The following is a 220,123-nucleotide window of genomic DNA, read 5'->3' as shown; positions in this document are numbered from 1 at the left end:
GACAGACGCAGGCACGCGCGGGCGGGCGTGGCCGGTGCCTTTCTCAGTCGAGCCGGTGCTGGCCGAGCGCGGCAGGCGCGTGGCGATGCTGGTCTCGGGCGATCCCTTTTGGTTCGGCGCGGGCGGCAGCATCGTCGGTGCACTGGAGCCCAGCGAATGGCGCAGCCTGCCCGCGCCTTCGACATTCTCGCTGGTGGCCAATGCGCTTGGCTGGCGGTTGGAGGAGGTCAGCTGGCACGGTCTGCACGCGGCACCGCTGGCGCAATTGCGCGGTATGTTGCGTCCCAAAGGGCGGATGATCTGCCTGCTGCGTGATGGGGATGCGCCTGCGGCATTGGCACGCTTCCTCTGCGAACAGGGCGCAGGTATCGCGCAAATGCATGTGGCCGAACGGCTCGGCGGCCCCGATGCGCGGCTGCGCACGGTACGGGCCGACGGGTTTGATCTGACGGATGTGCAGGCGCCGGTAGCGGTTGGGGTGGAACTGCCCGAAGGCATCGGCCTGCCGCGCACCCCCGGTCTGCCGGATGATTGCTTTGCGAGCGACGGCCAAATCACCAAAGCGCCGGTGCGGGCGCTGACGCTGTCGGCCCTCGCCCCCCGGCCCGGAGACTTGCTGTGGGACATCGGAGCAGGCAGCGGCTCGGTCTCGGTTGAGTTCTGTCTTGCCGGTGGCCACGCCATCGCATTTGAACAACACGCCGCCCGGGTGGAGAATATCACCCGCAACATCGCAGATTTCGGGTTGAACGCCCGGATGCAGGTCACCCACGGCCGCGCGCCGGAGGTCTGGGCGGGGCATCCCTTGCCCAATGTCGTTTTCATCGGTGGCGGCGGCAACGTGGCGCTTTACGATGCCCTCCTGCCTGCGCTACCAGCGGGCACGCGGCTGGTCGCCAATGGGGTGACCCTGGAAACCGAAGCGCTTTTGGCGCAGCTTCACGCGGCGCATGGGGGCAGTCTTTTGCGGATCGAACTGGCGCAAGCGGCACCTTTGGGCCGGATGCGTGGCTGGCAGCCGCTGCGGCCCGTGGTACAATGGAGCGTGACACTATGAGGATGGCCGGGATCGGATTTCGGGGCGCGGCAAGCGTGGCGTCTTTGCGCGATGCTTTGGCACGGGCCAACCCCGAGGGCCTCAAGATCGACGCGCTGGTGACCGAGGCGGCCAAGGCCCGCGCCACCGTGTTTCGTGACTTTGCGCAAGAGTTGCGCGTGCCGGGGCTGGGCATCACCACCGAGGATTTGGGCCGCATGATCACACCCACCCAATCAGCGCGGATCGAAGACCGCTTTGGCACCGGGTCGCTTTCCGAAGCCGCCGCATTGGCCGCTGCCGGACCGGGAGCCGTATTGGTTGCCGAGCGCGTCGTTTCGGGCGATGCCATGGCAACTGCGGCGATTGCCGAGACGAAAGGAAAAACACCGTGACTGTACATTTCATCGGAGCAGGCCCGGGGGCGGCGGACCTTATCACCCTGCGCGGGCGCGATCTGATCGCGGCCAGCCCCGTCTGCCTTTATGCCGGATCGCTGGTGCCCGAAGCGCTGCTGAGCCATTGCCCCGAGGGCGCGCGGATCGTCAACACGGCGCGTCTGTCGCTGGACGACATCATGGAAGAAATTGCAGCCGCCGATGCCGCAGGGCATGACGTGGCGCGGCTGCATTCTGGCGATCTGTCAGTCTGGTCGGCGATGGGCGAACAATTGCGCCGCCTGCGCGAGATGGGCATCGCCTATGACGTGACGCCGGGGGTGCCGTCCTTTGCTGCCGCCGCCGCCGAATTGGGGGCCGAACTGACCCTACCGGGCGTGGCGCAATCGGTGATCCTCACCCGCACCTCGGGACGCGCCACCGCGATGCCCGAAGGCGAAACGCTCGCCAATTTTGCCCGCACCGGGGCGACGTTGGCCATCCATCTGTCGGTCCATGTGCTCGATAAGGTCGTCGAAGATCTGACCCCGCATTACGGCGCTGACTGCCCTGTCGCTGTGGTCTGGCGCGCAAGCTGGCCGGATCAACGCATCGTCAAAGCGACGCTTTCAACCCTGCGCACCGAGGTAGGCGAAGAAATAGCCCGCACGGCGCTGATCCTCGTGGGCCGCGCTCTCGGCGCTGAGGATTTCGGCGAAAGCCGCCTTTACGCCGCTGATTATGACCGCCGTTTCCGCCCCGTCGGGGCTGAGCCGCGCTTTCCGGAGACCTCTTCATGATCCCCCCCGGCCTGCTGATTTCCGCCCCCGCTTCCGGCACGGGCAAAACGACCCTGATGCTGGGCCTGCTGGCCGCGCTGCGTGCCGAAGGTGTCGCGGTGCAGCCGTTCAAGAGCGGACCGGACTACATCGATCCGGCCTTTCACACGGCGGCGTCGGGGCGGGCGTCGTTCAACCTTGATAGTTGGTCGATGGACCGCGCGCGGATCGAAGGGCTGGTCGGCAATGCCGATGGGGCTGAATTGATCCTTGGCGAAGGGTCGATGGGGCTGTTTGACGGTGTGGCCAAGCCGGGCGCCTGTGGCAATGGCGCCAGTGCCGATGTCGCGGCGCTGATGGGCTGGCCGGTGGTGCTGGTGCTTGATGTGTCGGGTGCGGCGCAGTCGGTCGCGGCCACGGCGCTTGGCTTTCGCGAGATGCGGCCAGATGTAACCCTCGCAGGCGTGGTGCTGAACCGCGTCGCCTCCCCCCGGCATGAAACCTTGGTCCGCGCGGGGATGGAGGCTGTGGGCATTGAGGTTTTCGGCGCGCTCCCACGCCGGGTCGAGATCGAAATGCCCGAGCGTCACCTTGGATTGGTGCAGGCGGGAGAGCAGGAAAACCTGCCCGATCTGTTGGGGCAGGCGGCAGCCTTCGTCGCCGCGCATGTCGATATCCCCGCGCTTCGGGCCGCCGCGCGGGGCACCTTGCAGAACCCGCCTGCGCCCACAAAGATCACCCCGCCCGGACAGCGCATTGCGCTGGCGCAGGACAACGCTTTTGCCTTTGTCTATCCACATTTGCTGGCGGGATGGCGGGCGGCGGGGGCGGAGATTCTCCCCTTCTCCCCGCTGGCCGATGAGGCCCCCGACGACAGCGCCGACTGCTGCTGGCTACCCGGCGGCTATCCTGAGCTTCATGCAGGCAAGCTTGCCGCCGCTGTACATTTCCGCAAGGGGCTGCGCGATTTTGCCGAGACGCGTCCCGTGCATGGAGAATGCGGGGGCTATATGGCGATGGGCGCAGGCATCATCGACAAAGAAGGCACGCGTCACGAGATGGCAGGGCTTCTGGGGTTGGAGACCTCTTTCGCCAAGCGCAAGATGCATCTGGGCTACCGTCAGGCCGATCTTAACGCGCCGATCCCCGGCCATTCCGCGCGGGCCGAACTGCGGGGCCATGAGTTCCACTATGCCACGATCCTTGCAGAACCCGATGCACCGCTGGCCCGCATCACCGACGCCAATGACCTTGAGGTGCCCGAGACTGGCTCGGTGCGTGAGTTCGCGGGCGGCGGGCGTGCCACGGGGACGTTCTTTCACATGATTGCGGCGCTGTGATGGGGGGCTTTGTTTCCTTCGTCTCCTCCGGTCCGGGTGATCCGGAACTGCTGACCGTCAAGGCGGTGGCGCGGTTGCAGGCGGCTGATGTGGTGTTGTTCGATGACCTGAGCGCGGGCCCGATTTTGGAGCACGCGCGGCCCGATGCGGACCTGATCGGGGTGGGCAAACGGGCGGGGCGCGCCTCGCCCAAGCAAGACCATGTGAGCCGGGTCTTGGTCGATCATGCTCAGGCCGGGCTGAAGGTCGTGCGGTTGAAATCCGGTGACAGCGGCATGTTCGGGCGGCTGGAAGAAGAGATTATCGCGCTGCGGGCCGCCGGTATCCCTTTTGAGATCGTGCCGGGTGTCACCGCCGCCTCAGCCGCCGCCGCGACCGCAGGCATTCCGCTGACCCGCCGCATGACGGCGCGGCGCGTGCAGTTCATCACCGGCGCGGATGTGACCGGAGAGTTGCCCCATGACGTGAACATGGCCGCCTTGGCCGATCCGATGGCGACCACCGTGGTCTATATGGGCAAACGCACCTTTGCAGGCCTCGCCGCGCGGCTGATCGAACACGGGTTGCCCGGCGCCACGCCCGCGCTGCTGGCCGAGGCGGTTTCGACCCCGGCGGAGAAGGTGCAGCGCTTTACCATCGAAACTCTGGCGCGCCATTTGGAGAGCGCCAGCAGCACCACGCCCGCGCTGATCTTTTACGGGCCGTTGGCTGAGTTTGAGGCGTGAAAGTCTTCGTTTGCACCTCTTGCACCGACGATGGCGGCTTTCTGGACGTGGTCCGCGCCGGATTGTCTGACGTGGCGGTCGAGGGCATCGACTGTATGTCAGGCTGCACACGGGCGCAGACGGTTGCCTTTCGCGCGCCGGGCAAGGTGGCCTATCTGTTCGGAGAGATCACGGAAGCCGACATGGATGATCTGCGCCGCTTCGTGACGCTCTATGCCGCCTCTTCTGATGGCACATTCCCCGATGCGCGGGTGCTCGGTGGGCTGCGTTTGAAGGCGATCGCGAGGATACCGGGATGACTGATCTGGAACTGACATTGATCGGCATCGGCACCGGCAACCCTGAGCATCTGACGCTACAGGCGATCCGGGCGATGAACGCGCAAGACCTGATCTTGATCCCGCAAAAGGGCGCGGGCAAGGACGATTTGGCAGGGCTACGGCGCAGTATCTGCGACGAGGTGCTGACCAATGAGGCGGTGCAGATCGTCGGCTTCGACCTACCCGTGCGTGACCCCGCGATTGAGGAGTATCGCGCCCGCGTCGACCAGTGGCATGACGCGATCGCGGATGCCTGGCGCGCGGCAATGGCGCAGCATCCAACGGCGCGGCGGGTGGCGCTGCTGGTCTGGGGCGATCCGTCGCTCTATGACAGCACCCTGCGCATCGCCGCGCGGCTCGACCCGGCCCCACGCATAACCGTGATCCCCGGAATCACCTCCTTGCAAGGGCTGACCGCGTCTCATGCGATCCCGCTGAATGAGATCGGTGCGCCTTTTATGGTGACCACCGGGCGGCAGCTGCGCGATCACGGCTGGCCCGAAGGGGTCGATACGCTGGTCATCATGCTGGATGGCGACTGCGCTTTTCAGACGTTGGAGCCTGCGGGCGTAACGATCTGGTGGGGGGGCTATGTCGGCATGGCCGAAGAGATCATCCGACACGGCCCACTCGCCGAGATTGCCGAAGACATCATCGCCACCCGTGCCGCCGCTCGGGCGGCGCATGGCTGGATCATGGATATCTATCTGCTGCGCCGAGGCTAAGGCTCAGGTATTTGGGTCAACCTTGCCGCGCATTGCCTTAACCTCGCCACGCACCTTCTTGGCCTTGAGACGGCGTTTCTTTGAGCCAAGCGTCGGGCGGGTCGCGATGCGGCGTTTGGGCGGGGTCAGGGCTGTGCGGATCAACTCGGCCAGCCGCTCGCGGACCAACTCGCGGTTGCGGGCCTGACTGCGGGTTTCGTCACATTGCAACACCAGCGCGCCTTCGGTGGTCCAGCGCCGCCCGGCCAAACGGCGCAGGCGGTTTTTGACGGGCTGCGGCAGCGATGGCGAGGTGGCGGCCTCGAACCGCAATTCCACCGCCGAGGAGACCTTGTTCACATTCTGCCCGCCGGGGCCGGAGGCGCGCATGAAGCTTTCGGTCAGCTCCCAGTCGTGAATGGCGATGTCATCGTTGATGTGCAGCATGGGCTCTCCTTGCCCGGTAACATGCCAGTCTGCGCCGTGAGGGTGAAGGGGGAATGCGAAATGGGCCGCTCCTTGCGGAACGGCCCAATCGAATGGTTTCAGGAGGGGGATCGGTTAGACCGATGTCCACCAGGTGGTTGCACTGCCAGGGGCTGCCCTAGCAAGAAACCCCGCTGGCTGTTCCGACACCTCGCTCCAATACCTTTCTTGACACTGGATCACCTCCTTTACATTTGTTGAACTCACCCTGAGCGTTGCACAGGTTTTGAAATTCGCAAAGCGTTTTTTTGGACGGTGCGGCGGCAAGGGGGCGGGCCCCCCTGCGCCGGTATCAAGCGCGGGCGGTCAGCCGTGCGGTCAGCAGCCGGAAGGGGATCAGCGCAACCAGTGCGATGGCCAGTTTCACCGACCAATCCGCCACGGCAAGCGAGACCCAAAGCGGCGCAACGGGGCCTGCGCCCAACAGCGGCAAAGCCTCGGTCGCCCAAGCGACATCGGTCGCGGGGTGGATGAACGACAGGCTGGCCGAGAACGCGATGGAGAAAAACAGCGCCGTGTCGATCGCGCTGCTGATCAGCGTGCTGATCAAAGGCGCGCGCCACCATGCGCCATCGCGAAAACGGCTAAAGATCGTCACGTCCAACAGCTGCGCCACGAGGAAGGCCGAGCCCGAGGCGATCGCGATGCGGACCGTCACTAGCGGGCCGAATTCGCCCATGATCTGTGTCCCAATGAGCGAGCAGATCAACCCGACGACAAACCCCACCAACACGACCCGGCGCGCGGCAGAGGCACCGTAAAGGCGGTTCATCACATCGGTGACGAGGAACGCCAGCGGATAGGTGAAAGCGCCCCAGGTCAGCCATTGGCCAAAGAGGAACTGAACAAGGATATTCGAGGCCACGACGATGGCGGCCATGGCAAGAATGCCGGGGAGATAGGTGCGTGTCATATGTGGACCGTTTTGTGCAAGGGTGCGGCGACTTGGCCTGCGGGGATCGCAGACGGAACGGTCTTTAGCCCTCAACACCCGGTTTGGCAAGGATCAGCTCGACCACCTCATTGCGCTGCATGACGAAGAAGTTGTCGTCCGACAGCAGAGTCAGCCGGGTTTGCCCCGCCGCGTCCTGCCATGTGCTGAGCGCTTCGAGGTTATCATATTGACCGGGGCCGGAGGTCAGCAATGTTACCTCCCCAAGTCCCGGCGCGGTCAGGTCAAAACTGCGGATGCGGCTGCGAAAGCCCAATGGCGTGATCGTCCGCTCTAGCAGATAGAGCGTGCCATCCTCGGCAAAGTCCGCGTCTACCGGCAAGAACGGCCCTTGGCGCGGGATCTTCGCGGCGATTGTCCATGCGCTGCCATCAAAGGCATAAAGCGGGATGGGGCCCGATGTGGGGCCGCCGCCTTCGGGGGCGGCAAAGAGCCGTCCATCGGGATGGGCGGCCAATGTCTCCATCCCCGCGTTCGGCGCGAAGCCAGCGAAGTCGTCATGTCTGGGCAGAGGGGTGGTGACCCCGCTTTCAGGCGCAAGCCGAGCGACGTGGTGATCGTGTTCGAACGAGATGTAGAGTTGCCCAGTGTCGTCAAGCGCCAGCGCTTCGGCATCGCGCATCTGGCCGCGCAGGGCTTTGCCATCGGCTCCTTTGAGCGGGGCGTTTTCCTCAAGCTCAAGCGCCACCAGACGGCCCGCTTCGCGGACCATGCGCGCCTGCACGACGCGGCCCCGGTCCGAGACCGCCGTCAGGCGGGTGCCATCGGCGTTGACCTCGACCCCCGAAAAGCCGCCGAACCACGGGGCCGGGTGGCGCCATGTCAGCACGCTGTCCACCTGCACCACCGGCTCTGTCTGCGCGGCGGGGGCCACGCAGGCAATGAGCAGGAAGAACGGGAGGCAGGCGCGGATCAGTTTGCGTTCAAAACGGCGTTGCATTGGGCAGGCAGGTCCGCAAGCAGGATGTCGCGCTTGGGCTTGGGTTTCGTTTTGGGGGCTGTCGGATCGGGCTTTGGTGGGTTCAGAATATTGGCCTGCCACTGCCGCGCATCGGCGCAGCCGTCACCCGGCGGGGGCGGGGCCTGATCCACACAGCCGCGCGCGCCTGTTGGGCAGGCGATGCGGACGTGGAAATGATAGTGATGCCCGTACCAAGGCCGGATTTTGCGCAGATAGCTGCGGTCGCCCTTTTCATCGGCACACATCTGTACCTTCGCGCCGGGGAAGACGAAGATGCGGGCGGTGCGGGGGTCTTGGGCAGCGGCCTTGACCACCTCGTGATGCGCGGGCGTCCAAGAGGAATTGACATAGGCCCCACTCGCCCGGCGCATGGAGATCGACGAGATGTTCTCGCGCTGCGCCCGGCTGAGGTTGAGGGATTCGGGCGGCAGCATCCAGATATCGGCATCCAGCCCGATCTGGTGGCTGGCGTGACCGGTCAGCATCGGCCCCCCGCGCGGCTGGCTCATATCGCCCACATAGATGCCTTCCCAGCCCGGCTGCTGCGCGGCCTTGCGGCTGAGTTTTTTGACCATGTCGACCATCTCAGGATGGGCCCAGTTGCGGTTGCGCGACAGGCGCATGGCCTGCCAAGTCGGACCCGTCTCGGGCAATTGCTCGGCCCCGGCGAGGCATCCTTTGGAGTAGCTGCCGAAAGCCGCCGAGGATTGCGTGGAGGCAAAGCTTTTGGCGCCAAAGAGCCGCTTGGCGGCGACCGTGCTTAATGCGCCGCCCGAAGAACCGATGGTCGGCAGGGCGACTTTCTCACCACTGATGTCGGTTTCGGTCCGGTCGCCCCCGCAAGACGCCAGCGCAAAGGCCAGTGCCACGGAGGTCAGGGTGCGAAGCAGCGTCATGTGGCGAAATCTCCCTTGGGTTTGACCCACGCTAACAGGATCAAACCGACGATGAAAAGCCCCACGACGGGCGTGATGCCCAGCCGTTGGCTGCCGGTGAGGTCACTGGCCAAGGCAATCAGCGCCGGGGCGAGGAACGAGGTCGCCTTGCCCGACAGCGCGTAAAGGCCAAAAGCCTCGGTCATACGCTCGGGGTTTCCTTGTCGTGTCAGCATGTTACGCGAGGATGCCTGTAGCGCACCGCCCGCCGCCCCGATAGAGGCACCAGCGACGTAGAAGAGGATATCCGGCAGGGCAGACCCCTCAGGCAAAGAAACGCCCATGACAGAATTCGGCCCCAACGAGATGATCAAACAGGCAGTCGCCACAAGGATGATGCAGCAGGCCACGATCACCGGCATCGGCCCGATGCGCCGGTCGATCCGCCCGCCCAGCACGCAGAACACCGCGCCCGAGATAGCGGCAAGGATGCCAAAGATGCCGATCTCTTGGATCGACCAATCCAGCACGCCAAGCGCATAGACCCCGCCGAAGGTATACATGCCATTCAACGCGTCACGGTAAAACATCGAAGAGCCGAGATAGGCCAGCAGCGAGGGATGCTTTGGCAGGCCCCGTAGGGTGCGCGCCAGATCCGACAGACCCGCACCCACGCGGTAGCGTTGCGCTCCGGGTTTCGGCGTGTCGCGCACATAGAGGAAGAAGGGGATCATGAAAACGGCGTACCAGATCGCCGCAAGCGGTCCGACAATGCGGGTGTCGGCCTTGGTCGCCGGGTCCAGCCCGAACAGCGGCGTCAGCCCCGCCATGGTGCGCCCGTTCGCGCCACTTTGAAACAGGGTGATCATCGCGATCAGCGCCAGCACCCCGCCCGCATAGCCAAAGGCCCAGCCATCGCCAGAGATGCGCCCGCGTTCACCCGGGTCGGGGTGCAACTCGGGCAGATAGGCGTTGGTAAAGATCGTGGCGAATTCCATCCCGACCAAGCCGATGCCGAAAAAGAACAATGCCCAAAGCAGAGAGAAATCCGCCGGGGCTGTCCACCACAGGGCGGCTGCGCCGATCACATACATCGCCGAAAACAGCCAGATCCATGGCATCCGACGGCCCGAGGAATCTGCCACCGCGCCCAAGATCGGCGCCAGTATGGCAATCGCGATCCCGGCCAGCGCCAGACCATAGCCCCAATAGGCCTGCGCTTGGGCTTTCGCGGCGGAAAGCTCCATCCCGCCGTCGACCAGCGCGTTGGTCGCGGTTTGGGCGAAATAGGGGCCAAAGATAAAGGTCAGCAGCAGGGTGTTGTAAGGCTGGCTGGCCCAGTCGAAAAAGTACCATCCCCAGATGCGCTTGCGCCCGCCTGTCTGTGCCATGTTGCGCCCCTTCGCGGCCTGCTCTTTTCCAAGTTAGAGCAGGGCGCGGCGCAAGGCGCAAGCGCCAGTCGTGGCGGGGTTGAAACGTTGGGCTGCCGGTCGGGTCAGGCGGAAAGGTGCGGTGCAGCTTCGGGCACGGGCGCGCCGTCTTGCATCGGCGGCCACGGGCGGTGGCTGTCGGCACGGATCCATTCGGCCACCCAGCCGGGCACCTCGGGCGAAGGTTGCTGCCGCCCCATGGCGCGCAGCACCTTTTCCGGCGGGATCAACCCGTTACGATCGGTCACGGCAGAGCGGTAGAGCACATGGCTCGCGCATTCGCCGTTCTTCTTCCACATGGATTGTTCCAGATAGATGAACTTGTCATCCCAGCACAGAGTTCGGCTGCGCATCTCGAACTTCTCAAACATGCGGATGCGGCGGCGGAACCGGGTGCTGGAGCCTGCGATTGTGATTGCCCATTTGTTTTGGCGAAGCAGCGTAATCAACCCGGCACGCTGCGCCATGGCGGTGCGGCCCAGATCATACAGCGACAGCGCCCGCCCGTTGTTCAGCTCCATCCAGATATCGAGGTCATGCGGCCAGCAGATGTGGTGGCTGACATGGGTGTCGGTCAGGTTTTCCAGCGGCGCCTGCCGCGCGGCGACGATGACGTCTTTGGCCATGCGGATGATCGGGAACATGGGGCTTTCCTTTGTCGTGACGGTGCCGATCTGCGGCGGAAGCGCTGCGCGGTCAAGCATATACGTCGCGGCACTCTTGCCCTTTGTGGACGGGGCGCTTAACTGTCTTGCGTCACACCAAGGGGATATTCCATGACGTCACTGTTCCAAATCCTGATGCTGCTTTTGAACATCGTTTGGTTCATCGTCATCGCCCATGTCATCATGTCTTGGTTGATCAATTTTCAGGTGCTGAACCTGCGCCAGCCTTTGGTTGCGCAAATCTGGGACGGGCTGAACCGGATTCTAGAGCCAGTCTATAGCCGCGTGCGCAATGTGATCCCGCCGATGGGTGGTTTGGATCTGGCACCATTGATCGTGCTGATCGTCGTGGCCATCGCGCGGATCGTGCTGACAAACAACGCCGCGGCCTTCTACTGAACCGTGCCAAGCCCGGTCCGCGCGCCCATGTCGCGTGCATCTGGCCTTGTTCACGGTTTGTTAGTGTGGGAGTCTGCATAAAAAGAGCAGACAATCTTACAGGTTCTCCATGACAGGCGCTGCCACGCTTCTTCGTGATGTATTCGGTTTCGACGGGTTCCGCCCCGGCCAGCAAGAGATTGTGGAGGCCGTGACCGAGGGCGAGAACGTGCTTGCCATCATGCCCACGGGCGGCGGCAAGTCCTTATGTTTCCAACTCCCTGCGCTGATGCGCGAGGGGGTGACGGTGGTCATCAGCCCGCTCATCGCCCTGATGCGCGATCAGGTGCGCAGCCTGCAAGAAGCGGGCGTCGCGGCGGGCGCGCTGACCTCGGGCAACACGTCTGAGGAGACCGACGCGGTTTGGGAGGCGTTGGAGGCAGGCACCCTCAAACTGCTCTATATGGCGCCGGAGCGGCTGGCCGCAGGCTCGGCCATGGGCATGTTGCGGCGCGTTGGCGTCAATCTCATCGCCGTAGACGAGGCGCATTGCGTCAGCCAGTGGGGTCATGATTTCCGCCCCGATTACCTGCGCATCGGTGAATTGCGCCGCACGCTGAACGTGCCGCTGGCGGCTTTCACCGCCACGGCGGATGCCGAAACGCAGGTTGAGATCGTTGAGAAACTGTTCGACGGCACCCCGCCGCGCGCCTTCCTGCGCGGGTTTGACCGGCCCAACATCCACCTCGCCTTTGCCGCCAAGAACAAACCACGCGATCAGATCCTGAACTTCGCCGCAGCGCGCAAAGGGCAGTCGGGCATCGTCTATTGCGGCACGCGGGCCAAGACAGAAGGGCTGGCCAAGGCGCTGCGCGATCAGGGGCAAATGGCGCTCCATTACCATGGCGGGATGGAGGCCGAAGACCGCCGCATCGCCGAGCGTCGGTTCCAGCAAGAGGACGGGTTGATCGTCTGCGCCACGGTGGCTTTTGGCATGGGGGTCGACAAACCGGACATCCGTTGGGTCGCCCATGCGGACCTGCCGAAATCGATCGAGGCCTATTATCAGGAGATTGGCCGCGCCGGGCGTGACGGCGCCCCGGCTGAAACCCTGACCCTCTTTGGCCCCGATGACATCCGCCTGCGCCGCAGTCAGATCGACGAGGGGCTGGCCCCGCCCGAACGCCGCGCCGCCGATCACGGGCGGCTCAACGCTCTGCTCGGTTTGGCCGAGGCGCTGGAGTGTCGTCGCCAGACATTGCTGGGCTATTTTGACGAGTCCGAAATCACCTGCGGACGCTGCGACCTCTGTGATACGCCCGCGGATGTGTTCGATGGCACCACGGCAGTGCGCAAGGCGCTCTCGGCCATGTTGCGCACTGATGAATGGTTCGGCGCGGGGCATCTGATCGACATCCTTTTGGGCAACGAGACCGACAAGGTCCGCCAGCGCGGCCACCAATCCCTGCCCACTTACGGCGTCGGCGGCGAATACAGCCGCAATGAATGGCAGGCGGTGTTTCGGCAGATGATGGGGCACGACCTCGTGCGCCCCGATGCCGAACGCCATGGTGCCCTGCGCATGACTGATGCCGCCCTGCCGATCCTGCGCGGTGAGGCGTCGATCAACCTGCGCCGCGACACGATCAAGGCGGCAGGGGCCAATCGCCGACCTGCCGTTAAAGCGATGGTCAGCGATGAAGACGCGCCTTTGCTGTCGGCCCTCAAAGCCAAGCGCCGTGCGTTGGCCGAAGCGGCGCGCGTGCCTGCCTATATCATTTTCACCGATCGCACCCTGATCGAGATGGCCGAGGCGCGACCGCAAAACCTTGATGCGATGGCGCGCATCGGCGGGGTCGGCGCGAAAAAGCTTGAGAACTACGGCGCGGCCTTTCTTGAAGTCATCAACGGCGAGGCACAGCCGATGCATAAGGCCCGGCGCAAGCTCGCGGGGCGTGAAGCGGGCAATGTCTATGACCAGTTGTTGCAGGTGCAGGCCGATCTGGCGCGCGGAGAGCAGGGCACGGAAAAACCGCTGAGTTGTTCTGCGGCGATGCTGGCCAAGGTCGCACAACTGCGCAGCGCTGACAGTTCTGCTATTGAGCGGCTCTTGGGCGACAAACGCGCCGAACGCTTTGGCCCCGCCTTTCTGGACGTTCTGCGCGACGCGGGCTAGATCAGCCCGACACGCCCCAAGGAGACTGCCATGCTCGCCGTTATTTCCCCCGCAAAACGCCTCGACTGGGCCGAGCGCGATGTCGACGTCACCCAACCTGATTTTCAGGAGGATGCGGTGCGGCTGGTGACAACTGCGCGCAATCTCACGTTGGGCGATCTGAAAAAACTGATGGGGCTGAGCGACGATCTGGCGCGGCTCAACCGCGACCGGTTTCAGGCGTTTGAGGCTGAGCCCACCGCCGACACCACCCGCCCCGCCGCGTTGGCCTTTGCGGGCGACACCTATCAAGGGCTAGAGGCCGCGAGCCTAGATGCCGATGAGATGGCCTATGCCCAAAAGCACCTGCGCATCCTTTCAGGTCTCTACGGCGTGTTGCGTCCGCTCGATGCGATCCAAGCCTACCGTCTGGAGATGGGCAGCAAGCTGAAAACCCGGCGAGGTGGCAACCTCTATAACTATTGGCGAGATGGCCTGTCCAAGGCGCTGAACGCGCAGGCGGAGGCGACGGGCAGTGAGGTCCTGATTAACTGTGCGAGCCAAGAATACTTCGGTGCGGTTGACTTGAAGGCTTTGAAACTGGAAGTCATCACGCCGCAGTTCATGGAAGATAAGGGCGACGGCAAGGGGCCGAAAATTGTCAGCTTTTTTGCCAAGAAAGCGCGCGGTGCCATGGCGCGGTATATCGTGCAGCATCGGGTGAATGATCCGCAGGGGCTGCAGGATTTCGACAGCGGCGGCTATGCTTATCAGCCGGGGGCCTCAACGCCCGAACGCCCGGTTTTTGTCCGGCCCTATCCGTCGGCCTGATCCAGGGCGGGGGGCAATGCGCGCGATCCCGCCATTCGCCGCCCGCCGGGCAATTGCTGCGATTGGCGAAGGGGGGTAGACCTAGCGCCATGAGATACCCGCTTGTCACCGCCGCCCTCCTTGCCTGTGCCACACCGCTTGGCGCGCATCCGCATATTTTTGTCGATACCGGCCTTGAGGTGATCGTCGACACCGAGGGGCGCCTGACCCATCTGCGGATCACTTGGGCCTATGACGAATTCTATTCGTTGCTGGTGACCGAGGATCGCGGGCTTGATCCCGATTACGACGGCGTTCTGACCGAGGCGGAAGTGGCCTCGCTCAACGGGTTCGACATGCAGTGGATCGAAGGGTTCAACGGCGATACCGTGCTGCTGAACGGCACCGAAGAGGTCGCGCTGTCGGGACCGCAGGAGGTGACGACGACCTTCTCTGAAGGGCGGATCATCACCACCCATTTGCGCGCAGTTGAAGGCGATGCGCCTGACGCGAACGGGCTGGTGATCAAACCCTATGATCCGACCTATTACACCGCCTATGAGGTCGCGAGCAAAGTCGGCATCGAAGGCAGTGACAGCTGCCGTGCGCGGGTCAAAATGCCGGACATGAGCGCCGATCTCCGCGCTTTGCAAGCTGATCTGAGCGCCTTGGACGCGAATACCGATCCGAACGATGTCGGCCTGCCTGAAATTGGCGAAGCCTTGGCCAATGAGGTGGTGATCACATGCGACGCATCATAGCGCTGGCCGCATTGGCGACCCTGCTGGCGCTGGCGGCGCTGTGGTGGACGGGGGGCTTTAACGCCCTTGCCCATTGGGCGGCGGGGCAGCAACGCGGGTTTCAAAACAGCATCGCAAGCGGGCTGCGGGCCACGCGGGGCGGCGATATGGCGGCGTTCTGGACGGTGCTGCTGGCGTCTTTTGCCTACGGCGTGGTGCATGCGGCGGGGCCGGGGCATGGCAAGATCGTGATTGGCGGCTATGGGCTGGCGCGCTCTGTGCCGATGCTGCGGCTTTCGCTAATCGCTCTGGCCGCCTCGCTTGGCCAAGCGGTGACGGCGGTGGTCTTGGTCTATGCGGGGATCCTGCTTTTGGGCCTTGGCCGTGAGGCTCTGGTGGGCGTGACCGAAGACATCATGGCCCCGGCAAGCTACGGTGCGATTGCCCTTATCGGGCTTTGGCTGATCTGGCGCGGGCTGCGTCATGCGCGCCAAAAGAAGGTGGCGCATAGCGAAGAGGTCTGCGGCCATTGCGGTCATGCCCATGGGCCGAGCTTGGCGCAGGTCCAGCAGGCGGGCAGCCTGCGCGATGCGCTGCTTTTGATTGCTGGGATCGCCATCCGTCCCTGCACCGGGGCGCTTTTTGTGCTGGTGATTACTTGGCATATGGGCATCGGCGGCGTCGGCGTTCTGGGCGCTTTTGCCATGGCCCTTGGCACCGGGTTGATCACCATCGCCACCGGCCTTGCCGCCACGGGGTTGCGGGCGGGGGTGCTTGGTGGGCTCGCCGGATCGCCGCGCTTGGCACAGGCCGCGGCGGTGGCAGAGCTGACGGCAGGGCTTATCGTCGTCACGCTTGCGGGCGGGCTGCTGCTTCGCGCGCTTTAACGGCGGCCTTCGCGCAGCCAAGCGGCAATGATGAACAGGGCCGAGAGCAACAGCACCAGCCAGCCCGGCAGCAGCGGTGTTTGCCGCACATCGCGGGTCTCATAAGCGCCACGTGGGGTCAGCCCCAGCCAGCCGCGTCCGGCAGCCGGGCGGCCAAGGCGCACGTCGCGCAGGCGCGGCAGCCCGTCTTCCACCCGTGCCACGCCACCGCGCAGGGTGTCGATGGCTGGGCGCAGTGCTGCGTCACTGGCAATCGTCTCAATAAACTCGCGCGGGGCAGCAGGGCCTAGGCCGATGACAGTCACCTCCTCCCCGTTTTCCAATCGGTAGAGGCCCATCTCTTCGCCCGTGAATTCAGCCTCGAAACGGCCCGGACCAGCGGGGGCGAGGGGCACTTCGGTGGTGCTGCCATCAGGGGCGGTGATGGTGACGGGGGGCACGGTTTCATCTAAGGTGCGCCGGGTGATGCGCATGGTGCGGCCTTTGGCGGTGGCGGTCAGCGCCTCTTCCTCAAGCTCGGGTTCTTTCATCATCCAATGCGCCAAACGGCGCAGCAGTTCCAACTGCGGGCCACCGCCCTCATAGCCCCGGTTCCACAGCCACGCATGGTCTGAGGCCAGCAGCGCCACGCGGCCTTCGTCGACGCGGTCAAGCACCAGCAGTGGGCGGTCGTCTGCGCCGCTCATCACCACATCGCCACGCTCAGCTGTCACGTCGATCTGGCGCAGCCAGCGGCCCCAGTCGCCTTTGCCCGGCAGTTCGGCGGTCACGGGATGGCGCTGACCGATGTCGGTCACGACGGGGGGGAAGGCTTCCTCCAAAACCCGCGCGGTGGGGGTGGCAGGCAGCACCGTGCCAAGCGGCGACCGGTAGAGGCTGTCGGCACTGGCGAAATCCGGCCCCGCCGCGACCAGCACCGCGCCGCCCTTGCGCACATATTGCGCCACATTATCGAGGTAGAGCGCAGGTAGGATGCCACGCCGCTGGTAGCGGTCAAAGATGATCAGGTCAAAGTCGTCAATCTTGTCCATGAACAATTCGCGCGTCGGAAAGGCGATCAGCGACAACTCGTTCACCGGCACGCCGTCCTGCTTGTCGGGCGGGCGCAGAATCGTGAAATGCACCAGATCGACCGCGCTGTCGGACTTCAGCAGGTTGCGCCACGTGCGCCCCCCGGGATGCGGCTCGCCTGAGACGAGCAGCACGCGCAGCCGGTCGCGCACCCCGTTCATCTGGATCAGCGCGGCATTGTTGCGGTCGGTCAATTCCCCCGGCGCTTCGGGCAGGGAGAAACGGATCACATTGCGTCCCCCGTGGGGCAGGGCGACGGGCAGTTCGAGGTCTTGGCCAATGGGAACGTCAAAGCTTTGCGGGTCTTCACCATCGACAGAGATATCAAGCCGGGTCAGCCCCCCGTCCTCGGGCGCGGCGCCCAGATCGTCGATGCGCAGGGTCAGGGTCACCGGCTCCCCGATGATGGCAAAAGCAGGGGCATTGCGCACGGTCAGGCGGCGGTCCCAATCTGCGGCCCGACCGGTTTGCAGCAGGTGCAGCGGCGCGGGCAGGTCAAGCGGCAGGTCCGCGTCATGCACCCGGCCATCGCTAACCGCCAGAATGCCCGCAATCCGCGCGCGCGGCTCTTCGGCCAGCGCGTCGGCCAGCGTGGTCATCAACCGTGTGCCCGCGTCCTCGGCCCCGTCGGGCACGGTGATGCGGCGCAGTTCCGTATTCGGGCGCGCGGTGATCCGGTCGGCCATCGCCTCGGCGGCGGTATCGGACTGGTCGGCGCGGTCCGCCAGCCGCTGGCTGGCGCTTTCGTCTTCCAACAGCAGCACGATGTCACTCAGCGGGGCACGGTCCTCGGTTTGATAGGATGGGCCAGCCAATGCGCCGAGCACCACCACGGCGGCCAGCCCCCGCAGTGCCCAGCCCGACAGGCCACGCCACACCGCCAGCAGAACGCCAATCGCGGCAAGCACCGCCAGCCCAATCAACAGCGGCAGCGGGATCAGCGGGTCGAAAAGCACGGTTCCGGTCATTGGCCCAACCTATCCAGCAGCGCAGGCACATGGACCTGATCAGATTTGTAGTTGCCCGTCAGCACATGCATCACAAGGTTCACACCAAAGCGGTAGGCCAATTCGCGCTGCCGTTCTCCGGCATAGCCGCGCCCGATGGGCAGCAAGGGCGCGCCATCGCGGCGCACGGCCCAAGCGGCGGCCCAATCGTTGCCGCCGATCACCACCGGGGTGACACCGTCATTGAGGTTGCGGAAAGGCATCCCCTCGATCCGTTCGGCGTCGGGCGGCGCGGCCTCAACCCAGACATCGCGGCTGGTGTAGCGGCCCGGGTAGTCCTGCAGCAGATAGAAGGTGCGGGTCAGCACATGGTCGCCGGGCAGCGGCTCAAGTGGTGGGATGTCGAGCGGGGCGGCCAATTCCTGCAGCTTGCGCCCGTTCGGGCTGGCGGCGCCATAGCTTGCGATATCCGCGTCGCGTGTATCAAACAGGATCAACCCGCCCGAGCGGAGATAGTCGTTCAGCTTGCCATAAGCCTCGGTTGAAGGCTGTGGTTGATCGGGGGTGACGGGCCAATAGAGGATCGGGAAAAAGGCGAGTTCGTCCTGCTCCAAATCGACACCTGTGGGCAGGGCAGGCTCTACCGTGGTGCGAAAATAAAGCGTGTCCGACAGGCCGGTCAGCCCGGCGCGGGCGACCTCGTCAACGTCGCTATTGCCGGTCAGCACATGAGCCAGCGTGACCTCGGAGGCGGAGCGCACGGCAAAGCTTTCGGGGTCAGTCTCTTGCGCGTCCCCCATTTGTGGCAAGCCCAGCCCCAAGATCAGCGCCAGAGTACCAGCCGAGCGGCGCAGCAGCAGCCCCGAAAGGGCAAGAGAGGCCAGCACATCGGCAACCAGCAACAGGATCGCGAGGCTCAGAAGTGCTCCGGCCAGCGGCTGTTCCGGCGGCAGCGCAAGACCACGCAGCGGCACATCCGAGGGCCATTTGGCGGGGGTGAGCGTGGTCTCAGCAGTCAGCACATTGCGCGCCAGCCGTCGGTCTTCTGAGCCGTAGATGCCGGGGGGTAGCGCAGGGCCAGCGGGGGCCGAAATCAAGTCAGGCCCCGCGACACCGGGCAGGTTGCCCGCGTCCGACAGGGTGCCGAAACCGTCCATCACCCGCAGCGGGGTCCATGTGGTGCCCTCAAGGCTGCCGGCCTCGGGCGTGCTGGCACCAGAGGACACAGCCAGCCGCTCCATCATCTGCACAAAAAGACCCGACAGCGGCAGGGTCGACCACTCCGCCGTGGCGGTAACGTGGAAAAGCACGATCTGCCCCTGACCGACGGCCTTGCGCGTGACCAGCGGCGTGCCGTCACTCAGCGATGCAATCACCCGGTCGGCCAGTGTCGGGTCCGGTTGCGCCACGACCTGCGCGGAAACGGTCACGTCCTCCGGCACCGGCAGGCCAAAGAAGGGCGAACCGTTGCGGAAAGGGGCCAACGCTTTGGGCTCGCCCCAAGACATTGCCCCGCCCACGCTGCGCCCCCCGGCGCGCAGGCGCACGGGCATCAGCGGGTCTTCGTCGATGCGGCTGACATCACTGGCGGCAATGCGTGGCCCGGCGAAGCGGATCAGCATGCCGCCCGCATCAATCCACTCTTGCAGAGGCTCTGCTTCGGCGGGGCTGAGGGTGGCCACATCGGCCAGCACGATCACATCGGGGTTGGCGGGCAGCACGTCGGACAGGGTGCCGTCGATAAGGTCAGCACTCGGGGCCAACGCCTGTTCGATATAGTGCAGCGGCGAGAGCAGTTGCAGCCCCTCCTGCGCCCCGCGCCCGCTGATCAGCGCGACCTCACGGCGGCGCAGCCCGTCGTCGACCAAGGTGCGCGCCCCGGCAGAGCGTTGGCCCGCGATATCGAAAAAGGTCAGCCGCGCGCGCATCTCGGCAGGCAGCGAGAGGGAAGTGCTGGCCTCGGTCGCACCCGCCTCGAAACCTGCGTTGGCGGTGGCCAGCACGCGGGCGTTGCCTGCCGGGTCGCGGCCATGCGCCTGCACTACGGCGTCGCGTTCCGGGCCGGGGGCGGCGCGGCGCAGGGTCAGGTCGATTGCACCGTCTTGATAGACCGCGGGCGCGATGCCGATGACGTTGTTGGCCGACTGATGGACCTCAACCGCCCCTTTGGCTTGCAACGTGGCGAGCAGGTCATCGCGGCCCGGATAGTCCAAGCCATCGCTGAACCACATCGTGTCAAAGGCGGGCAGGCCTGCCATGATTTCGGTTGCGCGAGCGATCTCAGCTGGGGAAGGCTGCCACGGCGCGGGGGAAAGCCCGGCAAGGCGGCTGCGCCATGCGTTGGCGGATTGGAAGGTTGGCACCTGCGGGTTGGTCAGGGTCAGGATGCCCACCGTCCGCTCGGCCCGCCCGGCGCGGGTCAGTTGCGTGTCGACGGCGGCCAACTGTTGGTCCCAGCGGCTGGCCCCGGCCCATGATGTATCCAGCACCATCAACAGCGGGCCGCTGCCTTGTTCCGCCTCGGCCTGCGGGTTCAGGACCGGCCCGGCAAGGCCAACAATGATCGCAGCCACGGCCAGCATCCGCAGTAGCAGCAGCCACCACGGGGTGCGGTCCGTCGTGCTTTCGTCGTCCGCCAGACCCAAGAGCAGCGCCACACCGGGAAAGCGGCGGCGGATCGGGGCGGGGGGCACGGCACGCAGGATCAGCCAGAGGATCGGCAGCGCCATCAGGGCCAGCAGTAGCCAAGGCGCGGTGAAACCGATGCCGCCGAAAACGCTCATGCAGCACTCCCTTGCCGCGCGTCCAACGCGCCATAGAGCCACAGCAGCGCCGATTGCGCCGAGGCATCCGTGTGGTGCAGCCCATAGCGCCAGCCGGTGCGGGCGCAGAGTTGTTGCAATTCATCTTTGCGCGCCGCGAGCCGGTCGAGATAGCGGTCGCGCAGGTTATTCGCCTTCAGCGTCTCATGGCGCAGCGTGCCGCCGACGCTTTCGAAAATGGTACGGCCCGCAAAAGGGAAGGCTTCCTCTGCCGGGTCGAGCAGGTGATACAGCACGCCGCGCACGCCGCGATCAGCGGCTTTGGTCAGCGCTGTCTGGACCGGTTCAAGATCGCCCATGAAATCCGAGATAAAGATCGCCCGAGCATGGCGGATCATGCCGCGGTGTTCGGGCGGGGCATATTCGCGGATGTCTTCTTGGCAGAGCAATTCGGCAAGACGCAGCACCTGCGGATTGCCGCGCCGGGGCGGCAGGGCGGTGCCGGTAAGGCCCACCCGTTCACCGCCGCGCAGCAGCAGGATCGACAGCGCGAGGCCCAACAGCCGCGCGCGATCAGCTTTATCGGGCAGCCCTTTGTCAGAGGCAAAGCGCATCGACGCGCCCTGATCGACCCAAAGCATGACCGACTGGGCAATCTGCCATTCCCGCTCTCGCACGAACTCCTGATCGCCTCGCGCCGAGCGGCGGTGATCAACCATGCGTCGGCTGTCGCCCATTTGCGCCGGGCGGTATTGCCAAAAATCATCCCCAGACCCGGATCGGCGGCGGCCATGGGCACCGGGCAACACGGCACCGGCCAGATGCTCGGCCCTCGCCAGAAGGGCGGGAAGCCGGGCCGCCTCGCCCTCGGCGTCGGCCCTGAGGGTTAGGGGGGAATGGGTCACGCGGCGGCCTTTTTCCCGATCAGTTGACCGGCGGTGGCGTCGATCAGCCCTTGCAGGCTTTCGCCGCGTGCGCGGGCGGCAAAGTTCAGCGCCATCCGGTGGCTTAGCACCGGGCGGGCCATGGCCAGCACGTCTTCGGCAGAGGGGGCAAGCCGCCCCTCCAGCAGCGCACGGGCGCGGACCGTCAGCATCAGCGCCTGCGCGGCACGGGGGCCGGGGCCCCAAGCAACACTCTCGCGCACGGGCTGGGTGGCTTCGGGTTCATCGGGGCGGAAGGCGCGGACAAGGTCAAGGATCAGCTCCACCACGCTGTCGCCCACGGGCATCCGGCGCAGCAGGTTTTGCGCGGCCAGCAGGTCTTCGGTAGAGAAAACAGGCTGCACCGCGCCATCTTCGACGCCGGTGGTGGCGATCAGGATGTCCCGCTCGGTCGCGCGGTCGGGGTAGGCCACGTCGATCTGCACGAGGAAACGGTCAAGCTGTGCTTCGGGCAGCGGGTAGGTGCCTTCTTGCTCGATCGGGTTTTGCGTGGCGAGCACGTGGAAGGGCTGGCCCAATGCGCGGTCTTGGCCAGCCACCGTGACGGTTTTTTCCTGCATCGCCTGCAAAAGCGCAGACTGCGTGCGCGGGCTGGCGCGGTTGATCTCATCCGCCATCAGAAGCTGGCAAAAGATCGGCCCTTCGATAAAGCGAAAGGCCCGGCTGCCGTCGGGCGCGGTATCAAGCACTTCGGAGCCCAGAATATCGGCGGGCATCAGATCGGGGGTGAATTGCACGCGGTTGCCGTGCAGGCCCATGACGGTGCTCAAGGTCTCGACCAGTCGTGTCTTGCCCAAGCCTGGCAGACCAATCAGCAGCCCGTGCCCGCCGCAAAGCAGCGCGGTGAGCGCGAGGTCGACAACCTGTTCTTGCCCGACGAACCGCCCGGTGATCGACTGCTTGGCCTTGCCTAGCTTTTCGGTCAGCGCTTCGATTCGCGCGATCAGATCATCCGCTTCGGCCATGACATTTCTTTCCCCGGAGTTATATCTTTCAGGTGTAAGTGTATCGCGACCAAAGGGAATGGCAAAACCAATGAGCGGACAAAATACCGTGACACCCAGTGCAGACAGCCTGATCGAAGCCGCCAAGGCCGCAAAAACGCGCGGAACCCCGCCGCTTGAGAAGTGGAACCCGGAATTCTGCGGCGATCTGGACATGCAAATCAAACGCGACGGGACGTGGTTCTACCAAGGCACGCCGATTGGGCGGATCGAATTGGTCAAATTGTTCGCTTCGATTCTCTGGCGCGAGGGGGATGACTATTTCCTCAAGTCCCCGGTCGAGAAGGTGGGCATCACGGTCGAAGATGCGCCCTTTGTCGCCGTGGATTTCGAGGCCGAAGGCGAGGGCGAGGCGCAGCAGTTGCGGTTTCTCACCAACCTAGGCGATGTGGCCGAGGCGGGGCCGGAACATCCGATCCGCGTGGTCCGTGATGAGGAGACGGGCGAGCCTTCGCCCTATGTGCTGCTGCGCCGGAACCTTGAGGCGCTGATCGACCGCAAGAGCTTTTACCGCTTGGTCGATCTGGGCGAGCACCGCGATGGCTGGTTTGGTGTCTGGTCGGGTGGGGAATTCTTTGGCATCATCCCGTCGGAAGACCTGCCGTAAAGCCATCGAAAGCCCGAAATGCCGCTGTTACCTGCCGCCAACCTGTCGCTGCTCTGGTCGGGACTGCCCTATCTGGATCGGTTCGACGCGGCGGCAGAAGCGGGGTTTGGCGCGGTCGAAGTGTTGTTTCCCTATGACATCCCCGCGAAAGAGACGCAGCGCGCCTTGCTGCGCAACGGGTTAACCCTTGCCCTGATCAATGCCCCACCGCCGAATTATACCGGTGGCCAGCCCGGCTTTGCAGCCATTCCGGGCGGGGAGGCACGCTTTGCCCATGATATGTGTCGTGTCTGGCGCTATGTCGACGCGCTGCGGCCCAGAATGGTCCATGTCATGGCCGGGGAGGCCGAAGGGCCAGCGGCGGCAGAGGCATTCGTGGCGAACCTCCGTCATGCCGCCGCCGAGGCGCCGCCGGAAGTCACGCTGATGATCGAGCCGCTCTGCCCTGAGGCCAGACCGGGGTATTTCTTGAACGATTACGCTCAGGCGGCGGATCTTCTCGCGGCAGTGAATGCGCCGAATGTGGGGCTGCAGTTCGACAGTTTTCACGCGCAGATGATCCATGGCGATGCCGTGGCGGTATTCGAGGAATATCGCCCCCTAATCCGCCATGTGCAGCTTGGTGACGCGCCGGGGCGTGGGGCGCCGGGCAGCGGTGATGTCGATTTCGACGGGCTCTTTGCCGCGCTGCGGGCGGGTTATGACGGTTTTGTCAGCGGGGAGTATGCGGCGGGCGTGGCGACGGAGCAGACGCTCGGATGGGTGGCCGCCTTAGGGGAATGACACCGGCGTATCGCCGGGCTGCCACTGGGGGTATTTGCTCATCACGCTTTCGAACCGGGGCGCGGTGAGGAAGCGGTCGAGCCAGCCGCGCAGGGCGCGCCAGTCCTGCGCGTCGAACCAAGCGCGGTCGATAAAGGCGAATTGCCGCACGAAGGGCAGGATCGCGTAATCGGCCAGCGTCGGGCGGTCGAAGATCCAGTCAACCAGTTGCGCGTCGAGGTCTTGGAGAAAGGCGGCAGCCTTGGCGCGTTGTTCTTCGGGGTCCACATCGGGATAGCGGGTGGCGTATTTGGTGCGGTCGAGCGCGTCTTTGAACGGGCCATCGGCGCGGGTGATCCAATCGTGCCCTTCGGGCGGCATGTCGAGCCAGCCTTCGGGATCGTTCTGGGCCAGCGCCCATTTCATGATGTCGAGGCTTTCGTCGATGGGGCCGGTTTCGGTGACGAGGCAAGGGACGGTGGCGGTGGGGGATGCCGAGAGGAATGCTTGCGGTTTGTCCCGCAGGACGACTTCGCGCAGGTGGACGGGCGTTTGCGCGGCGGCGATGGCAAGCCGCGCGCGCATGGCGTAGGGGCAGCGGCGGAAGGAGTAGAGGATTGAGGTCATGGGGAGTATTTAGGTGACATGGGCAAGATGTACAAAGGGCCATGGCCTGACCGCGGGTCGGCGACCGGGCAGATGTTTCTGCCACTTTATGGCTCATCCGTGATGTTTGCTCGAAAGGGTATGCCCAGCCTCACCAAATCGCCTACCCGGGGGGCGGGCAGGCGATGGCCCGGCGCCTGCGGCTTGATTCCGGGCCGGTGCTTCATTTCACCCTACTGAAACGGTGTCGGCGGCAGTCCCTTACCGGCAAAGCGCGCCACATCATCCACCCGCTTCGATCGTGCCGTCGTGGTCCGCGCCGCGTCGATCCATGCCAGCGCATCGGCGCGCAACTCATCGCTGTATCCGTCCCAGCCCGCCTGTGAGCCGGTCTCTTCCAGCGCTTGAGCGAGGTCTTCGGGGAGGTCTATATGCTCCATCAATGCGCCTCCGCCCAGTTGGCACCGACGCCGGCATCGACGATCAGCTTTACATCAAGCTTCACCACCGGATCATTGGCGTTCTCCATCACCTCGCGCGCGGCGGCGATCAGCGCGTCTTCGGCCCCTTTTTCCACTTCGAACAGCAGTTCATCGTGCACCTGCAACAGCATCGTCGCGGGCAGATCGGCGATGGCCTCGGGCATCCGCACCATGGCGCGGCGGATCACATCAGCAGCGGTGCCTTGAATCGGCGCGTTGATCGCGGCGCGGGCGGCAAAACCTGCCTGCGGCCCCTTGGCGCCGATGTTGGGCGTGTTGATCTTACGCCCGAACAGCGTCTGCACAAACCCGTGCTCTTTGGCGAAGGCTTTGGTGTCGTCCATATAGGTGCGGATGCCGGGGAAGCGTTCGAAATAGCGGTCGATAAAGCCCTGCGCCTCGGCCCGTGGAATGCGCAGGTTGCGCGCGAGGCCGAAGCCGGAGATGCCGTAGATCACCCCGAAGTTGATCGCCTTGGCGTTGCGGCGAATTTCCGGGGTCATCTGATCCATCGGCACGTCAAACATCTCGGACGCTGTCATGGCGTGGATGTCGTCGCCGCGTTGGAAAGCTTCCTTCAAGGCATCAATCTGGGCGATATGCGCGAGGATGCGCAGCTCAATCTGGCTGTAGTCCAGCGCCACCAGCACCTTGCCCTCGGGGGCGACAAAAGCCTCACGAATGCGGCGGCCTTCTTCGGAGCGGATCGGGATGTTTTGTAGGTTCGGATCGGTGGAGGCCAGACGCCCCGTCGTCGCGCCCGCGATGGAATAGCAGGTGTGCACCCGGCCCGTGTCGGCGTTCACATGGTCTTGCAGCGCGTCGGTATAGGTCGACTTCAGTTTGGACAGTTGCCGCCAGTCCAGCACCCGACGGGCGAGGTCATGTTCGGTGGCCAGATCCTCCAGCACATCCGCGCCGGTGGAATATTTGCCGGTCTTGCCCTTTTTGCCGCCCTCAAGCCCCATCTTGCCAAACAGGATTTCACCCAGCTGCGCGGGGGAGCCGACGTTGAACGTTTCTCCGGCCAGCTCGTGAATATCAGCCTCTAGCCCCGCCATTTTCTGGGCGAAAGCATTGGACATCCGGCTGAGCGTGTCGCGGTCGACGAGTATCCCCGAACGCTCCATCTGGGCCAACACGGGCACCAGCGGGCGCTCAAGCGTTTCGTAGACTTTGGTCACTTCGGCGCGGTGCAGCTGCGGCTTGAAGAGTTTCCACAGGCGCAGGGTGACATCGGCGTCTTCGGCGGCATAGGGCACGGCGTCTTCCATTGGCACCTTGTCGAAGGTCACGGCAGATTTACCGCTGCCCAACAGCGGTTTGATCGGCAAGGGCGTGTGGCCGAGGTAACGCTCAGAAAGCGTGTCCATCCCATGCCCGTGCAGCCCCGCGTGCATCGCGTAGGACATCAGCATCGTGTCATCAATGGGTGCGACGGTGATGCCCAACTGAGCAAAGATCTTTCCGTCGTATTTCATGTTCTGCCCGATTTTCAGGATCGCAGGATCCTCCAGCATCGGGGTCAGCAGTTGCAGCGCTTCCTCAATCGGCATCTGGCCGGGGGCGAGGTCATCGGAGCCAAACAGGTCATCGCTGCGGCTGGCTTTATGGGTCAGCGGGATATAGCAGGCCTGCCCGGCCTCAACCGACAGCGACACGCCGACCAGTTCGGCGGTCATCTCGTTCAGACCGGTGGTTTCCGTATCGACAGCGACATAGCCGACCTCATAAATCCGGTCGAGCCAAACGCGCAGCGCCTCGGCGTCGCTGACCTGCTCATATTTGCTGTGGTCGAAGGGCACATCCGCGACCTGCGGTGCGTCGGCCACGGCAGGCGCTGGCGCGTCGGGGATGGCGGGGGCTTCGCGGCCCAGCACTTCGGCCACGCGTTTTGACAGGGTGCGGAATTCCATCTCAGACAGGAAGCCGAGCAGGCGGTCGGCATCGGGGTCGCGCACTTCGAGGTCGTCGATGGTGAAGTCGATGGGCGTGTTTTCATCGAGCAGCACGAGGCTGCGGCTCAGGCGGATTTGCTCGGCATGGTCGATCAGGGTCTGGCGGCGTTTGGGCTGTTTGATCTCGCTCGCGCGTTCCAGCAGCGCATCCAGATCGCCGTATTCGTTGATCAGCAGCGCCGCTGTCTTGATGCCGATGCCGGGCGCGCCGGGCACGTTGTCGACCGAATTGCCCGCCAGCGCCTGCACATCCACCACGCGGTCAGGGTAGACACCGAACTTCTCGAAGACGCCATCGCGGTCGATGGTCTTGTTCTTCATCGCGTCCAGCATTTCCACGCCGTCGCCGACAAGCTGCATCAGGTCTTTGTCGGAGCTGATGATGGTGCAACGCCCCCCGGCGGCGCGGGCATGTACGGCGAGGGTGGCGATGATGTCATCCGCCTCATAGCCCTCGAGCTCTTTGCAGGCGATGTTGAACGCCTCGGTCGCGGTGCGGGTCAGCGGGATCTGCGGGCGCAGGTCTTCGGGCATGGCCTCGCGGTTGGCCTTGTACTGGTCGTACATGTCATTGCGGAAAGTGTGGCTGCCCTTGTCGAAGATCACGGCAACATGCGTGGGCGCGTTGGGGCCGGTGTTGCCCTCAACATAGCGGTGCAGCATGTTGCAAAACCCAGCCACGGCGCCGATGGGCATGCCGTCGGATTTGCGCGTCAGCGGTGGCAGGGCGTGATAGGCGCGAAAGATGAAGGCCGAGCCGTCGATCAGATGCAGGTGGTGGCCTTTGCCGAATGTCATATGAATGCTCCGCTGGATTGGCGACCCTTTTGCCACGAAGCATGGCCCACGGCCAGACGCCAATGCGCCGCGCGGGCAGGTTCGTGCCGTCGGTTCAGGTGTTCAGGTGAGGGCCGGGAAGGCTCAGACTTTGCCTTCGAAATCCGTATGGACGAATTTGCAATCGCAGTAGCCGCATTCGACCCAGCCGCGATCTTGGGGGATTTGCAGCCAGACGCGCGGATGGCCAAGCGCGCCTTCGCTGCCGTCGCAGGCCACGCGCCAAGTGTTCACGATGCGGGTTTCGGGCGCTTGCAGGGTCATGGAGTTGGTCCTCGGCTCAGGCGAAAGTTGCCACTCGTTATGACCAAAGCAGGCGCGCGGGGCAAGGGCTCTGCGCGGGAATGGGAGGCTTGTGCACAAAGTGGTTCAAGTGCCAGCCCACAAGGGGTAAAAGGCGCTGAACAGCCACCAAGCCGGAGCAACAGTCTGATGAGCGCCCCCAAACCTGTCGTATTGTGCATCCTTGACGGTTGGGGCCTCAGCGAGGTGCCGGAGGGCAACGCCCCCCTGCTGGCCAAGACGCCGAATTTTGACCGGATCATGCAAGCGGGACCAAAGGCGCAGCTGATCACCCATGGCCCCGACGTGGGCCTGCCGCGCGGGCAGATGGGCAATTCCGAGGTTGGCCACACCAATATCGGCGCGGGCCGGGTGGTGGCGATGGATCTGGGGCAGATTGATCTGGCGATCGAAGAAGGCAGCTTTGCCGAGAATGCGCGGCTGCGGGGTTTTATCGCCAAGCTCAAGGAAACCGGCGGCACGGCGCATCTGATGGGCGTCGTCTCGGACGGGGGGGTGCATGGGCATCTGAGCCATATGGTCGCCGCCGCCCGCGCGCTGGATGCGGCGGGACTGCCGGTGGTGATCCATGCGGTGACAGATGGGCGCGACGTGGCACCGTCTTCAGCGCTTGGCTATTTCGAGACGCTGGAGGCGGCGCTGCCCGAAGGCGTCAGGATCGTCACCGTGACAGGGCGCTATTTCGCGATGGACCGCGACAACCGTTGGGACCGGGTGGGCAAGGCTTCGGCGGCAATTCTGCGCGGCGAAGGGCAGGCATTTCCCGACGCCCGCGCAGCGGTGCAGGCCGCCTACGGGCGGGGCGAGACGGATGAGTTCTTTGCCGCCAGTGTGATCGACGGCTATGCGGGGGCGGCGACGGGCGACGGGCTCTTCTGCCTTAACTTCCGCGCCGACCGCGCGCGCGAGATCATGGCGGCCTTGGGCGATCCGGGGTTCGACGCCTATGACATCGGTCCGCGCCCCGATTGGGCGGCGCTGATGGGCATGGCGGAATATTCCAAAGACCACGCCGCCTATATGACCACGATGTATCCCAAGCCGGACATCAAAAACACGCTGGGGGATTGGGTGGCGCAACAGGGGCTGCGGCAGTTCCGTTTGGCCGAGACCGAGAAATATCCCCATGTGACCTTTTTCCTCAACGGGGGTGTCGAAACCCCGGCGGCGGGCGAAGACCGCAACATGCCCAAGTCGCCCGATGTCGCGACCTATGACATGCAGCCCGAGATGTCCTGCGCCGAGGTGACGGATCAGTTCGTGCAGGCGATCGAGGCGGGCTATGACCTGATCGTGGTGAATTTCGCCAACCCCGATATGGTCGGCCATACCGGTGATCTTGAGGCAGCGATTGCGGCTTGCGAAGCGGTGGACGCGGGGCTGGGCCGGGTGCTCAAGGCGCTGGAAAAGGCGGGCGGCGCGATGATCGTTACGGCGGATCACGGCAATTGCGAGATGATGATCGACCCCGAGACAGGCGGCGCGCATACGGCGCATACGCTTAACCCTGTGCCGGTGGTGGCGGTGGGCGCGCCCGAAGGGACCGCCCTGCGCGACGGGCGTCTGGCCGATCTGGCACCGACGGTGCTGGAGTTGATGGGCCTGCCGCAGCCCGAAGAAATGACCGGGAAAAGCCTGCTGACATGAAGCATTTCGCCGCGGCTGTTGTTTTTGCCTGCCTGCCCCTGATGGCACAGGCGCAGGCCGATGAGGCCGCCGCGGAGGCACGCGCGGCCGCGACCGCGTTGGAGGCGGCAGGGGCGCGGCTTGACCAAGCCGACGGCGCGCGCGACCGGGTGCAGGCGCTGACCGAAACGATTCAGGCGTTTGAGGCGGGGCTTGCCGCGATGCGGGCAGGGCTGCGTCAGGCGGCGATCAACGAGGCACAGCTTAGCCGCAAGCTACAGGCGCGCGAGGGCGAGGTGGCGCAGTTCTTGGGCGTTTTGCAAAGCATCGGCGGTGATCCGTCGCCCGTGGTGCTGCTGCACCCCGATGGCCCGATGGGTACTGCGCGTGCCGGGATGTTGCTGGCGGAATTGACGCCCGCGCTCAACGCCCGCGCCGATGCGCTGCGCCAAGACTACGAAGACATCAAAACCCTGCGTGCCTTGCAGACCGATGCGGCACAGCGGTTGCAAGAGGGGCTGACCGAAGTGCAGCGCGCCCGCACCGCGCTCAATCAGGCGATGGCCAACCGTACCGATCTGCCGACGCGCTTTACCGAAGACCCGGTGCGCACCGCGATCCTGATTGCCTCGACCGAGACATTGGATGGCTTTGCCAGTGGCCTGTCCGAGATCACCACCGGCGCGGAAGAACCCGCCCCGGTGAACCTTGACGGTCAGGTGGGCGAGCTGCCCTTGCCCGCCCAAGGCTTGGTGCTGCGCAAGGCGGGAGAGACGGATTCGGCTGGGGTCACACGGCCCGGCATGATCCTTGCCACCCGGCCCCGCGCCATCGTCACCAGCCCGGCGGCGTCAACGATCCGATACGTTGGTCCGTTGCTGGATCTGGGCAATGTCGTGATCCTTGAGCCGCAGGTCGATACGCTTTTTGTGCTGGCGGGGCTGGATATCGTTTACGGCCAAGCCGGGCAGGTGATTGCCGGTGGCACGCCCATCGGGTTGATGGGCGGGCCGGAAAGCGGCACAAGTTCCCAGATGTCACCAAATGGTGAAGGCACTGGCACTGACCGGACGGAAACGCTCTATATAGAAGTCAGGCAAGACAACACACCTCAGGACCCGGCAGACTGGTTCCGCACCGACAAGGATGGATAGCAGATGAAGAAATTCGTGATGGCAGCCGTTGCAGGCACGGTCGCGGGGGTGGTCGCAACCACTCAGATCGCCGGACCGCTGCTGGCGCAAGAGGCCGAGAAGACGACAAATGTTTACGAACAGCTTGATCTTTTCGGAGATATTTTCGAACGCATCCGCGCGCAATATGTCGAAGATGTCGACCCCGGTGACCTGATCGAAGCCGCCATCAACGGTATGCTGACCTCGCTTGATCCGCATTCGTCCTACCTGTCGCCCAAGGACGCCGAAAAGATGCGCGAACAAACGCGCGGCGAATTCGGGGGTTTGGGCATCGAGGTTACCCAAGAAGAGGGTTTCGTCAAAGTCGTCTCGCCCATCGATGGCACCCCTGCTGCTGAGGCCGGGATTGAGGCGGGGGATTTCATCACCCATGTCGATGGCGAAAGCCTGTTGGGTCTTGGCCTCGACGACGCGGTCGAGATGATGCGCGGGCCGGTGGGGTCAGAGATCCTCATCACCGTGGTGCGCGAAGGGGAGCCAGAGCCCTTCGACGTTTCCATCGTGCGCGACACAATCCAGCTGACCGCCGTGCGCGCCCGGACCGTGGGCAACACCGCCGTGCTGCGTCTGACAACGTTCAACGAACAGACCTATCCCAAGATGAAAGAGGGTCTGGAGCAGCAGATCGAAGACGCGGGTGGCATGGAGAATATCAACGGCATCGTCATTGATATGCGCAACAACCCCGGCGGCTTGCTCAATCAGGCGATTGCCGTGTCGGATGCCTTCCTCGAAGAAGGGGAAATCGTCAGCACCCGTGGCCGCGACATCGAAGATGGTGACCGGGTGAATGCCACGCCGGGTGATCTGGCGATGGGCAAACCGATTGTGGTGCTGATCAACGGCGGCTCTGCCTCGGCCTCGGAAATCGTCGCGGGGGCCTTGCAGGACCACCGCCGCGCCATCGTCATCGGCACCAAGAGCTTTGGCAAAGGGTCGGTTCAGACCGTCATGCCACTGCGCGGCGACGGGGCCATGCGCCTGACCACGGCGCGCTACTACACGCCTTCGGGCCGGTCGATCCAAGCGCTTGGCGTATCGCCTGACATCGTTGTGGCCCAGCCCCCAGCCGCACCGGAGACCGAGGAAGACGAAGCATTGTCGGCACGCCCCCTCCGCTCCGAAGCCGATCTGCGCGGACGGTTGAACAATGACAGCCTGACCGACGATCAGATCAAACAGATCGAGGACGACCGCGAAAAGGCCCGCAAGGCGGCTGAGCTGCGTGAAGAGGATTACCAACTGGCCTATGCCATCGACATCCTCAAGGGTCTGTCGGCTTTGGGCCCGAACGAGTAAAATATCGTAAACAAGATGCAAAAAGCCCCGCTGGAGACAGCGGGGCTTTTTGTTTGGGGCCGGTCCGTTGGCGGTGGGGCGGGGCAGGACCTAGAGCGCGCCGCGTTGCGATTGCAGTGCGGGGCGGTGCCCGCCTTACCCCGTTTCGCGGCAATGCCGCCGAAAGGCGCGTTTGAGCATGTCGAGTTCGGCCCGCAGCAGGTCCATCTCGGCCCGGATGTCATCGCCAAGCGCTTCATCCGCGATCAGGGTCACATGACCCAAGAGCGCCCCGCCGGTCTTTTCGGTGATAACGAGGGTCTGCACCCCATCGGCAATCGCCTCGGGTGGGAGGGCGAAGGAGAGGTGCCAGCGCCCCTCGGTTCCTTCGGCTTCCAGCGTCACCTCTGCCACCTCTTTGCCTTCATGCGTCACGCTGATCTGCGGGGTGTCGGTGCCGTCCTGGGCGGTCAGCACGCCGTGCCAGATGCCTTGGCGCAATACAGTCTTGGTCAGGTCAAAGTGGCTCATGACGGGGTCCTAGATCTGGGCGCGGGGGCGGCGCGAGAAAGTGAGGTCGCGCAGGACGACTTGGTTCATGTCCGGCCCCTCAAAGATTAGGTCGATCCATGCCGCCTCGATCCGCTTTTCGTTGAGATTGCTATAGGCCAGATCGAATTCGACGCTGATGTTTTCCTGTCCGACGGGCAATTCGCGGACGATCTGTTCGGTGTTCGGACCATGGCGGATGTTGAGCCGGGCAAAGATCTCAAGCGGGTGTTCCAATTGCACGATCGTATCCATGCGGATCAGGTGGCGGCGTTTCAATCCGGTGATGGCGTCGGTGGGCAGGTTAATCACCAGCGACAGGAAAGACCCATCAAATTTGAAGACATCGAGTTGCAGCCCATAGGGGGCCAAATCGGCCTCGCGCAGGTTGCGCAACTGGCGCAGGGTCAGTTCCGATTGCGCGCAATCGTGGAACAGGGTCACTTCCTCGCCCAGTGTGGATTTGGTTTCGACCGACGACATCCCCGGCGTGGCAAGCGGGCCGCGCCAAAGCTCGGGCCGCCATGCCCAATCGGCGTTATGCGGTTTCGGAAAGCCGCTGGCGCCAATCGCGGGCAGGGCGAGGCGGTCTTCTGCGCGGTGAATCAGACGATCCAGTTGGGCGCGCAGCAGCCGGGCGCGGCTGCGTTGACGGCGCAGGGTGGCAAGATCGACCGTGGCGGCCTTGCGAGCCGCATCGGCCCAACGTTGCAGCGCGCGGGCATAGAGCTTGCTCTCCAGATAGCCGCTGGGGAAGTTGACCATGAACCTGCGCCTCTCGTTTTGTCGCAGTCTATGCAAGGCGGGCATTTCGTTCAAATGAATAGCCCCTGCGATTGTTTCCGGGGGCGGGCAGTGTTGCCAATTTGGAAACAACGGGCGGGTCAGCTGCCAGCGGGGGCAGCCTTCGCGCTTTTGCTGCGGCTTTGTCGGATCAGGTCTGCGACCAGTGCGCGGCCCTCTTCGGAAATGGCGCGGCTTTGCGGTGCGCCGTACAGGGTGACGCTGGCGACATGGCCGCCGATCCGTGCCATGCCGCGCCAGTGGCGGGGCGACATGCCCTCGGCGGGCACCGGCCCTTGGGCCACAAAAATCGTTGCGCCTTCAATGCTGCCGGCCTCTTGCAGCTGGCTCAGACCAGTGGCCTCGGCGACCTGTTGTGGGGTGGGCAGAGGGGCTTCTGCCTCGGCCTCGATCAGCGCCAGCGTTAGGATGCCACGCGGCGCGGCGGTGACCACATCCGGCAGGCCAAGTGCGTCGCAGCGCGCCATCAGGGCAAAGCGGCGTTTGAGGCTTTTGGGGTCGATGCAATAGCCCTGCGGGGGCACCACCTGCACCGCGCCCCCGGCAAGCGCCGTTTGCCGCAGGGGTTTGTCGGGCGCGCCGGTACTGCCGCCAAAGGAAAAACCCTGACCGCCTTCGCAGGCGGACAGGGTGAGCATAGCAAGTGCCGCAAGAGGGCGCTTAGAGGTCCATGTAATCATGGGTCTCGGCCTGAGCGCCCGGATGTGTCACGGCACCAAGGTAGGTGGGGCCGACAAGCTTGGCATATTTCCACAGCGCGCCGCTTTGGTAGTTCGTCGCACGGGGGCCAGCCCAGCCCTTGCGGCGCTCAGCCAGTTCATCCTCGCTCAGGTCGACGCTGATGCTGCCGGTGATGGCATCAAGGGTGATCATGTCGCCGTTTTTCAGCAGCGCAATCGGCCCGCCGTGTGCGGCTTCTGGCCCAACGTGACCCACGCAGAAACCACGTGTCGCGCCCGAGAAGCGGCCATCGGTGATCAGCGCCACTTTCTTGCCCATGCCCTGACCGGACAGCGCCGCCGTGGTCGCCAGCATCTCGCGCATGCCGGGGCCGCCTGCGGGGCCTTCGTTGCGGATGACGAAAACATCGCCTTCGGAATAGGCGCGGTTCTGCACGGCTTCAAAGGCGTCCTGCTCGCATTCGAACACCAGTGCCGGGCCGGTGAAAACGATGTCTTCTTCCGACATGCCCGCGATTTTCACGATGGCGCCTTCGGGGGCAAGGTTGCCTTTGAGGCCGACAACACCGCCGGTCTTGCTGATCGGATTGGCGACCGAGTGGATCACCTTGCCGTCTGCTTCGCGGGTCACTTGATCCAACACTTCGCCCATCGAGTATCCGGTGGCGGTCATGCAGTCTTCGTGAATAAGGCCCGCTTTGCGCAACTCATTCATCACCACCGGCACGCCGCCCGCATCGTAAAGATCTTTGGCCACATAAGCGCCGCCCGGTTTCATATCGACGAAATAGGGCGTGTCGCGGAAGATCTCGCAAACGTCTTCGAGGTAGAACTCGATCCCGGCTTCATGGGCCATGGCGGGCAGGTGCAGGCCCGCGTTAGTCGACCCACCGGTGCAGGCCACGATACGCGCCGCGTTTTCAAAGGCTTCGCGGGTGCAGATGTCACGCGCGCGGATGTTCTTTTCGATCAAGTTCATGACCGCCGCCCCCGAGGCTTCGGCATAGGCGTCGCGGCTCTCATAGGGCGCGGGCATGCCCGAAGAGTTCGGCAGCGCGAGGCCGATGGCCTCCGACACGCAGGCCATGGTGTTTGCGGTGAACTGGCCGCCGCAAGCACCCGCCGATGGGCAAGCCACGCGCTCAAGCACGTCCAAAGCGGCTTGCGACATGGAGCCGTTCTGGAAGCGGCCCACGGCTTCGAACATGTCCTGCACGGTCAGGTCACGGCTGGCGAAGTCTTCGGGCACATCGGCCCCGGCAGGTGCTTTGCCCGGCAGGATCGACCCACCATAAAGGAAGACCGACGGCACGTTGAGGCGCAGCATGGCCATCATCATTCCCGGCAGGGATTTGTCACAGCCCGCCAGACCCACGATGGCGTCATAGCAGTGGCCGCGCATGGTCAGCTCTACCGTGTCGGCAATTGCTTCGCGCGAGGCCAGCGAGGAACGCATGCCCTCATGGCCCATGGCGATGCCATCGGTGACGGTGATGGTGGTGAATTCGCGCGGGGTGCCCTGTTCGGAATGCACGCCCACTTTTACAGCCTGCGCCTGACGGTTCAGCGCGATGTTACAGGGGGCTGCTTCGTTCCAGCAGGTGGCGACGCCCACCAACGGCTGGTGAATCTCTTCTTCGGTCATGCCCATGGCATAGTAGTAAGACCGGTGCGGCGCGCGGGCCGGGCCTTCGGTCACGTGGCGGCTGGGCAGCCGGGATTTGTCGAAGCGGGGCGTGGTGGACATCGGTGGGCTCCTTGAAACGTCTTGAATGGAATAGAGGGGCAGGGGCGGTGCTGCAAGGCTTTGGCGCGTATGAGGTGGGGGAACTGTTGTATCGCAGCGTGTTAGGGCATAGGTTCTGACCTTCTGGCGCGGTCGGTTGGAGCCGCCCGCAAGCGTGAAGGTCCGGCATATGCTCTGCAACAACCACCCCCGATCTGCCCCGCGCCTCTCATGAATTGGCGGCCCGATTACAGCGCCCATGCGGCCTTCGTCGCGCCCGCGCGCGCCTCATCGGCGCTTTGGCGCTTTTTCTTGGGGTTGTTCGTGGCGGTGGTGGCCTATGTTGCGCTGAACGAGCTTTATTTTCAGACGGTCTATGCGCTGGCAGGCACGGCGGCGGCATCGCTGCATGGCAACCTGCTTGAAGGGGCCACGCCGCAGGCCATGTATCTGCTGCTGTTCAGTTTTGGGACCATGGCGATGGCGGTCGGTGTGACTGTGCGGGTCGTACACCGGCGCAGCGCGGGCAGCTTGCTGTGCGTGCCGGGGCGGCTTTGGCCGAGTTTTCGCGCGGTGTCCCTTGCTATGCTGGCCCTTGGGGCCGTGCTGCTGATCTTGCCGCCATGGGACATGGGCGGCGAACTGACGCCGAACCTGCCGCTTGGCCGCTGGCTGCTGCTTTTGCCACTGTCGCTGCTGGCGGTGTTGGTGCAGGTCAGCGCCGAAGAGATCGTCTTTCGCGGCTATGTACAGCAGCAACTGGCGGCACGGTTTCGCTCGCCGCTGATCTGGATGGTCCTGCCCTCGGCGCTTTTCGCGCTTGGTCACTACCTGCCTGCCGAGGCGGGGGAGAATGCGCTGATGGTGGCGCTCTGGGCTGGGGTCTTCGGCATCTTGATGGCTGACCTTACTGCGCGCTCCGGCTCGCTTGGGCCCGCCATCGCGGTGCATCTGTGGAACAATGTCTCGGCCATTCTCATTATCTCTCTGCCGGATGATCTTTCGGGGCTGGCGCTTTATCTGACGCCGTTTTCGATGGATGACGCGGCGGCGTTGCGGACTTGGTTGCCGGTGGATTTCGCGTTGATGTTGGTGTCGTGGCTCGCGGCAAGGCTGGCGATACGCCGCTGATTGCAATTTCCCCATGCGGGGATTATCTGGAACGGAACCACAGCAGAGGCCTGCCAATGAACTGGATCACAAACTACGTCCGTCCGCGTATCAACTCGATCTTCTCGCGCCGCGAGACGCCGGACAACCTGTGGACCAAGTGTAACGAATGCGGCACCATGCTGTTTCACCGCGAGTTGGCGGACAATCTAAACGTCTGCACCAACTGCGGCCACCACATGCACATCAGCCCGCGCGAGCGGTTCAAGGCGCTGTTCGACGGTGGCATCTTTACCGAGGTGAAGGTTCCTGCGCCCACGCCAGACCCGCTGCATTTCAAAGATCAGAAACGCTATCCCGACCGGATGAAGGCCGCGCAAAAGCAGACGGGCGAGCATGAAGCCATGCTCGTGGTCACGGGTGAGATTGGCCGCACGCCGATTGTATCTTGCGCGCAGGACTTCTCGTTCATGGGCGGCTCCATGGGCATGTATGTGGGCAATGCGATCATTGCCGCCGCCGAGGAAGCGGTGAAGCTGAAGCGCCCTCTGGTGCTATTCTCCGCCGCTGGTGGCGCGCGGATGCAAGAAGGTATCCTCAGCCTGATGCAGATGCCGCGCACCACGGTCGCCGTGCAGATGCTGAAAGAAGCGGGCCTGCCCTATATCGTTGTGCTGACCCACCCCACGACCGGCGGCGTCACCGCGTCCTATGCGATGTTGGGCGACGTGCAGATTGCCGAGCCGAACGCGCTGATCTGCTTTGCCGGGCCGCGTGTGATCGAACAGACCATCCGTGAAAAACTGCCCGAGGGCTTTCAGCGGGCGGAATATCTGCTCGACCATGGCATGCTCGACCGGGTGACCAAGCGGACCGAGATGCGTGATGAATTGATCACCATTACCCGCATGCTGATGGGCCTGCCGCCCGCCGTGCGCGGTGACCTGCCCGCGCCCGAAGAAGTGGAGGTGGCCGAGGCCGCCGCCGCTGTTCAGGCCGCAGCGGAGTTGCCCGCCGATACGCCTAAGAAGAAATGAGCACGCCTTCATCGGATGTCATCCTTGAACGGATGATGGCGCTGCATCCCAAAATCATCGATCTGACGCTCGACCGGATGTGGCGGCTGCTTGACGCTTTGGGCAACCCCCAAAACGGCCTGCCGCCGGTGATCCACATCGCGGGCACCAATGGCAAAGGGTCGACCCAAGCGATGATTCGCGCGGGGCTAGAGGCGGCGGGCAAGACGGTGCACGCCTATACCTCACCCCATCTGGCGCGGTTTCATGAGCGTATTCGCGTTGCAGGGCAGCTGATCTCAGAACCCGATCTGGCGGCCGTGTTAGAAGAATGCCACGCTGCCAACGGTGGCGAAGAGATCACCTATTTCGAGATCACCACCTGCGCCGCCATCCTCGCTTTTTCGCGCAGCAGAGCCGATTACACGCTGCTGGAGGTGGGGCTAGGCGGGCGCTTGGATGCGACAAATGTGATCGGCCCGGCGCTGACCGTGATCACCCCGGTGTCGGTCGATCATCAGCAGTATTTGGGCGAAACGCTGGCCGAAATCGCGGGCGAGAAGGCTGGCATCATCAAGCGTCTTGTGCCCTGTGTGGTCGGCCCGCAGCAAGACCCCGCGCTTGAGGTGATCGAAGACCGCGCCGCGAAACTGGGCGCGCCGCTTTTGGCCTATGGCCAGCAATGGCATGTCGCGCCCGAAGCAGGGCGCATGGTCTATCAAGATGAGCGCGGCTTGCTTGATCTGCCGCGCCCCAATCTGCCCGGCGACCATCAGATCATGAACGCGGGGGCCGCGCTGGCGGCGCTGCGCCAGCTTGGGATCGATGCAGAGGCTTGCGAGGCTGCAGTGACGCAGGCGCAGTGGCCCGCGCGGATGCAGCGGCTGTCAGAGGGGCCGCTGGCCCGCATGGCGCCCGAGGGTGAGCTCTGGCTGGATGGCGGGCACAACCCCGCCGCAGGCGTGGCGCTGGCCGCGACGCTGGCCGCTTTGCCGAAACGCCCGACGCATCTAATCTGCGGCATGTTGAACACCAAGGATATCGCCGGATACTTGCGCCCCTTGGCGGCAGAGGCGGCAAGTCTGACCGCCGTGTCGATCCCCGGCGAGGCGGCGACCCTACCTGCCGAGGCGACGGCCAAAGTGGCGCGTGATGTCGGGTTCGAGACCGCCGAGGCCGAGAATGTCACCGCGGCGCTCAAGGCGATCATCGCCCGCGAACCCCATGCGCGTGTGCTGATCTGCGGCTCACTCTACCTTGCCGGTAGCGTGTTGCGTGAAAACGTCTAGTTAACCATATTTGGGTGTACCGCTGCTGCGAAGTGCAGATGTGGTGTATCTTGGTCTTAGGAAGTCTCCCCTTTCGAATTTGACCGAGGTGTCCCCATGCGCAATTTCAGCCAGTCCGCGCGTCACGATCAGGACGATGCACGGAAATATCAATTTATCTTCATGGCCATAGGTGTCGCCATCATCGCAGGCGGCCTGTGGTGGCTTTATGAAGTCGAGCGGCCCTATCACCCGATTTTGCAGGGCAATGACCTGCATATGCAGCCGGTAAGTGATTCCTGATTTGGCGGCAGGGGGCGGTCAGCGCCCCCAGTCTTCCCCCTGCATTTCGCGCAGTCTGGAGGCTGTGCGCTCGAACTCAAAGGTGCCTTCGCCTTCGAGATAGAGCATTTCCGGCGCGGCGGCGGCAGAGCAGATCAGCCGCACCTTGGCCTCATAAAGCGCGTCGATGAGCGTGACAAAGCGCTTGGCCTCGTTAAAGTTCGAGCGGCCGAGGGTGGGGATGTTGTCCAGCAGTAGCACCCGCACGGCCTGCGCCAGCGCGAGGTAATCCGCGGCCCCCAAGGGCTGCCCGCAAAGCGCGTGGAAACCGGCGCGGGCCATGCCGTTGTGAAAGGCCGGGATCACCACTTCGCGGCCCTTCACGTGGAGGGTCAGCGGCTCGCCCTTTGTGCCTGCCAGATCGTCCCAAACCGCATCCATCGCGGCGCGGCTCTCGGCGTTGACGGGGGTGAAATAGACCTGCGACCCGGCCAGCCGATCTTGGCGGTAGTCGGTCGGGCTGGCAAGTTCATGCACCACCATGCGCTCTTTGATGAGGTCGATGAAAGGGACAAACACCTCGCGGTTGATGCCGTTTTTATACAGGTCATCGGGCAGGCGGTTGGAGGTGGTGACGACCACGACCCCGGCGGCAAAAAGCGCCTCGAACAGGCGGCCCACGATCATCGCGTCGGTGATGTCGGTGATCTGCATCTCGTCGAAAGCGAGCAGGCGCACGCTGTCGGCCACATCGCGGGCAACGGGCGCGATGGCGTCATCCACGCCGGTCTTGCGGACCTCATGCATGGCGTTGTGGATTTCCTGCATGAAGGCGTGGAAATGCACCCGGCGCGCGGGCACGTCGGGCAGATGCGCCACGAACATGTCCATCAGCATCGACTTGCCGCGCCCCACGCCACCCCAGAGGTACAGCCCCTTGGGCGGTTCGGGCGCCTTGCGAAAGAAGCTTTTCTTCGGCGGGTGGGCCAGCGCATCGCGGATGCGGTCAAACTCCGCCATGACGGTTTCTTGGGCCGGGTCGGCCTGTAGCTTGCCCTCGGCGACAAGCCGGGCATAGGTTTCGCGCATATTGCTCATGGCGGGAGAGATAGCGTGCTGGTGGGGGAGAGGAAAGGTGGTCTTGTGTGGCAGAGTGCGAAGCAACTGAGGGCCATCGGCTGCCCGCGGGTCGGCGATCCGCGGCAGGTCGCTGCCACTTTATGGCTCAACCATGATGTGCGTTTGCCAAGTCCCACCCAGCCGTACTAAATCGCCTACCCGTCCGGGCGGGCAGGCGATGGCCCGGCGCCTGCGGCTTGATTCCGGGCCGAGTGTGTTTACCAGTCCGTCGGCCCCTTCTCGGCAAATTCATGCACGAGGAAGTCGATGAACGCCCGCACCTTGGGCTGGGTGAACCGGCCCGGAGGATAGACGGCGTAGATGCCCTGCGTCTCCAGCGGCAGTTCGGGGATGGCATCCTCGACCAACCCTTTCTCCATCGCATCGGCGTAAAGAAAGCTTGGCAGATAGGCGATCCCCAGTCCCGAAATCGCGGCGTTCAAAAGGCTCTGCCCGTCATTGACCGACAGCCAGCCCGCCGTGCGGACCTGCCGCTTTTCACCCGAAGGTGCGGTCAGTTTCCACACATTGCCAGACGACTGGTTCGAGTAATGCAGCAGCTTGTGATTGTTCAGATCATCGATCTTTTCCGGCCGCCCGTACTGCTCGAAATACTTCGGGCTGGCGATCATGCGTTTGGTCGTCTCGGTCAGCTTGCGCGCGCGCAGGGTGCTGTCCTCCAACTCTCCGATGCGCACGGCCATGTCGAACCCTTCCGAGATTAGCTCAACGTAGCGGTTGTTCAGCACCATGTTCACCGTGATGTCGGGAAAGTCCTGCAAGAACTCCGACAAAGCGGGCGACAGGTGATTGACGCCGAAATCCGTCGCCACCGAAATCCGCAACAGCCCCGAGGGCGCGGATTGCATCGAGGTGACCAGCGCATCGGCCTCGCCTGCGTCGTTCAGCACGCGGCGGGCGCGGTCGTAATAGGCCAGCCCGATCTCCGTGGGCGACACGCGGCGGGTGGTACGGTTAAGCAACCGCGCCCCCAAGCGGGCCTCAAGTGAGGATACATGCTTTGAGACGGCGGATTTCGAGATCCCCATCTTCTTGGCAGCATCTGTAAAGCCGCCTTGATCCACCACTGTGGCAAACGCTTCCATTTCCGTAAGGCGGTCCATTGCCTGTCCCTTCGCATTGATCTTGTTGCCCTCAGGTATGGGCGGCAATTCAGGCAGGATCGGGGCAGAGGCAAGACAGTCCCGTGGTCTTTGCAGGGATCGTTCATGGCATGGAAACGGCAGGACAATCCGTTTCCGAGGGGCTTACAGCCAGCGCAGCCATTTCAGAACCGCCAGCATGAGCGCGGCGAGGCCCACCATGGCAAGGCAAAGGACGGCAAAGGCGCGCGGATCGTCCACGCCGGGCATCCCGCCGACGTTCACGCCGAAAAGCCCGGTCAGAAACCCCAGCGGCAGGAACACGGCGGCGGCGATCGACAGCACATAGCCATGGCGCGCTTGGCGTTGGGCGACTTGGTTGTCGTGTTCGTCCTGTACCGTGACAATGCGCTCTTGCAGGGCGTCCAGTTCCTCCACCACGATGGCGGTGCGGTTGGCCAACTCGCGCAGCTTCATCGAATCGACATTCGGGATCAGCGGCAGGTCTAGGTCCGCCAACCGTTCCAACGCGCTGCGCTGCGGGGCGAGGTAGCGTTCGAGTTTGATCGTGCTGCGGCGGGTGACGGGCAGGTCTTTGGGCGGCGGGGTGCTGAGGTCTTCGAGGTCGGTTTCGTAGAAAGCCGTGCGGTCCGCCAGCCGCGCCACTTCGATCTGCACCCGTGCGGTCAACCTTGAGACCAGCGCTTCGAGGAAGGCCGAAGGCCGGGGCGGGGCGTTGCTCTGGGCGGCCAGCGCGCGCAATTCGTCGATGGCAAAGACCCGGCGCATCCGCACAGTAATCACCACCGCATCCGTCACCCACATCCGGACCGAGACCATCTGGTCGGCCTGCTGCCCTTCGTTCAGGTTGATGCCGCGCAGATTGAGGATCAGACCGTCCTCATATTCATCGCAGCGCGGGCGCGTTTCGGGTTGCAGCAATGCACCCGCCGGGATCTCGGGCAGGTGTTCGGCCAGCCATGGTGCCAGCGCGGGATCGGCCATGTCGAAATGCCACCAACGGTAGCGCGCAGGCCCGGTCAGTTGGGTGTCTTCGGGCACCGTGGTGGTGCCGTCATCAGATATGTCAAAGACGCAGAGGGGCATGGTCACCTATTGGCTGGCAAAAGCGGTCAGGCGATTTAGCGGGTTGCGCGCGCCGGGTGCAAGGGCGCGCGCAGTGCGGGTGCTAAAGGGCAGCAGCCAGACGTGTGCCCTGATTGATCGCGCGTTTCGCGTCGAGTTCTGCGGCCACGTCGGCACCGCCGATCACATGACAGGGGGTGCCGCTGGCCTCTAGGGTGTCGGCAAGACTGCGGTCAGAAAGTTGTCCGGCGCAGAGCACGATGGTGTCGGCCTCGATCAGCGTGGGGTTCTCGCGCGCCTCGCCGAAGGAAATGTGCAGGCCGGACCCGTCGATACTTTCGTAGTTCACGCCCGCGATCATCTTCACGTCGCGCATGGTGAGAGAGGCGCGGTGAATCCAGCCCGTGGTCTTGCCCAAGCCTTTGCCGGGCTTGCTGGTCTTGCGTTGCAGCATGGTGATCTCCCGCGCAGGTGCCGGGGGTTGCGGGCCTTCGGGGGCCAACCCGCTGCGGTGCGCACCCGGATCGGTGACGCCCCATTCGCGCATCCATTCGGGCAGGTTCAGCGTGCTGCTCTCGCCGTCGTGCACCAGATGTTCCGACACGTCGAAGCCAATCCCGCCCGCGCCAATCACGGCGACACGCTGGCCGACCTTTGCCGTGCCGTTCAGCACGTCGATGTAGCTGACCACGTTGTCGCCGTCTTGGCCGGGGATTTGTGGGTCACGCGGCACAACGCCGGTGGCGATGATGACCTCGTCGAAGCCGCGAAGCGCGTCCGCCGTGGCCTCGGTCTCAAGCTGCACGGTCACGTCGTGGACCTTGAGCATGGTGCGGTACCAATCGACCAAGCCCCAGAACTCCTCTTTTCCCGCCACTTGCTTAGCGAGGTTGAGTTGCCCGCCGATCTCGCTCGCGCGGTCTATCAAGGTGACCTTATGGCCGCGCTCGGCAGCCGTGATTGCGGCGGACAAGCCCGCAGGGCCAGCACCGACCACGGCCACGGATTTCGCCGCCGCTACCGGTTCGATTCGCAATTCCGTCTCATAGCAGGCGCGCGGGTTTACAAGGCAGGTGGAGATCTTGCCGCCGAAAGTATGGTCGAGGCAGGCTTGGTTGCAGGCGATACAGGGGGCGATCCGCTCAGCCTGACCGGCCTTGGCCTTGGCAAGGAAATCGGCATCGGCCAGCATCGGCCGCGCGAGGCTGACCATATCGGCGCAGCCCTCCGCAAGCACCTCTTCGGCGACCTCGGGCGTGTTGATCCGGTTCGAGGTAATGAGCGGGATGCCCACCTTGCCCATCAGCTTTTTCGTGACCCAAGCAAAGGCCGCGCGCGGCACCGAAGTGGCGATGGTGGGGATGCGCGCCTCGTGCCAGCCGATGCCGGTGTTGATGATATTGGCGCCCGCCTTCTCGACCTCTTGGGCCAGTTGCACGACCTCCTCAAAGGTCGATCCGTTGGGGATGAGGTCGATCATCGACAGCCGGTAGATCAGGATGAAATCTTCGCCCACCGTTTCGCGCACCCGGCGCACCACCTCCAGCGGCAGGCGCATGCGGTTCTCATAAGACCCGCCCCAGCGGTCCTCGCGCTTGTTGGTATGGGTGACGAGGAACTGGTTCAGAAAGTAGCCCTCCGAGCCCATGATCTCTACCCCATCATAGCCCGCCTCTCGCGCGCGCAGGGCGCAGGCGGCGATGTCGGCAATCTGTTTCTCAATGCCTTCCTCGTCGAGCTCTTTGGGCGCGAACATGGAGATGGGGGATTTGATCGCGCTTGGAGCCACGCATTCGGGTGTAAAGGCATAGCGGCCCGCGTGCAGGATTTGCATGGCGATCTTGCCGCCCGCTTCATGCACCCGCTGGGTGATGATGCTGTGGTTGTCCACGTCCTTCTGGCTGACCATCATTGCCGCCCCATGGGCCACGGCACCTTCGCGGTTCGGCCCGATGCCGCCGGTGACCATCAGCCCCACATCGCCCCGCGCCCGTGCCGCATAGAACTCCGCCACGCGGTTCCAGTCGCCGGTTTCCTCCAGCCCGGTATGCATCGACCCCATCAGCAAACGGTTCTTCAGCGTGGTAAAACCAAGGTCGAGCGGGGCAAGCAGGTGGGGGTAATCGGACATGGCTTTACCTTTCTGGGTGGGCTGGGTCACTGTGACACCATCGGAAACGGCAGGGCAAGTCACGCGAAACGCCGCGTCATCCGCGCGGCTCACGGCGGGTCAAGACAGAGGTGTTGGATGGGGCTGGGAGGGGTAGAGCTGCGCTCTATGACTGGGTCGAGCAGGCAGCGATTGCCGAAGGGCGAGGCCCGGCTGTCGACCCATGCCAGCCTCCTGATGGCGCGCCCTGCCTTTGAGGCTATGGGCTTTCGTGTTATCGCAGCAGAGCGCATCGCACGGTCAGGTGAATATCTGGACCGCTTTGAAATGGAGAAGATACTGACATGACCCCCGAAGAGATTGCCAAACTGCCCTACCGTGCTTGCGTCGGCGTGATGCTGGTGAATGCTGAGGGCGAGGTCTTTGTCGGCCAGCGGCGCGACCGGGATCAGGACGCTTGGCAGATGCCCCAAGGCGGGGTGGACAAGGGCGAGGCCGCGCCCGATGCGGCCCTGCGCGAGTTGGAGGAAGAGACCGGCATCCCCCGCGATCTGGTGCGGATCGAGGCCGAGACTTCCCGTTGGCTGCCCTATGATCTGCCGCATGAACTGGTGCCCAACATCTGGAAAGGCCGCTACCGGGGGCAGGAACAAAAATGGTTCCTCATGCGTTTTCTGGGGCAGGACGATCAGGTCAATATCCAGACGGCCGAACCTGAATTCTCGGAATGGCGTTGGATGCCCGCAGATCAACTGGTCGCGAATATCGTGCCGTTCAAACGCGCGGTATATACGGCAGTTCTTGAAGAGTTTGAGGAGAAGTTATGACACGGATCATCGCCTGCGCCCTCGCCACCTTGGCCCCGCTGCCCGCGCTTGCGCTCAGTTGTCTGCCCCATTCAGTCGAGGCGACCTATCAACGCGCGGCCAAGGCCGAAGAGAGCTATGTCGTGGTGCAGGGGCGTCTGACCTTTGACGCCGCCGCCTTGCCAAAGACCGGCAAAGTCGGGAGCAACCCGCCCGAAGAGACGCCGCTCCGGGCGCAAATCAGCGGCAAGGCGTTGTCGGAAGGGGGCTTTGACGTGCCCTTTGACCGGCCGTTGATGCTCAACGTCCTGTGTTTCGGCCCGTGGTGCGGCTCTGCCGAGGAAGGGGACGTTCTGGCCTTTCTCGAACGCAAACCGGATGGGGCCTATGCACTGGAAAGCAACCCCTGCGGCGGCGACCTCTTTGGTTCGCCGAAGCCTGCAATGGTCGACAAGGTGATCGCTTGTTTCCAAGGGGCAGAGTGCACGCCGGTTCGGTGATCCGGCGGCAGTTTTACCCTTCGCCCTTCGCCGTTCCTACCCTTCGATAAGCGGCACTTGCGGCGCCGCATCGCGCGGCAGCAGGCCGGTCAGGCGCGGATCATCGTCGATCTCGACCTGACGGCGAACGGGGGTGAAGCCTGAGCGCACATAAAACCCAAGCGCCTGCGGGCTGTCGTTAGTGCAGGTGTGCAGGTGCAGCCGGGTGATCGGCTGTTCCCAAGCCAGGGTGATCGCTTGGTTCATCAGATACCGCCCTGATCCACTGCCAATCAGCGCCGAGGTCAGCCCGAAATAGGCCAGTTCGCAGGTGCCATCTTCGGGGAAGTTCAGCTCTAGCAGCGCCTCGTCCTTGCCATCGCGGGTCAGTGTATAGAAGGCCCGTGCCGGGTCTTGCAGCACCGCGGTGAGAGCTGCGTCATCCAGTTTGAGCCGCCCGTACCAGAGCCAATCCATCCCGACGCGCCGGAAAATGTCGCGAAACCAGTCGAGCGTCGGTGTGACCTTCCGAAAGGTGACTCCCTCTGGCAGGGGCACCTCCCGCAGGCTGGGTTTGGCGTCCATTTCCAAATGGGTCACCACCACCGCAAGTTTGCCGGGGGGAACATCGTGAAAGCCGCTTTCAATCATCAGACCAGCCCTTCGGCCTTGAACAGGGCCATGATGTCAGTCTGGGGGCGGGGGCCGATGTGGCGGATCACCTCGCCTGCGCAGATGTTGCCCATGCGGCCACAGGTCTCCAGATCGCGGCCCGTGGCGAGACCATAGAGGAAGCCCGCCGCGAATTGGTCGCCTGCGCCCGTGGCATCCACCGGCACGACCTTTTCGACCGGCACGTCGACACGTTCCTCGCCCCGCACCAAGGTGACCCCGTCGCCCGACCGGGTGCAGACCACCAGCGGGCAAATCTCGGCGGTTTTGGCCAGCGCGGCTTCGGTATCGTCGGTTTCCCAGAGGGCGCGAATCTCGGCCTCGTTGCCGATGACATAGCCCAGATCGTTCTCGATCAGCGCGAGGAAGTCATCGCGGTGACGCTCCACACAGAAGGGATCGGAGATGGCGATCCCCGCCATGCCGCCGCCCGCCGTCGCCGCCCGCGCCGCCTCGCGGAATGCGGTTTTGCCGGCACCGTGGTCAAAAAGATAGCCCTCAAGGAACATCAGCTTGGCCTTTTCCGTCACCGTTTGCGGCACGTCAGCCGAGGTCAGTCCGGTCGAGATGCCGAGGTATGTGTTCAGCGACCGTTCCCCATCCGGGGTGACGAAGATCATGCAGCGCGAGGTTGGGTTCTCCCCCTCGGTCACCGGGGCGTTCACGAAATCGATGCCGATGTCGGTCATCGCCTTGGCATAAAACTGGCCCAACTCATCATCGCGCACCCGCCCGATGAACGCGGTCTTGAGGCCCAGCGCGCCCGCGCCCGCGACGGTATTCGCGACCGAGCCGCCCGGCGTCTGCACCCGGTCTTGCATCGCTGTATAGAGGTCTTCGGCGCGGTCACGTTCGATCAATTGCATGATGCCTTTTTCGATGCCGTTCTCGGCAAGGAAAGTGTCATCGGCATGGGAGATCACGTCGACGACGGCGTTGCCGATGCCAACCACTTCGTATTGGGTCATTCTGTCTTGTCCTCGTATTGGCACAGGTCACGGATGATACAGGTGCGGCACAGCGGTTTGCGTGCCTTGCAGTGATAGCGGCCATGCAGGATCAGCCAGTGATGGGCATGGCGCTGGAAATCGGCGGGGATGTTGTCTTCGATGGCGCGCTCGACTGTGTCGACGGTTTTGCCCGGCGCGATGCCGGTGCGGTTGCCAACGCGGAAGATATGCGTGTCCACCGCCTGCGCGGGCTGGCCCCACCACATATTGAGCACCACATTCGCCGTTTTGCGCCCCACCCCCGGCAGCGATTGCAGCGCCGCGCGAGAGTTCGGCACCTCACCGTCGTACTCATCGACAAGGATTTGGCTCAGTTTGATGACGTTCTTGGCTTTCTGACGGTAGAGGCCGATGGTCTTGATATGGTCGATCAGCCCCTCAACCCCCAGATCCAGCATCTTCTGCGGGGTGTCGGCGATTTTGAATAGCTCGCGCGTGGCTTTGTTGACGCCTGCATCGGTCGATTGCGCGCTCAACGCCACGGCCACAACCAGCGTATAGACGTTCACATGTTCCAACTCGCCCTCGGGCTCAGGCTCTGCCTGTTGGAAGCGTGCGAAGATCTCGCGGATGGTATGATAATCAAGTTGGCGGGCCATGGCTCTGGGTATGCGATGAATGACGCGGCAGGGCAAGCGGGGGCGGGCTGCGATACATTGGCGCAAGAAACGGGTCGCGCGGGGGCAGGGGCGTGGCTAATCTAGGGGCATGACACAGATCGCACAGATATCCCCCGCGCCCGAAGATCAGGGTTACCACTATCAAGTGATGCGCCGCGCCATCGCCCTGATCGACGAGGCCGAAGACCCCAAGCAACTGGACTGGATCGCCGGGGAAATGGGCATGTCCGCCGCGCATTTCCAGCGGCTGTTCTCGCGCTGGGTGGGGGTATCGCCCAAGCGCTACCAGCAATATCTGATGCTGGATCAGGCCAAGGTCATGCTGCGCGATCACTTCACTACATTGGCGGCGGCGCATGAGTTGGGGCTATCAGGCAGCGGGCGGTTGCATGATCTGTTCCTGCGCTGGGAGGCGATGAGCCCCGGTGAGTTCGCCCGCAAAGGCGCCGGGCTGACGATCTATTGGGGGTGGTTTGACAGCCCCTTTGGCCCGACGCTGGTGATGGGCACCGACAAAGGCATCTGCGGCTTGGCACTTTCGTCGGAGGTGGGAGAGGACGCAGCGATGGAGGACCTTTGCAGCCGGTGGCCGCTGGCTGAGTTCGTCGAAGCACCCGACCGGCTGCGCCCATGGGTCGACACCGCGTTTGGGATGCAGAAAAACCCCGAAGCGAAGGCACCGCTCTATCTCATCGGTGCGCCGTTTCAGATCAAGGTTTGGGAGGCGCTGTTGAGCATCCCGTCGGGGCAGGTGACCACCTATTCCGAAATTGCGCAGACCGTCGGCAGCCCCCGTGCCGTGCGCGCCGTAGGCACGGCGGTGGGGCGCAATCCGGTGAGTTGGCTGATCCCCTGTCACCGCGCGCTGCGCAAAAGCGGCAGCTTGGGCGGCTATCACTGGGGCCTACCGGTGAAACGGGCGATGCTGGCCTTTGAATCTGCGCGGGCAGAAGCGCAAACTCCCCCATCTGGGCGGGTTTCTGCCGAATAAAGGTTATATGTAATGTTCGCGGGAACATTGAGTGCCTATATTGCGTTCACGTCAAGATGCCCCGCCCGAACGGGGCCCGCAAACATGAAGGCAGTAGACATGATTTCTTCGAAGATGACTTTGGCCGCCGCTCTGGCCGGCGCGATGACACTGGGTGCGTGTACGCAGCCACTGCAGCCCGGCAATGGCGATCCCAACCAGCGGACCAAGAATGGCGCTTTGATCGGTGCGGGCGTCGGGGCCCTTGCCGGTGCGATTTCCGAAGGTGACGGCAAAGGCGCCCTGAAAGGCGCTTTGATCGGCGGCACGATCGGCGCGGGCGTGGGTTACTCGCTTGATAAGCAAGAGGCCGAGTTGCGCGCCGCGATGGACAGCCGTGTGGTCATTACCAACACCGGCGACCGTCTGATCGTGACCCTGCCGCAGGATATCCTGTTCGCGACCGACAGCACCAACGTATCGCCCGCCCTGCGTGACGATCTGGCCGCGCTGGCGCAGAACGTGAACGTTTATCAGAACTCCACCCTGCAGGTCGTCGGCCACACCGACAGCGATGGCGAAGCGGCGTATAACCAGCAGCTTTCCGAGCGTCGCGCACAGGCTGTTGGCAACATCCTGCTGTCCAACGGCGTGCCGCAGCAGCGTTTGCAGACCTTTGGCCGCGGCGAAAGCCAGCCAGTGGCGAGCAACCTGAGTGCCGCAGGCAAGGCGCAGAACCGCCGGGTCGAGATCGTGATCCTGCCCAACGCGCGTTAAGCCGCGACCCTTTGGGAACGGTATTGAACCCCGGCCACTGGCCGGGGTTTTTCTTTGGCCTAGAGGTTATCGGCAACCCTAAAGCCCTCGGGGATGGCATCGCGCCCTTCGAGCAGCAGATTGGCCATCACCTCTGCCACTTTGGGGGCCATACCAAAGCCAATTTTGAACCCGCCATTGGCAATATACTGCCCCGGCCTGCCGGGCCATGCGCCCAGCATCGGCGCGCGGCTGCGGCTGCGCGGGCGCAGCCCGGCCCAGCGTTCGATCACCGGCGCGTCTTGCAAGGCGGGCACCGCCGCGCGGGCCTTGGCGATCACCGCGTCAAGCTGTGCATCGGTGCTGTCGGGGCTGTCATATTCGCGTTCTGTCGTGCCGCCGACTGCCACCGTGCCGTCGAGATGCGGGATCACATGCACCCCATCGGCAAAGAGCTGCGCCGCGCCGCCTTGGTCAAGCTGCAAGAGCGCGGCTTGACCCTTGATCCCTGCGCCAACCAGACGCGGGTGGCCCGCGTTCAGCGTCTCCAACCCCGCGACGCCAGTGGCCCAAAGGACTTTGCCTTGATCCGGGGCTTCGCTGAGTATCTCGACACCCTTCGCCGCCAATGCGGCGACCAATGCGTTGCAGCCGTGGCGCGGGTGGACGAGAGCACTCAGCGTGTCGCGGATCAGCCAACCGGTGGGGCTTGCGGGGGCCCAATCGCTATCCTCGGCACGGATAACCTCCCATTGCGCGCGTCCTTGCCAAAGCGCCGCCGCCGTGGCTTCCCGTTGTCGGGCGAGGGCCAGCGCCGCTTCATCCGCGACAGGCTGCAGGCGCCCGCTGCGGATATACCCCGGCGCGACGCCTCCTGTGGCTGCGACCTCGCCCCAGAATGCCTCAGCGCTCAGAAGGCTGTCGAGTTGAAACGCTTTCTTGGCGTTCCAATTCTCTGGCACATGCGGCGCCAGCGCGCCGACGATCCCGCCCGACGCGCCTGCCGCCGGCCCGGCAGGGTCCACCACCTGCACCGATGCGCCGCGCAGAGCGCAGGCCCAAGCCACCGACAGGCCAAAAATCCCGGCCCCTCTTACGGTTACATCCACCATTGCCATTCCCCGCCAGCTTGCGCAGTGTCTGCGCGACTTCACTCCCCCTCTAGCAGGACGTACCGTGCCAGACCAGAATGCCCAGATCAGCTGGCGCGAGGGCCAAGTGCCCGTCTCGACCCAGTTCGATGATCCCTACTTCAGCCTAGAGGACGGCGCGGCGGAGACCGCCTATGTCTTTCTGGCGGGCAATGACCTGCCAGAGCGGTTTCGCCCCGGTTTTCACATCGCCGAACTGGGCTTTGGCACCGGGCTGAACCTGCTGCTGGCGTGGGACGCATGGATGCGCGCGGGCCACGAAGGGCCGCTGCATTTCACCAGTTTCGAAGCCTACCCGATGCGGCCTGAGGATATGGCGCAGGCCCATGCGGCCTTTCCCGCGCTTGACGGGCGGCGTGATGCGCTGACAGGGGCGTGGGATGGCACCGGCGGCGTGTTGGAACTGCCCGGCCTGCGGGCAGAGATCATCATCGGTGATGCGCGGCAGGCCCTTCCCGCGTGGCAGGGGCAGGCCGATGCTTGGTTCCTCGACGGGTTCTCGCCCGCCAAGAACCCTGAGTTGTGGGGCGATGCTCTGATGGCCGAGGTTGCCCGTCACACCACGCCGGGCGGCACCGCCGCGACCTATACCGCCGCAGGCTTCGTGCGCCGCGCGCTTGGCGCAGGCGGATTCGAGGTCACCCGCATCCCCGGCTATGGCCGCAAACGCCACATGACCCGCGCGCGGATGCCAGCATGAGCCAGTCTAGCGTGCCTCAATCCAACAACATCCCGCTTGGCATCATGCTGATGATCGCCACGACAATGGTCTTTGCCGTCCAAGACGGGCTGTCGCGCCATCTGGCCGAGAACTACAATGTGCTGATGGTGGTAATGATCCGCTATTGGTTCTTTGCCGCTTTCGTTATCGCGCTGGCTCTGCGCAAGGCGGGTGGCATCCGCAAGGCCGCCGCGACCACGCAGCCTGCGGTGCAGATCCTGCGTGGCGTTCTGCTGTCGGCGCAGATATGTACGATGGTGCTTGGCTTTACGATCCTTGGGTTGGTGGAAAGCCATGCTGTCTTCACCTGTTATCCACTGCTGGTGGCGGCGCTCTCGGGCCCGATCTTGGGTGAAAAGGTCGGCTGGCGGCGGTGGGCGGCGATTGGTGTGGGGTTCATCGGGGTGCTGGTGATCCTGCAACCGGGGTTGCGGGTGGTGGACCCTGCCGCCGCGATCCCGCTGGCGGGGGCGGCGATGTTCGCGGTCTACGGGCTGCTGACCCGCTATGTCGCGCGGCGCGACAATACGGCGACGAGTTTCTTCTGGACCGGCGTGACCGGGGCGGCGGTGATGACCGCCGTGGGCGTCTGGTTTTGGGAGCCGATGACACCGGGCAACTGGCTGTTGATGGGCACGCTCTGCATCACCGGGGTGACGGGCCACTGGCTGCTGATCCGCTGTTATGAGGTTGCCGAGGCGAGCGCCGTGCAGCCCTTCGCCTATACGCAGCTGATCTTTACCGTGATTATTGGCCTGTCGGTCTTTAACGAAGTGCTGCGCCCGAGCGTGGTGCTGGGTGCAGGCATGATCGTGGCGGCGGGGCTGTTCACCCTATGGCGCGAACGCCTTCAGCGTCGACCCGGTTAACTCTTCGCTAAAGGGGATCGGCAGCGGGTCTTTCCCCAGACGGGCACGGTAGACGGGCAGGCTTTCGGTCACCCGCATCACGTAGTTCTGCGTCTCGCGGAAGGGGATCATCTCAATCCAATCGACAATGTCGATTTCACCTTTGCGCGGGTCGCCATAGGTCGACATCCAGCGGCGCGGGCGGCGGGGGCCCGCGTTATAGGCGGCTGACATCATGGATACGTTGCCGTCAAACTGCCCGGCCATTTGCGACAGGTAAGTCGCCCCAAGCCGTGCATTGTAGTCGGGGTCGGCGGTCAGGCGGTCTGTGGTGTGCTGGCTAGAGATGCCCAGATCGCGTGCCACGTCTTTCGCCGTGGCGGGCATGATCTGCATCAAGCCCCGCGCGCCGACGCCGCTTTGGACGTTCGGGTCAAACTCGCTTTCGCGGCGCGCGATGGCGAGGGTCATTTCAGTGGCCATCGGCAGGTCTTTCTCGACCAGACTGTGCAGCGCGTAATAGGGGGCGGGCACTTCCAACCCGCGTTGCGCCGCGCGTTTGCCAATCATCACCGCGAGATGCGGCTGGCCTGCGTCGATCGCCGCCTGCCCCAGCAGGGCGATGTCTTCGGGCACCAGTTGCTCTGCCAGGTGGGTCCAGAACCGCTCTGCGGTGGACAGCTCACCCGAGGCTTGCAACAGTAGCCCGGCTTCGAACAAGGGCGCGCGGGCGAGCGGGGATGTTCGCCAGTCTTGGGCAGGGGCCGCGCCCGCCAGCTTTTCGTCGAAGGGAATGCCGCCCCGCTCAGCGGCCAGCAGCCCGTAGAAGGATGTCTGGAACTTTGCCCCCATGGCATAGGCCCGGGCAGCCCCTTCGGCATCGCCCATCGCCTCCAGCGCGCGGCCTTGCCAATAGCCTGCGCGGCCTTGGCTGATCGGGGATTCCACGGCGTTATCGTGGTTTTGAAAGTGGCCCAACGCAGTCGTTGGGTCGTTCAGAAAGCGCAGCGCGATATAGCCCGAAAGCCACTCAAGGTCCGCAAAGTTCGAGCCGTCGGTCAGGAAGTGTTGCGAGGCCAGCCGGTAGGCGGTTTTGGCGTCGCCATTGCGCATCTCGTCCCGCGCCAAGGCGCGGCGGCGGTTGGCCCAAGCGGGGGGCTGGCCCAGCCCCACAGCCGAGGTCGACTTTGCCAGCATCAATGCCTTGGCGTCATCGCGCAGCCCTTTGCGCATCCGCCACTCAAAGCGGTCATGCGCCAGCCCCGGCGCATCGGCCTTTGATGCGGGCAGGGCGTTGATCTTGGTGTTCACATCGCTTTCCAGCTTTTGCAGGGCGATGCGCGTCTCGGCCAGTGCCTTGTCGGCGCTGGAAACCAGGTCGAACATCTGCCGCGCTTCGGAATGCTCGCGCTGCCAAAGCATTTCTTCCAGCCGTGCCACGTGATGCGGGGCCAGAAGGCTGCCGTGTGCGTCGACGAACAATTCCTGACTGGTCGCGTTCATCGGCATGGTGCGCCACGCCAGAACGAGGTTCGCCTCGGCCTCGCCGCGCTGGCCGCTGTCGATCAGTGCCTTGGCATGGGCCAGCACCCCGCGCGGGGTCTGCGGGGCCATGGCCGAAAAGAAATCCAGTATGTCGTCTTGGGACTGCTTGATCACCGCCTCTTCGGTCTGCCGACGCAGATATGCCTCACCGGGCCAATCGGGCCTGCGGTTCAGAAAGTCACGCGCTTCGGCATAAGTGCCCCGCCCGGCGCGCAGGCGGTGCCATTCGATCACATCGACGGCGGCCTGCCCATCGCGGGCGGCCAAGGCCGCAGCCGCGTCCCAATTGCCGCTGCGCATCGCGTCCATCGCCCAGCCCAAAGGGCGCGGGCGCTGCGCTTCCGCAGGCACGGTCAGGACAAAAACACTCATGAGAATCGCCATCAGGCGCGTCATCGCTTGCATTTCCTACGTCTCCGAGGCTAGAGCCTTGCAACATATGGCTCGGGCGACGTTTATCAAACATTAGTCCCCGCAAAAGTCTTCATCCAGTCCGGTTTCCGCCGGCCAGCACTTAAGGAGCGTGCACATGTTCAAAGGCTCTCTGCCTGCCCTCGTCACGCCGTTTCGCAACGGCGCGCTGGATCTGGATACGCTCAAGAAACTTATCGAATGGCACATCGGCGAAGGGTCGAGCGGACTTGTCCCCGTCGGCACCACCGGCGAATCCCCGACGCTGAGCCATGCCGAGCATGAGACCGTCGTCGAAGAGGTGGTCAAAGCCGTCGCTGGGCGCATCCCGGTGATTGCCGGTGCCGGGTCGAACAACACGGTCGAAAGCATCCGTCTTGCCCGCCACGCCGAAAAGGTCGGCGCCGACGCGCTGCTGGTGGTGACGCCCTATTACAACAAACCCACGCAACGCGGGTTGGTGGCGCATTTCACCGCCGTGCACGACTGCTGTGAACTGCCGATCATCATCTATAACATCCCCGGCCGTTCGGTCGTGGATATGCTGCCCGAGACGATGGGCGAGTTGGCCCAGCTGCCGCGCATCGTCGGCGTGAAAGACGCCACCGGCGATCTGGCGCGCGTTAGCGATCAGCGCATCACCTGCGGCCCGGATTTCTGCCAGCTGTCCGGCGAAGACGCCACCGCGCATGGGTTCAACGCCCAAGGCGGCGTTGGCTGTATCTCGGTCACCGCCAATGTCGCACCGCGTCTTTCGGCGCAGATGCAGGCGGCCTGCCTTGAGGGCGATTACGCCAAAGCGTTGGAATTGCAGGATCGACTAATGCCGCTGCACAAGGCGATCTTTACCGAACCGGGGCTGGTTGGCGTGAAATACGCCATGTCGCGGTTGGATCTCTGCTCCGACGAGGTACGTCTGCCGCTGACAGAGCTGACGGACCCGACCAAAGAGCTGGTTGACGCGGGTCTGCGTCATGCGGGTTTGATGAACTAAGGCTGCTTTTTGAGCTGTGAATTGGAATGCAGAGGGGGTGGAGACACCCCCTCTTTTGCGTTCAGCGTTTGCCGTAGTAGATGCCGACCACATGTTCCGCCTGCGCAAAGAACAGCCAGCGCGAGGTCAGCACCCCCGCCGCGTGGCTGAGCACCGCGAGGGCGGCGGCAAGGTGGTGGAACACGGGCGACAACAGCAGCAGCAGCGGCAGCAGCACCATCAGCGCAATCGCGATCACCCGCAGCTTCAGCGCGTGTTTGCGCCCGATCTGATAAACGAACTCTCGCAGCAGGTAGTTGCTGCCAGTATGCGGCGGCTCAAAGGCGCGGACGCTGCCGATATTGCCGAGCCGCGTCGCCGTCGCGATATCGGTGCCCGAGGCCGCCAGCGCCTGATCCCCGCGCCACCATGTGGCGATCTGCACCACACCCGCCAGCGCAAGAAGCAGCATCGCCGCGGTCACTTGCCCGGCCAGCACCGCGCCGCCAGCAATGCTAAGCGAGAGGAAATTCAGCGGCGTCATGACACTGTGCCAGCGCGGCACCGTCTTCATCTGGGTATAAATCATCGCGGTGGTCAGCACCGTCAGCAGCGACAATGCCGCGCCTAACAGCCCCAGCGGCCAAAGCCGCATGTCATAGAACACCAGCCCCGCGCCATACACCGCCATGGTCAGCAGGGCCGCGACCGAGGCCCAAGCCTCACGGCTAAGCCAACTACTGCGCCACTGGGTAAACGCCTTGAGCGCGCGTTCCGGGTGGCCGAGGTGGAATGTCGAAGCGATCAGCCCGCCTACGGCCAAAAGGTAAGCCAGCGCGAAGAAAACGAAGGCCACCCAGCCGGTCACGGCAGGCAGGCCGATGCCTAGCCATGCAAGCAGGCCAAAGCCGAGCCCCGACAGGCTGCTGAACAGGATAACAGATGGTGCCGGATGCATCAGAGCTTCTCCAGAGTGCGGTCAAGCCAGCCGAGGAAGCCTTTGGGGCCGCTGTCGATCGGGGCAAGGAAGGGCGCCAGTATGTCAATCTCCCCATTGTCCTCTGGGCCTTGCAACTGATCGCGCGGGCGGGGCGGCAGGTATTTATTGACCGGCTTGGTGCCTTGCTCGGGCATGAGGTCCACACCGCCACGCTCGGCCACCAATTGGCTGACCGCGCTGTCGGGATCGCCAAGATCGCCAAAATGCCGCGCGCCAGCGGGGCAGGTGCGTACACAGGCAGGCTGGCGGTCTTCTTCGGGCAGGTTCTCGTTATAGATACGGTCGACGCAGAGGGTGCATTTCTTCATCACACCTGCGGCCACGTCCATCTCACGCGCGCCATAGGGGCAGGCCCAGGCGCAGAGACCGCACCCGATACAGTCGCTTTCATTGACCAGCACGATGCCGTCCTCGACGCGTTTGTAGCTCGCTCCCGTGGGGCAGACGGTAACGCAGGGCGCGTCATCGCAGTGCAGGCAGGATTTCGGGAAGTGGACGAGTTGCGCGGCACCGGCCTCGGGCTGCACCTCATAGCTGTGCACGCGGTTGAGGAAGGTGCCCGACGGGTCCGCGCCATAGGCGTCTTGGTCCGACAAGGGCGCGCCGTAGTTCTCGGTGTTCCAACCCTTGCAGGAGATCACGCATGCATGGCAGCCGACACAGGTATCAAGGTCGATCACAAGGCCGAGTTTGCGGTCGGTCTGTTGTGGGAGCGTGGTCATGGCTGGCGGTCCTGAGGGGTCTTGAGCGGTGCGGCGCGGAGGGAGGCGGTCATTTGCCCACCTTCCACGCGATGTCGCGCGGCGCGGGCGGGACTGGGGAGCATTGCGGCGGAATTTCCGGCTGCGCCTCGGCAGGGGCGTCGGTCTTTTCGATATGCACTTTAAGGTCGAACCACGCGGCCTGTCCGGTGATCGGGTCGGAGTTCGACCACCGCAAACCGTCGCCTTTGGGTGGCAGCAATTCGTGAATCAGGTGGTTTAGCAAGAAGCCCTTGGTCGCCTCGGGCGCGTCGCGGTCCAGCGCCCATGCGCCTTTGCGTTTGCCGATGGCGTTCCATGTCCAGACCGTTTTGGGGTTCAGGGCCGCCATCTCCATCACCGGCACCGTGATCCCTCCGTGCGGAGAGGTCACGTGCGCCCAGTCGCCGTCTTGCAGCCCCTTTGCGCGCATGATCGCCGTGGGCAGGTAGAGCGGATTGTGCCCGTGCAACTGGCGCAGCCAAGCGTTCTGACTGCCCCATGAATGGTACATCGCCATGGGCCGTTGGGTGAGGGCGTGGACATCATAGCCCTGCGTGCCTTCAGGATCGCTTTCATACCAGATTGGCAGGGGCGACATGGTCTGCTTAATCTGGTCGCGCAGATGGTCAGGGGGCTGGCGGTCGCCGTGGCCTTCGGCGGCAAGCTGAAAGCGGCGCAGCGGCTCGACATAGAGCGAAAACAGATAGGGCTGCGGCGCGTCATAGATGCCCATGCCGACGGCCCAATCCTGATAGGCGGCGTTCCACGGCTTGTAGTAATTCGCGCCCTCGGGGATGTGATTGACGAAGAAACCGCCGTTTTCGATATAGCGGTCGATCTGCTTGGGGTTCGGCGCCCCGCGCCCCGCGTCTTTGCCATTCTCACCGCGGAACCCGGCCAGCGGGCCGATGCCCGGACGGCGTTCGTGGCTGGTGATGTAGTCGGCATAGTCTTTGTATTTCTGGGTGCCATCCTCGTTCACGAACCCCGGCAGGCCAAGCTTTGTCCCCAGATCGCAGAGCGCGGATTGAAAGCCGCGCACGTCGCGGTTGGGCTCCACCACGGGCCAACGGATCGCATCGGCGGCGGCGTCGGCCTCGCTGATCGGGCGGTCGAGCAGTGAGATACAGTCGTGCCGTTCAAGGTACGTCGTGTCGGGCAGGATCAGGTCCGCATAGGCCACCATCTCGGAGGAATAGGCATCGGAGTAGATGATCCGAGGGATGACGTATTCGCCATTCTCGTCGGTGTCGGTCAGCATCTCCATCACCCCGCCGGGGTTCATCGAAGAGTTCCACGACATATTAGCCATATAGAGAAACAGCGTGTCGATCTTATAGGGATCGCCCGCGTGGGCGTTAGAGATCACCATATGCATCAGCCCATGGGCCGACATCGGGTTTTCCCATGTGAACGCCTTGTCGATCCGCGCGGGGCTGCCATCAGCGCGTAGCGCCAGATCGTCGGGGCCTTGCACGAAACCCAGATGCGGCCCGTCGAGCGGCGCATCGGGGGTGGCTTTGCAATGCGGTTTGGGATGCGCGGTGGCAGGCTTGGGGTAGGGCGGTTTAAAGCGGAAACCGCCCGGCACTTCGACGGTGCCAAGGATGATCTGCAGCACATGCAGCGCCCGGCAGGTTTGAAACCCATTGGCATGGGCCGAGATGCCGCGCATGGCGTGGAAGGAGACCGGGCGGCCCGTCATCGTCTTGTGATGCTCGCCCCGGAAGTCGGTCCATGCGTGGTCAAGCTCGAACGCTTCGTCAAAGGCGACGCGGGCCAGTTCGGCGGCGATGGCGCGGATGCGCGGCGCGGGGATGCCACAACGCTCGGCCACGGCTTCGGGGGTATAGTCCTCACCAAGGTATTGCTCGGCCATCTGGTGAAAGACCGGGCGGTGGGTAATACCTGCCGTTCGGTAGGTGGCGGCAAGGTCGGGGCGCACGCCGGGCTGGTCAAAGGGGGTCAGCTTGCCGGTCTTGCGGTCGACCACCAGCGCCTTGCCGTCCGCGTTGCGCAGTTGCAGGCCATACTCCGGCGACTTCGGGTCGCTGTTTAGCAGCACTGGGGCGTCAGTGTAGCGGGCGAGGTAATCCAGATCGATGCGCCCGGCCTTCATCAGGCAGTGGATCAACGACAGGATGAACAGCCCATCGGTGCCCGGCGTGATGCCGACCCAATCGTCGGCAATGGCGTTATATCCGGTGCGGATCGGGTTCACCCCGATGACCCGCGCGCCACGTTTCTTCAGCTTGCCCAGCCCCATCTTGATCGGGTTGCTGTCATGGTCCTCGGCCACACCAAACAGCATGAACAGCTTGGTGTGGTCCCAATCGGGCTGGCCGAATTCCCAAAACGCACCGCCCATCGTGTAAATGCCCGCGGTGGCCATGTTGACCGAGCAGAAACCGCCATGGGCCGCGTAGTTCGGCGTGCCGAAGGATTGCGCCCAAAGCGAGGTGAAGCTCTGCGACTGGTCGCGCCCGGTGAAGAACGCGAGCTTTTCGGGCGCTTCGCGGCGCAGCGGCTCCAGCCAGTCGGTGGCGATCTGCAGCGCCTCGTTCCAGCTGATGCTCTCAAACTCGCCGGATCCGCGCGGGCCGACCCGTTTCATCGGGTTGCGCAACCGTGCGGGGGAGTTGTGTTGCATGATCCCCGCAGAGCCTTTGGCGCAGAGCACACCTTGGTTCACCGGGTGATCGCGGTTGCCTTCGATATAGGCGACCTTGCCCTTCTTCATATGCACGTTGATGCCGCAGCGACAGGCGCACATGTAGCAGGTGGTCTTGCGAACCTCGTCCGAGACCTTGGGCGACAGATCAAGCGGCGGCTGGGAGTGCGTCATGAGAGGGCGGGGTCTTTCAGCAGGGCGCGCGTTTGGCGCGCGATATGTTTCTCTTCGGCGGCGGGGATGACCCAAGAGGGAATATTTCCCGCCCAGCGAAGGTTTGCAAGAACCTTTTCCCTCACCTCGGAATCGTTTTCGCCGATACCCCCGGTGAAGGCTATGCCGTCGATCCCGCCCATGGCAGCGATCATCGACCCCGCCTGCCGGGTGATCCAGTAGCAAAAATGGTCACGGGCGAAGCGGGCGGCGTCGCTGTCTGTTTCCGCCAATTGCCGCATGTCGGCAGTGAGGCCCGAAAGCCCCAGCAATCCGCTTTCGTGATGCAGCAGTGTCTGCGCCTCTTCCAACCCCATGTCGCGCACCAGATGCACCACCGCACCCGCGTCAATCTCGCCCGCGCGGGTGCCCATGGTCAGCCCGCTGAGGGGCGAAAACCCCATGGTGGTGGCGACCGATTGCCCCTCGTGGATGGCGCAGAGCGATGCGCCATTGCCCAAATGCAGCGCCAGCAGGCGGCGGGGGAGGTCTGCGCCAGTGGTCTCGCGAAAGTTCGCGACGAGGCTTTCATAGCTGATGCCGTGAAACCCATAGCGGCGCAGGGCAGCCGTTTCGGCCCGTTCGGGCAGGGCATAGCGGCGGGCGACATCGGGGTTGGTCCGGTGAAAGCCGGTATCAAAGGCGGCGACCTGCGGCAGGTCGGGCATGAGACTGGCCAGCGCGTCGATGGCCCCGAGGTGGTGCGGATTGTGCAACGGCGCAAGCGGCGCGGCGGCGGCGATGGCGGCCCGCACTTTCGGGCTGATCACACAGGTCTGAGCCAAATCCGGCCCGCCATGCACGATACGGTGCGCGGCGGCAGTGAGATCGCCGGTATCGATACCTTCCCCGCGCAGCGCCTCTAGCAGCGCGCGAAAGGCCGTCTGGTGATCCGGCAAGGCGCGCGGCTGCGCTGGTGCAGAGTTGACCCGAAGCGCGCCGGTCTGGCCGATGCCCTGCGCCTCGATCCGCAGACGCTCGGTCAACCCGCCGTCAAAGACTGCCGCCTTGATAGACGACGATCCCGCGTTGACGACAAGCACCAGCGCTTGGGTCACGCCTCAGACCTGTTGCGGGCGCATGTCATCCCGGCTGATCCCGGCGACGGAAACGGGTTTCTTCATCGCGTCGCGGCGGAACGGCTCGCCCAGCTCTTGGTTCAGCAGCACCTCGATGAAGGTCGTCTTGCCCTCGTCCATCTGCGCCTTGACCGCGCGGTCCAGCGCGTCGGTCAGCTCATCCATCGATGACACCTGCACGCCCTCGACGCCACAGGCCTTGGCCACCGCGGCATAGCTCACGTCCTGCGCCAATTCGGTGCCGACGAAGTTGTCATCGAACCACAGCGTCGTGTTCCGTTTCTCCGCGCCCCACTGGTAGTTGCGAAAGATCACCATGGTCACGGCAGGCCAGTCGTCGCGGCTGACGCTGACCATCTCGTTCATCGAAATGCCAAAAGCGCCATCCCCGGCAAAGCCCACCACAGGCACATCCGGGCAGGCAATCTTGGCCCCGCAGATCGCCGGGAAACCGTAGCCGCAGGGGCCAAAGAGACCGGGGGCGAGGTATTTGCGGCCTGCCTCAAATGTCGGATAGGCATTGCCGATGGCGCAGTTGTTGCCGATGTCGGAGCTGATGATCGCCTCTTTCGGCAGGGTTTTCTGGATCGCGCGCCATGCCATGCGGGGGGACATCTTTTCCGGTTCGCGGTCGCGGGCACGCTCGTTCCATGTGGTGCCGGGATCGTCGTCCTCGTGATCCATCGAGGTCAGTTCCTGCGCCCAAGCGGATTTGGTCTGGGCGATCAGGTTGCGCCGTTCCTCGCGGCCCGCGTCGCCCGCGCTGTCGCTCAGCCCGTCAAGGATCGTGCGGGCCACCTTGCCCGCGTCGCCGACGATGCCGACGCTGACCTTCTTAGTCAGGCCGATGCGGTCGGGGTTGATATCGACCTGAATGATTTTGGCGTCTTTGGGCCAATAGTCGATGCCGTAGCCCGGCAGGGTTGAAAAGGGGTTAAGCCGCGTGCCAAGCGCCAGCACCACATCGGCCTTGGCGATCAGTTCCATCGCCGCTTTCGAGCCGTTGTAGCCCAGCGGCCCGACCGACAGCGGGTGCGAGCCGGGGAAGGCGTCATTGTGCTGGTAGCCGCAACAGACAGGCGCATCGAGCCGTTCGGCCAGTTTGCGCGCGTCGTCGATCGCGCCGCCGATGACCACACCCGCGCCATTCAAGATCACCGGGAATTTCGCGTTTGAAAGCAGTTCTGCCGCCTCGGCGATGGCGGTCTCTCCGCCGGAGGGGCGCTCGAACTCGACGATGGCGGGCAGGTCGATGTCGATCACTTGGGTCCAGAAATCGCGGGGGATGTTGATCTGCGCAGGGGCGGAGTGGCGTTTGGCTTGCAGGATCACGCGGTTCAGTGTCTCGGCGATGCGGGTCGGGTCGCGCACTTCTTCTTGATAGGCGACCATGTCGCGGAAGAGGGCCATCTGCTCGACCTCCTGAAAGCCGCCCTGACCGATGGTCTTGTTGGCGGCCTGCGGGGTCACCAGCAGCAGCGGCGTGTGGTTCCAATAGGCGGTTTTCACCGGCGTCACGAAGTTGGTAATCCCCGGCCCGTTTTGCGCCACCATCATCGACATCCGCCCCGACGCGCGGGTGAACCCATCGGCCATCATGCCAGAGTTACACTCATGCGCGCCGTCGTAAAAGGTGATCCCGGCGGCGGGGAACAGGTCGGAGATCGGCATCATGGCCGAGCCGATAATGCCAAAGGCCGTGTCGATCCCATGCATCTGAAGGGTTTTGACGAAGGCTTCTTCGGTGGTCATTTTCATGGGGCGATCCTTTGGGCGTGGGGCAAAGCTTGGGGCAAATTACGGGCAGGCGCGGGGCGGGGTTAGGGCCAGAATTGGCCTAGCCCTAGGGCCAGATTAGCGCAGGCGGTCGATCTCTTCGGCGATCAGGCCAACCCCTTCGCCGATCCGTGCCGCGGGGATGGAGGAATAGGCCAGCCGGTAGTAATTCGTGGCCCTCTCTTCGCCCGCGAAAAAGGCGTGGCCGGGTTCAACCAGAACGTCCCGCGCGCGCAGGTTTTCGGCCAGTTGCGCGGTATCGACGCTTTCGGGCGCGCGCATCCAGAAGGACGATCCGCCATAGGCACCCCGGCCGGAGACGCGCAGGCCGTGCGTCTCAAGCGCCTCTTCCATGACGCGGCGACGCTCATGCAAGGCCAGCCCCATGCGACGGATCTGGGCGTCGTAATGGCCCAGAGACAGGAAATAAGCGGCAGTGCGCTGGATATGCCCCGGCGGGTGGCGCAGGACCGAGGCGCGCAGCGCGCGGGCCTCACGGATGAACGGCTCAGACCCCACCAGATACCCCAGCCGCAGCCCCGGAAAGAGCGACTTGGAGAAGCTGCCGACATAGATCACCCGCCCCTCATCATCGAGCGACTTGAGCGCGGGCGAGGCGGGTTTGAGAAAGGACATCTCGAACTCATAGTCATCCTCGACGATCAGCGCCTCAAGCGCGCGGGCGCGGGCCAAAAGCGCACGGCGGCGATCCATCGGCATGGTCGCATTCGTCGGGCATTGGTGGCTGGGCGTGGTGAAAATCACATCCGTATCGGGGGGGATCGCCTCAGGCGGGAGGCCGTCTTGATCAACGCGCACCGGGGTGATGTGGCAGCGGGACTGGCTCAGGATGCCGCTGAGCGCCGGATAGCACGGGTCTTCCAAAACGGCGCGGCGGCGTTGGGTCAGCAGCACCTGCGCTGTCAGCCAAAGCGCGTTCTGCGCGCCGAGGGTGATGAGGATCTGCTCGGGCCGGGCCGAGACGCCGCGCCGGGGCAGGATATGGCGGGCAATGAACTCGATCAGTTGCGGGTCGTCTTGGTCGTAGTAATCGGTCGTCATCGAGGTGAAGTCGCGTTGGCCCAAGGCTTGCAGCGCGCAGAGCCGCCAGTTGGCGTGGTCGAACAGCGTCGGGTCGGCTTGGCCGTAGATGAAAGGGTAGCGGTAGCTGGCCCAGTCCTGCGGTTTGGCGGCCAGCCCATTGGCGCTGAAGCGTTGGCCGATGGCGCGGGTCCAGTCGATGGCGTCATCGGCTTCGGCTTTGGGGGCAAAGGCTGGGGGCGCGGGGGCGTTGTCGGAAACGAAATACCCCGACCGCCCGCGCGAGGTGAGGTAGTCATTCGCCAAAAGTTCAGTATAGGCGATGGTGACCGTGATCCGGCTGACCCCAAGATGCGCCGCGAGCTTGCGGGTGGAGGGCAGCTTCTCACCCCGCTGGAACCGACCCGAGAGGATGCCTTGGGCGATCATCTGTTGGATCTGCTGTTGCAGGGTGCCTTGCGCATCGGGGCGCAGGAAAAAGGTTTCGACGGGCAGGGCCATGGGGCGAAGGTTAGGCTGGCCTTAGGGGGAGTTCAATCTGGCATTACCGCCTGTCGAATTTACTTCGGCGCGTTGCCCGCACTTCCGTTCACCCGGCACCTCGCCTAAAAGTGTCGCATGAGCATCTCCGCCCCTCTTTTGATCGCCGTTGACGGCGGTGGCACCGGTTGCCGCGCCGCCATTGGCACGCAGCGTGATGGCATTCTTGGCCGTGCAACAGGGGGGCGCGCCAATATCGGCAATGACCCGGACAGAGCGCTCGCAAACCTGCGCGGCGCGGTGGAAGCGGCAGCGGCCGAGGCGGGGCTGCCCCTCACGGCACTTAAGGACGCCACGGCGTTCATCGGGCTCGCGGGAATGAACGTCGCGCGGGACGAAGCGCGGCTGCGCGCGGCGCTGCCCTATGCCCGGATCCACGCCGACGATGACCGCCCCGCCTGCGTGGTCGGCGCGCTTGGCGAAGGCGTGGCGGGCTGGCTGCTGGCCATCGGCACGGGTACGATTGTGGCCGCGACCGACGGCACGGCGTATCGCTATGTCGGTAGCTGGGGGTTTCATCTGGCCGACCAAGGATCAGGCGCATGGCTGGGGCGGGGCGCGTTGGATTTTGCGTTGCAATGCCATGACCGTGTGCTGCCGCACAGCGACCTGACCCGCGCTTTGTTGGCGGATTTCGGCGATGATCCAGAGGCTCTCGTTTCCTTCAGCCTGACGGCGCAGCCCGGAGACTATGCGGCATTCGCGCCCAAGGTCATCGCGGCTGCCGAGGCTGGGGACCGCCACGCGCAGGCACTGATGCAAGAGGGGGCGGCCTACTACCTCCGCGCGTTGAAGGCGCTGGATTTCGCGCCCGGCGACCCGCTCTGCCTGCTGGGCGGGATTGGCCCGCATTACGCGCGTTACCTGCCAGAAGACCATCTGTCGGGGCTGATCGCGGCGCGCGGCACGGCGCTTGATGGGGCGTTTCATCTGGTCTGCAAGGCCGCAGCGGAAGAGGTTTTGCCATGAGCGAGATCGCGAGGGTTTTCACCGGGGCGGATATTCACGATGGAAAGCATCTGCACCACGGCAAGGTGCTGGCGCAGATGCAAGACGGCAGCCGCCGCATCCTTGCCTTTGAAGATGTGCCGCAGGGCATGCCGACAGAGCGGCTGCAGGCGGGGGTGCTCTGCCCCGGTTTCGTCGATCTTCAGGTCAATGGCGGCGGCGGGGTGATGTTCAACGACAGCCCCGATGTGGCCACCCTGCGGCGCATGGCCAAGGCGCACCGCAGCACGGGTGTCGCGGCGCTTTTGCCCACCTTGATCACCGACACGCCCGATAAAACCGAAGCGGCGATTGAGGCTGTCGCGGCTGCTATCGCCGAGGGGGTGCCGGGCATTATCGGGCTGCATCTGGAAGGCCCGCATCTGGCGCTATCGCGCAAGGGCGCGCATGACGGGGCGTTGATCCGCCCGATGGAGGCGGCGGATCTTGCCCTGATCCTGCGCGCCGCTGTGCTGCTGCCGAACCTTATGGTGACGGTCGCGCCGGAAAACACCAGCGCCGCGCAGATCGCCGCGATGGCCGAGGCCGGGGTCATCGTCTCGCTTGGCCATAGCGACGCGGATTACGAGACCTCTATGGCTGCTTTTGATGCGGGTGCCACTTGCGTCACGCATCTATTCAACGCGATGAGCCAGATGGGCAACCGCGCGCCGGGATTGGTCGGGGCGGCGCTGGCGCGAGATGGGGTTCACGCGGGGCTGATTGCCGATGGCATCCATGTGCATCCCGCCAGCATGCGCAACGCGCTGGCGGCCAAGGGGGAGGGGATTTTCCTCGTCAGTGATGCCATGGCGACGGCGGGCTCTGATATCGCGGGCTTCACGCTCAACGGGCGCGAGGTTTATCGCGCGGAGGGGCGGTTGACCTTGGCGGATGGTACCCTGGCGGGGGCGCACCTAGCGTTGGGCCGCGCGGTCCGCACGCTGATCCATGCGGTGGGAGAGCCGTTGGAGACCGCTTTGGCGCGGGCGATTTCGGGGCCGCTGGCACTGTTGCGCGATGACATGGGTCTGGGCCGGATCGAAAGCGCGGGCCAACCTTTGCTGCTGTTCGACCCCGAAAGCGGTGCGGTGGACCTGCTCGCCTAGCCTGCGACAAGCCGCCAGAAGAACACCGCGCTCATCCCAAAACCGATGGCGGCGATCAGCCCGCGCACGGTCTGTTTCGGCAAGGCCCGCGCCAGCGGCGCCCCGGCATAGCCCCCCGCCGTGGCGGCCAGCATCATCATCAACGCCTGCGGCCATGCGACCAGCCCGGCCAAGGCAAAGACCGCCACGGAAATCGATGAGAGCACGAAGCTCAGCCCGTTCTTGAGCCCGTTCATCCCGTGCAGGTCGGTCATCCCCCAAAGCGCGAAGAGGGCCAGCAGAACGATACCCAAGCCCCCGTTGAAATAGCCGCCATAGACGCTGACCGCGAACAGGCCGAGCGCGCCTTCGGGTGTGACGGCGCGGGCATGGGACGCGGCAAAAGCGCGAATGCGGTCGCCCAGCAGGAAGGCCAGCGTCGCCGCGAGGAGCAAGAAGGGCACGACAACCGAAAAGGCCGCGTTGGACGAGACCAGCAGCAGGCCCGAGCCAACCACACCGCCCGCCAGCGTGATGAGGCTAAGCCGCAGCAACCGCTTGCGGTCAAAACCGCCCAATTCATCGCGAAAGCCGAAAGCCCCGGCAAGGTAGCCGGGAAACACCGCCACGGCACTGGTGGCATTGGCCGCCACAGGCGGCATCCCGGTAAAGACCAGCGCCGGAAAGGTCAGAAAGGTGCCGCCCCCGGCGATGGTGTTCAACACGCCCGCGCCAAAGGCCGCGATCAGCAAGATCGCGATATCGCTTAATGTGGTCATTGTCCCTCCCCACGCCATGCGGCGCTTGGAACCCTGTTAGGATCAAATCACGGCGATGCCAAGATGGGGGGGCAGGCACGAAAAAGGGCTCCGACCGATGGTCGAAGCCCCAATAGCGCGAAATCGCGCGATGTCAGCCGTTTATGGGCAAGCTGCGACGTAGCGCTGGCCGTTGGAGTTCTGGTACACACATTTGCCGGACTGAGTCTGGCCAATGTAGTTGCCAGCCGCCGCACCAGCGAGACCGCCGATGATTGCGCCTTGAACCTTGTCGTCACCGCCTGAAACAGCAGCACCTGTGGCTGCGCCGAGGGCTGCACCTGTCAGGGCGCCTTGGCTGGGCGTGGTGCCGTTACAAGCGGCAAGAGTGGCGACCAGCGGAACGGCGATAAGGAATTTCTTCATGTCTTTCTCCCAAGTTACTCATTTGCCAACGCGGGGGGGTTGGAAGAGGTTCCCGCGAAAGCGATGGATGTTAAGAAAAATTTTCAACGCGGGTGTGCGCGGCAATTTTCCATCTGTTGTCATGTTCGGGCAAGACAGAGGTTTAGATAGACGAAGGCGGCACCGGGTCAACCGATGCCGCCTGTCGCAGGCTTGAAAGCGCGGTTTTACGCCGAAGCGAAAACTCGGCCCAATGCGCCATCCACCGCGGTGATGATCTCATCAATATCATCGCGTGAGGCGATCAGGGCGGGCGAGAAACACAGCGTGTTGTTCTTGCCGGGCAGGGAGCGGTTGGTGGCCCCGATGATCACCCCTTGGGCCATGCAGTCCCCGACGACGGCCTGAATACGCTTTTCCTCGACGGGGTCGCGGCTGTCGCGGTCAGTGACCAGTTCGGCGCCCAAGAACAGCCCCTTGCCGCGCACATCGCCGATCACCTTATGTTTGTCGGCCAGCGCATGAAGCTGCTCCAGCATGTAGTGGCCCATGTTGGTGGTATTCTCCAACAGGTTCTCGCGTTCGATGATGTTCATATTCTCGATGCCCGCGGTCGGCCCCGCGGTGCAGCCACCAAAGGTCGAGATGTCGCGGAAGTAGTTCAGCGGATCGCTGGCATCGTCCTTGAACATGTCAAACACGGCATCGGTCGTGACCAGACAGGCGATGGCGGCATAGCCTGAGGCGACGCCCTTGGCCATGGTCACCATGTCTGGCTGGATGCCGTAGTGCTGATAGCCGAACCAAGTCCCGGTGCGGCCCACGCCGCAGACGACCTCATCGATATGCAGCAGGATGTCGTATTTGCGGCAAATCTCTTGCACCCGCTCCCAATAGCCCTCGGGCGGGCAGATCACGCCGCCGCCTGCGGTCACCGGCTCTAGGCAAAGCGCGCCGACGGTTTCGGGGCCTTCGGCGAGGATCACCTTTTCGATCTGGTCCGCCGCCCAGGTGCCGTAGTTTTCCTGCGGCGCACCGTCCTGTTCGAAGCTGCGATATTCCAGACAATGCGGCACGCGCACGAAACCCGGCGCGAAGGGGCCGTATTGTGCGTTGCGCTCGTCTTGGCCACCTGCCGAGAGGCAGCCAATGGTGGTGCCGTGGTAATCGCGGTCGCGGTAGAGGATCTTGTGCTTCTTGCCGCCATAGCGTTTGTGCGCAATCTGGCGCACCATTTTGAAGGCTTTCTCATTCGCCTCGGAGCCGGAGTTGCAATAGTAGACGCGGTCTAGTCCCGGCATCTTGTCCAGCAGTTTCTCGGCGAAATGAGAGCCGGGGATCGAGCCGGCGGAACCGGCGAAATAGTTCAGCTTGATCAGTTGGTCGCGCACGGCATTGGCGATGCTTTCGCGGCCATAGCCGACGTTGACCGTCCAGACACCGCCAGACACGGCATCGAGGTGTTCTTTGCCCTTTTGATCCCAGACGCGCATGCCCTTGCCTTCGACAATGATGCGCGGATCGGTGGTTTCATAGGGTTTGTGCTGGCTCAGGTGATGCCAGATATGCGCGCGGTCGGCTTCGACAACGCGGGAGATGTCGTTCTCGTTGAAATTGCCGTCCATGGGGCAAACCTTTCTGTGCGAGTGGGCGAACCCACGAATGAAGCCCGCGCAGAGGCGGGGAATGTGCCTATCACATCACCGCGAAAGTTGCGCCACAAGTAGTGCCAGTTAGGTTTGTTCCTTAAGGCCAGCCGCCGGCGCAGATTTCTTTTAAAGAAATCGGGGCGGACTTTTTTAAAAAGTCCGGGGCCTTAAACGAAAACGCCGGGGTGGTGCCCCGGCGTTCAAGTTTACTTCGATTTCGGGCCGCCCTTGCCGCCCTGCTTGCCGATCTTATTCGGCGGGGTGAAGCGTTTGGACGGGTCGGACGCCCGTTTGTAGGACTTCTCACCGCCCGGCGTGGTGGCCGAGGTTGTCGGCTTGCCCTTGCCTTTGCGCGGTGCATCGCCTGCGGGCTTTTCCTTCTTCCAAACGGCTTTCGCCTTGGGCTTGCCGGTTGTTTCGCCGCCAGACTTAGGCTTGGGCGTCGCACCGGGTTTCATCGGACTGCGCTCGGTCTTGTGCGACTTTGGCGGGCGTTCGCCCTTGGGCGCGCGCGGTTTGTCGAACTTGGCCTTGTCGTATTTCGGCTTGTCGAAAGACGCCGCACCGGGGCCATCCGCCGCTTTGGCGCGGGGTTTGCGCGGGGCGGGGGCGGCATCGGGATCGTAGTTATCACGCGGCGGGCGCGGGCCACGGTCGCGATCACCCTTGTAGCCGCCACCCGGCTTGGGGCCACGGTTGCCGCCGGGTTTCGGACCACGGGCCAGATCGGGGGCTTTGTCGAGCTGCGTCAGCACCGCGCCTTCTTCCAGCTTCATGTCGCCGCCAAGTGCGCTCAGCAGACCGGGAACCGAGGTTTCCAGCACTTCGACAAAGCTATGGCTGCCCTGCACACGGATCGCGCCGATGTCGTCTTTGGTCAGATCACCGCGACGGCAAAGCATCGGCAGCAGCGTGCGCGGCTCGGCCCCGTCGTTGCGGCCGGTCGAGATCGAGAACCAGACCGATTTGCCAAAGGCCGGGCGCGGTTTGTCGTCGCCGGGCGCACCGGGTTCTGCCAGTTCTTCCGGCGCGGATTGGCGCGCGCGGTAGAGGTTGACGAAAGCGGTGGCCAGTTGCTCGGCCGAGAATTGCTCGACCAGATTGGCGACAAACCCTTCGGCATCTTCCGGGATCGGGTCGGACCATGCGGGATCGGCCAGCAGGCGGGCTTCGTCTGCGGCATTCACTTCGGTGGCGGAGGGCGGTGCCGCCCATTCCACTTTCAGCTTCGCGCCGCCGATCAGACGGTTTGCTTTGCTGCGCAGTTTCGCAGGCACGATCAGGGCGGAAACGCCCTTGCGCCCGGCGCGGCCAGTACGGCCCGAGCGGTGCAGCAGCGTGTCGGAGTTGCTGGGCAGATCGGCGTGGATCACCAGTTCAAGGTTTGGCAGGTCGATGCCGCGTGCGGCCACGTCCGTCGCAATACAAACGCGGGCCCGCCCGTCGCGCAGCGCTTGCAGCGCGTTGGTCCGCTCAGACTGCGTCAACTCACCCGACAGCGCCACGACCGAGAAACCCCGGTTGGTGAACCGTGTGGTCAGGCGCGCCACGGCGGCGCGGGTGTTGCAGAACACGATGGCGTTCTTGGCTTCATAGAAGCGCAGCACGTTGATGATTGCGTTTTCAGTGTCACGCGGGTGCACATTCAGCGCGCGGTATTCGATATCGCTGTGCTGTTTGGCTTCGCTCACCGTGGTGATGCGCTGCGCGTCGCGCTGGTAGGATTTCGCCAGTTTGGCAATCGCCGCAGGCACGGTGGCCGAGAACAGCAGCGTGCGGCGCTCTTCGGGGGATTCGGAGAGGATGAACTCAAGGTCTTCGCGGAAGCCGAGGTCGAGCATCTCATCCGCTTCGTCGAGCACCACGGCGCGGATCGCGTCGAGGTTGATGTTGTTGCGCTTGATGTGGTCACACAGACGGCCCGGCGTGGCGACGACGATATGTGCGCCCCGGTCCAGCGCGCGGCGCTCGGTCCGGGTGTCCATGCCGCCGACACAGGTGGTGACCACCGCGCCCGCTTTGCCATAAAGCCACGTCAGTTCGCGGCTGACCTGCATCGCCAATTCGCGTGTGGGCGCGATAATCAGCGCCAGCGGTGCGCCTGCTTGGCCGAAATGGGTATCGTCCCCCAAGAGTGTCGGCGCGATGGCGAGGCCAAAGCCCACCGTCTTGCCCGACCCGGTTTGGGCGGAAACCAGAAGGTCTTGGTCGTTCAGCGCGGGGTCTGTGACGGCCTCCTGTACGGCGGTAAGTGTTTCATAACCCTGTTGGGCAAGGGCATCGGCAATAGTCTGGATCACGAAGGCTGTCCTGTCTTGAACGTTTGTGCGGGGGGCGGGCACGTGGGGTGCTACCAGCCACGGCAAAGGAATCCGACCGTCGGTAGAGGGTCGGGGATGGAATGTACATGGGGGTTTTTGGGCGAATTGTCACCCTTTTTACCTGTTTGGCGGGTTTGGAGGCCCGAATGGGCGGGGAAGTGCCATTTTAGCTCTGGTCCGATCCGCTCACATCTCGGTCAGGCCAATGGCGCGGCCGGGCGGCTTCGGTTAGCTATAACCAAAGCTGAAAGAGAGAGTGAGGCAATCTGGTGCAAAGCGATCTGCCCCTGACGCGAGATCTGGTGCTGGTAGGCGGCGGGCACGCCCATGCGCTGGTGCTGCGCAAATGGGGGATGGACCCGCTGCCCGGTGCGCGGCTAACGGTCATCAACCCCGGCCCCACCGCGCCCTATACCGGCATGCTGCCCGGTCATATCGCCGGGCACTACGGGCGGGATGAATTGGAGATCGACCTGATGCGCCTGTGCCGCCACGCCGGGGCGCGGCTGATCCTTGGGGCGGCGACGGGGATTGACCGCGCGGCCCGCGCGTTCACGGTCGAAGGGCACGGGGCCGTGGCCTATGACGTGGCCTCGATCGACATAGGGATCACGGCCAAGATGGACCTGCCGGGGTTTGCGCAATACGCGGTCGGGGCCAAGCCGCTTGATGTCTATGCCGCGCGCTGGCGTGATTTTCTGGCGGCGGTCAAGGCAGGAGAACAACCGCCCGAAGTGGCGGTGATCGGTGGCGGTGTGGCGGGCTGTGAGCTTGCCATGGCGATGGCCTTTGCTCTGCGTCAGGCGGGTGTGCAGCCTGCCGTGACGGTGGTGGAACATGGGCCAGACCTCTCTGGCATGGCGCCCCGGACCGCGGCGATGCTGCGGCGGCAGATGGCGAATTTGGGGGTGGCCCTTGCGCTTGATGCCAAGGTCACGCGCATCACCGATCGGCAGGTGATCCTGGCGGGTGGCCCGCCGATTTCGGCTGCGCTTTGTGTGGGCGCTGCGGGGGCGGTGCCGCATGGATGGCTCGGGCAAACCGATTTGCCGCTGCACGCCGGGTTTATCCGTGTCGGCGCGGATCTGGGGGTTGTGGATGATGCGGCACTCTTTGCCGTGGGCGATTGCGCGCATATGGAGGCCACGCCGCGCCCAAAGGCCGGGGTTTTTGCCGTGCGGGCAGCGCCGGTGCTGCATGACAACCTGCGCGCGGCGCTAGGCGGCGGGGCTCGGCGGGTGTTCAGGCCGCAGAAACATTACCTCAAGCTGGTCTCGCTCGGGGGGAAATCCGCCGTGGCCGAGCGGAACGGGCTGGCCCTTGGCGGGGCGCTGCTTTGGCAGTGGAAGGACCGCATTGATCGCAAGTTCATGGATCAGCTTGATGACCTGCCCGAAATGAAGGGCAATGCGCTGTCGGTTCCGACGGCCTCGGGCGTGGAGGAGGCGCTGGCGGGCAAGCCGCTTTGTGGCGGTTGCGGCGCAAAGGTGGGCGGCGCGATGCTGGGCGATCTTTTGGCAAAGGTGCAGGGGCCAATCTCCGGCGATGTCGTCACCGGGGCGGGCGATGATGCGGCGGTGCTGCGCCAACCGGGCGGTGGTTTTCAGGTGATGAGCACGGATCACCTGCGCGGCTTCATCGAAGACCCGGCGTTGATGACGCGGATCGCAGCGGTCCACGCCTTGGGCGATGTCTGGGCCATGGGGGCCAAGCCGCAGGTGGCGCTGAGTTCGATCATCATGCCGCGCATGTCGCCCGCATTGCAGGCCCGCACGTTGCGAGAGATCGCGGCGGCCGCGCAAGATGTAATGGCGGCGGCAGGGGCGCAGATTGTCGGCGGCCACACGACCATGGGCGCGGAACTGACCATCGGGTTTACGGTCACCGGCACGCGGGAGGACATGCCCATCGGTGTCGGCGGCGCGCAGCCGGGGGATGTGTTGATGCTGACCCGGCCCATCGGGTCTGGCGTGATCCTTGCCGGGCATATGGCAGGCAGTGCGCCGGGGCGGGTGGTGGCCAAAGCGCTCGGGCTCATGGCGACACCGCAGGCGCGGGAGGCGTCGATTTTGGGTGGTGCCCATGCGATGACGGATGTGACCGGCTTTGGCTTGGCGGGTCATGTGCAGGCGATTTGCCGCGCCTCGGGGCTGGCGGCAGAACTTTGGGGCGCGGCGGTGCCGCTCTATCCCGGCGCGCAGGCGCTGTCGGATCAGGGGGTGGCATCATCGCTGTTGTCGGTCAATCAGGCCGATGCTCCGATAGAGGCCGCAGGCCCGGTGAACCCGCTTTTCCACGACCCCCAGACTGCCGGGGGGCTGCTGGCAGCCTTGCCAAAGGCAGCGGCGGAAGCGGCGCAGGCGCGGTTGGCGGCTGCGGGTCTGACGGGCCATATCATCGGACGGCTGGAGGCCGGTGCCCCCTCTATGCGCCTGACGTAAACCGGGTTTTCAGCGCGGCGGCGGTCTCGGCCAAGGAGGTATCGTCGAGTTTGTCGAGCGTCAGCCGCTCTATCGGCGCGGGATTGCGGCTGGCGGCTTTGGCATAGCGCGGGTCGTAGTGTTGGCCGATCAGCCCTTCGGCAAGCATGGCCCAATCGCCCGCGCGGGCTTGGGTTTGCCATGCCGCGATGGTCTCTGCGCTGTGATAGGGGCGCAGCCTGTCGATGCGGTCATCCAGCAAAGCAGGGTCCGTCGTCAGGTCGTCATAGGCCCGACAGAGAAAATCCGCCCGCGCGGCGAGCGGGGCGGCGATCTCAACCCGCGGAGCTGCGCGCATCGCGGCCCAGAGGGCGGGGGGCAGGGTGATGTTACCGATCTTGCTGCTTTCCGCTTCGACCCAGGTTACCTGCGCCGGGTCGAGCGGCGTGAGGGCTTGGGCCAGACGGGATTCAAACATTTTCTGATGCGGTTGGCCGCCGTCCACCGCGCCAAACAGCGACCCGCGATGTTGTGCCAGCCCTTCGAGGTCAAGCACCTGCGCGCCTGCCTTTGCCAGATGGTGCAGCAGCCGCGTCTTGGCCGTGCCGGTGCCGCCTTCGATCAACATCAGCCGGTGCGGCATGGGCGTGTCGTAGAGCGCCGCGACCACCAACCGCCGATAGCTGCGATAGCCACCGCGCAGCAGTTGCACGCGCCAGCCGACCTGATCAAGGATCGTAGAAAACGCGCCCGACCGCTGCCCGCCGCGCCAGCAATAGACCAGCGGCTGCCAACTGCCGCCTTTGTCTGCCAGTGCCGTTTGCAAATGGTGGCCCGTGTTCTGCGCCACCAGCGCCCCACCGATCTTGCGGGCGTCAAAAGGGCTGACTTGTTTGTAGATGGTGCCGACCTCGGCCCGCTGGGCATCCGACAGCACGGGCAGATTGATCGCGCCGGGCAGATGATCCTCGGCAAACTCCATCGGGGCGCGCACGTCGATGATGGTATCAACGTCGAGCGCGGCGAGGTCCGACAGGGCGGTGAGGGTGCAGGGGGTCATCTGAGGTGTCCGGCAAAGACCCCACGCCCTATGGCAGGGCGCGGGGCGATGGCTCAGGCTTTGGCCGCGATCACCAGCACTTCGACCAGATATTCTGGCGTGGCGAGTTTGGATTCGCCACAGGCGCGGGCGGGGGCGTTGCCTTCGGGCACCCAAGCATCCCAAACGGCGTTCATCGCCGCGAAATCGGCCATGTCGGCCAGCCAGATGGTCGATTGCAGGATGCGGGTCTTGTCGCTGCCGACCTCGGCCAGCAGGGCGTCGACCTTATCAAGGCAATCTTGGGTTTGCTGGGCCACATCCGCACCTGCCGTGCCGACCTGACCGGCAAGGTAGATCACTTCGCCATGCTCGACAATTTGGCTCATGCGGGTGTTGGTGTGATGGCGTTTGATCTCGGTCATTCTGTCTCTCCTTTGACGTTGCAAAACTTGTGGCAGCTTTGCGTGAGAGAGGCCAGATCAAAGCCTGCGGGTCAGGCCTTCTCAGCCTTTCCGCCTGCTTCTGGGCCGCCCTCTTTTGGGCCGCCTGCTTTTTCCCAACCGCCAAAACCGTCCTTTAGGTGCGCCGCGTCAAAGCCCATGTCTTGCAGTGTCGCGACCGAGATGGCCGAGCGCCAGCCCGAGGCGCAGTGAAAGACGAATTTCTTGTCTTGGGCAAAGACCTCTTTGAAGTAGGGGCTGTCGGGGTCGACCCAAAACTCCAACATGCCGCGTGGGCAGTGGAACGCACCGGGGATGAACCCGGTGCGCTCGCGTTCGCGGGGATCGCGCAGGTCGACGAATTGCACGTTTTCGTCGTCCAGCATGGCGATGGCCTCAATGCTGTCGATCTCTTCGATCCGGGCACGGGCCTCAGAGACCATTTGGGCGGCGGTTTTCTTGAGGGCCATCGGGGTCTTCTCCTTACAGTTGGTTCAGCAGATCAGGCGTGGGCCAGCCATCGACGGGCATGCCTAGTCGTTTCTGTTCGGCGCGCACGGCGGCGCGGGTGCCAGAGCCGAGGATGCCATCCACATCGCCCACGTCATAGCCCATGGATTGCAATTTGCGCTGAAGTGTCTTCATCGCGTCGCCGCTAAGCCCCGGTTGCGGATTGCCTGCGTCGAAAACCTGTGCGCCTTCCAGCCGTGTGGCAAAATAGGCGGCGGTCATGACGTAGGTAAAGCTCTGGTTCCATTCGAAATAGACCCTAAAATTCGGGTAGGCGATGAAGGCTGGCCCGCCGCGCCCTTGTGGCAGCAGGACCGAGGCGGTCAGCCCCTCGGCCAGCGGCCCGTTGCGGGGGGACACGCCCATCGCTTGCCATTCGCTAACGGATTTGGTGGTCTCCAGCCCGCTTTGCGACCAGTCGAAGTCTTGCGGTAAGGTGACTTCGGCCAGCCAAGGCTCACCCGCCCGCCAGCCGAGGCTTTGTAGCATTTTGGCGCCCGACAGCAGCGCATCAGGGGCAGAGGTTTTCAGCGAGACTTCGCCGTCGCCGTCGCCATCCACACCGTTTTCGATGATGTCGCGGGGCAGCATTTGTACCATGCCGATTTCGCCCGCCCATGCGCCGGTGGTGGTGGCAGGGTCGAATTCTCCGCGCTCGAAAAGCTCCAACGCCGCGAAAAGCTGTGGGCGGAACAATTCAGGACGGCGGCAGTCATGGGCTAGCGTGGCCAGCGCGTTGGCGGTGTTAAAGTCGCCTTGGATCGCGCCGTAATCCGTCTCAAACGCCCAGAAGGCCAGCAGCACGCCACGGCTGACGCCATACTCGGCTTCAACCCGGTCAAAGACCGCGTCGTATTTCTCGGCCATGGCGCGGCCCCGGTTGATCCGGTTTTCCGAGATCAAGTGGCGCGAAAATTCGATGAAGGGCTTTTGAAACACCCCCTGCGCCTGATCGGCGCGCAGCACGGCGGGGTCTTGGCGCAGACCTGCAAAAAACTGATCGGCAGTGGCGGGGTCGGCGCCATTCGCCACGGCTTCGGCTTTGGCATCGGCGATGAAGCTGGAGAAATCACCGCCACAGGCCGTTTGCGCAAAGGCGGTGGCGGGAAGGGTGAGGGCCGCAAGGGTGGCGGCTAGAAAAGTGGGGCGCATGGATATCCTCATAGTCACAGACAGGCCAGAACTAGGGCGATTGCCCACATCACCAACCATGCCTGCCAGAGGCGGGTGATGGCCGCATCGATCTCCTGAGGTCCGATGACGCGCGCCCCCGCGCCGTGCACCCAAGGAAACTGCTGCACCTGCCCATCATAGCTGCGCGGACCGGCGAGGGCCACACCTATGGCCCGCGCCATGGCGGCTTCCGGCCAACCGGCATTGGGCGAGCGGTGCAGCGCCGCATCCGCCCGGATGTCGCGCCAGTGGTGCAAAACCCCGCCGGGGAGCGCGATGAGCAGCGCGGTCAGCCGTGCGGGGGCGAGGTTCAGCAGGTCATCCATCCGCGCCGCGGCCCAGCCGAAATCGGCATAGCGCGGGGTGCGGTAGCCGATCATACTGTCGGCGGTGTTGACGATTTTATAGACCAGCAGCCCCGGCAGTCCGCCCAGCAGAAACCAAAAGGCAGGCGCGATGATGCCATCGCTGAGGTTTTCCGCGCCGCTTTCGATGGCCGAGCGTGCCACGGCGTCTGGGGGCATCTCGCCAGTGTCGCGGCTGACGATCATCGCCACCGCGCGGCGGCCTGTGGGCAGCGATTGGCGCAGTCCGTCCGCCACCGCGCGCAGGTGCTCAACGAGGGAGCGTTGCGCCAGCAGGATCGCGGCGATGATGATCTCGGCCAGTGGGCCAAGAAGGCTCAGCACCCAGCCAAGGCACGCCATCCCGATCATCAGCGCCAGCAGCAGCGCCACGCCCTTGGCACGCCGCGAATGGCCGTGGTTCAACCGACGATCCCCAGAGCCGATCAGCCGCCCCATCAGCACCGCCGGATGCGGCAAGCGCCGCCAGAGCCATTCCGGTTCTCCAAGGGCCGCGTCGAGCAGCATGGCCAGCGCAAGGACCGCCGCCGTGCTCATGCCAGCGCCCGCTCCAACCGCGACCAACCCTCGGCGGGGGGCAGGCCGAGGCGCAGCCAGCGTGGGTTATAGGGGAAGACGCGGGTCCAGATGTGATGCTGGGCGAGGCGTTCCTGCCAAGCTTGCGCGTCATCGACCTCATAAAGCCGGAAAAGCGGAGTGCCGCCGACGGTTTGCGCCCCCGCTTCGGTCATCAATGTGTCGAGACGGGTGGCGTCAGTCGCCAGCCGGACCCGCGTGGCCTCGGCCCAAGCGCCATCCCGCAAGGCCGCCGCGCCAATATGCAATGCCGGTCCGCTTACCGGCCAAGGGCCGAGCATCTGGCCAAGCCGTGCCACCAAGGCCGGATCGCCGATGACAAAGCCCAGCCGCAGCCCGGCCAGCCCCCAGAACTTGCCAAAGCTTTTGAGGATCAGTGTGCCGGGTGTCGTGGCCTGCGCCATGAGGGTGGCGTCAGGGGTGATGTCGCAAAAGCTCTCGTCGATGATGCTGAGGGGGGCGGTGACCTCTGCCGCATCCCAAAGCCGCCCGTCGGGGTTGTTGGGGTGCACATGGACGGCGGCGTGAGTGTCACCCTCTTCGACCACCTGCCAGCCGTTCTCGGCAAAGCTTGCGGCATGTTCATTGTAGGTCGGGCCGGGGATGCGCACGCGGCCCTTCGGTGCCAGCGCCGGGATGCGCGCAATGGCCGAGGATGCGCCCGGCACGGCCAGCAGCGCAGCATCTGGTGGCACCTGCCAGAAGGCACGGGCGGCATCCACAAGCGCGGTTTGCGCTGCGGCATCGGGGAGCGCGTTCCACGCCTCAGCAGGCAGGGCGGGGATCGGGTAGGGCTGCGGATTGATCCCGGTCGATAGGTCGATCCACTCCGCCCGCTGCCCGCCGAAACGCGCCGCTGCCGCATCGACACCGCCGCCGTGGTCGCGCTGATCTGGCTGTTGCATCCTCGTCCCCCTGCCGTTCTTGCTGCGGTGAAAGCGCAAAAGCGCTGCGCGATCAAGCGCCTTCCGCAAGGCAGGGAGGGAGAGGAAGGATCAGCCGCGCCCGTGCGGCGCGTCGAAATCCAGCACCGGGTTGATCGGGATGATCCGATGCGGGTTAATCGTGTCGTGGCTGTAGTGGTAGTGCCGCACGATATGGTCGAAGTTCACCGTCTCGGCCACGCCGGGCACCTGATAGAGTTCGCGCGTATAGGCCCAGATGTTCGGGTAATCGACGATCCGCTTGCGGTTACACTTGAAGTGCAGGTGATAGACCTTGTCGAAGCGCACCAGCGTGGTGAAGAGCCGCCAGTCGGCCTCGGTCATCTTGTCGCCCGCGAGGTAGCGGTTTTGCGACAGGATGTCTTCGATCCAATCCAATGTATCGAAGAGCGGATGCACGGCGGCGTCATAGGCCACCTGCGTGGTGGCGAAACCGGATTTGTAGACGCCGTTGTTCAGCGTGTCATAGACGCGGGCGTTCACCTCTTCGATGCGGTCGTGGAGGGGGGCGGGGTCGTAGTCATCGCTGTTGCCGGTCAGCTCATCAAAGGCGCTGTTGAACATGCGGATGATCTCGGCGCTCTCGTTGCTGACGATGGTCTCGCGCTCTTTGTCCCAGAGGATCGGCACGGTGACGCGGCCCGTGAAATTGGGATCGGCACGGGTATAGATGTCGCGGGCATAGGGCAGGCCAAAGAGGGTATCGCCAGTGGCGCCGGGGAAGTCATCATCAAAGGTCCAGCCTTCGCCCAGCATATCGGGGTGTACGACCGACACGCCGATGTGATTCTCCAGCCCCTTCAATTGGCAGAAGATCAGCGCGCGATGTGCCCAAGGGCAGGCATAGCTGACATAGAGGTGATAGCGGCCCGATTCTGCTTTGAACCCGCCGTCGCCGCTGGGGCCGGCGCTGCCATCGGCGGTTACCCAGTTGCGAAACTTCGCTGCGGCGCGCTCAAACTTGCCGCCTGAGGATTTGGTATCATACCATTTGTCTTGCCATTTTCCGTCAACCAATAGGCCCATCTTGTTCTCCTTTGCGCGTTTGAGGATATATCTAGGGCAGGGGGCGAGGGGTGCACATCTTCATGAGCGCGCAGCCGCCCTGCGCTGGCGCAGACTGCCCAAACGTCATCAAATCTTAACTTGAATTTTCTACGTTTTAGCCCAGCTTAGAAGGCATTAGCGGGGGGATGATCATGGAAGAATTTCTGTCGAAAGAGATACAAGCGGGGCTGGATGCCGCGCGTATGGCAAGCCTGCGCAAGGGCGCGCGCCTGCGGCTTGAGGTGGGCGGTGATGTCTACCGGGTGCTGCGTATGTGGAAGACCGGTTTTTCCGTCGATGCGGCAGATGCGCCCAAGCTGCGCGGGCTGGTCGATCTTTATGATGGCAGCCTGCATCTGTTCCAATGTCTCATCGTGGCGAGCGAGGAAGAAGCGGGCGAAATGCGTTATGAGTTCAAACGCGCGACCGCCGTGGCAGACCGTCCGCCGCTTGATTTCGAGCGTCCCGCCGATGCGCCACTGGGGCTGATCGAAGACGGCCGCGCCTGAAAGGGCGGCACGGCGGGCCAGTCCCGCCGCGCCATTTTCCGATTATTGTAGATCGCTGAAAGCTTTTACGAGCCGGTCGCAAGCTTCCTCGACCCGCGCGCGCGGGGTGGCGAGGTTGAAACGCATGAAGCTTTCGCCCCCCGTGCCGAAGGTGGCGCCGTGGTTGGCTGCGATGGCGGCGCTTTTCTCGACACGTTTCTGAAACTCCGCCGGGTCCATCCCGGTGCCCGAAAAGTCCACCCAAGCCAGATAGGTCGATTCCAGCGGCATCGAACCTAGCCCCGGAATCGCGTTCACCGCGTCATCGAAGAGCTGCCGGTTTCCGTCCAGATAGGCGGTCAGTTCATCCACCCACGCTGCACCCTCGGGGGAATAGGCCGCCGTTGCCATGATCAGCCCGAAGGAGTTCGCCGAGACGCCCAAAGCCGCCATGCGCTGGGCGAAGCGTTGGCGCAGCTTGGGGTCGTGAATGATGACGTTCCCGGTATGGCCGCCGGCGATGTTGAAAGTCTTGGTCGTGGCGGTCATCATCACCAGACGGTCTTCGATTCCGCCGATATGCGCCATGGGGATGTGCTTGTGCCCCGGCATCACCAGATCGTGGTGGATTTCATCCGAGACCAGCACCAGATCGTGCCGCTTGGCGAAATCGGCCACGCCTTGCAGTTCTTCGCGGCTCCAGACACGCCCGCCGGGGTTATGCGGCGAGCAGAGGATCACCATTTTCTCATCCCCGGTCATCAGGGCGTCATAGGCGTCGAAATCCATCTCGTAGCGGCCCGAGGCATTGGTCAGCGGGCATTCCACCACGCGCCGCTCGGCGGCGTTAATCACGCGGGCGAAGGCGTGATAGACCGGGGTGAACAGCACGACGCCATCGCCGGGCTGCGTGAACGCATCAACGCACATCGCGGTGCCGTTCACCAGACCGTGGGTGGTAAAGATCGCATCGGCGTCGACCTTCCAGCCGTGACGGTTTTCCATCCACCATTGGATCGCGGCAAGGTATTCGCTGTCGTCGCCGAAATACCCGTGCACCCCGTGGTCGATCTGGGCCTGAAGCGCGTCCTGCACCACCTGCGGGGGGCGGAAATCCATGTCGGCTACCCACATGGCGATGCCGCTGTCCGCGGGCACGCCATAGATCGCTTCCATCTTGTCCCATTTCGCACAATGGGTGCCGCGCCGGTCGATGATGTCGTCAAAGCTCATGCTGGTCTCTCCTGATGTTGCGGCCAAGCTAACGGCTGCCGCAGGCGCTGCAAGCCCCCGGTTGCGCGATGCCCGGGCATGGCCTAAATGAGCGGGATGAAACGCCCGATCCTTTTGCACCCCGACCCACGGCTCAAGAAAGCCGCAGCCCCCGTCGCTGATCTCAGCGACGAGTTGCGCGTGCTGGGGGATGATATGTTGACCACCATGTATGACGCGCCGGGCATCGGCCTTGCCGCGCCGCAGATCGGCGTGCTGAGCCGTGTCATCGTGCTCGATTGCGTCAAGGAAGAGGGCGAAGCGCCGCGCCCTCTGTTGATGTTCAACCCTGAGATCGTGGCCTCTTCGGATGACCTCAGTACCTATGAGGAAGGCTGCCTGAGCATTCCTGAGCAATACGCCGATGTGACCCGCCCGGCTGAGGTTGAGGTCCGCTGGCTCGACCGCGACGGCAAAGAGCAGCAGGAGGCGTTTGACGGCCTCTGGGCAACCTGTGTGCAGCATGAGATTGACCACCTCGATGGGAAGCTTTTCATCGATTACCTCAAGCCACTGAAGCGCCAAATGATCACCCGCAAGATGGTGAAACTGAAGCGCGAGTTGGCACGCGGATGAGCGTGCAGGAGGTACTTCGCTGGCCCGACCCACGTCTGGCCGAGACCTGCGTGCCGATCGAAGAGATCACGCCAGAGATCGAAACGCTGGCCGCCGATATGTTGGAGACGATGTATGCCGCGCCGGGGCGGGGCCTTGCCGGGCCGCAGGTTGGCGCGATGCTGCGGATCTTCGTGATGGATGCAGGTTGGAAAGAGGATAAGTCCGACCCGCTTGTCTGCATCAACCCGATGTTTCAAGAGATCGGCGAAGAGCGTGTGACCAATACCGAAGGCTGCCTCAGCATTCCGGGCATCAGCACCGACATCTCGCGCCCGTCGCAGGTGCAGATGGTTTGGACCGGGCTGAACGGTGGCCGCTATGTGCAAAGCCTTGAGGGTGCCGCCGCGCTGATCGCGCAGCATGAGATGGATCACCTTGACGGTGTGGTGACATTCGATCACCTCGACGCGGACACCCGCGCCGCCAAGATTGCGGAGTTCAACGCCCAATGACCCTACGCCGCTACGTTGCATGGCCCGACAAACGACTGCGCAGCCCCGCCGAACCCATTGAGGCGGTGACGGATGAAATTCGCACCCTTTGGGACGACATGATCGAGACGATGGACGCGATGCCGGGCGTCGGCCTTGCCGCGCCGCAGATCGGGGTGATGTTGCAGGTCGCGGTGGTCGATGCCTCCGAGGCACGCAACAAGCGCATCCGGCTGGCAAACCCGGTGATTATAGACGCCTCTGCCGTGCTGCACCCTTATGAGGAAGCCAGCCCGAACCTGCCCGGTTTCAGCGCCGTGATCCGCCGCCCCCGCGGCGTGAAGGTGCGGTTCCTTGATGAGACGGGGGCAGAGGTTGAGCGTGATTTTGTCGGGCTTGAGGCCGTCAGCGTGCAACACCAGATCGACCATCTGGCGGGCAAAATGTATTTCGACAACCTCAGCAAAACCAGGCGCGACATGCTGTTGCGCAAAGCACGTAAACAGAACGGCTGACAGCCCAAAAGGCGCTGTCCGTCAGGAGTGAACAGATGCGACTGATATTCATGGGCACGCCCGATTTTTCGGTGCCGATACTCGATGCACTGGTGCAGGCCGGGCATGACATCTGCGCCGTCTATTGCCAGCCACCACGCCCTGCGGGCCGGGGCAAGAAACCCCGCCCCAGCCCGGTGCAGCAACGCGCCGAAGAGATTGGCCTGCTGGTGCGGCATCCGGTGTCGCTTAAACACCCCGAACCGCAGGAAGAATTCGCCGAGCTTGACGCAGATGCGGCGGTGGTCGTGGCCTACGGTCTGATCTTGCCGCAGGTCATTCTGGACGCGCCGAAACGGGGCTGCCTGAACATCCACGCAAGCCTGCTGCCGCGCTGGCGCGGGGCGGCGCCCATTCACCGTGCGATCATGGCGGGGGATGAGAAGACCGGCGTTTGCATCATGCAGATGGAAGCGGGGTTGGACACTGGGCCCGTGCTGCTCTGCGAAGAGACCGAGATCGGCGCGGCCGAGACCACGGCCGAATTGCACGACCGGCTGAGCGCCATGGGCGCGGTGGCGATCAACAAGGCGCTGTCGCGGTTGTCGGACCTGCCCCCCCAGCCTCAGCCCGACGAGGGCGTGACCTATGCCGCCAAGATCGACAAGGCCGAGGCGCGCATCGACTGGGCCCGCCCGGCGGTTGAGGTAGACCGGCTGATCCGGGGCCTGTCGCCCTTTCCCGGCGCGTGGTTCGAAATCGACGGCCAACGGGTGAAGGTGCTGGGATCGGTGCTGGACGAAGGCACCGGCGCGGCGGGCGAGGTGCTGTCAGATGACCTGCGCATCGCTTGCGGCGACGGTGCGGTGCGGCTCACGCGGTTGCAGCGCGCGGGCAAGGGCGTGCAGGAAGCGGATGTGTTTCAGCGCGGCGCGCAGATCCCGGTCGGCACTAACCTGAGCGCCGCTTAAGCGCTCAGCTTTTCGGCGGGGTGCTTTTGTAGACCGGCAGGTGCCAGCCGAAATAAAGCGATCCGGCGCGCAGCACCCAAGTGGTGGCGGCGCAGGCCAATAGCGGGTAGAGCGTCCCGTCGAAATAAGGCGCCAGCAGCACGGCCACAGCGGCACCGGAGAGCGCCGCGGTGGCGTAGAGTTCGCCTTGCGTCAGCACCAGTGGCAATTGGCCCACCACCACATCGCGCATCAGCCCGCCCATACAGCCGGTGATCATGCCCATGACGATGATGATCGGCGCGGATTGCTCTTGGGACATCGCCACACCGACCCCCGCCGCGACGGCGACGGCCAGTGCCAGACTGTCGAGCCAGATCAACGTGCGAAAGCGGCTTTCCAGAAGATGCGCGGTGAAAAACACCACCAGCGCCGCCACGATGGCCACGCCGAGCATACTGGGCGTTTCTATCCAAAAGATCGGGTTGCGGTCGAGCAGGAGGTCGCGGATCGTGCCGCCGCCCACGGCGGTCAGGCAGGCGATAAAGGCAAAGCCCACGATATCAAGCTGCGCCCGGCTTGCGACCAGCGCGCCGGTGATGGCAAAGACCAGCACGGCGGCATAGTCGAGCAGGGCCAGCAGGCTCACTTCTTGCCGCCCGGTTTGAAGGGGGCCATGCCCGCGCGGGCCAGTTCATCGGCGCGTTCGTTTTCGGGGTGGCCGGCGTGGCCCTTGACCCATTTCCACGTCACATTATGCCGCGCGTTCGCCGCATCCAGCCGCTGCCAAAGCTCGGCGTTTTTGACGGGCTTCTTGGCGGCATTTTTCCAGCCGTTTTTCTTCCAGCCGAAGATCCAGCCTGTAATGCCGTTTTTGACGTAGTTGCTGTCAGTAACGATGGTGATTTCTGTTGTACGGCTGAGCGATTCCAGCGCCGAGATCGCGGCCATCAGTTCCATGCGGTTGTTGGTGGTTTGCGCCTCGCCGCCCTTCAACTCGCGTTCCTTGACGATCTTGTCGCCGTCCATGGCGCGCATCAACACGCCCCAGCCACCGGGGCCGGGATTGCCTGAGCAGGCTCCGTCTGTGTAGGCGTAAAGGTCTGGCATGTCGGCTCCCGTCGCGGTTTCAACGCGGTTTAGGCGGCTGGCGCGCGGCGGTCAATCAGGCGGGTTGGCGCAAGACGCGGGGCACCTTGAACTCGACGTTTTCCTGCGCGGTTTCGACCAGTTCGGTGGTCACGTCATAGCGCGCTTTGAAGGCGTCGATCACTTCGTTGATCAGCACTTCGGGGGCCGATGCGCCTGCGGTGATGCCGATGCTGCCGATCCCATCCAACGCTCGCCAATCGATGTCGTCCGCACGTTGCACCAGTTGCGCATAGGCGCAGCCCGCACGGGCACCGACTTCGACTAGCCGTTTGGAGTTCGATGAATTCGGCGCGCCCACCACCAGCATCGCGTCGCATTTGGGCGCCATGGCTTTGACGGCTTCTTGACGGTTGGTGGTGGCGTAGCAGATGTCTTCTTTATGCGGGCCGATGATGGCTGGGAACCGCGCCTGAAGGGCTGCGACGATATCGGCGGTGTCGTCAACGCTGAGCGTGGTCTGGGTGACATAGGCCAGCTGCGCCTCATCACGCACGGCGACACCGGCCACATCGTCGGGCGTTTCGACCAGCAGCACATCGCCATCGGGCAGTTGGCCCATGGTGCCGACCGTCTCAGGGTGGCCCGCGTGGCCGATCATGATGATCTGCAGCCCTGCATCGGCATGGCGCTGCGCCTCGATATGGACCTTGGAGACCAGTGGGCAGGTGGCATCGACATAGATCATATTGCGCGCCTGCGCCGCCGAGGGCACGGATTTCGGCACGCCATGGGCGGAAAAGATCACTGGACGGTCGTCGGGGCATTCGGAGAGTTCCTCGACAAAGACCGCGCCCTTGTCGCGCAGCCCGTCGACGACGAATTTGTTGTGTACGATCTCATGGCGCACATAGACTGGGGCGCCCCATTTCTCGAGCGCCATTTCGACGATCTTGATCGCCCGGTCCACGCCCGCGCAGAATCCGCGCGGCGCGGCGAGGTAGAGGGTCAGGGGCGTGTTGGTCATGCGAAGTCTCCGAACGGCTTGGCGCAGAGGTAAGGGCTTGGGCGCTCTTCGTCCAGCCCGTCAGCCTTTCTTGGGCGCAGCCTCGCCCGCGGTGCCGTGAACGAGGGCGGCGGCCTGCGCTCGGTTGCGGATGCCCAATTTGCGGTAGCCCGATTTCGCATAGTCCGAGACGGTGTGGATCGAGAGGTTGCAGCGATGCGCGGTTTGCTGGCGGGTGTAGCCATGGGCCAGCAGGTTCACCACTTCGGCTTCGCGCGGGCTGAGTTTGCCAAAGGCCGATGGGGTCTCGGGCAGGGGTAACGGGGCGGTGCCGGTCAGGTCTTCGATGCGGCGGTGCATCAGCAGGCAAAAGAGGCGAAGATCCTCGGCCACGTCGCTAAAGCTCCGTTCAAACTCATCGGCCTCCATCCAATTGCCGATGATGAAGCCACCGAAACGTTCTGATCCTTTCAGCCGCATGGGCACCGCAAAGGCGGCGTGCAAACCTTCCCGTCCTGCGCGTGCGATCAGCGAATGCTCAGAGGGGGTAACATCGGGGTAAAGGTGCACGAAGGCCTGACCGATTGTCAGGACTTCATAGCTGGTGCACGAATGGTGGAGAAAGGGGTCATCCTCGGGGGGGAGATCATCGTAAAGGTCGGGGATGGTGGATAAAAACTGGGCATCTTTGAAATCTGCCCCGACGCTGATGTGAATGGCGTGGGTGAAACCAATCTGTCGCAGCGCCTCTACAATGCCGTCCCAGAGCTTGCCTACATCCTGTAGCTTCTCCAGCCGCACCGCATCATCGAAAAGCATCGTCCCTCACTTTAACCCCCCTTTTTCGGGGGGTCGTCTACTTCTACGGGAACGGGTACTGTGGGATCAAGGGGAACGCATGGGTTCATGTGCTGTATTGTATCTTCCCTGGGGTATTTTAGAAATTTCACAGGCCAGTGACGCCATTGTCACTGGTCTGTTATTCGTCTGCCTGCCCCCTTTGAGGCAGGCACAAGAAGGCCACTGCTGCGGCTAGCAACATGGTTTTGGGCGAAAATAAGGCGGTTTGCGCTTAGTCTTGCGAGGTCGAGATCGGATCGCGCGGCGGACGGCCAATGACATCACGCAGATCGTCAAGCTCGATAAAGTTGTCGGCTTGGCGACGCAAATCGTCAGAGATCATCGGCGGCTGGCTGCGAATCGTCGACACGACAGAAACGCGCACGCCTTGGCGTTGCAGGCTTTCGACCAGCGGACGGAAGTCGCCGTCGCCGGAAAAGATCACGATATGGTCGACACGCGGTGCCAGTTCCATTGCATCAACGGCCAGTTCGATGTCCATGTCGCCTTTGACTTTGCGGCGGCCCATGCTGTCGGTGTATTCCTTGGCCGGTTTGGTGACCATGGAAAAGCCGTTGTAGTTCAGCCAGTCAACAAGCGGGCGGATCGGCGAATACTCATCGTTTTCCAGCAATGCGGTATAGTAGAAGGCGCGCAGCAGCTTGCCGCGGCGCATGAACTCTTGCCGCAGCAACTTATAGTCGATGTCGAAGCCAAGCGTCTTTGCTGCGGCGTAGAGGTTGGAGCCGTCTATGAAAAGCGCCAAACGCTCATCTTTGTAGAACATTAATCTATCCTTTCGGCAGGCTTCGCCGTATTCCCGGTTTGAGTTGTAATCGTCGCAGATTAATAAATCTGTGACGGCTGGCGATGCCCCCACATCAGGGTGCATAACTAAGGCTTTTTAACGATGTCGCAAGACCCCGTGGGTATGGAATTAAGCAGTAGAGAGCCTATACGAAAGTATAGTCTCCTGATTGCGCTTGGTGGGAACCTCGGCTCTTCTGTCGGTGCGCCGCAGGAAACCCTGAAGTCGGCTTTGAAGCTGTTGCAAACCTCCGGCGCGGTGATTCGCGCGACCAGTGCATTCTATCATACACCGGCTTTTCCCGCAGGAGCGGGGCCCGATTATGTGAATGCCGCAGCACGTCTGGAGGCCCCTTGGGATCCGGCCAAAGCGCTTGGCGTCCTGCATCAGATCGAGGCGCAGTTGGGTCGGGAGCGGGTGCAGCGTTGGGGCCAGCGCACTTTGGATTTGGATTTGCTGGCCTGTGATGATATCGTGTTGCCAGACCGTAACACCCACAAGATGTGGCGTGATTTGCCGCTTGAGGCGCAGATTGGCCGCACGCCAGAGCAGTTGATCCTGCCGCATCCGCGCCTGCAAGACCGCGCTTTTGTGCTGGTGCCGCTGGCCGACGTGGCTCCCGATTGGGTGCACCCGCTGCTGGGAAAACCGGTGCGCACCTTGCTTGAGGCTCTGCCTGAGCGGGATCGTGCCGAGGTGCGGCGCCTGTAATAACGGCTTGTAAATCTGCCCGAAGCGGCCTAAATACCGCACTTCTGGCAGCAAATGAGATATTGGAGGCTTCATGGCCCGCGTCACCGTCGAAGATTGTGTGGATAAGGTTCCGAACCGTTTCGAGCTCGTCATGCTGGCCGCGCACCGCGCCCGTGAGATTGCTGCCGGATCGCCGCTGACCGTCGACCGCGACAACGACAAGAACCCGGTCGTGTCCCTGCGTGAGATTGCGGACGAAACGCAGTCGGCTGATGATCTGCGCGAGCGTCTGATCGAAAGCAATCAGAACCAGATCGAAGTCGACGAACCCGAAGAAGACGCCATGGCGCTTTTGATGGGTGGCGAAGAGGACAAGCCCGAAGAAGACAGCATGTCCGAAGAAATGTTGCTGCGCCAGTTGATGGCCGCACAGGGGCAGGGCTAACCCCCGCGCCCCGGCCGGGGCAATGAGGCAGATGGCATGAACAGCGCCGACATTACTGCCGATGACCTGATCGCTCTTGTTCAAGGCTACAATCCGCGTACCAACGAACCCCTGATCCGCGCCGCTTTCGACTACGGGGCGCGGATGCATGAGGGGCAGTTTCGCCATTCCGGTGAGCCCTATTTCACCCACCCCGTCGCTGTCGCTGCGATCCTCACGGAACAGCAGCTTGACGATGCGACGATCATCACCGCCCTTTTGCACGATACGATCGAAGACACCAAAGCGTCTTATGCCGAGGTGCAGAGTCTCTTTGGCGGCGAAGTGGCGGAGTTGGTCGATGGTGTCACCAAGCTGACCAATCTTCAGCTCAACTCGACCGAGACCAAACAGGCCGAGAATTTCCGCAAGCTCTTTATGGCGATGTCCAAGGACTTGCGCGTCATCCTCGTCAAGCTCGCCGACCGTCTGCACAATATGCGCACGATCAAATCCATGCGCCCGGACAAGCAGGTCAAAAAGGCGCGGGAGACGATGGATATCTACGCGCCACTGGCGGGGCGCATGGGCATGCAGTGGATGCGCGAAGAGTTGGAAGACCTTGCGTTTCGCGTGCTCAACCCCGAGGCGCGCGCCTCGATCATTCGCCGCTTTATCACCCTGCAACGCGACACCGGCGACGTGATCCAGCGGATCACCGGCGACATGCGGGTGGAGTTGGAAAAAGCGGATATCGACGCCGAGGTTTTTGGCCGGGCCAAGAAACCCTATTCGATCTGGCGCAAGATGGAGGAGAAGGAACAGAGCTTCTCCCGTCTGTCCGACATTTACGGCTTTCGCGTTATCACCGCCTCTGACGAGGATTGCTACCGCACACTCGGCGCGATCCATCGCCGCTGGCGCGCGGTGCCGGGGCGGTTCAAGGATTACATCAGCCAGCCCAAGACCAACGGTTATCGCTCGATCCATACCACCGTCTCGGGCCGCGATGGCAAGCGGGTGGAAGTGCAGATCCGCACCCGGCAGATGCATGACGTGGCCGAGACCGGCGTCGCCGCGCATTGGTCCTACCGCGACGGTGTGCGCAGCCGAAACCCCTTTGCCGTCGATCCCGCCAAATGGATCAGCCAGCTGACCGAGCAGTTCGACGCCGAGACCGACCACGAGGATTTCCTCGAAGCGGTGAAGCTTGAGATGTATGCGGATCAGGTCTTCTGCTTCACGCCTAAAGGCGATGTGGTGAAACTGCCGCGCGGGGCGACGCCGATTGATTTCGCCTATGCGATCCACACCCGGATCGGCAACGCTTGCGTTGGGGCCAAAGTCGACGGGATGCGTGTGCCGCTCTGGACGCGGATCAAAAACGGCCAGTCGATTGAGATCACCACCGCGCAGGGGCAAACACCGCAGGTCACATGGCTTGATATCGCCACCACCGGCAAGGCCAAGTCGGCAATCCGGCGGTCCCTGCGCGAGGTCGACCGCGAGCGCTTTATCAAACTGGGCCGCGAATTGGCGCGCTCGGCCTTCGCGCAGGTCGGCAAGAAGGCCACCGATAAGGTGCTGCATACCGTCGCCAAGAACATGCGGCTCAACGGCCCCGATGAGGTGCTCGCCCGGCTTGGCAGTTCCGAACTCACAGGCCGCGAAGTGGTGGAATGCGTCTATCCTGACCTTGCCCCGCAAAAGGGCGAGCAGATCGACGTGCGCCGCGCCGTCGTGGGGCTGGAGCCGGGCCAGAGCTTTGACCGCGCGCCCTGCTGCACGCCGCTGCCCGGTGAGCGGATCGTCGGCATCACCTTCCGTGGCAAGGGCGTGACCGTCCACTCAATCGACTGCGACCGCCTGTCGGAATACGAAGACCAGCCCGAGCGTTGGCTGGATCTGCGTTGGCACGATGGCAGCCACCCGGCGGTCTATACCTGCGCGTTGGACATCACCATCGGCAACGGCGCGGGCGTACTGGGGCGGGTCTGCACCTTGATCGGCGAAGCCTCGGCCAATATCTCTGATTTGGAGTTTGTGGAGCGCAAGCCTGACTTTTACCGGTTGGTGGTCTATGTGGATCTCAGAGACGTAAGTCACCTGCATTCGTTGATGTCCACGATCGAAGCCGAAAGTGAAGTCGCCGATGTCAGCAGGCACCGCAATATGAGCATGGGAAAGACTGTCGAAAAGACCGACTGACCCCGCGCAGACGAAACGCCGATACTGGACCTGAGACTTGATTTTCAAACGCCGCGATCCGAAACCGACCCTGCGCGCGCTGGCCGAGTTTCTGTGGCCGCGGGGTGGTTGGACACGTGCGTTTCACTACGTCAAACACCGGATGCGGCGGCTGCCCGACAGCCCCGAGCGCATTGCGCGCGGCATCTGGGCCGGGGTCTTTACCACCTTCACGCCCTTCTATGGTCTGCACTTCATTGTGGCGGCACTAATCGGGCGGGTGATGCGGGCCAATATCCTCGCCGCCCTTATGGCGACCTTCTTTGGCAACCCGCTGACCTATGTGCCCATCGGCATCGCGGCCCTGCAGACCGGGCATTGGATCCTTGGCGCGCCCGTGGCCCCGAAAGAGCATCGCTCCTTCGGGGGGAAGTTTCTGGATGCGGGCCGCGATCTGCAAGAGAACTTTGTCGCGATTTTTACCGATAGCCAGATGGATTGGACGGGGCTGACCGCCTTTTTCCATCAGGTCTTCTACCCCTATCTGATCGGGGGCATCCTGCCGGGAATGATCTGCGCCTCTATCGCCTATTATATCTCGGTACCGGTGCTGCGGGCTTACCAAAAGCGGCGGCGCGGGATGATCAAGGCCAAGTTCGAGGCGCTCAAGCATAAGGCGGCGCAAAAGGCCGAGGCCAAGCGCCCCGCGGACTGAGGCTTTCAGGGCATCAATTTTCCGGAAAAACCGCTTCCCCCTATGGGGTTGGCGAAATTTCCGACCTATGGTCGGGCAAGTGATGCAAGGGGAATCGAGATGGCGGATCAACCAAAGCTGAGATTGGGCGTGAACATTGACCATGTGGCGACCGTGCGCAACGCGCGGGGCGGCGCCTATCCTGACCCGCTGCGCGCGGCCAAGATCGCGGAAAAGGCTGGCGCCGATGGCATCACCGCGCATCTGCGCGAAGACCGGCGGCATATCTCTGATGCCGATATCGAAGGGTTGATGGAGGTGCTTTCCGTCCCGCTGAACTTTGAGATGGCCGCCACCGACGAGATGCAAAAGATTGCCCTGCGCCACAGGCCCCATGCCGTCTGCATCGTGCCCGAAAAGCGCGAAGAGCGCACCACCGAAGGCGGGCTGGAAGTCGCCCGCGAGGAGAATAAGCTGGCCCATTTCATCGCGCCCCTGCGTGAGGCGGGCAGCCGGGTGTCGATCTTCATCGCCGCCGAGCCTGCGCAGATCGAAGCCGCCAATCGCATTGGGGCAGAGGTGATCGAACTGCACACCGGCGCCTATTGCGATGCCTTTGCCGAAGGCCGCTGGGATGAGGCGGACGTTGAGCTTAAAAAGCTGCGCGAGATGTCTAGTTTCGCAGCTTCCCTCGGGCTTGAGGTTCATGCCGGACACGGGCTGACCTATGACACGGTGACCCCCATCGCGGCCTTTCCAGAGGTGCGCGAACTCAACATCGGGCACTTCCTGATCGGAGAGGCAATATTCCTCGGGCTGGAACCCGCCATAACAGAGATGCGCCGCCTGATGGATGAGGCCCGCGAGGGCTGAGCCCGCCGGTCTTCGGTGGCGAAAATCCACTCAATGGATGCCTTCTTCTGGACCCAAAACGGCTTTGACCGCGTTGGGCCGCCAGACTGGTTAACAAACCTAAGGAGGCACCGATGAGCGACCATATCGACACACTGAAGAAACTCCACACCCGCCTGATCGACAGCCGCGACGGCTATCGTGAATCCCGCAAGCAGGTCTCGGATGAGGCCGCCTTCGTCGGCTTCTTCGACCAGCGCATCGCTGAGCGCGAGAAGTTCCACACCGAATTGCACCGCCAGTTGGGCGTCGACGGCGTGGATGTCTCCGAAGAAGGCTCCGCCGCTGCATCGGCCCACCGTGGTTGGCTGAAACTGCGCGACGCGGTGACCGGCGATGACGAAGCCGTCTATGACGAGATCGTCAACGGCGAATCCGCATTGGTCGAAAACTACGACGATGCGATCAAAGCCACCGCTGGCCGCCCCGGTTATGAGTTCCTGACCGAGCAGCGCGCCTCTGTGCAGCGCGCCATTGATGAGGCGAAAGCCGAAAAAGCGCGCCACGCCACGGCCTAAGCTGCGCGACATCCCGAGTTTAACGCCGTTCCGTTCCGCGGGGCGGCGTTTTCGCGTCGTATTGCTGCTTTTCCTCGGCAACGGCGCATGATCTATTGTCGGTAAAGGGCGCATCGGCCCCGTCACGCGACAAGAATGGCACTCAATGATCCTCGGCATCGGCACTGATTTGGCAAATATCGAGCGTATCCAAGGCACGCTCGACCGCTTTGGCGACCGTTTCCGCAATCGCGTTTTTACGGACGTGGAACAGCGCAAGGCAGAGCGTCGCCGCGATGTCGCGGGAACTTACGCCAAACGCTGGGCCGCGAAAGAGGCATGTTCAAAGGCGCTTGGCACCGGGCTGCGCATGGGCATTGCATGGCGCGACATGGCGGTCAGCAATCTGCGCACCGGCCAACCCGTGATGGAAGTGACCGGTTGGGCCGCCGACCGTCTGGCCGCGATGACCCCGCCGGGGCATGAGGCGATCATCCATGTCACCCTGACCGATGACCACCCCTGGGCGCAGGCCTTTGTCGTGATCGAAGCGCGCCCCCTTGCCGATTGAGACCCCTCAGGCTGGCGCGCCCCGCCGTTTCGCGTCATATGCACGCGGGGCAGGCCGATCCGGCCCCGCGTCACTTGACTTGGCCCGCACGGCCCCGCATGTAACCCCAAACCGATATGTCAGGAGCGCCGCATGGCCGCTAAGGAAAAAACCGGCAACGCCTTTGTCGAAACCATCAAGACAATCTTCTGGGCGCTGCTGATCGCGGGTGTCTTTCGGACCCTGTTCTTCCAGCCCTTCTGGATCCCCTCCGGCTCCATGAAAGAGACGCTGCTGATCGGCGATTTCCTTTTCGTGAATAAGATGGCTTACGGCTATTCCTATGCGTCTTGCCCCAGTCTGATGCTCCCTGGTGTCGGGATCGAGATCGACGCCAAGGATGTCTGCGGAGTGTTCGACGGCGACAACGATCGGCTTTTCGGGTCCGAGCCTGAGCGCGGCGATGTGGTGGTCTTCCGTCACCCCGTATCGGGCCGCGACTACATCAAACGTCTGATCGGTCTGCCGGGGGACAAGGTGCAGATCCAAAACGGCGTTATCAGCCTGAACGGCACCCCGGTCAAAGTCGAAGATGCAGGCACCTTTGAAGAGGTCATGGCCCCGCAAGGCCCACAACAACTGCGCCCGCGTTGCGAAAACGGCCCCGTCGGGCAAGGCGGCACCTGCGTCAAAAGCCGCCAGATCGAAACGCTGCCCAATGGCGTCTCGCATCCGATCTTGAACATCACCAACCAGCAGTCGGACAACACGGGCGTCTATACCGTGCCTGAGGGGCATTACTTCTTCATGGGCGACAACCGCGACAATTCTGCCGATAGCCGGTTGGCGCAGCGCGCCGGTGGCGTGGGTTTCGTGCCGTTTGAGAACCTGATTGGCCGCGCGGATCGCATCATGTTCAGTTCTGCCGGGCGTTCGATGCTGTTCTTCTGGACATGGCGCAGCGACCGTTTCTTCGAAGCTGTAAGATGAAGCTGAGCGGAGACCTCAAAGCCTTTGAGGCGCGGATCGGCCACCACTTTGCCACGCCGGACCTGCTGGTGCGCGCCGTGACCCATGCCTCCATGTCCTCGGCCAACCGTGATGACAACCAGCGGTTGGAGTTTCTGGGCGACCGGGTGCTGGGCCTCGTCATGGCCGAGGCGCTGCTGGCGCTGGATCCCGGTGCGACCGAGGGGCAGTTGGCCCCGCGGTTCAACGCATTGGTGCGCAAGGAAACCTGCGCCGATGTGGCGCGCGAGATCGATCTGGGAAAGGTGCTGAAACTGGGCCGGTCTGAGATGATTTCGGGCGGGCGGCGCAAACAGGCGCTTTTGGGCGATGCGATCGAAGCGGTCATCGCTGCCGTCTATCTGGATGGCGGATTTGACGCGGCCAAGGCGCTGGTGCTGCGCCTCTGGGGCGACCGGCTCAAAACGGTTAAAGAAGACGCCCGCGACGCCAAAACCGCGTTGCAGGAATGGGCACAGGCGCGCGGGCTGACCCCGCCGCGCTATGTACAGACTGACCGCAGCGGCCCCGACCATGCGCCGGTCTTTACCATTACCGCGCGGTTGGACAACGGCGCCGAAGCCGCCGCCACCGCGCCCTCAAAACGCGCCGCCGAACAGGCCGCCGCCACCACGCTGTTGCGGCAATTGGAGAAGAACTCATGACCACCCGTGCCGGATTCGTCGCCCTGATCGGAGAGCCCAACGCGGGCAAATCCACGCTGCTGAACCGCATGGTGGGGGCCAAAGTCTCGATCGTGACCCATAAGGTCCAGACCACCCGCGCCCGCATCCGCGGCGTGGCGATGGAGGGCGACGCGCAGCTGGTTTTCGTCGACACCCCCGGCCTGTTCCAGCCGCGCCGCCGGCTTGACCGTGCCATGGTGGCTGCCGCTTGGGGCGGGGCTGCCGATGCGGATGTGATCGTGCTTTTGATCGAAGCGCACCGTGGCATGACCGAAGGTGTGGAGCGTATCCTTGAGGAGCTTGGCAACATCGCCAAGGGCCGCCGAGTGGCACTGGCGATCAACAAGATCGACCGCGTTGAGGCACCTGTGTTGCTGGGTCTGACCGAAAAGATGAACGCAGCTTTCGATTTCACCGAGACTTTCATGATCTCCGCCGAGCGTGGCCACGGTATCGACACGCTGCGCGAATGGTTGGCGAGCGAGGTGCCGGAAGGCCCGTGGCTCTATCCCGAAGACCAGATCGCCGACCTGCCGATGCGCAACATCGCGGCCGAGATCACCCGCGAAAAACTGACCCTGCGGCTGCATCAGGAACTGCCCTATCAGCTCACGGTCGAGACCGAGAATTGGGAAGAGCGCAAGGACGGCTCGGCCCGGATCGATCAGTTGGTCTATGTCGTGCGCGACGGTCACAAGGGCATCGTGCTGGGCAATAAGGGCGAGACGATCAAGGCCGTGGGCAAGGCCGCCCGCGAAGAGCTTGAAGAGTTCTTGGGCCGCAAGGTGCATCTGTTCTTGCAGGTCAAGGTCCGTGCCAATTGGCTGGAAGAGGCCGAGCGCTATTCCGAGATGGGCTTGGATTTCAAAGATGGCAACGACTGAGCGTAAAGGCCAGCCATGCCGCGTCTGACCGCGCGTTTCTGGGTCGACGCCTATCTCACCCGGCTGCGTTTGCAGGATATCCCGGCCTTTGTTGTGGCTCATGGCGATGACACGGGCGGCGCTGTGCTGGTGAAACTGGCGACGCTGGACGGCAAAGCAGTGCTGTTTCAACGCTCTTTTGATTTGATGACCGGCGACCGGAAGTGGATTGAGCTGGCTTCGGGCGACGAGGCTGAGGTTGACGCCACCGTCAGCCGCCAGCGCAGCTTTGACCCGGACCTCTGGGTGATCGAAGTCGAAGACCGGCAGGGCCGCCACCTGTTGGACGAACCGGGGCTCACCTGATGGAATGGCGCGATCAGGGCATCCTGCTGAGCGCGCGGCGACATGGCGAGACTTCGGCGATCATTGAGGTTTTTACCCCCGAACAGGGCCGCCATGCCGGGATCGTGCGCGGCGGCACCAGCCGCAAGATCGCCCCCAGCCTGCAGCCGGGCGCGCAGCTTGATCTGGCATGGCGCGCGCGGTTGGAGGACCATATCGGTGCCTTCACGGTCGAGCCTTTGCGCAGCCGTGCCGCGGTGGCCATGCAGGACCGTCTGGCGCTGGCGGGGTTGAACGCGGTGACCGCGCTTTTGTCCTTTTGTCTGCCCGAACGCGAGCCGCATCCGGCGCTCTACCGCCGCACCGAAGCGCTGCTTGATCTTCTGGGGCAGGGGGAGGTCTGGCCGCTGGCCTATCTGAAGTGGGAACTGCGTCTGTTGGAAGAGATGGGCTATGCGCTTGATCTTGAGGCCTGCGCGGTGACCGGGGTGACAGAGGGGCTGGCCTATGTCTCGCCCAAGTCGGGCCGTGCGGTCTCGGCCAAGGGCGCGGGGGAGTGGGCGGATCGTTTGCTGCCGCTGCCGGCTGTCCTGCGGGGCGGCACCGGGAGCGATGCGGAGATTGCGCAGGGGCTTGTTACAACGGGCCATTTCCTTGCCGCGCATCTGGCGCGTGATCTGGGCGGCAAGCCTCTGCCCGAAGCCCGTGCGCGTTTTGTCGATGCCTTCAGTCGGCGGCTTTGAAGATCAGTCGTTCGCCGCTGTCATCCGACAGGATTAGCGTGTCGCCCAACACGTCTGAAATCGTCACATCCCCCAATGCATTCAGAAACGCCGTCTCGGCTGCGATATCCGGGCAGGCGCGGCGGGTGGCCGCGATATGGCCCGCGTCGAACCACGGGTAGGGCGCCGTCATCGCGGCGCTATAGGCGTTGCAGGGGGCCTCTCCTGCGATCTTGCCGGTCTCTGGGAAGGTCAGCGTGGCGCGGGCGTCGAAGGGGGTGCCGTCCAACTCCACCAAGGTCCATGTCTTGTCGCCCGCCCCGTAGGCACGGACGGTTTCATCCCCTTGGCATTGCGGCAGGGCACTGAGGGCGGCGAGGATCAAAAAGCTGCGCATGGGCTATCCTTTGGGTGGAAACGCCGCCTATGTCCTCGACATCGGCGGCGCTTGCAGCCCGGCGCGTTAGCCCAGAAGCCGCCGCGCGATAACCTGCGCCTGAATTTCCGCCGCACCCTCAAAGATGTTCAGGATACGCGCATCGCATAGCACCCGGCTGATCTTGTACTCCAGCGCGAACCCGTTGCCGCCATGGATTTGCAACCCGTTGTCGGCGGCGGCCCAAGCGACCCGCGCGCCGAGCAGTTTGGCCATGCCTGCTTCAACATCGCAGCGACGGCCCGCGTCCTTCTCAAACGCGCTGTAATAGGTCAACTGCCGGGCGATCATCAGTTCCACCGCCATCATCGCCAGCTTGCCCGACACGCGGGGGAAGTTGATCAGCGTCTTGCCGAATTGCTTGCGGTCTTGGGCGTATTGCATCGAGATATCGAGCGCGGATTGCGCCACGCCGATGGCGCGGGCGGCGGTCTGGATGCGGGCGGATTCAAACGTCTCCATCAGTTGTTTGAAGCCGCGGCCCTCTTCGCCGCCGAGCAGGTTCTCGCCCTTCACTTCGAAACCGTCGAAGCCAAGTTCGTATTCTTTCATGCCGCGGTAGCCGAGCACCTCAATCTCTCCGCCGGTCATGCCGGGGGTGGGGAAGGGGTTGGCATCGTCGCCGGGGGTCTTTTCGGCCAAGAACATCGACAGGCCGCGGTGGTCTGTGGTTTCAGAATCGGTCCGCGCCAACAGTGTCATCACATGGGTGCGCGCGGCATGGGTGATCCATGTCTTGTTGCCGGTGACCTTGTAGTCGTCCCCGTCCTTGACCGCGCGGGTGCGCAGGCTGCCGAGGTCCGATCCGGTGTTGGGCTCGGTGAAAACGGCCGTGGGCAAAGTCTCGGCGCTGGCGATGCGGGGCAGCCATTTTTCTTTCTGCGCGTCGGTGCCGCCGCAGAGGATCAGTTCCGCCGCGATTTCCGAGCGGGTGCCGAGCGAGCCAACACCGATGTAGCCGCGCGACAGTTCTTCGCTGACCACACACATCGACGCTTTGGTCAGGCCCAGACCGCCGTATTCTTCGGGAATGGTCAGGCCGAAAACACCCATTTCGGCCAGTTCTTCGATCACCTCAATGGGGATCAATTCGTCTTTCAGATGCCAGTCATGGGCGAAGGGCTCGACCTTTTCGACCGCGTAGCGGCGGAACTGGTCGCGGATCATTTCAAGCTCTTCATCAAGCCCGCTGACGCCAAAGGTCACATCGGCGCTGCGCTCCTGCATCAGCTCCACCAGACGGCTGCGCGCGGCTTGGGTGTTGCCGCCGCGGGTCAGGGTGGTGATCGACGGCGCGTCGAGCGTGGCCTCATCCTCAGCGCTCAGCCCCAAATCTTGCAGGCGCAGTATCTCGCCTTGGTTCATCTGGATGCCGCCGCGCATCTGGCAAAGGTATTCGCCAAAGCCGATCTGGTGCAGCAGTTGCTCAACCTCGCCAAAGCGCCCGTCATCCTGCAGCCGTTCGGCCCAAAGCTGCATCTGTCGCAGCGCTTGGACATAGGTGGCGAGCCATGCGAGCCCGTGAGCGGCGGTCTGGTTGGCCTCGATCAGCTTGGCCGAGACGCGCCCCCCCTCGCTCACCTGCGCGCGGACGGCGGCGGTGGCGGTTTCCAGCAGCCGATCCAACGGCGGCAGCGTCGCGCCGGTGAGCCCGATCAGATCGTCGAGAATTACGCTATGCATCGTCATATCCTGACCATCATGTGCCATGAGCTGTCCTTTCTTGCTTGGGGAAGACATAGACCTTTCGCAGTCGCAGCACAACAAAGATACGTTTTACTGCAGCATTTTGTTTTAATATTGCGTGCTCATTTTTGACGTGCGGCTGCCCGAGGGGGTGCTATGTAGCGGTATGGACAGTATTTTCCCCTTTCTCACTCCGTTCGAATTCTATGCTGCACTTGCAATCGGCCTCTGTGGCGGGTTCGTGAAGGGCGTTGTTGGTTTTGCTCTGCCGCTCGTGCTGATTTCTGGTCTCACGACCTTTATGGCGCCCGAATTGGCGCTGGCGGGGCTGATTCTGCCGACGGTGCTGGCCAATGCGTTCCAAGCGCTGCGGCAGGGGCCGCAGGCGGCGCTGCGTTCGATCCGGTTGTTCTGGGTTTTCTTGGTTTGCGGCGGCGTGATGCTGGTGCTCTCCGCGCAGATGGTGCGGCTGGTGCCCGCCACCGTGATGCTCTTGATGATCGGGGTGCCGGTGGTGCTGTTCGCGCTGCTGCAACTGTCCAAGCATAAATTCCACCTGCCGCAGCGCTCGGCCAAGGTTGAGGCGCTGGTGGGCGGTTTTGCCGGGGCCGTCGGAGGGATTTCGGGCATTTGGGGGCCGCCCACGGTGGCCTATCTCACCGCGCTCGGAACCGAGAAACATGACCAGATGCGAATCCAAGGTGTGATCTACGGGCTGGGCGCTGTGGCGCTTTTGGCGGCGCATATCGGGTCAGGAGTGTTGAATGCGCAGACATGGCCGTTTTCCGCGCTGTTGATCCTGCCGGTAATGCTGGGCGTCTGGCTGGGCAGCAAGGTGATGGACCGGGTGGACCCGGTGCTGTTCCGCAAGATGACGTTGCTGGTGCTGATGGTGGCGGGGTTGAACCTGATCCGACGGGCGATCTCTTAAGCGGGTCCAGATATAAGCGTGCAGCACGACCAGCTATCATCAGCCTATCCCAATGGGTTGGCGATTTGGCAAGGTTTGGCCTTCGCTAGGAAGTGCACATCATGGGCGCGGCATAGTGGCAAGAGGCGAGACAGATCAGCGACCAGTAGGCAGGGGGTGGTCTAAAGATTTTGATCGCAAAGCATCGTTTGCCATGGTCAGATAGAGGGTATCGGTTGTAGGGGCTGTTGCGCTGCGCTCTCATCGCTTCTTCGAAGCGACTGCCGTGCGACGCCTTTTGCTTTGCAAAAGGCTTGGTGGAGCCTAGCGGGATCGAACCGCTGACCTCCTGCATGCCATGCAGGCGCTCTCCCAGCTGAGCTAAGGCCCCATCGTGGATCGTGTGATCCGGGTCGTTCTGTGCCGCTAATTAGGCGCTGGCGGAGGCGGGATCAAGCGGAAAATTGACCCCGCCGCCGATTAATTAGTCCTCGTCGTCCGAGGCCACATCGGCCAGATCGTCGAGCGGAACTGTATCGTCATCATCGTCTTCGTCATCAAGGATGTCGTCGTCCAGATCCACGTCGACCGAGTCATCGTCATCGACCAGCGATTCGTCGTTCGCCTTGTCGCCCTTCTTGGCTTTGGCTGTGACCGCATCCTCGGCATCCGCCGCGATCATGCGCGACTTGGAGTTGTCGACCTCGACCTCTTCGCCCGTGTAGGGGCTGATGATCGGATTCTTATTGAGGTCATAGAAGCGCTTGCCCGTAGTGGGGCACAGGCGCTTGGTTCCCCATTCTTCGTTGGGCATGAAACACCCCTTTATAATATTGCTGTTGCGTGTAGATGATTCCGGCCAAGTGCCATATGAGGGGGGCACTGTCAAAGGCTTTGGCCTCTATCTAGGGACGTTGCTCCGGTAATGAAAGACCCTGTGCTGCCCGGCAACCCGCCGATTCCGCTGATCCTGCGCCGTTCGGCGCGCGCGCGACGCATCTCATTGCGGATCTCGCAGCTGGACGGGCGGGTCACCCTGACCATGCCCAAACGTCTGGCCGAGCGTGAGGCTTTGGCCTTTGCCGAAACCAAACAGGACTGGATTCGCCAACATCTCGCCGCGCGGGGCGAGGATGTGATCGTGGCGCCGGGGGCTGAGGTGCCGGTGGGCGGCAAGGTGCTGCGGGTGCGCGGCGGGCAGGGGCGTGAGATGCAAGGGAGGGGCGTGCGGATCGGCCCCGAAGAAATCTTCGTGCCCGGCCCGGAGGAGAGCATCGGCAAACGTCTTGCGGCGCATCTGCGCGAAGTGGCCCGCGACCGCCTCGCCGGGGCCTGTGACGACTATGCCGCCCTGCTGGGCAGGCCCTATGCCCGGATCACCCTGCGCGACACGCGCTCACGCTGGGGGTCTTGCACCAGTGATGGCGGACTGATGTTCTCGTGGCGGCTGATCATGACCCCGCCCGAGGTGCTGGACTATGTCGCCGCCCATGAGGTCGCGCATCTGGCGCAGATGAACCACTCGCCCGCCTTCTGGGCCGAGGTCACGCGGATATACGGTGATTATCAGGCCCCCCGCCAATGGCTCCGCGACCATGGCGGCAGGCTGCATCGCTACCGGTTCTAGGCAAGGGTCGCAAAGCGCGCTTTCAGCAGCGCTTCGGCATATTCATCCTCGGCCGTGCTGTCATGCACCACGCCACCACCGACATTCAGCCGCAACCGCCCATCGGCGTGGCAGGTCGCCGTGCGGATCGCCACGTTGAACTGCATGGCCCCCGTGGGGGCGATCCAGCCCACCGCCCCGCAATAGGCATCGCGCGGCGCGGGCTCTAGCGCGCGCAGGATCTGCATGGCGCGAATTTTCGGCGCGCCGGTGATAGAGCCACAGGGGAAAAGCGCGTGGAAGATCTCGGCCAGCCGCTTGCCCGGCAAGACCTGCGCCGTGATCCGCGAGGTCATCTGGTGCAGGGTCTCATAGGTTTCGATCTCGAACAGTTTCGGCACTTCGACACTGCCCACTTCGGCAATCCGGCTGATGTCATTGCGCAGCAGGTCCACGATCATCAGGTTCTCGGCCATGTTCTTTTCCGAGGCAGCAAGATCGGCGCGCAGCTTGGCGTCTTCATGGGCGTCCCGCCCCCGCCGCGCGGTGCCCTTCATCGGGCGCGCGGTCAGGTGTCCGTCCGCGGTCAGCGCAAAGAACAACTCGGGCGAGCGTGACAGCAGGACCGGGCCGCCAAGATCGACGAAGGCCCCATGTTCCACCCTCTGACGCTGCCGCAGCCGGGCATAGAGGGCGGCAGGCGTGCCGCTATAACGCCCCTCCATCCCAAAGGTCAGATTCGCCTGATAGATATCCCCGGCTGTGATGAAGTCCTGCACCTGCGCAAACGCGGCCTCATACTCGGCAAAGTCCCAATCCGGCGTTAGGGCAGACAGGCTCGCATCCCCAGTTGCGTCGTCGAAACGGTGCGGTTGAGGCGCATCAAACACCCCGAAACGCAGCAGGGGCAGCCCGCGCTCCGCAGGCATCAGATCGCGCAGCTTACCAGAGCCGAGGTAGCCCAGCTCGTAACTCGCATAGCCAGCAAGCCATGCGCCTCCCGCCTGCGCCGCCTCAAGGGCTGCGAAGGCCGCGGGCACCTCTGCGGGGGTCTGGGCACTGATGATCCGCTGGGGCGCATGAAAACCCGTGCCGCTTCCCAGCGGGCCAGTATCAAAGAGGACGCAAGGGCCAGCCATGCCGCGCCTTAAAAGTCCGCAGGCACGCGCATGTCGCGCAGCGGGCGGACGATATCGATGGATTCTTGATAGATCGGATGCGCCTTATAGGCGGCCAGCGCCTCGGCGTCGGGGAATTCGGCATAGACAACCACATCCACATCGCCCGAAAGCGCATCGACACGGGTGTTTTCGCAGATCTCGAAGGTTGTCGAATGCGGGATGTCGGCCAATTTCCAAAGCCCCGCCACGATCGTAGGCAAGTCTTTGGCGTCTTTGGCCGAGAAAAAGACCACGTGACGGATGAAGTTTCGTTTGATCAAGGCGCGTCTCCTTTGGCGGTTTTATCCCCGATAAATCGCCGCAGGGCCCGGGACAACGGGTGATCGTGCTCAGCGCCGCAAAATGCCGCGCTTGACGGGTGGCTAATTTGTGATCACAACCGCATCATGAACCTCAGCCCCCGCCCTGTCGAGGCCACACCGCTGGCCCATGATCGTGTCTACCGCCGCCTGCGCGCGCGGATCATGCACGGCGATCTGCCGCCCGGTCACGCGCTGACCCTGCGCGGCATCGGCAAGGAATATGAGGTCTCGATGACGCCCGCGCGCGAAGCGGTGCGGCGTTTGGCGGCCGAAGGCGCGCTGACGATGTCTGCCTCAGGGCGCATCTCCACGCCCGAACTCAGCAATGAACGGATTGAGGAATTGGCCGCCCTCCGCGCGCTTTTGGAGGTCGAACTCGCGTCACGCGCCTTGCCGCGGGCGCATATGGCGCTGATCGAGCGGATGCAGACCATTAACACCAATATCGCCGAGGCCGTAGCGCACCGCGATGCGGTCAGCTACATCCGCACCAACCTCGAATTCCACCGCACGCTTTATCTGCGCGCCCAAGCACCCGCCATGCTCGCCATGGCGGAAACAGTTTGGCTGCAACTGGGCCCCACCATGCGCGCGCTCTATGGCCGCCTGCGCCGGACCGAGCCACCGCATTTCCATCGGTTGATCATCGCCGCCCTGCGCGCCGGGGATGAACCGGGGCTGCGACTGGCGGTGCGCTCTGATGTCACCCAAGGTTTGCGGATGCTGGCCAGCTGACTGCCGACCCATGCTCAGCTCGCCGCGCCCTTTTTCGGCGGCGCGACAGGCTCGACCATCCAATGCGTGCCGGTTGATAAAATACAGCTCATGCCATCAGCCCTGCTTATCAACACGGTAAAGCTGCCGCTTTCAGCCGAGGCAAAGACTTCGATCAGCGCGTTGGGGTTTTGCAGGCCCCGCGCCGAAAGGGTCTCGCCATAGGCGGCTTCCAATTGCGCCGCGAGCGCCGCACGCGGGGCGCAGGCCAGAGCCTGAGCAAAGACCGGTGGCCCGGTGCAGGCCATACCAAAGAGCAGGGCGGCGGTGAGAATACGTTTATACATGACAGGCTCCCTTGTGCTGTGATCAACAAGGGCATCCGGCGGCACAGGGGTGTCGCAGACGCCCTGTAGTATAAATATCGGCTGCGTTGAGGCCGTTTGCAAATCACACCGGGTCACATATGCGGCGCTTGACAGGTGCGCGGCAGAGGCGCATCTACGCTTCATGGAACAGACCTGCTTCACAACAGTCTATTATCCCCGCTCCTAACCGGCGCGGCACCTATTCCCATATCCACAAGCCGCCACAGCGCGGCTTTGCTTGTCTCCCTGTGGCGATCACAGAAAGAGACGACATGCCCCCCATTCGACCCGCCCAAAAATCCGACCTCCCAATGGTCCTCGATCTGGCCCACGCGCTGGCCGCCTACCACGGCGACACCGCCACACTCACGCTTGCGGCGCTAGAACGGGACTGCCTTGGCCCCGCGCCTTGGCTGACACTCTTGGTGGCCGAAGGCGCGACCGGCCTGCATGGCTATGCGGCGCTCTGCCCGCAGATGCAGTTGCAATTCGGCGCAAGGGGGATGGACCTTCACCACCTCTTTGTCTGCGACACCGCGCGCGCGCGCGGGCGCGGCATCGGCAAAGCACTGGTCGACGCCGCGCTGGACCATGCAAAGGCGCAGGGATGCAGCTATGTGACGGTGGGAACAGATACAAAAAACCGGCGCGCGCAGGGGTTCTACCGCGCCGCCGGTTTCGATCAAATCACGCCTGATCCGCGCTTTCGGCGGCGGCTGGCCTAGGCCGCCAGCCCTTTGCGGCCCATCTCAAGGAACTTGGTCCGGCGCTCTTTGACCAAAGTCTTGCCGTCCTTGCCGTCGAGTTCCTTGAGCATGGCTTCGATCGACTTGCCCACTGCGTTGATCGACTCTTCGGCATGACGATGCGCGCCGCCCATCGGTTCGGGAATGATCCGGTCAATGACACCAAGGGTCTTAAGCTCATTCGCCGTCAAACGCATCTGCTCAGCCGCTTCGCGCATCTTCTCGCTGTCTTTCCACAGGATCGACGCACAGCCTTCGGGCGTGATCACCGAATAAACCGAATGCTCCAACATGGCGACGCGGTTCGCCGTGGCAAAAGCCACCGCCCCGCCAGAGCCGCCTTCACCAACAATCACGCTGATCAGGGGCACGCCGATCTGCAGGCATTTCTCCGTCGACCGGGCAATCGCCTCAGACTGGCCGCGCTCCTCGGCGCCCTTGCCGGGGTAGGCCCCGGGCGTGTCGACGATAGTCACAACCGGCAAGTTGAACTTATCCGCCAGTTCCATCAGCCGCACCGCCTTGCGATAGCCTTCTGGCCGCGCCATGCCGAAATTGCGCTCGATCCGGCTCTTGGTGTCATTGCCCTTCTCATGGCCAATAACCACCACCGGCGTATCGTTAAACCGCGCCAGCCCGCCCATGACGGCCAGATCATCGGCAAAATTGCGGTCGCCGGCCAGCGGCGTGAATTCCGTAAAAAGCGCCTCGATATAGTCTTTGCAATGGGGCCGCTCTGGATGACGCGCCACCTGACATTTGCGCCATGGCGTCAATGAGCCATAAAGGTCTTCGAGCATCCCCGCCGCTTTTTTGTCCAGCGCGCGGGCCTCATCGGTGATGTCCATCTCTTCGTTGGACCGGGCCAATGCCCGCAGCTCTTCCGCCTTGCCTTCGATCTCGGCCAGCGGTTTTTCGAAATCCAAATATTGGGTCATTGCATGCTCCGGCTTGTTGCCCTGTTATATGGAGCGCAACGCGCCGGTTTGCAACGCGGGTTTGACAGGCAGGCAGGCGCAGACCCTAACCTCTTCATCCTTTTTCAAATACCCGCGGGGGTCCGGGGGCAGCGCCCCCGGCGGTCTGCCACAGGCGCTCAGCCCCCGGCGATCATCTCGGACTGGCGCACAATCACCTCGGCCTGTTTGATGCTGGCGATATCCACCAGACGCCCCTTATAGACCGTCGCCCCTTCGCCCTTCGCCTTGGCTTCTTCCATCGCCGCGAGAATCTCCCGCGCCTCGGCCACGGCCTTCTCGGAGGGCGTGAAAACCTCGTTGCTCAGCGCGACCTGTTTGGGGTGGATCGCCCATTTGCCCACCATCCCCAATGTCGCCGACCGCCGCGCCTGCGCGCGGAAACCCTCGTCATCCGAAAAATCGCCAAAGGGCCCGTCGACAGGCAGCACGCCATGGGTGCGGCAGGCGGCGACGATGGCGGCCTGCGCCCAGTGCCACGGGTCCGACCAATGCTTTTGCTCACCGCGCTGCATATAGTAGTTTTCCTGCGTGCCGCCGATGCCGGTGGTCTGCATGCCCATCGAGGCGGCGAAATCCGCAGCCCCCAGCGACATCGCTTGCAGACGCGGCGAAGCGGCGGCGATCTCTTCCACATGGGCGATGCCCGCCGCGGATTCGATAATCACCTCAAAACTGATCTTCTTCTCGCGGCCCTTGGCGGTTTCCACTGCGGTGACCAGCGCATCCACCGCATAGACATCCGCCGCGCAGCCCACCTTGGGGATCATGATCTGGTCGAGCCGCTCGCCCGCCTGTTCCAGCAGCTCCACCACGTCACGGTACCAATAGGGCGTGTCCAACCCGTTGATCCGGACAGAAAGTGTCTTCTTGCCCCAGTCGATCTCCGAGATCGCCTTGATGATATTGGCGCGCGCGCTGTCCTTGTCCGAAGGTGCCACGCTGTCTTCGAGGTCGAGGTTGATCACATCGGCATCCGAGGCCGCCATCTTTTCAAAGATCGCCGGGCGGGAGCCGGGGCCGAACAATTGGCAGCGGTTCGGACGGGCAGGGGCGGCAGGCTGAATGCGGAAGCTCATGGGGTACCTATGGGTAATTTTGTTTCATCATCAGTCTCCATTCTGGTATGAAATTGCGCCGTCAATCGCAAGGAGGTTTTCGCAGTCGCAGCATTTCGATGATTTCTGTGGCCTCACGGCGCAGCGCACGAATTTTGCGCAGCCAACGGTAATTTGCGGGAAATGCTGCGCATTTGCATGCAGATGCGTCGACAACGCCACGCACTTGCGTATTCTCGCGCGCAATATGCGGACAAAATCAATGCCGGAGACTTGCCATGATCAAAACCCCTTATCTGCTGTTTTTGGGCGACGCGCCTGACTCTCTGTCCGCCAAGGTCGCCCAAGGCATCAAAGACTGGCGCCCCGACAACGCTGTGGGCCAATTCCGCATGGAAGGCTGCAAGGCTGATCTCGGCCTGCAAGACATGACGCTGGCCGAAGCGCGCGAAGCAGGGGCCGAGACTTTGGTCATCGGCGTCGCCAACCGTGGCGGTAAAATCAGCGCGGCTTGGAAAGAAGTGCTGATCGAGGCGCTGAACATGGGTTTCGACATCGCCTCGGGCCTGCATAATTTGCTGCGCAACGAAGCCGATCTGGTCGCCGCCGCCAAGGCGAGCGGCACCACATTGCATGACGTGCGCGTGCCCAGCGTCGAATATCCCATTGCAGACGGCAAGAAACGCAGCGGCAAGCGGGTCTTGGCCGTGGGCACCGATTGCTCGGTCGGAAAGATGTACACGGCTTTGGCGCTGGACGAGGCCATGCGCGAAAAGGGCATGAAAAGCACCTTCCGCGCCACCGGCCAGACCGGCATCCTGATCACTGGCGAAGGCGTGCCGCTGGATGCCGTGATCGCCGATTTCATGGCCGGGTCGGTGGAATATCTCACGCCCGACAATGATGACGACCATTGGGATATCATCGAAGGGCAGGGCAGCCTGTTCCATGTCTCCTACTCAGGCGTGACCATGGCGCTGATCCACGGCGGCCAACCCGATGCGCTGATCCTCTGCCATGAGCCAACCCGGACCCATATGCGCGGCCTGCCGGAATACAGCTTGCCCAGCATGGAAGCGGTCCGCGACGTGGCGCTGACACTGGCCCATGTGGCGAACTCCGCCTGCAAGGTCGTCGGCATTTCGGTCAACACCTACCACATGTCCGAAGCCGAGGCGGATGCCTATCTGGCCGAAGTCGAAGAGCGTCTTGGCCTGCCTGCGGTCGATCCCTTCCGCCAAGGGGCGGCGCGACTGGCCGATGCGCTGGCGGCGCTATGACCATGCAGATCGACGTTACCGCTGATACGTTCAAACTGGCGCAGGTCTTTACCATCAGCCGTGGTTCGCGGACCGAGGCCAAGGTTCTGACCGTGCGCATCACCGATGGTGGCGTGACCGGCTGGGGCGAATGCGTGCCCTACGCGCGCTACGACGAAACGCTCGAATCGGTCACGGCTGAGATCAACGGCCTGCCCGGCGATATCACCCGTGCCGCACTTTATGATCTGCTGCCCGCCGGGGCGGCCCGCAACGCTGTCGACTGCGCGCTGTGGGATCTGGAAGCCAAACGCGCGGGCAAGCGCGTTTGGGAACTGGCCGGGCTGACGGCCCCGGGGCCGGAAGTCACGGCCTATACCTTGTCACTGGACGCGCCCGAGGCGATGCGCGCGCAGGCCGCGAAACACAGCCATCGGCCCCTGCTCAAGATCAAGCTCGGCACGCCTGATGACATGCCCCGGCTCGAAGCCGTGCGCGCAGGTGCGCCCGATGCCACCATCATCATCGACGCCAATGAGGGCTGGTCGGCAGAGGTCTACGCCGACCTTGCGCCCCATCTGGTGCGCCTTGGCGTGGCATTGGTCGAACAACCCTTGCCCGCGGGCGAAGACGACGCGCTTTTGGGCATGGACCGCCCGGTGCCCGTCTGCGCGGATGAGAGCTGCCATGACCGCGCCAGCCTGCCTGGCCTCAAGGGCAAATACGATGTGGTGAACATCAAGCTCGACAAGACCGGTGGCCTGACCGAAGCGCTGGCGCTGCGCGATGCGGCGCGGGCCGAAGGGTTCGACGTGATGGTCGGCTGCATGGTCGGATCGTCGCTGGCGATGGCTCCGGCGACGCTGGTGGCCCAAGGCGCGAAGGTGGTGGACCTTGACGGCCCGCTGCTTCTGGCCGAAGACCGCGACAATGCTTTGAAATTCGACGGCGCGGGCGTGCATCCCCCCGTGGCCGCGCTCTGGGGGTGACCATGCGAACTGTCTATGTAAACGGCGAATACCTGCCCGAGGATCAGGCCAAGGTCTCGATCTTTGATCGGGGGTTTCTGATGGCCGATGGGGTCTATGAGGTGACGAGCGTGTTGGATGGCAAGCTGATCGCTTTTGATGGCCATGCCGAGCGTCTGACCCGCTCAATGAACGAGCTCGACATGCGTGCGCCTGCGACCACCGAAGAACTGCTGGAAATTCACCGCGAGTTGGTGCGGCTGAACGAGATCAAAGACGGGCTGATTTACCTTCAGGTCACGCGCGGGTCGGATGGCGACCGTGATTTCGCCTTCCCCGATCCCGAGACCACCGCGCCGTCGCTGGTGCTGTTTACCCAGTCGAAATCGGGTCTTGCCGACAATCCAGCCGCGCGTGACGGCATCCGCGTGATCAGCATCGAAGACATCCGCTGGGGCCGTCGTGACATTAAAACGGTGCAACTGCTCTACCCGTCGATGGGCAAGATGATGGCCAAGAAGGCGGGTGTCGAAGACGCTTGGATGGTTGAGGACGGTTTCGTCACCGAGGGCACATCGAACAACGCCTATATCGTGAAAGACGGCAAGATCGTCACCCGCGAGACCTCTAGCGATATCTTGCACGGCATCACCCGCAAGGCGGTGCTGGAACTGGCCCGTGAGGCGCAGATGCAGGTGGAAGAGCGTAACTTTACCATCGAAGAGGCGCAGCAGGCGGATGAGGCGTTTGTGACCTCGGCCAGTGCTTTCGTGACCCCCGTGGTTGAGATTGACGGCGCCAAGATCGGCAGCGGCACGCCGGGCAAATTGGCGCCCCGTCTGCGGGAAATCTATCTCGAAGAGATGCGCAAAACCGCGATCTGACGCTCAGAACCGCGATAAAATCAGCCCCGCCGCCACCAGCGCGGCGGCGGCGATGCGGGTGGGGGTGATGGCCTGTACCGTTAGGCCCAAAAGCCCCGTCGCATCAATCACCAGCGCCGCGCTCAACTGGCCGAGGATCAGCGCCGAGATCACCGTCAGCGCGCCCAGCGTCGGGATCGCCCAAAGCACCGACCAGACGTAGAACGCCCCCAGCACACCACCCAGCAGCAAGACCGGCGAAGCCGAAGCCGCGCGGGGCAGGGCGCCCAACTCTCCGCGCAGCAGCAGCACCGCCAGCAGGATCGCGAAACCCACGCCAAAAGATACCGCCGCCGCAGCGACTCCGCTGCCGATGTTGCGGCCCAAGGCGGCGTTGATCGGGGTCTGCAGGGCGACAGCCGCGCCCGCGATGGCCACGACGATAAGGGCGAGGATTGGGGTGTTCATGATGCCTCCGGCTTTGGCTTGGCCCAGCATGGGACTTGCCCGGTCGGACGCAAGGGCTTTCGCAGGTCTGACCATCGCGGATAGTGTGGCGCAAAGTGAGGAGGCCATGATGCGCAACGAGATTGACCGGGCAGAGATGGAAGCCGCCGTGGGGTGCGAATTGGGCGTCTCACCGTGGTTCATGATGGATCAGGCGCGGATCGACGCCTTTGCCGATGTGACCGAGGATCATCAGTTCATCCATGTTGATCCAGTGCGCGCGGCGGAAACGGATTTCGGCGGCACCGTGGCGCATGGGATGCTGACGCTGTCGATGATGTCGGGCATGGCTTATGGCGCGCTGCCGGTGATGACGGGGGCGAAAGCGTCGATCAACTACGGGTTCGACAGCGTGCGTTTTATCGCGCCTGTGCATTCTGGCAAGCGTATCCGGGGGCGGTTTATTCTGGCCGAGGCGCAGACGCGGGGGCGGGGCAATCTGATGACCCGCTTCGCCGCGACGGTTGAGATTGAGGGGGCAGAGCGCCCGGCGGTGAAGGCCGATTGGCTGGTGCTCTACATGTTTTGAGCGGCCCCCTTCGGGGCGGTGGGGGCCGAAGCTCAGCGATGCAGGCGAAAAGGGCAGGCATGGGGGCACCGAAAAGAAAGCCCCGAATACCTGCCCCATTGGCGGTTTCACTCACGCCGCGCCGGTGGTGAGTGTTTCGCGATCATGGTCAATGCTATCATTTGACGGTGTATTGCTTCGGCTCGACGGGTTGTTCAGCCTTTGCCGACATTCTCTTCAAACGCCGTCTTGAACGCCTCTTTCTGGCTGTCTTTCGCTTCGGTCTGATAGTTGGCTTTCCATGCGTCCATGGTCATCCCGTAGAAAAGCTCGCGCGCCTCGTCCTTGCCCATGTCGATGCCGCGCTCGTTAGCGGCCTCCTGATACCAGCGCGACAGGCAGTTGCGGCAAAATCCGGCGAGGTTCATCATGTCGATGTTCTGCACATCGGTCCGGTCTTCCATCAGGTGTTTCTGCAACCGGCGAAAGGCGGCGGCTTGAAGTTCGATCTCTTGTTGGCTGGGCATGACAGCTTCCTTCTCATATCACTGGACGGAACCGCGAGGGGCCGTCATTCTGATGAAACCTTTGACAGGCACTCATGGGGGCGCTAGGCCACCGGATAGGCGATGTTATCGTTAACATTCGCTTTGGGGACATAGGATATGAAGGAACAGATATGAGACGTTTGCGCAATGTAAAGATCGTGGCCACACTCGGGCCAGCCTCCGAAACCCGAGAGGTGATCGCGGCATTGCACAACGCCGGTGCAGATGTTTTCCGGCTCAACATGAGCCACGGCAGCCATGAAGAGATCCGCGAAAAGCACCGTATCATCCGCGAGATCGAAAAAGAGACCGGCGGCGCGATCGGCATTTTGGCTGACCTTCAGGGGCCGAAGCTGCGCGTGGGCGTTTTCGAGGGCGACGGGCCGACCTTGGAAGAAGGGGCATCCTTCCGGCTTGATCTTGATGAGGCGCCGGGCGATGCGGCCCGTGTTTGCCTGCCCCATCCCGAAATTTTCGCAGCCCTTGAGCCGGGCGCGAGCTTGTTGGTCAATGACGGTAAAATCCGTCTGAAGGTGCGCGACTGTGGCCCTGATTTTGCCGATTGCGAAGTCGTGACGGGCGGTGTGATCTCGAACCGCAAGGGCGTGAACGTGCCCGACGTGCTGCTGCCCTTGGCCGCCCTGTCTGAGAAGGACCGCGCTGATCTGGAGTTCGTCTGCGAGTTGGGTGTCGACTGGCTCGCCCTCAGCTTTGTCCAGCGGCCCGAGGATGTGACCGAGGCGCGCGATCTGGTCAAAGGCCGGGCGGCGATCCTGTCGAAAATCGAAAAGCCCGCGGCGGTGGAGCGTTTCGAGGCGATCTTGGATGTCAGCGATGGCATCATGGTGGCGCGCGGCGATCTGGGCGTGGAACTGCCCGTGCAGAACGTGCCGCCGATCCAGAAGCGTCTGGTGCGCAAATGCCGGGCGGCGGCCAAGCCGGTGATCGTGGCGACTCAGATGCTCGAATCGATGATCGAAAGCCCGATGCCGACCCGCGCCGAAGTGTCGGACGTGGCCACGGCGATCTATGAAGGCGCGGATGCGGTGATGCTGAGTGCGGAATCAGCCGCCGGGGATTACCCGCTGGAGGCCGTGGCGACGATGGATAACGTCGCCCAAGAGGTCGAGGCCGATCCGACCTATACGCAGATCATCGAATCTTCGCGCACGGCGGACCGTACCACCGTGGCCGACGGGATCGTCGCCGCCGCGCGTGAGATTGCCGAGACGACGGACATCAAGGCGATCTGCTGTTTCACCCAATCGGGCACCACCGCGCTGCTGACCGCGCGCGAACGCCCCCGCGTGCCGATCATCGCGCTGTCGCCACTGGTCAATACCGCGCGCCGTCTGGCGCTGAGCTGGGGCACGAATTGCATCATCACCGATGGGCATGACCGGTTCAAGCTGGCCGTCCTCAGCGCCGCGCGGGCGGCATTGTCAGAGGGCTACGCCGGGCCGGAGGATCATATCGTGGTGACAGCCGGTGTGCCTTTCAACGTGCCGGGCAGCACCAATATTCTGCGCGTGGCGCCCTGTGACGAACGTTTGATTTACGCCTCCGATCCGGAGTAGCCTTCCTCAATAAGGGGGATGTTGCGTGTGAACTCTGACTTGGCAATGGTGGTCGGCATCGTTCTGGCGGTGCTGTCGATCCCTTCGATCCTCTCTGCGGTGACCGACCGTCGGTCGCCGCGCGCCTCGGCCATCACGATCTTAATTGCTGCCGGGCTGATCGTCTTTGCTCTGCAGAAAAGTCCAGGGCGCTATTCCTTCGAGACGCTGCCGGATGTCTTCGTTTCCGTGGCGGCGGACCTGTTGCCTTAAGCGCGTCCACAGCGCCGCTCAAAACCTCTTGCATCCGCACCCGAGCGCGCTTATACGGCGCATCTTAGCCTGCACGACCGGCCGAAAGTGGCATGCCGAGTCGTGTTTATACCGAACTCAAAAGACGGAGACGGAAATGCCCAAGATGAAGACAAAATCGAGCGCCAAAAAGCGCTTTAAGGTCTCGGCGACTGGTAAGGTCATCGGCAGCCAAGCTGGCAAACAGCACGGCATGATCAAACGGACCAACAAGTTCATCCGTAACGCACGCGGCACGACAACACTGTCCGAGCCCGATGCAAAGATCATCAAGGGCTTCATGCCCTACGCCCGCTGATATAGGAGTACCGAGATGTCCCGAGTAAAAGGTGGTACAGTCACCCACGCGCGTCACAAAAAGATCATCAAAGCCGCAAAAGGCTATTATGGTCGGCGCAAAAACGTCTTCAAGGTCGCCACACAGGCGGTCGACAAGGCCAACCAATATGCAACCCGTGACCGCAAGAACCGCAAGCGCAACTTCCGCGCGCTGTGGATCCAGCGGATCAACGCCGCCGTGCGCAGCCACGACGAAGCGCTGACATACAGCCGCTTCATCAACGGTCTGTCGCTGGCCGGTATCGAAGTGGACCGTAAGGTTCTGGCCGATCTGGCCGTGCATGAGCCCGAAGCCTTTGGCGCGATCGTCAAACAGGCGCAGGACGCACTGGCAGCCTAAGCTGACCTTGCATTGAGTTTTAGAAAGCCCCGCCCCACGGCGGGGCTTTTTGCGTTTGGGCAGACGCAGAAGGACCGAAGGGGATCCTCAAGAAAATGTCATTGAACTGCCCCAAGAGCCATCTGTTGTGCCAGCAGGACACATTCAGGAAGGAAGACATTCAATGACACTTTCCCTACGCCAACTGCTAACCGGTGCCGCGATTGGCGCGCTGGTGCCCGCGACCGCCTTTGCTGAGGCGCGTGCCGATAAAGACAAAGTCGTGCTACAGGCGCAGACGCAGGAGTTTATCGACAGCCTTGAAGGCTCGACCCCCATCAACGAGCTATCGCCGGAAGAGGCGCGGCAGGTCTTGATCGACACGCAGACAAAGGCAGATGTCGAGATGCCCGATGCCTCGGTCGAGAAAATGACACTGGAAATCGGCCCCACCGGACAGACGGATGTGGTCGTGGTAAAGCCCGCGGATGCCGGTGATGAGGCATTGCCGGGCGTGCTTTACTTCCACGGTGGCGGCTGGATCCTGGGCAATTTCACGACCCATGAACGCATGATCCGTGAACTGGCAAATCAGACAGGCGCGGCCTATGTCTTTGTCGACTACGCCCCGGCGCCCGAGCAGAAGCACCCCGTGCAGCTTGAGCAGGATTTCGCGGTGCTGAAACATGTTGCAGAGAATGCCGCTGATTTCGGTATTGATGCCAACCAATTGGCTTTGGCGGGCGATTCCGTCGGTGGCCAGATGGTCGCTGTCGTGGCGCAGATGGCCAAAGAACAGGGCGGCCCGGACCTCGACGCGCTGGCGATGATCTACCCGGTCACCACCGCTGATCTGACCAGCGGCTCTTACGAGGAATTCGCTGATGGCCCGTGGTTGACCAAAGCCTCGATGGAGTGGTTCTGGAACGCCTATCTGCCTGAGGACGCCGATCCGATGGATCCGATGATCTCTCCGTTGAACTATGACACCGAAGCGTTGGCCGATCTGCCGCCTTCGCTCGTGATTACAGGCGCAAACGATGTGTTGCGCGACGAAGGGGAAGCCTTTGGGGCCAAGCTGGTCAAAGCGGGCGTGGAGACCGAGGGCACGCGCTATGATTTCTCGATCCACGACTTTGCCATGCTCAACCCCATTGCGGACACCCCCGCGCCCGAAGCGGCGATTGAGCAGGTGTCTGGCTTCTTGAAAGACCACTTTTCGAAGTAAATCACCTCAAGGCCAAGCGAAAGCCCCGCCTATTCGGCGGGGCTTTTTGCGTATCGGGTAGCTGCTTAATGTTGCCTTAATAAACCCTCGCCATGGCCATGCTCCTACCCCACCTTATGGACAATGTGGCTTAACGATAGGCCATTGTGCAGGGATTCCGCGCGGGTGGCGCGGCAATTTATGCTGTTTGCCGGCAGGTTATTTAAAAAAGGTGGGGATGTTTATGCCCGGAATTGTAATCAACAGGTTGGACGAAGACCCCCATGAAACGGTCCACGGCATCCGCGACGATACCAGTTCGCGCGGTGTCGATTTGGATGGGGCGCGGATCACGCTGACCTATGCGGATGGCACGACCGAGACGCTGACTTGGCACGCGACAGACCCCTATACGAATGGCGCGGCGGTTGGCGAGAACACGCAGATGTCCTTTGGCTATGACTGGCATCATCTGGAAACGACCAAACCGCTGGCCACTATGGAGATCGACCTCCAGCCCGCCAGTTCGGTTTTCGATACCACCACAGCCCCGGATGACGATCCGAACGGCGGCTCTACCCCCACGTCGCTAGAGGGGTTTCCCTTCCGGGTAAGCGCAAACTCGCGGGATTTGGCCGGTGATCTGGAGGTGACCTACGCTGGCATTGTCAATCTGGCGGGCAGCCCGCCTGCGGGGGATCTTTTCACCACCATGACCGTTGATTTCTCCGCTCTGCCCAAGGGTGGGCTTGTGGGAAGTCTGGATTGGAAGTCCGACATCGACACGATGCGCGAGGAGGGGGATCTCGTCTCGACCGGCGTGGCCTGTTTCACGCGCGGCACCTTGATCACCACCGACGAGGGCGATCTGCCGGTCGAAACCTTGGCCCCCGGCGCGCGCGTGCTGACCCAAGGCAGTGGCTATCAAGAGCTTGTCGCCGCACTGCGCCGCTCTGTCGGGGCGTCGGAACTGGCGAGGAACCCCAAGCTGTATCCCATTCGGATCTCTGCTGGGGCATTGGGCGCGGGCCTGCCCAAACGCGATCTCATGGTGTCGCGGCAGCACCGTATGGTTGCGCGCTCGGGCATTGTGAAACGGATTTGTGGGGCCATGGCGGTTCTCGTCGCCGCCATCCGGCTGACCGAACTGCCGGGGGTGCATGTCGACGATGGTGTGGCGCAAGTGGAATATTTCCACCTGATCTTCAAGCAGCACGAGGTCGTCTATGCCGAGGGCGCGCCGAGTGAGAGCTTCCTGCTGAACGCCGAAACGATCGGCACCCTAAGTCATGCGCAGCGCGAAGAATTCGCTGCACTCTTTCCCACCTTGGTCGCGGGCGACGGTTTTGGCGCATCCGCGCATCCGATCCCTCCCGGGGCGGTGCAAAAACGGCTGATCGAAAAGCACAAGAAGAACGGGCGCGCGTTGCTATCGGTCTAACGTGTCGGGGTCATAGGGGTTCAGGCTGGCGGGGGTCAGGCTGATGCCGTCCTGCGCGGCCCGATGGGCGATCGCCTCTTCGCTGCGGTCCAGTTGTACGGCGATCACGGGGGGCGCTGTGCCCTCTGCCGCCAGAATGCGAAGCTGCTCAAGGTCTGCGGCGCTCCATGGGGCGCCGGTGCTGCGGTCATAATCGGCCATGTCGGAGGCTCCTTTCAGAGGTAAAACACGCCGCGACCACCGGCGGTTCCTCCGGGCGGGGAAGGGGGCGCGGCTGCGCCCCCTCATGCTGTTACTTCAACAGTGCCAGCATCTCTTTCGCCGCTTCTTCGGAAGAGGCGGGGTTCTGGCCGGTGACCAGCTTGCCGTCGACCAGCACGTAAGACGCCCAATCGTCACCCTTGCTGTAGTCGCCGCCGTTTTTCTTCAGCATATCTTCGACCAAGAAGGGCACCACATCGGTGAGGCCAACGCCCTCTTCCTCGGTGTTGGTGAAGCCGGTGACGCGCTTGCCAGAGACCAGCGGCTTGCCGTCGGCTTGGGTGTCCTTGAACACCGCAGGCGCGTGGCAAACGGCACCAACGGGGCGGTCGGAGGCCCAGAAGGTCTCGATCAGGCGCTTGCTGTCAGCGTCATTGGCCAGATCCCACAGCGGGCCGTGGCCGCCGGGGTAGAAGATCGCGTCGAAGCCATCCGCATCCACATCGCCCAGCACTTTGGTCGAAGCGAGCGCCTTTTGCGCGGCGTCGTCGTCTTTGAAACGGCGGGTCGCATCGGTCTGCGCGTCGTCGCTGTCGCTGTTGGGGTCAAGCGGCGGCTGGCCGCCCTTGGGCGAGGCGAGGGTCACATCAGCGCCCGCGTCTTTGAAGACGTAGTAGGGCGCGGCGAATTCTTCGAGCCAGAAGCCGGTTTTATTGCCGGTGTCGCCAAGCTCATCATGCGATGTCAGAACCATCAAAATTTTCATAGGTCTCTCCTTTCGGGGGAGGTTGGGCGCGCCGGTGCCGTGAGAGCACGCCGAGGGGATGCGGCCTAACGCTTAGCAGAGGTGGTGGTTCCACCATAGCGCCGCAACCCCTACGGCTTGCATTCGAGGGGCGAGAGGGCTAGCAGGACGGGGTATTATTCCAAGGGCCTGTCATGGACGATCTGAAGCAAAAGTACCTGAGCCAAATCGCCGATGCCGGTGACGAATCCGCATTGGAAGACATCCGGCTGGCTGCCGTCGGCAAGAAGGGCGAGGTCGCGCTGAAGATGCGCGAGCTGGGCAAGATGACCCCCGAAGAGCGGCAGGTCGCTGGCCCCGCGCTGAACGCGCTGAAGGATGAGATCAACTCGGCGCTGTCCGCCAAGAAGGCAGCACTTGGCGATGCCGCGTTGGATGAGCGTCTGCGCAGCGAATGGCTCGACGTGACCCTGCCCACGCGGCACCAGCGTCAGGGCAGCATCCACCCGGTCAGCCAAGTGACCGAAGAGCTGACCGCGATCTTTGCCGAGATGGGTTTTTCCGTCGCCGAAGGCCCGCGCATCGACACCGATTGGTACAACTTCGACGCGTTGAACATCCCCGGCCACCACCCCGCGCGGGCCGAGATGGACACGTTTTACATGGCCCGTGCCGAGGGCGACGACCGCGCGCCCCACGTGCTGCGCACCCACACCTCCCCGGTGCAGATCCGCACCATGGAGGCCGAAGGCGCGCCCCTGCGCATCATCTGCCCCGGCGGCGTCTACCGTGCGGACTACGACCAGACCCACACGCCGATGTTCCATCAGGTCGAGGGGCTGGCGATCGACAAGGACATCTCGATGGCGAACCTCAAATGGGTGCTGGAAGAGTTCTTCTCGGCGTTTTTCGAGGTCGACGGCATTAAGACCCGCTTCCGCGCCTCGCATTTCCCCTTCACCGAGCCGTCGGCTGAGGTCGACATTCAGTGTTCTTGGGTCGACGGCCAGCTGCGCATCGGTGAGGGCGACGGCTGGATGGAGGTGCTGGGCTCCGGCATGGTGCACCCCAAGGTGTTGCAGGCGGGCGGGATCGACCCGAACGAATGGCAGGGCTTTGCCTTTGGCATGGGGATCGACCGGATCGCGATGCTGAAATACGGCATCCCGGATCTTCGGGCGTTCTTTGATTCAGACCTGCGCTGGCTGCGGCACTATGGGTTCGCGAGCTTGGATCAGCCGAATTTGCATGGTGGGTTGTCGCGGTGAGTTGGAGCTTAGTCTAATGGCGATTAGAGATGTTATAGGTGCCCAAAATGTTGTCACTATAGAACTCGCGTCCAGCTTTTTTCGTTTGAGTAATGGTGGCTTCCTTACTGGGCTCATGAATCGAGAATTGGCTGACGAAATGCATGCGGTCGTCAGTGTGATCGAAGATTTTGTTCGCGAAGAGAACGAGCGCGAGCTTCGGCTTAGCGAGAGCGCGGGAAATAGCCAATATACTTTGAACGTTGGTCTTCCGTTTACGAATGAGGTTCCAACTATCACTGTTCTAGGCGTCTCGCCTGGTTCCTTTTCATTTCAGTCCGGTTCAAGATACCTAAAGATAGAATGGCTACTTGCGGTTTCCCTTGGTGCGATGGGTGCTGTTGCGAAATATCCTGACTTTAAGGACGGAGTATCCGAGATTTACAGGGATTTAGAAGCAGGTCACAAGTTCATCGAGACACGTCTGAAAGAGCATATCGAATTCGTCGACCGAGAAATTCCCAGCGACATAAAGGGCCGGAGAAAACCGGAAACACTTGAAGATAGCCTCAAGACAAGACTCTTGAGTGCTCCATCACGCGGAACTGAGATCTAATCATGAAATTCACCCTCTCTTGGCTCAAGGACCATCTCGACACCACGGCGTCGATTGATGAGATCACCTATGCCCTGACCGACCTCGGCCTCGAGGTCGAAGGCGTCGAGAACCCGGCGGCGAAGCTGGCCGACTTTACCCTCGGCTATGTGCAATCGGCCGAGAAACACCCCGATGCCGACCGGCTGAACGTCTGTCAGGTCGAGACCGATGAAGGCGTCATGCAGATCATCTGCGGCGCGCCGAATGCGCGGGCGGGCATCACCGTCGTCGTCGCCAAGCCGGGCGTCTATGTGCCGGGGATCGACACGACCATCGGCGTCGGCAAGATCCGCGGCGTGGAGAGCTTTGGCATGATGGCCTCCGAGCGCGAGATGGAGTTGAGCGAAGAGCACGACGGCATCATCGAATTGCCCTCGGGCAAGCCCGGCGACCGTTTCATCGATTGGCTGGCCGAGAATGACCCGGCGAAGGTCGACCCGGTGATCGAGATCGCCATCACCCCCAACCGCCCCGATGCGCTTGGCGTGCGGGGCATTGCGCGCGACCTCGCGGCGCGGGGCTTGGGCAAGCTGAAGCCGCGCGATTGCGATGCGGTAGAGGGCAGCTTTGCCGCGCCGATCTCTGTCAGCATCGACGAAGATACGCTGGACGGCTGCCCGGTGTTTTATGGCCGCGTGATCAAGGGCGTAAAGAACGGCCCCAGCCCGCAGTGGTTGCAGGATTGCCTGCGCGCCATCGGGCTGCGTCCGATCTCCTTCCTCGTGGACGTGACCAACTTCTTCACTTTCGACCGCAACCGCCCGCTGCACGTCTTTGACGCCGACAAGGTCACAGGCAACCTGCGCGTTCACCGCGCCAAGGGCGGCGAAGAGATCGTGGCGCTGGATGAAAAGACCTATACCCTGCAAGCGGGCCAGATGGTCATCTCCGACGACAGCGGCGTGGAAAGCATCGCGGGCATCATGGGCGGTGAGGCCACAGGCGTGACCGAAGACACGGTGAACGTCTTTGTCGAAAGCGCCTATTGGGACCCGGTGCAGATCGCCTATGCGGGCCGCGCGCTCAAGATCAACTCGGACGCGCGCTACCGTTTTGAGCGCGGTGTGGACCCGGCATGGACGCCCTATGGTATCGAACATGCCACGCGGATGATCCTGGATCACGCGGGCGGCGAGGCGTCTGAGGTTGTGGTCGCGGGCCAAGTGCCTGACACCAGCCGCGCCTACAAGCTGGACGCCGAGAAGGTGCAGTCGCTCGTGGGCATGACGATCCCTGAAAGCGACCAACGCCAGACACTGACCGCCCTTGGCTTCCAGCTCGACGGTGACATGGCGCAGGTGCCAAGCTGGCGGCCCGATGTGCAGGGCGAGGCCGATCTGGTGGAAGAGGTCGCGCGGATTGCGTCGCTCACCAAGCTCGAAGGCAAGCCGCTGCCGCGTCTGACAACGGGCGTGCCGCGCCCCGTACTCTCGCCCATGCAGCGCCGCGTGGTTACCGCCCGGCGCACGGCGGCGGCGCTCGGCTACAACGAATGTGTGTCTTACAGCTTCATCGACCAAGCCTCTGCCGCGCTGTTCGGCGGCGGCACGGATGAGACGCGCCTCGAAAACCCGATCTCGTCGGACATGAGCCACATGCGCCCCGATCTGCTACCCGGTCTGTTGCAGGCCGCGGCGCGCAATCAGTCGCGCGGCTTTGCCGATATGGCGCTGTTTGAGGTCGGCCCAGCCTTCTCAGGCGGTGAGCCGGGCGAAGAGCAGATCATGGTCAGCGGCCTGCTGGTGGGCCGCACCGGTCCGCGTGACGTGCATGGCGCGGCGCGGGCGGTGGATGTCTATGACGTCAAAGCCGATGCCGAAGCTGTGCTGGCGGCCATCGGCGCGCCCGCCAAGGTGCAGGTCCTGCGCGGCGCGGCGGATTGGTGGCATCCGGGCCGTCACGGCAAGGTCTGCCTTGGCCCGAAAAAAGTGCTCGGCATCTTTGGCGAAGTGCATCCCCGCGTGCTGGCCGCGATGGACGTCAAAGGCCCCGCGATGGCCTTCACCATTTATCCCGACGAAGTGCCGCTGCCGCGCAAATCCGGTGCCACGCGCCCGGCCTTGCAGATCAGTGACCTGCAAGCGGTCGAGCGTGACTTTGCCTTTGTCGTCGATGCGGATGTCGAGGCGCTGACGCTGGTGAATGCGGCCAAGGGGGCCGATAAGAACCTGATCGAAGACGTGCGCGTTTTTGACGAGTTCATCGGCGGCAGCCTTGGCGAGGGCAAGAAATCCCTTGCGATCACTGTGCGGTTGCAGCCCAGCGACAAGACGCTGAAGGATGCAGACATCGAAGCCGTGGGTGCTAAGGTTGTCGAGAAAGTGACCAAAGCAACGGGCGGCGTGCTGCGCGGCTGAACGAAAGGACGAGCGATGAAAGTCTATCTCTCCGGTGAAATCCACACCGATTGGCGCGAACAGATCATCGAAGGGGCGCGCAGCCTTGAGGTGACCTTCACCGCGCCGGTCACCGACCACGCCGCCAGCGACGCTTGCGGCGTGGCGATCCTTGGGGAAGAGGCCGACAAGTTCTGGCATGACCGCAAGGGCGCGCAGATCAACGCGATTCGCACCCGCAAGGCGATCGCCGAAGCGGATGTGGTCGTGGTGCGCTTTGGCGAACAATACAAGCAGTGGAACGCGGCTTTCGACGCGGGCTATGCCGCCGCTTTGGGCAAATCCCTGATCATTCTGCACGGCCCCGACCATGCCCATGCGCTGAAGGAAGTCGATGCCGCGGCGCTGGCCGTGGCCTCCGAACCGGCTCAGGTGGTCGAGATTCTGCGCTATGTGCTCACCGGTACCCTGCCGGGGTGACGCGGCAGCAGGGCTAGCCGCCTTAAAATTTAACATCTATCAAGGGCTTAAGTGCGAATCGATTCGGCAGCGTAGTGGACGCCGCTGCCTTGCGAGCTAAACCTTCACTAGCTGGAGGTTCATCAGCCTTGATCTGCCCCCCGAAAGGCAGGCCAAATCCGACCCCCGCTGCCGTGCCAAAGTTGCGTGGCGGGTTAACTTTGGAAGGAGAGGGTCCATTTTAGCCGACACGCCCGCAGAGCAGGATGCGCGTCTTGAGACGCTCTATTCCTATGATATTCTTGATACCGAAGCCGAAGCGGATTTCGACGATATCGTCGAGCTTGCGTCCAAGATCTGCGAAACGCCCGTCTCTCTAATCAGTCTGGTTGACGAAAAGCGTCAATGGTTCAAGGCCCGTGTGGGGTTTGAGCCGCAGGAGACCGGTTTGGATCAATCGGTCTGCTCTCACGCTATCCTTGATGGGGGCTATACCGAGATCTCGGATATGGGGGCCGATTCGCGCACCGTGGACAACCCGCTCTATGTGGGCGACCCGCGGGTGAAATTCTATGCCGGGGCGAACCTTGTCGCGCCGAACGGCCAACCGATCGGCACGCTTTGCGTGCTGGATACCAAGCCGCGCACCCTGAACGACTTCCAACGCCAAGCGCTGCAAACCCTGTCGCGTCACGTGATGATGCAGTTGGAACTGCGCAAGAAAATCCGCATCGAGGCCGCCCTACGCGCCGAGATGGACCACCGGGTGAAAAACTCGTTCCAGACCATCGCGTCCCTGCTGCGGATGGCGACGCGCAAGGTGCAAGACCCCGACGCAAAGGATGTACTCGCCCTTGTAGAGCGGCGTTTCGGGGCAGTGGCATCGCTGCACAGCGAATTGATGGGGCAGGGCGGCAAAGGCAAGGTGCAAACCTCTTCCTACCTTGAGCAGTTGAACAAACTTCTCGCCGCCAGCGCGCCGGATCACGTCACCATCTTTTGCGAGGCCGAGCCGGGCGAGTTGCAGGCCGTGCAAGCCTCGGCGCTTGGCATGATCGTGAGCGAGTTCGTGGCCAATTCGATCAAACACGCCTTTGTCGGGGATCGGGCAGGAGAGATCAGGATTTCTCTGCGTCGGCAGGAGGGGGGCGAGAGCTGGCTTTTGGAGTGTCGGGACAATGGTCGCGGGCATAACGGTGCCGTTTCGGGTGCCGATAGCACCGGCCTTGGGCGGTTGTTGATGGCGACGGCGGCTGAACAGCTAAGCGGGCGGCTGAGCACCGATTTCAGCGCCAATGGCGCGCTTTTGCGGGTCTGTTTTCGGCAATAGGCCTGCCCGAAGCCGCAAATCGGGCGGTTCACCTGAAAACTTTATTGACCCCAATGTGCCGCAGTCCCAACTATCGGGTATGACGGCGAGGATATCGGCGCGACGTGGAATAGGGACAGAACTGTGATTCAAGAATTCAAGGATTTCATCGCCAAGGGCAATGTTATGGACATGGCCGTTGGTATCATCGTCGGCGCGGCATTTACCGCGATCGTGTCGTCGTTGGTGGCCGACCTGATCAACCCGATCGTCGGGCTTTTCACCGGTGGGGTGGATTTCACCAACAACTACGCGGTGCTGTCGGGCGATGTGCCCGCGAATGCCTCGTTAGAGCAGGCCCGAGAGGCGGGCGCGTCGGTCTTTGCTTACGGCTCGTTCCTGATGGCCGTGATCAACTTTTTCATCATCGCCTTCGTCGTCTTCATCTTGGTGAAGATGGTGAACCGCGTGAAATCGGCTGCGGAAAAGCCTGATGAGGTGGCGCCAGAGGTCAAGACCGGTCCATCGCAGCTTGATGTATTGTTGGAAATTCGGGATGCTTTGAAAACGCGCTAAGCGGCGCTATCGAATGAGAAAGGCCCGCCAGATTGGCGGGCCTTTCGTGTCTCACCGGTGGCGTTTAACCCGCGATGGCTTGATCTGCGGTGATGCTGTCGATCCCAAGCGCGTCGCCCACGGCGGCATAGGTCAGCTTACCCGCGTGCACGTTAAGCCCGGCCTTGAGGTGGGGGTCATCCGCGCAGGCCTGTTTCCAGCCCTTATCGGCCAGTGCCAGCATGAAAGGCATGGTGGCATTGCCAAGCGCGATGGTCGAGGTGCGCGCCACGGCGCCGGGCATGTTGGCCACGCAGTAGTGCATGACGCCGTCGACCTCATAAACCGGGTCTTGGTGGGTGGTCGCCTTGGAGGTCTCGAAACAGCCGCCTTGGTCAATGGCCACGTCGACCAGCGCCGCGCCGGGTTTAAGTTCGGACAGCTGCGCGCGGCTGATCAGCTTGGGCGCTGCGGCACCGGGGATCAGCACCGCGCCGATGATCATATCGGCTTGGCGCGCCAATTCGATGGTGTTGCCCGCGCTGGCATAGGCGGTTTTGAAGGTGCCGCCATAGATGTCATCGAGATAGCGCATCCGGGGCAGCGAACGATCCAACACAGTCACATCCGCGCCCATGCCTGCGGCAATCCGTGCCGCATGGGTGCCGACGACGCCGCCGCCGATGACCATAACCTTGGCCGGGCCAACACCGGGCACCCCGCCCATCAACACGCCGCGTCCGCCATTGGCCTTTTGCAGTGTCCAAGCGCCGACCTGCGGTGCCAGACGCCCCGCAACCTCGGACATCGGTGCCAGAAGGGGCAGCCCGCCATTCCGGTCGGTCACGGTTTCATAGGCAATCGCGGTACAGCCCGAGGCCAGCAGATCATGCGTCTGATCCGGGTCGGGCGCGAGGTGCAGATAGGTAAAGAGCAATTGCCCTTCGCGCAGCATTTTGCGTTCGCCCGCCTGTGGCTCCTTCACCTTGACGATCATATCGGCGCTGGCAAAGATTTCCTTGGCCGTGTCGATGATGGTGGCACCTGCGGCGGTATAATCCGCATCTTCAAAACCCGCGCCGACGCCCGCCCCTGCCTGCACGATGACCTCATGTCCGTGGGCGATGGCTTCTTGTGCGGCATTGGGCGTCAGGCCGACGCGGAATTCCTGCGGTTTGATTTCTGTCGGGCATCCGATTTTCATGGGGGTCACTCCTCCTCCGTAGTGGGACAGGATTATCACAGCCGCCGTGCATATCGCTGCGAATTTGGGGTCGCCATGGGGCTCATTCTTCGAATATAATCGCGTCTGAACGCTTTGTTACGCGAAAGTATTGCGCATATGGCCTTGGATGAGATTGATCGGCGTGTTCTGCGCGCTTTGCAGCACAACGGGCGGATGTCCAATGCCGAATTGTCGGAAGTGGTGCATCTGTCGCCCTCGGCCTGTCATCGCCGTGTGCAGCGGTTGGAGAAAGAGGGCTATATCCGCGATTATGTCGCCCTGCTTGACCCGCGCAAGCTGGATATGCCGACCACGGTGTTTGTTGAGATCACCCTGCAGGCGCAGGCCGAAGAGGTGTTGGAAGCCTTTGAGAAGTCGGTCTCGCGCATTCCCGATGTGTTGGAATGTCATCTGATGGCGGGAACGGCGGATTACCTGTTGAAGATCGTGGCGGAGAACACCGAGGATTTTGCCCGAATCCATCGCCAGCATTTGGCGCGGCTGCCGGGGGTGGCGCAGATGCAGTCGAGTTTCGCGTTGCGGACGGTGTGCAAGACGACGGCGCTGCCGGTGTAGTTGGACGGTGAGGCGGAGGTTCCAAGCGGAGCAGCCCGGAATCAAGGCCGAAGGCCGCCGGGCAGCGCCAGACCGCCCGGACGGGCTGGCGCTTTTGCTGAGGTTCGTGCCGTCCTGAGGTGCTTCCTAAGCCCAGCCACCATAAATTGCCCGATTGCTGAAGTTCCGGGCACCACCCCGCGGTCTGGCGCTGCCCGGCTCTGCACCCAGTACCCCACAAAACAAAACCCCCGCTGCCATCGGCACCGGGGGTTCTATATCTGTTGCGTGTCGCGGGAATGATTTACATCATACCTTCGCGTTGCGCTTTTTTCCGTGCCAGTTTACGGGCACGACGGATCGCTTCAGCTTTCTCGCGCGCTTTTTTCTCGGACGGTTTCTCGAAATGTTGCTTGAGCTTCATTTCACGGAAAACGCCTTCGCGCTGTAGCTTTTTCTTCAGAGCCCGAAGGGCCTGATCGACGTTGTTGTCGCGAACACTAACCTGCATGTGGTTGTCACCACCTTTCTAGGATAAAGTTGCAAGGAATTGCAGGAAATGGGCCTATAACAGCCTATATCTCCTTTGTCCACCCCATCACGCCCCGATAGGAGCCCGCCATGACCCCGCCCAAGGCCGACCCACAGGACCAAATGCTTGATGCCGCACTTTCGCATGTGCCGTTTGATGGCTGGTCGCCCGCGACCTTCAATGCCGCGATCAAAGACAGCGGTCTGGACCCGGCGTTGGCCCGCGCTGTTTGCCCGCGTGGTTCGGTTGATTTGGCCGTGGCCTATCACCGACGCGGGGATGCCAAGATGCTGGAAGGGCTGGCCGAGGCCGATCTAGCAAACCTGCGCTTCCGAGATCGTATTGCCAAGGCCGTGCGCCTACGGCTCGAAGCAGGCGACCGTGAGGCGATCCGGCGGGGCAGCACGCTTTTCGCCCTGCCGCATCACGCGCCCGAAGGGGCGGGCCTGATCTGGGAGACCAGCGATAAAATCTGGACCGCGCTTGGCGATACGTCGGATGATGTGAACTGGTACAGCAAACGTGCCACGTTGTCGGGGGTATATTCTGCCACGCTGCTCTATTGGCTGGGGGATGCCAGCGAGGGGCATCAGGCGACGTGGTCATTTCTGGACCGGCGGATCGACGACGTGATGCAGATCGAAAAGCTCAAGGCCCAAGTGCGCGAAAGCCCGACGCTCAGCCGTCTGATGGCCGGGCCTAACTGGCTTTTGAGCCACATCAAAGCGCCACGGGGGCAGCAGGACCCTGATCTGCCCGGCCGCTGGACGCCGCCGAGCTGACGCAACCTGCGGGCGAACTGCGGGCTTCCCCGCCCGCCCGGCAGGTGGTAGGTCGGGGCACCCGGTTTTATACAGGCCCCCAATGACCAGCCAGACGCTCCCGCTCATTGATATTGAAAAGGTGTGCTACACCCCCGCAGGCACGCCGGTGCTGCGCGACGTGAGCCTCAGGTCAGATGCCTCGCGGATCGGCATCGTGGGGCGCAACGGGTCGGGCAAGACCTCTTTCGCGCGGGTTCTCTCGGGCTTGGTGGCCGCAGATGAGGGGCAGGTGCGGATCGGCGGGATCGACGTGGCCCGCGACCGCCGCCGGGCGATTGGTGCTGTCGGCATCCTGTTTCAAAACCCCGACCATCAGATCATCTTTCCCACCGTGGAGGAGGAAATCGCCTTTGGCCTGCTGCAAATGGGTCAATCCAAGGCCGAAGCGGCGCGGGGCGTGGCCTCAATCCTTGGTCAGTTTGACAAGCGTCATTGGGCACAGGCGTCGATCCATCAGCTCTCACAGGGGCAGCGGCAGTTGGTTTGCCTGATGGCGGTTCTGGCGATGCAACCACGGGTGCTGGTGCTCGACGAACCCTTTGCCGGGCTCGATATTCCGACGCGCCTGCATCTTGAACGGGTCTTGGCCGGGCTCGACTTGACGCTGGTGCACATCACCCACGATCCGGCAGCGGTGGCGGGCTACGATCACATCCTCTGGCTAGAGGGTGGCGAAGTCGCCCAGCAAGGCAGCGCGCGTCCGGTGCTGCGCGCCTTTGAGACACGGATGAAGGAACTGGGGGCGAGCGATGATCTCTCTGACCTCGCCGGTTGAGACCCGCGCCCACGGCTGGCCCGCGGGGGCCAAGCTGGGGGCGCTTTGTGCGGCGACACTGTTGCTATTCGGGGTCGAGGATCTGGTCTGGCAAATCGCCTTTTGTGCCGGGATGTTGCTGCTTTACGCCCTGCCGGGTCGGGCTTTTCTAAAGGGCGGCTTGGGGCGGTTGCGGATGCTCTGGCCCTTTGTGGCGTTGATCCTGCTGTGGCATATACTGACCAGCGATGCAGAGGCCGGCCTTGTCATCGTGCTGCGCATGGTCACGGCGGTGGGGCTGGCCAATCTTGTGACCATGACCACGAAACTCAGCGATATGATGGCGGTGGTGCGCTGGCTTGCCACGCCGCTGCGCCGCTTTGGGGTCCGAACCCGCAGTCTGGAGTTGGCCGTGGCGCTGGTGGTGCGTTTCACGCCGGTGCTGGCGGCCAAAGGGCAGATGCTATCGCTGGCGTGGCGCGCGCGGTCGCGCAGGCGGGCGGGCTGGCGGATCGTGATGCCCTTTACCGTGCTGGCCATCGATGACGCCGAACATGTGGCAGAGGCGCTGCGCGCGCGCGGCGGGCTGTGATTGCTTGACCGGGGCAGAGGGCTGGCCTAGGCATTGGAAACTTTAATTCAAGGACCCTCTCAATGGAACGCAATCTGACAATGATCGCCCTCTTCGCCGCGCTGATTGCGGCATTGGGCCTGATCCCGAAATTCACGCTCGGCTTTGGCGTGCCGATCACGGCGCAGTCGCTGGGCGTCATGCTCTGTGGCACGGTGCTGGGCGCATGGCGCGGTGGTCTTGCCGCACTGCTGTTCGTGGCACTGGTGGCGCTTGGTCTGCCGCTTCTGGCCGGAGGCCGTGGCGGTCTGGGCGTCTTTGCCTCGCCGACCGTTGGTTTCCTCGTTGGCTTCCCGATCGGTGCCTTTGTGACTGGCTTTATCATGGACCAGTGGCGCAACGCGCCTGTGGGTCTGGCTGCCGGGGTTTCGGCCGTCTTGGGCGGCATCCTTGTGGTCTATGCCTTTGGCATCTTCGGCATGATGATGACGCTGAACAAGACGCTGCTTGAGGCGACCCTGCTGGTCCAAGCCTTCATCCCCGGTGACCTGATCAAAGCCGTGCTGGCGGGTTTCATCACCTCCGGTCTGGCCAAGGCGCGTCCCGCAAGCGTGCTGTCGCGCAGCTAAAACGATTGGCCCGCTCCCCCAAAAGGGGGCGGGCCGCTACAGCCGCATCAGCGCGGCAGAGCCGATCCCCCCGGCTGCGGCAATCGCCGCCAATCCGGTGCCCGACCCCCGCGCCACCAATCCATGCCAGAGCCGCACTGCGTTGATCGCACCCGATGCACCAATCGGATGCCCGCGTGCCAAGGCACCCCCGCCGATGTTGACGATCTGCGGCGCGACCCCCGCGCCGGTGGCGCAGGCGATGGCCTGCACGGCATAGGCCTCCATGATCTCGGCGAGGGTCAGGTCGCTGGCGGTTAATCCCGTTTGGCGAAAGACTTCGCCAATCGCCACCAGTGGTGCCAATCCCGGCTCTTCGGGATTGCTGCCCTTGGTTGCGGTGGCGATAAGTTCGATCTTTGGCACGGTGAGCTCAGCCGCCATTCGGTCTGAGACAACGACGCAAAAGGCCGCGGCATCGGCGGCGACGGCGGCATTGGCGGCAGTGATCTCACCGGAAAGCGCCTTGGCCCGGCGGCATAGCGCGGGGGTGAGGCGGCGGGTGAATGTATCGGTTTCGATGCTTGCGAGCGGTACGAGTTCCGCCTTGGGCGCTAGCTGCGCGCGGGCCTTTGTGTGGCTTTCCACCGCCCAGTCATCCTGCGCTTCGCGGGTGATACCCTGCGACCGGGCAAGCGCAGCGGCGGCTTGCGCCATGTCGGGGTCACGCGCGGGCCATGGGGTAAAGGGCGCTTGGGTATAGGGCTCAGGCGGGCGGCCATCGGCGAAGGTGCGGTAGCGCAACGGTTGGCGCGAGTAGCTTTCCGCCCCGCCCGCCACAACGATATCCGCAGCCCCCGCAAGGATCATTTGGCGCGCCAGCGCGAGCGCGTCCAAGCCCCCCGCGCACTGCCGGTCAATGCTCAGGCCCGCGACATGTTCAGGCAGCGCCGCCGCCAAGGCGATGCTGCGCGCGGGGTTGCCGCCGGGGCCAAGGGCGGTGCTGCAGATCACTTCGTCGACCTGCGCAGGGGCCAACCCCGCGCGGGCAAGGGCGGCGGAAAGAACCGGCGCGGCAAGATCGGGCAGAGTCAGATGCGCCAAGGCGCCGCCGCGCGGGGCGACCGGGCTGCGGCAGGCAGAAACGATGTAGGCGCGGGTCATGCTTGGCCCTCCAACCCGTCGGCGAGGGCGCGAAGGTCGACCTTGCCCGAAGGCAGCAGCGGCAATTCGGAGCGGAAATAGACGCGACGGGGGGCGGCCAGTGGGCCGAGTGCTGCGCGACAATGGGCGATGATTTCCTCAGGGCGCGCCGCCTCTGCGGTGCCTTCGACAACTGCAATCAGATGTTGCCCCCGCAGCGCATCGTCACGGGGCAGAACCGCGCAGGGCAGACCAGTATGCGCGGCGATCACGGCCTCCACCGCTTCGGGGAAGACCAGTTGATCGGCAATCTGCACCATGCGCTGCCGCCGCCCTCTGATCCACAGCTGTCCTTTGTCATCCAGTTCGCCCATCTCGCCCACGGTCACGAAACCATCCTGCCTGCGGGTCTCGGTGCTGCGGCCCTGTGCGTAGCCATCGAAAAGGTACGGGCTGCGCACCCAGATTTCGCCCACGTCCGAGGTGGGTTGCCCCGCCGCATCCAAAAGCCGCAGCTCGACGCCGGGATAAGGGCGGCCAACCGATCCTTCGGGCGTGGCGGCATCGGCCAGCGTGATAAAGCTCGTTTCTGCCGCGCCGTAAAACACATGCACCGCCGCATGGGGGCAAAGCCGCCCGGTCGCCGCCCGCGTCGCCGCATCAAGCGCGCCGCCGCCACAAAGCACCAGCCTCAGCGAGGGCAGCGGGGCGGCGGCCCCACGGGCCAGCAGCCGTAATTGCGTCGGCGTGGCATAGAGGATCGTCGCCCCCGATGTGGCAATCTGCGACGCTTGCTGGCGGGGGGGCTGATCGGCCAGAACATGCGCGTCGAGGCCAAGGTGCAGCGCCTCCAATACCGCATAGAGCGACAGGGAGTGGCTGAGCCGCCCCAACACGGCAACGCTGTCGCGGCGGGTTAGGGCAAAGCGATCGGCGTTCACGTCAAAGCTAGCGATCCAAGAGGCTTGGCTGCGGCGCACGGCCTTGGGTTGGCCCGACGCGCCCCCGGTGAGGGTGAGGAACGCGCCGGGCGGGCAGGCGATGTCATCGGGCAGGGGGCGGTCGCCGAGGCAAAAGGGGGCCTGCTGGCTGATCGCTGTGGTAAGGGCCGTCAGCGCGTCGAAGGTCGGGGTTGCGGGTAGGGCGCGGAAGCTGTCGCGCTGGCCTTCGGGCGCGCGGGGCACTTCCGATTGTCCCGCGAAAAGCCGCGCGTCCTGATGCCATCTGAAACTGCCTTGCGCGCGCATCCGCCTTCTCCCACTTCCGCCGGGTTTCAAATTCCGGGTGCACGCCCCGGGGCCGCCCGTTAGGCTGCGGCAAAACCAGACCCGAGGATACTTCAGACATGACAGAGACCATGCGTGCAATCGAAATCACCGAACCCGGCGGTCCGGACGTTCTTCAGGGCACCACCCGCCCGCGGCCCCAACCGAAACATGGGCAGGTCATCATCAAGGTCGCCTATGCCGGGGTGAATCGCCCCGATGCCCTGCAACGCGCGGGCAAATATGCGCCGCCGCCCACCGCCAGCGATCTGCCGGGGCTGGAGGCCTCGGGCGAGGTGGTCGAGGTCGGCCCCGGCGTGACGACACTGGCACCGGGGGATCTGGTTTGCGCCCTGCTGCCCGGCGGTGGCTATGCCGAATATGTGGCCACCCCCGCCGCGCATTGCCTGCCGATCCCCGAAGGCATGGGGCTGAAAGAAGCGGCCTGCCTTCCCGAGACGTTCTTTACCGTCTGGTCCAACCTCTTCATGCGGGGCGGGCTTAAGGCTGGGGAGAAAGTGCTGATCCACGGTGGCTCTTCCGGCATCGGCACGACGGCGATCCAGCTGGCCCGTATCTTGGGCGCGCGGGTGTTTGTGACCGCGGGGACGGATAGCAAATGCACAGCCTGCATGAAGCTGGGTGCCGAAGTGGCGATCAACTACCGGGATACGGATTTCGTTGACGTGCTGCAGGCCGAGGGCGGCGCGGATGTGATCCTTGATATGGTTGGGGGCAGCTATATCAACCGCAACCTGAAGGCTTTGGCCGAAGATGGCAGGCTGGTGCAGATCGCTTTCCTGCAGGGCGCCAAACAGGAGGTGAACTTTGTCACGCTGATGACCCGCCGCCTGACCATGACCGGATCGACCCTGCGCCCGCAAAGCGATCTGGCCAAGGCGCGGATTGCAGAGGAGCTTTTACAAAACGTCTGGCCCCTGTTGGAGCAGGGCCGCGTCGCCCCGGTGATGGACAGCACCTATGACCTGTCCGAGGCGAATGACGCGCACCGTCGGATGGAGGCCAGCGGCCATATCGGCAAGATCGTTCTAAAGGTCGGTGGCGCGCTGGACTCCGAGGCAGACCAATAAAATTTGAATCAGTAACGAATTGTTAACCAGTAATTCGTTTACTGATAGCACGGGTGGCCGGGACGCCAGCCACCCGTGTTGGAGAGAGAGCCGAAAGGCATTGAATGCGGGGGAGGAAATTACGCCTCTCCCGTTTTCGCCCAGATACCCGCCCCGATGGGTTTAGCGCAAAGGGGTGAACAGGGCGTTATCAAGCGTACAGTCCCGCCGAACGTCCGGCTCGCAGGGGATGAACTCAAGACTGCGAGACAGACAGATGCGCGCCTCTTGGATGTGGCCTTGCTTGCAGGTGATGGTGATCCCCTGTGCGGTCAGGTCGGGGTTCGCTTTGAGGAATGCCTCCTCTACCACGGAGGCGGGCAGGGAAACGGCGCGGTCGAGCTTGCGAAAGACCTCGGGGCGGTTGATGCGGGCGTAGGCCTCTCGCGAGAGGGCGAAATAATCCGCCGAGTCCAGCCCGCTGCAGGAGCCGTGTTTCTTCCATTGATGCCATGCCAAGCCCCCGGTGCCCATGATATCGGCCATCGCCCCGGTCTGTGCGCGGCTGGGCGGGCGCTGGCCGCTTTGGCAATAGGACGGATACCCGCGCGTGAACTGGGGCCAGAGCCCATGCAGGGTCCAGCCGTGATCTTTATCCGCATCGCACTGCGGAGAGCGGCGCGCGTCCCCGGTTAATTCGCACCAATTGGGCGACCATGACAGAGACATGACGTAGTAGTCGAATTCGCCCGAACGCTCCCCCTCGGCCAGCGTAACGGTGGGGGCAAGCAGCCCGAGGATCAGCAGACAGGCGCGCAGTGGCCGCATTGGGTCTTCCCTTATGATGTTTGAGACAGTATACAGCCGCCAACTTCCCCGACAATGAAGACCGTTCTGCCAAGCAGGACAGCCTTTCAGGCGACGGGAAAATTGCGTTTTTAGGAGAGTGACATGGCAAAACCGATTATGGCCAAAGCCACCGCCGTCTGGCTCGTGGACAACACCACCATCAGCTTCAAGCAGATCGCTGATTTCGTCGGCATGCATGAATTGGAAGTGCAGGGCATCGCCGATGGCGACGTGGCGCAGGGCGTGAAGGGTTTTGATCCGGTTGCCAACAACCAGCTCACTCAAGAAGAGATCGACGCGGCGCAGGACAATCCGCTGCACAAGCTGAAGCTCAAGTTCAACGCCGCTGCCGAAGGTGAAGAGAAACGCCGTGGCCCGCGTTACACGCCGCTCAGCAAACGCCAGGACCGTCCGGCGTCGATCTTGTGGCTGGTCAAGTTTCACCCTGAGCTTAGCGATGGTCAGGTCAGCAAATTGGTTGGCACCACCAAACCGACAATCCAAGCGATTCGTGAGCGCACGCACTGGAACATCGCCAATATCCAGCCGATCGACCCGGTTGCCCTTGGCCTGTGCAAACAGTCCGAGCTTGACGCCGCCGTGCAAAAGGCCGCCGCGAAAAAGGCCGCTGCGGGCGAAGTGATGAACGACGACGAGCGCCGCAAGCTGGTGTCGACCGAGCAGAGCCTCGGCATGGACAACGAGCCCAAAATCCCCACGGCCATCGAAGGTCTGGAGACCTTCACCCTCTCCGGCAACAGCACGGACGACGAAGAGGAAGATGATCATTCCAAGGGCGATTACTCCGACGCCGACAGCTTCTTCTCGCTGCCAGAGAGCACCGATGAAGACGACGAGGATGAAGACAAGGCCAAGGGCTAAGCCCCTTCAGGGCGGTGTGGCGGAAGGAACTTTCGCCACAAGGATGTGTTAAAGTGACAGGGCGTCGGATTCTTCGGCGCCCTGTTTTTCTTTGTTAAAAAGGCGCTTTGCGCCGGGGGATGGATTTGGAAACGGCATTGGACTGGATGATCTGGGGGCTGGCAGGGCTGCTGATACTGTGCAGCCTACTGCCGCTGAGTAAGCTGCCTTTTGGGGCGATCCGGGGGCTGGCCTTTCCACGTGAGCAATTCCTTGGTCTGGCGCTGCTGCTGGCCGCCGCCTTCGCGCTGGTCCAAGGGCCGACAACGACTTACGGCATGATTGGCATCGCACTCATGCTGGGCGTGGCAGCGCTTCAGGCGATTTATATCACCAAGTTCACCCCAATTTGGCGCAAGCAATCTCTCGCCGCCTCGCCCGAGCTGCGCCGCGAGACGGACCGCCATTTCAGTCTGCTGGCCGCTAACGTCAAGAAGTCCAACCGGGACTATGGCAAGCTTATCGCCCTCGTTGAGGCGCGGGTGCCGGATATCTTCATGGCCATCGAAGTGGATCAGGATTGGATTGATGCGCTGGATGCCGGGCTGGGTAAGAACTACGAGCACCGCATCGACGTGCCGCTCGACAATGGCTACGGCCTTTGCGTGATGTCGAAACTGTCGCTGTCGGAGGTTGAGGTGCGGGAGTTGGTGACGCGCGACGTGCCGTCGATCCGCGCCCGGGTGCATTTGCCGATGGGGGAGGATTTCCGCCTCTATGTCGTGCACCCCGAACCGCCTGTGATCGAACATGATACCAAAGGGCGCGACAGCGAAATCGCGTTGGTCGGGATTGAGGCCGAGAAAGATCCGCTGCCCGCCGTGGTGTCGGGCGATCTGAACGATGTGGCTTGGTCCACGACGACGCGGCGGTTCCAGCGGCTCTCTGCTCTGTTGGACCCGCGCGTGGGGCGCGGCATGTATAACACCTTTAGCGCGACGATGCCGTGGATGCGCTGGCCGCTCGATCACCTGTTCCACGACCCGCAGTTCCGCCTGCTTGAGATGGACCGGCTTGATAAGATCGGCTCGGATCACTTCCCCATGTGGTTTGTCTTGGCGCTGGCCCAGACCGAAGCCGCCGAAAGTGATCCCGAAGAAACCGATCGAGAAGAGGAGCAGGAGACCAGAGATATGATCAAAGAAGAACGCGAAAGAGACCGCGACCCCATCGGCAGTGACTGGGAAGACGAGGAAAACTAACAATCTGCATTTCGGGTAATTTTACCCCTTGTACGAATCCTAAAACGGCGTATTTGGCGCATTACAGACGCCAACGCACGCGCCTCTGGCCGGTCAGTTCCTACTCTGACTGACCCGCGTTTATGTAGCGACGGTAACGTCTCTTGAAACGACACGCGGGGAACCAGCCCCACCTGCTCTTTGGAGATGACCATGAACGCTACAGTCCCCGGTGCCCTGCGCGCCGCATCCAATTCATTTGCCGATCCGGCCGCTGCCTATATTGCCGCCAACAGCTTTGACAAGCCGACGCTTGTCATCAGCCGCGAGCGTGTGGCCGCGCAATATGATGCGCTGCATAGCGGTCTGGGCGAGGCGCATATCCACTACGCGGTGAAGGCGAACCCGGCGCCGGAAATCATCCGTCTGCTGGTCAAAAAAGGCTCTGGCTTTGACGCGGCATCGCGTGCCGAGATTGAACTTTGCCTCAGCCAAGGTGCGAAGCCTGAGAACATCTCTTTCGGCAATACCATCAAACGCGCCTCCGACATTGCCTTCGCTCATTCCGCTGGGGTGACCCTGTTCGCTGCCGACAGCGAAGCCGAGCTCGACAAGATCGCCGCCCACGCACCGGGCGCGCGGGTCTACCTGCGCTTGATCGTCGAGAACTCCATGGCAGACTGGCCGCTTAGCCGCAAATTCGGCTGTGCCGGTTCCGCGCTGCCTGCGCTGTTGAACCACGCGGTTGCCGTGGGCCTCGTGCCCTTCGGTCTGTCCTTCCACGTCGGCTCGCAGACCCGCAAGGCGGAGTTCTGGAACCCGGTGTTGGATCAGGTCGCGCCGCTGTGGCATGCTGCCCGTGCGGATGGCCATGACCTGAAACTGCTGAACCTCGGCGGTGGCTTCCCAGCCTTTTACGGCGAAAGCATCGAAGCGCCCCGCGCCTATGCTGCCGCTGTGATGCGCGCCGTCAAAGCCCGCTTTGGCGACGTGCCGCAAGTGATGGCAGAGCCGGGCCGTGGTCTGGTGGCCGAGGCCGGTCACATCGCTGCCGAAGTCATGCTGGTGAGCCGTAAATCCGCGGACGATCTGCACCGCTGGGTCTATCTGGATATCGGGCGCTTCTCGGGGCTGGCCGAAACTGAAGGCGAAGCGATTCGCTATCAAATCGTCACCTCGCATGACGGCGAAGAGACCGGACCCTGCGTTCTGGCTGGCCCGTCTTGCGATTCGGCGGACATCCTTTACGAAAAACGACCGATTCATCTGCCTTTATCTCTCCGCGATGGCGATAAAGTGATGATTCGCGCTTGCGGAGCCTACACAAGTTCCTACAGTTCGGTTGGGTTCAATGGATTTCCGCCGCTTGATGTGATCGTGCTCTGAAAGCACGATCTGCGTCGCCACGGAAAAGGGCCGTCTGCTTTGGGAGGAGCGGGCGGCCCGCTTTGATTTTGATCTTTAATTCTGGGCTTTGAGGCGGTTTTGATTCCGGTGAGACCTAAAGCGCCTTACGCGCCTGCATCGCAGCGGTGATCGTCCCGTCGTCGAGGTAATCAAGTTCCCCGCCAATCGGCACCCCTTGGGCGAGGGAGGTGAGCCGCACCCGATCCTCCAACTGATCCGCGATGTAATGAGCCGTGGTCTGCCCGTCGATCGTGGCGTTGAGCGCGAGGATCACCTCTGTCACGCTTTCAGTATCGATCCGGTCGACCAACCGCGGAATGCGCAATTCCTGCGGGCCGATGGCATCCAGCGCCGAGAGCGTCCCGCCCAGCACATGATAGCGGCCCTTGAACACGCCGGACCGTTCCATCGCCCAAAGGTCGGCCACGTCTTCGACCACGCAAAGCTCGCCATTGGCACGTTTTTCGGAGGTGCAGATGTCGCAGACATCAGCGGTGCCCACGTTGCCGCAGTTCAGGCATTCGCGCGCCGTGGCGGCGACGGTCTGCATCAAGTCGGACAGGGGGGTGAGCAACAGCGCGCGTTTGCGGATCAGGTGCAGCACCGCGCGCCGGGCCGAGCGGGGGCCAAGGCCGGGCAATTTCGCCATCAGCTCAATCAGGGCGTCAATGTCGCGGGTAGAGCTCAAGAATGGCACCTGTGGGAAGAGGGAGGGGAGGGGCGTTTCCGCCCCAACCGTTTAGAAGGGCAGTTTCATACCTGCGGGCAGGCCCATGCCTTCGGTCAGCTTGCTCATTTCAGCCTGCGCACGCTCGGAAGCTTTGCTCTGGGCGTCTTTGATGGCGGCGAGGATCAGGTCTTCGACGACTTCTTTTTCGTCTTTGTTAAAGATCGACGGGTCGATATCGAGACCCTTCAACTCACCCTTGGCGCTACAGGTCGCTTTGACGAGGCCCGCACCGGATTCACCCTCAACGGTGATGTTGTGCATCTCCTCTTGCAGTTCGGCCATCTTGCCCTGCATTTCCTGAGCTTTCTTCATCATCCCGGCCATATCGCCGAGGCCGCCTAATCCCTTGAGCATCTGGGGTCTCCTTGTTGTGTTGTCGTTTATATGTGGCGTGAGGTGGGGGGTATCAACCGTCCTCGAACGGATCCCATTCGTCTTCGACCTCTGGCAGCGCCTCTGCCGTGGCGGCGGCGGCGATGTCTTCGGGGGTGCGGATCGCGGTGATGCGGGCCTTGGGGAACTGTGCCAACACGGCCTGCATCATCGGATGTTCTTGGGCCTGTTTCTTGAGCGCCAGTTCGCGCGCATCACGGATTTGCGCGATGGTTTCGGCACCGCCCTCGTTGACCAGCGACACCGCCCAGCGATTGCCGGTCCAGAGTTGCAGCTTTTGCCCCAGCCGTTGCGCCAGATCGCGCGGGGCGTCGTCGGTGGGGACGAATTCGATGCGGCCGGGCTGATAGGCGGCCAGTTGCAGGCAGGTTTCGACCTCGACCAGCAGTTTCACATCGCGGTTCACGCGGATCAGCTCAACCACATGTTCGAATGTCGGGAAGCGGGCCAGCGCGGCGTTCAGGTCTTGCGCCAAGGCGGTGCTCTGCCCCTGCGGGCCGGGGTTCGACGCCATGCGCTGCTGGGCGTGTTGCACGGCCTGCGCGCCGGTGCTGCCTTGGGGCGCGCCATTGCCGCCGCCACCACCGACGGGGCCGGGGGCCGGGGGTGGCGTGCTGTTTTGCAGCTTGCGCACCAGTTCTTCGGGCGAGGGCAGATCGGCCACATGGGTCAGGCGGATCACGGCCATTTCGGCGGCCATCATCGCGTTGGGGGCGGCGGCGACTTCGTCCAGCGCCTTGAGCAGCATCTGCCACAGCCGCGTCAGCACGCGCATCGGCAGGGTCTCGGCCATTTGCTGGCCACGGGTGCGTTCTTCGGGGGCGATTGTGGGGTCTTCGGCGGCATCAGGCGTGATCTTCACGACCGACACCCAATGGGTGATCTCGGCCAGATCGCGCAGCACCGCCATCGGGTCTGCCCCATCGGCGTATTGGCCGCTGAGTTCCGTTAGCGCCGCTGCCGCATCGCCGCGCAGCACCATGTCGAATAGGTCCAGCACCCTGCCTCGGTCCGCCAGGCCCAGCATTGCGCGCACCTGTTCGGCGCCCGTCTCGCCCGCGCCGTGGCTGATCGCTTGATCCAACAGCGAGGTCGCGTCGCGGGCCGAGCCTTCGGCGGCGCGGGTGATGAGCGCCAGCGCGTCGTCGGTGATCTCGGCAGTCTCTGCCGTCGCTATCTTGCGCAGCAGGGCGATCATCACTTCGGGCTCAATCCGGCGCAGATCAAAGCGTTGGCAGCGCGACAGCACCGTCACCGGCACCTTGCGGATCTCGGTGGTGGCAAAGATGAATTTGACGTGTTCGGGCGGCTCTTCCAGCGTCTTCAGCAGCGCGTTGAACGCACCGGTCGAGAGCATGTGCACTTCGTCGATGATGTAGACTTTGTAGCGGGCCGAGGCGGCGCGGTAATGCACCGAATCAATGATCTCGCGGATGTTGGCAACGCCGGTGTTCGACGCGGCGTCCATCTCCATCACATCAACGTGGCGGCCTTCCATGATCGCGGTGCAGTGTTCGCAGACGCCGCAAGGATCAGTCGTCGGCCCGCCGTTGCCGTCTGGCCCGATGCAGTTCATCCCCTTGGCGATGATCCGCGCGGTGGTCGTCTTGCCGGTGCCGCGGATGCCCGTCATCACAAAGGCCTGCGCGATCCGGTCGGCGGCAAAAGCGTTCTTGAGCGTGCGCACCATGGCGTCTTGGCCGACAAGATCGGCAAAGGTTTCGGGCCGGTATTTGCGGGCCAGAACGCGGTAGGCGGATGTATCTGTCATGGTGCCCCAGATCGGATTCGGTCAAGGCCGTAAACTAGGCGCTCCGCGCCGTGGCGTCTACCGTGCTTGCGGGGGCTCAGAGCATCCAGAGAATCGCGCCGACGCCGGTTGAGGCAACCGCAAGGATGGCGGCCAGAATTTTCATGCGACTGTTGGGCTGGGCGTTGGCGTGATGGTCGCTCAGTCGCTTTTGGGTTTTCGCCGCCGACGCCTGTGCCGCCCAATAGACATAGAGCGCGGCTATGATGAAGACCGAGGCCACAGCCTTGGCCACCCATGTCGGCTCAAACTCACCAAAGACGGCACGCAGACCAATCGCCACGGCCACACAGGCCATGCCGGTACGCATCCAGCCTGCAAAGGTGCGCTCATTGGCCAGAATCGTGCGGTCTTCGGCCCAATCGGTGCGGTCTTCGGCTAGGTCATTCTTATCACTCATTGAACCAAACTGCGCCTTGCGCGTTCATGTGGCAATAAACTTTGACATAGCGGGGGACGGTAAATGCGTTTGCGGGGAATTGGGCGGAGCAAGAATGTCATTCGCCGTAGCGGAGGGGCCGGTAAGGCGGGCGGACTTGGTTTGGTGGGCGTTTTGGCGGTTATGGCCATTGGATATTTCACCGGCATCGACGTGACCCCGCTATTGACCGGCCAAGGCGGCGGTCAGGTCCAGCAGTCCCGCCCGCTGAGCGACAGCGAAGACCCTCAAGTCGATTTCGCCGCCCGCGTGCTGACCACGACAGAACAGGTCTGGAGCCGGATTTTCCAAGAGCAATTGGGGGAAACCTATACGCCGCCCAAGCTTGTCGTTTTCGAAAACGTCACCCAAAGCGCCTGTGGCGGTGCCTCCGGCGCAACCGGCCCCTTTTACTGCCCGGCGGATAACATGGCCTATCTCGACACCGCCTTTTTCCGCACGCTGGACCAGCGCCTTGGTGCAGAGGGCGATTTCGCGGCAGCCTATGTGATCGCACATGAGGTCGCCCACCATGTGCAGAATGAGATCGGCGTCTTGCCGCAGGTGGCTCGGATGCGGCAGCAGTCCTCTCAGGTTGAGGCGAATGCCCTGACCGTGCGGCTTGAGCTGATGGCCGATTGTTTTTCGGGGATCTGGGCGTCGAACGTCGAAGGGTTGATGGAAAAGGGCGATCTTCAGGAAGCCTTGAATGCGGCGCGGATGATCGGGGATGACCATTTGCAACGGCAGGCCGGTCAGGTGCCTCAGCCGCATACCTTTACCCACGGTACGTCAGAGCAACGCGCGCGTTGGTTCGAACGGGGCTTTGAGAGCGGCGAGATCGCGGCCTGTGATACATTTGAGGCGGATCGGCTGTAAGATGATGTGGGCGGCGCCCTCCCTAGGGGGCGATGCCCGTGGTGCCCGCAGGCGGGGCATGTCGGCGGGCCGGTTATCTCTCAACCGCGACAATTTCTTTGGAGAATCTACCCCTTTCATCGTTCCTGCGGAGCGACTGCCGGGGCGTCGCATTGCTGCACAATGCGACGATGGTGAGAGGCTGATAACGACCCAAGCGGGGCTCGTTACGGCTGCTTCCTTCCGGATCTGACCGGGTTGGCGAGGCGCTTGCCCGCACCAACCTCTCAAGGCCCATATAGGAGGGGGAGGATCGAAGTGCAAGCCTCACAAGCGGATCCAGATCTGGGCAAAGCCCGATGCCGTTATTCCGCGGGGATCGGGCGACAGATGCGCGATATCATTAAGAAAGGGCAGCGCGCCCGGTGAGGTATAGTGGACCGCTTGCGCTCCGGTCGCATCGAAGTGCCATGGGTGAGCGCTGGACCATGGGTGGTCTGGGCTCGGCGCGAGGGCGGCGATCAGCGCCTCGGTCAGGGGCAGGGGGCTGCGCAGGGCGACATTTGCAATGGGTGCACGGTCAAATCCGCCGCCGCCCGCTGCGCGAAACTGGTTGGTTGCCAATAGAAACCGTTGGTCCGGCTCGACAGGACCCCCCTGCCACGACAGCGCCGTGATGCGCGCCCCACGGGGGCGGTGGGGGTCGATTGCATAGGTCACGCCGTAGATCGTATCGCAGTGAAAAGGCGGGCGGCAGGGATCGAGAAGCGGACCTGTCGCACTGCCAAGCGGGGCGAAAACCTCGGCCGCTTTTTCCAGCCGTCGCCGGAGGTCAGCCCCCGTGATACGCAGCGCCCAGACCGCGTTTTGATAAGGAACCAGCCCGGCGATATGGCGGCGCTGCACCGCACCGGGGGGGATGTGCAAAAAATGCTCGGGCCCGCCACGCCCGCCCGCCGTATGTGCCGCCGTGGCCGCGAGGATGGGCAATGCGCTGTCCGCCGTGCCCGCCACGCCTATGCGTATCACCTCGGCCTGCGCACGGGCGGTCAGCGCGTCGATGGGGGTGGGCATGGCAAGGGCAAAGTAGTTGTGCAGCGCCGTCCCGGTGTGGCCGACCACCTCTTCCAGATGCTTGCGGGTGCCAATGTGGCTGATCCGCGCGGCACTGAGCACCACGGGGTCGGCCAGCGTTTGCGCGCTGTTGTCGCGCAGGTGGCTGTGATGCTGCGACACCCGCCAGCCCCCCCGTGCGTCCCGTTCAAGGGCCAAATCCAGCACCGCCAAATCGGACCCGCCAAACCCCGGCATTGCCGCCGGTCGGTTGGACAGGGTGCCTGCCTGCGTGTCGACCCCCTTGCGCGGGCCGTGGTCCGCGCCGGGAAACCGAAGGTGGGTGTGGCCGGTGATTACGGCGTCGATCCCTTCGATCTGAGCCAAGGCGCAGATGTCTTCTTCGGCGGCGATCTCTCCTTTTTGGGGGATGCCCATATGGGCCAGCAGCACGGTCAGGTCGGCCCCCTCTGCCCGCAGCGTCAGGGCGGCGCTGCGCAGGCTTTCGAGGGGGCTGACGATCTCAGCCGCGTCTTCCAAGACCTCGCGGTTCCAAATCGCCGTGCGGCCCGGCAGAACGGAAAGCAGGCCAACCTGCAGCGTAGAGGAGGGATGCCCCCCAACAGCGGGCAGCAGGCATGACACAACGGCCCAGCGGCGCAGGGGGCCGGGATCGGTCAGATGCAGATTGGTTGAGATCAGCGGCATATCAATCGCGCCCGCCACGGCGCGCAGATAGGGCAGACCATGATCAAGGTCGTGATTGCCCAAGCCCAAGCCATCATATCGCAGATGGTTTACACAGGCGACAAGCGGATGCGTGGGGGTGACCGGCATCTGGGCGAGTTGGTCGCCCAAGGCATTGCCCTGCAACAGATCACCATTGTCGAGCAAGAGACAGGCCGCGCCCTGTTCAGCGGCCTCTTGCCGGGCGGCGCGGATCAGCGTGGCAACCCCGGCCAGCCCATGGTGCCCCACCGAACGGTCGCCCACATAATCATGGCCCACGATCTGCATGTGCAAATCAGTCGTGGCCAATATGCGCAGACGTGCCCCGACCGGGGTGCCCCCCTCGGGGGGAACGACACCGGCCGTGACATATGTGCTGCGCTTGTTCACCGTAAAGGGAATTACTCGTTAAAATTACACAACCTAAAGCTGTTTTGATATGACCAGATTTCAACCGCTCTGGCAAGGGGGCTTGGGATTGCCAATATCGCCTGCGCCGTGGCATGGCTGGGCGAAACGCACAAAGCCTGTATCGGGCCGGTATCGGGAGAGCACCATGCGTCACGCGGAGACGGTAACCTTTGGAGGCTCGGCCCTTGATCGGGCGGGAGAGATACGCGGCAACCCGGAAGCGTTGGCGCAGCTTCGCGCCGACCCTGCGGCGCGCGCCATCGTCTTTTGGCGTGGCAAACCCCTGATCGCGCCTGAACGCCCTGCCGGTTTGGTCCGATTGGCGATGGATCACCCGGCGCTGCAAGAGGCCGCTGCCGCGCCGATCTTGCTGGGCCGTGAGGACGGGGCCGCGCGCTTTGCCGTCGATATTTCAGGCTGGCAGCCTGCCGATCTGGGCCAATCGCAACTGGGGGCGTTCCTTGACCCCAGCGAACAGCGGCACCCACTGCTGGGCGATGACATGGCATTCGCCGAGTTGCGGCGGGTGATGACATGGCTTGACCCGCGCGATGCCGAACTAGCTGCCAGCGGCAAGGCGATCCTCGGCTGGCACGAAACGCACCGCCATTGCGCGCGCTGCGGCTGTGCCACCGATCTGGCGCAGGGCGGGTGGCAGCGCGTCTGCCCCGATTGCGGAGGGGCGCATTTTCCGCGCACCGATCCGGTGGTTATCATGTTGATTACCCATGGCAATTCCGTTCTCATGGGCCGCTCCCCCGGCTGGCCCGAGGGGATGTACTCCCTGCTGGCAGGCTTTGTCGAACCGGGAGAGACGGTAGAGGCCGCCGTGCGGCGGGAGGTTTTTGAAGAAGCAGGGGTGCAGGTCGGCGCGGTGAGCTACCTCTCCAGCCAGCCATGGCCCTTTCCGGCCTCGCTGATGTTGGGCTGCGCTGGCGAAGCGCTGAGCCGCGACCTGACCATTGACCCGGTTGAGATCGAAGACGCGCTTTGGGTCACCCGCGAAGAGATGATGGATGTCTTTGCCGGAAGTCACCCGCGTCTGCTGCCCGCCCGTCGCGGGGCCATCGCGCATTTCTTGCTGGAAAACTGGCTTGCGGATACACTGACCTGATACACCGACCTAACAGGCCCGGTCAAAGCGGCAGGGGTGGCAAATGCGAGCAGAAGAATTGGAACGGACGGAATGAAATTCTCGACCAAAGAAGACGTCGAAGCCCCGATCGAAGCGGTCTTTGACATGTTGTGCGATTTTGAGAGCTTTGAGCGGGCGGCCATGCGGCGCGGTGCCGAGGTGCAGCGCGCCGATACGATGCATCAGCCCGGTGTGGGAATGACTTGGAACGCGGTCTTCCCCCTGCGCGGCAAGCGGCGCGAGCTGACGCTTGAGATGGTGACCTTCGACCGGCCCAACGAGATGGTGATCGACAGCATGTCGCAGGGGTTGGCGGGGCAAATGTCGTTTGAATTGATGCCCCTGTCGCGCAACAGCACGCGCGTGTTGGTAGCGCTTGAGATCAAGCCGCTGACCCTTTCCGCGCGGCTCTGGGTGCAATCGCTCAAACTGGCCAAGACGACCCTGACCAAGAAATACAAGGACCGCGTCGCGGAATATGCCCGCGGTATGGAAGAGCGTCACGCCCGCGGCGTCAAAGTCTGAGCCTGCGCGCCTAGCCTACATCCCGCTCGGCGCGCCCCGGCCGGGATGGGCGGGGTAGGCGCCGAGAATTTCCAGCTTATTGGTGAAATACCCCAATTCATCCAGCGCGCGTTTCACCGCCGGGTCTTCGGGATGGCCCTCGATATCGGCGTAGAACTGTGTCGCGGTGAAGGACCCGCCGACCATATAGCTTTCGAGCTTGGTCATGTTGACGCCATTGGTCGCAAAGCCCCCCATCGCCTTGTAAAGCGCGGCGGGGATGTTGCGCACTTCAAAGACGAAGGTGGTCAGCATCCGCTCGGCCCGGGGGGAGAGGTCGATCTCAGGCGCCATCAGCAGAAAGCGGGTGGTGTTGTGGTCCATATCCTCAATATCGCGGGCCAGCACGGTCAGGCCGTTGATCTCTGCCGCGACCTCTCCGGCGAGAACACCATCGGTGCAGCCCTCGGTGGCGGCCAGTTCGGCGGCGGCCCCGGCGGAATTGGCGGCGGGTTCAGAGGTGATGCCATGTTGCTGCAAGAAACTGCGCGCCTGCGGCAGCAGCACCAGATGCGCGCGGACGTGTTTGATGTCTTTTAATGCCACGCCGGGGCGGGCCATGAGAGCGATGCGCACCCGAACGAAAGCTTCGCCGATGATATGCAGTCCGCTTTCCGGCAGCAGGCGGTGGATATCGGCCACACGGCCATAGGTCGTGTTCTCGACCGGAAGCATCGCCAGTTCGGCGCGCCCTTCATTTACGGCGCGGATCACGCCTTCGAACGACTGGCAGGGCACCGGTTCCATGTCGGGGCAGGCTTGAAGGCAGGCCTCGTGGCTATAGGCGCCAAGGGCCCCTTGGAAGGCGATGCGCGGCGTGGTCTGGGCGGTCATGGATCGTATCCTGCTGCAAAAGGCGCGGAGAAGGGCAATTGGTCGCGGTAACTACACCTTGCCTGCGCCAAGGGAAAGCAATAGATACGCGGGCAACGATGCCAAGAACCATGGCCCGCCCATGGTGCCAATACCAAGTGATGGACCCTGACGCATGTTCGATACAATGACCCTGACCAAAATCGCAGCCGGCGTATTCGGCGCCTGGTTGGTACTTCTGCTGGGCAAATGGGCGGGGGAAGAGATTTACCACGCCGATGCACATGGGGAAGCGTCCTATGTGATCGAAGTGGCCGATGCCGGTGGTGACGAAGGCGGCGAAGAGATCGACTTTACCGCCGTGATGGCCGAAGGCGATGCCGACAGCGGCTCTAAAGTGTTCCGCAAATGCGCCGCGTGCCACAAGGTCGACGGCTCCAACGCCGTTGGTCCGCACCTTGACGGTGTGGTCGACCGCGATATCGCCTCGGTTGACGGTTTCGGGTATTCCGGCGCTCTGACCTCGCTCGAAGGTGCATGGACCCCGGAAGAGCTGAGCGCCTTCCTCACGAGCCCCAAAGGCTATGCCCCCGGCACCACCATGGGTTTCGCCGGTCTGCGTAAAGTCGAAGACCGCGCTGACGTGATCGCTTACCTACAAAGCGTTTCCAACTAATTCCACGCTGCATTGCGTGAGTGAAAGCCGCCCTCTGGGGCGGCTTTTGCGTTTGGGCGCGGCGGAACGTCTTCTTCATGCAGGTGTTGGGCCATGAAACGTCCACACCGAAAGGAGACGCGACATGCAAAGTCATACAACCACGGTCAATGGGATCGAAATGCGTTGGGAAGAGACGGGGGCGGGTGATCCTGTCATCCTGCTTCACGGTATTCCCACATGCCCCGCGCTTTGGCGGGATGTCGCCCCGAAGGTCACCGGGCGCCGGGTGCTCGCTTGGGAAATGCCGGGGTATGGTGCCTCGATCCCGCAGGGCGAAGGGCGTGATATTTCGGTCTCGGCCCAAGCGGACTATCTGGTCGCTTGGATGCGCGATCAGGGCATCTCGCGTGCGATCCTTGCCGCACATGACCTTGGCGGCGGTGTCGCGCAAATTGCGGCGGTGCGTCATCCTGAAATGGTCAGCGGGCTGCTTTTGACGAATGCGATCAGCTATGATTCATGGCCCGTGCCGCTGGTCAGCGCCGTGGCCAAGACTGGCGGCGTGGCGAAACATGCGCCCGATGGGTCGTTCCACCAGTTGCTGATGATGATGTTTTCAAAGGGGCATGAGACCGACGCCGCCGCCGAGGCTGCCTTTGACGCCCACGCCCCGCATTACGCCCAACATGGAGAGGCCGAAGCCTTTGTCCGGCAGGCGCAGTCGCTGGATGTGGAAGACACCCAGGCCATCGCGGATAAGCTGCCCACGCTCAACATCCCCGCTCGGATCGTTTGGGGCGCGGCCGATGAGTTTCAAAAGCTCGAATATGGGGAGCGGCTTGCGAAAGATTTGAATGCACCGCTGCGGCGGATCGAAGGGGGCAAACACTTCACGCCTGAGGATCACCCGGACCTATTGGCGGAAGAGATCAACGCATTGATCCGCACGGTCGACGGAGCCTGAGCAAAGAGCGGGGCGCGGCATAGTGCGCTCCCCGCGCTTCAAAATTACTGAGCCGCGATCACCGGGGCGGCGACGTTTGCCGCGGCGATCCCGCCGATGTCGCAGCGCCACGCGGGCAGGCGGATCACGGCGCGGCTGCGGCCCGCCTCTACATGCACCTCGAAATCCCCGCCGTGCATTTCGATCAGCTTGCGGGTCAGCGGCAGGCCAAGGCCTAGCCCGCCCTTGGTGCTGCGATGGTCCATCATGCCGCCGACGACAAAGGGTTTGTAAAGCTCGGCAAGGTCGACGTGATCGTCAAAAGAGCCATTGTCGGCGATCGAAATCTCGATATTGCCCTCGGCGTCTTTGAACGTCCCTAGCGCGATCTCACTGCCCCCGTGCAGCACCGAGTTCAGCACCAAGGCCGTCACCGCCAATTCGATCTGGTCGCCATCTATGTGCATTTCCTCAAGCGGCAGGCTGTCGCGCAGAGTGATGGTTTTCGTGGTCGCATCTGTGGTGGCGAAATGCAGGGCCGAAACCGATTGCAAAAGATCGTTCAGATTGCATTTCCGCTCGTTCAGGCGCAGCTCTCCGGTGCTGACATTGCTATAGGATATGATCGTCTCGATCAACGCGCTGAGGTGGTCGACAGACCGCCGGGCAGAGCGAATCAGCAGCGGATTAACCCCTTGTTCGGCTTTGGCCTCCAACATGCGCAGGCTGCCGAAGAGAACCGTGAGCGGTGTTCGCAGTTCGTGACCCACCAGCGTTAAAAATGTGGATTCGGCGCTGGTGTCGGCCTTTAGCTCAGGGGCGTTCGGCTGGCTGCGCTCAAGCGCCGCGACGACCATACGGCCAAGGTCTTCCAACAGGGCGATCTGTTTCTCGGAGGGCTGTTCGTGCGGTTGCAGGTCCAGCGCGCAGAGGCTGCCAAAGCGGTGGCCCGAGGACAGGATCAGCGGCACGCCGCAGTAATAGCGCGCCTCGGGTCCGCCCTTGGCAACCATGGGGTGGCGCTCAAATCGGGGGTCTTTGCTGAGGTCGGGCACCACCAGTGGCACGTCCGACATGATCGTATGGCTGCAAAACCCGGTGTCCTTCGGCATCGGTTCCAGCGGGTAGCCGACCACGGATTTGTACCATTGGGTATCGGCCTCCACGACGCTGATATGTGCAATCGGACAGTCAAGCAGACGGCGGGTGGCCTCGCAGATAGTGTCGAACAAAGCTTCGTTCTCGGCCGTGAGGCCGGGCACATCAAAAACGGCGCGCAAGCGGGCTTCTTCGTTAAAGGGAATCGGGTAGGTTCTCATCGTCTGCTCCAGTTTACGCATCGTTAATTTGAGTGAAGAATCTGTTAATTTTGGGGCGAGAAATCGGCTGGCCTGCGAAGTTCCCGGGCGTCGGGCTACACATTCTCGCGAGCGGAAGCGGGGGAAATCGCCCTTCGATGGGGCAACCTCCGCGGCGGACCGCCCGTGCAGGGCAACCTTACATATTCGCAACTTGTATCTTGGCATCTCACAGCGTTAGCCTAGATGACGCCTACCCGGACTATGCCACGCCAAGGAGTGACCTATGCCCCGTGCCCAGACCCGCGCCGCGACCCGCCCTTCGGTCTTTGATGACCTGCCGCTATGGCTCGCGACGCTGACGCTGACGCTGATGGTGGCGGCCCTGTTGGCCGGTGCCGCCGCGGCGCAGGAGCAAGAGGTCATCAAAAGCCATGGCTATTCTTTTTATGGCGATCTGACTTACCCGGCGGATTTCGAGCATTTTAACTATGTGAACCCCGATGCACCCAAGGGCGGGGAAATCTCGATCCCCTTCGTGGGCACGCTGGATTCGATGAACCCCTATTCCGGCAAGGGCCGTGCGCATCTGTTCTCGATCTTCGGGTTTGAAAGCCTGCTGGGCGAGGCCCCTTCGGGTGAGCCGCTGCCTGCGGATGTCTATGGCGAAAGCTACTGCCTGCTGTGCGAAAGTCTTGAGTACCCCGAGGACAAGTCTTGGGTGATCTTTCACATGCGCCCTGAGGCGACGTTCTCGGACGGCACACCGGTGACCGCGCATGACATCGTGTTCTCGCATAACCTGCTCTTGGACGAGGGCCTGAAATCCTATGCAGACGCGGTGCGCAAGCGCATTCCCAAGGTTGAAGCGCTGGACGATCATACGGTGAAATTCCACTTTGCCGACGGTATCTCCCGCCGCAGCCTGATCGAGACGGTAGGCGGCGTGCCCGCATGGCCGAAACATTGGTTCGAGGAAACCGGCAACACCCTTAAAGACAGCTGGATGGACCCGCCCCCCGGATCGGGCGCCTATATGGTCGAAAGCGTCGATCTGACCAAGCGCATCGTGCTGAAACGCAACCCCGACTACTGGGGCAAGGACTTGCCGATCAACCGTGGCCGCATGAATTTCGACCGCATCCGGCTGGAGATTTTCAGCGACGACACTTCGGCCTTTGAGGCGTTCAAGGCGGGCGAATACACCTTCCGCGCCGAAGGGGATTCCAAGAAATGGGCCACAGGCTACGACTTCTCCAAGGTGAGTGACGGCGACATCGTCAAGGCCGAGCTGCCTGATGGCTCGCCGCCCACGCCTTCGGGCATCATCTTTAATCTCGGCCGCGAGACGCTGCAGGACCGCCGTGTGCGCGAGGCTGTGGCACTGATGTTCAACTTTGAATGGACCAACGAGTCGCTGCAATACGGGCTCTTCAGCCACCGCGCCTCGTTCACGCAAGACACGCCGCTGATGGCCGGGGCCGCGCCCGAGGGGGCGGAACTGGCGCTTCTGGAAAGCCTTGGCGATCTGGTGCCCGGGGAGCTTTTGGGCGCGCCTGCCGTGGTGCCGCATACCTCAGACCCCAGCCGCCTGTTGGACCGCCGCAACGCGCGGCAGGCTTCCAAGCTGTTGGAGGAAGCGGGTTGGACCGTGCAGAACGGCATGCGTGTCAATGAGGCGGGCGAACCCCTGCGGCTGAACTTCCTGATGAACTCCGCCGGGTCGCCGACGATTTCGGCAGTGATCGAAAATTTCGTGGGCAACCTGCAATCCATCGGCATCGACGCGCGGCTGGAGAAGGTGGACAGTTCGCAATACACCGCCCGTGAGCGGGACCGCGACTATGACATGATCTATGACGCCTATGCCGCCTTCCTTGGCACCGGCACCGGTCTGTCGCAGCGCTACGGGTCCGAGGCGGCGGAATTTTCGCTGTTCAACCCCGCAGGGCTTGCCAGCCCGCTGGTCGACGCGATCATCGAAGCCTCGCTCGATGCCGAAACGGCAGAGGACGAAGATGCGGCGCTGATGGCGCTGGATCGGGCGCTGCGGCATGAATTCTTTATGATTCCCACATGGTACAACGACAGCTATTGGGTTGCCTATTACGACCAATACGACCACCCCGAGATTCCGTCCTATGCTTTGGGCTACCTCGATTTCTGGTGGTATGACGAAGACCGCGCGCAGCAATTGCGCGCCTCCGGCGCCTTGCGGTAAAGCGACCACATGGGTGCTTATATTCTCAGACGGCTGTTGCTGGTGATCCCGACCTTGTTCGGCATCATGCTGGTCAACTTTGCCTTGGTGCAATTCGTCCCCGGTGGCCCGGTAGAGCAGGCCATCGCGCGGATTCAGGGTGGCGGCGATGTCTTTGGCGGCTTTGCCGGAGGCAACAACGACGCCGGGGTCGACACGATGGCACGCGGGTCTGACAGTACCTATGTCGGCGCGCGCGGGTTGCCGCCTGAGTTAATCGAGGAGTTGGAGAAGGAATTCGGCTTCGACAAACCCCCCGTGGAGCGGTTCTTTCACATGCTGTGGAACTACATGCGGCTTGATTTCGGCGAGAGTTACTTCCGTGCCATCAGTGTGATCGAACTGATCAAGGAAAAGCTGCCGGTCTCGATCACGCTGGGGCTTTGGTCAACGCTGATCGCGCATCTGGTGTCGATCCCCTTGGGCATCCGCAAGGCGGTGCGCGACGGCAGCCGGTTCGATACCTGGACCTCGGGCGCGATCATTGCGGCCTATGCGATCCCCGGTTTCCTCTTTGCCATCCTGCTGCTGGTGCTCTTTGCCGGTGGGTCTTACTGGCAGATCTTCCCGCTGCGTGGCCTGACCTCGGATAATTTCGACAGCCTCAGCCCCTTGGGCAAGGTGGCCGATTATTTCTGGCACATCACCCTGCCGGTACTGGCCTCGACGATCTCGGCCTTTGCCACGCTGACGCTGCTGACCAAGAACAGCTTTCTGGACGAGATCAAAAAACAATATGTCATCACCGCCCGCGCCAAAGGCCTGTCAGAGCGCAAGGTGCTTTACGGGCATGTTTTTCGCAACGCGATGCTGATCGTGATCGCCAGTTTTCCGGCGGTCTTCATCTCGGTCTTCTTCGGCGGGTCCATCATTATCGAGACGATCTTTAGCCTTGATGGGTTGGGGCGTTTGGGTTTTGAGGCAGCGGTTGCGCGCGATTATCCGATCGTCTTCGGGACGCTCTTCATCTTTGGCCTCATCGGCCTTGTCGTCGGCATCTTGTCGGACATGATGTATGTGCTCGTCGACCCGCGCATCGACTTTGAGAAGAGGGAAGGCTGATGGCGCTGTCCCCCCTGAACCAGCGCCGCTGGCGCAATTTCACCGCGAACCGCCGCGCCTATTGGTCGCTGTGGATTTTCGCGATCCTTTTTGGCATTTCGCTGCTGGCCGAGTTCGTGGCCAACGACAAGCCGATCCTCGTGAGCTACCGCGGCGAGTATTACGCGCCGATCTTCAATTTCTACCCCGAGACCGCTTTTGGCGGCGATTTCCAGACCGAAGCCGCCTACCGCGACCCTGAGGTGCAATGCCTCATCGCCACCGGTGGGCTGGATGCCTGTTTCGACGACCCTGAGGGCTATATTATCGACGCCGCGGATGGCGAGGTTGAAGGCGAAGCGATCGACAAGGGCTGGGCGCTTTGGCCCGTCATTCCCTATTCCTTCGACACCGCCGTGGACCGCCCCGGTGCCGCACCGCTGCCGCCCAACGGGCAGAACTGGCTCGGGACCGACGGCACCAAACGCGATGTGATGGCGCGGGTCATCCATGGCTTCCGGCTTTCGGTGGTGTTCACCCTGATCGTCACCGGGGCGGCGTCGATCATCGGCATTCTGGCGGGCGCGGTGCAGGGCTTCTTTGGCGGCTGGCTCGACCTGATCTTTCAGCGCATCATCGAGATTTGGTCCTCAACCCCGTCGCTCTACGTGATCATCATTATGTTCGCCATTCTGGGGCGAAGTTTCTGGCTCTTAGTGATCCTCTTGGTGCTGTTCTCATGGACGGCGCTGGTGGGGGTGGTGCGGGCCGAATTCCTGCGCGCACGTAACCTTGAATACGTCCGCGCGGCCCGTGCGCTTGGGGTCGGCAACGGCACAATCATGCTGCGCCATATGTTGCCCAACGCGATGGTGGCGACGCTGACCATGCTGCCGTTTATCATCACGGGCACGATTTCCACGCTGGCGACGCTCGACTTCTTGGGCTTCGGCCTGCCGTCCTCGGCGCCGTCGCTGGGGGAATTGACGCTGCAAGCCAAGCAGAACCTGCAAGCGCCTTGGCTGGCCTTCTCGGCCTTCTTTACCTTTGCCATCATGTTGTCGCTGCTGGTCTTCATCTTTGAAGGCATCCGCGACGCATTCGATCCCAGAAAGACCTTCTCGTGACTGCTTTGTTGGACGTCAAAGACCTGCAGGTTTCCTTTCGGCAGGACGGGCAGTTGATCCCGGCGGTGCGCGGGGTCAGCTTTGCCGTGAACCGGGGAGAGACGGTGGCTCTGGTGGGCGAAAGCGGCTCGGGCAAGTCGGTCTCGGCGCTCTCGACGGTGTCGCTCTTGGGCGATAGCGCGCGGGTCAGCGGCTCGGTCACCTATGACGGGCAAGAGATGATCGGCGCGGATGACAAGCTGCTGCATAAGGTGCGCGGCAACGACATCTCGTTCATTTTTCAAGAGCCGATGACCTCGCTCAACCCGCTGCACACGATCGAAAAGCAACTGGCGGAGTCGCTGGCGCTGCATCAGGGATTGCAGGGGGCCGAGGCGCGGGCGCGGGTGTTGAGCCTCTTGGAACAGGTCGGCATCAATGACGCGGAGAGCCGCATGGGCGCCTATCCGCACCAGCTTTCCGGCGGGCAGCGGCAGCGCGTAATGATCGCGATGGCGCTGGCCAACAAGCCCGACATCTTGATCGCGGATGAGCCAACCACGGCGCTCGACGTGACCATTCAGGCGCAGATTCTCGACCTGTTGAAAGACCTGAAGGATGAGATGGGGATGGGGCTTTTGTTCATTACCCATGACCTCGGGATCGTCCGGCGCATCGCCGACCGGGTCTTTGTCATGCAAAAGGGGCTGGTCGTCGAAGAGGGACCGACCGCTGAGATTTTCGACAATCCGCAACACCCCTATACACGCAAACTGCTCGGCGCCGAGCCCACCGGCGCGCCGGCCCCCGTGGCGGCGGATGCGCCCGAAGTGCTGCGGACCGACAACCTCAAGGTTTGGTTCCCGATCCAGAAGGGCCTGCTGCGCCGTACCGTGGGCCATGTGAAGGCCGTCAACGACACGAGCCTGTCGATCCGCGCGGGCGAAACGCTTGGCATCGTCGGCGAAAGCGGCTCGGGCAAGACCACCGCGGCGCTGGCGATCATGCGGCTCATCGGCTCGGAAGGGGAGGTGACTTTTCGTGGCGAGGACCTGCGCAAATGGTCCACCAAAAAGCTACGCCGCCTACGCGCCGATATGCAGATCGTCTTTCAAGATCCTTTCGGCTCGCTCAGCCCGCGGATGACCTGTTTCCAGATCATCTCGGAGGGGCTGGCGATCCACAAGATCGACAAGGCGCGCGACAGACGTGAACTGGTGGCGGAGGTGATGACGGAAGTAGGGCTCGACCCCGCGACGATGGACCGCTACCCGCATGAGTTCTCCGGCGGGCAGCGCCAGCGGATCGCCATCGCCCGCGCCATGGTGCTGCGGCCGAAGCTGCTGGTTCTCGACGAGCCAACCTCGGCCTTGGACATGACGGTGCAGGTGCAGATCGTAGATTTGCTGCGGGAATTGCAGGCGAAATACGGGTTGGCCTATCTGTTCATCAGTCACGATCTGAAGGTCGTGCGGGCGATGTCGCACAAGGTGATGGTGATGAAGCGCGGCGATGTGGTGGAATACGGCGACGTTGATGCGCTTTATGACAATCCGCAGACCGACTATACGCGCAAGCTGTTGCAGGCGGCTGGTTAAGCAGACGTCGTAAGTGCGGAGAGGGAGAGGGGGGCGCTGCCCCCATCGCGCCGGGGGGCGCGATTCCCCCGCGGGTATTTTTAAAAGGATGAAGATTGGTGGGCGTTGCCTGAGGGGCGGCGGCGGTCTTTGGGTTTTAGCCTTCGCTCGGGCCGATCATGAAGCAGCTGACGTTGCGCGCGGCCAGACGGCGGCAGGCGAGGTCGGCGCTTTCGCGTGACAGGCCGAGGAAGTTCGCGTCATAGCCCTGCGGGCGCTGCACCACTTTGCGCAATGTGCCATCAAGCGTCGACATTTCGGCCAGTGCGGTTTTCAGCAGGACCTTTTCGGCGGCGTAGCGGCTGGGGAAGCGGCCCACGTTGACCCCCCAGTGGCGACCGCCCGAGGTGGAGACGCGGGTCACGATTTCTTGCTCTACCGCCTGCTGTACGGCCAGCGTTACGTCTTTGGGCCGCGGTTCGGGGCGGGGAGAGGCCTGCGCGGTGGCGATGACGACTTCGGCGTCTTTGATCTCTGGTGTGGGCGCGGCGGCGGGCGGGGTTGGCGCGGTTTGCACCGCTTCGCGTAGGGCTGCCGTGATGTCGCTGTTGGAGACCGTGCTGGTTGCTTCGGGGGCGGCTGCGGTGGCCACGACCACGACTTCGCTGCGAGGGCGGAGTTGCGGGCGTTTGGAGGTGGTGACGGCACCGACAAGTCGGATCGTTTTGCCTGCGGCACCGGGGGCCGCGGGCGTGTCTTCGACATCGGCGTAGACCGGGGGCACTGGTTTGCGCAGGGGGGCCGAAGAGGGGGCGCGGCGGAAGCCAAGGTCCATCAACTCGGCCACTTTGGCGTTGCGCGAGGCGGTGGATTTGCCCCCGAAGACGGTCACGATGATCCGTTCGTTGCCACGCTCGGCCGAGGCCGTCAGGTTGAAGCCCGCGGCGCGGGTATAGCCGGTTTTGATGCCATCGGCGCCTTTGTAAGATCCCAGAAACCGGCGGTTTGTGTGGGAGACCTTGCGCACGCCCGCATCGGCGGTGATGCGCGAGAACAGGTTGTAGTACTGCGGGTAATCATAGAGCAGGTGGCGGCCCAGAGCCGTCATATCGCGCGCGGTGGAGAGGTGGCCGCTTTCGGTCAGCCCGTGCATATTCTTGAAGGTGGTGCGCGTCATGCCAAGCTGTTTGGCGGTGCGGTTCATTCGGCGGGCAAAGGCGGCCTCGGACCCTTCGATGGCTTCGCCGATCGCGGTGGCGGCATCATTGGCGGATTTCACGGCGGCGGCGCGGATCAGGTAGCGCAGGGCGATTTTTTGGCCCGGACGCATGCCCAGTTTGCTGGGCGGCTCTGAGGCGGCGTTCTTGGAGATCGTTACTTGGGTATCGAGTGAGAGTTCCCCGCGTTCGACCGCTTGGAAAGCGATGTAGAGGGTCATCATCTTGGTCAGGGAGGCGGGGTGCAAGCGCGTGTCGGCGTTCTCTGCGTGGATTTCTTTGCCGGTGCGGGCATCGATGACATAGGCGGCATAGGGGGCTGCCATGGCGCTGAGGGGTAGGATGACCAGAACCCAGAGTGCTGCGAATAGAAATAGCCCGTAACGGGCCGGCTGAATGCGCCGAGCCTTCATATTTGCCTGCCTTTTACTGCCTCAAGTCGCCGATTTTCGGCTGACCATTTATTGATTGGTTCAAGGCTAGCATAGGACGGCGCATCGCGGAAGCCGTCGAATCCGATGGACAGGGTAAAAAAGGACGGATCTCTTCTCCAATATGTAGAGGCTTGCGCACATTGACCCACTATAAGCGCGAATAAGGCAAGAATTGGGCGTAAGTTGGCCCGCAGTGGGGCGTTTTTAGTTGGGGCGCAGAGGCGACTCACCGGCGCGGGCGAGTCACCCCGAAACGATCTTTTTCACCGTCTCTGGGAGGCCGGAAAGATCGTTAATTTCAACAAAACGTGGTGAATTGGTTGGCGGTTCGGCGTGTTCCATCGCCCATGTGAGGTCGTGGGGCACGTGGACGCCCCAGCCGCCGGCCTCGATCATCGGGCGTACATCGGAGGCCAGTGAGTTGCCGACCATCAGCCCCTGCGCGGCGCCGTGCCCATGCTGCTTAAAAATGTGGCGATAGGCGGCTTCGGTCTTGTGAGAGACGATTTCGACCGCATCGAACCTCTCTCGCAGGCCTGATTGCGCCAGTTTGCGCTCTTGATCCAGCAGGTCGCCTTTGGTCACCACGATCAGCCGGTAGTCACCGCGCAGGGTTTCCAACACGTCTTCGACATGGGGCAGCAGTTCAATCGGATGGTCCAGCATCTCGCGCCCGGCGGCGAGCAGGTCACTGATCACCTCGGCGGGGACTTTGCCCTCTGTCACCTCGATTGCGGTCTCGATCATCGACAGGGTGAACCCTTTGATCCCGTAGCCGTAATGCGGCAGATTGCGCCGTTCGGCTTCCAAAAGCCGTGCCATCAGATGGTCGCGTTCACTATGTTCGGCCAGAAGGGCTGCAAAACGGTCGTGAGAGAGTGCAAAGTAGCGTTCATTATGCCACAATGTGTCATCCGCATCGAAACCGATGGTGGTGAGTGCCCCGCCCATATGTGCTGCCTCTTTCCTAAATTGGTTCAGGGGTTATATAGACGGCTGCACGACGAACAAGCTCTACCCCCAGCCGCAGGAGCAGCAATGCACCGTGACGACGCGAAAGCAGATTGGACGACCCAAGCAGCAGACCGGCCCGCGATGGGTTGGCAGATGATGGCGGACGGCCCCAAGGATGACGACGACACCGAGTTGTTGACTAAAACCCGCCCCAAGACCAAACGCCCGCCACTTTACAAGGTGATGCTGCTGAACGACGATTTCACCCCGATGGAATTCGTGGTGCATGTGCTGGAGCGGTTCTTTGGCCTGAACCATGCGCAGGCGTTTGAGATCATGCTGACGGTTCACAAAAAGGGGCTGGCTGTGGTTGGCGTCTTTAGCCACGAGATCGCGGAGACGAAAGTGGCGCAGGTGATGGATTTCGCCCGGCGTCATCAACATCCGCTGCAATGCACTATGGAAAAAGAAGAATAACACGTGATTGATCCGCGACTGGAACTGGCCCTGAACGGCGGTGGGCTGGACTTGCCCGAAACTGGGGTGATCGCCATCTTTCAGCCCCCCGTAGACGCTGATCTGGCCGGTTTGCCGCCCGAGCGCTGCAAGATCATTCACGATTTCAAGCCCGCCTATGATGCTTGGACCGCGCGGGGCTATGAGGCCGCGCATTCGGTCGAAGGGCGCTATGCCGCCGCCATAGTCTGCCTGCCGCGCGCCAAACATGAGGCCCGCGCCTTGGTCGCGCAAGCCTGTGCCGTAAGCGACGGGCCGGTGGTGGTTGATGGGCAAAAGACCGATGGCGCGGATTCGATCCTGCGCGAGATGCGTGCGCGGGTGACGGTGCAGGGGCCGATCTCCAAGGCGCACGGCAAGCTCTATTGGATCGACGCGGGCTCAAGCGATTTCTTCACCGATTGGGAAGCTGGCCCCGCCCAGACGGAGGGCGGCTTTTGGACCGCGCCGGGGGTTTTCTCTGCAGATGGGGTCGATCTGGCCTCGGCGCTATTGGTGGATGCGCTGCCCGATAACCTTGGGGCCGAGGTGGCCGATCTCGGCGCAGGTTGGGGCTTCCTCTCGGCGCATATCCTGACGCGGCCCAAGGTGAAGACCGTGCATTTGGTCGAGGCCGGGCATTTGGCACTGGAATGCGCGCGCCATAACGTGAGCGATGATCGCGCCGTGTTCCATTGGGAGGACGCCACCGAATGGCAGCCGCCGCACCGGATGGACGCGGTGGTGATGAACCCGCCTTTCCACACCGGCCGCGCCGCTGAGCCACAGATTGGTCAAGCCTTTGTCGCCGCCGCCGCGCGTATGCTGTCGGGGCAGGGCGACCTGTGGATGGTGGCCAACCGGCATCTGCCCTATGAGGCGGAACTGAAGAAACGCTTTGCACAGGTGGCCGAGCTTGGAGGCGATGCGCGGTTCAAACTGTTCCACGCCACACGCCCGCTGACCCGGCGCCGCTAAGCCTTAAGGGGGTATCCCGATGTCATTCTCGATCTCAGGCAAAACAGCCATCATCACAGGTGCCGCAGACGGCATTGGCCTTGCCATCGCGCGGCATCTGGCCGACCGGGGCGCCAATGTGATGTGCGCCAATTCCAACGAGAAAAAGCTGATGGAAGAGTTGGGCGACACGCCGGACGACGGGAATGTCCGCGTTTTTGCCGGCGATCTACGCCAGCGGCTGACCATCGCCAACCTCGTCTCGGCCACGATCGACGCTTATGATCAGGTCGATATCCTTGTGAATGCCTCGCGGCAGGTGTTGCCCACCGATCCACTGGATGTGGAAGACGGTTCGGTTGATACGCTGTTGCAGCAGAACCTGATGACGGCGCTGCAACTGTCGCAGCAGGTGGCGCGGCGGATGATAAAACAGGCCGAGGGCCAGACCGAGGGGCAGGTGGGGTCGATCATCAACCTCAGTTCCATCGCGGCACAACGTCACCAGCCGGATATGATGGGCTATGCCATTGCCTCGGCGGCGGTGCAGCAGATGACCCGCTCTCTGGCGCTGGTGCTGGCTCAGCACCGGATACGGGTGAATGCGATCTCTTTCGGGTCGGTGATGAGCGCGTCGCTGCGCGCCGCCGTGGCCGAAAACCGCGACTGGCGCGAGGATATTCGCGCGCATACGCCGCTTGGCCGTATCGCCGGGCCGAATGAACTTTGCGAGGCGGTGCAATTCCTCGCCGCCGAAAGCTCGGGGTTTATGACCGGTGAGATCATGACCATTGATGGTGGGCGTACCCTGCTTGATGTGGTCTCGGCCCCCGCGCATTAAGACCCGCGCATTAAGACCCGCGCATTAAGACGGGGCGGCAGTTTTCTTCGGCAAAAATGAATTCATCCATCTTTCGCCCTTGACCCCAATGCCAAGCTGCCTTATCCGACGCGCCACGGCGTTATAGCTCAGTTGGTTAGAGCGAACGACTCATAATCGTTAGGTCCCTGGTTCAAATCCAGGTAACGCCACCATCCTCCCCCTTTTTCGTATGACGATATGCCTGCTGGGCTGGCACTGGCCACCTGCGCTTGGGTTGCACGCGGGGCTGGAAGGGATAGAAGATAGCCCATGCCCCGCGCGGGTTTGAGCAGATGAAAGCAGCCTTATGACCACGGAAAACTTCGTTCACGAGATCAACGTCACTTGGGGCGATTGTGACCCGGCGCAGATCGCCTATACCGCGCGGCTGCCCTATTTTGCGCTGGATGCGATCAACGCATGGTGGGAGGCGCATTTCGATGGCGATGGTTGGTTCCAACTGCAGATCGACCGCAATATCGGCACGCCTTTCGTGAACCTTTCGATGGATTTCCGCAGCCCGGTCACGCCACGGCACAAGCTGATGTGCGAAACCTATCCGACGCGGCTCGGCAACAAATCCATCACCTTCGGCATGAAAGCGCGGCAGAACGGGGTGCTGTGTTTCGAGGGGTCGTTCACCTGCGTCTTCACCATTGCGGATGTGTTCGAAAGCCAATCCGCCCCCGAAGAACTGGCCCGGGTGATCAAACCACTGGTCCGCACCGACCTCGCCTAGGCGCAATCGGTCTGAGGCGGTTGAAGTTCCCCTAATTGCAGCGTCTTATCGCGCTGCATATCGAGGGAGACAGAGATGACGATCAGGACTGCGGTAATCGGATTGGGGATCATGGGCCGGCGCATGGCCGAGAACATGGTGCTGCACCCCGGCTTCACGGTCACCACCATGTGGGATCCCGACCCAGCGGCCTGCGCCGCCGCGGAAAAGGTCGCGCCGGAGGCGGCAGTGTCGGCCACGGCGTCCGAGGCGATGGCCGATGTCGATCTGGTCTACCTCGCCTGCCCCCCGGTGCCGCGCAAAGCCTATGCGCTTGAGACCGCGGCGGCGGGCAAGGCGATCTTCCTCGAAAAACCGCTGGGCGTGGACATCGCGGAGAGCCGCGCGTTGGTGGCCGAGTTGCAGGCTGCGGGCGTCCCGGCGGCGGTGAATTTCACCCAAGCGGCGGGGGCGGCGCTGACCGATCTAACGCGGTCGATCGGTGAGGGTGCGCTTGGCGATCTTTGCGGTATCGACATCATCGTGACCTATCCGGCCTGGCCCCGCGCGTGGCAGGTGGATGCGGATTGGCTGCGCTTTGCCGAAGAGGGCGGCATGACCCGCGAGGTAATCTCGCATTTCCTGTTTTTGAGCGAGCGGGTGCTGGGGCCGCTGACCCTGCAATGGGCCCATGCGGAATATCCCGACGCCGAACTTTGCGAGACCCATGTCGCGGCACGGCTGGTCAATGCCGAGGGCTTGCCGGTTTCGATCCTTGGCTCTGTTGGTGGCGTGCAGCCGGACCGGCAAGAGGTGACGGTGAAAGGGGCCAAGGCCAGCCGCCGCATCTCGGAGTTTGCCATCGACACCCTGTCGACCGGAGAGGCCTTCGCGCCGACCAACAGCAGCCCCACCGACACCCGCGCCACCAGCCTCAAAGCGCAGCTTGACGACATGGCGCTTCTGATGGACGGCGGCCCGAGCCGACTGGCCACACCAGAAGAGGCGCTGCGCGTGCAGGAGCTTATCGAAGGCATTTTGGCCAACGGAAGGACACAGTCATGACCGCCACCTTGCAGTCATCGCCCGAAACCTGCCACTGGGGCTACTTTGAGGCCAGCCGCCCGCCCGCGCTGACGATCCAAAGCGGCGACGAGGTAATCATCAACACCGTCTCTGGCGCGCCGAACTGCCTGCCGCCCGAAGGCTTCCATGTGCCGCCGGAACTTTACGACATCCACAAGGCAGGCCCGCCGCCGATGCCCGGCCATATCCTGACGGGCCCGGTGGCCGTCGAAGGCGCGACGCCCGGGGATGTGCTGAAGGTCGATATCCTTGATGTCGTGCTGCGGCAGGACTGGGGGTATAACTTCATCCGCCCCTTGGCAGGCACGCTGCCGCAGGATTTCACCGAGACCTATCACAGCAACATCCCGCTGGACGCAGAGCGGGGCATCGCCCGTCTGCCTTGGGGGCTGGAACTGCCCTTGGCCCCGTTCTTTGGCGTCATGGCTGTGGCGCCGCCGCCCGAATGGGGCCGGATCGCCACCATTGAGCCGCGCAAGCATGGCGGCAACCTTGATAACAAGGAGCTAGTTGCGGGCAGCACGCTTTACCTGCCGGTCTTCAACGAAGGGGCGCTGTTTTCCTGCGGGGATGGGCACGGTGCGCAGGGCGACGGCGAAGTCTGCGTCACGGCGATTGAGACGGCGCTACAGGGGCGCTTTCGTCTGACGGTGTTGAAGGATCGCGGGCTCAGCTATCCGCAGGCCGAAACGCCGACCCATGTGATCACCATGGGCATGGCCCCCGACCTTGACCACTGCGCGGAGATGGCCCTGCGGGAGATGATCGCGCTGGTGTCTGAGCGTGCGGGGATCAGCCGTGAGGATGCCTATGTGCTCTGTTCGCTGGCCGGGGATCTGCGCATCACCCAGACGGTGAACCGCGAAAAGGGCGTGCATATGATGATGGCGAAAGACCTGATCGGCGGTTAACGCCGGTGCCGCGCAAAGAAAAAGGGCCGCATCGCTGCGGCCCTTTCGCGTTTCTACCTAGTGGCGGATCACTCTTCTGCCCAAGCCATCCGCGCCGGGTGGTATTCAAACCCGATGTGGTGGGCGGCACCCACCAACCCCTCGCGGGTGTGGTTATAGAGCGAGCGCCAGTAAGGCTGGATCGTGACGCCATCGTCTTGCAGCATCTTCTCACCCTTCGCCATGATCTCGCGGCGCGCGTCGACATCGGCTGTGGCCAGCGCCTCGGAGAGCAGGGCGTCGAACTCGGGGTTGGCATAGCCAAACTCGTTCCACGCCTCGCCCGAGCGGTAGGCCAGCGCCCAGATTTGCACGCCCAGAGGCCGCGCGTTCCAGTTGGTGGAGGAGAAGGGGTATTTCACCCAGTCGTTCCAGAAGGTCGAACCGGGCAGGATGGTCCGCTTGACCTTGATGCCCGCGTCACGCAGCTGCGCGGCCACGGCATCGGTTGTGTCCTTGCGCCATGCATCGTCGATCGAGAAGAGCTCATGCTCATAATCCGCCATACCGGCTTCTTCCATCAGCGCGCGGGCGGCTTCGGGATCGGTCTTGGGCGGTTCGACCTCTGCATATTCGGGGTGCATCGGGCCGACGTGGTGGTTTTCGGCCACGATCCCACGACCGGCATAGCCCAGTTCCAGCAGCACGGCGTTGTCGACCGCCAGTTGCAGCGCGTTGCGCACACGCTTGTCTTCGTAAGGCTTCATGCCGTCGATTTCGGCCAGTTGGTTGGGGCGGATCACGATGGTCGCCGCGGTGGCGATCTCGTTCTCGATCCAACCGTCGAGCGTGCTCATCACGTCGATGTATTCGCCTTCCATGGAGTAGAAAGCGTCGACCTCTTCGGCCTCGGCAGCGGCGATCCATGCGGAAGGGTCGGTGCCGTAGTCGATGTATTCCAGACGGTCGATGTAGGGCCCGCCAAAGACTTCAGTGCCCCACCAAGTGTGGTCGGGGTTCTTCACCAGCACGCTTTTCACGCCCACTTCGAGCGATTCGGGCAGGTAGGGGCCGGTGCCCTTGGGGTTTTCCAACATGGTGTCGGGGTCGAAACCCTCGGGCGTGATCGCGGCGGGGTAATCGGCCATGCCGGGGATCAGCGTGATGTCGGATTTGGGCAGCTTCAGCTTGACGGTGTGGTCATCGACCACCTCAATCGCACCTTCGATCGCCTTGCCGGTCTCTTCGTCCACCAGCGTGGCGAAACGGCCCGCCATGGAGTTGCCTTCGAGCGATTTATCGCACCAGCCTTCGATGTTGCGCGCCACGTCCTGCGCGGTGAAGGGGGTGCCGTCGTTCCATGTCACGCCCTTGCGGACGTTCAGCGTGTATTCGGTGGCGTCGTCGCTGATCTCCCAGCTTTCCAGCAGGCCGGGGGTGAAGGTGCCGTCGTTCTCCCAGATGGCGAGATACTCCAACCAGCCGCGGCTGAAGTTGGCGATTTGCGACCAGTCATAGGTGCGCGGGTCTTTTAGGGCACGCACCTCCATCTGCATCCGCACGGTGCCGCCTTCCTTGAGGTTGGCATGGGCCGCCGCACGCGCGGGCGCGGCCATGCCAAGCATCCCGTAAGCTGTGGCGGACGTGGCCCCGAAGGCGCTCGCAATCGCCAGAAACTCGCGTCTGCTGACGGGGTCTTTCTTGGCGTTCTCGGCTGATGTCAGCACGGATTGCGGCAGCGGTTTTCCGGTGCGTGTCAAAAATTCCATGATTTTCCTCTCTGTTGGTGCGTTGGCCGTGGCCATCGCGGATCCCCACTTTTAAGGGTGGGGCAGGTGATGCAGTTGACCTGCTTTTGTCGCCTCTTGAGGTGGGCGCGGGGTGTTTAGTCTGCCGATCAGGCGCGTTGCGTCAAGCCTGTCGCGGGAAGTTGAGGAGCAAGTTAGCGCAGGAAACCGTCCCGGCAAGCGGGGTGGCCGGGAAAAACCACTGGTAAAATGGCGGTTTAGGCCAGATCACGCGCCGCTTTGAAAAGCGTCTCAAGCCGGGCGGGGTCGCCGACCTCATTGGCCAGCATCAGCACCAATCGCGCGTTCAGGGCGTGGCTTTCGGCCTCGCTCAGCCCTTCGTGGGCGGCCATGAGCGCGGCATAGACGGTGTCACCCTCGGTGCCGAGGTTGTCTTGAAGGATCATGCGGTGGCTCCTTTCGCGCAGTCCAAAGCGCCGTCAAAGGCACGGGCAAAGGCGCGGGAAATCGCGGCCCTGTCGGGCTGGTCGAAGACGGCGCAGACATGGCCATCGGGGCGCAGCAGATAGAGGAACCCGCTGCCATAGCGCCGCTGTGCATGGCCATCCTTGCCCTGAAAACAGGGGTAGGCATCCTGCGATTGGTCGATGCCGATACGGCTCAGGCCGGGGATATCCGGGGCCGTGATCCCGCCGACCGCGAGCAGGGTGAACTGGCCCTGAACCTCCCCCAGCAGCCAGCGATCCCCCGCAGGTCCGGCAAGCGGCGCGTCGATCAGCGCGCTGCCGGGGCGCAGGGGGGCGTCGCCTGCAGTTTGCAGCGGGCTATGGGCCAGCGTGCAGGGTTGTGAGAGGCGGCCTGAGTTGATCAGTTTGCGGGCGAAAGGATGACGAGCGGCGAGGGTCAGCACCTCATTGCGAAACAGGGTTTCGATGGGCGATTTGGGGGTCATGAAATTGGTCGCGCGGGCGGAGTTGCGCATGTTCTCATCCGCGCCATGCCCGCGTTCGATGTCATAGCTCTCGATCAGGCTGGCGGGCGCGTCGCCCTGCACGACAGCGGCGAGTTTCCAGCCGAGGTTGTCGACATCCTGCACCCCGCCATTGCCGCCCCGCGCGCCAAACGGGCTGACCACATGGGCGCTGTCGCCGACAAAGACCACGCGGCCCTGCACGAGCTTCTCCAATCGTGCGCAGCGGAACTTATAGACGCTCATCCAATCCAGTCGGAAAGGCGCATCGCCCAGCATCTGCTTCAGGCGCGGCACGACTTTCTCTTCGGTCGCCTCGGCCTTCGGGTCGGTCTCTGGCCCCAGTTGCAGATCGATGCGGTAGATGTTGTCGGGCTGTTTATGCAGCAGCGCGGATTGGCCGTTGTGAAAGGGCGGGGCGAACCAGAACCAACGCTCGGGCGTGTCATGGTCGCCAAAGGGGGAGGTTTCCATCTCTACGTCGGCGATCAGGAAATGTTCGTCAAAGGTCTGGCCGTCGAAAGGCAGTCCCATGCGTTTGCGGGTCGCGGAGCCCGCGCCGTCGCAGGCGATGTACCAGTCGGTTTCCAGTTGGTACGGGCCGTCCGGCGTCTCAACCGTCAGTTCGACGTGATCGGCGTGGCCTTTGTGATTGGTCACCTTGTTGAGAAACCGCAGGTCGATTAGGTCGGGGAAATCTTGTGCGCGTTCAACAAGGTACTCTTCGACATAGTATTGCTGGAGGTTCACGAAGGCCGGGTATTTATGCCCCGGTTCGGGCAGCAGATCGAAATTATAGACCTCCCTCTCGCCGTGAAACTGGCGGCCCACTTTCCATGTCACCCCCTTATCCAGCATCCGCTCGCCGATGCCCAGCCTGTCGAAAATCTCCAACGTTCGTTTCGCCCAGCAGATCGCGCGAGAGCCGAGCGAGACGACATTGTTGTCATCCAGCACGACCGATTTGACCCCGCGCAGGGCCAAGTCCACCGCCATCGACAGCCCGATGGGGCCGGCGCCCACGATCACCACCGGGTGCCGTGGCTCGGGCGCGGTGAGGCCGGGCGGGGGGCTGTAGGGGAAGGGGGTGTAGGCATAGGCCATGGTGGTTTCCTCAGACAAGAGCGCGCAAAAGCAGCAGGACAAGCAGGGCCAGCGTGGTCAGCGTCACCCGTCGGCGCGACTTGCGGTGCTCTGGCGCGCGGAGCATCTTTGACCAAACCTGTGCCGTATCGCGCAGCCCGGCGTAGGGCTGCCCGCTCCGGCGCGCAGCTTGGCGGCGGTGATCCATCACCAGTGCAAAGACCAGATAGAACCAGAGCGCCAGTGCCAGTATGATCAGGGCAGTAAGAAGCGCGGGCAGGGGCATCAGTCCGACAGCGCCTCCCACATCTCTTTGTCGCGCTTAGCCGTCCAGATGCGCGGCGTGTCGATGTCGAGCGCTTCGTCATAGGCGCGGGCGACGTTGAAGGGCAGGCAGTGCTCATAGATTGCATAGTCGCCGAATTTGGGGTCGCATTCGGCGCGCACGGCGTCCCATGCCTCTTTCAAGGTGCCGCCGCGCAGGGCCACGCGGGCCGCCGGACGGTAGGTGGAGCGCACGAAGTCTGCGGTGCTGTCAATCGCGGCATTAACCATCTCGCGGCCCACCAGCGCGTCGCCGCGACCCGGCGCGATGGCGTCGAGGTCAAAGGCGCGGATGCGTTCCAGCGTGCCGGGCCAGTCGTGAAAATGCCCATCGCCGCAGTAGCAGGCGGAGTGGTATTCGACGATGTCACCGGTGAACATGACGTTCTGATCGGGCACATAGATCACCGCATCCCCCGCCGTATGGGCGCGGCCCAACTGCATGATATCGACCCGGCGCTTGCCGAGATAGACGCTCATCCGGCCGTTAAAGGTGGTGGTGGGATAGGTCAGGCCGGGGATGCTCTCGTGGCCTTCAAACAGGCGGGGGAAGCGTTCAAATTCGCTGTCCCAATCTTCTTGGCCGCGCTCGGCGACCATGGCACGGGCTTTCTCGGACATGATGATTTGCTGCGCGCCAAAGGCCGAGGCCCCGAGCACGCGCACGGCGTGGTAGTGGGTCAGTACCACATGACTGATCGGTTTGTCGGTGACCGAGCGGACGCATTCGATGACCTTATTCGCCAGACGCGGTGTGGCCTGCGCTTCGATGATCATCACGCTGTCGTCGCCGATGATGACGCCAGAGTTCGGATCGCCCTCGGCGGTGAAGGCGTAAAGTCCCTCGCCCACCTCGGTGAAGGAGATTTCCTTTTCGGTCATGTCGCCTTGGGATGCGAATTGCTTGGCCATGTGATGTCCTTCTGTCTTGGTTCGCCTGCGCGGTTGCGCGGCCTGTTCAGGAAAAGTCGATTGCCGGGCGGATTGTGCCGGTGCAGCTGCCGAAACCCACGCGAAAGCCGTCGCCCTGCGCATGCCCGGTGAGGGTCAGCGTGTCGCCGTCTTCGACAAAGCTGCGGCTGCTGCCGTCTGCGAGGGTGATCGGCTCTTTGCCGCCCCATGACAGTTCCAGCAGAGACCCGCGTTGTGATTTTTCGGGGCCGGAGATGGTGCCGGAGCCCAGCAGATCGCCCGCGTTCATCGCGCAGCCCGAAGAGGCGTGATGGGTCAACTGCTGCGCGGCGGAGTAATACATTTCGCGGTAGTTGGTGCGGGCGATTTCTTCGGCTCCGCCCCCCTCGGGCTGGAGCAGCACCGACAGGTCAATGTCATAGAGGCCGGGTTTGGTTTCGCGCAGGTAGGGCAAGAGGTCCTTTTCGCGCTCAGGTGTCGAGGTGCGGAACGGCTCAAGCGCGTCGCGGGTCACGATCCAAGGAGAGATCGACGTGGCAAATGCCTTGGCCTGAAACGGGCCGAGGGGTTGGTATTCCCACGCCTGAATATCCCGCGCTGACCAGTCGTTGAGCAGCACATAGCCAAAGATCATCTCATCCGCCTCGTCGATGCTGACGGGCTGGCCCATCTCGGTCGAAGTGCCGACGATCGCGCCCATCTCAAGCTCGATATCCAGCCGCTGGCAGGGGCCGAAATGCGGCGCATCGGCGTCGGGGGCTTTTAGCTGGCCATTGGGGCGGGTGATCTCGGTCCCCGAAACGACGACGGTAGAGGCGCGGCCATTGTAGCCGATGGGAATGTGCAGCCAGTTCGGCGGCAGGGCATTCTCGGCCCCGCGAAACATCGTGCCGACATTGGTCGCGTGATGCTTACCCGCGTAGAAATCCGTGTATTCCGAGACCATCATCGGCATGTGCAGCCGCGCTTCGTCCATCGGTACCAGATGCGGCGCGACGGCGGCCTGATCCGGGGCATCCGCGCTAAGCAGCTCCACCAGCCGCGCCCGCAGTGAAGCCCATGCCGCAGGGCCAAGGTCCATCACATCGTTCCAATAGGGCACATCGAACACCGGCTCTTCGGCGAGGGTGATCAGCCCCTCTTCCTCCAAAGCGGCCATGTCGAGGATTTGATCGCCAATCGCCACGCCACAGCGCGCTTCCAGCCGATTGGTCGTGAAAACACCGTAGGGCAGATTGTTGAGGGGGAAATCGGTATCGGCGCTGTTGGCGCTTTCCACCCAAGAGGTCATCAGGGTCATGTCGGTCCTTTCAGGGGGCAGGCGGGCTTACTTCTTGCCAGGTGTGCCGTCGAATTTCTTCTCAAGGCTCTCCCAGCAGTCGATGTAATCGTCCTGCAGGGGTGCTTCTTTGGCGGCGAATTCGGTCAGATGCTGCGGGAAGCGGGTCTCGAACATGAAGGACATTGTGTTGTCGAGCTTATGCGGCGCAAGCTCGGCGTTTGACGCCCCTTCGAACGCATTCCGGTCCGGCCCATGCGGTAACATCATGTTGTGCAGGGACATCCCGCCGGGGATGAACCCCTTGGGCTTGGCGTCATATTGACCGTGAATATTGCCCATCAGCTCAGACATGATGTTTTTATGATACCACGGCGGGCGGAAGGTATCTTCGGCCACCATCCAACGGTCGCGGAACAGCACGAAGTCGATGTTGGCGGTGCCTTCGACGCCCGAGGGCGCGGTCAGCACGGTAAAGATTGACGGGTCGGGATGGTCAAAGAGCACCGCGCCCACGGGGCAATAGGTGTTCAGGTCGTATTTCACCGGGGCGTAGTTGCCGTGCCAAGCCACCACGTCGAGCGGCGAATGCCCGATCTTGGTCTCATGGAACTGGCCGCACCATTTGATCGTCACGGTCGAGGGCGCCTCGCGGTCTTCAAAGGCGGCCACGGGCGTCTTGAAATCGCGCGGGTTCGCCATGCAGTTCGCGCCAATCGGGCCGCGTGCTGGCAGGTGGAACTTCTGGCCATAGTTCTCACAGACAAACCCCCGCGCCGGCCCCTCCAGCACTTCGACACGGTAGACCAGCCCACGCGGGATGATGGCGATCTCTTGGGGGGCGATGTCCATCACGCCCAACTCGGTGCAAAAGCGCAGCGTGCCTTCCTGCGGGACGATCAGCAGCTCGCTGTCGGCGGAATAAAAATAGCTGTCCACCATACTGTCGGTGACCAGATAGATATGGCTCGCCATGCCGATCTGCGTGTTCACATCTCCCGCCGTGGTCATGGTGCGCATGCCGGTAAGCCACGTCAGCGGCGCGTCGGAATGCGGCACCGGATCCCAGCGGTATTGGCCAAGGCTGGTCACATCCTGCGGCTGATGCGGGGCGGATTTCCAATAGGGCAGATCGATCCGCTCATACCGCGACGAGTGTTTGACCGAGGGCCGGATGCGGTAGCACCACGTGCGCTCGTTCTGATGAGACGGCGCGGTAAAAGCGGTGCCCGAAAGCTGTTCGCCATAGAGGCCGTAGTTGCATTTCTGCGGGGAGTTCATGCCCTGCGGCAGCGCGCCGGGCAGGGCCTCCGTCTCAAAATCATTGCCAAAACCGGGCATGTAGCCCGGATGCGTGCCCGAAGTGGTGGCCGCGCTGGTCATCGTCGTTGGCTTTGAATGGCTGGTCATCTGTGCCCCCTTGCAGAATCTGTTGCGACTGTAATAGTTGGATTTGTAACTAACAAGCGGTGTAGCATGGCGGACGACGACTTTCAGCTTCAGTATTTTCTGCCCTACCTGTTGAACCAAGCGGCAGAGGCCTCTTCGCTTGAGTTTCAGCAGATCTACAAAAGCCGCTATGGGATGCTGCGCACCGAATGGCGGGTGCTGTTCCACCTCGGGCTCTACGGGCAACTCACGGCGAGTGAGATCGGCCAGCGCGCGCGGATGCATAAGACCAAGATCAGCCGCGCCGTGCACCGCCTGACGGAACGGCGCTTTGTCACCCGCACCCGCGACGATGGGGATCGCCGGGTAGAGCATCTGTCGCTGACCCGGCAGGGCCAAGCGGCCTATGACGATCTGCGCGCGGTGGCGCAGCGCTATAATGCCGCGCTCATGGACACGCTCGACCCTGCCGAGGCGGCGGTGCTGCGGCGGGCGCTGCTCAAGCTTTCGGATGTGGCGCAGGGGGGCTTTACTTAGGCTGCGGAAATCGCCACCGATGGCGCATGACTGATCAAACCAAAGGCCTCCTGCTCACCTTTCTCGGGGTGATGTGCATCGTTCCCGAAGCGCTTTTCGTGCGCGTCATCGACGCGCCGATGCTGACGCTGGCGTTCTGGAAAGTGACCCTCGTGGGATTGGCGATTGGCACAGGGTTGCTACTGGCCCAAGGCACCGCGCCCTTCCGCGCCCTGCGCCGCGCGGGGTGGGCCAGCGCGATTTACGTCGGCGGCGTGGCCTGCGCCGGGGTCGGCTTTGTGCTGGCGGTGCGCCTGACTTCGGTGGCGAATGTGGTCTTCATCCTCGCCTCACTGCCGGTCTTCGCGGCGATCTACAGCAAGGTTTTTCTGGGTGAGCCGATCAGCCGACGCATGTTCTTTACCATCGCGGCGGTGCTGGCGGGGCTTGCCGTGATTGCCATTGGCTCGGGCGAGACCGAAAATGCCTCGCGCGCGGGGGACCTGTTGGCGCTGTCGATCTCGGCGATCTTTGCCGGTGCGCTGACTGCGGCGCGCCACGCGCGCGCGGTGTCGATGGTGCCCGCGGTCGCGCTGGCCTATCTGCTGGCCGGAGCGGTGCTGCTGCCCGTGGCGCAGCCCCTGCAAATGCCCGCCGCAGAACTGCCGCAGATGCTGCTCTACGCGGTCTTTATGGCCGCCAGCGCGGGGCTCATCGCGCTCGGGCCGCGCTATATCTCAAGCGCGGAAGTCGGTCTGCTGGTCTTGTTGGAATCCGTGCTTGCCCCGCTGCTGGTCTGGGCGGTGCTGGGCGAAGATCCGGGCATCTACGGGCTGATCGGCGGCGGCATCGTCGTGGGCGCGCTGTTCCTGTCGAACCTCATTGCCCTGTCACGCCGCCGCCGTGTCGTGCCGCCGCTGCCTCATCACTAACTTCAAAAGTCGGGGGTGACGCCCGGCAGGTCCAACGCCTTGATCAATTCGCGCAGTTCCTGCCGCGCAGCGATGTTGGAGATATTGAGCTGTTTCACCCCGATATCTTTGAGGTCCAGCAGCGTTAGGCCGCGCGGAAAAAGCTCCCGAAAGATCACCCGCTCATTGAACCCCGGTGCGGTGCGAAAGCCGATCCGCTTGCTGAGATTGCCAATCGCCCGCTCCATCTTTTCTTTGTTCACCATCCGCTGCGCACCCAGACGGTTGCGCACCACGACCCAGTCAATCGCCGAAAGCCCGGCCTGCGCGCGCAGCTGCCGCGCATTCCAAACCATCTCGGAATAGACCGATGGCCCGGTGATCTTTTCCCCATTGGCATCGATATGGGCCAGCAGGTCAAAGTCGATGAAACTGTCGTTAAGCGGGGTGATCAGCGTGTCCGCCAGCGAATGCGCGACCTGGCTCAACCGGGTATGAGAGCCGGGACAGTCGATCAGAATGAAATCATTGTCCGGCTCTAACTCCGCCACAGCCGCGCTGATACGGTGGTCATACATGTTCTCGCCGGGGCGCAGGCTGCTGGCCTCCACATCCGGCAATTCGCAAAGCGTCGGACTGGCAAGCGTCAGACCGAACTCGCGCATGAAATCGCGGCGGTTCTCAATATAGCGGCCAAAGGTCCGCTGCCGCAAGTCGAGGTCCAGCCCGCTGACCTTATGGCCAAGGCGCGCCAAGGCCGTCGCCACATGCATGGAAACGGTCGATTTGCCCGCGCCGCCTTTTTCGTTACCGACGACGATTATATGCGCCATACTGCTGTCCCTTCGCGCCTGCCCTTCAAAGCAGGATATTGTTGAGCCGCACTATATGTAGGGTTCTCCGCTTTGGAAAGTGGCGAGGCGGCTTGTTCAGCCCGACCGTGGCAGCGCTGCCGCGTTTGCACAACAGAGGGATTTGCCCTATTTTCACCATCTAAGGCGCAGTGTAACACCGCGCCTTACCGCCCTGACTGGTGGTCCAAGTAACCGTTCAATCAAGGCCCCCTTATGGCAGATCACAACCCCGGCACATCCAGCAGTTCAAAACCGACGACCGCGCGCGGCGTGCTGCCGTCTTTGGGCGCAGTGATCGCGGAATTCGCGCTTGTCTGCCTGCTGGTGGCTCTGGTGCCGATCACGGTTTACCTTGATACAGCCGTTCTGGGCGATGGCGTCTCCGAAGACTCGCTGACAGAACATCTGCACAATACTTTCCTCGCTATTGCGGCTGCCATCTTCATGCTGGGCGCTTACAAACATGTGGGCATGCGGGGGTACCTCACACTGGTGGCCACGCTCTTCGCCTGCATGTTCCTGCGCGAATATGACGCCGCGCTCGACCGTATCCAGCACGGGTTCTGGATTTACCCCGCCCTCGTGACACTGGCCGTGGGCAGCTTCATCGCATGGCGCAATCGCGGGACAACGCTCCTGCCGATGCTGCACCATCTGCAAACCCGCTCTGCCACCTTTGTCTATATCGGCGTGGTGCTGCTGCTCTTTTTCTCGCGGACCTTCGGCACCGGCGCTTTGTGGGAGGCCGTCATGGGCGCCGCCTATGACCCCCAAGTCAAAACCACCGTCCAAGAGGGCACCGAACTGCTCGCCTACCTGCTGATCGCCTACGGCGCGGTGCTCTCGCACCTGCACGGCTACGGCGCCCAAGCCGCCCTACAAGAGCGCCGCCTCTAACCCCGGCCTCCTCCACGCCGTTCTCCACCGACGCGCAGCCCTCCCTCCTTTCATCCTTTTAAAAATACCGCCGCACCGCCTGCCACATACGCCCGGTCCCGGCCCCATACCCCGAAACGCAAAAGGCGCGACCCATAGGGGCCGCGCCTTTGCATTCACAATGTAGGGTAGGCTTAGAAGCCCAGACCTGCATATTTGTTCTTGAACTTCGACACGCGGCCGCCGGTGTCCATGATGCGGCCAGTGCCGCCGGTCCACGCGGGGTGCACGGAAGGGTCGATGTCGAGCGACAGCTGGTCGCCTTCTTTGCCCCATGTCGATTTCATTTCCACAACAGTGCCGTCGGTCATTTTGACGTTGATGATGTGGTATTCGGGATGTGTATCGGTTTTCATCGACCAGTCCTTTATGCGTTCGCGCGGGGCTTGTAGTGAGCGTTTTCGACGATCCGTGCGGATTTGCCGCGACGGCTGCGCAGGTAGTACAGCTTGGCGCGACGCACGCGGCCACGGCGTACAACGGTGATGCTGTCGATGTTGGTCGAATGCAGGGGGAACACACGTTCCACGCCTTCGCCAAAGGAAATCTTGCGCACGGTGAAAGACCCGGCGATGCCGTGACCGTTCTTGCGCGAAATGCAGACGCCTTCGTAGTTCTGCACACGGGTGCGGGTGCCTTCGGTGACTTTAAAGCCAACGCGAACGGTATCACCAGCACGGAAGTCGGGGATCTCTTTCCCCAGTTCGGCGACTTGTTCCGCCTCGATCTCTGCGATCAGGTTCATCTGACCTATCTCCTATGATGTTCGCGGTATTCCACGAAATTATGTCGCGACCCAGAGCTTCGGGTTCTATCGGGCAGCGCCGGGATCATTCTCGATCACAAGGGCCCCCGCCGGAGGTATCATCGTCATTGCTTTATTCGCTTGCGCCTAAACGCAAAGCACCGGAGCCGCCAAAGCGATTCCGGATGCGCGGGGTATAGGGGGCAATCGCTAAAGGATCAAGGGGGCTCTCGCCGCCTTGATCCCCAGTTTTGTAGCTCAGCGCGTCAGGCCAGCGCAATCACGCCCAAGACAACGAGCAGGAAAAGCACCAGCACGATGCCGATCAGCACTTTTGCCCCGGTCATCGCAGCCCCCGACACGCGACCAAAGCCCAAGAGAGCCGCCACAGCGGCGACGATCAGCAGAATGAGAATCAGTTCAAGCATTTGGTTTCTCCCTCCAATATGGGGGATCAACGCGCCGCGCGGGGGCGGGTTCCCTAGGGGCCGCTTGCTTAGTCTTTGCCCTCAAACGCGGCCCACATGTCGGGGCGGCGTTTGCGGGTCAGGTCTTCGGCCTGCGCTTGCCGCCATTTTGCGATCTCGCCATGGTTGCCCGACATCAGCACAGGGGGGATTTCGCGCCCCTCCCATGTGGTGGGGCGGGTGTATTGCGGGTGTTCCAGAAGTCCCGAGGCATGGCTTTCCTCTTCGATGCTGTCGGCATTGCCTAGTACGCCGGGCAGCAGGCGCACGGTGGCGTCGATCATCGCTTGGGCTGCCAGTTCGCCGCCCGTCATGACGAAATCGCCCAAGCTGACCTCGGTAATGCCGAAATGCTCAATCACCCGCTCATCGACCCCTTCAAACCGCCCGCAGAGCATCGTCACCCCTGCGCAGCTTGCCAAATCGCGCGCAATGGCCTGATCGAACCGCCGCCCGCGCGGCGACATGTAAAGGATCGGCCAGCGCCCATGAGCGTGGCTTTGCGCGCGGGCCAGAGCCGGGCCGACAACATCGGCGCGCATCACCATGCCCGCCCCGCCGCCCGCGGGGGTGTCGTCGACGTTGCGGTGTTTGCCGATGCCAAAATCGCGCAGGTCGTGGGTGTGCAGCTGCCAGCGGCCTTCGTGCAAGGCCTTGCCGGTCAGGCTGGCCCCCAGCACGCCGGGGAAGAGATCGGGAAATAGGGTCACGATCCGGGCTTGCCAGACATCGGCGTAATCGGGCGCGTCTTGCATCAATGCGCGGGGTTTCAGGCTGGGCCGTGCGCTTTGGCGTCCGTGAGAGCGGGTGGGTTTCATGCGGTTCCTGCCTGTGTCAGTAGGGCGGTCTTGGCGCGGCGGCGCGCCTGTGGGTCATCGGCGTGTTGGCGGTTGGCGTCAAGCAGAGCCTGCAAGAGTTCCGCAGGCAAGCGTCGGTTCTCGGGCGGTGGCAGCGTTAGCTCTGCCATCACCTCAGGCGGCAGCTCGCACAGATCAAGCAGCGGGGTTGCCGGGCCAAGCGGCAGGTCGCGGCACGTCTCTAGCCGCGCGTGATGCACCGGGCAGGGCAGGCGGCGGGTGATTGTCTCGACCACCGTGTCCAAGTCTGCCGCAGGGGCGTAGCGGGCGGTGAACTCGGCAAGGTCCAACGTCATCGACGAGGCTTTGACATGTTCCCAATAGGCCGAAGCGATCCACTCCGCCGGGTCACGGGTCGAGAGGTAGACCATGATCTCTGCCCGAGGAAAGCGCTGGCGCAGGCTGCGGGTGAAGCTGTCCAACAACTCGGGCGCGGCGCTGTAATCGGCCAGATCGCCCCGGCCCGGCAAATGGCCCGCCAGTTCCTCAGCCGAGAGGATAAGCGTCCGGCGTGGCATCCGGGGCAGGGCGTCGAGCAAGGCGTCGAAGCGGTGTTCGGCCTTGAGCAGCGTAAGCGGATCGCGCCATGTGGAATAGCCGCGCGTGGCATGCAGCAGGTCTTTCATCTGCCAACGCAGGCGCAGCGCGACATGGGGTCTCAGCACGCTGCGGTTCGCGCGCAATGTGGCCTGAAGGGAACTGGTCCCGGTCTTGTGAAAGCCGGGATGCAGGATGATCCGGCGGGGCATCATCCGGCTCCGGTCTCAGCCATCCTTGCCATCCGGCAGCACGCCCAAGGGCGGGTCGGCGACGATCCGGCCCGAGGCAAGATCGACGGTCGGCACGGCGGCCTTGGTGAAGGGCAGGAAGGTGGTGGCCGAGGTGCCCGCCAATTGCAGTTCCAACAGATCGTCCGCCCCGTGGTTCTGCACCGTTTTCACGCGGCCCAGCAGCGCGCCGCCAGTGTCATAGACCTCATGCCCGATGAGGTCGGCGTGGTAGAACTCATCATCCGGCAGACCGGGAAGTTGGTCGCGCGCGGCAAAGAGCGAGACACCGCGCATATCGTCGGCCTCTTCCTTGGTGGTGATCTCGGCGATGCGGGCGGCAAAGCCGTTCTTGACCGGGTGCAGCAGAGCAAGGGTGAAGGTCCGGCTGCCATCCTCGGTGCTCAGCGGGCGGTAGCCCTCGATGTCTGCGGGCACGGCGCAGTAGCTTTTCACGCGCACTTCGCCGCGCACGCCGTAGGCGCCCGCGATGGCACCGACACAGATCAGGTCTTGGTCACTCATTGCAACAACTCCGAATTCACGCAGATCGTCCCGGTCCATTCTCCGGCCCCGGCTTTGCATTCGTCCTGCATTAACTGCCGATCGTAGCGGATGCCAAGGACAAAGCCGAGCACGAGCACGGACAGAAGGAACAGTAGCTTTTTCATTAACGGGCCTCGACCTTCAGGTGCGGGGCGCGCACCTCCCACCCCTTGGTTTCCAGTTCCGGCGTCAGGCTGTTGTCCTCGGGCCAGCCCATACAAAGATAGGCCACCAGCGACCAGTCCTTTGGAACGGCAAGATCACGGTTCAGCCGCGCAGGGTCAAGCACGGAAACCCAGCCCAGCCCAAGGCCATGGGCGCGGGCGGTGAGCCACAAATAGTTGATCCCACCCACCACGGAATAGCGGCGCATCTCGGGCATTGTCCCGGCACCAAGGCCGCTGCCTTTGTCGGTGCTTTCATCACAGTAAATCGCCAATTGCTCCGGCGCGTCGCTCATGCCCGAAAGCTTGAGCCCGGCATAGAGCGCGGCCTTGTCACCGTCATATCCGGCAAGGGCGCGGGCATTGGCTGTTTCGAAATTCTCAAGCGCGGCTTGGCGCGCGGTGTCAGATTGCACGCGGATGATCCGCCATGGTTCCGACAGGCCCACAGAAGGGGCGAAAGTAAAGCTGTCGAGGCAGGTTTGCACCAGTGCCTCGTCCAGCGGGTCTGTGCGAAAGCGGCGCACATCGCGCCGCCACCGCATCAGGTCGTGCAGCCCGGCACGGAAGTCTTCAGTGAATTCATCCATGCCGGGCGCTCGCAGCTTATTCTGCGGAAGCTTCTTCGGCAGGTGCGTTGGCGGCTTCAGCAGCGGCAGCGGCTTTGTCAGCCTTCTCTTGAACGCGCTCTTGGGCTTTCTTGCCCGGTGTGCCCTTCTTGGGGTTGTTACGCTCGGTCTTTTCGCGGACGCCAGCGGCTTCCAGCATGCGTGTCACACGCTCGGTCGGCTGGGCACCTTTGGCGATCCATGCTTCGATCTTTTCAACGTCCATCTTTACGCGCTCTTCGCTGTCTTTCGGCAGCAGCGGGTTGTATGTGCCCAGCTTCTCGATGAAGCGGCCATCGCGTGGCATGCGGCTGTCGGCTGCAACGATACGGTAGAAGGGGCGCTTTTTGGAGCCGCCGCGGGCGAGACGAATTTTCATGGCCATGATGAGTAGTCCTTTGAGTTGGTGTGCAGGGTGGGGGTGACCCCCGCCTTACGTTTGGTGGCTTTTATGGTGCTGAATGACTTCAGCGATGATGAAGTTCAGGAACTTCTTGGCGAATTCGGGGTCGAGGTCGGCCTCTTTCGCCAAATCTTCGAGCCGTGCGATCTGGGCCGCTTCGCGGGCTGGATCGGACGGGGGAAGGTCGTGTGTGGCCTTGAGTTTCCCCACGGCCTGTGTGTGTTTGAACCGCTCGCCCAAGGTATAGACGAGGATCGCGTCGAGCCGGTCGATCGAGGCGCGATGCCCCTTCAACAGCTCGGCGGCGCGGCTGGCGGTATCTGTGGTGGTGTCGGTCATTTCTTCTTCCCGAAACCGCTGAGGCCGCCGGGCAGGCCCATGCCGCCGCCGCCCATGCCGCCCAGACCGCCGGGCAGCTTGCCGCCCATCTGCTTGGCCGCCGCTTCCAGCGCCTTGGGGTCCATCTGGCTTGGGTCCATGCCGCCGGGCATACCGCCTTTGCCCATCATGCCTTTCATGGCCTGCTTGAGCATGCCGCCTTTGCCCATTTTGCCCATCTTTTTCATCATGTCGGACATCTGGCGGTGCATCTTCATCAGCTTGTTGAGGTCAGAGACCTCCATGCCGGCACCGCGTGCGATGCGCTTTTTGCGGCTGGCTTGCAGCAGGGCAGGGTTGGCACGCTCTTTCTTGGTCATCGACTGAATGAGGGCGATCTGCTGCTTGAGGATCTTATCGTCGAAACCGGCGTCTTCGACCTGTTTCGCCATTTTCCCCATGCCGGGCATCATGCCCATCATGCCCTGCATGCCGCCCATCTTGATCATCTGTTCAAGCTGCATCTTCAGGTCGTTCATATTGAACTGACCCTTCGCCATGCGCTTCATCATCTTCTCGGCCTGTTCGGCCTCGATGGTTTCTTGGGCCTTCTCGACCAGCGCGACGATGTCGCCCATGCCGAGGATGCGGCCTGCGATGCGCTCAGGCTCGAAAGTTTCGAGCGCGTCCATCTTTTCGCCCAGACCGACGAATTTGATCGGCTTGCCCGTCACGGCACGCATCGAGAGCGCCGCACCGCCACGGCCATCGCCGTCCATCCGGGTCAGGACGACACCGGTGATGCCGATACGCTCGTCAAAGTTCTCGGCCGTGTGTACGGCGTCTTGGCCGGTCAGGCCGTCGACGACCAGCAATGTTTCACGTGGATTGGCCACGTCGCGCACGGCTTTGACCTGCTGCATCAACTCTTCGTCGATGGACAGACGGCCTGCGGTGTCGAGCATATAGACGTCATAGCCGCCCAAACCCGCCTGCGTCTTGGCGCGTTTGGCGATTTGGACGGGGCTTTCGCCTTTGACGATCGGCAGCGTGTCGACGCCGATCTGCGTGCCGAGGATGGCAAGCTGCTCCATCGCCGCGGGGCGGTTCACGTCGAGCGAGGCCATCAGCACGCGCTTGCCGTCACGCTCCTTCAAGCGTTTGGCGAGCTTCGCGGTGGAGGTGGTTTTACCGCCGCCCTGCAGACCGACCATCAGGATCGGGGCGGGCGGGCTGTCGATTTTCAGCGCGCCGGGCTCGCCTTCGCCTTTCAGCACGTCGATCAGCGCGTCATGGACGATCTTGACGACCTGCTGGCCGGGCGTGACCGATTTGGTCACCGCTTGGCCGGTCGCCTTGTCCTGTACCGCTTTGACAAAATCACGCGCCACCGGCAGCGAAACGTCAGCCTCCAGCAGGGCGACGCGCACTTCACGCAGGGCGGTTTTGACATCTTCGTCGCTGAGCGCGCCTTGTTTGGTCAGGCGGTCAAAGACACCAGAGAGCCGTTCGCTGAGATTTTCAAACATGGGCACAGGGCCTTTCGGGTCGGTTGCACTTGCCCCTACTTAAAGGACGCGCGCGAAAATGCACAAATGCCCCAGTGGGCGCAACGCGCTGACTGGGGGCGATCCCGACGCCATGCCGGGACCGGAAGGCAATGCTTCCGGAGATTGAGGGGCGTTTACGCGCTGGCGCGGCGCGAGTCAAGCCGGGCAGGGCGGGCGGCAAAGTACCGCCATGCAAAAGCCGCGCCCCGGTGATGGGACGCGGCTGTTTCTGAGCGCGAGGCTGCTTAGGCCGCGTCGCGCAGCGCGTCGATCTGGGCGTTGGCGCGGGCGATGGTGCCTTCGGCGTCAACGGCCAATTGGTCCGCTGCGACGAAGGTCACATCGGTGATGCCCAAGAAACCCAGCACGAAGCGCAGATAGCCGCTGGCGAAATCGGCGGCGGAATCGATGCCGGTGCCACCAGAGGCGAAGGCGACGATCACGCGCTTGTTTTCCAGCAAGCCGACGGGGCCTTCTGCCGTGTAGTTAAAGGTCACGCCGACGCGGGCGATCAGGTCAATCCACGCTTTTAAAGACGCGGGGATGGTGAAGTTGTAGATCGGGGCGCTGATGACGATGGTGTCGGCGGCTTGGACTTCGGCAACCAATGTGTCGGAGAGGGCGAGGGCTTCTTGATCCAAGGTGCTGCGCTCGTCGGCGGGTTTCACGCGGGCGCTGGCCCATGTGGAATCGATCAACGGCAGGGGCTCAGTGGCGATATCGCGGGTAACAACGTCACTGTCGCCGAGGGTGGAGATGATGCGGTCTGTCAGCTTACGGGTGACAGAGTTTTCGCGGTTCACGGAGGTTTCGATGCGCAGGGTGGCCATTTGGCGGCTCCTTGTTCCAAGGGTCAATCTGATGACATGGAATTGGGCATTGTGCTCCCGAACGCAACTGCCAGAATGAGCGTGACCATGTTCGTAAATGCACAAGTCAGGAAGGCAGGGTGAACCATGGACAATTGGGATGAGATCAGGACGGCCTATCAGGTCGCGCAGCTTGGCACCGTCAGCGGCGCGGCAGAGGTGTTGGGCGTGCATCATGCCACCGTTATCCGACATATCGATGCCCTGGAGGGGCGGCTTGGCGTGAAGTTGTTCCAGCGTCACGCGCGCGGTTATACGGCGACCGAGGCGGGCGAGGATCTGCTGCGGGTGGCGCGGGCCACGGATGATCAGTTCAGCCAATTGGCCGGGCGGATCAAGGGGCGCGGCAGTGACGTGTCAGGCGAATTGGTGATCACGTCGCTTGATTTCCTTGCCCCGCAACTGGCGCCATTGCTAAGCGAATTTCAGCGCCAGAACCCTGAGTTGGTCGTGCGTTACCTAATCGGGGATCGCCTGTTCCGGCTGGAGTATGGTGAGGCGCATGTCGCCATCCGCGCCGGGGCCGCGCCGGACCAGCCCGACAATGTGGTGCAGCCCTACGCCCAACTGGCGGTCGGGGCCTATGCGAGCCGGGATTACGTGGCGCAATTCGGCATTCCGCAGGGGCCGGAGGACTACCACAAGCACCGCTTCATCGCAGCCGATAACCGGGACAGCCGCGCGCCCTATCACAAGTGGCTCTGGGCCACGGTGCCAGAGGAAAGCGTGACGTGGCGCAGCACCAGCGGCGCGGCGATGGAGGCGGCGCTGCGGGCCGGGGCAGGAATCGGCGGCCTGCCCGCTGCCATGGGGCGCAATGATCCGCAGTTGGTCGAGATTCACGCCCCGCGCCCGGATTGGAGCAGTGCCCTGTGGTTGGTCACCCATGTTGATCTGCACCGGACCAGTAAGGTGCAGGCGGTGCTGCGGTTCCTGAAGGAACATGCCGAGGATGCGGTCACATGTCCCGAATAAGCGCTTCGGCGCAGGGGCATCTGGCGATGCTCTGTTTCTCGGCGCTGGTGGCGGGGTCATTCTCGCTCGGGGCGCAGGTGGCGAATGAGATCACGCCCACGGCCCTTAATGCCGTTCGGTTCGCCTTGGCCACTGTATTGGTCGGAGCCTTGGCGTGGGGGCGGGGCGATATCAAGCGGGCAGGCTTTGCAGCACCTTGGCGCTATTTCGTGTTGGCGGGGCTCTTTACGCTCTATTTCGTGTTGATGTTCGAAGGGCTGAAGACCGCGCCGCCGGTGGCTGCGGCGGCGGTCTTTACCCTTGTCCCGGTCATGGCGGCGGGCTTTGCTTGGGTTTTGATGCGGCAGATCATGACGCCGCGCATGGCGCTGGCTTTGGCGATCGGCGGGGCCGGGGCGCTGTGGGTGATCTTTCGCGGCGACCTCGCGGCGTTGTTGGCGTTCGACATCGGCCGGGGGGAGGCGATTTATTTCATCGGCTGCATCAGTCACGCGCTCTATACGCCCATGGTGCGGCGGCTGAACCGAGGCGAGAGCGCGGTGATGTTCACCTTTGGCACCTTGCTGGCGGGAACGGTGCTGTTGGGGCTGTACGGCTGGCAGGATATCCGCGCGACGGACTGGGGTGCGCTTCGGCCCTTGGTCTGGATCACTATCCTATACGTTGCGGTCTTTGCCACGGCGGCCACGGTGGTTCTGTTGCAATTCGCGGCGCTGCGGCTGCCCTCGGCGAAAGTGATGGCCTATACCTATCTTACGCCAAGCTGGGTGATCCTGTGGGAGTTGGGTTTTGGCAATGCCCTGCCGGGCGGGCTGATTTGGGGTGGCGTCCTACTGACCATTCTGGCGCTTTACCTGCTGCTCCGCGACGACAGCGCGGAAAAATCACAAAAATTCAAAAAGATGCAGATTTGATGGAACCGGACCGCGTGATCCCGCGTTGGGGCGTGAAATCAAAGTGAAGGACACAACCATGCGTAGTATTATTTACCTGATCGGGTTGATCGTAGTGGTATTGGCTATTTTGCGTTTTGCATTCGGCGTCATCTGACCGTCGATTGATCCTCCCCTTGTCTTATTTACCTCGTGGCAAGGGGGGATCACTCTCTCTCTACTCAGACCCTGAGCGCGTCACGCCTTCCGCAGTCTCAGGCAGTTCGATTTCCAAAAATCGCTCGAAGGCATCAAGGTTCACCGGCTCAAACTGCCCGAACCCCTGCATCCAGACCGACGCATTCCGCAAGGCATCCGGTTCCAGTTTGCACCACTTCACACGCCCCCGCTTTTCCTGACTGATCAGCCCCGCCGCCGTCAGCACGCCCAGATGTTTCGAGATCGCGGCCAGCGACATCTCAAACGGCTCGGCCACGTCGGTCACGGCCATATCATCCTCCAGCAGCATCGCGAGGATGGCGCGGCGGGTGGGGTCCGCAAGGGCGGCAAACACCTGATCTAGGTCTTGGGTCATGTGCCTGCATAGCGCGGGGCGCGGGGGTGGGAAAGCGGCCATTGCGGCTAACTTAACCACCGGGTTGAATAAGCATCCGGCGCGGTTTCGCTGGGATTTGCTTGCGCTGTTTCAAGGGTGCCACCGTCTCGCTCCGGCTAACCTGCTGTAAAGGCGCGAAAACCTGCTACGCGCAAGGTTGTTGACTCTAACCCGCCCTGACAGTAGCACCGCAGCAGATATTCCTAAGGGGATTTTGGTGTGACCAGCCCGGACCAACGGCAGCAGATGGAGCAGCTTGAGGCCAAACTGGCGGCTGCGAAACAACGCGGCGCACCCAAGCCCCGAGCGGATGAGCATTATTCTCAGGCCAATATGGCATGGCGGATGGTGATCGAACTTGTGGCCGGTCTTGGGATCGGTTTCGGCATCGGATACGGGCTTGATGTGCTTTTTGGCACGCTGCCCATTTTCATGGTGCTATTTGTAATGCTGGGCCTTGCGGCGGGGGTGAAGACGATGCTCCGCACCGCTGAGGAAATCCAGAGCAAACAACAGGCCGAACCGGCCGAACAGGATACGCCCCATTCGGGCAAGGACGAGGGAGCCTGAGATGGCAACAGAGATAGACGGTGCCGCAGCAGGCGGTCTGGAATTCCACCCGATGGACCAGTTCATCGTATCGCCGCTTTTCAGCGACGATGCTTCCGTTGCTTGGTACACCATCACCAACGCCACCTTCTGGATGGCGCTGGCGGTTCTGGCCACTTTCGCGATGCTCGTTCTGGGCAGCGCGCGCCGCTCGGTCGTTCCGGGCCGGATGCAATCGGTTGCAGAACTGGCTTACGGCTTCATCCACAAGATGGTCGAAGACATCTGCGGCAAAGAAGGGCTGAAGTTCTTCCCCTATATCATGACCCTGTTCATGTTCATCGTCATGGCGAACTTCCTTGGTCTGATCCCGACAGCCTTTACCCCCACCGCGCATTTCTCGGTGACCGTGGTGCTGGCGCTGGCCGTGTTCATCACCGTGACCGTCGTGGGCTTCGTCAAGAACGGCGCGGCTTTCCTGAGCCTCTTCTGGGTGTCCTCGGCCCCTCTGGCGCTGCGCCCGGTGCTGGCAATTATCGAATTGATCAGCTACTTCGTGCGCCCGGTTAGCCACTCCATTCGTCTGGCGGGTAACGTCATGGCGGGCCACGCGGTTATCAAAGTTTTCGCCGGTTTTGCTGCCATCGCAGTGATCTCTCCGGTGTCGGTACTCGCGATCACCGCGATGTACGGTCTCGAAGTGCTGGTGGCCTTTATCCAGGCCTATGTCTTTACCATCCTGACATGCGTGTACCTCAAGGACGCGCTGCACCCCGCACACTAACAACCCCAACAACGGCGGGGCTTCCCGTCAAAGTTTTAACTTCCAATCGTAAGGAGATACCCCAATGGAAGGTCAACTCGCACATATCGGCGCAGGCATCGCAGGTCTCGGCACAGGCATCGCAGCCCTGGGTGTCGGCAACGTTGCCGCCAACTTCCTGTCCGGCGCACTGCGCAACCCATCGGCAGCCGCAAGCCAGACAGCGACCCTGTTCATCGGCATCGCGTTTGCAGAAGCTCTGGGGATCTTCTCGTTCCTCGTCGCTCTGCTGCTGATGTTCGCTGTCTAAGCTCTCGGAACTGTAATCCTTACGAGCGGGCAGGCGCGCATCGCCGTGTCTGCCCGGCTGTAACGGCAAAGTTTCCAAGGAGAAGCCACGATGGCAACTGTAACAACCAGCGACGGGCTGGCCGACGCGACCGGCATTGCGACCCATGCTGCCGAAACGCCGGGCATGCCGCAGCTGAACTTCGATCACTGGGGCAACCAGATTTTCTGGCTGATCCTCGCGCTGATCGCCACCTACCTGATCCTGTCGCGCGTGGCTCTGCCTCGCATCGGTGCGGTTTTGGCTGAACGCCAAGGGACCATCACCAATGACATCGCGGCTGCCGAAGACCTTAAAGTCAAGGCACAGGAAGCCGAAGCCGCCTATGACAAGGCCCTGATCGACGCCCGTGCCGAGGCACAGCAGATCGTGGCCCAAGCCAAAGCGGACATGCAGGCTGATTTGGATGCCGAAATGGCCAAGGCCGATGCCGAGATTTCCGCGCAAGTGGCGGAATCGGAAAAAGCCATCGCCGAAATTCGCGCGGGCGCCATGGACAACGTACAAGCCGTTGCCAAGGACACCGCAGAAGCGCTCGTCGCTGCCCTTGGTGGCACGGCAGATGCTGCAACCGTTGATGCCGCCGTCGACGCGCGGATGAAAGGATAAGCCATGACCAAATCCATGCGCCTGACACTTTCGACCCTGCTCGCCGGTCTTGCGGCTTCGCCAGCGCTTGCCGCCACGGGGCCTTTCTTTTCGCTGCGCAACACCGATTTCATCGTGTTGCTGGCGTTCCTGCTGTTCCTCGGGATCCTGATCTACTTCAAGGTTCCGACGCTGCTGATCGGCATGCTCGATAAACGTGCCGATGGCATCAAGACCGAGCTGGAAGAAGCCCGCGCCCTGCGTGAAGAAGCGCAAACTTTGCTCGCCTCCTATGAGCGCAAGCAGAAAGAGGTGCAGGATCAAGCGGACCGCATCGTGTCTTCCGCCAAGGAAGATGCCCGTCTTGCTGCCGAACAGGCACGGGCGGATATGGCCAAATCGCTTGACCGTCGCATGGCCGCCGCGAAGGACCAGATCAGCTCGGCCGAGGCCGCCGCTGTGAAGGAAGTCCGCGACCAAGCCGTGACGATCGCTGTGGCCGCTGCGCGCGATGTGATCGCCAAACAGATGACCGCTGCACAGGGTAACAAGCTGATCGACGATGGCATCGCCCAAGTCGAAGCCAAGCTGCACTAAGCCAGCGCCCCATCGAATTTTGAAAGCCCCGGTTTCGCCGGGGCTTTTTCTTTTGCGTTAGGCTTTTATTAACCCAACCGCGACAGGCTCAAACCATGCGTTTGCTTCTTATCATTGCGGTGGTGATCGGCCTTGCGGCTTGTACCGCGCCTAGTCGGGACTTCAGGGGCCTTCCGGCCCAACGCATCACCGTGGAGGGTTCGGTGTTCGATGTGCGCATTCGGGGGGAGCGGGCGGAAGCGGTGCGGGTGAACACCCAATACGCGCCGCGCTTTGGCCCCATCCGCGGGCGGGCGGGGCGTGCGATGGCACAGGCGAGCGGCTGCGAGGTGAAAGAGGTCTTGGGCGATCAGGCGCTGGCCGTTGGCGTGTTGGATTGCGACTAGAGGGCGCTTGCTGTGGCTGAGGCGGAACACCGGGCTGTGACTTGGACGGCGTCAGAATGACGACACGCGCCGATCCGGCGGGGCTGGCGGAGGCCAGTCTCGGAAATGGCCGAGAGACGACAATATCTTGTGGATAACCGCCGACCGCCCCCTGTCCCTTGGGGCTTTTGATTGACTCGGACCCGTGCCAAACGGCAAGTTCGCCGCTCAGGCAAGAATCAATCACGGCAGGGCAAACTTGCGTTTTTCCAAACTCAGATTAACCGGCTTCAAAAGCTTCGTGGACCCGACGGACCTCGTCATTTCAGACGGGCTGACCGGGGTCGTGGGGCCGAACGGCTGTGGCAAATCCAACCTGCTCGAAGCCTTGCGGTGGGTCATGGGCGAAAACCGCCCGACCGCCATGCGGGGCGGCGGCATGGAAGACGTGATCTTTGCCGGGGCCGCCTCGCGCCCGGCGCGTAACTTTGCCGAAGTGGCGCTGCATCTCGACAACAGCGACCGGCTGGCGCCTGCGGGCTTTAACGAACAAGACGCGCTTGAGATCGTGCGCCGCATCACCCGCGATGTCGGCAGCGCCTACAAGGTGAACGGCAAGGATGTCCGGGCGCGGGATGTGCAGATGCTCTTCGCCGATGCCTCCACCGGGGCGCATAGCCCGGCGCTGGTCCGGCAAGGGCAGATTGCAGAGCTGATCAACGCCAAGCCGAAAAGTCGCCGCCGCATTCTGGAAGAGGCCGCTGGGATCTCGGGGCTCTACCAGCGCCGCCATGAGGCCGAATTGAAACTTAACGGGGCCGAACAGAACCTCGCCCGTGTTGATGATGTGGTTGAACAATTGGCCGCTCAATTGGCCACGCTGGCCCGGCAAGCGCGGCAGGCCGCGAAGTACCGCGAGATTGGCGAAGCACTGCGCCGCGCCGAGGGCTTGTTGCTCTACCGCCGCTGGCGCGAAGCAGACGAGGCGCGCGGCAAGGCCGAGGATGACCTGCGCGCCCGTGTTGCCGCAACGGCAGAGGCCGAAGCGCAGGTGCGGCGCGTGGCCGAAGGGCGTGAGGAGGCCGAGGCCGCCTTGCCCGGCTTGCGCGAGGAAGAGGCGATTGCGACCGCGATTCTGCAACGTCTGACCACGCAGCGCGACACGCTGGCCGATCAAGAAACCCGTGCCGCGTCATTGATCGACACCCTGACCAGCCGCATCACCCAGTTGACCCGCGATATCGAGCGGGAAGGCGGGCTGAACCGCGACGCGGAAGAAACGATCGAGCGCCTCGAAAGGGAAGCGTCCGAGCTTGCCACAGCCGATGAGGGGCACGACAGCGCCCTTGAGGCGGCGGCAGAGGCCGCGCGCGAGGCGGCGGAAGTCTTGCAGACCCGCGAGGCGGACCTTTCCCAGCAGACCGAAGATGTCGCCCGTCTGGCGGCGCGGCACAGCTCGGCCGAACGTCTGCTTCAGGACAGCCGCAAAACGCTGGAGAAGTCGGAAGCCGAAGCCCGCAAGGCCCGCGATGCAGTCGCTCAGAGCCAAGCGACCCTCGACAAAGCTGGTGTGGATTTCGCAGCGGCCCAGCAGGCCGAGGCGAGCGCCGTTAGTGCCTCAGCCGCGGCAGATGCGGCTCTTTTGGCTGCGGAAGAAACCCGCGCCGACACGCAGTCGCGCGAAGCCGATGCCCGTGCAGAGCGGTCCGAGGCCGAGGGCGAGGCCAATGCGCTGCGCGCAGAGGTTGGCGCGCTGGCAAAGCTGGTCGAACGCGACACGGCGGAAGGCGGGCAGCTCCTCGACCGGTTGCAGGTCGAACATGGGTTTGAAAAGGCGCTCGGCGCGGCTTTGGCCGATGACCTGCGCGCGCCAGAAGTTGCTACCGATCGGCCCTCCGGCTGGTCGATCTTGCCGGGCTACCCAGAGGCGCAGCCGTTGCCCGAAGGGACGACGCCGCTGACGCAGCATGTCACGGTTCCGAAGGTGCTGGAACGCCGCATGAGCCAGATCGGGCTGGTTGATCCTGAGGCGGGCACGCAGCTTCAGGCGCAGTTGCTGCCCGGGCAACGGCTGGTCTCGGCAGAGGGTGATCTTTGGCGGTGGGACGGGTTCCGAGCCATGGCCGAGGATGCGCCATCGGCTGCGGCCCTGCGCCTGCAGCAGTTGAACCGGTTGGAAGTTCTGAAACAGGCGCTGGAACAGGTGAGCGAACGTGCCGATGCGGCACGGGCCGCGCATGAAACCCTGCAGCAGCAGTTGGCCGAGCAGGCCGAGGCCGACAAACGTGCCCGCGAAGCGCGGCGCGACGCGGATCGACAGGTGGCCGAAGCGGGGCGCGCCCTGAGCCGGGCGGAGGCGGATCGCAACCTTGTTCAAAGCCGTCTGGAATCCCTTGGCCTTGCCGTGAAGCGCCATGAGGAGGCCGCGATTACCGCGCGGGCCGAGGTGATGGACGCCGAACGTACCTTGGCGGGCTTGGACGATCTTGCCGCTGCCCGTGCGACCGTCGACGATATCCGCATGACGGTCGAAGCGTCCCGGATCACGATGATGTCGCGCCGGTCGGCCCATGACGAATTGCGCCGCGAGGGCGAAGCCCGCAGACGCCGGGTGCAAGAGGTCTCGAAAGAGGTCAGCGGCTGGCGGCACCGGTTGGAGACAGCGGGCAAGCGCACCGCCGAATTGGTCGAGCGCAAAGCCGCCTCCGAGGCGGAGTTGGCCGAGGCGGGTGCCGTGCCGGCGGAAATCGCGGCGAAGCGGGAAGAATTGTCAGGTGCGATCACTGCCGCCGAAACGCGACGCACCCATGCGACCGACACGCTGGCCGCCGCCGAAGCTGCGCTGAAGGCGGCGACGGATGCCGAACGCGACGCGGAACGGCAGGCCTCGGACGCGCGGGAAGCCCGCGCCCGGGCCGAGGCGCGCAGCGATGCCGCGCGTGAGACGGTGACCCATGCGGCGGACCGTATTCAGGACGAACGGCAAGTCACGCCCGAGGCCCTGCGCGATGCGCTGGACATCGAGGCGGATCAGACCCCGCCGGTGGACGCGCTGGAAGAGGACGTAAATCGTTACAAAAGGCAGCGGGATTCCTTGGGCGCGGTGAACCTGCGCGCCGAGGATGACGCCAAAGAGATACGCGAAGAGCACGGCGCGCTGCTGACCGAGAAGGCCGATTTGGAAGAGGCAATCAAGACCCTGCGCAGCGGGATCGCGGGCCTCAACCGCGAGGGGCGGGAGCGGCTGCTGACGGCCTTTGAACAGGTGAACGCGAACTTCTCTATGCTGTTTACCCACCTCTTTGGTGGCGGCGAGGCGAACCTCGTGATGGTCGAAAGCGATGATCCATTGGAAGCCGGGTTGGAGATCCTGTGCCAACCGCCGGGCAAGAAGCTGAGCACCCTGAGCCTGCTGTCGGGCGGGGAGCAGACCTTGACCGCGATGGCGCTGATCTTTGCCGTGTTCTTGGCCAATCCGGCGCCGATCTGTGTGCTGGACGAGGTCGACGCGCCGCTTGATGACGCAAATGTGACTAGGTTCTGCGATCTGTTGGATGAGATGTGCCGTCAGACCGATACGCGGTTCCTGATCATCACGCACCATGCGGTGACGATGGCTCGGATGGACCGGCTCTTTGGGGTGACCATGGCGGAGCAGGGGGTCAGCCAGTTGGTCTCTGTCGATCTTAAGAAAGCGGAAACCCTGGTCGCGTAAAGGTGGGAGACGCCGGTTGCGAGGACCGGCCCTTAAAGCGTGCGCGCATCAGGTTGCCGCGGGGTTGCGTGCTGCCGTGAAGCTGTTGCAAGCCGCGTGGCCGAGGCCGTAGTTAGCGTGGACAGAGAGCCGCGATCAGCTTTTGCGCGACACCGTGACGCCAGAGACGTCCTCAATAAACGTTAGAATTCGGGCCTTTACCGCATCGTCCTTGATGGAGCCGATGGCATTCACGATCTCAAGGGAGGGGTCATTGCTGTTCTCGGGGTGGTCGTCATCCAGCCCTTCGAAGAAATAGCCGGGGGTCACATTCAGTATCCGGGCAAGCTCATGCAGGCGGCTGGCGGCAATCCGGTTGGAGCCGATTTCATACTTTTGGATCTGCTGAAACGACAGTTTGAGTTCACGCGCCACATCGGTCTGGGATTGCCTTCGCAGGGTGCGGGCCTGCTTGAGTCGGCGACCGACGTGAACGTCTACAGGGTGGGACATAGTTCAATACCTCAGGTTGAGTACAATACATTCACTACCCGCAATGTGTTGAGGATCAATTGCCTAGATATGGCCCCTTTGGGTTAACCGATTTACCTTGGCTGGATGGATTATGTTGCGTTACCGGATGATTCATGTACCATCCATTGCCTATGAACCAACATATGTCCGATATTGAGCCGGTCGCACCCGTGCCCCCGACCCCGCAAAAGGACCCTGCGCCGGCCCTTTTGTTCGAGATGATACGCTCATTCGTGACCTTGGCGCAAACGCTGAACCTCAGCCATGCGGTCGCTCAACTGGCAAGCACGCGGCAAACGGTTCGGCGGCATATCCAGCAATTGGAAGAGGCGATGGGCGCGCCGCTGTTCACCATTGAGAACCGGCGCTATTCCCTGACTAAGGCTGGCGTGGAGGCCTTGCCCGAAGCGCGCGATATCATTGACCGGGGCAAGCTGTGGCTGGATGGCAAGACGCGCCACGCCGACGGGATGCTGCGCCTTTCGCACGAAGAGCCGAACGGATGGAGTTTTCACCAGCAGCAGCAGCCCTTGTCACTGATCTGGGATGGGGGCTCAGCGATGATGCAGGCCGCGCTTCAGGCGTGGTGCATGAGCCGGGGAGAGTTGGAGAGCGAAGCCTTTCGCGCCATGCGCCCCTATGTGCTGGTGTATCGCGACTCGCCCAATGGATGGATCTGTACCGAAGTGGGGGAGAAATCGTTCTACACGCAGTGGTGGGGCTGGACCAACGCGCGCAGCAGCATCGGACGGCCACTGAAGCTGTTTCCGGGCGGGCCCGAGTTTGAGAATATGCTGAACTTCCCCTTTCGAGAGGTGGAGGCGACCTGTGGCGTTCGGTTGGACGAGGTGGTTACCCAAATCCCACGCGAAGAGGGTGGCGAGCCGGTGCCCTTGGCCTACAAACGCCTGCTGATGGCCGGGCGGTATCCGGACAAAAGCTTTGCCCTGATCGCGGCGGTGGACCGGTCGACCTCAGTGAATATCGCCGGTGTTGATGACAGCTTCCTGCGCGAGATGCCTTTGGACGCAAAGGTAACATTCGCAGGCTGACGAACATTGAGGGCAAGATGCAAAAAGGGCCGCCCATCAAGGCGGCCCTTTCTGTTTTGGATGCTAACGCAAAGGCTTAGCTGATCGCTGCGGCTTTCACATCGTCGTCGATATAGGGCAGGTATTGTTCAAAGTTGTCCGAGAACATCTTGACCAGTTTGGCCGCCTGACGGTCATAGGATTCCGGATCGTCCCATGTGCGGCGCGGGTCGAGCAGGATGTCGGCGACGCCGTTGACCGAAACCGGAACGTCGAAGCCAAAGTTCGGGTCTTTGCGGTATTCAGCCTCTGCCAGACGCCCCTCAAGCGCGGCACTCAGCAAAGCGCGGGTGGCTTTGATCGGCATCCGCGAGCCGGTGCCGTAGGCGCCGCCGGTCCAGCCGGTGTTGACCAGCCAGCAGGTGGCACCATGCTGGGCGATCTTCTCGCGCAGGAGGTTGCCGTAGACCTCGGGGCGGCGCGGCATGAAGGGCGCGCCGAAACAGGTGGAGAATGTGGGCTCAGGCTCGGTCACGCCACGCTCGGTGCCCGCCACCTTGGAGGTGAAGCCCGACAGGAAGTGGTACATCGCCTGCGCCGGGCTGAGCCGCGCAATCGGAGGCAGCACACCGAAGGCGTCGCAGGTCAGCATGATGATGTTCTTGGGGTGGCCCCCGACGGCCTTCTCGCTGGCGTTGGAGATATAGTGCAGCGGGTAGGCGGCGCGCATGTTGGCCGTGAGCGAGTCGTCGTCGAAGTCCAGTTCGAAGGTGTCGGGATCGAAGACCATATTCTCGATCACCGTGCCGAACTTGGAGGTCGTCGCGTAGATTTCCGGCTCTGCCTCGGGGTTGAGGTTGATGGTCTTGGCATAGCAGCCGCCTTCGAAGTTGAAGGTGCCGTTGTCGGACCAGCCGTGCTCATCGTCGCCGATCAACGTGCGCTCAGGGTCAGCCGAGAGGGTGGTTTTGCCGGTGCCCGACAGACCAAAGAAAACGGCCGTATCAACGGGATTTCCGGTGGCATGGTTGGCCGAGCAGTGCATCGGCATGATGCCCTTTTCCGGCAGCAGGTAGTTCAGCAGGGTGAAGACCGACTTCTTGTTTTCGCCCGCGTATTCGGTGCCGCCGATGAGGATCATCTTGCGGTCGAAGTTCATCGCGATCACGGTCTCGCTGCGGCAGTTGTGCTTGGCCGGATCGGCCTGGAAGCTGGGGCAGTTGATCACGGTGAAATCGGCGGTGAAGTCCTGCAGCGCTTCGGCATCGGGGCGGCGCAGCATGGTGCGGATAAAGAGGCCGTGCCATGCCAGTTCCGTCACCATCCGCACGTTGATCGCGTGCTTGGGGTCGGCCCCGCCAACGAGGTCTTGGACGAAGTAGTCATTGCCTTGCATGTGAGCGATCATGTCTTGATAGAGCGCGTCAAACCCTTCGGGCGACATCTCGGCGTTGTTTTCCCACCAGATGCTGTCGGCCACGCTGTCGGTTTTGACCACATGTTTATCTTTGGGCGACCGGCCTGTGAACTTGCCGGTGGTCACCAGAAAGGCACCGCCTTTGCCGAGGCTGCCTTCGCCCCGTTTCAATGCCGCCTCGACCAGCGCAGGCTCGGTCAGGTTGTAATAGACATCGCCGAGCCCGCTGATCTGTTGATCTTCGAGGCTGAACTGCGGGTTTACCCGTCCAAATGTCATATGATGTCTCCTGTGGTAGCGCGTGAGCAGCGCAGTACGTGTCCGAGCGGGCGCAATTGCCCTGGGCATCGGGGGCCTTGAGAGCCTCTTAACACGGGCGTTTTCAGGTTGAACAGGCAGCTTTGTCACAGTTAGCGCCATCATGTAAAACTTTGTTTCGAAGCGCTTAGATCCCGGCCCAAAGCGATGCGCACCGCCCTAGTCTTATCTTGGGTAAGAGTAATTAAAGTGCGGCAATTTAGCCATTCCTAACCAAATTATGACCGAATTGGTGCATCTCAAAGGCACGATTCGCACTTAAGGATTGATTCGATCTGTAATATTGGAGATCACTGACTCCAAAAATAAGAACGAATTGAGCAGCATAAGGAAGCAGGCAATGTCAAAGATTGCATTGGTAGACGATGACAGGAACATCCTGACATCTGTTTCGATGACTCTTGAAGCTGAAGGCTTCGAAGTGGAGACCTACAACGATGGCCAAGCCGCGTTGGACGCCTTCAACAAGAAACTGCCGGATATGGCAGTGCTGGACATCAAGATGCCCCGCATGGACGGCATGGATCTGCTGCAACGTTTGCGTCAGAAAACCGCGATGCCGGTGATCTTTTTGACCTCCAAGGATGATGAGATCGACGAGGTGCTGGGTCTGCGCATGGGGGCCGATGACTACGTCAAAAAGCCGTTCAGCCAGCGCCTGCTGGTCGAGCGTATTCGCGCCCTTCTGCGCCGCCAGGACGCGGTAGAGACGAATGAGGTGGGCGATACCGAAGAGACCAAAGTGATGGAACGTGGCGATCTGCGGATGGACCCGTTACGCCACGCGGTCAGCTGGAAGGGCAAGGACGTGTCTCTGACCGTGACCGAATTCCTGCTGTTGCAGGCTCTCGCGCAGCGCCCCGGTTTCGTGAAGTCGCGCGACCAACTGATGGACGTGGCCTATGACGACCAAGTCTATGTGGATGACCGGACGATCGATAGCCACATCAAGCGCCTGCGCAAAAAGATGCGCAGCGCGGATGATGAATTCTCGGCGATCGAGACGCTTTACGGCATCGGCTATAGATATAACGAAGAGTAAACCCGGCGCTTAACGCGGGTCGAAAGGAAGCTTGTGCGGGACATGACTGCTGGCAGGGACGGTGATGTTGTACTGGGGGACGATTGGGTCACTCCTGACAGTGCCGCGCCGGATGAAATTCGGGTCAAGCGCGAACGGCGGGGGCTGTTCTCGCTCCGCTCCTCGCCGCTGACACGCAAGATCATTACCTTTAATCTCATCGCGCTCAGCGTTCTGGTGGCGGGGATCCTCTACCTCAATTCCTCGCGCGACAGTCTGGCGCTACAACGCGCCGCGGCGCTGGTGTCCGAGACTGAGCTGATCGCCGATGTGATCGAAGCGCAGCTTCCCGCAGGCGCACCTGTGAACCTGACCACCGGCGACGGTGTCGACGTGGCCGCCACGCTTGAGGGGCTGGACCTGCGCGGCGGCATCGAAGTTTTCGTCTATGACCCGGCGGAAACGCTGGTGGCCCGCACCGCTGGCAGCCTGACCGTTGCCGAAGCCCTCGCCGCTTCCGAGGCGGGCGAGCGGACACTGTTGAACGACGGGTTAAACTGGCTTTGGGAGCGGGTCTCGGCCCCCTTCGACACGGATGAGGTCACCGCCTCCCCACCGCTTGAAGAACAGCTGCGCGGCATGGTCGGCACCAGCGTGACTGGCGGCACCCGGCTGGAAGGCACGCTTGCCATCGAAGGAGGCACGCTGTTCAGCGTTGTGACCCCCATCATGCAGGGCGACACCCCCGTCGGCGTGGTCGCCGTGGCCAGCGCGGCGGGAGAGATCGACCGTCTTGTGCGCAGCGAACGTGAGCGCGTTTTGCAGATGTTCGTCATCGCCACACTGGTCTCTATCGGGCTCAGCCTCGTGCTGGCCTCGACCATTGCCAACCCGCTGGCCGAACTGTCCACTGCCGCCGAACTTGGCCGCGACAAGGATGCGCGCAAGATGAACCCCGGCCGCATTCGCATCCCCGACCTGACCGCGCGCCCCGACGAGATCGGCCGCCTGTCAGGCGCACTGCGCGGGATGGTCTCGGCGCTTTACAACAGGATCGACGGTAACGAACAATTCGCCGCCGATGTGGCCCATGAGATCAAGAACCCGCTCGCCTCTCTGCGGTCTGCTGTCGGCACCCTGCGCATGGTCAAACGCGACGACCAACGCGAGAAGCTGCTGGATGTGATTGAGCATGACGTGCGCCGCCTCGACCGGCTGGTCAGCGACATCTCCAACGCCTCGCGGCTTGATTCCGAACTGGTCAAGGAAGAAGAAGAGCCCTTCGACCTGCTGCAAATGCTGGGCAATCTGGGCCAATATCTGGGCGAGGATGCGAAATCCAAGGGCATTGACTTTATCACCGATCTGCCCGCCGCGCCGATCACCGTACATGGGCTTGAGGCCCGTTTGGCGCAGGTTTTTGTGAACCTCATCACAAACGCGATCTCCTTTTGCGAAGATGGCGATGCGATCCGGGTCTGGGCGCGCAAGCGTGCCAACCGCGTGCTGATCGTGGTCGAGGACACCGGCCCCGGCATTCCCGAACAGGCGCTTGGCAAGATTTTCAAACGCTTCTATTCGCAGCGCCCGGAAGAGCATTTCGGCAATAACTCAGGTCTCGGCCTCGCGATTTCGAAACAGATCGTCGAAGCCCACGGCGGCGTGATCTGGGCCGAGAATATTCGCCCAACCGAAGCCGACATCACCTCCGAACCGCTCGGCGCGCGTTTTGTCGTGGGGCTGCCTACATAAAGCACAGGCGCGGGGCCTGATATGACAGTCGAGCGCGAAAACCTCCACGCCAGCTGCGTGGCGATCAACGGGCGTGGGGTGCTGATCCTCGGCCCCTCCGGCGCGGGCAAATCGGCCCTTGCCTTGCAATTGATGGCCCTCGGCGCCACGCTGGTGGCAGATGACCGAACCGATGTCACCCGCCATGGCGAGCAGGTGATCGCCAGCGTTCCTGACACGATCCGCGGCCTGATCGAGGCGCGTTACGTGGGCATCTTGCGGGTCGAAGATCACGGCCCCGTGCCCTTGGGCCTTGTCGTCGATCTGGCCCATACCGAACACCAGCGCCTTCCTGAGCGCCACAGCCATCTGATACAGGGTGTCACGTTGCCCTGTTTTCACAAATGCGATAGCGCTCATTTTGCGGCAGCAATTCATCTGTATATAGCAGGTGTGAAAGAACCGAATTGATCAGTCAGACCTCATCAACAGACCCCGCCACTCGGCGGTTGGTCCTTGTCACCGGCCCTTCGGGCGCCGGACGCTCCTCTGCGCTTAACGTGCTGGAGGATGCGGGCTTTGAGGCGATCGACAATCTGCCGCTGCGTTTGCTGCCCGCGCTGCTTGACCGTCCCGGCGATGCGCAGTCGGTGGCCTTGGGCATCGACGCGCGCAACCGCGACTTCTCAACCGAAGGTGTGTTGGAACTGATGGGCCGCCTGTCGGCCGAGCAGGGGTGGAGCGCGGAACTACTCTATCTCGACTGTGCACCCGATGTGCTGTTGCAGCGATTTTCCGAAACCCGCCGCCGCCACCCGCTGGCCCCCGCCGACCGCCCCGTTGACGGCATCACCCGCGAGCAAGAGCTGCTACACCCGATCCGCGCCCGCGCCGATGTGTTGATCGACACGACCACGCTCAACGTCCACGAGCTGCGCGCCGAGGTGGAGCAGTGGTTCGCCCCCGGCGGCCAGCGCCACCTCACGGTCTCGGTGCAGAGCTTTTCCTACAAACGCGGCCTGCCGCGCGGCGTCGATGTGGTGCATGACTGCCGTTTCCTTAGAAACCCCTATTGGGTGCCCGAATTGCGCAGTGGCGACGGGCGGGATGCAGCTGTCGCGGCCCATGTGGCAGGCGATAAACGCTACACAGATTTCGCCGACAAGGTGCTCGACCTTAGCCTGCTTTTACTGCCCGCCTACCGCGAAGAGGGCAAATCGCATATCTCCATCGCATTTGGCTGCACGGGCGGGCAACACCGCTCCGTCGCCATGGCGGAAGATCACGCTTTGCGCCTTGCAGAGCAGGGCTGGCAGGTGTCAATTAGGCACCGTGAGCTGGACCGTCAGCATCGTGAGGAAAATAAGCCGTGATCGGGATCGTCATCGTCGCACATGGGGGGCTGGCGCAAGAGTATCTTGCCGCCATCGAACATGTCGTGGGATCCCAATTCGGCGTCCGCGCGATCGCGATCGAGGCCGACCACGACCGCGCCGATAAAGAGCGCGAAATCTGCACCGCTGCCGATGCGGTGGACCAAGGCGCGGGTGTCGTGGTCGTCACCGATCTTTTCGGCGGATCACCCTCAAACCTCAGCCTCTTGGCGTGCCGCCCGGAAAACCGCCGAATCATCTACGGCGCGAACCTGCCAATGCTGATCAAACTCGCCAAATCGCGGCATATGGATGTGCCCGATGCCGTGCGTGCCGCACTCGAAGCTGGTAAGAAGTATATCGACAGCCAGAATGTCAGCGCAGGTTAGAAGGCCCCAGTACGTCATGCCCGAATTTTCTTTAAAGATCGTAAACGAAAAAGGCCTGCACGCGCGCGCCTCCGCCAAATTGGTAGAAGTGGTCGAGGCTTTCGATGCCCGCGCCGAAGTCAGCAAGGATGGCATGTCGGCCTCAGGCGACAGTATCATGGGGCTGTTGATGCTCGGCGCCTCCCGCGGCACCTCGATTGATGTCCAAACTTCCGGCCCCGATGCCGATGCCTTGGCCGACGCTTTGACCGCCCTCGTAGCGGATAAGTTCGGCGAAGGGTACTAAGCCCGCCGGGCGGGAAAAAGGATCCTCCGACCCCATGGATGACGCGCAAAAGCAGGCGGCCAAATCGGCCCAGACAGGTAACGGTACGGTGACCTTCACCAAATACGACCGCCGCAGCCTGTCTTATGCCTCGACCTTCGATGACCCATGGAAGGCGCGTGTGATCTCCGCGATGGAGCTTTTCACAGGCAAGCTCAAAATCCTGCGCCTGATCCGCAAGTTTGAGCAACGCGGCACCCCCTCGGGCCAAGCCTTCTGGCGCGCCGCACTCGACACGATGGGCATTGATCTCACCACCCCGCAAGAGCAGCTTGACCGCATCCCTAAAGAAGGGCCGGTCGTGGTCGTGGCGAACCACCCCCACGGCATGGTCGACGGCATGATTTTCGCCGATCTCATTGGCCGTGTGCGCCCCGACTACCGTATCCTCACCCGGTCGCTGCTCACGTCGATCGACGAAGTGGCCGGCAGCTACATGATCCCGGTGCCTTTCCCGCACGACCCGGATGCGCAGCGTAAAGGCGTTGAAATGCGCGCCAAGGCCATGGCCCACCTCAAAGACGGCGGCGTTGTGGCGCTTTTCCCCTCCGGCGTCGTTGCCGCGTCGGAAAGGTGGTGGGGCCCGGCGGTCGAGGCGGAATGGAACGTCTTCACCGCCAAGATGATCCGCCGCTCCGGTGCGCAGGTTGTCCCGATGCGTTTTCCCGGCCAGAATAGTCGCGCCTATCAGATTGCGAACAAGCTCAGCCCGATGCTGCGCCAAGGGTTGTTGCTGCATGAAATCGCCCACGCCTGCGACAAACCCCAAGGCCCCATCGTCGGCCATCCGCTTGCCCAAGAACAGGTCGACCGCTGGGCAGACGACCCGCGCGGCTTCATGGCTTGGCTCCGCGCCCACACTCTGGCGCTGACCAACTGATCTTCATCCTTTTAAAAATACCCGCGGGGGAATCGCGCCTTTGGCGCGAGGGGGGCAGGGCCCCCAGCACCCTTACGGCTTAGCGCGTCGGAACCGGTTTCTCGCCCCGGTAGTCATAGAACCCGCGCTGCGTTTTGCGGCCCAGCCACCCGGCTTCGACATATTTGGTCAGCAGCGGGCAGGGGCGGTATTTCGTATCGGCCAGCCCATCATGCAGCACGTTCATGATCGCCAGACAGGTGTCCAGACCGATGAAATCCGCCAGTTCCAGAGGGCCCATCGGATGGTTGGCCCCCAGCTTCATCGAACTGTCGATCAACTCGACGTTGCCGACCCCTTCATAAAGCGTATAGACCGCCTCGTTGATCATCGGCATCAGGATGCGGTTCACGATAAAGGCTGGGAAATCCTCGGCCGAGGCGGCGGTCTTGCCCAAGCGGTCCACCACGGCTTTGCAGGCGTCATAGGTCTCCTTATCCGTGGCAATGCCGCGGATCAGTTCGACCAATTGCATCACCGGCACGGGGTTCATGAAATGAAAGCCCATGAATTTCTCGGGGCGGTCGGTGCGGCTGGCCAGACGGGTGATCGAGATCGAAGAGGTGTTCGAGGTCAGGATCGTCGTCGGTTTCAGATGCGGGATCAGATCTTCGAAAATCGCCTGTTTCACCGTTTCCCGTTCCGTGGCGGCTTCGATCACCAGATCGCTCTGGCCCAGATCGCTCAGCGTCTGGGTCGTGGTGATGCGCGCCATGGCGGCATCGCGCTCGGCGGCGGTGATCTTTTCGCGGCTGACTTGACGGTCCATATTGCCGGTCACGGTTTTCGTCGCTTTGGCCAGCGCATCGGCGCTGACATCGTTCAGCAGCACGTCGTAGCCCGCCAGCGCCATGACATGGGCGATCCCGTTGCCCATCTGCCCTGCTCCCACGATACCGATTTTCTGGATGTCCATGGCCTGTCCTTTGCTTGAGTTCGGCGCACAATAGGGCGCGTGGCGGGGGTGCCGCAAGGGCAGCTGTTTACGAAAACTCACGGCAAATTCGCCCGTTAACAGAATCGCAGCCCCTACCGTGCAATCTGGCTTTGGGTGAACAACAAAGGTGGGTTCAATGACCTATGACACAGTGGGGCCAGCGCCTCTGGACTATTTGCCATGCCGCTATGGTACCTCAAAGCTGATGTTTCGCGGCCCCCGCCGCAGGCTGGAGGCGCCCTATATCGCCTTTCTCGGCGGGACGGAGACCTATGGCAAATTCATTGAGGAGCCGTTTCCCGCGCGGGTCGAAGCCGAGATCGGCAAAACTTGTGTGAATTTCGGTTTTCCCAACGCGGGGATCGACGCCTTTGCGCATGATCCTTTCGTCGCGCAGGCCGCTTCGCAGGCGGATGTGACGGTGGTTCAGGTCATGGGCGCGCAGAACATGACCAACCGTTTCTATTCGGTCCACCGGCGCCGGAACGACCGGTTTGTCGGGGCTTCCGCGCTGTTGCAGACGATCTACCGCGAGGTCGATTTTTCCCAGTTCCACTTCAACCGCCACATGCTGACCCACCTCATGCAAGTCTCGCCCGAGCGGTTTGAGGCGGTGCGCGCAGAGCTTCAGCAAGCCTGGCTGGCGCGCATGCGTTTGATGCTGGGGCAGATACAGGGGCGCACGCTTTTGCTTTGGTTGGCCGACCGCCCGCCGGTCGCGGAGGCAGAGCAGCCGGTCGGGGAGTTGGGCCATGATCCGCTGTTCGTGACCCGCGAAATGTTGGACGCGGTGGCCCTACATGCCACGGCCAAGATCGAGGTCGTCTCTCCCAAAGACCCCTTTGCCGGGCCGACCGCTGGCATGGTGGTCAGCGAATTCGAGGCGCAGGCCGCGTCGGAAATGCTGGGCCCGATGGCCCATGCCAATGCCGCCGCCGCCCTGACCGATGCGCTGCAAAGCATGTCCTGACGCTCCCGGTACAGGCGCATGCAACGAAAAAGGCCCGCCGAGAACGGCGGGCCTTTGGTGTTTCACGTGAAGAGCTTTACAGCTTTTCGATAAGTTCCGGCACGGCGTCGAAAAGGTCCGCCACAAGGCCATAGTCGGCAACTTGGAAGATCGGCGATTCTTCGTCTTTGTTGATCGCGACGATGATCTTGGAGTCCTTCATCCCCGCAAGGTGCTGGATCGCACCGGAGATGCCGACCGCAATATAGAGGTCAGGAGCCACAACTTTACCAGTCTGGCCCACCTGCCAATCGTTCGGGGCATAGCCCGAATCAACTGCCGCGCGCGAGGCGCCAACAGCCGCGCCAAGTTTGTCGGCCAGTTTTTCGATCAGGGCGAAGTCCTCTTCGGAGCCGACGCCACGACCACCGGAAACCACCACGCCTGCGCTTGTCAGCTCGGGGCGGTCCGATTCGGCGACCTTGTCTTCGACCCATGTGGACAGGCCGGGGTTGTCGGCAGCCGAGATGGTCTCGACCGAAGCAGAGCCGCCTTCACCCGCGGCATCGAAGGTCGATGTGCGGAAGGTGATGACTTTCTTGGCGTCGTTCGACTTCACGGTCTGCACCGCGTTGCCCGCATAGATCGGGCGCTCGAATGTGTCGGCGTCGACAACGCCCGAAGCATCCGAAATCACCATGACATCAAGCAGGGCCGCGACGCGGGGCATGATGTTCTTGGCATCCGTGGTGGCGGGCGCGACGATGTGGTCGTAGTCACCAGCCAGCGACACGATCAGTGCTGCGGTGGCTTCGGCCAGACGGTGGCCCAGCATCTCGTCTTCGGCGACCAGCACCTTGGAGACGCCATCGATCTTGGCCGCCGCTTCGCCTGCCGCCGCGGCAGAGCTGCCCGCCGCCAGAATGGTCACGTCGCCCAGTTTCTTGGCCGCTGATACCGCCTTGGCGGTTGCGTCCATCGACAGTTCGCCGTCGGAAATCTCTGCAATCAGAAGAACAGCCATTACACAGCCCCCGCTTCTTTGAGTTTCGCCACAAGCTCGTCAACCGAACCGACCTTGATGCCAGCGGCACGTTCGGCAGGCTCAACGGTTTTAACGATTTCCAAGCGGTTGGAGACATCGACGCCGTAGTCTTCGGCGGTCTTTTCATCCAGCGGCTTTTTCTTGGCCTTCATGATGTTCGGCAGCGAGGCATAGCGCGGCTCGTTCAGGCGCAGGTCCACGGTGACGACTGTGGGCATGGAGACTTCGATGGTCTGCAAGCCGCCGTCGACTTCGCGGGTGACTTTTGCCTTGTCGCCTTCGATGGCGATTTCCGAGGCGAATGTTGCCTGCGACCAGCCCATCAACGCCGAGAGCATCTGCCCGGTGGCGTTCATGTCATTGTCGATCGCCTGTTTGCCGCAGAGCACGAGGCCCGGCTGTTCTTCGTCGACGATGGCTTTGAGGATCTTTGCCACGGCCAGCGGCTCGATGTCCTTGTGCACATCGTCCGACGCGACCACGAGGATCGCGCGATCCGCACCCATGGCGAGCGCGGTACGCAGCGTTTCCTGCGCTTGCTTCACACCGATGGAGACAGCGACGACCTCTTCAGCCTGACCGGCTTCTTTCAGACGAATCGCTTGTTCAACGGCGATTTCGTCGAAGGGGTTCATCGACATTTTCACATTGGCAAGATCAACACCCGATCCGTCCGCTTTGACACGAACTTTCACGTTATAGTCGATCACGCGTTTGACAGGCACCAATACCTTCATGAGCGGTCTCTCTCCTCAGTTTGCGACGCGGGCTGGTGGCCCGGTCTCCCTAATTCTCCACACGGGTGTAACGAAGCGGATCGGATCAAAACAGGCCAAAATCGGCAGGTCGGCAGTTTTGAACGCGGCGTTTTCCCCGATTTTTGTCTGTTAGCGCTATTTTATGCGCGGTTCGCGCCCGGCACCCAGAGCACGTCTTCCTTGCCCGCGTTATTGGCCATACGCGCGGCGACGAAGAACCAGTCGCTGAGACGGTTCAGATAGGTGACACAGGCCGGGTTGATCGCCGTTTGCTCTGACAGCAGAACCGCCAGCCGTTCGGCGCGGCGCGCCACGGTGCGGCAAACATGCAGATGTGCGGCCAGCGCGCGGCCACCGGGTAGGATGAAGCTCCGTAGCGGCTCCAACTCGGTGTTCATCACGTCGATCTCGCGTTCAAGCCGGTCGACCTGTTCTTGCGTGACCCGCAGGGGCGGGTATTCTGCATCGCGGTCGGCCTCCATATCGGGGCGGCAAAGGTCGGCGCCGAGATCAAAAAGGTCGTTCTGGATGCGGGCCAGTGCTTCGTCCGTGGCGCCGGTGGCTTCAAGCCGGGCAACGCCGACAAAGCAGTTCAACTCATCCGAGGTGCCATAGGCCTCGACCCGCGCGTCATGTTTGGCGACACGTTCGCCATTGCCAAGCGCGGTCGTGCCCTTGTCCCCGGTGCGGGTGTAAATCTTGTTCAGTACAACCATCAGATCGTGCCCCCTCGGAAATAGACATAGGCGAGGATCAGCAGCACGGCGATGAACTGCGCGATGATCCGCCAGCGCATCAGTTTGTTGGCGTTGCGTTTGTTGAATTTTCCCCCCGTGGCAAAGCCGCCCAGCCCCATCAGGAGCACAACGGCGACCGCCACGACGGAAAGCAGGACGATCACGAAAAACGGATCATTTGGCATGGGCTGTCCTTTCGTTGCCCCGAGATGTAGCGGCGCAGGGCAGTCGCGCAACCAAAATCAGCGGCTGGTGACCCAGTCCAGCGCCCGCGTCGGCAGGATACGCCGCAAAACACCGGCGATATGGGTTGGGGTTGTGACGAAATAGCGCGGGAGGGGCCGGGGGGATTCGACGGCATGGGCCAGTTTCTCGACCACGGCCTCAGCCGGAAGTTCGAAACGGTCCTTTTTGCCGCTGTCGTCATAGAGCCGGGGGCGCATGGTGGCCTCATACTCCGCCGCGCGGGGGCTGTTTTTCCAGTCGATCCAACGCTCGAAGCGCGGGATCGCCTTGGTCCGCAGCTTTGAGGTGACGGGGCCGGGTTCGATCAGGATCAACTCAACCCCCGTGCCGCGCATTTCAAGCCGCAGGGTGTCGGTCAGCCCCTCCAGCGCGAATTTCGTGGAGTTATACGCCCCGCGCCATGGCATCGCCACCATGCCAAGCACCGAAGAACATTGCACGATCCGCCCATGCCCTTGATTGCGCATCACCGGGATCACCGCGCGGGTCAGGCTGTGCCAGCCAAAGAAATTCGCCTCGAATATCTCGCGCAGGGCATCGGTGGGAAGGTCTTCGACCAGTCCGGGCGTGGCGTGGGCGCCGTTGTTAAAGACAGCATCCAAGGTGCCGCCGGTTTGCTCTAGCACTTGGGCGATTGCCGATTGGATGCTGGCCTCATCGGTATAATCGAGACGGGGCGCGTCGAACCCTTCGGCGCTCAGCCGGTCGCAATCCGCTTGTTGGCGGCAGGCGGCAAAGACGCGCCAGCCGCGGGCGCGCATGCCATGGGCGGCGGCATAGCCGATGCCGCTGGAACAACCGGTGATGAGGATGGAACGGGTCGCAGACATGCAAAGGGCCCTTCATTTGAAAGGCCCTTCATCGCGCGATGCTGTAAGATTGGCAAGTTAGCCGTTGTTGAGCAGGAAGTCGGCCATCCAACCGGATGCCGTGCCGTCGACGCTGCGAAAGCGCACCCAACCGGCACCGTTGTCTTCGACCACCTCTACGGCGTCACCTTTGCCCAGTTTCCCGACCACACCGAAATTGGTGCCCGGCCCACCGCGGACATTGACGCGGGTGCCATTCACTTTGCGAATGTCGGCCTGCGTCGTGCTGACATAGGTGGTGCCGTTGTCGGTGGCGTTGATCAGGCTTGGAATGACGACTGGCGCATTGGCGCTTGTGGTCGAATAGGCGGCCTTTTCTACTTTGGGGGTGCTGGTGCTGACAGCTTTGACGACTTTCGCGCCAGCGCGGTCCGCGGGGGTGGCCACGGCCTTTTGCACCATCGCGTCAGTGGCCTGCGGCAAGTCGCTGAGGGTCGTAAGGTTCAGCGCCACGCGGGTCGCAGTCACATCCCGTGCCGGTGCGCGCTCGGCGAAGGGGGTGATGGGGCTTTCGGCCTTGCGGGCTGCATTTGCCGCGGCGGCGGTGACAAGGGTGGACGAGGTCGTGCCGGCTTCTGCGCTGGCGATCAGCGCCGATGCTGCCGTCTCAGAGCTGGCCATCTGCGGGCCTGCTGGCACGAAATCCGCCCCGCCGCTCATCTCGTAGAATGCCCAGCCCATGAAACCAAATGTCAAAAAGATGAACCGTTTCATTTTGCTGTTCCTTGTCCCGTGTCAAAACCATGTTGCTGTTGAGAGACCAACGCGAAACTTCGCGAATGGTTCAATTCCGATTGGCAAGAATTCGCATATCCGGAAAGTATTGCTTTTTTCTCACTTGAAACCGTGTTGGCGATCTTTTTCCCGAGTTGACTGCGGGCAAAGGGCGGGCAATCTGTCGCTTGCCCGCTCTGCCGTGCTTGGCTAAAAGACCCGTCATGTCAGACATAAGCACACCCCCAGAACTCGACCCGAATGACCTGTCCGAGCCGCTGCGCCGCGCCTTGGGAGAGCGGTATCTGACCTATGCCTTGAGCACGATCATGCACCGGGCGCTGCCGGATGCGCGCGATGGGTTGAAACCGGTGCACCGCCGCATCCTTTATGCCATGCGCGAGTTGCGGCTGTCCTCGACGGGCGGCTTCCGTAAATCGGCGAAGATTTCGGGCGACGTGATGGGGAACTATCACCCGCATGGCGATGCCGCGATCTATGACGCGATGGCGCGTCTGGCGCAGGATTTCAACGTGCGCTATCCGCTGGTCGACGGGCAGGGCAACTTTGGCAACATCGACGGCGATAACCCTGCGGCCTCGCGCTATACCGAGGCGCGGATGACCGCCGTGGCCGAAGCCATGCTGGAAGGGCTGAACGAGAACGCGGTTGATTTCCGTGAGAATTACGATGGCACGCTGACCGAACCGGTGGTGCTGCCCGCGCAGTTTCCGAATCTGCTGGCCAATGGCTCTTCGGGCATCGCCGTGGGCATGGCCACGAACATTCCGCCGCATAACATTGCCGAGCTGTGTGACGCCTGTATTCACCTGATCAAGACGCCCGACGCCCGCGACGAGACGTTGTTGAACTACGTCCCCGGCCCGGATTTCCCCACCGGTGGCGTGATCGTCGAGCCGCCTGAGAATATCGCCAATGCCTACCGCACGGGCCGCGGCTCTTTCCGGCTGCGTTGTCGTTGGGAAGTTGAGGACCTTGGCCGGGGCGCTTGGCAGATTGTCGTTACCGAAATTCCCTATCAGGTTCAGAAATCCAAGCTGATCGAAAAGATCGCCGAACTGATCCAGACCAAGAAGATCCCGATTCTTGCCGATGTCCGCGACGAATCCGCCGAAGACATCCGCATGATTATCGAGCCGCGCTCGAAGAACGTCGATCCGAACGTGCTGATGGGGATGCTGTTCCGCAACTCGGACCTTGAGGTGCGCTTCTCGCTCAACATGAACGTGTTGATCGATGGCCAAACGCCCAAGGTCTGCTCGCTCAAGGAAGTGTTGCGCGCTTTCCTTGACCACCGGCGCGAGGTGCTGCAACGCCGCTCGCGGCACCGGATGGACAAGATCGACCACCGGCTTGAGGTGCTGCAGGGCCTGATCACGGCCTTTCTGAACCTTGACCGGGTGATCGAGATCATCCGCTACGACGACGATCCCAAAGCCGCCTTGATGTACGAGGATTGGAGCCGCGCGCATCAGGATACGCTGAGCCGCGCGATGGACGAATCCGCCTATGTCTCGCCCTTGGCGGGGGTCGATGTGTCGAAACTGGCGGTCATCGCGGATGCCGAGGCCGAAGCCACCGGCGTGCTGACTGAGAGCGGTGACACCCGCGCCATCCCGCACAGCTATGCAGGCCGCGAGAATGGCCTGTCGGATGTGCAGGCCGAGGCGATCCTCAACATGCGCCTGCGGTCCTTGCGGCGTTTGGAAGAAGACGCGCTGGTGAAAGAGCGTGACACGCTGATGACCGAACGCGCGGGTCTCGAAGATCTGCTGGAAAGCGACGACCTGCAATGGTCCACCATCGCTGACCAGCTGCGCGCGACGAAAAAGCAGTTCGGCAAGGACTGGGTGATCGACGGCGTCAAACGCGGCCAGCGCCTGACCGAATTCGACACCGCCGGAGAGGTTGAGGATGTCCCGATTGAGGCGATGATCGACCGTGAGCCGATCACCGTGGTCTGCAGCCAGATGGGCTGGATCCGCGCCATGACCGGCCATATCGACCTGAACCGCGAGTTGAAGTTCAAAGACGGCGACGGCCCGCGCTTTATCTTCCATGCCGAAACGACGGACCGGTTGCTGGTCTTCGGCTCGAACGGGCGTTTCTACACCGTCTCCGCCGCCAACCTGCCCGGCGGGCGGGGCATGGGCGAGCCTTTGCGTCTGATGGTTGATCTGCCCAACGAAGTGCAGATCGTGTCACTCTTTATCCACCAGCCGGGGCGCAAGCTGTTGGTTGCCTCAACGGCAGGCGACGGTTTCGTGGTGCCCGAGGATGACGTCGTGGCCCAGACCCGCAGCGGCAAACAGGTGCTCAACGTGCGTGGCGAAGGCGTCTCGGCGCTGGTCTGTCATCCGGTGTCGGGTGATAGCGTCGCCACCGTGGGCGAGAACCGCAAAGTGCTGGTCTTTGGCCTTGATGAATTGCCCGAGATGGGCCGGGGCAAGGGCGTGCGCCTGCAGAAGTACAAGGATGGCGGCCTGTCGGACGCCACGACCTTCACGCGGGAAGCGGGCCTCAGCTGGCAAGACCCGGCGGGCCGGACACGTACCGAGGCCGATCTGGCAGAATGGACCGGCAAGCGCGCAAGCTCGGGCCGGATGGCGCCGCGCGGCTTCCCGCGCGACAACAAGTTCACGTGAAACAGCCGCGCCTTTCGGGGCGCGGTCAGTCCAGCGGCTCGGCGGTCATCCAGACGCCGCCCTCGGGGCGCAGGGTCAGGATCATCACCGGCTCCGGGTCCTTTCCCGGCACAGGCGTGAACTTGAACCGCCCCAGCAGGGTGGCGAGGATGATCACCGCCTCCTGCAACGCAAAGCTCGCCCCGATGCAGATGCGCGGTCCGTCCCCGAAGGGCAGATAGGCATAGCGGTCAATCGCCTTGCGGTCGGCGAAACGTTCAGGCCGGAAAGCATCGGGATCGTCCCAAAGCAGTTCATTGCGGCCTAGCGCGTAGATCGGGATCATCACCGTGTCGCCGGGGCGGATTTCGCGGTCGCAGAGCCTGTCGTGCTTTTGCGCCGTGCGCGAAATGATCCCGGCGGCGGGGTAGAGCCGCAGCGCCTCGTCGATGATCATCCGCACCAAGGGCAGCTTGTCCACATCGTCGCCGGTGCAGGCACCGCCTTGCAGCACATCGCGCACCTCTGCGCGGGCGCGCGCCTGCATCTCGGGGTCGAACCCCATGAGGTACATCGACCAAGCCAGCGTCAGCGCCGTTGTCTCATGCCCCGCGACGATAAAGGTCAAAAGGTTATCGCGCAACTCTCCGGTGTTCATCTGGCGCTTGGTCTTGGGGTCTTCGCCCTCCAGCAGCAGGTCCAGCAGATCGGGCGTGCCGTCATGGCCGCGCGCCACCCGCGCTTCGATCGCCTGATCGGCCATCGCCTTCATTTGCTTCAGCGCCTGACCGGACATCATCCGCCCCGGACGTGGCAGCCAATCGGGCAGGCCGAGGATATCGAAGAGGCTGATCTTACCCGCCTCGGCGATATAGTCGTCGATGGCGCCATGCACCTTGTCGCGGTCAAAGGTGCCATCGCCTGAGAAGGTCACGTCGCCGATCACCTCGAAAGTCGTCGTCACCATCTCATCGAGCATGTTGACCGCGCGCGGCCCAGCAGCGGCGATCCGCTTGGCCGAGCGGTCAGCGGCGGCGCTCATCACCGGGGCAAGGTTGCGCACGTTGCGCTGCGAAAAGACAGGGGCCGCCGCCCGGCGCTGCCAGCGCCAATGCGCCCCTTCTGCGATAAAGAGCGATTCCCCGATGGCCGGGCGCAGCAGGTTCTTGGTGACATCGGACTTCGGGTAGTCCTCCAGCCGGTCGAGCAGGATTTCCCGGATAGCACCCGAATCCATCACCATATGCCAGCGCTTGCCGGTCTTGCCCGAAACCATGGGCTGGGTGGTGGCGATCTTGGGGATGATGCTCAGCACGTTGCGCCGCGCCATCTGCAAACTGCCGAGCATTCCCACAGGCTCGGTCACCAGCGGTACGCGCACGGGCAGGGGGGATGGTTGGGTCATGATGCTGTCCTCACTCATATCCAAGATAGACCGGACCGGCAGGCGCGCAACTGCGGCAAATGATTGCGCCCCTCCCGGCCATCGGCTACCCCTTTTCGAAATCTTAACGCCCCCGAAGGATTGCCCATGTTCCGAGTTCTTGCCCTGTTGACCTTCGTCGCGACGCTGGCCGCCTGCAACGGGGCCTCCGACCTCGACAAAGCGCCGACCCCGCTGGGGGACTTCAACCTGCACCACAATATCGTCGTGGCGCCCAAAGCGCAGAAGGGGCCGCTGAGCCGCGAGGTCAGCAAAGAAGAATTGGCCGAGGCCGTGCGCGCCGCCACCGCCGAACGCTTCGACCGCTACGATGGGGAGCGTCTCTATCACTTCGGCATCAGCGTCGAAGGCTACGTGCTGGCACAGCCGGGCATCCCACTGGTCTTTGCCCCGAAGTCGATCCTGATCCTTAACCTCACGGTCTGGGATGACGCGAAGAACATGAAGCTGAACCCCGAGCCGCATCAGATCACTGTCTTCGAATCCCTCGATCAGGGCCCGGTTGTTGGCTCGGGCTATACCAAATCCGCCGAAGAGCAGCTCAAGAACCTCAGCCAGAACGCGGCCAAGTCGATCGAGACCTATCTGGTCAAGCAAAACCGCGAAGAGGGTTGGTTCAGCGGTGGTGTGGCATCGTCGCCTGCCGGGGAGCCGGAGGATAAATAACCCCCGTCGGGGCGCGCCGAACCGCTGCCGCATGGGCCCGATGGGCTTTAAGTGGCCCCAAGACGCAAGTCACGCTTGATTTTACCGCCCGAACCCAATACATCGCCCGCCAGATAGGGTTCGGGTCCCCGTTGGGGCCCCTCAATTAAAAGGGCGCCACCATGGCAAAGGCAAAGTTTGAACGTAACAAGCCACACGTCAACATCGGCACAATCGGCCACGTTGACCACGGTAAAACCACGCTGACCGCGGCGATCACCAAATACTTTGGTGACTTCCAAGCGTATGACCAGATCGACGGCGCGCCCGAAGAGAAGGCCCGCGGCATCACCATCTCGACCGCACACGTCGAGTATGAGACCGAAGCACGTCACTACGCCCACGTCGACTGCCCCGGCCACGCTGACTATGTGAAGAACATGATCACCGGTGCCGCTCAGATGGACGGCGCTATCTTGGTGGTGAACGCGGCCGACGGCCCGATGCCCCAGACCCGCGAGCACATCCTGCTCGGCCGTCAGGTTGGCATCCCCGCCATGGTCGTCTTCATGAACAAAGTTGACCAGGTTGACGACGAAGAGCTGCTTGAGCTGGTCGAGATGGAAATCCGCGAGCTGCTGTCTTCCTACGACTACCCCGGCGACGACATCCCCGTTGTGCCCGGTTCCGCTCTGGCGGCGATGGAAGGCCGTGACGAAAACATCGGCGAGAACGCGATCCGCAAGCTGATGGAAGAAGTCGACAACTACATCCCGACACCTGAGCGTGCTGTTGACCAGCCGTTCCTGATGCCCGTCGAAGACGTGTTCTCGATCTCTGGTCGTGGTACCGTTGTGACCGGCCGTGTTGAGCGTGGCGTGATCAACGTTGGCGACGAAATCGAAATCGTCGGCATCCGCGACACCAAGAAAACCACCTGCACCGGTGTGGAAATGTTCCGCAAGCTGCTGGACCGTGGTGAAGCTGGCGACAACATCGGCGCGCTGCTGCGTGGCGTTGAGCGTGACGGCGTTGAGCGCGGTCAGGTTCTCTGCAAGCCCGGTTCCGTGAACCCGCACACCAAGTTCGAAGCCGAAGCCTACATCCTCACCAAAGAGGAAGGTGGCCGTCACACGCCGTTCTTCGCGAACTACCGTCCGCAGTTCTACTTCCGTACAACTGACGTGACCGGCACCGTTCAGCTGGCAGAAGGCACCGAGATGGTCATGCCCGGCGACAACGTGTCCTTCGGCGTTGAGCTGATTGCACCGATCGCCATGGAAAACGGCCTGCGCTTCGCGATCCGCGAAGGTGGCCGTACGGTTGGCGCCGGCGTTGTTTCCAAAATCACTGAGTGATTTTGGGCGGGGCCTTCGGGCCTGACGTCTGAGAGATTTGAAAGGCCGCAGCGTTTGCTGCGGCCTTTTGCTTTTGTGGGGGAGGGGGCACCTACGGCCCTTGAAACGAAAAAAGGCCAACTCCTGAAGGAGCCAGCCTTTCCCGTTCATATCTATCGCACTTACGCGGCGTCTGCGTTCACACCGCCCTTGGTCGCGATCTCTGTCATGCGGCGGTCGCCGTCATAGGTGTGGTCAAGCTGCTCTTGCAGCTGCGCGCCGTCTTCGTCCTCGCCCAAGCGATTGGCGAAGGCCACAACGCAGCCGTATCCGGCCAATGCGTAATGCACCATGCGCTGATACTGTGTGATGATCATCGCATCGCGGGCATCGTTGTCGCCAAAGTCTTCTTCCAGCACATGTTTATGCGCCTCTTTCACAAGGCCCTCCATGCCGTGGCAGTGCTCTGCGTCGGGGTCGAGGTCATGTTTCGCGCAGATGGACTTCAGCACATCCATCCCCTTGGCGATTCCGTTGCTGCCATCGATCAGCGCTTCCGACAGTTCTTTGTCCTCCGCCGCACGACCCAGTGCGTTGGTCGCTTCAAGCGACTGCTTGCAGGCAGAGTAGAGGTCTTGCAGTTGGTCGGTGTAGACGTCTTTGAGATTGTTCATAGTCATCGGTCGTCCTCCAATTTCGGGCTTGGTTCGACGAGAAAACGTAAGCTGGCCGTGCAATGTTCCCCAAAGAAGAGAATATCGCCGGAAAGGTCAGATCTGCTCTTGATCCGCCGCCCGTTTGCGACTACCCAAACCCCCGGCATAGGGGTTTAGCTCAGTTGGTAGAGCATCGGTCTCCAAAACCGAGGGTCGTGGGTTCGAGTCCCTCAGCCCCTGCCACATCTCTTCAAATCTGTAATGGTGACCCGCGTTTCTAGCGGGGCGGTTGATTTGTTTTCGCCGCTTGGTGTCTCATCGGCGTGGGATTTGCCGCCTGAAGGGCTGTCGTGAGTCGCCGCATCGCTTCCGCTTCAGAACTGTACCCCTTCCGTTCGAACGGTATCGCCAAGCTGGGACTCGCAGTGACACCCCGATTCACAGGGAATCCGACTCCGACCTTCCTGGGATTAGGGGCGATTCACTCCACCTCAGCCGCAACAGGTCTCAAATACCCCAGCTTCGGGCCTTCCGATGAGCCTGTTTACTGTTTTAAAGTCCCGAAATAGTTCGAGATTTCAGCAACTTGCCCAAAGGCTCTTCAAAACCTTCACTTTTCTCAACTTTCCGCTTGCGGGTTTCTGTCACTCGCCTTAGAACCCCCTCTACCGGCGGCGCAGAGATGCAGCGGCGGGGCGCCAGACGGGGCGGACGGGAGCGGAGACGCTGAGTTCGGTTCGGAAGGTGGATAAAAATTCGAGGTATTAGGGCGGGGCGCGCCAAGAAGTTAGGGCGCATCTCAGTTTCTTTTGTCTCAACGCTGTTTGAAAATTTGATATCTGAAGAGATATGTGGGCGGTTTGGTTCATTCGATGGATCAACGTCTGTATATCGCGCTCTTAGGGTTTAGGCCCGATGATAGAGTGTCAGCTTCACTGTTTGGACGGCTTTCGACTACTTTGTAGTCTCAAGCACAACAAACAGAGAATGGCTTGTATCTTTCAGTAAGGGATACAGGTCGATGTGCAGAGGTTCGACGTCAAGGATAAGCTAGCAATAGCTTTTCAACTTGAGAGTTTGATCCTGGCTCAGAACGAACGCTGGCGGCAGGCCTAACACATGCAAGTCGAGCGAGACCTTCGGGTCTAGCGGCGGACGGGTTAGTAACGCGTGGGAACGTGCCCTTCTCTGCGGAATAGCCACTGGAAACGGTGAGTAATACCGCATACGCCCTTCGGGGGAAAGATTTATCGGAGAAGGATCGGCCCGCGTTAGATTAGATAGTTGGTGGGGTAATGGCCTACCAAGTCTACGATCTATAGCTGGTTTTAGAGGATGATCAGCAACACTGGGACTGAGACACGGCCCAGACTCCTACGGGAGGCAGCAGTGGGGAATCTTAGACAATGGGCGCAAGCCTGATCTAGCCATGCCGCGTGTGTGATGAAGGTCTTAGGATCGTAAAGCACTTTCGCCAGGGATGATAATGACAGTACCTGGTAAAGAAACCCCGGCTAACTCCGTGCCAGCAGCCGCGGTAATACGGAGGGGGTTAGCGTTGTTCGGAATTACTGGGCGTAAAGCGTACGTAGGCGGATCAGAAAGTAAGGGGTGAAATCCCAGGGCTCAACCCTGGAACTGCCTCTTAAACTCCTGGTCTTGAGTTCGAGAGAGGTGAGTGGAATTCCAAGTGTAGAGGTGAAATTCGTAGATATTTGGAGGAACACCAGTGGCGAAGGCGGCTCACTGGCTCGATACTGACGCTGAGGTACGAAAGTGTGGGGAGCAAACAGGATTAGATACCCTGGTAGTCCACACCGTAAACGATGAATGCCAGTCGTCGGGCAGTATACTGTTCGGTGACACACCTAACGGATTAAGCATTCCGCCTGGGGAGTACGGTCGCAAGATTAAAACTCAAAGGAATTGACGGGGGCCCGCACAAGCGGTGGAGCATGTGGTTTAATTCGAAGCAACGCGCAGAACCTTACCAACCCTTGACATCCTGTGCTAACCCGAGAGATCGGGCGTTCACTTCGGTGACGCAGTGACAGGTGCTGCATGGCTGTCGTCAGCTCGTGTCGTGAGATGTTCGGTTAAGTCCGGCAACGAGCGCAACCCACATCCTTAGTTGCCAGCAGTTCGGCTGGGCACTCTAAGGAAACTGCCCGTGATAAGCGGGAGGAAGGTGTGGATGACGTCAAGTCCTCATGGCCCTTACGGGTTGGGCTACACACGTGCTACAATGGCAGTGACAATGGGTTAATCCCCAAAAGCTGTCTCAGTTCGGATTGGGGTCTGCAACTCGACCCCATGAAGTCGGAATCGCTAGTAATCGTGGAACAGCATGCCACGGTGAATACGTTCCCGGGCCTTGTACACACCGCCCGTCACACCATGGGAGTTGGTTCTACCCGACGGCCGTGCGCCAACCTTTCGAGGAGGCAGCGGACCACGGTAGGATCAGCGACTGGGGTGAAGTCGTAACAAGGTAGCCGTAGGGGAACCTGCGGCTGGATCACCTCCTTTCTAAGGATGTTCCTAGCAGCGAGACTTGTCTCACTCGTGGAACACTTAGCAAGTCGGCAAACAAAGCCGACTATATTAGAACCGAGCCGTCCTCATATCTCTTCAGAAATAGGTCCTGCGCTGACGGCGTAGGTCTCAAAAGTTTGGGGCCTTAGCTCAGCTGGGAGAGCGCCTGATTTGCATTCAGGAGGTCAGGAGTTCGATCCTCCTAGGCTCCACCAAGCCTTTTGCAGAGCAAAAGGCGTCGCCCTGGCAGTCGTTGCGCAGCAACGATGAGAAGGGCAGCGTATAAGGCCCTTATTACCTCAACCACTAAGGGCTGGTTCCTCTCGGGCCCTTCCTTCGGAATGCCCTTCCGGAACGACGAGTTTTGCCTTAGGCAAAATCTCTTGCACAACTCGCACATTGCTTCGCAATATGCTGTTTGTGCGACGTGCGCGCCTCCGGCGCACACTGGGTCGGTAGCTCAGGTGGTTAGAGCGCACGCCTGATAAGCGTGAGGTCGGAGGTTCAAGTCCTCCTCGACCCACCATCTTCCCTAAGGTGGTACACGGAACATACCTTCAAGCACATACAGTGTGTTTGAACGTCTGTTCCCGGATGAAGCATCGCTTCGTCCTTCAGACGAATTGACATCGTAAAGAGAGATACTAACAACATGTTTGATCGCCCCGCGTTAGGGGATGATCTCGGTTGCTGCCCTTCGGGGCCGGTGTTTGACGGGCTGTTTCCTCGGCCTTTCTGACATATCGCGATCGAAACGAATATGTTGTCCAAGTCAAGTACACTAACCAGAGCGATGACGCGGACCTCCTGCACGGACGGTTCGCTATCTGCATCGCTCATTGTCCAGACGATAGTCTGGGCGGGTAAAAGTATGCTTTTGATACAGGATAAAGAGGATCAGTTTCTTACCAGCTTCTGATCTTCGCGCGAGACGCTAAGTCTTGCTTTTTCTGGATCAAATCAAGCGCGAAAAGGGCGTTTGGTGAATGCCTTGGCAGTAAGAGGCGATGAAAGACGTGATACTCTGCGATAAGCCATGGGGAGCTGAGAATAAGCTTTGATCCATGGATTTCTGAATGGGGCAACCCACCTGATACTTTGTTATTACTGCACTTCGGTGCAGCTAATAACTTGGTAAACCAGGTATTTTTAGGCTGAATATATAGGCTTAAAAAGGCAAACCCGGGGAACTGAAACATCTAAGTACCCGGAGGAAAGGAAATCAATATGATACTCCCCTAGTAGCGGCGAGCGAACGGGGACCAGCCGAGCCATGAGTGTGGTTAGAATGCGTTGGAATGCGCAACCAAAGTGGGTGATAGTCCCGTATAAGAAGCATGATTGGACGTATTAAGTAGGGCGGAACACGTGAAATTCTGTCTGAAGATCGGAGGACCACCTTCGAAGGCTAAGTACTCCTTACTGACCGATAGTGAACCAGTACCGTGAGGGAAAGGTGAAAAGCACCCCGACGAGGGGAGTGAAACAGTACCTGAAACCGAACGCCTACAAACAGTTGGAGGGACCTTGCGTCCTGACAGCGTACCTTTTGTATAATGGGTCATCGACTTGGTCTCACGAGCAAGCTTAAGCCGTTAGGTGTAGGCGTAGCGAAAGCAAGTCTTAATAGGGCGTTGAGTTCGTGGGATCAGACCCGAAACCGAGTGATCTAGGCATGGCCAGGTTGAAGATAAGGTAACACTTATTGGAGGACCGAACCCACATCTGTTGAAAAAGATCGGGATGAGCTGTGCCTAGGGGTGAAAGGCCAATCAAACTCGGAGATAGCTGGTTCTCTGCGAAATCTATTTAGGTAGAGCGTCGACCGAATACCCTCGGGGGTAGAGCACTGGATGGGTAATGGGGCCCCACAGGCTTACTGATCCTAACCAAACTCCGAATACCGAGGAGTACTAGTCGGCAGACACACGGCGAATGCTAACGTCCGTCGTGAAGAGGGAAACAACCCTAACCTCCAGCTAAGGCCCCTAATTCATGGCTAAGTGGGAAAGCAGGTGAGACGACCAAAACAACCAGGAGGTTGGCTTAGAAGCAGCCATCCTTTAAAGATAGCGTAACAGCTCACTGGTCTAAATAAGTTGTCTTGCGGCGAAGATGTAACGGGGCTCAAGCCATGAGCCGAAGCTGAGGATGCATTTATTGCATGGTAGCAGAGCGTAGTGTGACATAGTTCCATGTGTCCTTACCTACACTTGTTCGTTTGGTTTACCCCAACCGGACCGTAGGATTGGACACAAGGAGCTTTCTGTGAAGCTGGCGCGTGAGCGATCCGGTGGAGAGATCACTAGTGAGAATGATGACATGAGTAGCGACAAAGAGTGTGAGAGACACTCTCGCCGAAAGTCCAAGGGTTCCTGCTTAAAGCTAATCTGAGCAGGGTAAGCCGACCCCTAAGGCGAGGCCGAAAGGCGTAGTCGATGGGAACCAGGTTAATATTCCTGGGCCAGATGGAAGTGACGGATCTCGAGGGTAGTTCATCCTTATCGGATTGAATGGGCTGCTTAGAGGTCCCTGGAAATAGCTCCATCGCTAGATCGTACCCTAAACCGACACAGGTGGACAGGTAGAGAATACCAAGGCGCTTGAGAGAACTATGTTGAAGGAACTCGGCAAAATACCTCCGTAAGTTCGCGAGAAGGAGGCCCGGTTTCTAGGCAACTAGAGGCTGGGGGCACAAACCAGGGGGTGGCGACTGTTTATTAAAAACACAGGGCTCTGCGAAGTCGCAAGACGACGTATAGGGTCTGACGCCTGCCCGGTGCCTGAAGGTTAAAAGGAGGGGTGAGAGCTCTGAATTGAAGCCCAGGTAAACGGCGGCCGTAACTATAACGGTCCTAAGGTAGCGAAATTCCTTGTCGGGTAAGTTCCGACCTGCACGAATGGCGTAACGACTTCCCCGCTGTCTCCAACATAGACTCAGCGAAATTGAATTACCGGTCAAGATGCCGGTTACCCGCGGTTAGACGGAAAGACCCCGTGCACCTTTACTACAGCTTCACACTGGCATTAGGCCGAACATGTGCAGGATAGGTGGTGGGCTTTGAAACCGAGACGCCAGTCTCGGTGGAGCCTCCCTTGAGATACCACCCTTGTTCTGCTTGATGTCTAACCGCGGACCGTTATCCGGTTCCGGGACCCTGTGTGGCGGGTAGTTTGACTGGGGCGGTCGCCTCCTAAATCGTAACGGAGGCGCGCGAAGGTTGGCTCAGAGCGGTCGGAAATCGCTCGTTGAGTGCAATGGCAGAAGCCAGCCTGACTGCGAGACTGACAAGTCGAGCAGAGTCGAAAGACGGCCATAGTGATCCGGTGGTCCCAAGTGGGAGGGCCATCGCTCAACGGATAAAAGGTACGCCGGGGATAACAGGCTGATACTGCCCAAGAGTCCATATCGACGGCAGTGTTTGGCACCTCGATGTCGGCTCATCTCATCCTGGGGCTGGAGCAGGTCCCAAGGGTACGGCTGTTCGCCGTTTAAAGAGGTACGTGAGCTGGGTTTAGAACGTCGTGAGACAGTTCGGTCCCTATCTTCCGTGGGTGTAGGATACTTGAGAGGAGTTGCCCCTAGTACGAGAGGACCGGGGTGAACGATCCACTGGTGGACCAGTTGTTATGCCAATAGCAGTGCTGGGTAGCTATGATCGGACAGGATAACCGCTGAAGGCATCTAAGCGGGAAGCCCCCCTCAAAACAAGGTATCCCTGAGAGCCGAGGTAGACCACCTCGTCGATAGGCCAGAGATGTAAGCGTGGTAACACGTTCAGTTGACTGGTACTAATTGCTCGATAGGCTTGATTTGATCCAGTAGAAGCAAGACTGCTTAACTGGTCAAAAGCATACACATACAATCAGTTGTACATGACTTGGAACACGCTCTGCGTCGCAACGCGCAGAGCGCTTTATCAGGAATTTATTTGGTTTGGTGATCATAGCGCGAGCAAAACACCTGGTCCCATCCCGAACCCAGCCGTTAAGTGCCGTAGCGCCGATGGTACTGCGTCTTAAGACGTGGGAGAGTAGGTCATCGCCAAACCTAATAAGTTCCTGATAAAAAAAGTATCTCTCAACGATGAGAAAAATAACAAAACCGCCGCAGCTATAAAGCTGCGGCGGTTTTGTCTTTGGGG

At 62.6% G+C, this 220,123-nt stretch carries 225 protein-coding genes, 5 tRNA genes, 3 rRNA genes and 1 other RNA gene (1 of these 234 cut by a window edge); 124 read left to right on the top strand and 110 right to left on the bottom strand.

Going from position 1 to position 220,123, the window contains the following annotated elements; all coding sequences use genetic code 11:
• The 7 genes in view from R1T45_RS04905 to cobF are tightly spaced (each overlapping or abutting the next) and all read left to right on the top strand, a layout consistent with a single transcriptional unit that may run on beyond the window.
• Positions 1 to 1,057: the 3' portion of a bifunctional cobalt-precorrin-7 (C(5))-methyltransferase CbiE/decarboxylating cobalt-precorrin-6B (C(15))-methyltransferase CbiT gene (locus tag R1T45_RS04905; RefSeq protein ID WP_317390277.1), read on the top strand. It extends 125 nt beyond the left edge of the window; the window shows 1,057 of its 1,182 coding nt (coding positions 126-1,182); its start codon lies beyond the left edge, outside the window; it ends in the stop codon at positions 1,055 to 1,057.
• Positions 1,054 to 1,431 carry a cobalamin biosynthesis protein gene (locus R1T45_RS04900; protein ID WP_317390276.1) on the top strand — a complete coding sequence of 126 codons (378 nt, stop codon included), beginning with the start codon at positions 1,054 to 1,056 and terminating at the stop codon, positions 1,429 to 1,431. Before R1T45_RS04905 ends, R1T45_RS04900 begins: the two co-directional genes overlap by 4 nt.
• On the top strand, positions 1,428 to 2,213 hold the full coding sequence (gene cobM, locus R1T45_RS04895) for a precorrin-4 C(11)-methyltransferase (RefSeq protein WP_317390275.1): 786 nt from the start codon (positions 1,428 to 1,430) through the stop codon (positions 2,211 to 2,213). The genes R1T45_RS04900 and cobM overlap by 4 nt, the downstream gene beginning before the upstream one ends.
• A complete protein-coding gene (locus R1T45_RS04890; RefSeq protein WP_317390274.1) occupies positions 2,210 to 3,532 on the top strand; it encodes a cobyrinate a,c-diamide synthase in 1,323 nt (440 codons plus the stop codon). The genes cobM and R1T45_RS04890 overlap by 4 nt, the downstream gene beginning before the upstream one ends.
• Positions 3,532 to 4,257, top strand: coding sequence for a uroporphyrinogen-III C-methyltransferase (gene cobA, locus R1T45_RS04885; RefSeq protein ID WP_317390273.1), 726 nt, complete (start codon positions 3,532 to 3,534; stop codon positions 4,255 to 4,257). Before R1T45_RS04890 ends, cobA begins: the two co-directional genes overlap by 1 nt.
• The gene (locus R1T45_RS04880; protein WP_132443870.1) at positions 4,254 to 4,556 is read left to right on the top strand and encodes a DUF1636 domain-containing protein; all 303 of its coding nucleotides are present in this window, start codon (positions 4,254 to 4,256) and stop codon (positions 4,554 to 4,556) included. Before cobA ends, R1T45_RS04880 begins: the two co-directional genes overlap by 4 nt.
• Positions 4,553 to 5,302, top strand: coding sequence for a precorrin-6A synthase (deacetylating) (cobF, locus tag R1T45_RS04875; RefSeq protein WP_317390272.1), 750 nt, complete (start codon positions 4,553 to 4,555; stop codon positions 5,300 to 5,302). Before R1T45_RS04880 ends, cobF begins: the two co-directional genes overlap by 4 nt.
• Positions 5,303 to 5,305: 3 nt before the next feature.
• Here cobF and arfB read toward each other — a convergent pair whose 3' ends face one another.
• From arfB to R1T45_RS04845, 6 genes are all read right to left on the bottom strand, one after another.
• The gene (arfB, locus tag R1T45_RS04870) at positions 5,306 to 5,728 is read right to left on the bottom strand and encodes an alternative ribosome rescue aminoacyl-tRNA hydrolase ArfB (protein ID WP_067939814.1); all 423 of its coding nucleotides are present in this window, start codon (positions 5,726 to 5,728) and stop codon (positions 5,306 to 5,308) included.
• A 331-nt stretch (positions 5,729 to 6,059) separates the two neighbouring features.
• On the bottom strand, positions 6,060 to 6,680 hold the full coding sequence (locus R1T45_RS04865) for a queuosine precursor transporter (protein ID WP_317390271.1): 621 nt from the start codon (positions 6,678 to 6,680) through the stop codon (positions 6,060 to 6,062).
• A 64-nt stretch (positions 6,681 to 6,744) separates the two neighbouring features.
• The gene (locus R1T45_RS04860) at positions 6,745 to 7,659 is read right to left on the bottom strand and encodes an esterase-like activity of phytase family protein (RefSeq protein WP_317390270.1); all 915 of its coding nucleotides are present in this window, start codon (positions 7,657 to 7,659) and stop codon (positions 6,745 to 6,747) included.
• Entirely contained in the window at positions 7,632 to 8,576 is a 945-nt protein-coding gene (gene mepA / locus R1T45_RS04855; protein WP_317390269.1) for a penicillin-insensitive murein endopeptidase, read from the bottom strand. The genes R1T45_RS04860 and mepA overlap by 28 nt, the downstream gene beginning before the upstream one ends.
• A complete protein-coding gene (locus tag R1T45_RS04850) occupies positions 8,573 to 9,946 on the bottom strand; it encodes an MFS transporter (RefSeq protein ID WP_317390268.1) in 1,374 nt (457 codons plus the stop codon). Before R1T45_RS04850 ends, mepA begins: the two co-directional genes overlap by 4 nt.
• Before the next feature lie 104 nt (positions 9,947 to 10,050).
• The gene (locus R1T45_RS04845) at positions 10,051 to 10,629 is read right to left on the bottom strand and encodes an acyl-CoA thioesterase (protein ID WP_132443864.1); all 579 of its coding nucleotides are present in this window, start codon (positions 10,627 to 10,629) and stop codon (positions 10,051 to 10,053) included.
• A gap of 132 nt (positions 10,630 to 10,761) precedes the next feature.
• On the opposite strand from R1T45_RS04845, the gene R1T45_RS04840 reads away from it, so the two are divergent.
• The 5 genes from R1T45_RS04840 (at position 10,762) to R1T45_RS04820 (ending at position 15,620) form a co-directional block, all read left to right on the top strand.
• Positions 10,762 to 11,049 carry a YggT family protein gene (locus R1T45_RS04840; protein ID WP_067622549.1) on the top strand — a complete coding sequence of 96 codons (288 nt, stop codon included), beginning with the start codon at positions 10,762 to 10,764 and terminating at the stop codon, positions 11,047 to 11,049.
• A gap of 109 nt (positions 11,050 to 11,158) precedes the next feature.
• On the top strand, positions 11,159 to 13,204 hold the full coding sequence (gene recQ / locus R1T45_RS04835) for a DNA helicase RecQ (protein WP_317390267.1): 2,046 nt from the start codon (positions 11,159 to 11,161) through the stop codon (positions 13,202 to 13,204).
• A gap of 30 nt (positions 13,205 to 13,234) precedes the next feature.
• A complete protein-coding gene (gene yaaA, locus R1T45_RS04830; RefSeq protein WP_317390266.1) occupies positions 13,235 to 14,014 on the top strand; it encodes a peroxide stress protein YaaA in 780 nt (259 codons plus the stop codon).
• A gap of 89 nt (positions 14,015 to 14,103) precedes the next feature.
• Complete coding sequence (locus R1T45_RS04825) at positions 14,104 to 14,754, top strand: DUF1007 family protein (protein WP_317390265.1); 651 nt, start codon at positions 14,104 to 14,106, stop codon at positions 14,752 to 14,754.
• Complete coding sequence (locus R1T45_RS04820) at positions 14,739 to 15,620, top strand: hypothetical protein (protein WP_317390264.1); 882 nt, start codon at positions 14,739 to 14,741, stop codon at positions 15,618 to 15,620. Before R1T45_RS04825 ends, R1T45_RS04820 begins: the two co-directional genes overlap by 16 nt.
• On the opposite strand, the gene R1T45_RS04815 is transcribed toward R1T45_RS04820, so the two are convergent.
• From R1T45_RS04815 to R1T45_RS04800, 4 genes are read right to left on the bottom strand one after another with little or no spacing between them, the layout of a single operon-like run.
• Positions 15,617 to 17,659: a hypothetical protein gene (locus tag R1T45_RS04815; RefSeq protein WP_317390263.1), complete on the bottom strand. Its 2,043-nt coding sequence runs from the start codon at positions 17,657 to 17,659 to the stop codon at positions 15,617 to 15,619. The two genes, R1T45_RS04820 and R1T45_RS04815, sit on opposite strands and share 4 nt — an antisense overlap.
• Positions 17,656 to 20,421, bottom strand: a complete 2,766-nt coding sequence (locus R1T45_RS04810; RefSeq protein ID WP_317390262.1) for a DUF4159 domain-containing protein — start codon at positions 20,419 to 20,421, stop codon at positions 17,656 to 17,658. Before R1T45_RS04810 ends, R1T45_RS04815 begins: the two co-directional genes overlap by 4 nt.
• Positions 20,418 to 21,305, bottom strand: coding sequence for a DUF58 domain-containing protein (locus R1T45_RS04805; protein WP_317390261.1), 888 nt, complete (start codon positions 21,303 to 21,305; stop codon positions 20,418 to 20,420). Before R1T45_RS04805 ends, R1T45_RS04810 begins: the two co-directional genes overlap by 4 nt.
• Positions 21,302 to 22,309: a MoxR family ATPase gene (locus R1T45_RS04800; RefSeq protein WP_317390260.1), complete on the bottom strand. Its 1,008-nt coding sequence runs from the start codon at positions 22,307 to 22,309 to the stop codon at positions 21,302 to 21,304. Before R1T45_RS04800 ends, R1T45_RS04805 begins: the two co-directional genes overlap by 4 nt.
• A 70-nt stretch (positions 22,310 to 22,379) precedes the next feature.
• Here R1T45_RS04800 and R1T45_RS04795 point away from each other — a divergent pair, with 70 nt between their 5' ends.
• Both R1T45_RS04795 and R1T45_RS04790 read left to right on the top strand, forming a co-directional pair.
• Positions 22,380 to 22,955 (top strand): DUF1285 domain-containing protein, encoded by a 576-nt coding sequence (locus R1T45_RS04795; RefSeq protein ID WP_120352018.1) that lies wholly within the window; start codon positions 22,380 to 22,382, stop codon positions 22,953 to 22,955.
• 18 nt (positions 22,956 to 22,973) lie between these two features.
• A complete protein-coding gene (locus R1T45_RS04790; RefSeq protein ID WP_317390259.1) occupies positions 22,974 to 23,738 on the top strand; it encodes a hydroxypyruvate isomerase family protein in 765 nt (254 codons plus the stop codon).
• Here R1T45_RS04790 and R1T45_RS04785 read toward each other — a convergent pair.
• From R1T45_RS04785 to R1T45_RS04770, 4 genes are all read right to left on the bottom strand, one after another.
• Complete coding sequence (locus R1T45_RS04785; protein WP_317390258.1) at positions 23,727 to 24,344, bottom strand: glutathione S-transferase; 618 nt, start codon at positions 24,342 to 24,344, stop codon at positions 23,727 to 23,729. The two genes, R1T45_RS04790 and R1T45_RS04785, sit on opposite strands and share 12 nt — an antisense overlap.
• A gap of 212 nt (positions 24,345 to 24,556) precedes the next feature.
• Positions 24,557 to 24,763: a YdeI/OmpD-associated family protein gene (locus tag R1T45_RS04780; RefSeq protein ID WP_317390257.1), complete on the bottom strand. Its 207-nt coding sequence runs from the start codon at positions 24,761 to 24,763 to the stop codon at positions 24,557 to 24,559.
• Positions 24,763 to 27,561, bottom strand: a complete 2,799-nt coding sequence (gene polA / locus R1T45_RS04775) for a DNA polymerase I (RefSeq protein WP_317390256.1) — start codon at positions 27,559 to 27,561, stop codon at positions 24,763 to 24,765. The genes R1T45_RS04780 and polA overlap by 1 nt, the downstream gene beginning before the upstream one ends.
• Before the next feature lie 123 nt (positions 27,562 to 27,684).
• A complete protein-coding gene (locus R1T45_RS04770; protein ID WP_067622513.1) occupies positions 27,685 to 27,864 on the bottom strand; it encodes a zinc-finger domain-containing protein in 180 nt (59 codons plus the stop codon).
• A 168-nt stretch (positions 27,865 to 28,032) separates the two neighbouring features.
• Between R1T45_RS04770 and gpmI the strand changes: the two genes are divergently transcribed.
• From gpmI to R1T45_RS04755, 3 genes are read left to right on the top strand one after another with little or no spacing between them, the layout of a single operon-like run.
• Positions 28,033 to 29,550, top strand: a complete 1,518-nt coding sequence (gene gpmI, locus R1T45_RS04765; RefSeq protein ID WP_317390255.1) for a 2,3-bisphosphoglycerate-independent phosphoglycerate mutase — start codon at positions 28,033 to 28,035, stop codon at positions 29,548 to 29,550.
• Positions 29,547 to 30,683 carry a murein hydrolase activator EnvC family protein gene (locus R1T45_RS04760; RefSeq protein ID WP_120352013.1) on the top strand — a complete coding sequence of 379 codons (1,137 nt, stop codon included), beginning with the start codon at positions 29,547 to 29,549 and terminating at the stop codon, positions 30,681 to 30,683. The genes gpmI and R1T45_RS04760 overlap by 4 nt, the downstream gene beginning before the upstream one ends.
• 3 nt (positions 30,684 to 30,686) lie before the next feature.
• Positions 30,687 to 32,024: a S41 family peptidase gene (locus R1T45_RS04755; protein ID WP_067629308.1), complete on the top strand. Its 1,338-nt coding sequence runs from the start codon at positions 30,687 to 30,689 to the stop codon at positions 32,022 to 32,024.
• Between the two features lie 135 nt (positions 32,025 to 32,159).
• Here R1T45_RS04755 and R1T45_RS04750 read toward each other — a convergent pair whose 3' ends face one another.
• From R1T45_RS04750 to ilvD, 4 genes are all read right to left on the bottom strand, one after another.
• Positions 32,160 to 32,534, bottom strand: coding sequence for a hypothetical protein (locus tag R1T45_RS04750; protein WP_317390254.1), 375 nt, complete (start codon positions 32,532 to 32,534; stop codon positions 32,160 to 32,162).
• 9 nt (positions 32,535 to 32,543) lie between these two features.
• Complete coding sequence (locus R1T45_RS04745; RefSeq protein WP_067629304.1) at positions 32,544 to 33,317, bottom strand: DUF6478 family protein; 774 nt, start codon at positions 33,315 to 33,317, stop codon at positions 32,544 to 32,546.
• 119 nt (positions 33,318 to 33,436) lie between these two features.
• Positions 33,437 to 33,994 (bottom strand): hypothetical protein, encoded by a 558-nt coding sequence (locus tag R1T45_RS04740; RefSeq protein WP_317390253.1) that lies wholly within the window; start codon positions 33,992 to 33,994, stop codon positions 33,437 to 33,439.
• Between the two features lie 22 nt (positions 33,995 to 34,016).
• Positions 34,017 to 35,783, bottom strand: coding sequence for a dihydroxy-acid dehydratase (gene ilvD / locus R1T45_RS04735; protein ID WP_260010630.1), 1,767 nt, complete (start codon positions 35,781 to 35,783; stop codon positions 34,017 to 34,019).
• Between the two features lie 210 nt (positions 35,784 to 35,993).
• On the opposite strand from ilvD, the gene R1T45_RS04730 reads away from it, so the two are divergent.
• The 4 genes from R1T45_RS04730 to R1T45_RS04715 all read left to right on the top strand — a co-directional run bounded on the left by R1T45_RS04730 (position 35,994) and on the right by R1T45_RS04715 (position 39,459).
• On the top strand, positions 35,994 to 36,893 hold the full coding sequence (locus R1T45_RS04730) for a CPBP family intramembrane glutamic endopeptidase (protein WP_317390252.1): 900 nt from the start codon (positions 35,994 to 35,996) through the stop codon (positions 36,891 to 36,893).
• 56 nt (positions 36,894 to 36,949) lie between these two features.
• A complete protein-coding gene (accD, locus tag R1T45_RS04725; RefSeq protein WP_067941664.1) occupies positions 36,950 to 37,909 on the top strand; it encodes an acetyl-CoA carboxylase, carboxyltransferase subunit beta in 960 nt (319 codons plus the stop codon).
• The gene (locus R1T45_RS04720; RefSeq protein WP_317390251.1) at positions 37,906 to 39,177 is read left to right on the top strand and encodes a folylpolyglutamate synthase/dihydrofolate synthase family protein; all 1,272 of its coding nucleotides are present in this window, start codon (positions 37,906 to 37,908) and stop codon (positions 39,175 to 39,177) included. Before accD ends, R1T45_RS04720 begins: the two co-directional genes overlap by 4 nt.
• Positions 39,178 to 39,273: 96 nt before the next feature.
• On the top strand, positions 39,274 to 39,459 hold the full coding sequence (locus R1T45_RS04715; RefSeq protein ID WP_067629297.1) for a hypothetical protein: 186 nt from the start codon (positions 39,274 to 39,276) through the stop codon (positions 39,457 to 39,459).
• Positions 39,460 to 39,477: 18 nt separating this feature from the next.
• Here R1T45_RS04715 and zapE read toward each other — a convergent pair whose 3' ends face one another.
• The 4 genes from zapE to R1T45_RS04695 form a co-directional block, all read right to left on the bottom strand.
• Positions 39,478 to 40,536 (bottom strand): cell division protein ZapE, encoded by a 1,059-nt coding sequence (gene zapE / locus R1T45_RS04710; RefSeq protein ID WP_317390250.1) that lies wholly within the window; start codon positions 40,534 to 40,536, stop codon positions 39,478 to 39,480.
• A gap of 239 nt (positions 40,537 to 40,775) precedes the next feature.
• Positions 40,776 to 41,681, bottom strand: coding sequence for a LysR family transcriptional regulator (locus tag R1T45_RS04705; protein WP_067629295.1), 906 nt, complete (start codon positions 41,679 to 41,681; stop codon positions 40,776 to 40,778).
• Between the two features lie 144 nt (positions 41,682 to 41,825).
• Entirely contained in the window at positions 41,826 to 42,767 is a 942-nt protein-coding gene (locus R1T45_RS04700; protein WP_132443847.1) for a zinc transporter ZntB, read from the bottom strand.
• A gap of 82 nt (positions 42,768 to 42,849) precedes the next feature.
• Positions 42,850 to 44,877, bottom strand: coding sequence for an NADPH-dependent 2,4-dienoyl-CoA reductase (locus tag R1T45_RS04695; RefSeq protein WP_317390249.1), 2,028 nt, complete (start codon positions 44,875 to 44,877; stop codon positions 42,850 to 42,852).
• Between the two features lie 171 nt (positions 44,878 to 45,048).
• Between R1T45_RS04695 and R1T45_RS04690 the strand changes: the two genes are divergently transcribed.
• The 3 genes from R1T45_RS04690 to R1T45_RS04680 are packed head-to-tail and all read left to right on the top strand — an operon-like array spanning position 45,049 to position 46,162.
• The gene (locus R1T45_RS04690; protein WP_162931885.1) at positions 45,049 to 45,204 is read left to right on the top strand and encodes a hypothetical protein; all 156 of its coding nucleotides are present in this window, start codon (positions 45,049 to 45,051) and stop codon (positions 45,202 to 45,204) included.
• Complete coding sequence (locus tag R1T45_RS04685; protein ID WP_132443845.1) at positions 45,201 to 45,683, top strand: RNA pyrophosphohydrolase; 483 nt, start codon at positions 45,201 to 45,203, stop codon at positions 45,681 to 45,683. Before R1T45_RS04690 ends, R1T45_RS04685 begins: the two co-directional genes overlap by 4 nt.
• Complete coding sequence (locus tag R1T45_RS04680) at positions 45,680 to 46,162, top strand: hypothetical protein (RefSeq protein ID WP_317390248.1); 483 nt, start codon at positions 45,680 to 45,682, stop codon at positions 46,160 to 46,162. Before R1T45_RS04685 ends, R1T45_RS04680 begins: the two co-directional genes overlap by 4 nt.
• Before the next feature lie 36 nt (positions 46,163 to 46,198).
• On the opposite strand, the gene R1T45_RS04675 is transcribed toward R1T45_RS04680, so the two are convergent.
• The 3 genes from R1T45_RS04675 to nth are packed head-to-tail and all read right to left on the bottom strand — an operon-like array spanning position 46,199 to position 48,422.
• Entirely contained in the window at positions 46,199 to 46,792 is a 594-nt protein-coding gene (locus R1T45_RS04675; RefSeq protein ID WP_132443844.1) for a GNAT family N-acetyltransferase, read from the bottom strand.
• Entirely contained in the window at positions 46,792 to 47,781 is a 990-nt protein-coding gene (locus tag R1T45_RS04670) for an adenosine kinase (RefSeq protein WP_317390247.1), read from the bottom strand. Before R1T45_RS04670 ends, R1T45_RS04675 begins: the two co-directional genes overlap by 1 nt.
• On the bottom strand, positions 47,778 to 48,422 hold the full coding sequence (gene nth, locus R1T45_RS04665) for an endonuclease III (RefSeq protein WP_317390246.1): 645 nt from the start codon (positions 48,420 to 48,422) through the stop codon (positions 47,778 to 47,780). The genes R1T45_RS04670 and nth overlap by 4 nt, the downstream gene beginning before the upstream one ends.
• A 109-nt stretch (positions 48,423 to 48,531) precedes the next feature.
• Between nth and R1T45_RS04660 the strand changes: the two genes are divergently transcribed.
• Together R1T45_RS04660 and R1T45_RS04655 are read left to right on the top strand one after the other, a co-directional pair.
• On the top strand, positions 48,532 to 49,434 hold the full coding sequence (locus R1T45_RS04660; protein WP_317390245.1) for a bifunctional helix-turn-helix domain-containing protein/methylated-DNA--[protein]-cysteine S-methyltransferase: 903 nt from the start codon (positions 48,532 to 48,534) through the stop codon (positions 49,432 to 49,434).
• A 99-nt stretch (positions 49,435 to 49,533) separates the two neighbouring features.
• Entirely contained in the window at positions 49,534 to 50,190 is a 657-nt protein-coding gene (locus R1T45_RS04655) for an OmpA family protein (RefSeq protein WP_067629273.1), read from the top strand.
• Between the two features lie 59 nt (positions 50,191 to 50,249).
• Here the strand turns inward: R1T45_RS04655 and R1T45_RS04650 are convergent, their stop codons facing one another.
• A complete protein-coding gene (locus R1T45_RS04650) occupies positions 50,250 to 51,287 on the bottom strand; it encodes an NAD(P)/FAD-dependent oxidoreductase (RefSeq protein WP_317390244.1) in 1,038 nt (345 codons plus the stop codon).
• Positions 51,288 to 51,345: 58 nt separating this feature from the next.
• Here R1T45_RS04650 and mnmD point away from each other — a divergent pair, with 58 nt between their 5' ends.
• Entirely contained in the window at positions 51,346 to 52,020 is a 675-nt protein-coding gene (gene mnmD / locus R1T45_RS04645; RefSeq protein WP_317390243.1) for a tRNA (5-methylaminomethyl-2-thiouridine)(34)-methyltransferase MnmD, read from the top strand.
• Positions 52,017 to 52,910, top strand: a complete 894-nt coding sequence (locus R1T45_RS04640; RefSeq protein ID WP_120351998.1) for a DMT family transporter — start codon at positions 52,017 to 52,019, stop codon at positions 52,908 to 52,910. The genes mnmD and R1T45_RS04640 overlap by 4 nt, the downstream gene beginning before the upstream one ends.
• Here the strand turns inward: R1T45_RS04640 and R1T45_RS04635 are convergent.
• Entirely contained in the window at positions 52,875 to 54,839 is a 1,965-nt protein-coding gene (locus tag R1T45_RS04635; protein WP_317390242.1) for a lytic transglycosylase domain-containing protein, read from the bottom strand. The two genes, R1T45_RS04640 and R1T45_RS04635, sit on opposite strands and share 36 nt — an antisense overlap.
• Before the next feature lie 124 nt (positions 54,840 to 54,963).
• Between R1T45_RS04635 and dapA the strand changes: the two genes are divergently transcribed.
• A complete protein-coding gene (dapA, locus tag R1T45_RS04630; RefSeq protein WP_067941085.1) occupies positions 54,964 to 55,839 on the top strand; it encodes a 4-hydroxy-tetrahydrodipicolinate synthase in 876 nt (291 codons plus the stop codon).
• A gap of 61 nt (positions 55,840 to 55,900) precedes the next feature.
• Here the strand turns inward: dapA and R1T45_RS04625 are convergent, their stop codons facing one another.
• The 6 genes from R1T45_RS04625 to R1T45_RS04600 all read right to left on the bottom strand — a co-directional run bounded on the left by R1T45_RS04625 (position 55,901) and on the right by R1T45_RS04600 (position 64,842).
• The gene (locus tag R1T45_RS04625; RefSeq protein WP_317390241.1) at positions 55,901 to 56,776 is read right to left on the bottom strand and encodes a dimethyl sulfoxide reductase anchor subunit family protein; all 876 of its coding nucleotides are present in this window, start codon (positions 56,774 to 56,776) and stop codon (positions 55,901 to 55,903) included.
• Entirely contained in the window at positions 56,776 to 57,540 is a 765-nt protein-coding gene (locus R1T45_RS04620) for a 4Fe-4S dicluster domain-containing protein (RefSeq protein ID WP_317390240.1), read from the bottom strand. The genes R1T45_RS04625 and R1T45_RS04620 overlap by 1 nt, the downstream gene beginning before the upstream one ends.
• A 49-nt stretch (positions 57,541 to 57,589) precedes the next feature.
• Complete coding sequence (locus tag R1T45_RS04615; protein ID WP_317390239.1) at positions 57,590 to 60,406, bottom strand: molybdopterin oxidoreductase family protein; 2,817 nt, start codon at positions 60,404 to 60,406, stop codon at positions 57,590 to 57,592.
• The gene (locus R1T45_RS04610) at positions 60,403 to 61,503 is read right to left on the bottom strand and encodes an acetate/propionate family kinase (protein WP_317390238.1); all 1,101 of its coding nucleotides are present in this window, start codon (positions 61,501 to 61,503) and stop codon (positions 60,403 to 60,405) included. Before R1T45_RS04610 ends, R1T45_RS04615 begins: the two co-directional genes overlap by 4 nt.
• 3 nt (positions 61,504 to 61,506) lie before the next feature.
• Positions 61,507 to 63,282 (bottom strand): sulfoacetaldehyde acetyltransferase, encoded by a 1,776-nt coding sequence (gene xsc / locus R1T45_RS04605; RefSeq protein WP_132443835.1) that lies wholly within the window; start codon positions 63,280 to 63,282, stop codon positions 61,507 to 61,509.
• A 96-nt stretch (positions 63,283 to 63,378) separates the two neighbouring features.
• Positions 63,379 to 64,842: a PLP-dependent aminotransferase family protein gene (locus R1T45_RS04600; RefSeq protein WP_132443834.1), complete on the bottom strand. Its 1,464-nt coding sequence runs from the start codon at positions 64,840 to 64,842 to the stop codon at positions 63,379 to 63,381.
• 117 nt (positions 64,843 to 64,959) lie between these two features.
• Here R1T45_RS04600 and R1T45_RS04595 point away from each other — a divergent pair, with 117 nt between their 5' ends.
• Positions 64,960 to 65,850, top strand: coding sequence for a BadF/BadG/BcrA/BcrD ATPase family protein (locus R1T45_RS04595; RefSeq protein WP_132443833.1), 891 nt, complete (start codon positions 64,960 to 64,962; stop codon positions 65,848 to 65,850).
• Positions 65,847 to 66,977, top strand: coding sequence for an N-acetylglucosamine-6-phosphate deacetylase (nagA, locus tag R1T45_RS04590; protein WP_317390237.1), 1,131 nt, complete (start codon positions 65,847 to 65,849; stop codon positions 66,975 to 66,977). Before R1T45_RS04595 ends, nagA begins: the two co-directional genes overlap by 4 nt.
• Here the strand turns inward: nagA and R1T45_RS04585 are convergent.
• The 4 genes from R1T45_RS04585 to R1T45_RS04570 all read right to left on the bottom strand — a co-directional run bounded on the left by R1T45_RS04585 (position 66,974) and on the right by R1T45_RS04570 (position 72,068).
• Positions 66,974 to 67,735: a sulfite exporter TauE/SafE family protein gene (locus tag R1T45_RS04585; protein ID WP_317390236.1), complete on the bottom strand. Its 762-nt coding sequence runs from the start codon at positions 67,733 to 67,735 to the stop codon at positions 66,974 to 66,976. The genes nagA and R1T45_RS04585 overlap by 4 nt on opposite strands.
• A 141-nt stretch (positions 67,736 to 67,876) precedes the next feature.
• Entirely contained in the window at positions 67,877 to 68,140 is a 264-nt protein-coding gene (locus tag R1T45_RS04580; RefSeq protein ID WP_067631066.1) for a glycine zipper 2TM domain-containing protein, read from the bottom strand.
• A 206-nt stretch (positions 68,141 to 68,346) separates the two neighbouring features.
• Positions 68,347 to 69,744: an aspartate aminotransferase family protein gene (locus tag R1T45_RS04575; protein WP_132443830.1), complete on the bottom strand. Its 1,398-nt coding sequence runs from the start codon at positions 69,742 to 69,744 to the stop codon at positions 68,347 to 68,349.
• Positions 69,745 to 69,974: 230 nt separating this feature from the next.
• On the bottom strand, positions 69,975 to 72,068 hold the full coding sequence (locus R1T45_RS04570) for a DEAD/DEAH box helicase (protein ID WP_132443829.1): 2,094 nt from the start codon (positions 72,066 to 72,068) through the stop codon (positions 69,975 to 69,977).
• Positions 72,069 to 72,358: 290 nt separating this feature from the next.
• On the opposite strand from R1T45_RS04570, the gene selD reads away from it, so the two are divergent.
• On the top strand, positions 72,359 to 74,530 hold the full coding sequence (gene selD / locus R1T45_RS04565; protein ID WP_411041355.1) for a selenide, water dikinase SelD: 2,172 nt from the start codon (positions 72,359 to 72,361) through the stop codon (positions 74,528 to 74,530).
• Here selD and mnmH read toward each other — a convergent pair.
• The 7 genes from mnmH to R1T45_RS04530 form a co-directional block, all read right to left on the bottom strand.
• Positions 74,514 to 75,569, bottom strand: a complete 1,056-nt coding sequence (gene mnmH / locus R1T45_RS04560) for a tRNA 2-selenouridine(34) synthase MnmH (RefSeq protein ID WP_317390235.1) — start codon at positions 75,567 to 75,569, stop codon at positions 74,514 to 74,516. The two genes, selD and mnmH, sit on opposite strands and share 17 nt — an antisense overlap.
• A 53-nt stretch (positions 75,570 to 75,622) precedes the next feature.
• A complete protein-coding gene (locus tag R1T45_RS04555) occupies positions 75,623 to 75,973 on the bottom strand; it encodes a RidA family protein (RefSeq protein WP_067627636.1) in 351 nt (116 codons plus the stop codon).
• A 71-nt stretch (positions 75,974 to 76,044) separates the two neighbouring features.
• A complete protein-coding gene (locus R1T45_RS04550; protein WP_120351984.1) occupies positions 76,045 to 76,461 on the bottom strand; it encodes a rhodanese-like domain-containing protein in 417 nt (138 codons plus the stop codon).
• Positions 76,462 to 76,474: 13 nt separating this feature from the next.
• Positions 76,475 to 77,653, bottom strand: a complete 1,179-nt coding sequence (locus R1T45_RS04545; RefSeq protein ID WP_120351983.1) for a lytic murein transglycosylase — start codon at positions 77,651 to 77,653, stop codon at positions 76,475 to 76,477.
• Positions 77,654 to 77,667: 14 nt separating this feature from the next.
• A complete protein-coding gene (gene cbiB, locus R1T45_RS04540; RefSeq protein ID WP_260010574.1) occupies positions 77,668 to 78,576 on the bottom strand; it encodes an adenosylcobinamide-phosphate synthase CbiB in 909 nt (302 codons plus the stop codon).
• Positions 78,573 to 79,520, bottom strand: a complete 948-nt coding sequence (gene cobD / locus R1T45_RS04535) for a threonine-phosphate decarboxylase CobD (protein ID WP_260010572.1) — start codon at positions 79,518 to 79,520, stop codon at positions 78,573 to 78,575. The genes cbiB and cobD overlap by 4 nt, the downstream gene beginning before the upstream one ends.
• A gap of 90 nt (positions 79,521 to 79,610) precedes the next feature.
• Entirely contained in the window at positions 79,611 to 80,585 is a 975-nt protein-coding gene (locus tag R1T45_RS04530; RefSeq protein ID WP_317390234.1) for a glutathione S-transferase family protein, read from the bottom strand.
• A 173-nt stretch (positions 80,586 to 80,758) separates the two neighbouring features.
• Here R1T45_RS04530 and R1T45_RS04525 point away from each other — a divergent pair, with 173 nt between their 5' ends.
• Complete coding sequence (locus R1T45_RS04525; protein WP_120352295.1) at positions 80,759 to 81,115, top strand: hypothetical protein; 357 nt, start codon at positions 80,759 to 80,761, stop codon at positions 81,113 to 81,115.
• Between the two features lie 42 nt (positions 81,116 to 81,157).
• Here R1T45_RS04525 and R1T45_RS04520 read toward each other — a convergent pair whose 3' ends face one another.
• Complete coding sequence (locus R1T45_RS04520) at positions 81,158 to 82,327, bottom strand: MalY/PatB family protein (protein WP_317390233.1); 1,170 nt, start codon at positions 82,325 to 82,327, stop codon at positions 81,158 to 81,160.
• A gap of 96 nt (positions 82,328 to 82,423) precedes the next feature.
• Between R1T45_RS04520 and def (R1T45_RS04515) the strand changes: the two genes are divergently transcribed.
• From def (R1T45_RS04515) to fmt, 4 genes are read left to right on the top strand one after another with little or no spacing between them, the layout of a single operon-like run.
• Positions 82,424 to 82,942: a peptide deformylase gene (gene def / locus R1T45_RS04515; protein ID WP_067627668.1), complete on the top strand. Its 519-nt coding sequence runs from the start codon at positions 82,424 to 82,426 to the stop codon at positions 82,940 to 82,942.
• Positions 82,939 to 83,436, top strand: coding sequence for a peptide deformylase (gene def, locus R1T45_RS04510; protein ID WP_317390232.1), 498 nt, complete (start codon positions 82,939 to 82,941; stop codon positions 83,434 to 83,436). Before def (R1T45_RS04515) ends, def (R1T45_RS04510) begins: the two co-directional genes overlap by 4 nt.
• On the top strand, positions 83,433 to 83,930 hold the full coding sequence (gene def / locus R1T45_RS04505) for a peptide deformylase (protein ID WP_317390231.1): 498 nt from the start codon (positions 83,433 to 83,435) through the stop codon (positions 83,928 to 83,930). Before def (R1T45_RS04510) ends, def (R1T45_RS04505) begins: the two co-directional genes overlap by 4 nt.
• A gap of 35 nt (positions 83,931 to 83,965) precedes the next feature.
• Positions 83,966 to 84,880: a methionyl-tRNA formyltransferase gene (gene fmt / locus R1T45_RS04500; RefSeq protein ID WP_317390230.1), complete on the top strand. Its 915-nt coding sequence runs from the start codon at positions 83,966 to 83,968 to the stop codon at positions 84,878 to 84,880.
• Positions 84,881 to 84,884: 4 nt separating this feature from the next.
• On the opposite strand, the gene R1T45_RS04495 is transcribed toward fmt, so the two are convergent.
• The 5 genes from R1T45_RS04495 to R1T45_RS04475 form a co-directional block, all read right to left on the bottom strand.
• Positions 84,885 to 85,508, bottom strand: a complete 624-nt coding sequence (locus tag R1T45_RS04495; RefSeq protein ID WP_132443817.1) for a trimeric intracellular cation channel family protein — start codon at positions 85,506 to 85,508, stop codon at positions 84,885 to 84,887.
• Positions 85,505 to 85,969: a ribonuclease HI gene (rnhA, locus tag R1T45_RS04490; RefSeq protein ID WP_067627684.1), complete on the bottom strand. Its 465-nt coding sequence runs from the start codon at positions 85,967 to 85,969 to the stop codon at positions 85,505 to 85,507. The genes R1T45_RS04495 and rnhA overlap by 4 nt, the downstream gene beginning before the upstream one ends.
• 55 nt (positions 85,970 to 86,024) lie before the next feature.
• Positions 86,025 to 86,975 (bottom strand): 4-hydroxy-3-methylbut-2-enyl diphosphate reductase, encoded by a 951-nt coding sequence (gene ispH / locus R1T45_RS04485; RefSeq protein WP_317390229.1) that lies wholly within the window; start codon positions 86,973 to 86,975, stop codon positions 86,025 to 86,027.
• 60 nt (positions 86,976 to 87,035) lie between these two features.
• The gene (locus tag R1T45_RS04480; protein WP_120351972.1) at positions 87,036 to 87,773 is read right to left on the bottom strand and encodes a helix-turn-helix transcriptional regulator; all 738 of its coding nucleotides are present in this window, start codon (positions 87,771 to 87,773) and stop codon (positions 87,036 to 87,038) included.
• 253 nt (positions 87,774 to 88,026) lie between these two features.
• A complete protein-coding gene (locus R1T45_RS04475) occupies positions 88,027 to 88,581 on the bottom strand; it encodes an NYN domain-containing protein (protein ID WP_067627693.1) in 555 nt (184 codons plus the stop codon).
• 123 nt (positions 88,582 to 88,704) lie between these two features.
• On the opposite strand from R1T45_RS04475, the gene folK reads away from it, so the two are divergent.
• The 12 genes from folK (at position 88,705) to recO (ending at position 98,204) form a co-directional block, all read left to right on the top strand.
• Positions 88,705 to 89,313 carry a 2-amino-4-hydroxy-6-hydroxymethyldihydropteridine diphosphokinase gene (folK, locus tag R1T45_RS04470; RefSeq protein WP_317390228.1) on the top strand — a complete coding sequence of 203 codons (609 nt, stop codon included), beginning with the start codon at positions 88,705 to 88,707 and terminating at the stop codon, positions 89,311 to 89,313.
• 73 nt (positions 89,314 to 89,386) lie between these two features.
• Positions 89,387 to 89,740 carry a DNA-directed RNA polymerase subunit omega gene (gene rpoZ, locus R1T45_RS04465; RefSeq protein ID WP_120351971.1) on the top strand — a complete coding sequence of 118 codons (354 nt, stop codon included), beginning with the start codon at positions 89,387 to 89,389 and terminating at the stop codon, positions 89,738 to 89,740.
• A gap of 36 nt (positions 89,741 to 89,776) precedes the next feature.
• Complete coding sequence (locus R1T45_RS04460) at positions 89,777 to 91,927, top strand: RelA/SpoT family protein (RefSeq protein WP_067627699.1); 2,151 nt, start codon at positions 89,777 to 89,779, stop codon at positions 91,925 to 91,927.
• 37 nt (positions 91,928 to 91,964) lie between these two features.
• Positions 91,965 to 92,621 carry a DUF2062 domain-containing protein gene (locus tag R1T45_RS04455; RefSeq protein ID WP_317390227.1) on the top strand — a complete coding sequence of 219 codons (657 nt, stop codon included), beginning with the start codon at positions 91,965 to 91,967 and terminating at the stop codon, positions 92,619 to 92,621.
• A 99-nt stretch (positions 92,622 to 92,720) separates the two neighbouring features.
• Positions 92,721 to 93,473, top strand: coding sequence for a pyridoxine 5'-phosphate synthase (locus tag R1T45_RS04450; protein ID WP_132443814.1), 753 nt, complete (start codon positions 92,721 to 92,723; stop codon positions 93,471 to 93,473).
• 113 nt (positions 93,474 to 93,586) lie between these two features.
• Entirely contained in the window at positions 93,587 to 94,030 is a 444-nt protein-coding gene (locus R1T45_RS04445; RefSeq protein ID WP_120351969.1) for a PA2169 family four-helix-bundle protein, read from the top strand.
• Between the two features lie 145 nt (positions 94,031 to 94,175).
• Entirely contained in the window at positions 94,176 to 94,580 is a 405-nt protein-coding gene (gene acpS / locus R1T45_RS04440; protein ID WP_132443813.1) for a holo-ACP synthase, read from the top strand.
• 132 nt (positions 94,581 to 94,712) lie between these two features.
• Positions 94,713 to 95,549 carry a signal peptidase I gene (lepB, locus tag R1T45_RS04435; RefSeq protein ID WP_259946507.1) on the top strand — a complete coding sequence of 279 codons (837 nt, stop codon included), beginning with the start codon at positions 94,713 to 94,715 and terminating at the stop codon, positions 95,547 to 95,549.
• Positions 95,546 to 96,232, top strand: a complete 687-nt coding sequence (gene rnc, locus R1T45_RS04430; RefSeq protein ID WP_120351966.1) for a ribonuclease III — start codon at positions 95,546 to 95,548, stop codon at positions 96,230 to 96,232. Before lepB ends, rnc begins: the two co-directional genes overlap by 4 nt.
• Positions 96,229 to 97,137 (top strand): GTPase Era, encoded by a 909-nt coding sequence (gene era, locus R1T45_RS04425; protein ID WP_317390226.1) that lies wholly within the window; start codon positions 96,229 to 96,231, stop codon positions 97,135 to 97,137. Before rnc ends, era begins: the two co-directional genes overlap by 4 nt.
• Positions 97,138 to 97,152: 15 nt before the next feature.
• Complete coding sequence (locus tag R1T45_RS04420) at positions 97,153 to 97,482, top strand: DUF1491 family protein (protein WP_120351964.1); 330 nt, start codon at positions 97,153 to 97,155, stop codon at positions 97,480 to 97,482.
• Positions 97,482 to 98,204, top strand: a complete 723-nt coding sequence (recO, locus tag R1T45_RS04415; RefSeq protein WP_120351963.1) for a DNA repair protein RecO — start codon at positions 97,482 to 97,484, stop codon at positions 98,202 to 98,204. Before R1T45_RS04420 ends, recO begins: the two co-directional genes overlap by 1 nt.
• On the opposite strand, the gene R1T45_RS04410 is transcribed toward recO, so the two are convergent.
• Complete coding sequence (locus tag R1T45_RS04410; RefSeq protein ID WP_317390225.1) at positions 98,188 to 98,580, bottom strand: META domain-containing protein; 393 nt, start codon at positions 98,578 to 98,580, stop codon at positions 98,188 to 98,190. The genes recO and R1T45_RS04410 overlap by 17 nt on opposite strands.
• A 66-nt stretch (positions 98,581 to 98,646) precedes the next feature.
• Entirely contained in the window at positions 98,647 to 100,329 is a 1,683-nt protein-coding gene (locus R1T45_RS04405) for an acyl-CoA dehydrogenase family protein (protein ID WP_317390224.1), read from the bottom strand.
• Positions 100,330 to 100,471: 142 nt separating this feature from the next.
• Between R1T45_RS04405 and R1T45_RS04400 the strand changes: the two genes are divergently transcribed.
• Positions 100,472 to 101,236: a sulfite exporter TauE/SafE family protein gene (locus tag R1T45_RS04400; protein ID WP_132443808.1), complete on the top strand. Its 765-nt coding sequence runs from the start codon at positions 100,472 to 100,474 to the stop codon at positions 101,234 to 101,236.
• A 294-nt stretch (positions 101,237 to 101,530) separates the two neighbouring features.
• Here the strand turns inward: R1T45_RS04400 and R1T45_RS04395 are convergent.
• Positions 101,531 to 101,606 (bottom strand) — tRNA-Ala (locus R1T45_RS04395).
• A 93-nt stretch (positions 101,607 to 101,699) separates the two neighbouring features.
• Positions 101,700 to 102,029, bottom strand: coding sequence for a TIGR02300 family protein (locus R1T45_RS04390; protein WP_120351960.1), 330 nt, complete (start codon positions 102,027 to 102,029; stop codon positions 101,700 to 101,702).
• Positions 102,030 to 102,140: 111 nt separating this feature from the next.
• On the opposite strand from R1T45_RS04390, the gene R1T45_RS04385 reads away from it, so the two are divergent.
• Positions 102,141 to 102,842, top strand: a complete 702-nt coding sequence (locus R1T45_RS04385) for a M48 family metallopeptidase (protein WP_132443807.1) — start codon at positions 102,141 to 102,143, stop codon at positions 102,840 to 102,842.
• Here the strand turns inward: R1T45_RS04385 and R1T45_RS04380 are convergent.
• Both R1T45_RS04380 and R1T45_RS04375 read right to left on the bottom strand, forming a co-directional pair.
• Entirely contained in the window at positions 102,839 to 103,960 is a 1,122-nt protein-coding gene (locus R1T45_RS04380) for an aminodeoxychorismate synthase component I (protein ID WP_317390223.1), read from the bottom strand. The two genes, R1T45_RS04385 and R1T45_RS04380, sit on opposite strands and share 4 nt — an antisense overlap.
• An 8-nt stretch (positions 103,961 to 103,968) precedes the next feature.
• On the bottom strand, positions 103,969 to 104,262 hold the full coding sequence (locus R1T45_RS04375; protein WP_317390222.1) for a Dabb family protein: 294 nt from the start codon (positions 104,260 to 104,262) through the stop codon (positions 103,969 to 103,971).
• Between the two features lie 126 nt (positions 104,263 to 104,388).
• On the opposite strand from R1T45_RS04375, the gene R1T45_RS04370 reads away from it, so the two are divergent.
• Entirely contained in the window at positions 104,389 to 105,039 is a 651-nt protein-coding gene (locus R1T45_RS04370; RefSeq protein ID WP_067624773.1) for a GntR family transcriptional regulator, read from the top strand.
• A gap of 14 nt (positions 105,040 to 105,053) precedes the next feature.
• Here R1T45_RS04370 and R1T45_RS04365 read toward each other — a convergent pair whose 3' ends face one another.
• Positions 105,054 to 105,365 carry a hypothetical protein gene (locus R1T45_RS04365; protein WP_317390221.1) on the bottom strand — a complete coding sequence of 104 codons (312 nt, stop codon included), beginning with the start codon at positions 105,363 to 105,365 and terminating at the stop codon, positions 105,054 to 105,056.
• 293 nt (positions 105,366 to 105,658) lie between these two features.
• Here R1T45_RS04365 and R1T45_RS04360 point away from each other — a divergent pair, with 293 nt between their 5' ends.
• Positions 105,659 to 106,111, top strand: a complete 453-nt coding sequence (locus R1T45_RS04360) for a GNAT family N-acetyltransferase (protein WP_317390220.1) — start codon at positions 105,659 to 105,661, stop codon at positions 106,109 to 106,111.
• On the opposite strand, the gene R1T45_RS04355 is transcribed toward R1T45_RS04360, so the two are convergent.
• Complete coding sequence (locus R1T45_RS04355) at positions 106,108 to 107,070, bottom strand: acetyl-CoA carboxylase carboxyltransferase subunit alpha (RefSeq protein ID WP_317390219.1); 963 nt, start codon at positions 107,068 to 107,070, stop codon at positions 106,108 to 106,110. The two genes, R1T45_RS04360 and R1T45_RS04355, sit on opposite strands and share 4 nt — an antisense overlap.
• A 158-nt stretch (positions 107,071 to 107,228) precedes the next feature.
• The gene (locus R1T45_RS04350) at positions 107,229 to 108,188 is read right to left on the bottom strand and encodes an L-malyl-CoA/beta-methylmalyl-CoA lyase (RefSeq protein ID WP_317390218.1); all 960 of its coding nucleotides are present in this window, start codon (positions 108,186 to 108,188) and stop codon (positions 107,229 to 107,231) included.
• Between the two features lie 257 nt (positions 108,189 to 108,445).
• On the opposite strand from R1T45_RS04350, the gene dgcN reads away from it, so the two are divergent.
• From dgcN to R1T45_RS04335, 3 genes are read left to right on the top strand one after another with little or no spacing between them, the layout of a single operon-like run.
• Positions 108,446 to 109,447 carry an N-acetyltransferase DgcN gene (dgcN, locus tag R1T45_RS04345; RefSeq protein ID WP_120351952.1) on the top strand — a complete coding sequence of 334 codons (1,002 nt, stop codon included), beginning with the start codon at positions 108,446 to 108,448 and terminating at the stop codon, positions 109,445 to 109,447.
• Positions 109,448 to 109,449: 2 nt separating this feature from the next.
• On the top strand, positions 109,450 to 110,415 hold the full coding sequence (dgcA, locus tag R1T45_RS04340; protein ID WP_120352293.1) for an N-acetyl-D-Glu racemase DgcA: 966 nt from the start codon (positions 109,450 to 109,452) through the stop codon (positions 110,413 to 110,415).
• Between the two features lie 2 nt (positions 110,416 to 110,417).
• Complete coding sequence (locus R1T45_RS04335; RefSeq protein ID WP_317390217.1) at positions 110,418 to 111,278, top strand: D-amino-acid transaminase; 861 nt, start codon at positions 110,418 to 110,420, stop codon at positions 111,276 to 111,278.
• A gap of 3 nt (positions 111,279 to 111,281) precedes the next feature.
• Here the strand turns inward: R1T45_RS04335 and R1T45_RS04330 are convergent, their stop codons facing one another.
• Entirely contained in the window at positions 111,282 to 111,725 is a 444-nt protein-coding gene (locus R1T45_RS04330) for a DMT family transporter (RefSeq protein ID WP_317390216.1), read from the bottom strand.
• Between R1T45_RS04330 and R1T45_RS04325 the strand changes: the two genes are divergently transcribed.
• Positions 111,724 to 112,293: a MaoC family dehydratase gene (locus tag R1T45_RS04325; RefSeq protein WP_317390215.1), complete on the top strand. Its 570-nt coding sequence runs from the start codon at positions 111,724 to 111,726 to the stop codon at positions 112,291 to 112,293. The two genes, R1T45_RS04330 and R1T45_RS04325, sit on opposite strands and share 2 nt — an antisense overlap.
• Before the next feature lie 194 nt (positions 112,294 to 112,487).
• Here R1T45_RS04325 and R1T45_RS04320 read toward each other — a convergent pair whose 3' ends face one another.
• Positions 112,488 to 112,799 (bottom strand): DUF1244 domain-containing protein, encoded by a 312-nt coding sequence (locus tag R1T45_RS04320; RefSeq protein WP_132443798.1) that lies wholly within the window; start codon positions 112,797 to 112,799, stop codon positions 112,488 to 112,490.
• A 152-nt stretch (positions 112,800 to 112,951) separates the two neighbouring features.
• Between R1T45_RS04320 and pyk the strand changes: the two genes are divergently transcribed.
• The 6 genes from pyk (at position 112,952) to R1T45_RS04290 (ending at position 117,994) form a co-directional block, all read left to right on the top strand.
• Complete coding sequence (gene pyk, locus R1T45_RS04315; RefSeq protein WP_067624802.1) at positions 112,952 to 114,397, top strand: pyruvate kinase; 1,446 nt, start codon at positions 112,952 to 112,954, stop codon at positions 114,395 to 114,397.
• 27 nt (positions 114,398 to 114,424) lie between these two features.
• Complete coding sequence (locus tag R1T45_RS04310) at positions 114,425 to 114,649, top strand: hypothetical protein (RefSeq protein WP_317390214.1); 225 nt, start codon at positions 114,425 to 114,427, stop codon at positions 114,647 to 114,649.
• 136 nt (positions 114,650 to 114,785) lie between these two features.
• On the top strand, positions 114,786 to 114,986 hold the full coding sequence (gene rpmI, locus R1T45_RS04305; RefSeq protein ID WP_007118125.1) for a 50S ribosomal protein L35: 201 nt from the start codon (positions 114,786 to 114,788) through the stop codon (positions 114,984 to 114,986).
• 15 nt (positions 114,987 to 115,001) lie between these two features.
• Positions 115,002 to 115,367: a 50S ribosomal protein L20 gene (gene rplT, locus R1T45_RS04300; protein ID WP_007118124.1), complete on the top strand. Its 366-nt coding sequence runs from the start codon at positions 115,002 to 115,004 to the stop codon at positions 115,365 to 115,367.
• 163 nt (positions 115,368 to 115,530) lie between these two features.
• Positions 115,531 to 116,574, top strand: a complete 1,044-nt coding sequence (locus tag R1T45_RS04295) for an alpha/beta hydrolase (protein ID WP_317390213.1) — start codon at positions 115,531 to 115,533, stop codon at positions 116,572 to 116,574.
• A gap of 223 nt (positions 116,575 to 116,797) precedes the next feature.
• Positions 116,798 to 117,994: a Hint domain-containing protein gene (locus R1T45_RS04290; protein ID WP_317390212.1), complete on the top strand. Its 1,197-nt coding sequence runs from the start codon at positions 116,798 to 116,800 to the stop codon at positions 117,992 to 117,994.
• Here R1T45_RS04290 and R1T45_RS04285 read toward each other — a convergent pair.
• Both R1T45_RS04285 and R1T45_RS04280 read right to left on the bottom strand, forming a co-directional pair.
• Positions 117,983 to 118,195: a hypothetical protein gene (locus R1T45_RS04285; RefSeq protein WP_317390211.1), complete on the bottom strand. Its 213-nt coding sequence runs from the start codon at positions 118,193 to 118,195 to the stop codon at positions 117,983 to 117,985. The two genes, R1T45_RS04290 and R1T45_RS04285, sit on opposite strands and share 12 nt — an antisense overlap.
• 91 nt (positions 118,196 to 118,286) lie before the next feature.
• Complete coding sequence (locus R1T45_RS04280; RefSeq protein ID WP_067938057.1) at positions 118,287 to 118,961, bottom strand: type 1 glutamine amidotransferase domain-containing protein; 675 nt, start codon at positions 118,959 to 118,961, stop codon at positions 118,287 to 118,289.
• Between the two features lie 173 nt (positions 118,962 to 119,134).
• On the opposite strand from R1T45_RS04280, the gene pheS reads away from it, so the two are divergent.
• From pheS to mscL, 6 genes are all read left to right on the top strand, one after another.
• Complete coding sequence (pheS, locus tag R1T45_RS04275; protein WP_317390210.1) at positions 119,135 to 120,208, top strand: phenylalanine--tRNA ligase subunit alpha; 1,074 nt, start codon at positions 119,135 to 119,137, stop codon at positions 120,206 to 120,208.
• 16 nt (positions 120,209 to 120,224) lie between these two features.
• Positions 120,225 to 120,803 (top strand): hypothetical protein, encoded by a 579-nt coding sequence (locus R1T45_RS04270; protein WP_317390209.1) that lies wholly within the window; start codon positions 120,225 to 120,227, stop codon positions 120,801 to 120,803.
• 2 nt (positions 120,804 to 120,805) lie between these two features.
• Positions 120,806 to 123,202, top strand: a complete 2,397-nt coding sequence (gene pheT, locus R1T45_RS04265) for a phenylalanine--tRNA ligase subunit beta (RefSeq protein WP_317390208.1) — start codon at positions 120,806 to 120,808, stop codon at positions 123,200 to 123,202.
• Between the two features lie 15 nt (positions 123,203 to 123,217).
• Positions 123,218 to 123,661 carry a YtoQ family protein gene (locus tag R1T45_RS04260; RefSeq protein WP_317390207.1) on the top strand — a complete coding sequence of 148 codons (444 nt, stop codon included), beginning with the start codon at positions 123,218 to 123,220 and terminating at the stop codon, positions 123,659 to 123,661.
• A gap of 121 nt (positions 123,662 to 123,782) precedes the next feature.
• The gene (locus R1T45_RS04255; RefSeq protein WP_317391035.1) at positions 123,783 to 124,970 is read left to right on the top strand and encodes a histidine kinase dimerization/phosphoacceptor domain -containing protein; all 1,188 of its coding nucleotides are present in this window, start codon (positions 123,783 to 123,785) and stop codon (positions 124,968 to 124,970) included.
• A gap of 123 nt (positions 124,971 to 125,093) precedes the next feature.
• Positions 125,094 to 125,525, top strand: coding sequence for a large conductance mechanosensitive channel protein MscL (mscL, locus tag R1T45_RS04250; protein ID WP_067937956.1), 432 nt, complete (start codon positions 125,094 to 125,096; stop codon positions 125,523 to 125,525).
• Between the two features lie 64 nt (positions 125,526 to 125,589).
• On the opposite strand, the gene ald is transcribed toward mscL, so the two are convergent.
• A complete protein-coding gene (gene ald, locus R1T45_RS04245) occupies positions 125,590 to 126,708 on the bottom strand; it encodes an alanine dehydrogenase (RefSeq protein ID WP_067937958.1) in 1,119 nt (372 codons plus the stop codon).
• Positions 126,709 to 126,846: 138 nt separating this feature from the next.
• On the opposite strand from ald, the gene R1T45_RS04240 reads away from it, so the two are divergent.
• Positions 126,847 to 127,305 (top strand): Lrp/AsnC family transcriptional regulator, encoded by a 459-nt coding sequence (locus R1T45_RS04240; protein WP_260010525.1) that lies wholly within the window; start codon positions 126,847 to 126,849, stop codon positions 127,303 to 127,305.
• Between the two features lie 283 nt (positions 127,306 to 127,588).
• Here R1T45_RS04240 and rpsU read toward each other — a convergent pair whose 3' ends face one another.
• Positions 127,589 to 127,795: a 30S ribosomal protein S21 gene (gene rpsU, locus R1T45_RS04235; protein ID WP_007118112.1), complete on the bottom strand. Its 207-nt coding sequence runs from the start codon at positions 127,793 to 127,795 to the stop codon at positions 127,589 to 127,591.
• A 110-nt stretch (positions 127,796 to 127,905) separates the two neighbouring features.
• On the opposite strand from rpsU, the gene R1T45_RS04230 reads away from it, so the two are divergent.
• The 4 genes from R1T45_RS04230 (at position 127,906) to R1T45_RS04215 (ending at position 130,594) form a co-directional block, all read left to right on the top strand.
• A complete protein-coding gene (locus R1T45_RS04230) occupies positions 127,906 to 128,598 on the top strand; it encodes a COQ9 family protein (protein ID WP_317390206.1) in 693 nt (230 codons plus the stop codon).
• 82 nt (positions 128,599 to 128,680) lie between these two features.
• Positions 128,681 to 129,415, top strand: a complete 735-nt coding sequence (locus R1T45_RS04225; protein WP_132443788.1) for an energy-coupling factor ABC transporter ATP-binding protein — start codon at positions 128,681 to 128,683, stop codon at positions 129,413 to 129,415.
• Positions 129,390 to 129,986, top strand: coding sequence for an energy-coupling factor transporter transmembrane component T (locus tag R1T45_RS04220; RefSeq protein ID WP_120351937.1), 597 nt, complete (start codon positions 129,390 to 129,392; stop codon positions 129,984 to 129,986). The genes R1T45_RS04225 and R1T45_RS04220 overlap by 26 nt, the downstream gene beginning before the upstream one ends.
• A gap of 62 nt (positions 129,987 to 130,048) precedes the next feature.
• Positions 130,049 to 130,594, top strand: coding sequence for a biotin transporter BioY (locus R1T45_RS04215; protein ID WP_067624844.1), 546 nt, complete (start codon positions 130,049 to 130,051; stop codon positions 130,592 to 130,594).
• A gap of 36 nt (positions 130,595 to 130,630) precedes the next feature.
• On the opposite strand, the gene R1T45_RS04210 is transcribed toward R1T45_RS04215, so the two are convergent.
• Both R1T45_RS04210 and R1T45_RS04205 read right to left on the bottom strand, forming a co-directional pair.
• Complete coding sequence (locus R1T45_RS04210; protein WP_317390205.1) at positions 130,631 to 131,737, bottom strand: thiolase family protein; 1,107 nt, start codon at positions 131,735 to 131,737, stop codon at positions 130,631 to 130,633.
• The gene (locus R1T45_RS04205; RefSeq protein WP_317390204.1) at positions 131,734 to 132,963 is read right to left on the bottom strand and encodes an AMP-binding protein; all 1,230 of its coding nucleotides are present in this window, start codon (positions 132,961 to 132,963) and stop codon (positions 131,734 to 131,736) included. Before R1T45_RS04205 ends, R1T45_RS04210 begins: the two co-directional genes overlap by 4 nt.
• Positions 132,964 to 133,061: 98 nt before the next feature.
• Between R1T45_RS04205 and R1T45_RS04200 the strand changes: the two genes are divergently transcribed.
• Positions 133,062 to 134,072 carry an NAD(P)H-quinone oxidoreductase gene (locus tag R1T45_RS04200; protein WP_260010524.1) on the top strand — a complete coding sequence of 337 codons (1,011 nt, stop codon included), beginning with the start codon at positions 133,062 to 133,064 and terminating at the stop codon, positions 134,070 to 134,072.
• Positions 134,073 to 134,234: 162 nt separating this feature from the next.
• Here the strand turns inward: R1T45_RS04200 and R1T45_RS04195 are convergent, their stop codons facing one another.
• Positions 134,235 to 134,879 carry a ribonuclease T2 gene (locus R1T45_RS04195; protein ID WP_317390203.1) on the bottom strand — a complete coding sequence of 215 codons (645 nt, stop codon included), beginning with the start codon at positions 134,877 to 134,879 and terminating at the stop codon, positions 134,235 to 134,237.
• Between the two features lie 123 nt (positions 134,880 to 135,002).
• On the opposite strand from R1T45_RS04195, the gene R1T45_RS04190 reads away from it, so the two are divergent.
• The 3 genes from R1T45_RS04190 to R1T45_RS04180 all read left to right on the top strand — a co-directional run bounded on the left by R1T45_RS04190 (position 135,003) and on the right by R1T45_RS04180 (position 138,388).
• The gene (locus R1T45_RS04190; protein WP_120351932.1) at positions 135,003 to 135,782 is read left to right on the top strand and encodes a DUF1013 domain-containing protein; all 780 of its coding nucleotides are present in this window, start codon (positions 135,003 to 135,005) and stop codon (positions 135,780 to 135,782) included.
• 119 nt (positions 135,783 to 135,901) lie between these two features.
• Positions 135,902 to 137,023: an endonuclease/exonuclease/phosphatase family protein gene (locus R1T45_RS04185; protein ID WP_317390202.1), complete on the top strand. Its 1,122-nt coding sequence runs from the start codon at positions 135,902 to 135,904 to the stop codon at positions 137,021 to 137,023.
• 186 nt (positions 137,024 to 137,209) lie between these two features.
• Positions 137,210 to 138,388 (top strand): type III PLP-dependent enzyme, encoded by a 1,179-nt coding sequence (locus tag R1T45_RS04180; RefSeq protein ID WP_317390201.1) that lies wholly within the window; start codon positions 137,210 to 137,212, stop codon positions 138,386 to 138,388.
• Positions 138,389 to 138,503: 115 nt separating this feature from the next.
• On the opposite strand, the gene recR is transcribed toward R1T45_RS04180, so the two are convergent.
• From recR to R1T45_RS04160, 4 genes are all read right to left on the bottom strand, one after another.
• The gene (recR, locus tag R1T45_RS04175; RefSeq protein WP_132443782.1) at positions 138,504 to 139,097 is read right to left on the bottom strand and encodes a recombination mediator RecR; all 594 of its coding nucleotides are present in this window, start codon (positions 139,095 to 139,097) and stop codon (positions 138,504 to 138,506) included.
• Between the two features lie 51 nt (positions 139,098 to 139,148).
• Positions 139,149 to 139,493 carry a YbaB/EbfC family nucleoid-associated protein gene (locus R1T45_RS04170; protein ID WP_007118099.1) on the bottom strand — a complete coding sequence of 115 codons (345 nt, stop codon included), beginning with the start codon at positions 139,491 to 139,493 and terminating at the stop codon, positions 139,149 to 139,151.
• Positions 139,494 to 139,545: 52 nt separating this feature from the next.
• Entirely contained in the window at positions 139,546 to 141,303 is a 1,758-nt protein-coding gene (locus tag R1T45_RS04165) for a DNA polymerase III subunit gamma/tau (protein ID WP_317390200.1), read from the bottom strand.
• A 76-nt stretch (positions 141,304 to 141,379) separates the two neighbouring features.
• Positions 141,380 to 141,742 (bottom strand): DUF202 domain-containing protein, encoded by a 363-nt coding sequence (locus R1T45_RS04160; RefSeq protein ID WP_317390199.1) that lies wholly within the window; start codon positions 141,740 to 141,742, stop codon positions 141,380 to 141,382.
• Positions 141,743 to 141,805: 63 nt separating this feature from the next.
• On the opposite strand from R1T45_RS04160, the gene R1T45_RS04155 reads away from it, so the two are divergent.
• Positions 141,806 to 142,639: a neutral zinc metallopeptidase gene (locus tag R1T45_RS04155; RefSeq protein WP_067624885.1), complete on the top strand. Its 834-nt coding sequence runs from the start codon at positions 141,806 to 141,808 to the stop codon at positions 142,637 to 142,639.
• 171 nt (positions 142,640 to 142,810) lie between these two features.
• Here R1T45_RS04155 and ffs read toward each other — a convergent pair.
• Positions 142,811 to 142,908, bottom strand: an RNA gene (gene ffs / locus R1T45_RS04150) — signal recognition particle sRNA small type.
• Positions 142,909 to 142,945: 37 nt separating this feature from the next.
• Positions 142,946 to 144,790 (bottom strand): 5'-nucleotidase C-terminal domain-containing protein, encoded by a 1,845-nt coding sequence (locus tag R1T45_RS04145; RefSeq protein ID WP_132443780.1) that lies wholly within the window; start codon positions 144,788 to 144,790, stop codon positions 142,946 to 142,948.
• A 166-nt stretch (positions 144,791 to 144,956) separates the two neighbouring features.
• On the opposite strand from R1T45_RS04145, the gene nudC reads away from it, so the two are divergent.
• Positions 144,957 to 145,925: an NAD(+) diphosphatase gene (gene nudC, locus R1T45_RS04140; protein ID WP_317390198.1), complete on the top strand. Its 969-nt coding sequence runs from the start codon at positions 144,957 to 144,959 to the stop codon at positions 145,923 to 145,925.
• Positions 145,926 to 145,997: 72 nt separating this feature from the next.
• The gene (locus tag R1T45_RS04135; RefSeq protein WP_067624890.1) at positions 145,998 to 146,471 is read left to right on the top strand and encodes an SRPBCC family protein; all 474 of its coding nucleotides are present in this window, start codon (positions 145,998 to 146,000) and stop codon (positions 146,469 to 146,471) included.
• A 15-nt stretch (positions 146,472 to 146,486) separates the two neighbouring features.
• On the opposite strand, the gene R1T45_RS04130 is transcribed toward R1T45_RS04135, so the two are convergent.
• Positions 146,487 to 147,344 carry a prephenate dehydratase gene (locus R1T45_RS04130; RefSeq protein WP_317390197.1) on the bottom strand — a complete coding sequence of 286 codons (858 nt, stop codon included), beginning with the start codon at positions 147,342 to 147,344 and terminating at the stop codon, positions 146,487 to 146,489.
• A gap of 154 nt (positions 147,345 to 147,498) precedes the next feature.
• Here R1T45_RS04130 and R1T45_RS04125 point away from each other — a divergent pair, with 154 nt between their 5' ends.
• On the top strand, positions 147,499 to 147,999 hold the full coding sequence (locus tag R1T45_RS04125) for a c-type cytochrome (protein WP_067624897.1): 501 nt from the start codon (positions 147,499 to 147,501) through the stop codon (positions 147,997 to 147,999).
• A gap of 124 nt (positions 148,000 to 148,123) precedes the next feature.
• A complete protein-coding gene (locus R1T45_RS04120) occupies positions 148,124 to 148,945 on the top strand; it encodes an alpha/beta hydrolase (RefSeq protein WP_317390196.1) in 822 nt (273 codons plus the stop codon).
• A 44-nt stretch (positions 148,946 to 148,989) separates the two neighbouring features.
• On the opposite strand, the gene R1T45_RS04115 is transcribed toward R1T45_RS04120, so the two are convergent.
• Positions 148,990 to 150,243, bottom strand: coding sequence for a GAF domain-containing sensor histidine kinase (locus R1T45_RS04115; protein WP_132443776.1), 1,254 nt, complete (start codon positions 150,241 to 150,243; stop codon positions 148,990 to 148,992).
• Positions 150,244 to 150,508: 265 nt separating this feature from the next.
• Here R1T45_RS04115 and R1T45_RS04110 point away from each other — a divergent pair, with 265 nt between their 5' ends.
• The 4 genes from R1T45_RS04110 to R1T45_RS04095 are packed head-to-tail and all read left to right on the top strand — an operon-like array spanning position 150,509 to position 156,227.
• On the top strand, positions 150,509 to 152,443 hold the full coding sequence (locus R1T45_RS04110) for an extracellular solute-binding protein (RefSeq protein WP_317390195.1): 1,935 nt from the start codon (positions 150,509 to 150,511) through the stop codon (positions 152,441 to 152,443).
• A 9-nt stretch (positions 152,444 to 152,452) separates the two neighbouring features.
• On the top strand, positions 152,453 to 153,544 hold the full coding sequence (locus R1T45_RS04105) for a microcin C ABC transporter permease YejB (protein ID WP_067624906.1): 1,092 nt from the start codon (positions 152,453 to 152,455) through the stop codon (positions 153,542 to 153,544).
• On the top strand, positions 153,544 to 154,650 hold the full coding sequence (locus tag R1T45_RS04100; RefSeq protein ID WP_067624908.1) for an ABC transporter permease: 1,107 nt from the start codon (positions 153,544 to 153,546) through the stop codon (positions 154,648 to 154,650). The genes R1T45_RS04105 and R1T45_RS04100 overlap by 1 nt, the downstream gene beginning before the upstream one ends.
• A complete protein-coding gene (locus tag R1T45_RS04095) occupies positions 154,647 to 156,227 on the top strand; it encodes an ABC transporter ATP-binding protein (RefSeq protein ID WP_120351920.1) in 1,581 nt (526 codons plus the stop codon). Before R1T45_RS04100 ends, R1T45_RS04095 begins: the two co-directional genes overlap by 4 nt.
• A 136-nt stretch (positions 156,228 to 156,363) precedes the next feature.
• Here R1T45_RS04095 and R1T45_RS04090 read toward each other — a convergent pair whose 3' ends face one another.
• Both R1T45_RS04090 and R1T45_RS04085 read right to left on the bottom strand, forming a co-directional pair.
• Positions 156,364 to 157,836, bottom strand: coding sequence for a D-alanyl-D-alanine carboxypeptidase family protein (locus R1T45_RS04090; RefSeq protein ID WP_120351919.1), 1,473 nt, complete (start codon positions 157,834 to 157,836; stop codon positions 156,364 to 156,366).
• A gap of 264 nt (positions 157,837 to 158,100) precedes the next feature.
• A complete protein-coding gene (locus R1T45_RS04085; protein ID WP_317390194.1) occupies positions 158,101 to 158,808 on the bottom strand; it encodes an HAD family hydrolase in 708 nt (235 codons plus the stop codon).
• A gap of 156 nt (positions 158,809 to 158,964) precedes the next feature.
• Between R1T45_RS04085 and clpS the strand changes: the two genes are divergently transcribed.
• The 7 genes from clpS (at position 158,965) to R1T45_RS04050 (ending at position 163,840) form a co-directional block, all read left to right on the top strand.
• Complete coding sequence (gene clpS / locus R1T45_RS04080; protein ID WP_120352290.1) at positions 158,965 to 159,288, top strand: ATP-dependent Clp protease adapter ClpS; 324 nt, start codon at positions 158,965 to 158,967, stop codon at positions 159,286 to 159,288.
• A gap of 3 nt (positions 159,289 to 159,291) precedes the next feature.
• Complete coding sequence (locus R1T45_RS04075; protein WP_317390193.1) at positions 159,292 to 160,284, top strand: class I SAM-dependent methyltransferase; 993 nt, start codon at positions 159,292 to 159,294, stop codon at positions 160,282 to 160,284.
• 19 nt (positions 160,285 to 160,303) lie between these two features.
• Entirely contained in the window at positions 160,304 to 161,104 is an 801-nt protein-coding gene (locus tag R1T45_RS04070) for an SDR family oxidoreductase (protein WP_317390192.1), read from the top strand.
• Between the two features lie 117 nt (positions 161,105 to 161,221).
• A tRNA-Met gene (locus tag R1T45_RS04065) sits at positions 161,222 to 161,298 on the top strand.
• Between the two features lie 134 nt (positions 161,299 to 161,432).
• Positions 161,433 to 161,864 carry an acyl-CoA thioesterase gene (locus tag R1T45_RS04060; RefSeq protein WP_120351916.1) on the top strand — a complete coding sequence of 144 codons (432 nt, stop codon included), beginning with the start codon at positions 161,433 to 161,435 and terminating at the stop codon, positions 161,862 to 161,864.
• Positions 161,865 to 161,939: 75 nt separating this feature from the next.
• The gene (locus R1T45_RS04055) at positions 161,940 to 162,908 is read left to right on the top strand and encodes a Gfo/Idh/MocA family oxidoreductase (protein WP_317390191.1); all 969 of its coding nucleotides are present in this window, start codon (positions 161,940 to 161,942) and stop codon (positions 162,906 to 162,908) included.
• Positions 162,905 to 163,840 carry an acetamidase/formamidase family protein gene (locus tag R1T45_RS04050; RefSeq protein ID WP_317390190.1) on the top strand — a complete coding sequence of 312 codons (936 nt, stop codon included), beginning with the start codon at positions 162,905 to 162,907 and terminating at the stop codon, positions 163,838 to 163,840. The genes R1T45_RS04055 and R1T45_RS04050 overlap by 4 nt, the downstream gene beginning before the upstream one ends.
• 68 nt (positions 163,841 to 163,908) lie before the next feature.
• Here the strand turns inward: R1T45_RS04050 and R1T45_RS04045 are convergent, their stop codons facing one another.
• The 7 genes from R1T45_RS04045 to hmgA all read right to left on the bottom strand — a co-directional run bounded on the left by R1T45_RS04045 (position 163,909) and on the right by hmgA (position 171,545).
• Positions 163,909 to 165,588, bottom strand: coding sequence for an ABC transporter substrate-binding protein (locus R1T45_RS04045; protein ID WP_132443772.1), 1,680 nt, complete (start codon positions 165,586 to 165,588; stop codon positions 163,909 to 163,911).
• 236 nt (positions 165,589 to 165,824) lie between these two features.
• Entirely contained in the window at positions 165,825 to 166,013 is a 189-nt protein-coding gene (locus R1T45_RS04040; RefSeq protein WP_067623468.1) for a DUF2783 domain-containing protein, read from the bottom strand.
• The gene (locus R1T45_RS04035) at positions 166,010 to 167,641 is read right to left on the bottom strand and encodes an FAD-dependent oxidoreductase (protein WP_317390189.1); all 1,632 of its coding nucleotides are present in this window, start codon (positions 167,639 to 167,641) and stop codon (positions 166,010 to 166,012) included. Before R1T45_RS04035 ends, R1T45_RS04040 begins: the two co-directional genes overlap by 4 nt.
• A gap of 10 nt (positions 167,642 to 167,651) precedes the next feature.
• A complete protein-coding gene (locus R1T45_RS04030; RefSeq protein ID WP_093927319.1) occupies positions 167,652 to 167,906 on the bottom strand; it encodes a hypothetical protein in 255 nt (84 codons plus the stop codon).
• A complete protein-coding gene (locus tag R1T45_RS04025; RefSeq protein WP_120351911.1) occupies positions 167,906 to 168,856 on the bottom strand; it encodes an MBL fold metallo-hydrolase in 951 nt (316 codons plus the stop codon). Before R1T45_RS04025 ends, R1T45_RS04030 begins: the two co-directional genes overlap by 1 nt.
• Before the next feature lie 46 nt (positions 168,857 to 168,902).
• A complete protein-coding gene (gene fahA, locus R1T45_RS04020) occupies positions 168,903 to 170,156 on the bottom strand; it encodes a fumarylacetoacetase (RefSeq protein WP_317390188.1) in 1,254 nt (417 codons plus the stop codon).
• A gap of 27 nt (positions 170,157 to 170,183) precedes the next feature.
• Positions 170,184 to 171,545: a homogentisate 1,2-dioxygenase gene (gene hmgA / locus R1T45_RS04015; RefSeq protein ID WP_411041353.1), complete on the bottom strand. Its 1,362-nt coding sequence runs from the start codon at positions 171,543 to 171,545 to the stop codon at positions 170,184 to 170,186.
• 66 nt (positions 171,546 to 171,611) lie between these two features.
• Between hmgA and R1T45_RS04010 the strand changes: the two genes are divergently transcribed.
• Together R1T45_RS04010 and R1T45_RS04005 are read left to right on the top strand one after the other, a co-directional pair.
• Entirely contained in the window at positions 171,612 to 172,061 is a 450-nt protein-coding gene (locus R1T45_RS04010; RefSeq protein ID WP_132443766.1) for a MarR family winged helix-turn-helix transcriptional regulator, read from the top strand.
• 26 nt (positions 172,062 to 172,087) lie between these two features.
• The gene (locus tag R1T45_RS04005; RefSeq protein ID WP_317390187.1) at positions 172,088 to 172,972 is read left to right on the top strand and encodes a DMT family transporter; all 885 of its coding nucleotides are present in this window, start codon (positions 172,088 to 172,090) and stop codon (positions 172,970 to 172,972) included.
• A 2-nt stretch (positions 172,973 to 172,974) separates the two neighbouring features.
• On the opposite strand, the gene R1T45_RS04000 is transcribed toward R1T45_RS04005, so the two are convergent.
• Entirely contained in the window at positions 172,975 to 173,784 is an 810-nt protein-coding gene (locus R1T45_RS04000) for a division plane positioning ATPase MipZ (protein WP_317390186.1), read from the bottom strand.
• A gap of 234 nt (positions 173,785 to 174,018) precedes the next feature.
• Here R1T45_RS04000 and R1T45_RS03995 point away from each other — a divergent pair, with 234 nt between their 5' ends.
• Complete coding sequence (locus R1T45_RS03995; protein ID WP_317390185.1) at positions 174,019 to 174,702, top strand: hypothetical protein; 684 nt, start codon at positions 174,019 to 174,021, stop codon at positions 174,700 to 174,702.
• Between the two features lie 173 nt (positions 174,703 to 174,875).
• On the opposite strand, the gene rpmE is transcribed toward R1T45_RS03995, so the two are convergent.
• The 12 genes from rpmE to R1T45_RS03935 all read right to left on the bottom strand — a co-directional run bounded on the left by rpmE (position 174,876) and on the right by R1T45_RS03935 (position 181,996).
• Positions 174,876 to 175,097, bottom strand: coding sequence for a 50S ribosomal protein L31 (rpmE, locus tag R1T45_RS03990; RefSeq protein WP_067262252.1), 222 nt, complete (start codon positions 175,095 to 175,097; stop codon positions 174,876 to 174,878).
• Positions 175,098 to 175,108: 11 nt separating this feature from the next.
• Positions 175,109 to 175,486, bottom strand: coding sequence for a 50S ribosomal protein L19 (gene rplS, locus R1T45_RS03985; RefSeq protein ID WP_067627182.1), 378 nt, complete (start codon positions 175,484 to 175,486; stop codon positions 175,109 to 175,111).
• 266 nt (positions 175,487 to 175,752) lie between these two features.
• Positions 175,753 to 175,914 (bottom strand): DUF1328 family protein, encoded by a 162-nt coding sequence (locus R1T45_RS03980; protein ID WP_082849512.1) that lies wholly within the window; start codon positions 175,912 to 175,914, stop codon positions 175,753 to 175,755.
• A 68-nt stretch (positions 175,915 to 175,982) separates the two neighbouring features.
• Complete coding sequence (gene trmD / locus R1T45_RS03975) at positions 175,983 to 176,771, bottom strand: tRNA (guanosine(37)-N1)-methyltransferase TrmD (protein ID WP_317390184.1); 789 nt, start codon at positions 176,769 to 176,771, stop codon at positions 175,983 to 175,985.
• Positions 176,768 to 177,559: a hypothetical protein gene (locus tag R1T45_RS03970; protein ID WP_317390183.1), complete on the bottom strand. Its 792-nt coding sequence runs from the start codon at positions 177,557 to 177,559 to the stop codon at positions 176,768 to 176,770. The genes trmD and R1T45_RS03970 overlap by 4 nt, the downstream gene beginning before the upstream one ends.
• A 15-nt stretch (positions 177,560 to 177,574) precedes the next feature.
• Positions 177,575 to 178,102, bottom strand: coding sequence for a ribosome maturation factor RimM (gene rimM, locus R1T45_RS03965; RefSeq protein WP_317390182.1), 528 nt, complete (start codon positions 178,100 to 178,102; stop codon positions 177,575 to 177,577).
• Entirely contained in the window at positions 178,099 to 178,248 is a 150-nt protein-coding gene (locus R1T45_RS03960) for a hypothetical protein (protein WP_162931880.1), read from the bottom strand. The genes rimM and R1T45_RS03960 overlap by 4 nt, the downstream gene beginning before the upstream one ends.
• Entirely contained in the window at positions 178,248 to 178,877 is a 630-nt protein-coding gene (gene bluB, locus R1T45_RS03955; protein WP_317390181.1) for a 5,6-dimethylbenzimidazole synthase, read from the bottom strand. The genes R1T45_RS03960 and bluB overlap by 1 nt, the downstream gene beginning before the upstream one ends.
• Positions 178,878 to 178,893: 16 nt before the next feature.
• A complete protein-coding gene (gene rpsP / locus R1T45_RS03950) occupies positions 178,894 to 179,280 on the bottom strand; it encodes a 30S ribosomal protein S16 (protein WP_007118056.1) in 387 nt (128 codons plus the stop codon).
• A gap of 48 nt (positions 179,281 to 179,328) precedes the next feature.
• Positions 179,329 to 179,637: a chorismate mutase gene (locus R1T45_RS03945; protein WP_067627191.1), complete on the bottom strand. Its 309-nt coding sequence runs from the start codon at positions 179,635 to 179,637 to the stop codon at positions 179,329 to 179,331.
• Complete coding sequence (ffh, locus tag R1T45_RS03940; RefSeq protein ID WP_120351901.1) at positions 179,634 to 181,145, bottom strand: signal recognition particle protein; 1,512 nt, start codon at positions 181,143 to 181,145, stop codon at positions 179,634 to 179,636. Before ffh ends, R1T45_RS03945 begins: the two co-directional genes overlap by 4 nt.
• Positions 181,146 to 181,411: 266 nt before the next feature.
• Entirely contained in the window at positions 181,412 to 181,996 is a 585-nt protein-coding gene (locus R1T45_RS03935) for an FMN-dependent NADH-azoreductase (protein WP_317390180.1), read from the bottom strand.
• Positions 181,997 to 182,122: 126 nt separating this feature from the next.
• Between R1T45_RS03935 and R1T45_RS03930 the strand changes: the two genes are divergently transcribed.
• Entirely contained in the window at positions 182,123 to 183,010 is an 888-nt protein-coding gene (locus R1T45_RS03930) for a LysR family transcriptional regulator (RefSeq protein ID WP_067627196.1), read from the top strand.
• Complete coding sequence (locus R1T45_RS03925) at positions 182,998 to 183,924, top strand: DMT family transporter (RefSeq protein ID WP_317390179.1); 927 nt, start codon at positions 182,998 to 183,000, stop codon at positions 183,922 to 183,924. The genes R1T45_RS03930 and R1T45_RS03925 overlap by 13 nt, the downstream gene beginning before the upstream one ends.
• 196 nt (positions 183,925 to 184,120) lie before the next feature.
• Here the strand turns inward: R1T45_RS03925 and R1T45_RS03920 are convergent, their stop codons facing one another.
• Entirely contained in the window at positions 184,121 to 184,477 is a 357-nt protein-coding gene (locus R1T45_RS03920; protein ID WP_067627198.1) for an ArsR/SmtB family transcription factor, read from the bottom strand.
• Between the two features lie 240 nt (positions 184,478 to 184,717).
• Between R1T45_RS03920 and R1T45_RS03915 the strand changes: the two genes are divergently transcribed.
• The 7 genes from R1T45_RS03915 to smc all read left to right on the top strand — a co-directional run bounded on the left by R1T45_RS03915 (position 184,718) and on the right by smc (position 191,424).
• Positions 184,718 to 185,068, top strand: coding sequence for an AtpZ/AtpI family protein (locus tag R1T45_RS03915; protein WP_067937324.1), 351 nt, complete (start codon positions 184,718 to 184,720; stop codon positions 185,066 to 185,068).
• Between the two features lies 1 nt (position 185,069).
• Positions 185,070 to 185,831 (top strand): F0F1 ATP synthase subunit A, encoded by a 762-nt coding sequence (locus tag R1T45_RS03910; protein ID WP_067937983.1) that lies wholly within the window; start codon positions 185,070 to 185,072, stop codon positions 185,829 to 185,831.
• Positions 185,832 to 185,895: 64 nt separating this feature from the next.
• The gene (locus R1T45_RS03905) at positions 185,896 to 186,120 is read left to right on the top strand and encodes a F0F1 ATP synthase subunit C (RefSeq protein WP_007118046.1); all 225 of its coding nucleotides are present in this window, start codon (positions 185,896 to 185,898) and stop codon (positions 186,118 to 186,120) included.
• 90 nt (positions 186,121 to 186,210) lie between these two features.
• Entirely contained in the window at positions 186,211 to 186,768 is a 558-nt protein-coding gene (locus tag R1T45_RS03900; RefSeq protein WP_317390178.1) for a F0F1 ATP synthase subunit B', read from the top strand.
• 15 nt (positions 186,769 to 186,783) lie between these two features.
• Entirely contained in the window at positions 186,784 to 187,344 is a 561-nt protein-coding gene (locus R1T45_RS03895; RefSeq protein ID WP_120352287.1) for a F0F1 ATP synthase subunit B, read from the top strand.
• A gap of 95 nt (positions 187,345 to 187,439) precedes the next feature.
• The gene (locus R1T45_RS03890) at positions 187,440 to 187,730 is read left to right on the top strand and encodes a hypothetical protein (protein WP_132443757.1); all 291 of its coding nucleotides are present in this window, start codon (positions 187,440 to 187,442) and stop codon (positions 187,728 to 187,730) included.
• 238 nt (positions 187,731 to 187,968) lie between these two features.
• Positions 187,969 to 191,424: a chromosome segregation protein SMC gene (gene smc / locus R1T45_RS03885; RefSeq protein WP_317390177.1), complete on the top strand. Its 3,456-nt coding sequence runs from the start codon at positions 187,969 to 187,971 to the stop codon at positions 191,422 to 191,424.
• A gap of 135 nt (positions 191,425 to 191,559) precedes the next feature.
• On the opposite strand, the gene R1T45_RS03880 is transcribed toward smc, so the two are convergent.
• Positions 191,560 to 191,916, bottom strand: coding sequence for a helix-turn-helix domain-containing protein (locus tag R1T45_RS03880; RefSeq protein WP_067627207.1), 357 nt, complete (start codon positions 191,914 to 191,916; stop codon positions 191,560 to 191,562).
• Between the two features lie 164 nt (positions 191,917 to 192,080).
• On the opposite strand from R1T45_RS03880, the gene R1T45_RS03875 reads away from it, so the two are divergent.
• Positions 192,081 to 192,989, top strand: coding sequence for a LysR family transcriptional regulator (locus R1T45_RS03875; protein ID WP_240791549.1), 909 nt, complete (start codon positions 192,081 to 192,083; stop codon positions 192,987 to 192,989).
• A 76-nt stretch (positions 192,990 to 193,065) separates the two neighbouring features.
• Here the strand turns inward: R1T45_RS03875 and R1T45_RS03870 are convergent, their stop codons facing one another.
• Complete coding sequence (locus R1T45_RS03870) at positions 193,066 to 194,664, bottom strand: phosphoenolpyruvate carboxykinase (protein WP_120351893.1); 1,599 nt, start codon at positions 194,662 to 194,664, stop codon at positions 193,066 to 193,068.
• Positions 194,665 to 195,043: 379 nt separating this feature from the next.
• Between R1T45_RS03870 and R1T45_RS03865 the strand changes: the two genes are divergently transcribed.
• The 7 genes from R1T45_RS03865 to R1T45_RS03835 are packed head-to-tail and all read left to right on the top strand — an operon-like array spanning position 195,044 to position 200,422.
• The gene (locus R1T45_RS03865) at positions 195,044 to 195,745 is read left to right on the top strand and encodes a response regulator transcription factor (protein WP_067260621.1); all 702 of its coding nucleotides are present in this window, start codon (positions 195,044 to 195,046) and stop codon (positions 195,743 to 195,745) included.
• 42 nt (positions 195,746 to 195,787) lie between these two features.
• On the top strand, positions 195,788 to 197,476 hold the full coding sequence (locus tag R1T45_RS03860) for a sensor histidine kinase (RefSeq protein WP_317390176.1): 1,689 nt from the start codon (positions 195,788 to 195,790) through the stop codon (positions 197,474 to 197,476).
• Positions 197,477 to 197,497: 21 nt separating this feature from the next.
• A complete protein-coding gene (locus R1T45_RS03855; RefSeq protein ID WP_120351891.1) occupies positions 197,498 to 197,926 on the top strand; it encodes an HPr kinase/phosphorylase in 429 nt (142 codons plus the stop codon).
• Complete coding sequence (gene rapZ / locus R1T45_RS03850; RefSeq protein ID WP_120351890.1) at positions 197,923 to 198,828, top strand: RNase adapter RapZ; 906 nt, start codon at positions 197,923 to 197,925, stop codon at positions 198,826 to 198,828. The genes R1T45_RS03855 and rapZ overlap by 4 nt, the downstream gene beginning before the upstream one ends.
• Complete coding sequence (locus R1T45_RS03845; protein WP_120351889.1) at positions 198,825 to 199,217, top strand: PTS sugar transporter subunit IIA; 393 nt, start codon at positions 198,825 to 198,827, stop codon at positions 199,215 to 199,217. Before rapZ ends, R1T45_RS03845 begins: the two co-directional genes overlap by 4 nt.
• A gap of 16 nt (positions 199,218 to 199,233) precedes the next feature.
• Positions 199,234 to 199,503: an HPr family phosphocarrier protein gene (locus R1T45_RS03840; RefSeq protein ID WP_067623964.1), complete on the top strand. Its 270-nt coding sequence runs from the start codon at positions 199,234 to 199,236 to the stop codon at positions 199,501 to 199,503.
• Between the two features lie 34 nt (positions 199,504 to 199,537).
• Positions 199,538 to 200,422, top strand: a complete 885-nt coding sequence (locus R1T45_RS03835; RefSeq protein WP_120351888.1) for a lysophospholipid acyltransferase family protein — start codon at positions 199,538 to 199,540, stop codon at positions 200,420 to 200,422.
• Between the two features lie 79 nt (positions 200,423 to 200,501).
• Here R1T45_RS03835 and R1T45_RS03830 read toward each other — a convergent pair whose 3' ends face one another.
• Positions 200,502 to 201,377, bottom strand: coding sequence for a 3-hydroxybutyryl-CoA dehydrogenase (locus R1T45_RS03830; RefSeq protein WP_317390175.1), 876 nt, complete (start codon positions 201,375 to 201,377; stop codon positions 200,502 to 200,504).
• A gap of 157 nt (positions 201,378 to 201,534) precedes the next feature.
• Here R1T45_RS03830 and R1T45_RS03825 point away from each other — a divergent pair, with 157 nt between their 5' ends.
• A complete protein-coding gene (locus R1T45_RS03825; protein WP_120351886.1) occupies positions 201,535 to 202,368 on the top strand; it encodes a DUF6473 family protein in 834 nt (277 codons plus the stop codon).
• Between the two features lie 76 nt (positions 202,369 to 202,444).
• Here the strand turns inward: R1T45_RS03825 and R1T45_RS03820 are convergent, their stop codons facing one another.
• The 6 genes from R1T45_RS03820 to R1T45_RS03795 form a co-directional block, all read right to left on the bottom strand.
• Positions 202,445 to 203,371 (bottom strand): electron transfer flavoprotein subunit alpha/FixB family protein, encoded by a 927-nt coding sequence (locus tag R1T45_RS03820; protein WP_120351885.1) that lies wholly within the window; start codon positions 203,369 to 203,371, stop codon positions 202,445 to 202,447.
• A complete protein-coding gene (locus R1T45_RS03815; RefSeq protein WP_067623952.1) occupies positions 203,371 to 204,129 on the bottom strand; it encodes an electron transfer flavoprotein subunit beta/FixA family protein in 759 nt (252 codons plus the stop codon). Before R1T45_RS03815 ends, R1T45_RS03820 begins: the two co-directional genes overlap by 1 nt.
• Positions 204,130 to 204,290: 161 nt before the next feature.
• Positions 204,291 to 204,866: a cob(I)yrinic acid a,c-diamide adenosyltransferase gene (locus R1T45_RS03810; RefSeq protein ID WP_132443749.1), complete on the bottom strand. Its 576-nt coding sequence runs from the start codon at positions 204,864 to 204,866 to the stop codon at positions 204,291 to 204,293.
• Complete coding sequence (locus tag R1T45_RS03805) at positions 204,866 to 205,072, bottom strand: twin transmembrane helix small protein (RefSeq protein WP_067623948.1); 207 nt, start codon at positions 205,070 to 205,072, stop codon at positions 204,866 to 204,868. The genes R1T45_RS03810 and R1T45_RS03805 overlap by 1 nt, the downstream gene beginning before the upstream one ends.
• Positions 205,073 to 205,129: 57 nt before the next feature.
• A complete protein-coding gene (locus R1T45_RS03800) occupies positions 205,130 to 205,963 on the bottom strand; it encodes an SDR family NAD(P)-dependent oxidoreductase (RefSeq protein ID WP_317390174.1) in 834 nt (277 codons plus the stop codon).
• Positions 205,964 to 206,020: 57 nt separating this feature from the next.
• Positions 206,021 to 206,716: an SH3 domain-containing protein gene (locus R1T45_RS03795; protein WP_317390173.1), complete on the bottom strand. Its 696-nt coding sequence runs from the start codon at positions 206,714 to 206,716 to the stop codon at positions 206,021 to 206,023.
• Positions 206,717 to 206,940: 224 nt separating this feature from the next.
• Between R1T45_RS03795 and R1T45_RS03790 the strand changes: the two genes are divergently transcribed.
• Positions 206,941 to 209,382, top strand: a complete 2,442-nt coding sequence (locus R1T45_RS03790; protein ID WP_317390172.1) for a DNA topoisomerase IV subunit A — start codon at positions 206,941 to 206,943, stop codon at positions 209,380 to 209,382.
• Positions 209,383 to 209,407: 25 nt separating this feature from the next.
• On the opposite strand, the gene R1T45_RS03785 is transcribed toward R1T45_RS03790, so the two are convergent.
• Positions 209,408 to 210,766: a cytochrome P450 gene (locus R1T45_RS03785; RefSeq protein WP_317390171.1), complete on the bottom strand. Its 1,359-nt coding sequence runs from the start codon at positions 210,764 to 210,766 to the stop codon at positions 209,408 to 209,410.
• Positions 210,767 to 210,892: 126 nt separating this feature from the next.
• Between R1T45_RS03785 and R1T45_RS03780 the strand changes: the two genes are divergently transcribed.
• Positions 210,893 to 211,471, top strand: a complete 579-nt coding sequence (locus tag R1T45_RS03780) for a hypothetical protein (protein WP_067623938.1) — start codon at positions 210,893 to 210,895, stop codon at positions 211,469 to 211,471.
• Between the two features lie 161 nt (positions 211,472 to 211,632).
• Positions 211,633 to 212,808, top strand: coding sequence for an elongation factor Tu (gene tuf, locus R1T45_RS03775; RefSeq protein ID WP_067622157.1), 1,176 nt, complete (start codon positions 211,633 to 211,635; stop codon positions 212,806 to 212,808).
• Between the two features lie 161 nt (positions 212,809 to 212,969).
• Here the strand turns inward: tuf and R1T45_RS03770 are convergent, their stop codons facing one another.
• Positions 212,970 to 213,467 (bottom strand): DUF892 family protein, encoded by a 498-nt coding sequence (locus R1T45_RS03770; protein WP_132443745.1) that lies wholly within the window; start codon positions 213,465 to 213,467, stop codon positions 212,970 to 212,972.
• A 143-nt stretch (positions 213,468 to 213,610) separates the two neighbouring features.
• Between R1T45_RS03770 and R1T45_RS03765 the strand changes: the two genes are divergently transcribed.
• The 6 genes from R1T45_RS03765 to rrf all read left to right on the top strand — a co-directional run bounded on the left by R1T45_RS03765 (position 213,611) and on the right by rrf (position 220,029).
• Positions 213,611 to 213,686 (top strand) — tRNA-Trp (locus R1T45_RS03765).
• Positions 213,687 to 214,508: 822 nt separating this feature from the next.
• A 16S ribosomal RNA gene (locus R1T45_RS03760) occupies positions 214,509 to 215,972 on the top strand.
• A 145-nt stretch (positions 215,973 to 216,117) separates the two neighbouring features.
• Positions 216,118 to 216,193 (top strand) — tRNA-Ala (locus R1T45_RS03755).
• Between the two features lie 234 nt (positions 216,194 to 216,427).
• Positions 216,428 to 216,504, top strand: a tRNA-Ile gene (locus R1T45_RS03750).
• Between the two features lie 432 nt (positions 216,505 to 216,936).
• Positions 216,937 to 219,795, top strand: a 23S ribosomal RNA gene (locus tag R1T45_RS03745).
• 119 nt (positions 219,796 to 219,914) lie between these two features.
• A 5S ribosomal RNA gene (rrf, locus tag R1T45_RS03740) occupies positions 219,915 to 220,029 on the top strand.
• Together the 16S, 23S and 5S rRNA genes with 2 tRNA genes alongside form the textbook arrangement of a ribosomal RNA operon.
• Positions 220,030 to 220,123: the final 94 nt, after the last annotated feature.

This window comes from Sulfitobacter sp. LC.270.F.C4 (genome assembly GCF_032922545.1).
Taxonomy (GTDB): domain Bacteria; phylum Pseudomonadota; class Alphaproteobacteria; order Rhodobacterales; family Rhodobacteraceae; genus Sulfitobacter; species Sulfitobacter profundi.
This window is presented reverse-complemented; position numbering and strand designations above follow the sequence as displayed.

Excerpts from the sequence above, each read along its gene's own strand:
- R1T45_RS04900 (WP_317390276.1), top strand. The coding sequence starts at position 1,054 with ATGAGGATGGCCGGGATCGGATTTCGGGGCGCGGCAAGCGTGGCGTCT.
- R1T45_RS04890 (WP_317390274.1), top strand. The coding sequence starts at position 2,210 with ATGATCCCCCCCGGCCTGCTGATTTCCGCCCCCGCTTCCGGCACGGGC.
- cobA (WP_317390273.1), top strand. The coding sequence starts at position 3,532 with ATGGGGGGCTTTGTTTCCTTCGTCTCCTCCGGTCCGGGTGATCCGGAA.
- cobF (WP_317390272.1), top strand. The coding sequence starts at position 4,553 with ATGACTGATCTGGAACTGACATTGATCGGCATCGGCACCGGCAACCCT.
- arfB (WP_067939814.1), bottom strand. The coding sequence starts at position 5,728 with ATGCTGCACATCAACGATGACATCGCCATTCACGACTGGGAGCTGACC.
- R1T45_RS04865 (WP_317390271.1), bottom strand. The coding sequence starts at position 6,680 with ATGACACGCACCTATCTCCCCGGCATTCTTGCCATGGCCGCCATCGTC.
- R1T45_RS04860 (WP_317390270.1), bottom strand. The coding sequence starts at position 7,659 with ATGCAACGCCGTTTTGAACGCAAACTGATCCGCGCCTGCCTCCCGTTC.
- mepA (WP_317390269.1), bottom strand. The coding sequence starts at position 8,576 with ATGACGCTGCTTCGCACCCTGACCTCCGTGGCACTGGCCTTTGCGCTG.
- R1T45_RS04850 (WP_317390268.1), bottom strand. The coding sequence starts at position 9,946 with ATGGCACAGACAGGCGGGCGCAAGCGCATCTGGGGATGGTACTTTTTC.
- R1T45_RS04845 (WP_132443864.1), bottom strand. The coding sequence starts at position 10,629 with ATGTTCCCGATCATCCGCATGGCCAAAGACGTCATCGTCGCCGCGCGG.
- R1T45_RS04840 (WP_067622549.1), top strand. The coding sequence starts at position 10,762 with ATGACGTCACTGTTCCAAATCCTGATGCTGCTTTTGAACATCGTTTGG.
- recQ (WP_317390267.1), top strand. The coding sequence starts at position 11,159 with ATGACAGGCGCTGCCACGCTTCTTCGTGATGTATTCGGTTTCGACGGG.
- yaaA (WP_317390266.1), top strand. The coding sequence starts at position 13,235 with ATGCTCGCCGTTATTTCCCCCGCAAAACGCCTCGACTGGGCCGAGCGC.
- R1T45_RS04825 (WP_317390265.1), top strand. The coding sequence starts at position 14,104 with ATGAGATACCCGCTTGTCACCGCCGCCCTCCTTGCCTGTGCCACACCG.
- R1T45_RS04820 (WP_317390264.1), top strand. The coding sequence starts at position 14,739 with ATGCGACGCATCATAGCGCTGGCCGCATTGGCGACCCTGCTGGCGCTG.
- R1T45_RS04815 (WP_317390263.1), bottom strand. The coding sequence starts at position 17,659 with ATGACCGGAACCGTGCTTTTCGACCCGCTGATCCCGCTGCCGCTGTTG.
- R1T45_RS04810 (WP_317390262.1), bottom strand. The coding sequence starts at position 20,421 with ATGAGCGTTTTCGGCGGCATCGGTTTCACCGCGCCTTGGCTACTGCTG.
- R1T45_RS04800 (WP_317390260.1), bottom strand. The coding sequence starts at position 22,309 with ATGGCCGAAGCGGATGATCTGATCGCGCGAATCGAAGCGCTGACCGAA.
- R1T45_RS04795 (WP_120352018.1), top strand. The coding sequence starts at position 22,380 with ATGAGCGGACAAAATACCGTGACACCCAGTGCAGACAGCCTGATCGAA.
- R1T45_RS04790 (WP_317390259.1), top strand. The coding sequence starts at position 22,974 with ATGCCGCTGTTACCTGCCGCCAACCTGTCGCTGCTCTGGTCGGGACTG.
- R1T45_RS04785 (WP_317390258.1), bottom strand. The coding sequence starts at position 24,344 with ATGACCTCAATCCTCTACTCCTTCCGCCGCTGCCCCTACGCCATGCGC.
- R1T45_RS04780 (WP_317390257.1), bottom strand. The coding sequence starts at position 24,763 with ATGGAGCATATAGACCTCCCCGAAGACCTCGCTCAAGCGCTGGAAGAG.
- polA (WP_317390256.1), bottom strand. The coding sequence starts at position 27,561 with ATGACATTCGGCAAAGGCCACCACCTGCATCTGATCGACGGCTCGGCC.
- R1T45_RS04770 (WP_067622513.1), bottom strand. The coding sequence starts at position 27,864 with ATGACCCTGCAAGCGCCCGAAACCCGCATCGTGAACACTTGGCGCGTG.
- gpmI (WP_317390255.1), top strand. The coding sequence starts at position 28,033 with ATGAGCGCCCCCAAACCTGTCGTATTGTGCATCCTTGACGGTTGGGGC.
- R1T45_RS04760 (WP_120352013.1), top strand. The coding sequence starts at position 29,547 with ATGAAGCATTTCGCCGCGGCTGTTGTTTTTGCCTGCCTGCCCCTGATG.
- R1T45_RS04755 (WP_067629308.1), top strand. The coding sequence starts at position 30,687 with ATGAAGAAATTCGTGATGGCAGCCGTTGCAGGCACGGTCGCGGGGGTG.
- R1T45_RS04750 (WP_317390254.1), bottom strand. The coding sequence starts at position 32,534 with ATGAGCCACTTTGACCTGACCAAGACTGTATTGCGCCAAGGCATCTGG.
- R1T45_RS04745 (WP_067629304.1), bottom strand. The coding sequence starts at position 33,317 with ATGGTCAACTTCCCCAGCGGCTATCTGGAGAGCAAGCTCTATGCCCGC.
- R1T45_RS04740 (WP_317390253.1), bottom strand. The coding sequence starts at position 33,994 with ATGCTCACCCTGTCCGCCTGCGAAGGCGGTCAGGGTTTTTCCTTTGGC.
- ilvD (WP_260010630.1), bottom strand. The coding sequence starts at position 35,783 with ATGTCCACCACGCCCCGCTTCGACAAATCCCGGCTGCCCAGCCGCCAC.
- R1T45_RS04730 (WP_317390252.1), top strand. The coding sequence starts at position 35,994 with ATGAATTGGCGGCCCGATTACAGCGCCCATGCGGCCTTCGTCGCGCCC.
- accD (WP_067941664.1), top strand. The coding sequence starts at position 36,950 with ATGAACTGGATCACAAACTACGTCCGTCCGCGTATCAACTCGATCTTC.
- R1T45_RS04720 (WP_317390251.1), top strand. The coding sequence starts at position 37,906 with ATGAGCACGCCTTCATCGGATGTCATCCTTGAACGGATGATGGCGCTG.
- R1T45_RS04715 (WP_067629297.1), top strand. The coding sequence starts at position 39,274 with ATGCGCAATTTCAGCCAGTCCGCGCGTCACGATCAGGACGATGCACGG.
- zapE (WP_317390250.1), bottom strand. The coding sequence starts at position 40,536 with ATGAGCAATATGCGCGAAACCTATGCCCGGCTTGTCGCCGAGGGCAAG.
- R1T45_RS04705 (WP_067629295.1), bottom strand. The coding sequence starts at position 41,681 with ATGGACCGCCTTACGGAAATGGAAGCGTTTGCCACAGTGGTGGATCAA.
- R1T45_RS04700 (WP_132443847.1), bottom strand. The coding sequence starts at position 42,767 with ATGCCCCTCTGCGTCTTTGACATATCTGATGACGGCACCACCACGGTG.
- R1T45_RS04695 (WP_317390249.1), bottom strand. The coding sequence starts at position 44,877 with ATGTCCGATTACCCCCACCTGCTTGCCCCGCTCGACCTTGGTTTTACC.
- R1T45_RS04685 (WP_132443845.1), top strand. The coding sequence starts at position 45,201 with ATGACCCCCGAAGAGATTGCCAAACTGCCCTACCGTGCTTGCGTCGGC.
- R1T45_RS04680 (WP_317390248.1), top strand. The coding sequence starts at position 45,680 with ATGACACGGATCATCGCCTGCGCCCTCGCCACCTTGGCCCCGCTGCCC.
- R1T45_RS04675 (WP_132443844.1), bottom strand. The coding sequence starts at position 46,792 with ATGATTGAAAGCGGCTTTCACGATGTTCCCCCCGGCAAACTTGCGGTG.
- R1T45_RS04670 (WP_317390247.1), bottom strand. The coding sequence starts at position 47,781 with ATGACCCAATACGAAGTGGTTGGCATCGGCAACGCCGTCGTCGACGTG.
- nth (WP_317390246.1), bottom strand. The coding sequence starts at position 48,422 with ATGGCCCGCCAACTTGATTATCATACCATCCGCGAGATCTTCGCACGC.
- R1T45_RS04660 (WP_317390245.1), top strand. The coding sequence starts at position 48,532 with ATGACACAGATCGCACAGATATCCCCCGCGCCCGAAGATCAGGGTTAC.
- R1T45_RS04655 (WP_067629273.1), top strand. The coding sequence starts at position 49,534 with ATGATTTCTTCGAAGATGACTTTGGCCGCCGCTCTGGCCGGCGCGATG.
- R1T45_RS04650 (WP_317390244.1), bottom strand. The coding sequence starts at position 51,287 with ATGGCAATGGTGGATGTAACCGTAAGAGGGGCCGGGATTTTTGGCCTG.
- R1T45_RS04640 (WP_120351998.1), top strand. The coding sequence starts at position 52,017 with ATGAGCCAGTCTAGCGTGCCTCAATCCAACAACATCCCGCTTGGCATC.
- R1T45_RS04635 (WP_317390242.1), bottom strand. The coding sequence starts at position 54,839 with ATGCAAGCGATGACGCGCCTGATGGCGATTCTCATGAGTGTTTTTGTC.
- dapA (WP_067941085.1), top strand. The coding sequence starts at position 54,964 with ATGTTCAAAGGCTCTCTGCCTGCCCTCGTCACGCCGTTTCGCAACGGC.
- R1T45_RS04625 (WP_317390241.1), bottom strand. The coding sequence starts at position 56,776 with ATGCATCCGGCACCATCTGTTATCCTGTTCAGCAGCCTGTCGGGGCTC.
- R1T45_RS04620 (WP_317390240.1), bottom strand. The coding sequence starts at position 57,540 with ATGACCACGCTCCCACAACAGACCGACCGCAAACTCGGCCTTGTGATC.
- R1T45_RS04615 (WP_317390239.1), bottom strand. The coding sequence starts at position 60,406 with ATGACGCACTCCCAGCCGCCGCTTGATCTGTCGCCCAAGGTCTCGGAC.
- xsc (WP_132443835.1), bottom strand. The coding sequence starts at position 63,282 with ATGAAAATGACCACCGAAGAAGCCTTCGTCAAAACCCTTCAGATGCAT.
- R1T45_RS04600 (WP_132443834.1), bottom strand. The coding sequence starts at position 64,842 with ATGGCCCTGCCCGTCGAAACCTTTTTCCTGCGCCCCGATGCGCAAGGC.
- R1T45_RS04595 (WP_132443833.1), top strand. The coding sequence starts at position 64,960 with ATGAGCATCTCCGCCCCTCTTTTGATCGCCGTTGACGGCGGTGGCACC.
- nagA (WP_317390237.1), top strand. The coding sequence starts at position 65,847 with ATGAGCGAGATCGCGAGGGTTTTCACCGGGGCGGATATTCACGATGGA.
- R1T45_RS04585 (WP_317390236.1), bottom strand. The coding sequence starts at position 67,735 with ATGACCACATTAAGCGATATCGCGATCTTGCTGATCGCGGCCTTTGGC.
- R1T45_RS04580 (WP_067631066.1), bottom strand. The coding sequence starts at position 68,140 with ATGAAGAAATTCCTTATCGCCGTTCCGCTGGTCGCCACTCTTGCCGCT.
- R1T45_RS04575 (WP_132443830.1), bottom strand. The coding sequence starts at position 69,744 with ATGGACGGCAATTTCAACGAGAACGACATCTCCCGCGTTGTCGAAGCC.
- mnmH (WP_317390235.1), bottom strand. The coding sequence starts at position 75,569 with ATGACCCCCTGCACCCTCACCGCCCTGTCGGACCTCGCCGCGCTCGAC.
- R1T45_RS04555 (WP_067627636.1), bottom strand. The coding sequence starts at position 75,973 with ATGACCGAGATCAAACGCCATCACACCAACACCCGCATGAGCCAAATT.
- R1T45_RS04550 (WP_120351984.1), bottom strand. The coding sequence starts at position 76,461 with ATGGCCCTCAAGAAAACCGCCGCCCAAATGGTCTCTGAGGCCCGTGCC.
- R1T45_RS04545 (WP_120351983.1), bottom strand. The coding sequence starts at position 77,653 with ATGCGCCCCACTTTTCTAGCCGCCACCCTTGCGGCCCTCACCCTTCCC.
- cbiB (WP_260010574.1), bottom strand. The coding sequence starts at position 78,576 with ATGAGCACGGCGGCGGTCCTTGCGCTGGCCATGCTGCTCGACGCGGCC.
- cobD (WP_260010572.1), bottom strand. The coding sequence starts at position 79,520 with ATGCAACAGCCAGATCAGCGCGACCACGGCGGCGGTGTCGATGCGGCA.
- R1T45_RS04530 (WP_317390234.1), bottom strand. The coding sequence starts at position 80,585 with ATGGGCCTATTGGTTGACGGAAAATGGCAAGACAAATGGTATGATACC.
- R1T45_RS04525 (WP_120352295.1), top strand. The coding sequence starts at position 80,759 with ATGGAAGAATTTCTGTCGAAAGAGATACAAGCGGGGCTGGATGCCGCG.
- R1T45_RS04520 (WP_317390233.1), bottom strand. The coding sequence starts at position 82,327 with ATGAGCTTTGACGACATCATCGACCGGCGCGGCACCCATTGTGCGAAA.
- def (WP_067627668.1), top strand. The coding sequence starts at position 82,424 with ATGAAACGCCCGATCCTTTTGCACCCCGACCCACGGCTCAAGAAAGCC.
- def (WP_317390232.1), top strand. The coding sequence starts at position 82,939 with ATGAGCGTGCAGGAGGTACTTCGCTGGCCCGACCCACGTCTGGCCGAG.
- def (WP_317390231.1), top strand. The coding sequence starts at position 83,433 with ATGACCCTACGCCGCTACGTTGCATGGCCCGACAAACGACTGCGCAGC.
- fmt (WP_317390230.1), top strand. The coding sequence starts at position 83,966 with ATGCGACTGATATTCATGGGCACGCCCGATTTTTCGGTGCCGATACTC.
- rnhA (WP_067627684.1), bottom strand. The coding sequence starts at position 85,969 with ATGCCAGACCTTTACGCCTACACAGACGGAGCCTGCTCAGGCAATCCC.
- ispH (WP_317390229.1), bottom strand. The coding sequence starts at position 86,975 with ATGACCAACACGCCCCTGACCCTCTACCTCGCCGCGCCGCGCGGATTC.
- R1T45_RS04480 (WP_120351972.1), bottom strand. The coding sequence starts at position 87,773 with ATGCTTTTCGATGATGCGGTGCGGCTGGAGAAGCTACAGGATGTAGGC.
- R1T45_RS04475 (WP_067627693.1), bottom strand. The coding sequence starts at position 88,581 with ATGTTCTACAAAGATGAGCGTTTGGCGCTTTTCATAGACGGCTCCAAC.
- folK (WP_317390228.1), top strand. The coding sequence starts at position 88,705 with ATGTCGCAAGACCCCGTGGGTATGGAATTAAGCAGTAGAGAGCCTATA.
- rpoZ (WP_120351971.1), top strand. The coding sequence starts at position 89,387 with ATGGCCCGCGTCACCGTCGAAGATTGTGTGGATAAGGTTCCGAACCGT.
- R1T45_RS04460 (WP_067627699.1), top strand. The coding sequence starts at position 89,777 with ATGAACAGCGCCGACATTACTGCCGATGACCTGATCGCTCTTGTTCAA.
- R1T45_RS04450 (WP_132443814.1), top strand. The coding sequence starts at position 92,721 with ATGGCGGATCAACCAAAGCTGAGATTGGGCGTGAACATTGACCATGTG.
- R1T45_RS04445 (WP_120351969.1), top strand. The coding sequence starts at position 93,587 with ATGAGCGACCATATCGACACACTGAAGAAACTCCACACCCGCCTGATC.
- acpS (WP_132443813.1), top strand. The coding sequence starts at position 94,176 with ATGATCCTCGGCATCGGCACTGATTTGGCAAATATCGAGCGTATCCAA.
- lepB (WP_259946507.1), top strand. The coding sequence starts at position 94,713 with ATGGCCGCTAAGGAAAAAACCGGCAACGCCTTTGTCGAAACCATCAAG.
- rnc (WP_120351966.1), top strand. The coding sequence starts at position 95,546 with ATGAAGCTGAGCGGAGACCTCAAAGCCTTTGAGGCGCGGATCGGCCAC.
- era (WP_317390226.1), top strand. The coding sequence starts at position 96,229 with ATGACCACCCGTGCCGGATTCGTCGCCCTGATCGGAGAGCCCAACGCG.
- R1T45_RS04420 (WP_120351964.1), top strand. The coding sequence starts at position 97,153 with ATGCCGCGTCTGACCGCGCGTTTCTGGGTCGACGCCTATCTCACCCGG.
- recO (WP_120351963.1), top strand. The coding sequence starts at position 97,482 with ATGGAATGGCGCGATCAGGGCATCCTGCTGAGCGCGCGGCGACATGGC.
- R1T45_RS04410 (WP_317390225.1), bottom strand. The coding sequence starts at position 98,580 with ATGCGCAGCTTTTTGATCCTCGCCGCCCTCAGTGCCCTGCCGCAATGC.
- R1T45_RS04405 (WP_317390224.1), bottom strand. The coding sequence starts at position 100,329 with ATGGCACATGATGGTCAGGATATGACGATGCATAGCGTAATTCTCGAC.
- R1T45_RS04400 (WP_132443808.1), top strand. The coding sequence starts at position 100,472 with ATGGACAGTATTTTCCCCTTTCTCACTCCGTTCGAATTCTATGCTGCA.
- R1T45_RS04390 (WP_120351960.1), bottom strand. The coding sequence starts at position 102,029 with ATGCCCAACGAAGAATGGGGAACCAAGCGCCTGTGCCCCACTACGGGC.
- R1T45_RS04385 (WP_132443807.1), top strand. The coding sequence starts at position 102,141 with ATGAAAGACCCTGTGCTGCCCGGCAACCCGCCGATTCCGCTGATCCTG.
- R1T45_RS04380 (WP_317390223.1), bottom strand. The coding sequence starts at position 103,960 with ATGGCTGGCCCTTGCGTCCTCTTTGATACTGGCCCGCTGGGAAGCGGC.
- R1T45_RS04370 (WP_067624773.1), top strand. The coding sequence starts at position 104,389 with ATGAACCTCAGCCCCCGCCCTGTCGAGGCCACACCGCTGGCCCATGAT.
- R1T45_RS04365 (WP_317390221.1), bottom strand. The coding sequence starts at position 105,365 with ATGTATAAACGTATTCTCACCGCCGCCCTGCTCTTTGGTATGGCCTGC.
- R1T45_RS04360 (WP_317390220.1), top strand. The coding sequence starts at position 105,659 with ATGCCCCCCATTCGACCCGCCCAAAAATCCGACCTCCCAATGGTCCTC.
- R1T45_RS04355 (WP_317390219.1), bottom strand. The coding sequence starts at position 107,070 with ATGACCCAATATTTGGATTTCGAAAAACCGCTGGCCGAGATCGAAGGC.
- R1T45_RS04350 (WP_317390218.1), bottom strand. The coding sequence starts at position 108,188 with ATGAGCTTCCGCATTCAGCCTGCCGCCCCTGCCCGTCCGAACCGCTGC.
- dgcN (WP_120351952.1), top strand. The coding sequence starts at position 108,446 with ATGATCAAAACCCCTTATCTGCTGTTTTTGGGCGACGCGCCTGACTCT.
- dgcA (WP_120352293.1), top strand. The coding sequence starts at position 109,450 with ATGCAGATCGACGTTACCGCTGATACGTTCAAACTGGCGCAGGTCTTT.
- R1T45_RS04335 (WP_317390217.1), top strand. The coding sequence starts at position 110,418 with ATGCGAACTGTCTATGTAAACGGCGAATACCTGCCCGAGGATCAGGCC.
- R1T45_RS04325 (WP_317390215.1), top strand. The coding sequence starts at position 111,724 with ATGATGCCTCCGGCTTTGGCTTGGCCCAGCATGGGACTTGCCCGGTCG.
- R1T45_RS04330 (WP_317390216.1), bottom strand. The coding sequence starts at position 111,725 with ATGAACACCCCAATCCTCGCCCTTATCGTCGTGGCCATCGCGGGCGCG.
- R1T45_RS04320 (WP_132443798.1), bottom strand. The coding sequence starts at position 112,799 with ATGCCCAGCCAACAAGAGATCGAACTTCAAGCCGCCGCCTTTCGCCGG.
- pyk (WP_067624802.1), top strand. The coding sequence starts at position 112,952 with ATGAGACGTTTGCGCAATGTAAAGATCGTGGCCACACTCGGGCCAGCC.
- rpmI (WP_007118125.1), top strand. The coding sequence starts at position 114,786 with ATGCCCAAGATGAAGACAAAATCGAGCGCCAAAAAGCGCTTTAAGGTC.
- rplT (WP_007118124.1), top strand. The coding sequence starts at position 115,002 with ATGTCCCGAGTAAAAGGTGGTACAGTCACCCACGCGCGTCACAAAAAG.
- R1T45_RS04295 (WP_317390213.1), top strand. The coding sequence starts at position 115,531 with ATGACACTTTCCCTACGCCAACTGCTAACCGGTGCCGCGATTGGCGCG.
- R1T45_RS04290 (WP_317390212.1), top strand. The coding sequence starts at position 116,798 with ATGCCCGGAATTGTAATCAACAGGTTGGACGAAGACCCCCATGAAACG.
- R1T45_RS04285 (WP_317390211.1), bottom strand. The coding sequence starts at position 118,195 with ATGGCCGATTATGACCGCAGCACCGGCGCCCCATGGAGCGCCGCAGAC.
- R1T45_RS04280 (WP_067938057.1), bottom strand. The coding sequence starts at position 118,961 with ATGAAAATTTTGATGGTTCTGACATCGCATGATGAGCTTGGCGACACC.
- pheS (WP_317390210.1), top strand. The coding sequence starts at position 119,135 with ATGGACGATCTGAAGCAAAAGTACCTGAGCCAAATCGCCGATGCCGGT.
- R1T45_RS04270 (WP_317390209.1), top strand. The coding sequence starts at position 120,225 with ATGGCGATTAGAGATGTTATAGGTGCCCAAAATGTTGTCACTATAGAA.
- pheT (WP_317390208.1), top strand. The coding sequence starts at position 120,806 with ATGAAATTCACCCTCTCTTGGCTCAAGGACCATCTCGACACCACGGCG.
- R1T45_RS04260 (WP_317390207.1), top strand. The coding sequence starts at position 123,218 with ATGAAAGTCTATCTCTCCGGTGAAATCCACACCGATTGGCGCGAACAG.
- ald (WP_067937958.1), bottom strand. The coding sequence starts at position 126,708 with ATGAAAATCGGATGCCCGACAGAAATCAAACCGCAGGAATTCCGCGTC.
- R1T45_RS04240 (WP_260010525.1), top strand. The coding sequence starts at position 126,847 with ATGGCCTTGGATGAGATTGATCGGCGTGTTCTGCGCGCTTTGCAGCAC.
- rpsU (WP_007118112.1), bottom strand. The coding sequence starts at position 127,795 with ATGCAGGTTAGTGTTCGCGACAACAACGTCGATCAGGCCCTTCGGGCT.
- R1T45_RS04230 (WP_317390206.1), top strand. The coding sequence starts at position 127,906 with ATGACCCCGCCCAAGGCCGACCCACAGGACCAAATGCTTGATGCCGCA.
- R1T45_RS04225 (WP_132443788.1), top strand. The coding sequence starts at position 128,681 with ATGACCAGCCAGACGCTCCCGCTCATTGATATTGAAAAGGTGTGCTAC.
- R1T45_RS04220 (WP_120351937.1), top strand. The coding sequence starts at position 129,390 with ATGATCTCTCTGACCTCGCCGGTTGAGACCCGCGCCCACGGCTGGCCC.
- R1T45_RS04215 (WP_067624844.1), top strand. The coding sequence starts at position 130,049 with ATGGAACGCAATCTGACAATGATCGCCCTCTTCGCCGCGCTGATTGCG.
- R1T45_RS04210 (WP_317390205.1), bottom strand. The coding sequence starts at position 131,737 with ATGACCCGCGCCTACATCGTTTCTGCCTGCCGCAGCCCGGTCGCCCCG.
- R1T45_RS04205 (WP_317390204.1), bottom strand. The coding sequence starts at position 132,963 with ATGCGCGCGCAAGGCAGTTTCAGATGGCATCAGGACGCGCGGCTTTTC.
- R1T45_RS04200 (WP_260010524.1), top strand. The coding sequence starts at position 133,062 with ATGACAGAGACCATGCGTGCAATCGAAATCACCGAACCCGGCGGTCCG.
- R1T45_RS04195 (WP_317390203.1), bottom strand. The coding sequence starts at position 134,879 with ATGCGGCCACTGCGCGCCTGTCTGCTGATCCTCGGGCTGCTTGCCCCC.
- R1T45_RS04190 (WP_120351932.1), top strand. The coding sequence starts at position 135,003 with ATGGCAAAACCGATTATGGCCAAAGCCACCGCCGTCTGGCTCGTGGAC.
- R1T45_RS04185 (WP_317390202.1), top strand. The coding sequence starts at position 135,902 with ATGGATTTGGAAACGGCATTGGACTGGATGATCTGGGGGCTGGCAGGG.
- R1T45_RS04180 (WP_317390201.1), top strand. The coding sequence starts at position 137,210 with ATGACCATGAACGCTACAGTCCCCGGTGCCCTGCGCGCCGCATCCAAT.
- R1T45_RS04170 (WP_007118099.1), bottom strand. The coding sequence starts at position 139,493 with ATGCTCAAGGGATTAGGCGGCCTCGGCGATATGGCCGGGATGATGAAG.
- R1T45_RS04165 (WP_317390200.1), bottom strand. The coding sequence starts at position 141,303 with ATGACAGATACATCCGCCTACCGCGTTCTGGCCCGCAAATACCGGCCC.
- R1T45_RS04160 (WP_317390199.1), bottom strand. The coding sequence starts at position 141,742 with ATGAGTGATAAGAATGACCTAGCCGAAGACCGCACCGATTGGGCCGAA.
- R1T45_RS04155 (WP_067624885.1), top strand. The coding sequence starts at position 141,806 with ATGCGTTTGCGGGGAATTGGGCGGAGCAAGAATGTCATTCGCCGTAGC.
- nudC (WP_317390198.1), top strand. The coding sequence starts at position 144,957 with ATGCGTCACGCGGAGACGGTAACCTTTGGAGGCTCGGCCCTTGATCGG.
- R1T45_RS04135 (WP_067624890.1), top strand. The coding sequence starts at position 145,998 with ATGAAATTCTCGACCAAAGAAGACGTCGAAGCCCCGATCGAAGCGGTC.
- R1T45_RS04130 (WP_317390197.1), bottom strand. The coding sequence starts at position 147,344 with ATGACCGCCCAGACCACGCCGCGCATCGCCTTCCAAGGGGCCCTTGGC.
- R1T45_RS04125 (WP_067624897.1), top strand. The coding sequence starts at position 147,499 with ATGTTCGATACAATGACCCTGACCAAAATCGCAGCCGGCGTATTCGGC.
- R1T45_RS04120 (WP_317390196.1), top strand. The coding sequence starts at position 148,124 with ATGCAAAGTCATACAACCACGGTCAATGGGATCGAAATGCGTTGGGAA.
- R1T45_RS04115 (WP_132443776.1), bottom strand. The coding sequence starts at position 150,243 with ATGAGAACCTACCCGATTCCCTTTAACGAAGAAGCCCGCTTGCGCGCC.
- R1T45_RS04110 (WP_317390195.1), top strand. The coding sequence starts at position 150,509 with ATGCCCCGTGCCCAGACCCGCGCCGCGACCCGCCCTTCGGTCTTTGAT.
- R1T45_RS04105 (WP_067624906.1), top strand. The coding sequence starts at position 152,453 with ATGGGTGCTTATATTCTCAGACGGCTGTTGCTGGTGATCCCGACCTTG.
- R1T45_RS04100 (WP_067624908.1), top strand. The coding sequence starts at position 153,544 with ATGGCGCTGTCCCCCCTGAACCAGCGCCGCTGGCGCAATTTCACCGCG.
- R1T45_RS04090 (WP_120351919.1), bottom strand. The coding sequence starts at position 157,836 with ATGAAGGCTCGGCGCATTCAGCCGGCCCGTTACGGGCTATTTCTATTC.
- R1T45_RS04085 (WP_317390194.1), bottom strand. The coding sequence starts at position 158,808 with ATGGGCGGGGCACTCACCACCATCGGTTTCGATGCGGATGACACATTG.
- clpS (WP_120352290.1), top strand. The coding sequence starts at position 158,965 with ATGATGGCGGACGGCCCCAAGGATGACGACGACACCGAGTTGTTGACT.
- R1T45_RS04070 (WP_317390192.1), top strand. The coding sequence starts at position 160,304 with ATGTCATTCTCGATCTCAGGCAAAACAGCCATCATCACAGGTGCCGCA.
- R1T45_RS04060 (WP_120351916.1), top strand. The coding sequence starts at position 161,433 with ATGACCACGGAAAACTTCGTTCACGAGATCAACGTCACTTGGGGCGAT.
- R1T45_RS04055 (WP_317390191.1), top strand. The coding sequence starts at position 161,940 with ATGACGATCAGGACTGCGGTAATCGGATTGGGGATCATGGGCCGGCGC.
- R1T45_RS04050 (WP_317390190.1), top strand. The coding sequence starts at position 162,905 with ATGACCGCCACCTTGCAGTCATCGCCCGAAACCTGCCACTGGGGCTAC.
- R1T45_RS04045 (WP_132443772.1), bottom strand. The coding sequence starts at position 165,588 with ATGGAATTTTTGACACGCACCGGAAAACCGCTGCCGCAATCCGTGCTG.
- R1T45_RS04040 (WP_067623468.1), bottom strand. The coding sequence starts at position 166,013 with ATGATCCTTCAAGACAACCTCGGCACCGAGGGTGACACCGTCTATGCC.
- R1T45_RS04035 (WP_317390189.1), bottom strand. The coding sequence starts at position 167,641 with ATGGCCTATGCCTACACCCCCTTCCCCTACAGCCCCCCGCCCGGCCTC.
- R1T45_RS04030 (WP_093927319.1), bottom strand. The coding sequence starts at position 167,906 with ATGCCCCTGCCCGCGCTTCTTACTGCCCTGATCATACTGGCACTGGCG.
- R1T45_RS04025 (WP_120351911.1), bottom strand. The coding sequence starts at position 168,856 with ATGGCCAAGCAATTCGCATCCCAAGGCGACATGACCGAAAAGGAAATC.
- fahA (WP_317390188.1), bottom strand. The coding sequence starts at position 170,156 with ATGACCCTGATGACCTCTTGGGTGGAAAGCGCCAACAGCGCCGATACC.
- hmgA (WP_411041353.1), bottom strand. The coding sequence starts at position 171,545 with ATGACCAGCCATTCAAAGCCAACGACGATGACCAGCGCGGCCACCACT.
- R1T45_RS04010 (WP_132443766.1), top strand. The coding sequence starts at position 171,612 with ATGGCGGACGACGACTTTCAGCTTCAGTATTTTCTGCCCTACCTGTTG.
- R1T45_RS04005 (WP_317390187.1), top strand. The coding sequence starts at position 172,088 with ATGACTGATCAAACCAAAGGCCTCCTGCTCACCTTTCTCGGGGTGATG.
- R1T45_RS04000 (WP_317390186.1), bottom strand. The coding sequence starts at position 173,784 with ATGGCGCATATAATCGTCGTCGGTAACGAAAAAGGCGGCGCGGGCAAA.
- R1T45_RS03995 (WP_317390185.1), top strand. The coding sequence starts at position 174,019 with ATGGCAGATCACAACCCCGGCACATCCAGCAGTTCAAAACCGACGACC.
- rpmE (WP_067262252.1), bottom strand. The coding sequence starts at position 175,097 with ATGAAAACCGATACACATCCCGAATACCACATCATCAACGTCAAAATG.
- rplS (WP_067627182.1), bottom strand. The coding sequence starts at position 175,486 with ATGAACCTGATCGCAGAGATCGAGGCGGAACAAGTCGCCGAACTGGGG.
- R1T45_RS03980 (WP_082849512.1), bottom strand. The coding sequence starts at position 175,914 with ATGCTTGAACTGATTCTCATTCTGCTGATCGTCGCCGCTGTGGCGGCT.
- trmD (WP_317390184.1), bottom strand. The coding sequence starts at position 176,771 with ATGAAACCCACCCGCTCTCACGGACGCCAAAGCGCACGGCCCAGCCTG.
- R1T45_RS03970 (WP_317390183.1), bottom strand. The coding sequence starts at position 177,559 with ATGCCCCGCCGGATCATCCTGCATCCCGGCTTTCACAAGACCGGGACC.
- rimM (WP_317390182.1), bottom strand. The coding sequence starts at position 178,102 with ATGAGTGACCAAGACCTGATCTGTGTCGGTGCCATCGCGGGCGCCTAC.
- R1T45_RS03960 (WP_162931880.1), bottom strand. The coding sequence starts at position 178,248 with ATGAAAAAGCTACTGTTCCTTCTGTCCGTGCTCGTGCTCGGCTTTGTC.
- bluB (WP_317390181.1), bottom strand. The coding sequence starts at position 178,877 with ATGGATGAATTCACTGAAGACTTCCGTGCCGGGCTGCACGACCTGATG.
- rpsP (WP_007118056.1), bottom strand. The coding sequence starts at position 179,280 with ATGGCCATGAAAATTCGTCTCGCCCGCGGCGGCTCCAAAAAGCGCCCC.
- R1T45_RS03945 (WP_067627191.1), bottom strand. The coding sequence starts at position 179,637 with ATGACCGACACCACCACAGATACCGCCAGCCGCGCCGCCGAGCTGTTG.
- ffh (WP_120351901.1), bottom strand. The coding sequence starts at position 181,145 with ATGTTTGAAAATCTCAGCGAACGGCTCTCTGGTGTCTTTGACCGCCTG.
- R1T45_RS03935 (WP_317390180.1), bottom strand. The coding sequence starts at position 181,996 with ATGGCCACCCTGCGCATCGAAACCTCCGTGAACCGCGAAAACTCTGTC.
- R1T45_RS03930 (WP_067627196.1), top strand. The coding sequence starts at position 182,123 with ATGGACAATTGGGATGAGATCAGGACGGCCTATCAGGTCGCGCAGCTT.
- R1T45_RS03925 (WP_317390179.1), top strand. The coding sequence starts at position 182,998 with ATGTCCCGAATAAGCGCTTCGGCGCAGGGGCATCTGGCGATGCTCTGT.
- R1T45_RS03920 (WP_067627198.1), bottom strand. The coding sequence starts at position 184,477 with ATGACCCAAGACCTAGATCAGGTGTTTGCCGCCCTTGCGGACCCCACC.
- R1T45_RS03910 (WP_067937983.1), top strand. The coding sequence starts at position 185,070 with ATGGCAACAGAGATAGACGGTGCCGCAGCAGGCGGTCTGGAATTCCAC.
- R1T45_RS03905 (WP_007118046.1), top strand. The coding sequence starts at position 185,896 with ATGGAAGGTCAACTCGCACATATCGGCGCAGGCATCGCAGGTCTCGGC.
- R1T45_RS03900 (WP_317390178.1), top strand. The coding sequence starts at position 186,211 with ATGGCAACTGTAACAACCAGCGACGGGCTGGCCGACGCGACCGGCATT.
- R1T45_RS03895 (WP_120352287.1), top strand. The coding sequence starts at position 186,784 with ATGCGCCTGACACTTTCGACCCTGCTCGCCGGTCTTGCGGCTTCGCCA.
- R1T45_RS03890 (WP_132443757.1), top strand. The coding sequence starts at position 187,440 with ATGCGTTTGCTTCTTATCATTGCGGTGGTGATCGGCCTTGCGGCTTGT.
- R1T45_RS03880 (WP_067627207.1), bottom strand. The coding sequence starts at position 191,916 with ATGTCCCACCCTGTAGACGTTCACGTCGGTCGCCGACTCAAGCAGGCC.
- R1T45_RS03875 (WP_240791549.1), top strand. The coding sequence starts at position 192,081 with ATGTCCGATATTGAGCCGGTCGCACCCGTGCCCCCGACCCCGCAAAAG.
- R1T45_RS03870 (WP_120351893.1), bottom strand. The coding sequence starts at position 194,664 with ATGACATTTGGACGGGTAAACCCGCAGTTCAGCCTCGAAGATCAACAG.
- R1T45_RS03865 (WP_067260621.1), top strand. The coding sequence starts at position 195,044 with ATGTCAAAGATTGCATTGGTAGACGATGACAGGAACATCCTGACATCT.
- R1T45_RS03860 (WP_317390176.1), top strand. The coding sequence starts at position 195,788 with ATGACTGCTGGCAGGGACGGTGATGTTGTACTGGGGGACGATTGGGTC.
- R1T45_RS03855 (WP_120351891.1), top strand. The coding sequence starts at position 197,498 with ATGACAGTCGAGCGCGAAAACCTCCACGCCAGCTGCGTGGCGATCAAC.
- R1T45_RS03840 (WP_067623964.1), top strand. The coding sequence starts at position 199,234 with ATGCCCGAATTTTCTTTAAAGATCGTAAACGAAAAAGGCCTGCACGCG.
- R1T45_RS03835 (WP_120351888.1), top strand. The coding sequence starts at position 199,538 with ATGGATGACGCGCAAAAGCAGGCGGCCAAATCGGCCCAGACAGGTAAC.
- R1T45_RS03830 (WP_317390175.1), bottom strand. The coding sequence starts at position 201,377 with ATGGACATCCAGAAAATCGGTATCGTGGGAGCAGGGCAGATGGGCAAC.
- R1T45_RS03825 (WP_120351886.1), top strand. The coding sequence starts at position 201,535 with ATGACCTATGACACAGTGGGGCCAGCGCCTCTGGACTATTTGCCATGC.
- R1T45_RS03820 (WP_120351885.1), bottom strand. The coding sequence starts at position 203,371 with ATGGCTGTTCTTCTGATTGCAGAGATTTCCGACGGCGAACTGTCGATG.
- R1T45_RS03815 (WP_067623952.1), bottom strand. The coding sequence starts at position 204,129 with ATGAAGGTATTGGTGCCTGTCAAACGCGTGATCGACTATAACGTGAAA.
- R1T45_RS03810 (WP_132443749.1), bottom strand. The coding sequence starts at position 204,866 with ATGGTTGTACTGAACAAGATTTACACCCGCACCGGGGACAAGGGCACG.
- R1T45_RS03805 (WP_067623948.1), bottom strand. The coding sequence starts at position 205,072 with ATGCCAAATGATCCGTTTTTCGTGATCGTCCTGCTTTCCGTCGTGGCG.
- R1T45_RS03800 (WP_317390174.1), bottom strand. The coding sequence starts at position 205,963 with ATGTCTGCGACCCGTTCCATCCTCATCACCGGTTGTTCCAGCGGCATC.
- R1T45_RS03795 (WP_317390173.1), bottom strand. The coding sequence starts at position 206,716 with ATGAAACGGTTCATCTTTTTGACATTTGGTTTCATGGGCTGGGCATTC.
- R1T45_RS03790 (WP_317390172.1), top strand. The coding sequence starts at position 206,941 with ATGTCAGACATAAGCACACCCCCAGAACTCGACCCGAATGACCTGTCC.
- R1T45_RS03785 (WP_317390171.1), bottom strand. The coding sequence starts at position 210,766 with ATGACCCAACCATCCCCCCTGCCCGTGCGCGTACCGCTGGTGACCGAG.
- R1T45_RS03780 (WP_067623938.1), top strand. The coding sequence starts at position 210,893 with ATGTTCCGAGTTCTTGCCCTGTTGACCTTCGTCGCGACGCTGGCCGCC.
- tuf (WP_067622157.1), top strand. The coding sequence starts at position 211,633 with ATGGCAAAGGCAAAGTTTGAACGTAACAAGCCACACGTCAACATCGGC.
- R1T45_RS03770 (WP_132443745.1), bottom strand. The coding sequence starts at position 213,467 with ATGACTATGAACAATCTCAAAGACGTCTACACCGACCAACTGCAAGAC.